The 230686-nt window shown below is 64.7% G+C and carries 202 protein-coding genes, 2 tRNA genes, 1 pseudogene and 1 riboswitch (2 of these 206 only partly in view); of the genes and pseudogenes, 139 read left to right on the plus strand and 66 right to left on the minus strand.

Going from position 1 to position 230686, the window contains the following annotated elements:
- Positions 1 to 1788, plus strand: partial view of a TonB-dependent receptor gene (locus NHH88_09365; GenBank protein ID USX15970.1) — the 3' portion only. It extends 570 nt beyond the left edge of the window; 1788 of the gene's 2358 nt are visible here — the last part of the coding sequence; its start codon lies off the left edge, out of view; it ends in the stop codon at positions 1786 to 1788.
- An 18-nt stretch (positions 1789 to 1806) separates the two neighbouring features.
- Positions 1807 to 2988, plus strand: coding sequence for a hemin-degrading factor (locus tag NHH88_09370; protein USX15971.1), 1182 nt, complete (start codon positions 1807 to 1809; stop codon positions 2986 to 2988).
- 123 nt (positions 2989 to 3111) lie between these two features.
- Here the strand turns inward: NHH88_09370 and NHH88_09375 are convergent, their stop codons facing one another.
- Positions 3112 to 4317 (minus strand): glycerophosphodiester phosphodiesterase, encoded by a 1206-nt coding sequence (locus tag NHH88_09375; protein USX15972.1) that lies wholly within the window; start codon positions 4315 to 4317, stop codon positions 3112 to 3114.
- Positions 4317 to 6725 carry a TonB-dependent receptor plug domain-containing protein gene (locus tag NHH88_09380; protein ID USX15973.1) on the minus strand — a complete coding sequence of 803 codons (2409 nt, stop codon included), beginning with the start codon at positions 6723 to 6725 and terminating at the stop codon, positions 4317 to 4319. The genes NHH88_09375 and NHH88_09380 overlap by 1 nt, the downstream gene beginning before the upstream one ends.
- A 130-nt stretch (positions 6726 to 6855) precedes the next feature.
- Here NHH88_09380 and NHH88_09385 point away from each other — a divergent pair, with 130 nt between their 5' ends.
- On the plus strand, positions 6856 to 7179 hold the full coding sequence (locus NHH88_09385; GenBank protein USX15974.1) for a hypothetical protein: 324 nt from the start codon (positions 6856 to 6858) through the stop codon (positions 7177 to 7179).
- 6 nt (positions 7180 to 7185) lie between these two features.
- Positions 7186 to 8157, plus strand: a complete 972-nt coding sequence (locus tag NHH88_09390) for a bile acid:sodium symporter (protein ID USX15975.1) — start codon at positions 7186 to 7188, stop codon at positions 8155 to 8157.
- A 72-nt stretch (positions 8158 to 8229) separates the two neighbouring features.
- Here NHH88_09390 and hslO read toward each other — a convergent pair whose 3' ends face one another.
- A complete protein-coding gene (gene hslO, locus NHH88_09395; GenBank protein USX15976.1) occupies positions 8230 to 9183 on the minus strand; it encodes an Hsp33 family molecular chaperone HslO in 954 nt (317 codons plus the stop codon).
- 3 nt (positions 9184 to 9186) lie between these two features.
- Positions 9187 to 9711: a gamma carbonic anhydrase family protein gene (locus tag NHH88_09400; protein ID USX15977.1), complete on the minus strand. Its 525-nt coding sequence runs from the start codon at positions 9709 to 9711 to the stop codon at positions 9187 to 9189.
- 160 nt (positions 9712 to 9871) lie between these two features.
- On the opposite strand from NHH88_09400, the gene NHH88_09405 reads away from it, so the two are divergent.
- From NHH88_09405 to bamC, 10 genes are all read left to right on the plus strand, one after another.
- Positions 9872 to 10756 carry an alpha/beta hydrolase gene (locus NHH88_09405; GenBank protein USX15978.1) on the plus strand — a complete coding sequence of 295 codons (885 nt, stop codon included), beginning with the start codon at positions 9872 to 9874 and terminating at the stop codon, positions 10754 to 10756.
- A gap of 376 nt (positions 10757 to 11132) precedes the next feature.
- Entirely contained in the window at positions 11133 to 12146 is a 1014-nt protein-coding gene (locus NHH88_09410) for a threonine/serine dehydratase (GenBank protein ID USX15979.1), read from the plus strand.
- Complete coding sequence (locus NHH88_09415) at positions 12140 to 12973, plus strand: PHP domain-containing protein (GenBank protein USX15980.1); 834 nt, start codon at positions 12140 to 12142, stop codon at positions 12971 to 12973. The genes NHH88_09410 and NHH88_09415 overlap by 7 nt, the downstream gene beginning before the upstream one ends.
- A gap of 134 nt (positions 12974 to 13107) precedes the next feature.
- Positions 13108 to 13983 (plus strand): protease HtpX, encoded by an 876-nt coding sequence (gene htpX / locus NHH88_09420; protein USX15981.1) that lies wholly within the window; start codon positions 13108 to 13110, stop codon positions 13981 to 13983.
- A 73-nt stretch (positions 13984 to 14056) separates the two neighbouring features.
- Positions 14057 to 14680, plus strand: a complete 624-nt coding sequence (locus NHH88_09425; GenBank protein ID USX15982.1) for an L-threonylcarbamoyladenylate synthase — start codon at positions 14057 to 14059, stop codon at positions 14678 to 14680.
- A gap of 80 nt (positions 14681 to 14760) precedes the next feature.
- Positions 14761 to 15438 carry a site-2 protease family protein gene (locus NHH88_09430; protein ID USX17304.1) on the plus strand — a complete coding sequence of 226 codons (678 nt, stop codon included), beginning with the start codon at positions 14761 to 14763 and terminating at the stop codon, positions 15436 to 15438.
- Between the two features lie 2 nt (positions 15439 to 15440).
- Positions 15441 to 16643 carry a tryptophan--tRNA ligase gene (locus tag NHH88_09435; protein ID USX15983.1) on the plus strand — a complete coding sequence of 401 codons (1203 nt, stop codon included), beginning with the start codon at positions 15441 to 15443 and terminating at the stop codon, positions 16641 to 16643.
- 43 nt (positions 16644 to 16686) lie between these two features.
- Positions 16687 to 17235 (plus strand): class I SAM-dependent methyltransferase, encoded by a 549-nt coding sequence (locus NHH88_09440; protein ID USX15984.1) that lies wholly within the window; start codon positions 16687 to 16689, stop codon positions 17233 to 17235.
- Positions 17236 to 17319: 84 nt separating this feature from the next.
- Entirely contained in the window at positions 17320 to 18195 is an 876-nt protein-coding gene (gene dapA / locus NHH88_09445; protein USX15985.1) for a 4-hydroxy-tetrahydrodipicolinate synthase, read from the plus strand.
- A gap of 122 nt (positions 18196 to 18317) precedes the next feature.
- Positions 18318 to 19508 (plus strand): outer membrane protein assembly factor BamC, encoded by a 1191-nt coding sequence (gene bamC, locus NHH88_09450; GenBank protein USX15986.1) that lies wholly within the window; start codon positions 18318 to 18320, stop codon positions 19506 to 19508.
- A 208-nt stretch (positions 19509 to 19716) separates the two neighbouring features.
- Here the strand turns inward: bamC and NHH88_09455 are convergent, their stop codons facing one another.
- The 3 genes from NHH88_09455 to NHH88_09465 all read right to left on the minus strand — a co-directional run bounded on the left by NHH88_09455 (position 19717) and on the right by NHH88_09465 (position 21864).
- Positions 19717 to 19956 (minus strand): hypothetical protein, encoded by a 240-nt coding sequence (locus NHH88_09455; protein USX15987.1) that lies wholly within the window; start codon positions 19954 to 19956, stop codon positions 19717 to 19719.
- 290 nt (positions 19957 to 20246) lie between these two features.
- Entirely contained in the window at positions 20247 to 20723 is a 477-nt protein-coding gene (locus NHH88_09460; protein USX15988.1) for a hypothetical protein, read from the minus strand.
- Positions 20724 to 20742: 19 nt separating this feature from the next.
- Positions 20743 to 21864: a cupin domain-containing protein gene (locus NHH88_09465; protein ID USX15989.1), complete on the minus strand. Its 1122-nt coding sequence runs from the start codon at positions 21862 to 21864 to the stop codon at positions 20743 to 20745.
- A 170-nt stretch (positions 21865 to 22034) separates the two neighbouring features.
- Here NHH88_09465 and NHH88_09470 point away from each other — a divergent pair, with 170 nt between their 5' ends.
- Positions 22035 to 22577, plus strand: coding sequence for a peptidylprolyl isomerase (locus NHH88_09470; protein ID USX15990.1), 543 nt, complete (start codon positions 22035 to 22037; stop codon positions 22575 to 22577).
- Between the two features lie 9 nt (positions 22578 to 22586).
- Here the strand turns inward: NHH88_09470 and NHH88_09475 are convergent, their stop codons facing one another.
- The 3 genes from NHH88_09475 to NHH88_09485 form a co-directional block, all read right to left on the minus strand.
- Positions 22587 to 23591 carry a hypothetical protein gene (locus tag NHH88_09475; protein ID USX15991.1) on the minus strand — a complete coding sequence of 335 codons (1005 nt, stop codon included), beginning with the start codon at positions 23589 to 23591 and terminating at the stop codon, positions 22587 to 22589.
- The gene (gene mutS / locus NHH88_09480; GenBank protein ID USX15992.1) at positions 23588 to 26314 is read right to left on the minus strand and encodes a DNA mismatch repair protein MutS; all 2727 of its coding nucleotides are present in this window, start codon (positions 26312 to 26314) and stop codon (positions 23588 to 23590) included. Before mutS ends, NHH88_09475 begins: the two co-directional genes overlap by 4 nt.
- A 224-nt stretch (positions 26315 to 26538) precedes the next feature.
- Positions 26539 to 27576 carry an AraC family transcriptional regulator gene (locus tag NHH88_09485; GenBank protein ID USX15993.1) on the minus strand — a complete coding sequence of 346 codons (1038 nt, stop codon included), beginning with the start codon at positions 27574 to 27576 and terminating at the stop codon, positions 26539 to 26541.
- 277 nt (positions 27577 to 27853) lie between these two features.
- Here NHH88_09485 and NHH88_09490 point away from each other — a divergent pair, with 277 nt between their 5' ends.
- The 3 genes from NHH88_09490 (at position 27854) to NHH88_09500 (ending at position 32276) form a co-directional block, all read left to right on the plus strand.
- A complete protein-coding gene (locus tag NHH88_09490) occupies positions 27854 to 30307 on the plus strand; it encodes a glycoside hydrolase family 3 C-terminal domain-containing protein (GenBank protein USX15994.1) in 2454 nt (817 codons plus the stop codon).
- Positions 30308 to 30370: 63 nt separating this feature from the next.
- Entirely contained in the window at positions 30371 to 31528 is a 1158-nt protein-coding gene (locus NHH88_09495; GenBank protein USX15995.1) for a porin, read from the plus strand.
- Positions 31529 to 31661: 133 nt separating this feature from the next.
- Positions 31662 to 32276: a glutathione S-transferase gene (locus NHH88_09500; GenBank protein USX15996.1), complete on the plus strand. Its 615-nt coding sequence runs from the start codon at positions 31662 to 31664 to the stop codon at positions 32274 to 32276.
- A gap of 12 nt (positions 32277 to 32288) precedes the next feature.
- Here the strand turns inward: NHH88_09500 and NHH88_09505 are convergent, their stop codons facing one another.
- Positions 32289 to 32954: a TetR/AcrR family transcriptional regulator gene (locus tag NHH88_09505; protein USX15997.1), complete on the minus strand. Its 666-nt coding sequence runs from the start codon at positions 32952 to 32954 to the stop codon at positions 32289 to 32291.
- A gap of 126 nt (positions 32955 to 33080) precedes the next feature.
- On the opposite strand from NHH88_09505, the gene NHH88_09510 reads away from it, so the two are divergent.
- Entirely contained in the window at positions 33081 to 34043 is a 963-nt protein-coding gene (locus NHH88_09510) for an SDR family oxidoreductase (GenBank protein USX15998.1), read from the plus strand.
- On the opposite strand, the gene NHH88_09515 is transcribed toward NHH88_09510, so the two are convergent.
- The 3 genes from NHH88_09515 to NHH88_09525 all read right to left on the minus strand — a co-directional run bounded on the left by NHH88_09515 (position 34033) and on the right by NHH88_09525 (position 37070).
- Positions 34033 to 35424: an ATP-binding protein gene (locus NHH88_09515; GenBank protein ID USX15999.1), complete on the minus strand. Its 1392-nt coding sequence runs from the start codon at positions 35422 to 35424 to the stop codon at positions 34033 to 34035. The two genes, NHH88_09510 and NHH88_09515, sit on opposite strands and share 11 nt — an antisense overlap.
- Positions 35421 to 36086 (minus strand): response regulator transcription factor, encoded by a 666-nt coding sequence (locus NHH88_09520; GenBank protein ID USX16000.1) that lies wholly within the window; start codon positions 36084 to 36086, stop codon positions 35421 to 35423. The genes NHH88_09515 and NHH88_09520 overlap by 4 nt, the downstream gene beginning before the upstream one ends.
- A 66-nt stretch (positions 36087 to 36152) precedes the next feature.
- Complete coding sequence (locus NHH88_09525; protein ID USX16001.1) at positions 36153 to 37070, minus strand: LysR substrate-binding domain-containing protein; 918 nt, start codon at positions 37068 to 37070, stop codon at positions 36153 to 36155.
- 116 nt (positions 37071 to 37186) lie between these two features.
- Here NHH88_09525 and NHH88_09530 point away from each other — a divergent pair, with 116 nt between their 5' ends.
- The 8 genes from NHH88_09530 to NHH88_09565 all read left to right on the plus strand — a co-directional run bounded on the left by NHH88_09530 (position 37187) and on the right by NHH88_09565 (position 48094).
- Complete coding sequence (locus NHH88_09530) at positions 37187 to 38053, plus strand: oxidoreductase (protein USX16002.1); 867 nt, start codon at positions 37187 to 37189, stop codon at positions 38051 to 38053.
- 117 nt (positions 38054 to 38170) lie between these two features.
- Complete coding sequence (locus NHH88_09535) at positions 38171 to 39823, plus strand: sensor domain-containing diguanylate cyclase (protein USX16003.1); 1653 nt, start codon at positions 38171 to 38173, stop codon at positions 39821 to 39823.
- Positions 39824 to 40048: 225 nt separating this feature from the next.
- Positions 40049 to 40519 carry a rhodanese-like domain-containing protein gene (locus NHH88_09540; GenBank protein ID USX16004.1) on the plus strand — a complete coding sequence of 157 codons (471 nt, stop codon included), beginning with the start codon at positions 40049 to 40051 and terminating at the stop codon, positions 40517 to 40519.
- Positions 40520 to 40539: 20 nt separating this feature from the next.
- Positions 40540 to 41487, plus strand: a complete 948-nt coding sequence (locus NHH88_09545) for a serine acetyltransferase (GenBank protein USX16005.1) — start codon at positions 40540 to 40542, stop codon at positions 41485 to 41487.
- 16 nt (positions 41488 to 41503) lie between these two features.
- Entirely contained in the window at positions 41504 to 41764 is a 261-nt protein-coding gene (locus NHH88_09550; protein ID USX16006.1) for a helix-turn-helix transcriptional regulator, read from the plus strand.
- 211 nt (positions 41765 to 41975) lie between these two features.
- Positions 41976 to 42908 carry a hypothetical protein gene (locus NHH88_09555; protein USX16007.1) on the plus strand — a complete coding sequence of 311 codons (933 nt, stop codon included), beginning with the start codon at positions 41976 to 41978 and terminating at the stop codon, positions 42906 to 42908.
- A 36-nt stretch (positions 42909 to 42944) separates the two neighbouring features.
- Positions 42945 to 44936 carry a SufS family cysteine desulfurase gene (locus tag NHH88_09560; protein USX17305.1) on the plus strand — a complete coding sequence of 664 codons (1992 nt, stop codon included), beginning with the start codon at positions 42945 to 42947 and terminating at the stop codon, positions 44934 to 44936.
- Positions 44937 to 45160: 224 nt separating this feature from the next.
- Complete coding sequence (locus NHH88_09565; GenBank protein USX16008.1) at positions 45161 to 48094, plus strand: EAL domain-containing protein; 2934 nt, start codon at positions 45161 to 45163, stop codon at positions 48092 to 48094.
- Positions 48095 to 48101: 7 nt separating this feature from the next.
- Here NHH88_09565 and NHH88_09570 read toward each other — a convergent pair whose 3' ends face one another.
- A complete protein-coding gene (locus tag NHH88_09570) occupies positions 48102 to 48857 on the minus strand; it encodes an SDR family oxidoreductase (protein USX16009.1) in 756 nt (251 codons plus the stop codon).
- Between the two features lie 136 nt (positions 48858 to 48993).
- On the opposite strand from NHH88_09570, the gene NHH88_09575 reads away from it, so the two are divergent.
- The 9 genes from NHH88_09575 to NHH88_09615 all read left to right on the plus strand — a co-directional run bounded on the left by NHH88_09575 (position 48994) and on the right by NHH88_09615 (position 57261).
- On the plus strand, positions 48994 to 49899 hold the full coding sequence (locus tag NHH88_09575; protein ID USX16010.1) for a LysR family transcriptional regulator: 906 nt from the start codon (positions 48994 to 48996) through the stop codon (positions 49897 to 49899).
- Between the two features lie 145 nt (positions 49900 to 50044).
- The gene (locus tag NHH88_09580) at positions 50045 to 51013 is read left to right on the plus strand and encodes an alpha/beta hydrolase (GenBank protein ID USX16011.1); all 969 of its coding nucleotides are present in this window, start codon (positions 50045 to 50047) and stop codon (positions 51011 to 51013) included.
- A 130-nt stretch (positions 51014 to 51143) separates the two neighbouring features.
- Complete coding sequence (locus tag NHH88_09585) at positions 51144 to 51941, plus strand: alpha/beta hydrolase (GenBank protein ID USX16012.1); 798 nt, start codon at positions 51144 to 51146, stop codon at positions 51939 to 51941.
- 87 nt (positions 51942 to 52028) lie between these two features.
- Positions 52029 to 52700, plus strand: coding sequence for a heavy metal response regulator transcription factor (locus tag NHH88_09590; GenBank protein ID USX16013.1), 672 nt, complete (start codon positions 52029 to 52031; stop codon positions 52698 to 52700).
- Complete coding sequence (locus NHH88_09595; GenBank protein USX16014.1) at positions 52697 to 54142, plus strand: heavy metal sensor histidine kinase; 1446 nt, start codon at positions 52697 to 52699, stop codon at positions 54140 to 54142. The genes NHH88_09590 and NHH88_09595 overlap by 4 nt, the downstream gene beginning before the upstream one ends.
- A gap of 85 nt (positions 54143 to 54227) precedes the next feature.
- Positions 54228 to 54719, plus strand: a complete 492-nt coding sequence (locus NHH88_09600) for a VOC family protein (protein ID USX16015.1) — start codon at positions 54228 to 54230, stop codon at positions 54717 to 54719.
- Positions 54716 to 55129, plus strand: coding sequence for a YciI family protein (locus tag NHH88_09605; protein ID USX16016.1), 414 nt, complete (start codon positions 54716 to 54718; stop codon positions 55127 to 55129). The genes NHH88_09600 and NHH88_09605 overlap by 4 nt, the downstream gene beginning before the upstream one ends.
- A gap of 40 nt (positions 55130 to 55169) precedes the next feature.
- Positions 55170 to 55982, plus strand: coding sequence for a YciI family protein (locus NHH88_09610; protein ID USX16017.1), 813 nt, complete (start codon positions 55170 to 55172; stop codon positions 55980 to 55982).
- A gap of 31 nt (positions 55983 to 56013) precedes the next feature.
- Positions 56014 to 57261 (plus strand): RNA polymerase sigma factor, encoded by a 1248-nt coding sequence (locus tag NHH88_09615; protein ID USX17306.1) that lies wholly within the window; start codon positions 56014 to 56016, stop codon positions 57259 to 57261.
- A gap of 124 nt (positions 57262 to 57385) precedes the next feature.
- On the opposite strand, the gene NHH88_09620 is transcribed toward NHH88_09615, so the two are convergent.
- On the minus strand, positions 57386 to 57898 hold the full coding sequence (locus NHH88_09620) for a GAF domain-containing protein (GenBank protein USX16018.1): 513 nt from the start codon (positions 57896 to 57898) through the stop codon (positions 57386 to 57388).
- A 379-nt stretch (positions 57899 to 58277) separates the two neighbouring features.
- Here NHH88_09620 and NHH88_09625 point away from each other — a divergent pair, with 379 nt between their 5' ends.
- The 6 genes from NHH88_09625 (at position 58278) to NHH88_09650 (ending at position 65144) form a co-directional block, all read left to right on the plus strand.
- Positions 58278 to 58511, plus strand: a complete 234-nt coding sequence (locus NHH88_09625) for a hypothetical protein (protein ID USX16019.1) — start codon at positions 58278 to 58280, stop codon at positions 58509 to 58511.
- Positions 58512 to 58598: 87 nt separating this feature from the next.
- Positions 58599 to 59696, plus strand: coding sequence for a ligase-associated DNA damage response exonuclease (locus NHH88_09630; GenBank protein ID USX16020.1), 1098 nt, complete (start codon positions 58599 to 58601; stop codon positions 59694 to 59696).
- Entirely contained in the window at positions 59689 to 61332 is a 1644-nt protein-coding gene (locus tag NHH88_09635) for an ATP-dependent DNA ligase (GenBank protein ID USX16021.1), read from the plus strand. The genes NHH88_09630 and NHH88_09635 overlap by 8 nt, the downstream gene beginning before the upstream one ends.
- Positions 61329 to 63839 carry a ligase-associated DNA damage response DEXH box helicase gene (locus NHH88_09640; protein USX16022.1) on the plus strand — a complete coding sequence of 837 codons (2511 nt, stop codon included), beginning with the start codon at positions 61329 to 61331 and terminating at the stop codon, positions 63837 to 63839. The genes NHH88_09635 and NHH88_09640 overlap by 4 nt, the downstream gene beginning before the upstream one ends.
- Positions 63840 to 63889: 50 nt before the next feature.
- A complete protein-coding gene (gene pdeM, locus NHH88_09645; GenBank protein USX17307.1) occupies positions 63890 to 64567 on the plus strand; it encodes a ligase-associated DNA damage response endonuclease PdeM in 678 nt (225 codons plus the stop codon).
- 160 nt (positions 64568 to 64727) lie between these two features.
- Positions 64728 to 65144: a hypothetical protein gene (locus tag NHH88_09650; GenBank protein USX16023.1), complete on the plus strand. Its 417-nt coding sequence runs from the start codon at positions 64728 to 64730 to the stop codon at positions 65142 to 65144.
- A 93-nt stretch (positions 65145 to 65237) separates the two neighbouring features.
- Here NHH88_09650 and NHH88_09655 read toward each other — a convergent pair.
- Positions 65238 to 66967 (minus strand): annotated as a pseudogene (locus NHH88_09655) (molecular chaperone DnaK).
- Between the two features lie 96 nt (positions 66968 to 67063).
- Positions 67064 to 67561, minus strand: a complete 498-nt coding sequence (locus NHH88_09660; GenBank protein USX16024.1) for a pyridoxamine 5'-phosphate oxidase family protein — start codon at positions 67559 to 67561, stop codon at positions 67064 to 67066.
- Between the two features lie 235 nt (positions 67562 to 67796).
- Between NHH88_09660 and NHH88_09665 the strand changes: the two genes are divergently transcribed.
- Genes NHH88_09665 through NHH88_09685 form a run of 5 tightly spaced genes read left to right on the plus strand, consistent with a single transcriptional unit; the run spans position 67797 to position 72264 of the window.
- Positions 67797 to 68435, plus strand: a complete 639-nt coding sequence (locus NHH88_09665) for a PepSY-associated TM helix domain-containing protein (GenBank protein USX16025.1) — start codon at positions 67797 to 67799, stop codon at positions 68433 to 68435.
- A 34-nt stretch (positions 68436 to 68469) separates the two neighbouring features.
- A complete protein-coding gene (locus NHH88_09670; protein USX16026.1) occupies positions 68470 to 68985 on the plus strand; it encodes a DUF2271 domain-containing protein in 516 nt (171 codons plus the stop codon).
- 13 nt (positions 68986 to 68998) lie between these two features.
- The gene (locus NHH88_09675) at positions 68999 to 69823 is read left to right on the plus strand and encodes a DUF4198 domain-containing protein (GenBank protein ID USX16027.1); all 825 of its coding nucleotides are present in this window, start codon (positions 68999 to 69001) and stop codon (positions 69821 to 69823) included.
- A gap of 36 nt (positions 69824 to 69859) precedes the next feature.
- A complete protein-coding gene (locus NHH88_09680; GenBank protein ID USX16028.1) occupies positions 69860 to 70897 on the plus strand; it encodes an FAD:protein FMN transferase in 1038 nt (345 codons plus the stop codon).
- 5 nt (positions 70898 to 70902) lie between these two features.
- Complete coding sequence (locus NHH88_09685; protein USX16029.1) at positions 70903 to 72264, plus strand: sulfite reductase subunit alpha; 1362 nt, start codon at positions 70903 to 70905, stop codon at positions 72262 to 72264.
- A 48-nt stretch (positions 72265 to 72312) separates the two neighbouring features.
- Here NHH88_09685 and NHH88_09690 read toward each other — a convergent pair whose 3' ends face one another.
- Positions 72313 to 73209: a hypothetical protein gene (locus NHH88_09690; GenBank protein ID USX16030.1), complete on the minus strand. Its 897-nt coding sequence runs from the start codon at positions 73207 to 73209 to the stop codon at positions 72313 to 72315.
- 595 nt (positions 73210 to 73804) lie between these two features.
- On the opposite strand from NHH88_09690, the gene NHH88_09695 reads away from it, so the two are divergent.
- Positions 73805 to 76573 carry a TonB-dependent receptor gene (locus tag NHH88_09695; GenBank protein ID USX16031.1) on the plus strand — a complete coding sequence of 923 codons (2769 nt, stop codon included), beginning with the start codon at positions 73805 to 73807 and terminating at the stop codon, positions 76571 to 76573.
- Between the two features lie 106 nt (positions 76574 to 76679).
- Here NHH88_09695 and NHH88_09700 read toward each other — a convergent pair whose 3' ends face one another.
- The 6 genes from NHH88_09700 to NHH88_09725 form a co-directional block, all read right to left on the minus strand.
- Positions 76680 to 77987: a DUF2325 domain-containing protein gene (locus tag NHH88_09700; GenBank protein USX16032.1), complete on the minus strand. Its 1308-nt coding sequence runs from the start codon at positions 77985 to 77987 to the stop codon at positions 76680 to 76682.
- A 12-nt stretch (positions 77988 to 77999) separates the two neighbouring features.
- A complete protein-coding gene (locus NHH88_09705; protein USX16033.1) occupies positions 78000 to 78338 on the minus strand; it encodes a hypothetical protein in 339 nt (112 codons plus the stop codon).
- Positions 78339 to 78443: 105 nt separating this feature from the next.
- On the minus strand, positions 78444 to 78647 hold the full coding sequence (locus NHH88_09710) for a hemin uptake protein HemP (GenBank protein ID USX16034.1): 204 nt from the start codon (positions 78645 to 78647) through the stop codon (positions 78444 to 78446).
- A gap of 268 nt (positions 78648 to 78915) precedes the next feature.
- The gene (locus tag NHH88_09715; GenBank protein ID USX17308.1) at positions 78916 to 79713 is read right to left on the minus strand and encodes a helix-turn-helix domain-containing protein; all 798 of its coding nucleotides are present in this window, start codon (positions 79711 to 79713) and stop codon (positions 78916 to 78918) included.
- 296 nt (positions 79714 to 80009) lie between these two features.
- Positions 80010 to 80654 carry a response regulator transcription factor gene (locus tag NHH88_09720; GenBank protein ID USX16035.1) on the minus strand — a complete coding sequence of 215 codons (645 nt, stop codon included), beginning with the start codon at positions 80652 to 80654 and terminating at the stop codon, positions 80010 to 80012.
- 88 nt (positions 80655 to 80742) lie between these two features.
- A complete protein-coding gene (locus tag NHH88_09725) occupies positions 80743 to 81210 on the minus strand; it encodes a universal stress protein (protein USX16036.1) in 468 nt (155 codons plus the stop codon).
- A gap of 417 nt (positions 81211 to 81627) precedes the next feature.
- On the opposite strand from NHH88_09725, the gene NHH88_09730 reads away from it, so the two are divergent.
- The 21 genes from NHH88_09730 (at position 81628) to NHH88_09830 (ending at position 103866) form a co-directional block, all read left to right on the plus strand.
- Entirely contained in the window at positions 81628 to 82464 is an 837-nt protein-coding gene (locus NHH88_09730) for a protein phosphatase CheZ (protein USX16037.1), read from the plus strand.
- Positions 82464 to 84374 (plus strand): chemotaxis protein CheA, encoded by a 1911-nt coding sequence (locus NHH88_09735; protein ID USX16038.1) that lies wholly within the window; start codon positions 82464 to 82466, stop codon positions 84372 to 84374. The genes NHH88_09730 and NHH88_09735 overlap by 1 nt, the downstream gene beginning before the upstream one ends.
- 293 nt (positions 84375 to 84667) lie before the next feature.
- Complete coding sequence (gene leuC, locus NHH88_09740) at positions 84668 to 86071, plus strand: 3-isopropylmalate dehydratase large subunit (protein USX16039.1); 1404 nt, start codon at positions 84668 to 84670, stop codon at positions 86069 to 86071.
- A 117-nt stretch (positions 86072 to 86188) separates the two neighbouring features.
- On the plus strand, positions 86189 to 86314 hold the full coding sequence (locus tag NHH88_09745) for an entericidin A/B family lipoprotein (GenBank protein ID USX16040.1): 126 nt from the start codon (positions 86189 to 86191) through the stop codon (positions 86312 to 86314).
- A 52-nt stretch (positions 86315 to 86366) separates the two neighbouring features.
- Positions 86367 to 87014: a 3-isopropylmalate dehydratase small subunit gene (gene leuD / locus NHH88_09750; protein USX16041.1), complete on the plus strand. Its 648-nt coding sequence runs from the start codon at positions 86367 to 86369 to the stop codon at positions 87012 to 87014.
- Between the two features lie 14 nt (positions 87015 to 87028).
- Entirely contained in the window at positions 87029 to 88099 is a 1071-nt protein-coding gene (leuB, locus tag NHH88_09755) for a 3-isopropylmalate dehydrogenase (GenBank protein ID USX16042.1), read from the plus strand.
- Positions 88100 to 88118: 19 nt separating this feature from the next.
- Complete coding sequence (gene asd, locus NHH88_09760) at positions 88119 to 89246, plus strand: aspartate-semialdehyde dehydrogenase (GenBank protein USX16043.1); 1128 nt, start codon at positions 88119 to 88121, stop codon at positions 89244 to 89246.
- A gap of 262 nt (positions 89247 to 89508) precedes the next feature.
- Positions 89509 to 92361 (plus strand): LysM peptidoglycan-binding domain-containing protein, encoded by a 2853-nt coding sequence (locus tag NHH88_09765; protein ID USX16044.1) that lies wholly within the window; start codon positions 89509 to 89511, stop codon positions 92359 to 92361.
- Between the two features lie 191 nt (positions 92362 to 92552).
- Entirely contained in the window at positions 92553 to 92705 is a 153-nt protein-coding gene (locus NHH88_09770) for a hypothetical protein (protein ID USX16045.1), read from the plus strand.
- Positions 92702 to 93505: a tRNA pseudouridine(38-40) synthase TruA gene (gene truA, locus NHH88_09775; GenBank protein USX16046.1), complete on the plus strand. Its 804-nt coding sequence runs from the start codon at positions 92702 to 92704 to the stop codon at positions 93503 to 93505. The genes NHH88_09770 and truA overlap by 4 nt, the downstream gene beginning before the upstream one ends.
- 14 nt (positions 93506 to 93519) lie before the next feature.
- A complete protein-coding gene (locus tag NHH88_09780; GenBank protein USX16047.1) occupies positions 93520 to 94212 on the plus strand; it encodes a phosphoribosylanthranilate isomerase in 693 nt (230 codons plus the stop codon).
- Positions 94196 to 95443, plus strand: a complete 1248-nt coding sequence (gene trpB / locus NHH88_09785; GenBank protein ID USX16048.1) for a tryptophan synthase subunit beta — start codon at positions 94196 to 94198, stop codon at positions 95441 to 95443. The genes NHH88_09780 and trpB overlap by 17 nt, the downstream gene beginning before the upstream one ends.
- Before the next feature lie 99 nt (positions 95444 to 95542).
- Positions 95543 to 96340: a tryptophan synthase subunit alpha gene (gene trpA, locus NHH88_09790; GenBank protein USX16049.1), complete on the plus strand. Its 798-nt coding sequence runs from the start codon at positions 95543 to 95545 to the stop codon at positions 96338 to 96340.
- Positions 96341 to 96441: 101 nt separating this feature from the next.
- Positions 96442 to 96711: a BrnT family toxin gene (locus NHH88_09795; protein ID USX16050.1), complete on the plus strand. Its 270-nt coding sequence runs from the start codon at positions 96442 to 96444 to the stop codon at positions 96709 to 96711.
- 7 nt (positions 96712 to 96718) lie between these two features.
- Positions 96719 to 96982 carry a hypothetical protein gene (locus tag NHH88_09800; GenBank protein USX16051.1) on the plus strand — a complete coding sequence of 88 codons (264 nt, stop codon included), beginning with the start codon at positions 96719 to 96721 and terminating at the stop codon, positions 96980 to 96982.
- Positions 96983 to 97090: 108 nt separating this feature from the next.
- Positions 97091 to 97963 carry an acetyl-CoA carboxylase, carboxyltransferase subunit beta gene (gene accD, locus NHH88_09805; GenBank protein USX16052.1) on the plus strand — a complete coding sequence of 291 codons (873 nt, stop codon included), beginning with the start codon at positions 97091 to 97093 and terminating at the stop codon, positions 97961 to 97963.
- Positions 97964 to 98052: 89 nt separating this feature from the next.
- Positions 98053 to 99342: a bifunctional tetrahydrofolate synthase/dihydrofolate synthase gene (gene folC, locus NHH88_09810; GenBank protein ID USX16053.1), complete on the plus strand. Its 1290-nt coding sequence runs from the start codon at positions 98053 to 98055 to the stop codon at positions 99340 to 99342.
- A gap of 22 nt (positions 99343 to 99364) precedes the next feature.
- The gene (locus tag NHH88_09815) at positions 99365 to 100408 is read left to right on the plus strand and encodes an SPOR domain-containing protein (GenBank protein USX16054.1); all 1044 of its coding nucleotides are present in this window, start codon (positions 99365 to 99367) and stop codon (positions 100406 to 100408) included.
- 15 nt (positions 100409 to 100423) lie between these two features.
- Entirely contained in the window at positions 100424 to 100912 is a 489-nt protein-coding gene (locus tag NHH88_09820) for a CvpA family protein (protein USX16055.1), read from the plus strand.
- Between the two features lie 60 nt (positions 100913 to 100972).
- The gene (purF, locus tag NHH88_09825; protein USX16056.1) at positions 100973 to 102499 is read left to right on the plus strand and encodes an amidophosphoribosyltransferase; all 1527 of its coding nucleotides are present in this window, start codon (positions 100973 to 100975) and stop codon (positions 102497 to 102499) included.
- Positions 102500 to 102621: 122 nt separating this feature from the next.
- Positions 102622 to 103866 (plus strand): cystathionine gamma-synthase family protein, encoded by a 1245-nt coding sequence (locus NHH88_09830; GenBank protein USX16057.1) that lies wholly within the window; start codon positions 102622 to 102624, stop codon positions 103864 to 103866.
- A gap of 140 nt (positions 103867 to 104006) precedes the next feature.
- Here NHH88_09830 and lexA read toward each other — a convergent pair whose 3' ends face one another.
- Both lexA and NHH88_09840 read right to left on the minus strand, forming a co-directional pair.
- Entirely contained in the window at positions 104007 to 104645 is a 639-nt protein-coding gene (lexA, locus tag NHH88_09835; GenBank protein ID USX16058.1) for a transcriptional repressor LexA, read from the minus strand.
- 117 nt (positions 104646 to 104762) lie between these two features.
- Positions 104763 to 107468: a DUF5695 domain-containing protein gene (locus NHH88_09840; protein USX16059.1), complete on the minus strand. Its 2706-nt coding sequence runs from the start codon at positions 107466 to 107468 to the stop codon at positions 104763 to 104765.
- A 160-nt stretch (positions 107469 to 107628) separates the two neighbouring features.
- Here NHH88_09840 and rpsF point away from each other — a divergent pair, with 160 nt between their 5' ends.
- The 7 genes from rpsF to NHH88_09875 all read left to right on the plus strand — a co-directional run bounded on the left by rpsF (position 107629) and on the right by NHH88_09875 (position 112458).
- The gene (gene rpsF / locus NHH88_09845; GenBank protein ID USX16060.1) at positions 107629 to 108021 is read left to right on the plus strand and encodes a 30S ribosomal protein S6; all 393 of its coding nucleotides are present in this window, start codon (positions 107629 to 107631) and stop codon (positions 108019 to 108021) included.
- 30 nt (positions 108022 to 108051) lie between these two features.
- Positions 108052 to 108357 carry a primosomal replication protein N gene (priB, locus tag NHH88_09850; protein ID USX16061.1) on the plus strand — a complete coding sequence of 102 codons (306 nt, stop codon included), beginning with the start codon at positions 108052 to 108054 and terminating at the stop codon, positions 108355 to 108357.
- A gap of 15 nt (positions 108358 to 108372) precedes the next feature.
- Positions 108373 to 108663, plus strand: coding sequence for a 30S ribosomal protein S18 (rpsR, locus tag NHH88_09855; protein ID USX16062.1), 291 nt, complete (start codon positions 108373 to 108375; stop codon positions 108661 to 108663).
- A 28-nt stretch (positions 108664 to 108691) separates the two neighbouring features.
- A complete protein-coding gene (rplI, locus tag NHH88_09860) occupies positions 108692 to 109144 on the plus strand; it encodes a 50S ribosomal protein L9 (GenBank protein ID USX16063.1) in 453 nt (150 codons plus the stop codon).
- A 153-nt stretch (positions 109145 to 109297) separates the two neighbouring features.
- Complete coding sequence (locus tag NHH88_09865; GenBank protein USX16064.1) at positions 109298 to 110683, plus strand: replicative DNA helicase; 1386 nt, start codon at positions 109298 to 109300, stop codon at positions 110681 to 110683.
- A 116-nt stretch (positions 110684 to 110799) separates the two neighbouring features.
- Positions 110800 to 111426: a DUF47 domain-containing protein gene (locus tag NHH88_09870; protein ID USX16065.1), complete on the plus strand. Its 627-nt coding sequence runs from the start codon at positions 110800 to 110802 to the stop codon at positions 111424 to 111426.
- A gap of 18 nt (positions 111427 to 111444) precedes the next feature.
- Positions 111445 to 112458 carry an inorganic phosphate transporter gene (locus NHH88_09875; GenBank protein USX16066.1) on the plus strand — a complete coding sequence of 338 codons (1014 nt, stop codon included), beginning with the start codon at positions 111445 to 111447 and terminating at the stop codon, positions 112456 to 112458.
- A gap of 27 nt (positions 112459 to 112485) precedes the next feature.
- Here NHH88_09875 and NHH88_09880 read toward each other — a convergent pair whose 3' ends face one another.
- A complete protein-coding gene (locus tag NHH88_09880; GenBank protein ID USX17524.1) occupies positions 112486 to 112980 on the minus strand; it encodes a hypothetical protein in 495 nt (164 codons plus the stop codon).
- The gene (locus NHH88_09885) at positions 112977 to 113387 is read right to left on the minus strand and encodes a hypothetical protein (GenBank protein USX16067.1); all 411 of its coding nucleotides are present in this window, start codon (positions 113385 to 113387) and stop codon (positions 112977 to 112979) included. Before NHH88_09885 ends, NHH88_09880 begins: the two co-directional genes overlap by 4 nt.
- 102 nt (positions 113388 to 113489) lie before the next feature.
- Here NHH88_09885 and NHH88_09890 point away from each other — a divergent pair, with 102 nt between their 5' ends.
- Entirely contained in the window at positions 113490 to 113879 is a 390-nt protein-coding gene (locus NHH88_09890; protein USX16068.1) for a hypothetical protein, read from the plus strand.
- A 102-nt stretch (positions 113880 to 113981) separates the two neighbouring features.
- On the opposite strand, the gene ycaO is transcribed toward NHH88_09890, so the two are convergent.
- The gene (gene ycaO, locus NHH88_09895; GenBank protein ID USX16069.1) at positions 113982 to 115712 is read right to left on the minus strand and encodes a 30S ribosomal protein S12 methylthiotransferase accessory factor YcaO; all 1731 of its coding nucleotides are present in this window, start codon (positions 115710 to 115712) and stop codon (positions 113982 to 113984) included.
- Positions 115713 to 115860: 148 nt separating this feature from the next.
- Here ycaO and NHH88_09900 point away from each other — a divergent pair, with 148 nt between their 5' ends.
- The 3 genes from NHH88_09900 (at position 115861) to NHH88_09910 (ending at position 117820) form a co-directional block, all read left to right on the plus strand.
- A complete protein-coding gene (locus NHH88_09900; protein USX16070.1) occupies positions 115861 to 116727 on the plus strand; it encodes a metallophosphoesterase in 867 nt (288 codons plus the stop codon).
- An 8-nt stretch (positions 116728 to 116735) separates the two neighbouring features.
- Positions 116736 to 117212, plus strand: coding sequence for a GNAT family N-acetyltransferase (locus NHH88_09905; GenBank protein ID USX16071.1), 477 nt, complete (start codon positions 116736 to 116738; stop codon positions 117210 to 117212).
- Between the two features lie 125 nt (positions 117213 to 117337).
- On the plus strand, positions 117338 to 117820 hold the full coding sequence (locus NHH88_09910) for a hypothetical protein (protein USX16072.1): 483 nt from the start codon (positions 117338 to 117340) through the stop codon (positions 117818 to 117820).
- A gap of 144 nt (positions 117821 to 117964) precedes the next feature.
- Here NHH88_09910 and NHH88_09915 read toward each other — a convergent pair whose 3' ends face one another.
- Positions 117965 to 118900 carry an MBL fold metallo-hydrolase gene (locus NHH88_09915; protein ID USX16073.1) on the minus strand — a complete coding sequence of 312 codons (936 nt, stop codon included), beginning with the start codon at positions 118898 to 118900 and terminating at the stop codon, positions 117965 to 117967.
- Between the two features lie 246 nt (positions 118901 to 119146).
- Between NHH88_09915 and NHH88_09920 the strand changes: the two genes are divergently transcribed.
- The 11 genes from NHH88_09920 to NHH88_09970 all read left to right on the plus strand — a co-directional run bounded on the left by NHH88_09920 (position 119147) and on the right by NHH88_09970 (position 144119).
- Positions 119147 to 120775, plus strand: coding sequence for a GAF domain-containing protein (locus tag NHH88_09920; protein ID USX16074.1), 1629 nt, complete (start codon positions 119147 to 119149; stop codon positions 120773 to 120775).
- A gap of 72 nt (positions 120776 to 120847) precedes the next feature.
- Positions 120848 to 123058, plus strand: a complete 2211-nt coding sequence (locus NHH88_09925) for an adenylate/guanylate cyclase domain-containing protein (protein ID USX17309.1) — start codon at positions 120848 to 120850, stop codon at positions 123056 to 123058.
- Positions 123059 to 123314: 256 nt separating this feature from the next.
- The gene (locus NHH88_09930) at positions 123315 to 129524 is read left to right on the plus strand and encodes a YDG domain-containing protein (protein ID USX16075.1); all 6210 of its coding nucleotides are present in this window, start codon (positions 123315 to 123317) and stop codon (positions 129522 to 129524) included.
- 167 nt (positions 129525 to 129691) lie between these two features.
- Positions 129692 to 131287, plus strand: a complete 1596-nt coding sequence (locus NHH88_09935) for a BamA/TamA family outer membrane protein (GenBank protein ID USX16076.1) — start codon at positions 129692 to 129694, stop codon at positions 131285 to 131287.
- Positions 131288 to 131305: 18 nt separating this feature from the next.
- Positions 131306 to 135199, plus strand: a complete 3894-nt coding sequence (locus NHH88_09940) for a filamentous hemagglutinin N-terminal domain-containing protein (protein USX16077.1) — start codon at positions 131306 to 131308, stop codon at positions 135197 to 135199.
- Between the two features lie 34 nt (positions 135200 to 135233).
- Complete coding sequence (locus NHH88_09945) at positions 135234 to 136049, plus strand: FecR family protein (protein ID USX16078.1); 816 nt, start codon at positions 135234 to 135236, stop codon at positions 136047 to 136049.
- 81 nt (positions 136050 to 136130) lie between these two features.
- Positions 136131 to 138374, plus strand: coding sequence for a heavy metal translocating P-type ATPase (locus NHH88_09950; protein USX17310.1), 2244 nt, complete (start codon positions 136131 to 136133; stop codon positions 138372 to 138374).
- The gene (cueR, locus tag NHH88_09955) at positions 138371 to 138763 is read left to right on the plus strand and encodes a Cu(I)-responsive transcriptional regulator (protein USX16079.1); all 393 of its coding nucleotides are present in this window, start codon (positions 138371 to 138373) and stop codon (positions 138761 to 138763) included. Before NHH88_09950 ends, cueR begins: the two co-directional genes overlap by 4 nt.
- A 41-nt stretch (positions 138764 to 138804) precedes the next feature.
- A riboswitch (cobalamin riboswitch) is annotated at positions 138805 to 139025 on the plus strand.
- A 64-nt stretch (positions 139026 to 139089) separates the two neighbouring features.
- The gene (locus tag NHH88_09960) at positions 139090 to 139686 is read left to right on the plus strand and encodes a MotA/TolQ/ExbB proton channel family protein (protein USX16080.1); all 597 of its coding nucleotides are present in this window, start codon (positions 139090 to 139092) and stop codon (positions 139684 to 139686) included.
- 1 nt (position 139687) lies between these two features.
- The gene (locus tag NHH88_09965; GenBank protein ID USX16081.1) at positions 139688 to 140029 is read left to right on the plus strand and encodes a DUF2149 domain-containing protein; all 342 of its coding nucleotides are present in this window, start codon (positions 139688 to 139690) and stop codon (positions 140027 to 140029) included.
- Complete coding sequence (locus NHH88_09970; GenBank protein ID USX16082.1) at positions 140016 to 144119, plus strand: cobaltochelatase subunit CobN; 4104 nt, start codon at positions 140016 to 140018, stop codon at positions 144117 to 144119. The genes NHH88_09965 and NHH88_09970 overlap by 14 nt, the downstream gene beginning before the upstream one ends.
- A 200-nt stretch (positions 144120 to 144319) precedes the next feature.
- Here the strand turns inward: NHH88_09970 and NHH88_09975 are convergent, their stop codons facing one another.
- On the minus strand, positions 144320 to 145081 hold the full coding sequence (locus NHH88_09975; protein ID USX16083.1) for a sulfite exporter TauE/SafE family protein: 762 nt from the start codon (positions 145079 to 145081) through the stop codon (positions 144320 to 144322).
- A gap of 135 nt (positions 145082 to 145216) precedes the next feature.
- Between NHH88_09975 and NHH88_09980 the strand changes: the two genes are divergently transcribed.
- A complete protein-coding gene (locus tag NHH88_09980; GenBank protein ID USX16084.1) occupies positions 145217 to 145936 on the plus strand; it encodes a glutathione S-transferase in 720 nt (239 codons plus the stop codon).
- Positions 145937 to 145997: 61 nt separating this feature from the next.
- Here NHH88_09980 and NHH88_09985 read toward each other — a convergent pair whose 3' ends face one another.
- The 8 genes from NHH88_09985 to NHH88_10020 all read right to left on the minus strand — a co-directional run bounded on the left by NHH88_09985 (position 145998) and on the right by NHH88_10020 (position 153752).
- Positions 145998 to 147977: a protease pro-enzyme activation domain-containing protein gene (locus NHH88_09985; protein USX16085.1), complete on the minus strand. Its 1980-nt coding sequence runs from the start codon at positions 147975 to 147977 to the stop codon at positions 145998 to 146000.
- A gap of 291 nt (positions 147978 to 148268) precedes the next feature.
- Positions 148269 to 148631 carry a hypothetical protein gene (locus NHH88_09990; GenBank protein USX16086.1) on the minus strand — a complete coding sequence of 121 codons (363 nt, stop codon included), beginning with the start codon at positions 148629 to 148631 and terminating at the stop codon, positions 148269 to 148271.
- A 149-nt stretch (positions 148632 to 148780) separates the two neighbouring features.
- Positions 148781 to 148978: a cation transporter gene (locus NHH88_09995; protein ID USX17311.1), complete on the minus strand. Its 198-nt coding sequence runs from the start codon at positions 148976 to 148978 to the stop codon at positions 148781 to 148783.
- Positions 148979 to 149141: 163 nt separating this feature from the next.
- Positions 149142 to 149426: a type II toxin-antitoxin system HicB family antitoxin gene (locus NHH88_10000; protein ID USX16087.1), complete on the minus strand. Its 285-nt coding sequence runs from the start codon at positions 149424 to 149426 to the stop codon at positions 149142 to 149144.
- A gap of 222 nt (positions 149427 to 149648) precedes the next feature.
- Positions 149649 to 151523, minus strand: a complete 1875-nt coding sequence (locus tag NHH88_10005; GenBank protein USX16088.1) for a PhoH family protein — start codon at positions 151521 to 151523, stop codon at positions 149649 to 149651.
- A 283-nt stretch (positions 151524 to 151806) separates the two neighbouring features.
- The gene (locus NHH88_10010) at positions 151807 to 152229 is read right to left on the minus strand and encodes a peroxiredoxin (GenBank protein ID USX17312.1); all 423 of its coding nucleotides are present in this window, start codon (positions 152227 to 152229) and stop codon (positions 151807 to 151809) included.
- A gap of 133 nt (positions 152230 to 152362) precedes the next feature.
- Positions 152363 to 153331 (minus strand): formyltransferase, encoded by a 969-nt coding sequence (locus NHH88_10015; GenBank protein ID USX16089.1) that lies wholly within the window; start codon positions 153329 to 153331, stop codon positions 152363 to 152365.
- Between the two features lie 28 nt (positions 153332 to 153359).
- Positions 153360 to 153752: an Mth938-like domain-containing protein gene (locus NHH88_10020; protein ID USX16090.1), complete on the minus strand. Its 393-nt coding sequence runs from the start codon at positions 153750 to 153752 to the stop codon at positions 153360 to 153362.
- Between the two features lie 331 nt (positions 153753 to 154083).
- Here NHH88_10020 and NHH88_10025 point away from each other — a divergent pair, with 331 nt between their 5' ends.
- Both NHH88_10025 and NHH88_10030 read left to right on the plus strand, forming a co-directional pair.
- Positions 154084 to 155316: a pyridoxal phosphate-dependent aminotransferase gene (locus NHH88_10025; protein USX16091.1), complete on the plus strand. Its 1233-nt coding sequence runs from the start codon at positions 154084 to 154086 to the stop codon at positions 155314 to 155316.
- A 60-nt stretch (positions 155317 to 155376) separates the two neighbouring features.
- Positions 155377 to 156699 (plus strand): homoserine dehydrogenase, encoded by a 1323-nt coding sequence (locus NHH88_10030; protein USX16092.1) that lies wholly within the window; start codon positions 155377 to 155379, stop codon positions 156697 to 156699.
- 225 nt (positions 156700 to 156924) lie between these two features.
- Here NHH88_10030 and NHH88_10035 read toward each other — a convergent pair whose 3' ends face one another.
- The 8 genes from NHH88_10035 to NHH88_10070 form a co-directional block, all read right to left on the minus strand.
- Positions 156925 to 157257: a BON domain-containing protein gene (locus NHH88_10035; protein USX16093.1), complete on the minus strand. Its 333-nt coding sequence runs from the start codon at positions 157255 to 157257 to the stop codon at positions 156925 to 156927.
- A 207-nt stretch (positions 157258 to 157464) separates the two neighbouring features.
- Entirely contained in the window at positions 157465 to 158799 is a 1335-nt protein-coding gene (locus NHH88_10040) for a sigma 54-interacting transcriptional regulator (protein ID USX17313.1), read from the minus strand.
- Between the two features lie 110 nt (positions 158800 to 158909).
- Entirely contained in the window at positions 158910 to 159509 is a 600-nt protein-coding gene (locus NHH88_10045; GenBank protein ID USX16094.1) for a hypothetical protein, read from the minus strand.
- A 16-nt stretch (positions 159510 to 159525) separates the two neighbouring features.
- Positions 159526 to 160944, minus strand: a complete 1419-nt coding sequence (locus tag NHH88_10050) for a HAMP domain-containing histidine kinase (GenBank protein ID USX16095.1) — start codon at positions 160942 to 160944, stop codon at positions 159526 to 159528.
- A 114-nt stretch (positions 160945 to 161058) separates the two neighbouring features.
- Positions 161059 to 161616 carry a GNAT family N-acetyltransferase gene (locus tag NHH88_10055; protein ID USX16096.1) on the minus strand — a complete coding sequence of 186 codons (558 nt, stop codon included), beginning with the start codon at positions 161614 to 161616 and terminating at the stop codon, positions 161059 to 161061.
- The gene (locus NHH88_10060; protein USX16097.1) at positions 161613 to 161954 is read right to left on the minus strand and encodes a ribonuclease E inhibitor RraB; all 342 of its coding nucleotides are present in this window, start codon (positions 161952 to 161954) and stop codon (positions 161613 to 161615) included. The genes NHH88_10055 and NHH88_10060 overlap by 4 nt, the downstream gene beginning before the upstream one ends.
- Before the next feature lie 140 nt (positions 161955 to 162094).
- Complete coding sequence (locus NHH88_10065) at positions 162095 to 163567, minus strand: sensor histidine kinase N-terminal domain-containing protein (GenBank protein USX16098.1); 1473 nt, start codon at positions 163565 to 163567, stop codon at positions 162095 to 162097.
- 18 nt (positions 163568 to 163585) lie between these two features.
- Positions 163586 to 164287, minus strand: coding sequence for a response regulator (locus NHH88_10070; protein ID USX16099.1), 702 nt, complete (start codon positions 164285 to 164287; stop codon positions 163586 to 163588).
- A gap of 227 nt (positions 164288 to 164514) precedes the next feature.
- On the opposite strand from NHH88_10070, the gene NHH88_10075 reads away from it, so the two are divergent.
- The 25 genes from NHH88_10075 (at position 164515) to NHH88_10195 (ending at position 188712) form a co-directional block, all read left to right on the plus strand.
- Positions 164515 to 165582 (plus strand): porin, encoded by a 1068-nt coding sequence (locus NHH88_10075; GenBank protein USX16100.1) that lies wholly within the window; start codon positions 164515 to 164517, stop codon positions 165580 to 165582.
- Between the two features lie 102 nt (positions 165583 to 165684).
- Positions 165685 to 166662, plus strand: a complete 978-nt coding sequence (locus NHH88_10080) for a tripartite tricarboxylate transporter substrate-binding protein (GenBank protein USX16101.1) — start codon at positions 165685 to 165687, stop codon at positions 166660 to 166662.
- A 37-nt stretch (positions 166663 to 166699) separates the two neighbouring features.
- Entirely contained in the window at positions 166700 to 167806 is a 1107-nt protein-coding gene (locus NHH88_10085; GenBank protein USX16102.1) for an ABC transporter substrate-binding protein, read from the plus strand.
- A 143-nt stretch (positions 167807 to 167949) separates the two neighbouring features.
- The gene (locus NHH88_10090; GenBank protein USX16103.1) at positions 167950 to 169725 is read left to right on the plus strand and encodes an iron ABC transporter permease; all 1776 of its coding nucleotides are present in this window, start codon (positions 167950 to 167952) and stop codon (positions 169723 to 169725) included.
- A 28-nt stretch (positions 169726 to 169753) separates the two neighbouring features.
- Entirely contained in the window at positions 169754 to 170827 is a 1074-nt protein-coding gene (locus tag NHH88_10095; GenBank protein USX16104.1) for an ABC transporter ATP-binding protein, read from the plus strand.
- Between the two features lie 290 nt (positions 170828 to 171117).
- Complete coding sequence (locus tag NHH88_10100; GenBank protein ID USX16105.1) at positions 171118 to 171879, plus strand: beta-ketoacyl synthase chain length factor; 762 nt, start codon at positions 171118 to 171120, stop codon at positions 171877 to 171879.
- Positions 171872 to 172657 (plus strand): 1-acyl-sn-glycerol-3-phosphate acyltransferase, encoded by a 786-nt coding sequence (locus NHH88_10105; protein ID USX16106.1) that lies wholly within the window; start codon positions 171872 to 171874, stop codon positions 172655 to 172657. Before NHH88_10100 ends, NHH88_10105 begins: the two co-directional genes overlap by 8 nt.
- Complete coding sequence (locus NHH88_10110; GenBank protein USX16107.1) at positions 172650 to 172904, plus strand: phosphopantetheine-binding protein; 255 nt, start codon at positions 172650 to 172652, stop codon at positions 172902 to 172904. The genes NHH88_10105 and NHH88_10110 overlap by 8 nt, the downstream gene beginning before the upstream one ends.
- An 11-nt stretch (positions 172905 to 172915) precedes the next feature.
- On the plus strand, positions 172916 to 173185 hold the full coding sequence (locus tag NHH88_10115; protein USX16108.1) for an acyl carrier protein: 270 nt from the start codon (positions 172916 to 172918) through the stop codon (positions 173183 to 173185).
- Between the two features lie 5 nt (positions 173186 to 173190).
- Positions 173191 to 173736 carry a hypothetical protein gene (locus tag NHH88_10120; GenBank protein USX16109.1) on the plus strand — a complete coding sequence of 182 codons (546 nt, stop codon included), beginning with the start codon at positions 173191 to 173193 and terminating at the stop codon, positions 173734 to 173736.
- The gene (locus tag NHH88_10125) at positions 173729 to 175498 is read left to right on the plus strand and encodes an AMP-binding protein (protein USX16110.1); all 1770 of its coding nucleotides are present in this window, start codon (positions 173729 to 173731) and stop codon (positions 175496 to 175498) included. Before NHH88_10120 ends, NHH88_10125 begins: the two co-directional genes overlap by 8 nt.
- Positions 175491 to 176249 carry a glycosyltransferase family 2 protein gene (locus NHH88_10130; GenBank protein ID USX16111.1) on the plus strand — a complete coding sequence of 253 codons (759 nt, stop codon included), beginning with the start codon at positions 175491 to 175493 and terminating at the stop codon, positions 176247 to 176249. The genes NHH88_10125 and NHH88_10130 overlap by 8 nt, the downstream gene beginning before the upstream one ends.
- A complete protein-coding gene (locus tag NHH88_10135) occupies positions 176246 to 177187 on the plus strand; it encodes an acyltransferase (GenBank protein ID USX16112.1) in 942 nt (313 codons plus the stop codon). The genes NHH88_10130 and NHH88_10135 overlap by 4 nt, the downstream gene beginning before the upstream one ends.
- On the plus strand, positions 177174 to 178739 hold the full coding sequence (locus tag NHH88_10140; protein USX16113.1) for an aromatic amino acid ammonia-lyase: 1566 nt from the start codon (positions 177174 to 177176) through the stop codon (positions 178737 to 178739). The genes NHH88_10135 and NHH88_10140 overlap by 14 nt, the downstream gene beginning before the upstream one ends.
- Positions 178732 to 179163: an acyl-CoA thioesterase gene (locus NHH88_10145; protein USX16114.1), complete on the plus strand. Its 432-nt coding sequence runs from the start codon at positions 178732 to 178734 to the stop codon at positions 179161 to 179163. The genes NHH88_10140 and NHH88_10145 overlap by 8 nt, the downstream gene beginning before the upstream one ends.
- Positions 179160 to 179768, plus strand: coding sequence for an outer membrane lipoprotein carrier protein LolA (locus NHH88_10150; protein ID USX16115.1), 609 nt, complete (start codon positions 179160 to 179162; stop codon positions 179766 to 179768). The genes NHH88_10145 and NHH88_10150 overlap by 4 nt, the downstream gene beginning before the upstream one ends.
- Positions 179765 to 182116 (plus strand): MMPL family transporter, encoded by a 2352-nt coding sequence (locus NHH88_10155; GenBank protein ID USX16116.1) that lies wholly within the window; start codon positions 179765 to 179767, stop codon positions 182114 to 182116. The genes NHH88_10150 and NHH88_10155 overlap by 4 nt, the downstream gene beginning before the upstream one ends.
- Before the next feature lie 4 nt (positions 182117 to 182120).
- Positions 182121 to 183356 (plus strand): tryptophan 7-halogenase, encoded by a 1236-nt coding sequence (locus tag NHH88_10160; protein ID USX17314.1) that lies wholly within the window; start codon positions 182121 to 182123, stop codon positions 183354 to 183356.
- An 11-nt stretch (positions 183357 to 183367) separates the two neighbouring features.
- Positions 183368 to 183919 (plus strand): DUF3261 domain-containing protein, encoded by a 552-nt coding sequence (locus NHH88_10165; protein ID USX17315.1) that lies wholly within the window; start codon positions 183368 to 183370, stop codon positions 183917 to 183919.
- A gap of 52 nt (positions 183920 to 183971) precedes the next feature.
- Entirely contained in the window at positions 183972 to 185174 is a 1203-nt protein-coding gene (locus NHH88_10170) for a beta-ketoacyl-ACP synthase (GenBank protein USX16117.1), read from the plus strand.
- Positions 185171 to 185665, plus strand: a complete 495-nt coding sequence (locus NHH88_10175; GenBank protein USX16118.1) for a 3-hydroxylacyl-ACP dehydratase — start codon at positions 185171 to 185173, stop codon at positions 185663 to 185665. Before NHH88_10170 ends, NHH88_10175 begins: the two co-directional genes overlap by 4 nt.
- A complete protein-coding gene (gene fabG / locus NHH88_10180) occupies positions 185662 to 186399 on the plus strand; it encodes a 3-oxoacyl-ACP reductase FabG (protein USX16119.1) in 738 nt (245 codons plus the stop codon). Before NHH88_10175 ends, fabG begins: the two co-directional genes overlap by 4 nt.
- Positions 186396 to 187628 carry a beta-ketoacyl-ACP synthase gene (locus tag NHH88_10185; protein USX16120.1) on the plus strand — a complete coding sequence of 411 codons (1233 nt, stop codon included), beginning with the start codon at positions 186396 to 186398 and terminating at the stop codon, positions 187626 to 187628. The genes fabG and NHH88_10185 overlap by 4 nt, the downstream gene beginning before the upstream one ends.
- Before the next feature lie 10 nt (positions 187629 to 187638).
- Positions 187639 to 188085: an excinuclease ATPase subunit gene (locus NHH88_10190; GenBank protein USX16121.1), complete on the plus strand. Its 447-nt coding sequence runs from the start codon at positions 187639 to 187641 to the stop codon at positions 188083 to 188085.
- A 12-nt stretch (positions 188086 to 188097) separates the two neighbouring features.
- Positions 188098 to 188712, plus strand: a complete 615-nt coding sequence (locus NHH88_10195; GenBank protein USX16122.1) for a 4'-phosphopantetheinyl transferase superfamily protein — start codon at positions 188098 to 188100, stop codon at positions 188710 to 188712.
- A 110-nt stretch (positions 188713 to 188822) separates the two neighbouring features.
- On the opposite strand, the gene NHH88_10200 is transcribed toward NHH88_10195, so the two are convergent.
- On the minus strand, positions 188823 to 189602 hold the full coding sequence (locus tag NHH88_10200; protein USX16123.1) for a polysaccharide deacetylase family protein: 780 nt from the start codon (positions 189600 to 189602) through the stop codon (positions 188823 to 188825).
- Positions 189603 to 189805: 203 nt separating this feature from the next.
- Here NHH88_10200 and NHH88_10205 point away from each other — a divergent pair, with 203 nt between their 5' ends.
- The 5 genes from NHH88_10205 (at position 189806) to NHH88_10225 (ending at position 194813) form a co-directional block, all read left to right on the plus strand.
- On the plus strand, positions 189806 to 190528 hold the full coding sequence (locus tag NHH88_10205; GenBank protein USX16124.1) for a methyltransferase domain-containing protein: 723 nt from the start codon (positions 189806 to 189808) through the stop codon (positions 190526 to 190528).
- 106 nt (positions 190529 to 190634) lie between these two features.
- Positions 190635 to 190943 (plus strand): hypothetical protein, encoded by a 309-nt coding sequence (locus NHH88_10210; GenBank protein ID USX16125.1) that lies wholly within the window; start codon positions 190635 to 190637, stop codon positions 190941 to 190943.
- Positions 190933 to 191202 (plus strand): hypothetical protein, encoded by a 270-nt coding sequence (locus NHH88_10215; protein ID USX16126.1) that lies wholly within the window; start codon positions 190933 to 190935, stop codon positions 191200 to 191202. The genes NHH88_10210 and NHH88_10215 overlap by 11 nt, the downstream gene beginning before the upstream one ends.
- A complete protein-coding gene (locus NHH88_10220) occupies positions 191199 to 192770 on the plus strand; it encodes a PepSY domain-containing protein (protein USX16127.1) in 1572 nt (523 codons plus the stop codon). Before NHH88_10215 ends, NHH88_10220 begins: the two co-directional genes overlap by 4 nt.
- A gap of 135 nt (positions 192771 to 192905) precedes the next feature.
- Positions 192906 to 194813 carry an MFS transporter gene (locus NHH88_10225; protein USX16128.1) on the plus strand — a complete coding sequence of 636 codons (1908 nt, stop codon included), beginning with the start codon at positions 192906 to 192908 and terminating at the stop codon, positions 194811 to 194813.
- A gap of 81 nt (positions 194814 to 194894) precedes the next feature.
- On the opposite strand, the gene NHH88_10230 is transcribed toward NHH88_10225, so the two are convergent.
- Positions 194895 to 195863, minus strand: coding sequence for an alpha/beta fold hydrolase (locus NHH88_10230; protein ID USX16129.1), 969 nt, complete (start codon positions 195861 to 195863; stop codon positions 194895 to 194897).
- A 214-nt stretch (positions 195864 to 196077) separates the two neighbouring features.
- On the opposite strand from NHH88_10230, the gene NHH88_10235 reads away from it, so the two are divergent.
- The gene (locus tag NHH88_10235) at positions 196078 to 196833 is read left to right on the plus strand and encodes a hypothetical protein (GenBank protein ID USX16130.1); all 756 of its coding nucleotides are present in this window, start codon (positions 196078 to 196080) and stop codon (positions 196831 to 196833) included.
- Between the two features lie 24 nt (positions 196834 to 196857).
- Here the strand turns inward: NHH88_10235 and NHH88_10240 are convergent, their stop codons facing one another.
- The 3 genes from NHH88_10240 to NHH88_10250 form a co-directional block, all read right to left on the minus strand.
- The gene (locus tag NHH88_10240; protein ID USX16131.1) at positions 196858 to 198402 is read right to left on the minus strand and encodes a response regulator; all 1545 of its coding nucleotides are present in this window, start codon (positions 198400 to 198402) and stop codon (positions 196858 to 196860) included.
- The gene (locus tag NHH88_10245) at positions 198395 to 199897 is read right to left on the minus strand and encodes an AAA family ATPase (GenBank protein USX16132.1); all 1503 of its coding nucleotides are present in this window, start codon (positions 199895 to 199897) and stop codon (positions 198395 to 198397) included. Before NHH88_10245 ends, NHH88_10240 begins: the two co-directional genes overlap by 8 nt.
- Positions 199898 to 200012: 115 nt before the next feature.
- Positions 200013 to 202211, minus strand: a complete 2199-nt coding sequence (locus tag NHH88_10250; protein ID USX16133.1) for a diguanylate cyclase — start codon at positions 202209 to 202211, stop codon at positions 200013 to 200015.
- Positions 202212 to 202463: 252 nt separating this feature from the next.
- Between NHH88_10250 and NHH88_10255 the strand changes: the two genes are divergently transcribed.
- From NHH88_10255 to NHH88_10275, 5 genes are all read left to right on the plus strand, one after another.
- Positions 202464 to 203684 carry an efflux RND transporter periplasmic adaptor subunit gene (locus tag NHH88_10255; protein ID USX16134.1) on the plus strand — a complete coding sequence of 407 codons (1221 nt, stop codon included), beginning with the start codon at positions 202464 to 202466 and terminating at the stop codon, positions 203682 to 203684.
- Positions 203685 to 203699: 15 nt separating this feature from the next.
- A complete protein-coding gene (locus NHH88_10260; protein ID USX16135.1) occupies positions 203700 to 206843 on the plus strand; it encodes an efflux RND transporter permease subunit in 3144 nt (1047 codons plus the stop codon).
- A gap of 11 nt (positions 206844 to 206854) precedes the next feature.
- Positions 206855 to 208303 carry an AdeC/AdeK/OprM family multidrug efflux complex outer membrane factor gene (gene adeC / locus NHH88_10265; protein ID USX16136.1) on the plus strand — a complete coding sequence of 483 codons (1449 nt, stop codon included), beginning with the start codon at positions 206855 to 206857 and terminating at the stop codon, positions 208301 to 208303.
- 145 nt (positions 208304 to 208448) lie between these two features.
- Positions 208449 to 209060, plus strand: coding sequence for a TetR/AcrR family transcriptional regulator (locus NHH88_10270; GenBank protein USX16137.1), 612 nt, complete (start codon positions 208449 to 208451; stop codon positions 209058 to 209060).
- A gap of 98 nt (positions 209061 to 209158) precedes the next feature.
- Positions 209159 to 209866, plus strand: coding sequence for a fumarylacetoacetate hydrolase family protein (locus tag NHH88_10275; GenBank protein USX16138.1), 708 nt, complete (start codon positions 209159 to 209161; stop codon positions 209864 to 209866).
- Positions 209867 to 209871: 5 nt separating this feature from the next.
- Here NHH88_10275 and NHH88_10280 read toward each other — a convergent pair whose 3' ends face one another.
- On the minus strand, positions 209872 to 210708 hold the full coding sequence (locus tag NHH88_10280) for an NAD-dependent deacetylase (protein USX16139.1): 837 nt from the start codon (positions 210706 to 210708) through the stop codon (positions 209872 to 209874).
- A 100-nt stretch (positions 210709 to 210808) separates the two neighbouring features.
- Here NHH88_10280 and NHH88_10285 point away from each other — a divergent pair.
- Positions 210809 to 210885, plus strand: a tRNA-Pro gene (locus tag NHH88_10285).
- 85 nt (positions 210886 to 210970) lie between these two features.
- Here the strand turns inward: NHH88_10285 and NHH88_10290 are convergent.
- Positions 210971 to 211321: a BrnA antitoxin family protein gene (locus NHH88_10290; GenBank protein ID USX16140.1), complete on the minus strand. Its 351-nt coding sequence runs from the start codon at positions 211319 to 211321 to the stop codon at positions 210971 to 210973.
- A complete protein-coding gene (locus tag NHH88_10295) occupies positions 211305 to 211574 on the minus strand; it encodes a BrnT family toxin (protein USX16141.1) in 270 nt (89 codons plus the stop codon). The genes NHH88_10290 and NHH88_10295 overlap by 17 nt, the downstream gene beginning before the upstream one ends.
- Before the next feature lie 66 nt (positions 211575 to 211640).
- On the opposite strand from NHH88_10295, the gene NHH88_10300 reads away from it, so the two are divergent.
- Positions 211641 to 211716, plus strand: a tRNA-Pro gene (locus NHH88_10300).
- An 82-nt stretch (positions 211717 to 211798) separates the two neighbouring features.
- Here NHH88_10300 and NHH88_10305 read toward each other — a convergent pair.
- The 8 genes from NHH88_10305 to NHH88_10340 all read right to left on the minus strand — a co-directional run bounded on the left by NHH88_10305 (position 211799) and on the right by NHH88_10340 (position 216609).
- On the minus strand, positions 211799 to 211960 hold the full coding sequence (locus NHH88_10305; protein USX16142.1) for a hypothetical protein: 162 nt from the start codon (positions 211958 to 211960) through the stop codon (positions 211799 to 211801).
- Between the two features lie 75 nt (positions 211961 to 212035).
- The gene (locus NHH88_10310; GenBank protein USX16143.1) at positions 212036 to 212620 is read right to left on the minus strand and encodes a PEP-CTERM sorting domain-containing protein; all 585 of its coding nucleotides are present in this window, start codon (positions 212618 to 212620) and stop codon (positions 212036 to 212038) included.
- Positions 212621 to 212816: 196 nt separating this feature from the next.
- On the minus strand, positions 212817 to 213284 hold the full coding sequence (locus tag NHH88_10315; protein USX16144.1) for a DUF1203 domain-containing protein: 468 nt from the start codon (positions 213282 to 213284) through the stop codon (positions 212817 to 212819).
- A 103-nt stretch (positions 213285 to 213387) separates the two neighbouring features.
- Complete coding sequence (locus tag NHH88_10320; GenBank protein USX16145.1) at positions 213388 to 214206, minus strand: APH(3')-I family aminoglycoside O-phosphotransferase; 819 nt, start codon at positions 214204 to 214206, stop codon at positions 213388 to 213390.
- Positions 214199 to 215221: a DUF418 domain-containing protein gene (locus NHH88_10325; protein USX16146.1), complete on the minus strand. Its 1023-nt coding sequence runs from the start codon at positions 215219 to 215221 to the stop codon at positions 214199 to 214201. The genes NHH88_10320 and NHH88_10325 overlap by 8 nt, the downstream gene beginning before the upstream one ends.
- 62 nt (positions 215222 to 215283) lie before the next feature.
- A complete protein-coding gene (locus NHH88_10330) occupies positions 215284 to 215883 on the minus strand; it encodes a TetR/AcrR family transcriptional regulator (GenBank protein ID USX16147.1) in 600 nt (199 codons plus the stop codon).
- 74 nt (positions 215884 to 215957) lie between these two features.
- Positions 215958 to 216371, minus strand: coding sequence for a type II toxin-antitoxin system HicB family antitoxin (locus tag NHH88_10335; GenBank protein ID USX16148.1), 414 nt, complete (start codon positions 216369 to 216371; stop codon positions 215958 to 215960).
- A gap of 61 nt (positions 216372 to 216432) precedes the next feature.
- Complete coding sequence (locus NHH88_10340; protein ID USX16149.1) at positions 216433 to 216609, minus strand: mRNA interferase; 177 nt, start codon at positions 216607 to 216609, stop codon at positions 216433 to 216435.
- Positions 216610 to 216863: 254 nt separating this feature from the next.
- Here NHH88_10340 and NHH88_10345 point away from each other — a divergent pair, with 254 nt between their 5' ends.
- The 6 genes from NHH88_10345 to NHH88_10370 all read left to right on the plus strand — a co-directional run bounded on the left by NHH88_10345 (position 216864) and on the right by NHH88_10370 (position 225674).
- On the plus strand, positions 216864 to 217820 hold the full coding sequence (locus tag NHH88_10345) for a cupin-like domain-containing protein (GenBank protein ID USX16150.1): 957 nt from the start codon (positions 216864 to 216866) through the stop codon (positions 217818 to 217820).
- Between the two features lie 119 nt (positions 217821 to 217939).
- A complete protein-coding gene (locus tag NHH88_10350; GenBank protein USX16151.1) occupies positions 217940 to 219208 on the plus strand; it encodes an ABC transporter substrate-binding protein in 1269 nt (422 codons plus the stop codon).
- 74 nt (positions 219209 to 219282) lie between these two features.
- The gene (locus NHH88_10355) at positions 219283 to 220308 is read left to right on the plus strand and encodes a LacI family DNA-binding transcriptional regulator (GenBank protein USX16152.1); all 1026 of its coding nucleotides are present in this window, start codon (positions 219283 to 219285) and stop codon (positions 220306 to 220308) included.
- 77 nt (positions 220309 to 220385) lie between these two features.
- Positions 220386 to 221753 carry a GH1 family beta-glucosidase gene (locus NHH88_10360; GenBank protein USX16153.1) on the plus strand — a complete coding sequence of 456 codons (1368 nt, stop codon included), beginning with the start codon at positions 220386 to 220388 and terminating at the stop codon, positions 221751 to 221753.
- A gap of 24 nt (positions 221754 to 221777) precedes the next feature.
- Positions 221778 to 224321 carry a glycoside hydrolase family 3 C-terminal domain-containing protein gene (locus NHH88_10365; GenBank protein ID USX16154.1) on the plus strand — a complete coding sequence of 848 codons (2544 nt, stop codon included), beginning with the start codon at positions 221778 to 221780 and terminating at the stop codon, positions 224319 to 224321.
- A gap of 27 nt (positions 224322 to 224348) precedes the next feature.
- Positions 224349 to 225674, plus strand: coding sequence for a sugar MFS transporter (locus NHH88_10370; protein ID USX16155.1), 1326 nt, complete (start codon positions 224349 to 224351; stop codon positions 225672 to 225674).
- A 145-nt stretch (positions 225675 to 225819) separates the two neighbouring features.
- On the opposite strand, the gene NHH88_10375 is transcribed toward NHH88_10370, so the two are convergent.
- Positions 225820 to 226290: a DUF1854 domain-containing protein gene (locus NHH88_10375; GenBank protein USX16156.1), complete on the minus strand. Its 471-nt coding sequence runs from the start codon at positions 226288 to 226290 to the stop codon at positions 225820 to 225822.
- Between the two features lie 23 nt (positions 226291 to 226313).
- Positions 226314 to 228587, minus strand: coding sequence for an ABC transporter ATP-binding protein/permease (locus tag NHH88_10380; GenBank protein USX16157.1), 2274 nt, complete (start codon positions 228585 to 228587; stop codon positions 226314 to 226316).
- Between the two features lie 337 nt (positions 228588 to 228924).
- On the opposite strand from NHH88_10380, the gene cphA reads away from it, so the two are divergent.
- Positions 228925 to 230686: the 5' portion of a cyanophycin synthetase gene (gene cphA / locus NHH88_10385; protein ID USX16158.1), read on the plus strand. 404 nt of this gene lie beyond the right edge of the window; 1762 of the gene's 2166 nt are visible here — the first part of the coding sequence; it begins with the start codon at positions 228925 to 228927; its stop codon lies off the right edge, out of view.

Consider the following 230686-nt stretch of genomic DNA (forward strand, 5'->3'; position numbering starts at 1 on the left):
GGCCTGGGCGGCGCGGTGTCGTTCGTCACCAAATCGCCGGAAATGTACCTGGACGGCACCCGCAAACTCTACGCCGACTACAAGTTCGGCTACGCGTCGGAACAGGCATCGCGCATGCACGCCGTCACCGCCGCCACCGCGCTTGGCGACAACCTGCAAGCGCTGATCGTCGCCGTCCACCGCGACGGCGCCGAAATCAAAACCGAAGGCGACGCCGTCCCCAATCCGGACGACTGGTCGTCCGATGCCGTTCTGGCCAAGCTCAACTGGAAGCTGGCGCGCGACCAGGAACTGCGCTTCACGGTCGACCACTACAAGGCCGAGCACGACCGCGTCTACAACAACAAGGTCGGCGCCCTGTACCCGGCCGGCGCGACGCAGAACTCCAACACCGAGCGCACCCGCTACAGCGTCGAGCACCGCTACACGCCGGCCGACAACCTGCTGTTCGACAAGCTCGAAACCAAGCTCTACAAACAAACCGCGTCGGTCGAGGATGACACCAACGCAAACTACGTCACCGGCGGCCAGCCCTACATCCGCAACATCACCACCGGCTACTTCAACGACAGCAAGGGCATCGCGTTCGACGCCGTCAAACAGTTGAACCCGTCCACGGTGCTCGGCTACGGCGTGCTCTACGAGGAACTGGAAAGCCGCCGTCCATGGCTCGAGGACCGCACGGTGGTGCGCACCGGCGCCCACCAGATCACGATGAAAAACCGCATGGCCGACATGGACACCGACAAACTGGCTGCCTACGTGCGCGGCGAGTTCGGTTTCAACCTGGCCGGCCACCAGGCCACGCTGACGCCGGGCCTGCGCGCCGAGCGCCGCAAGCTGACGCCGCAAAACCTGCAAAACTACGTCATCGCCGTCCCGAGCGCGGCAAAGGAAATCCGCGAGGACAAGGACACCTTCCTCACGCCGAGCCTGAACTTCTCGGTCGAGCTGACCCCGCAGCTGAGCACCTACGCGCAATACACGCGCGGCACCCGCCTGCCGAGCGCGGCTGAGCGCACCGGCAGCTACGACTCGTTCAGCTACACCGGCGCCGGCAACGGTTACGCGGTGCTGGGCAACCCCGACCTCAAAAAGGAAACCAGCAACGCCTTCGAGGTGGGCCTGAAGGGCGCGCCGACGCCGGGTGTCGAAGTCAGCTTCTCGCTGTTCCACACCAGCTACGACAACTTCATCGAATACGCCGCGCAGCCGGCCGACCCGGTCAACTACCCGACCATTACGCAAGGCCTGTTCCGTCCGGAAAACGTCGGCAAGGCCAGGATCCGTGGCGGCGAAGTGAGCAGCCGCTTCGCGCTGGGCCAATGGTGGCAGCCGATGCAGGGTTACAGCCTGGCGCTGGCTGGCGGCATCTCGCGCGGCACGGCCGAAAACAAGGACAGCGGCAAAAAGGCCGAACTGGCCTCGGTGCAACCGTACAAGGCCAACGCCACGTTCGCCTATGACGACCCGGCCAAGCGCGGCGGCGGCGCCTTCATCGTCAGCACGGTGCGCGGCAAGCGCGCCACGGCCGACGTGTTCACCAGCGCCACGACCGGCATGTTCGCCGTGCCCGGTTACACGGTCATGGACTTGACCGCGTACTGGCACATCAACAAGCACGCCACCGTCAGCGGCGGCATGTACAACCTGGCCGACCGCAAGTACTGGGACTACGCCTCGTCGCGCAGCCTGGTCGCGGGCACCACGGCGGCCACCTTGGCCGACATCGAACGCCAGGCGCGTCCGGGCCGCAACTTCGCCGTCAATCTCAAAGTCATCTACTAAACAACCTACGGAGCCATCATGAAATCTCACCACCGATTCACCCTGGCGCTGACTGGCGCCTTGTTGTTCACCGCCTTGCCGGGCGGCGCCGCCAGCCTCGCCGAGCGCTGGGACACCCTGCGCGCCGAGCAGCCCAAGCTGGCCGCGCGCGACGCCGCAAAAACGCTCAGCGTCTCGGAAGCGGACCTGCTGGCGACGGGCATCGGCAAAACCGTCGTCCGCCTCAAGGAAGGGGATACCGTGCCGCGCGAAATTATGCGCCGCGCGCTGGACCTGGGCAAAGTACTGGCGCTGACGCGCAACGAAAACGGTGTGCTCGAGCGCACCGGCGTCGCCAGCAAGCTCAAGTCGCAGGACGAGATTCTCGGCCTCGAGGAAGACAAGCAAAAAGAACGCGAAGCGCGCCTGCGCAACATCGCCGGGGGCTACTTGGGCGGCGAGATCGACCTGCGCTTCACCTTCGACAAATGGAAATACGCGTTCGCCGTGACGCAGCCGGGCAAGGACGGCGTCGTCACGCGCAGCCTGCAATTCTTCGACGCCAGCGGCAACGCCGTGCACAAGCTGTACCTTAAGAACGAGGCCGGCGTGCCGGTGTTCGACAAGCTGGTGGCGGACTTCCGCGCGCCGTCGCAAAGCGCCGACCTGAAAGTAGCCGCGCAATCTGCGAAGGCCAAGGAAAAACCGGACAGCGAGATCGACGTCAAGGAATTCCAGCTGGCATGGAACGAAATCAACGACGTACACCAGTTCAACCGTTTGTTGACGGAGTTCGGCGTCTCGCGCCAGCAAGCGATGCGCCTCGCGCCTGCCGGCGCCGCCACGCGCATCACGCCGCAAGCGGTGCGCCAGCTGCTGGAAGAGACGGCCAAGCAAAAGATCGACATCATGGTCTTTTTAGGCAACGGCTCGACGATCCAGATCTTCAGCGGCAAGGTCGGCAAGGTCGCCGCCTCGCCGGGCTGGTTCAACGTGCTCGACCCGGAATTCAATCTGCACCTGCGTGACAGCGCCTTCGCCAGCGGCTGGGTGGTCAAGCGCGCGGGCATCACCTCGGTCGAGTTCTACGACAACAACAGCGACCAGGTCGTCAGCTTCTTCGGCGTGCGCGAACCGAAGAAACCGCAGCCGGCAAGCTGGATCAACATGACCGCAGCCTTGCCGAAAGCCGAAGACGCCTCGCGCCAAGCCAGCCGCTAATGCAACTGCGGCAACTCCGGGGTCAGGTCCTCCATTGCTACACGAACTGATCGCTAGTGCAGCGAAAACCTCGGCTAGTGATGGGCCCGTGTAGCAATGGAGGACCTGACCCTGGAGTTGGTTTTAGGCACCGACGGCGGCGCGGCCCAGCGCGGGATCGTCGGTGAAGAAGCCATCCAGGCCGACGGCGATGTAACGCTTCATCTCGGCGATCGAACCGGCTTCATTGCGCGCCTGCAAACTGCCGCCATCGCGAAAATCGGCCGCCAGGAACTGGTTCTCCGGCCGGAACGTCCACGGCTCCACACGCAGGCCAGCCTTGTGCGCGTCGTCCACCAGCGACGTCGGCTCGGCCAGACTGCCGTCCTTCTTCAGCGGAATGATCGAGCGCGTCGGCGGCGCCACCACGTCGGCGTACTGCGCGATGTCGCGCAGGCCGGCCGGCGTGCACATCTGCGCGAAGGTCAGCTTGCCGCCGGCGGCCGCCACATCGATCGGCCGCACGTCCTGGCCGATCACCAGCTGCATGATGCGCAGGTTGGCGCGCCGTCCCAGCTTGCCGCGCAGGTACTTCAGATTAGCCACCTCGAACGACTGGATTTCGACCGGGTTGCGGCGCGTGTAATCGTGCGCGTCCAGAATCGACAGGAAACGGTCCTCCAGCGGCAGGCCGACGCTGGCGAAATAGGTCGATTGCTTCAACTCCGGCACGATGCCGATGATGCGCCCGCGCGCCGCCGCCTCGGCCGCGACGAAGTCGATGATCTCCTCGAACGTCGCCACCTGGAACATGCCGTTGTACTGCGCGCTGCCCGGACGATAAGTCGGAATACGTTCGACCGCGCGCAAGGTCTTCAGTTCCGCCAAGGTGAAGTCGTCGACGAACCAGCCGTCGTGCGCCTCGCCGTCGATGGTCTTGCGCGTCTTGCGGCTGGCGAACTCCGGATGGCTGGCGACGTCGGTAGTCTCGCTCAGATACGCCTCGTGCCGCGCGACCAGCACGCCGTCCTTGGTGCTGCACAGGTCCGGCTCGACATAGTCGGCGCCGTCGGCGATGGCCTTGGCGTACGATGCCAGGGTGTGCTCGGGCCGCAGCGCGCTGGCGCCACGGTGCGCGAACACCAGCGGCTTCTTGCCGCCGCCGATGCCGCCGGCGCCGACCGGTGCGATGCCCGGCAGGCCGGACTGGTCAGCCAGGCCGCCAGTCGCCGCCAGCACCGACGATGCCGGCAACAACAGCGAGGCGCCGGCCGTCAGCGCCGCTGTCCGGATAAATCCCCGGCGAGACAGGCGCGACGGCAACGGGTTCGGCAAATAAAGTGTGTTCATCAGAAGTCAGCCATCAAAGTCAGGAAGCCCTGACGTGGTGCGATCGGGAATGTATTGTAAGTCCCGCTGGCCGCGCCGACCACCACATTCAAGCTGCCCTCGCGGTCGGCCAGGTTGGTGATGTTGACGCGGTAGCGCGCGTTCTTGATCAAGCCGCCGTTGAGGAAGGGCAGCTTGCCCGACACGCCAAGGCTCATCAGGAAGTAGCTCGGCACCGACAGGTCGTTGGTGTAGGTCGCGTAGCGCTTGCCGACGTAGTCGCCGATCAGCTGGAACTCGGTGTCGGCGACGGTCAGGGTGGCGACGGTCTTGTTCATCCACTCCGGGCTGCCTGGCACGGCCTTGCCGGCGGTCGGCACCACGGCCGTGCCATTGCTGTAGTTGTCCTGGTACTCGGAACGGTTGTAAGACAGCGCGTTATACAGCGAGAACATGCGGCCGAAGTGCAGCGTGCCGGACAGGTCGAGACCGTCCGTCTTGACGCTGCCGACGTTGGCCAGCACCGGGTTGCCGCCGATGATGGACGAGATCACCGGCGTTGGGCTGATCGTCAGCAGGCGGTCCTTGAAGTTGACGTGGTAGACGTTGACCTGGCCGTCGATGGCGCTCAGCGCGCCCAGGTTGAGCTGGTGGCTGGTGCGCAGGCCGGCCTCATAGGTGATCGAGGTTTCCGGCTTGGCCGTGTCGCGGAACAGGTCGAACGCCTGCTGGCTCGCCAGACTCCACGGCGACGCGCCGCCACCGCCATAGGTAACGAACTGGCGCATGTTCTTCTGCACGTTGACGAACAACTGATCCTGCGGCGTGATGTCCCAGCGCGCGCCGATCTGCGGCAGCAGCCATTTCTTGGTGGTGATCTTGCCGACCGGCAGAGCGGTCGAACCGTTGGCGATGGCGCCCACTTTAGGCTGCACCGGGAACTGGCCATCGGCCCATTGCAAACTCGACTTGAAGCCGGCTTGCAACGCGAGGTCGTCGCGCACGCGCCATTCGTCCTGCACCGAAATCTGCGCCACCTTGTTGTCGATCTCGCTGCCGTACTGGGTGATCAGCGGATCGCTGGGACGGTCGTACGGCGAGCTGGGATTGTTGACGTCCAGCGCGTACCAGCGGCGGTACGCCGACGAGCGGTTGCTTTCGAGCCAGAGGCTTGCCTGCAGCTTGTGGTCGCCCAGTTCGGTGGTCAGGCTCGACAGGTAGCCGCTGCGATTGATGACGTATTCGGTGGTGCGCGTGGCGTAGCCGGAGTTGCCGAACACTTGCTTCAGGTTCTGGCCCGGGAAATAGACCGCGAACAAGCCCGGCAGGCCTGCAACACCGATCGGGCCGGCCACCACGCCGACGCCGTCGTCGTTGTGATAGTAGATCTGGTTCGACCAGGTGGTCGATTCGCCCAGGTTCATGTCGAACTTGGCGTAGGTCAGCCAGTCGGTGCGCTGGGCGTCGCTGTAGTAGTTGCGGTAGTTGTTGCCCTCGGCGGCCGGCGTGGCGCCGGTCGGCGACAGGTAGGAAACCGCCTGCTGGAAGTTCGGGTACAGGAAGGGACGGGTGTACGGCTGGAACTTCTCGGTGGCCGAGCGCACGGTGCTGTCCTCGTTCGGCTCGATCTTGTCCGAGTAGTTCAGGAACAAGGTCAGTTTGCCCAGGCTCGACTGGTTGACGAACTTGGCGTTGAACTGGTCGCCGCCCTGGCGGCCCTTGAAGTCCCAGGCGCGCTGTTCGTGGTGCACGCCGGAGATGTAGGCGCTGTTGCCTTCGCCGAAGGCGCCGGTGTCGTAGCGCATGAAGGTGCGCGAGGTCTTGTAGCTGCCGACGGTCTGCTGGACCGCGAGGTTGCGCGTCTGCGATGGATCGCTGGAGAAGGTCTCGATGGTGCCGCCCAGGTTGCTGGTCGACGCGGTCGACAGGTCGCCGGCGCCCGACGACAGGATCACGCTGCCGACGTTCTCGCTGATGACGGCGCGCTGCGGCGACAGGCCGTTGTAGTTGCCGTATTGCTGGTCGCCCAGCGGCACGCCGTCCATCGTGTAGCCCAGTTGCGGGCTGCTGAAACCGTGGATGAACAGCGAGGTGTTCTGTTCGTTGTTGCCCCACGGGTCGGCGGTCTGGAAGCTGACGCCCGGCAGGGTTTGCAGCGCCTTCAATGGATTGATGCCCGGCAGGATCTTCTGCATATCGCTCTTGGTCATCGCGACCGACGAGCGGGTCTTGCGGGTGGCGATTTCCACGGTGGCCATCGGCGCGGCGGCAGCGGCGGCGGTGTCCACGCTATCGGCAGCGGCGGCGGGCGCGTCGGCGGCATTGGCCGGCGCGGCCATGTCGGCGACGGCGGCGGCAACGTTGGCGGCGATGGCCAGCATCGGGAAGCTCAGCGCGGCGAAGCACACTGCGGATAATTTCTTGTTCATGTTCTGCCTTGAAAAACCGATTGAAAGAGTGATAACAGGGGTAGCAACGCTGCGCATGATAGTGACGGTGTGTTACCGGGTGATGACCGATGCGTTACACTGCCGTATGGAAATAAGAGGGAAGAACACGATGCGCATACTTCTGATGCTGGCGTTGGCGTTGCCACTGGCCGGCTGTTACACGGTCAACCAGGAACGGCTGGGCAACTTCGTCACCGGCACCGTGCAGCCCGGCATGCCGCTGGAGCAGGCTGTGGCGCGCATGCGGGTCGAGGGCTTTTCGTGCAACACCAGCAGTGCCGGCACGGTGACAATCTGCACCCGGACGCAGGAACGGCTGATGCGTGGCGCCTGCGTCGAACGCGTCGATCTGGTCCGCAGCGCGACGTCGGCCAAGACGCTGGGTGCGGTCGATATTCTGGAAGTCAAATGCGCCAAGATCAAGATGTGGTAGCCCGCGATGAACCGTCCCAAATTCCTACCCGATAACTTCACCTTGGCGATGATCGTGACGATCGGCGCCGCCAGCCTGTTCCCGTGCACCGGCCAGGGCGCCGTCATCTTCAACGGCATCACGCACGCTGCCGTGTGCCTGCTGTTTTTCCTGCACGGCGCCAAGCTGTCGCGCGAAGCGGTGGTGGCCGGCATCACGCATTGGCGGCTGCATTTGCTGGTGTTGCTGTGCACCTTCGCGCTGTTCCCCTTGTTGGGATTCGTGCTCAAGCCGCTGCTGATGCCGTTGGTGACCCCGGATCTGTATCTGGGCATCCTGTTCCTGTGCATGCTGCCGTCGACGGTGCAATCGTCAATCGCCTTCACGGCCGCCGCGCGCGGCAATGTGCCGGCGGCGATATGCAGCGCGTCGGCGTCGAATTTGATCGGGATTTTCCTGACGCCGCTGATGGTCGGGTTGTTGACGGCCGCGCAGATGAAGGGTGGTTCGCCGTGGGAGTCGGCGTTGCAGATCGCCTTGCAATTGCTGCTGCCGTTTATCGCGGGCCAGGTCGCGCGGCGCTGGATCGGCGCCTGGGTCGAGCGCAACAAGCCGCTGACGCGGATGGTCGATCAGGGTTCGATTCTGCTGGTGGTGTACACCGCGTTCAGCGAGGCGGTCGGGCAGGGGCTGTGGCACCAGCTGTCGTGGGCGTCGCTGGGCGGGCTGATGTTGATTGACGTGGTGTTGCTGGGATCGGTGATGCTGATCGCCGCGCAGTTGAGCCGGCGGTTGGGATTCAGCCGCGAGGACCGGATCGCGATTGTGTTCTGCGGATCGAAGAAGAGTTTGGCCAGCGGCGTGCCGATGGCGAAGGTGCTGTTCGCCGGCGGTGCGCTGGGCGCCGTGGTATTACCGTTGATGTTGTTCCATCAATTGCAATTGATGGTGTGCGCGGTGCTGGCGCAGAGATATGCGAGAGAGCCCGAGGTGAAGTAGGCTCCAACCCGCAAAGCGGCCACATGGGGTCGGACCCTTTGGGTCCGACCCCGGCCTGCGGGGTGCGGGGTATTAGTGCTTAACGTCGCTCGCCGGTATCAGCGCCGCGACCGGCTCGTCACTGGCGAACAACTGCGCGCAATCGACCTTATCGTAGTCGTAATGCTGCCCGCAGAAATCGCAATTTACGCCCACGTGACCCTGTTCCTCCAGCACGCTGTCGACCTCCTCGCGGCCCAGCATCTTCAACATGTTGCCGACTTTTTCGCGCGTGCAGGTGCAATGGAACGACGGGCTCAACGGATCGAACACCCGAATCGTCTCCTCCCAGAACAAGCGCTGCATCAGCACATCCACGGTCGTTTCCAGCAACTCCTGCTCCTTCAACGTCGAGCCCAGGATCACCGCCCGGTTCCACGTCTCCAGCGCGTCTTCCTGCGTCAGCGGCTCGGCGCCGGCCTTGCCGCCATGGTCCGGCAGCTTTTGCAGCAGCAAACCGCGCGAGACATTGTCGTCCGCAGCCAGCCACAGCTTGGTATCCAGCTGTTCCGAACGCAGCATATAGTTTTCAATGACGGTCGCCACATCGTCGCCGTCCAGCGGCACGATGCCCTGGTACGGCTGCTGGCCCGGCACCTTGTCGGCCGGATCGAGCGTGATGATGAAGCGGCCCTTGCCATTGGCGTTCAGCATCGCCGGCAAGGTGGCGTCGTCGGCGATGACGGCGCCCTCGGCCAGCTTGGCCGTGGCGCGCAGACGCAGGTCGGCATCGCACTCGACCACCAGCAACTGCACCGGACCGTCGCCGTGGATTTGCATGATGATCGACCCGTTGAACTTCAGGTTGGCCGACAGCAGCGCCCCGGCGGCGACCATCTGGCCCAACAGCTTCTTGACCGCAGGAGGGTAGTCATGGCGCGACAACACCTCGCGCCACGTGGCCGAAATGTCGATGAACTCGCCGCGCACGGCGGCGTTCTCGAAGATGAATTTCTGCAGGACATCCGTAGTCAGGGTAATGCTCATTTTTTATCCAATCTTTTTGAGTTGCGTCTTGAACAGCTGGCCGCGTTGCACATAGCTGTCGGCGCTGGCGAGCAGGCGCGCGGTATCCTCGGCGGTCAGGGTGCGCACGGCCTTGGCCGGCGAGCCGATGATCAGCGAGTTCTCAGGAAATTCCTTGCCTTCGGTGACCAGCGCGCCGGCCCCAACGAGGCAACCGGCGCCGATCTTCGCACCGTTCAGGATCACCGCCTGGATGCCGATCAGGGCGCCGTCGCCGATGGTGCAGCCGTGCAGCATGGCCTGGTGGCCGATGGTCACGTTCTTGCCCACGGTCAGCGGATAGCCCATGTCCGTATGCATCACGGTGCCTTCCTGGACGTTGCTGTTCTCGCCGATGGTGATGCGTTCGTTATCGCCGCGCAAGGTCGCGCCGAACCACACCGAGGTGTTGGCCTGTAACGTGACTTTGCCCACCAGGGTCGCGCTGTCGGCGACAAATGACGATGCATCGATCTCTGGCGCGTGTTCGCCCAGTTGATAAATAGACATTGGAAACCTTCGGTTGAATGATGGGAACGGCGGGATGGCGCTATTTTACGCTTGCACGACCAGCGAACGGTCGTGCTATTATTTTGCTTTGCGGCCAGCAATGTACCGATATTGCGCCGACTCCGCCGTTTTCAAGCTCGTCTAGACAAGGACAAGAACCATGACGCTGACACCATCCCGCTCCGAATTCCTGACCATACGCGGTTTGCGTTGCCATTTGCATCATTGGGGCAGGGAAGGCGCGCCCAAGATTTTCATGCTGCATGGCTGGATGGATGTGGGCGCCTCATTCCAGTTCGTCGTCGATGCCTTGAAGGGCGACTGGCACGTGATCGCACCGGACTGGCGCGGTTTTGGCCTGTCCGACCGTAGCGGCGACGACACGTATTGGTTCCCCGACTATCTGGCCGACCTGGACGCGATCCTGCGCCACTATTCGCCGGACAACGCGGTCGACATCGTCGGTCACAGCATGGGTGGCAACATCCTTGGCCTGTACGCTGGCGCGCGGCCGGAGCGTATCCGCAAGCTGGTCAACCTGGAAGGGGCGGGCCTGCGCGCCGCCAAGCCCGAGCAGGCGCCGGGCCGCTACGCCAAGTGGATGGATGGCTTGCTGGAAAAGCCCGAGCTGCGCACCTACCCGTCGCAACAGGCGGTGGCTGCGCGCTTGCAGAAAACCAATCCGCGCCTGAGCGACGAGCGCGCCGCCTTCCTGTCGCAGCACTGGTCGGCGCAGAACGAGCAGGGCGAGTGGGAAATCCTCGGCGACCCCGTGCACAAGCAACAAGGCCCGCTGCCGTACAACGTCGACGAGGTCATGGCGTGCTGGAAAGCCATCACGGCGCCGGTGCTGTGGGTCGAGGCCGACCAAACCAATATGTGGGACTGGCTCGGGTCGAAGCCGGGCGGGCAGGTCGAGCTGGAGCGCCGCCTCGGCTTTTTGCGCGACGTCACCCGCAAGATGGTGCATGATGCCGGCCATATGCTGCACCATGATCAGCCGGTCGAGCTGGCGGGGTACATCGAGGAATTCCTGACGCGCTGAAAATCACGCGTTCATCTGAACCACGTAGGGCGGATTAGCGAAGCGTAATCGGCCATGCATGCGTCGCCGGCGGCTTAAAGATGGCCGATTACGGCGTTCCGCCTAATCCGCCCTACGAACATCTTGCCAGCGCGCCACTTCTTTGGCATGATTGACCGCATGAACCCGCTTAACACCTCCGTCACGGACCACCGCCACGTCGCTACAGACGCCGGCCAGGTCGCGTTCGCCGGTTGCGGTCAGTCCTTCTCCATTATTCGAATTATTCAGGGTCGCTGAGCTGCGGCTGCGCCGGTGCTCGGCGCCCCCAGCCCCAGCGCGTCCCCGCGTGCGGGCAGTGCCCGCGCCTTCCCTGAATAGTTTAATGGAGCACCCAATGACAATGTCCCACCCGTATCCCTCGCTGACCCAGATCCGCGACACCGCCACCCGCCTGCAAGGAAAAGTTCTGCATACGCCCGTTTGGCGCTGGCAAACCGGCGTCATCGAAGAACAATTTCCGTCCACCGAAGTCTGGCTCAAGCTGGAACTGTTTCAAAAAACCGGCACCTTCAAGCTGCGCGGGGCGCTCAACTGCATCGAGGCGCTGGACGCGGCGGCGCACAAGCGCGGCATGGTCGCCGTCAGCGCCGGCAACCATGCGATCGCCGTGGCCTACACGGCGCGGCTGGCCGGATGCAGCGCCAAGGTCGTCATGCCGGCGCACGCCAGCCCGGCGCGCATCGCCGCCTGCCGCGAGTTCGGCGCCGAAGTGCTGCTGATGCCGGACGTACACCAGGCGTTCGCGCGCGGCCGCGAGATAGAGCGTGACGAGGGCCGCACAATGCTGCATCCGTACGACGGGCCGCTGACCGCGCAGGGCACCGGCACGGTCGGGCTGGAGCTGATGGCGCAGGTGCCGGATCTGGACGCGGTGGTGGTCCCGGTCGGTGGTGGCGGCTTGTGCGCGGGCATCGCCGCCGCCGTCAAACAGCTCAATCCGCACTGCGCCGTCTACGGAGTCGAGCCGTTCGGCGCCGACGCGCTGTACCGCAGCTTCGCCTCGGGCGCGCTGGAGACATTGGAACGGGTCGATACAGTCGCCGACAGCCTGGGCGCGCCGTATGCGATGGAGTACAGCTTCAACGTCTGCCGCCGCTTTGTCGACGAGGTGGTGCGGGTCGACGACGACCAGATCTGCGAGGCCATGCTGTACTTGTTCCGCGATGCCAAGCTGGTGGCCGAGCCGGCGGCGGCGGTGGCGACGGCCGCGCTGTTCGGGCCGCTGCGCGAGCGGCTCCAGGGCAAGCGTGTGGCCTTGCTGGTGTGCGGCTCGAATATCGACCCCGCGCGCTTTGCGGAGCTGCTATGCAGGGGCGCGCGCATCCGGGATACAATGACAGCATGTTAAAAGTCGATCTGCACTGCCATTCCAATGTCTCCGACGGCGTTCTTGCTCCCGCCGCCGTGGCCACCCACGCGCGCAAGGCCGGCGTCGACGTCTGGGCCTTGACCGACCACGACGAAGTCGGCGGCATTCCCGCCGCCCGCACCGCCGCCAAGGAGCAGGGGATGCAATTTGTCTCCGGTGTTGAAATTTCGATCACGTGGGCCAATGAAACGGTGCATATTGTCGGCCTGCGCATCGACGAGACCAACGCCGCGCTGGTCAACGGCCTGGCGTGCACGCGCTCGGGCCGCGACAACCGGGGCCGGGAAATCGCGCGCCAGCTGGAGGCGGTGGGCATCAAGGGCGCCTACGAGGGCGCGTTGACCTATGTCGGCAATCCGGATCTGATGTCGCGCACCCACTTCGCCCGCTATCTTGTGGAAATCGGCGCCTGCGCCAATATTCCGGATGTGTTCAAGAAGTATCTGTCCGAGGGCAAACCGGGTTATGTGCCGCATTGCTGGGCGAGCCTGGCCGATTCGGTCGAGTGGATACGCGGGGCCGGCGGCATCGCCGTCATCGCCCACCCGGGGCGTTATCGCTTCAGCCAGTTGGCCCAGGGGCAGTTGTTCGACGAGTTCAAGCAATTGGGCGGGGAGGCGATCGAGGTCGTCACCGGCAGCCATACGCCTGATCAATATCCCGTGTATGCGCAGTTGGCGAATAGTTACGGTTTTCTGGCGTCGCGCGGCACCGATTTCCATGCGCCGGGCGAGTCGCGCGTCGATTTCGCGTTGTTGCCGCCATTGCCGGCCAACGTCAAGCCCGTTTGGCACGATTGGTTTTAGCCCTCGCCGGTAATCGGGGTGCGGTAAAACCCTCCGCTGATTACCGGCGGTAATTAATATTGCCATCTTGATTTTGCGTAAAGCCGGTCATACCTTATGATCTGGGCAAACTTGTCCCTATCGGAGAACAACCAATGAAACGCATCGTCCTGTTTATCGCCACCAACCTCGCCGTCATGCTGGTGCTGTCCATCGTGCTGTCGCTGCTGGGCATCGGCCGTCCGGGCGCGGGTGGCACTCTGGAAATGGGCAGCCTGCTGGCGTTCTCGTTGGTGGTGGGCTTCACCGGCGCGATCTTCTCGCTGCTGATCAGCAAGCCGATGGCCAAGTGGTCGACCGGCGCGCGGGTGATCGAGACGCCGTCGTCGTCGACCGAGCTGTGGCTGGTCAACACCGTCAAGGCGCTGTCCGAGCGCGCCGGCATCGGCATGCCAGAGGTGGCTGTCTACCAGGGCGAGCCGAACGCCTTCGCCACCGGCGCCTTCAAGAACTCGGCGCTGGTGGCCGTGTCGACCGGTTTGCTGGAAAACATGAACCGCGATGAGGTCGAGGCCGTGCTCGGCCACGAGGTGGCCCACATCGCCAACGGCGACATGGTCACCATGACCTTGATCCAGGGCGTGGTCAACACCTTCGTGGTGTTCCTGGCGCGCGTGGTCGGCTTCTTCGTCGACAAGGTGCTGCTCAAGAACGACCGCCAGGGCACCGGCATCGGCTACATGGCCACCGTGTTCGTCTGCGAACTGGTGTTCGGCCTGGTCGCCTCGCTGATCGTGGCCTGGTTCTCGCGCCAGCGCGAATTCCGCGCCGACGCCGGTTCGGCCAAGCTGCTCGGCAGCAGCGTACCGATGCAGCACGCGCTGGCCCGCCTGAACGGCATGGAGCCGGGCGCCTTGCCGCAATCGATCGCGGCCGCCGGCATCACCAACCGTGGCGGCTGGGGCGCGCTGTTCTCGACGCACCCGCCTTTCGAGCAGCGCATCGCCGCCCTGCGTAGCGTACAATCCTGATGTTATTAATAGCGGCCTCGGCCGGCTGTAGGCAAGCACAACCTCAGTCGCGGCCAGGCCCTGCCAGCCAACCATGAGTCAATTCTTCCAGGTACATCCCGTCAACCCGCAAGCGCGCCTGATCAAGCAGGCGGCGCAGATCATCGACGGCGGCGGCATCGTCGCCGTGCCGACGGATTCCTGCTACGCGCTGGTCTGCCACCTGGACGACAAGGGCGCCGTCGAGCGCCTGCGCCGTATTCGTGGCATCGACGAGAAGCACCATTTGACCCTGCTGTGCCGCGACCTGAGCGAGATCGGCGTCTACGCGCGCGTGGACAACCGCCAGTTCCGCCTGCTCAAGAGCGCCACGCCGGGACCGTACACCTTCATCCTCGAGGCGACCAAGATCGTGCCGCGCCGGCTCAGTCATCCGTCGCGCAAGACCATCGGCCTGCGCGTGCCGGAGAACCCGATCGTGCTGGCGCTGCTGGAGCAGTTGCAGCAGCCGCTGCTGGGCACGACACTGATCATGCCGGGCGAGGAGGACGCGCTCAACGACGCCGACACCATTTGCGAGCGGCTGGGCAAGCAGATCGAGCTGGTCATCGACGGCGGCGCCTGCAGCATGGAACCAACCACCGTGATCGACCTGACCGGAGCCGACGCCGAACTGGTGCGCCAGGGCCGGGGCGACGCCGCCTTGTTCGGGCTCTGATTCTCCCTTTGCGACAAGGCAAGCGCGCCGGCCTTCGACGGCGCCCAAGATCACTTAGCAGCCTCTGGTAGAATCCCTCCATCATGGATATAGATAGCATCGTCCGGACCATCACGGTCTACGCCATTCCAGTTCTTTTTGCAATTTCCCTGCACGAAGCCGCCCACGGCTATGTCGCCCGCTACTTCGGCGACCCCACCGCCGCCGACCTCGGCCGCCTGAGCATCAATCCGATGCGCCACATCGACCTGTTCGGCACGGTGCTGCTGCCACTGGTCCTGAGCCTGCTGACCTTGCCGGCGCTGGGCTACGCCAAACCGGTGCCGGTCGATTACAACCGCCTGCGCAACCCGAAAAAGCAAATGGCCCTGGTGGCCGCCGCCGGGCCCGGCGCCAACTTCGTCATGGGGCTGGGCTGGATGGTGCTGTGGGTGGTGCTGACGTTCGTGTTCCATGCCGACCAGGACGACTTCTTCATCCTGATGGCCAAGGCCGGCATCGGCGTCAATTCCGCCATGTTCGTGTTCAACCTGATTCCGCTGCCGCCGCTCGACGGCGGGCGCATTGTCACCGGCATCCTCCCGATGCCGTTGGCGAACAAGTACGCGCAGATCGAGCGCTACGGCGTCTACGTCTTCATCGGCCTGATCCTGATGATGCAGTTCGGATTGCTGACCGGCTTCCTCATCAGCGGCATGCATCTGGTGCAGGGCGTTTTCCACATGCTGGTGAAACCACTGATCTTCCTTTTGGGGTAACCATGTATCCCGATCGTGTCGTCTCCGGCATGCGTCCGACCGGTTCCATGCATCTGGGCCACTACCACGGCGCGCTGAAAAACTGGATCAAGCTGCAGGCCGAGCAGCCGTGCCTGTTCTTCGTGGCCGACTGGCACGCGCTGACCACGCACTACGACGATCCGGGCGTCATCGAGCGCAGCACGTGGGAGATGCTGATCGACTGGCTGGCCGCCGGCATCGACCCTTCGCAGACGACCCTGTTCATCCAGTCGCGCGTGCCCGAGCACGCCGAGCTGCACCTGCTGCTGTCGATGGCCACGCCGCTGGGCTGGCTCGAACGGGTGCCGACCTACAAGGACCAGATCGAGAATCTGGCCAACAAGGACCTGGCCACCTACGGCTTCCTCGGCTACCCGCTGCTGCAGGCCGCCGACGTGCTGATCTATCGCGCCAGCCAGGTGCCGGTCGGCGACGACCAGGTGCCGCATATCGAGATGATGCGCGAGATAGCGCGACGTTTTAATCACTTGTACGGCAAGGAAAAAGGCTTTGAGGAAAAGGCGGAAAAAGCCGTCAAAAAGCTGGGCAGCAAGCGCGCCAAGCTGTACATGGAGCTGCGCACCGAATACCAGCAGGACGGCAAGGACGAGGCGCTGGAGCAGGCCAAAGCCATGCTCGACGACGCCCAGAACCTGTCGCTGGGCGACCGCGAGCGCCTGTTCGGCTATCTGGAGGGCAGCCGCAAGCTGATCCTGGTCGAGCCGCAGGCGCGCCTGACCGCCGCCTCGCGCCTGCCGGGCCTGGACGGACGCAAGATGTCCAAGAGCTACGGCAACGCCATCGCGCTGCGCGAGGACAAGGACTCGGTTGGCAAGAAGATCCGCACCATGCCGACCGATCCAGCGCGCGTGCGCCGCACCGATCCGGGCGATCCGGCCCGTTGCCCGGTCTGGCAATTCCATCAGGTGTATTCGGATTCGCCGACCCAGGCCTGGGTGCAGCGCGGCTGCATGTCGGCCGGTATCGGCTGCATCGAGTGCAAACAGCCCGTTATCGACGCCATCGTCAAGGAACAGGAGCCGATGCACGAGCGCGCCCAGCAATATTTGGACGACCCGTCGCTGGTGCGCGCCATCGTCGCCGACGGCAACGACGCCGCCCGCCGGCTGGCGCAGGACACCATGCGCGACGTGCGCGAGGCCATGGGCCTGGCCTACACGTAGCGCGGAAATTTTGTAACCCTTCGTAAATTCCGGTAAAGACATCATGAGCGATAACATCTCTTCCTGGGTGCGGCGTTACGCCCCCCTGATTCCCGGTGGCGACGTGCTGGATCTGGCTTGCGGCAACGGCCGCCATACCCGCCATCTGGCGTCGCTCGGCCACTCGGTGGTCGCCGTCGACCGCGATGCCGACGCGCTGGCGCTGGCCGCCGGTCCCGACATCACCACCTCCAACATCGATCTGGAGGAGGCGGGCGCCGCCTGGCCGTTCGGTGCCGCGCGATTTGCGGGCATCGTGGTCACAAACTACCTCCATCGCCCGCTAACGGCCGCGATGATCGCCAGCCTGGCGCCGGACGGCGTGCTGATCTACGAAACTTTCGCAGAAGGCAACGCGCAGTTCGGCAAACCATCGAATCCGGATTTCCTGCTCAAGCCGGGCGAGCTGCTGGACTGGGCGCGCGACCAGGGCCTGCGCGTGGTGGCCTTCGAGGAGGGCGTCGTCGACGCTCCAAAAACTGCCATGGTGCAACGAATCTGCGCCGTAAAGTCCGATTTTCCAAGGGTGGCGGCCTTGTTGCCACCATTTTGAAACCCGATTTGTCGCCCCGAATGCACCATAACCGCGACTCATCGTCTACAATCGTCGTTTTAATACTTTATGCAGTGGTTTCCTATGATTAAGGGCAGCATAGTAGCAATCGTCACTCCGATGCACCCGGACGGCAGTCTGGACTTCGAGGGCCTGAACCGCCTGATCGACTGGCACATCGCCGAGGGCACGGACAGCATCGTCATCGCCGGCACCACCGGCGAATCGGCCACCGTCAGCGTCGAAGAGCACTGCGCGCTGATCAAGGCGACGGTCGCCCACGCCAACGGCCGCATCCCGATTATCGCCGGCGCCGGCGGCAACTCGACCGCCGAGGCGATCAAGCTGACCCGTTTCGCCAAGGAAGCGGGCGCCGACGCCACGCTGCAAGTGGTTCCCTACTACAACCGTCCGACCCAGGAAGGCATGTTCCAGCACTTCAAGGCCATCGCCGAAGCGGTGGACTTGCCGGTGATCCTGTATAACGTGCCCGGCCGTACCGTGGCCGACATGAGCAACGACACCATCCTGCGTCTGGCGGCGGTGCCCGGCATCGTCGGCGTCAAGGACGCGACCGGCAACATCGGCCGTGGCTACGACCTGCTGCGCCTGGCGCCGAAATCTTTCGCCGTCTATTCCGGCGACGATCCGACCGCAATGGCGCTGATGCTCGGCGGCGGCGCCGGTAATATCTCGGTCACCGCCAACGTCATGCCACGCGCCATGGCCGAGATGTGCGCGGCCGCGATCGCCGGCGACATCCCGAAGGCCGTGGCGTTGAACAATCAAATGTTCCCGCTACACCAGAAGCTGTTCATCGAGCCGAACCCGGTGCCGGTCAAGTGGGCATTGGCGGAAATGGGTAAGATGCCGGCCGGCATACGCCTGCCGCTGGTGCCGCTGGGCGCCGATTGTCACGACGCGGTGCGCGCGGCCCTGCGAGAGGCCGGCGTACTGTAAAACCCCGGCAGGTATGCTGGCGCCCGCGCTTTTTGGACGGGCGCGGTAGCTGCCTGAGCAACAAGCCCCGACTCGATCGGATCATATTTTGCTGCACTCCAGCTTCTTATAACAGTAACGACATGACTATACGCAAGACAGCTTCTATTTCCTCGCAGCGCGTGCTGGTACTGGGCGCATTGATGGCCAGTTTGACCGGTTGCGGCATGATCAGCTCCGTCATCGGCAACGACAAGGTGGACTACAAGTCCGCCAAGAAGGCCAGCACCCTGGACGTGCCGCCGGATCTGACGCAATTGCAGAAGGATAACCGCTACTCGCTGCCGGACTCGAACAACGGCGTCGCCACCGCCTCCGGCTACAACGCCGCCAAGGGCGCGGCGGCCGCCGCCGGTGTCGGTCCCGGCGTGGTCGTGCCGGGCCAGCCGCTGGCCGGCACCGTGGTGCCGACCAGCGTCAACGACATCAAGGTCGAGCGCGACGGCAACCAGCGCTGGCTGGTGATCAAGCAGACGCCCGAGCAACTGTGGCCGCAGCTGAAGAAGTTCTGGGAGGATTCGGGCTTCACCATGGCGCAGGAACTGCCGACCGCCGGCATCATGGAAACCGAATGGAACGAAAACCGCGCCAAGATTCCGCAGGATTTCATCCGTAACACCATCGGCAAGGTCTTCGACTCGGTCTATTCGAGCGGCGAGCGCGACAAGTTCCGCACCCGCATCGAACGCCGCGCCGACGGCGCCAGCGAAATCTACATCAGCCATCGCGGCGCCCAGGAAGTGGTCACCGGCGCCCAAAAGGAATCGACGATCTGGACCCCGCGTCCGAACGATCCGGGCCTGGAAGCCGAATTCCTGGCGCGCATGATGAACAAGCTGGGCAACGGCGGCGAAGACACCTCGCCGGCCAAGACCGCCGTCGAATCGGCCATCGTCCAGCCGCAGCACGCGTCGCTGGTCGGTACCGGCGCCGAGCGCGCCGTGCAGGTGGACGAGGGCTTCGACCGCGCCTGGCGCCGGGTCGGCCTGGCGCTGGACCGCGCCGGCTTCACCGTCGAGGACCGCGACCGCACCAGCGGCACGTACTTCGTCCGCTACATCGACGACGCGACCGAGACCAAAGGCTTCTTCAGCAAGCTGTTCAGCTGGGGTTCGTCGTCGGAAGCCGATAAGGAAGCGCAGCGCTATCGTATTTCCGTCAAGGCCGGCGCTGGTAACAGCAGCACCGTTACCGTGATGAGCAATGCCGGCAAACCGGAAACGGGCCCGGTCGGCGATAAGATCCTGACCCTGCTGCACGAGCAATTGAAATAATCGCGACGGCGATAAGCTCGACAGCCGTGGCGGCGCCGGATTGGCGCCGCCACTGAATATCCCGGAGAATATCCGGACATAAAAAAACCGGCGCAATGCCGGTTTTTTTATAGCCGCGAATAAATGGTGATTTCCATTTGCACGCAAAAGCGTCAGGCGAAAAAAAACCCGCCGGCGCCATCAGCGCTGGCGGGTTCTTCCTTACTGATTACTTCGAAGCAGCTGGGGTAGCGGCAGCAGGTGCGTCAGCAGCAGGAGCGGCTGGAGCAGCAGCGTCAGCAGCTGGAGCGGCTGGAGCAGCAGCGTCAGCGGCTGGAGCAGCTGGAGCAGCTGGAGCAGCTTCTGGAGCCACTACTGGTGCTGGGGTAACGGTGGTTTCTTCTTTTTTCGAGCAAGCGGTCAGAGCAGCAACGGCCAGCAGGGAAACGATCAGCAGGGATTTTTTCATGGATTTTCCTTAGTAAATACAAAATTGAACACAGTGTTGCGATTAATAATTACCGGTAATTATCGCTCATTAGGTCGTCTTCGAAGGCTTTTCGTACCTGACATGGTGCCTGCCAGACAACGGAAACTTCCTAACCGAATATTATAGCGATTTTTACTGCGTCGCAATAGGACAAAGAGCCGTTCTCACAACTATTTTGCGGTATCGCAACATTTCGCTTTCGACTTCAGTTTAGGGAAGCCGGCCACTACCGGAGTTCGCTTCGAACACCGCATTTTACCCCTAACCGCTCAAAGTCCTGTTGAGTTTGCAAACAATCCGGACCCGGATTCGTCCCAAATTGTAAGGAAACGTTCCAAAGAGGTGTTTATATCGGCCGGCCCGTCAAAAACTGCTTCACCACGGAAATGATCTGAATGAAAACGCCGGACGATATGGCGTTCGTCGGCAATACAGAACGAGTCGGTTAGTTGCCGTAGCGACTGACTGGTGCGCCGGACTTCGGTCGCATGGCTGTAATCCTTAACCAAACGCAAGAAACGCGGCGCGTCCCGCTCAATCACGCGGCCGTCGTGGGCGACCAGTTGCAGGCGCCCGCCGCTTTTCAGGAAGCGGCGCAGCATCGCGTCGGTGGCGCTGCCGCCCAGGTTCCAGATGGCGAAGTCGGGATCGAACAGCCGCAGCGTGTGCTCGGCGCGGCCCAGGCAGGCGGTCAGTTGCTCGACAAACCCTCCCTTCGTGGTGAAGGTAAACACTTGCCTTTCCATCCCGCCTCCGCCAAGTTGATTAACCCAGTTCGATCCAGCCGTCCTGATACCACGTGTACAGCGCGTCCATCACATCGTCGGATGCCGTCGCCAGCTCGGCGCCGGTCAGCGCGCGGTTATTGGCCAGCAACTCCAGCGCCACTTTGTCGGCGCGGCCGACGCCGAACGATTCGCCGTTGATGAACACGTGCTTGCCGCGATACAGCATCTGCGATTTGCGCGACAGCGACAGGCCCTTTTTCGCCGCCGCCTCCCCGAACTTGCCGAACGTCAGCGGTTTGGCCGGTCCGGTGAAGAACACGTTGTGCTTGGGCTCGGACATATATTCGCCCAGGAAGATCGTCACGTCCTCTTCGGTGAAACGGACCTTGTTGATTTCCTCGGTGATCGTGCTCAGCATATGGCGCGGAATCTCGGCCGGCTTGGCCGTCGCCTCCAGTTCCGGATCGGCGTAGCGGCCCGGCAGGTCGATCGAATCGGCCATGAATTGCAGGAACGCCTCGCCCAGCTCCTGGTACGAAGGCGAGCGGAAGCCGATCGAATAGGTCTGGCAATCGCCGATGGCCACGCCGTCGTGGGCGTAGTGCGGCGGCAGGTACAGCATGTCGCCCGGATTGAGGACAAACTCCTCGTTCGGCTTGAAGTTGGCCAGGATCTTGAGCGGCAGGCCCTCGACCAGGCTCAGGTCCTTCTGCGGGCCGATGCGCCAGCGGCGCTGTCCCTGCGCCTGCAGCAGGAACACGTCGTAGGAATCGAAGTGCGGACCGACGCCGCCGCCGTCGGTGGCGAAGCTGACCATCAGGTCGTCGAGGCGGGCATCCGGGATGAAGCGGAACTGGCGCAGCAGCGCGTCGGCCTTGTCGTCGAACAGGTTGACGCCCTGGACCAGCAGAGTCCATTCCTTTTGCGTCATCGGCGGCAGGCTTTCCAGCGGGCCGTGCTGCATCGACCATTCGCCGTCGACGGCCGCGATCAGGCGCGATTCGGCGTGGTTGGTCGAGGCCAGCTTGGTCAGGGCATCCATGCTCAGCAGTGGCTTGAAGCCGGGGATGGCGTTACGGATCAGGAGTGGCTTTTTATGCCAGTATTCGCGCAGAAACTGCGCCGGCGTGATGTCGCCGAGGAGCGGTAATTTTTTCATACCGCATTATAAACCCGCACCCCAGTCAGAGGGGGCGGACCCTGCGGGTCCGACCCCGGCGGTCCGCGCCGTGCGGGTCTATCGCTCTGGGCCGCACCCCTCCCATGCGGGTCGGGTGCGCCCGCGATTAAAGGTATAATCTGCCTGCTCATAACAGAAAGGAAATTCCAATGAAGATTGCCAAGAACACGGTCGTGACTGTGAATTACAAACTGTCCGATGCACAGGACAATCTGATCGAAGACGGCCGTCAACCGATGGTCTACCTGCACGGTGGCTACGAGAACACCCTGCCAAAAATCGAAGAAGAACTGGACGGCAAGGAAGTCGGTTACTCGTCGATCATCCAGATCGAGCCGGAGGACGCGTTCGGCGACTACGACGCCGCCCTGGTCAAGGTCGAGCCGCGCAACCGCCTGCCGGAGCCGCTGGAAGTGGGCATGCAGTTCGAAGGCATGCCCGACGGCGACGACGCCGACGAAGCGATGATCTTCACCGTCACCGATATCGCCGACGACAAGGTCGTTTTGGACGGCAACCATCCGCTGGCCGGCATGGCGCTGCGCTTCTCGCTCAACGTCACCGAAGTGCGCGAAGCGTCGGACGAGGAAATCGCCCACGGCCACGTGCACGGCGCCCACGGCCACCACCACGGTGACGAGGACGACGAAGGCGAAGAGGGCGACCACGTCGCCATCCACCCGATCCACTAAGCTAGTCGATCAAGGCGTCGTTTCGGCGCCGCCGCCCTTGACGGTGAACAGGGCGGCGGCGTCGGGATTGACGCGCACCTCGGCCGATTCCGCGGCCACGCTCAGATGTCCCACGTTGCCGCGCCAATCGATGGCCGGTTCGGTCCTGCCGGCTGCGCCGATCTGGGCCTGGATCTGGGTGTCCACCAGCAGCACCTTCCCCTTGAATTTTTTCGCCAGCGTGCTGATTTGACGTCGCGGCTCGGCGAAGCCGTCCTGTTTCGACTCGAAACGCGGCAACAGCGAAAACCCTTCCTCCTCCTGCAGCCCGACGGCGCCGTCCGAGAACAGCACCAGGCCGTGCATCTTCTGGCGCGCGGCCAGGGTGAACAGGCGGTGCAGCCATGCGCGGTTGGCGACCAGGCGGTCCTCGTACTCGCTGTTGCGGCCAGCCTCCGGCCGATAGTGGTTGTTGTTCGCTGGCAGATTGATGGTGGCGAACAGCACCTTGCCGTATTCCCAGTGCGAGTTTTCGGCGTAGCTGCGGAACTTGGCGGTGCTGGACAACCGCGTCACTTGAAGCCGGCGCGCGCCCAGCGATTCCGGCTCGCCATAAAACAGTTCGCGCAGGCGGTTCAGGCGTTCGATCGCGTTCGAGCGGCCGGCCGAATTGAGGCAGGCGCTCCAGTCGCTGCCGGCCAGCGACACCACCACCGGCGCGGCCGCGTCGTCCAGGATCGCGTGGCGCGCGGCGTACAGCCTGTCGCTGCAAGGTTCCTTGTCGCCCTTGATACCGGTGGCGACGATGAACGCCGGACTGGCCTGCATGGCGGCGGCGATGGCGCGCTTGAGGGGCGCCTCGTCGGCGCCGCTCTTGAACGGATGGCCGATGACCGCGAACTGGAAGCCCTTGCCGGCCGATGCTTCGCGCGCGTGCGCCGGCGCGACCGCCGCCGCGACGGTCAGCGCGACGGTCAGCGCAAGGGTCGGCGTAACCCGTTGCGCGAAGGCCAGCCTGGACGCGGCGCGCGTCATGCCTGCGCGGCCTCCGTCAGGTGCTTGAGCTGATGCTTAAGCTGATACAGGCGGTCCAGCGCTTCGCGCGGCGTCAGCGCGTCCGGGTCCAGATCGTCGAGCGCGTCGAGCAGCTCGCGCATGGCCGGCGTTGGATTGCCGTTGCCATTGCCGCCACCGGCGGCGCTGTCGGCGGACGCCGGCGCGTCGAGCGGGTCGTCGTTGGCGTCGTTGGTCGGCGCCGCGAACAGGTCCAACTGCGGCGTGGCGTCGAGCGCCTGCGCCTCCAGCCGCGCCAGGTGCTTGCGCGCCGCCTTGATCACCGTCTGCGGCACGCCGGCCAGCTGCGCCACCTGCAAACCGTAGCTCTGCGAGGCAGGGCCGTCCTGCACCGCGTGCAGGAACACGATGCTGTCCTTGTGCTCCACCGCCGACAGGTGCACGTTGGCCGCCGTCGGATGGCTCTCCGGCAGCTGCGTCAGTTCGAAGTAGTGGGTCGCGAACAGCGAGAAACTGCGGCTGGTGTCGATCAGGTGGCGCGCGATCGCCCACGCCAGCGCCAGGCCGTCGAAGGTCGAGGTGCCGCGTCCCACTTCATCCATCAGCACCAGCGAATGCTCGGTGGCGCCGTTGAGGATCGCCGCCGACTCGGTCATCTCCACCATGAAGGTCGAGCGGCCGCCGGCCAGATCGTCGGTGGCGCCGATGCGGGTGAAGATGCGGTCGATCGGGCCGATCGTCGCGCTGGTGGCCGGCACGTAGCTGCCCACGTAGGCCAGCAAGGTGATCAGCGCCACCTGGCGCATGAAGGTCGATTTACCGCCCATGTTCGGACCGGTGATCAGCAGCAGGCGGCGCTCGTCGACGAAGCGGCAATCGTTGGCGATGAAGCGCTCGATCTGGTTCTCGACCACCGGATGGCGGCCCTCGACGATATTGATGCAAGGTCCGTCGACCAACTGCGGCGCGCACCAGTTGTGGCGCAGCGCGTGGTCGGTCAGCGACACCAGCGCGTCGAGCTGCGACAGCGCCTTCGAGATCGTTTGCAGGCAGCCGATGAACGGCGCCAGGTCGGCCAGCAGCTGGTCGTAGAGCATCTTCTCGCGCGCCAGCGCTTTGTCCTGCGCCGACAGCGCCTTGTCCTCGAACGCCTTCAGTTCCGGCGTGATGTAACGCTCGGCGTTTTTCAAGGTCTGGCGGCGGCGGTAGTCGTCCGGCACCTTGGTGGTCTGGCCGTGCGTGACCTCGATGTAGAAGCCGTGCACCTTGTTGTATTCGACGCGCAGGTTGGCGATGCCGGTGCGGGCGCGTTCGCGCGTCTCCAGGTCGACCAGGAACTGGCCGGCGTTCTCCGACAGCGCGCGCAGCTCGTCGAGCTCCGCGTCGAAGCCGCGCGCAAACACGCCGCCGTCGCGCACCATGTTGGCCGGTTCCGGCGCGACCGCGCGCACCAGCAGGTCCAGGCATTCCTCGGGCGAGGACAGGTCGGTGTGGATCGCGTTCAGCAAGCCGTTCGGATCGGTCAGCGCGCGCTGCAAGCCGTGGCGCAGCGCCGGCAACTGCTTCACGCCGTCGCGCAGGCTGGCCAAATCGCGCGGGCGCGCCGACAGCAGCGCGATGCGCGTGGTGATGCGTTCGATGTCCGGCACCTGCGCCAGGGTGTGCGATAGGCCGCCGGTGGCGTCGGCCTGCGCCAGCGCGGCGATGGCCTCGTGGCGCGAGCGGGCGATGCCCTGGTCGCGGCGCGCGTGGTGCAGCCAGTAGCGCAGCAGGCGCGAACCCATCGCCGTGCGGCAGTGGTCCAGCAGCGAGAACAGGGTAGGGGACTCCTGGCCGCGTATGGTCTCGGTCAGTTCCAGGTTGCGGCGCGTGGCCGCGTCCAGGCCAATGAATTCGCTCTCGGTCTCGGTGCTCAGGCTGCGCACGTGCTGCAGGCCGCGACCCTGGGTCGACTGGGCGTAGCGCAGCAGCGCGCCGGCCGCGCCGAACGCCGCGCCCAGGCCGTCGGCGCCGAAGCCGGTCAGCGTCGCCACGCTCAATTGATCGAGCAGCGACTTGTGGCCGGAGACGACGTCGAAGTGCCAGTCCGGCACCCGGTTGACGTGGCAGGTGACCGCTTCCTCGAACAGGTCGGCGTTATCGCCGCGCAGGATCTCGGCCGGCGCGATGCGTTCGAGCTCCTGCTGCATGCGGGTGTTGACGGTGCGGCTGTCGCCCGAGAACTCCATCAGCTTGAGCGAACCGCTGGCCAGCGACAGCCACGCCAGGCCGGCGGTGCACACTTTGCGCTGGCTGATGATGCACATCGCCAGCAGCGGACGCTCGGCTTTTTCCGGCAGCAGGTCGGCGTCGGTCAGAGTGCCCGGCGTGACCACGCGCATCACCTTGCGCTCGACCGGGCCTTTGCTGGTGGCCGGGTCGCCGATCTGTTCGCAGATCGCGCACGACTCGCCGATCTTGACCAGCTTGGCCAAGTAGCCCTCCAACGAATGGAAAGGCACGCCGCACATCTTGATCGGTTGCCCGCCCGACGAGCCGCGCGCCGTCAGCGTGATGCCGAGCACGCGCGCCGCTTTTTCTGCGTCCGAGTGGAACAGCTCATAGAAGTCGCCCATGCGGTAGAACACCAGCATGTCCGGATAATCGGCCTTGATGCTCAGGTACTGCTGCATCATCGGCGTGACTTTTTCTGTGGGACTGTTCTTGACGGCGGCGGCGTTGATTTCGTTGGGGACGGTGGTCATTGGTTCTTTTTCGGCGGTGCGATGAGTCTGGTTTTGCCGGGGCGTAACGCCCGTGGCGCGTAACCCGACATTCTACCGCTTTTGGGGCCCGATAGACCATTTGCCGTCCTCGAAGCAGCGGTTCCAGTCGATGATCGCCACCCGCTCTTGCCTGGCTTATCGGGCTGTTTTTCCCGGATATCGGCCTCCGCTGATGAATCCAGGCATCGTCACGCTCGGGTTGCTCACTCCTTTTGATGCAAACAACGGTACGCCTTCGGACTACAGTCGTTGGCGATCTTGAAGGCTCGACAAAAGGAACTTAATTCCGAATAGCCAAGCAGTGCGCTGATTGACGTGATGTCCTGGCTGGTATTCCGCAATAAGCGCGCGGCCAGATTGAACCGGGACTGGCTTCTGAGCGCTTTGAACGAGACTCCTTTTTCCGCGAGTCGCCGGTGCAGTGTCGCTCTGCTCATTCCTAGAAAAGACGCGGTAGCCTCGATATCCAACGAACGACCGGAATCGCCGAGGTTGCGCTCCAATATCCGCGTCACCGAGTCAACCAGGTCGTTTTCGACAGGTTCCATTAACTCGTCTAGCGACTCGCCGATGGCGATCTGGGTCAATCGATTGTGCGCGGGATTGGTGTACTTCGGGTAGTTGCCGCCAACCTCGATAAAAGAGAACTCGCCTGCATTCTCGATTGCGCATCCGGTGCGCTTGGTAAAGCCAGGCGCATCGCGGGTACCTTGTGCGCTGAACTGCACCCTGACGCTGCAGACGTCAACGTTGAACACCTGGCGGAGTTTTAGAATCAGGAACATAAAGAAGCGCTGAGGGCCGCTGAAGTTTTCCTCTTCATAATAGTACTGGTGGCAGATGCGCACGGACGTCTCCGTGCGTTCGTACCATAGCCGGTTGGCTTCCGACAGCGAGTTAAACCGGCGAACCGCGCATTGCAGGAATTCTTCAACGCTGCTGCTATTGAAAAGTTCCGCAATAATCATTCTCAGGGTGGTCACCGGCGGCGGCAACTGCAACTGTTGCCGGTACTGGTGATCCGCAAACGAAAGCTCGTGCTCTTTGAAATAACCCAATTCGTCCAAGGCGACGATCAGGCGAAGCACGATCCGGTCGTTGGGATAACGTTCCAGGTGTTTGCCACGCAGTGGCAGGTTGACCAGGCCCGTTTTACGTTCGATGTCCTCGATCGACCAGTGGTAGATGTGGCGCAATACGTCGACATAGTCGGCCACTAAAAATGTCGGATATCTTCCCATGGCCTCATCCCGCCTCCAAGATCGTATTATGGCTTTTAACTATCGGGATGATAGCAGAGCCGCCCACGGCACCTTGTTTGCGGGAAGCTACGACATCGTTTTCGCGCCGCGATGCGACCGAATGTCATCCGAGTGAGACCAAAGGTCATCTCTGTTGTTGTTCTTGCCACCTAAAATCGTTGCTGCTCAAATTGCATTTTGGGCGGACGCGAGGCCGCTCTACGGTTCATCGAGCGCGCCTCATTCATGGAGACAAAACAGCTCAGGAGTATTGGGGATGACATTTACCCAAATTAAAAAAAAACCGGGCGGTGTAGCGGTTGCGGTGGCAATCGCCATGCTTGGCGGTTGCGGAAGCGGATCAGGTATTGATGCCGCCTCCCAGGCCACCACGGAAAATACCGGCAATACGGTCACCGACACCAGCGCGGATGGCCGCGCCAAGACCTTGCTCAATCAGATGACGCTGGCCCAGAAGCTGGACATGGTCCACGGCTACGGCATGCCGAACCTGGCCAATCAGGACAAGTATCGCAACGAATACGATGTTCCCAAAGAAGCCATTCAAACCGGGGCCGGCTTCATCCCGGGCATTCCATCGCTGGGCATCCCCGACACCAATGTCGCCGACTCCGCAATCAGCGTCGCTGTGCCTAAGGCACGTGTGACCTCCTTGCCATCGAACGTCGCGTTGGCGGCGACGTGGGACACCGAGCTTTCCTACACCTACGGCAAGCGCATCGCAATCGAACTGCGCGAGCTGGGCTTTACCACCGGCCTCGGTGGTGGTATCAACCTGACCCGTGATCCGCGTCTGGGCCGCCAGTTCGAGTATATGGGGGAGGACCCGATTCTGGCCGGCGAGATGGTGGCACAGCGCACCATCGCCACGCAGAGCCAGAAGCTGATAGCGACGATTAAGCATTACGCCATGAACGGCTATGAAACCAACCGGTTTGTGTCCAACTCCGTTATCGACGAGCAAACCATGCGCGAGACTGAGCTGCTGGGTTTCGAGATCGGCATTATCAAAGGTCAGCCGGGTAATGTAATGTGCTCCTACAACTTGGTCAACGGCGTCTATGCTTGCGAGAATCCGCAACTACTGAACCAATGGTTGAAGGAGGAATGGGGTTTCAAGGGCGTTGTCCAGTCGGATTGGGGCGCCACCCAGAGCACCGTCAACGCGGCCAACAATGGTTTGGATGAATCGCAACCCGGTCAAGCCAGACCAGATTCGTCAGTGCCGGACAACCTGAAGCGTTTCTTCGGTAGTAACTTTTTCATGAAGGCGTTGTCCGATGCGGTAGCCGGCCTTCTGGTACCGGCTGAGCGCATCAACGACATGGTGCTGCGACGTCTACGGACGATGATTGCTGTCGGCATTATGGACAGTCCACCGACCAAGCGCGCATCCGTGATCAGTGACGAAGTGGGCGGCAACCGTGATGCGCTGACTGTCGCGGAAAACTCGATGGTCCTGTTGAAAAACGCCATCGCTGCCGGCGACAGCGCGCCGGTGCTACCACTGGCCGGCGCAAGCGTCCGGCGTATCGCCGTCATCGGGGCCTATGCCGATGTAGGTGTCTTGGCGGGAACGGGTTCCGGCGGTAGCCAGCCGCTGACGAATAATGCGGTCACCGAGTGCCGGGAAGTTCTGGGTAGCCTGTATGCAGGCTGTCCGATGTTTCTGCCATCGGCGCCACTCGATGCCATCCGCAAGAAGTTCCCGGGCGCGGTGGTGACCTTCGCCAGTGGCCGGGATGGCGAGGCCGCCGCCAGGGATGCGGCTGCCGCTGACGTGGCCATTGTGTTTGCCGCGCAATGGCAGAACGAAGGTACCGACGTGCCGAACCTCGCGCTGCCGTCGCCCGCTACCGACCACTCCGGTGTATTTAATTACGACCAGGACGCCTTGATTGCGCAAGTGGCGGCGAAGGCAAAGCGGACGGTCGTCATTCTTGAGACGGGCGGGCCGGTAAAGATGCCATGGCTGAACGAGGTTCATGCGGTGTTCGAGGCTTGGTACCCCGGCGTGCAGGGACATGTGGCACTGGCCAATCTTCTCGCCGGCGACGCCAATCCTAGCGGTAAACTGCCGGTGACCTTCCCCGCCAGCGAAGCGGATTTGCCGCAGAAGAACATGCCGACCGATCTGGCTCCGCTGGTCGGCCTGGACATCTTCCCCGTGTTGGCCGAAGCGCCGGTGAAAGCCGCGCTCGATGCGAAGAACGGCGCCGGCAGCTACGATAAGATCCGTTCCGTGTACTACAACGAAAAGCTGATGTTTGGGTACAAGTGGTATGACGCCAACAATATCAAGCCCTTGTTCCGCTTCGGCCATGGCTTGTCGTACACCACCTACAGCTACAGCGACCTGACGGCGCAGGCGGACGGTGCCGGGAATGTCACCCTGAGCTTCACGGTCAAAAACACCGGCGCGCGCGCGGGCAAAGAAATTGCCCAGGTCTATGCCAGCTTGCCAGCCGGCGTCCCCGGCCATGTCCAGCCCCCACAGCGACTGGTCGGATGGAGCAGGGTGGCTCTTGAGCCGGGCGCGTCCAAGCGTGTCACGGTTTCGGTACCGAAAAAGTACCTGAGTACCTGGGATGCGCAAACCCGTCACGCCTGGCTGCTCAATACCGGTACCTATGGCTTCCGTGTCGCGGACAGCTCCGATTTGGCATCGACCAATGCGTTGACAACCACCGTCGCCCTGTCCGGTTACTAAAGCACACCCGTCCTGATACTGCCCTGGCCTCGTTGCCCAGGGCCACAACGAAAGCACACAACCATGAACACCACTAAAAACACCCTCGTATTGCTGCTGGCTGGCCTGGCTGCCAACAGCGCTTCCGCATTCGACGAAATCAAACTCGGCCAGGCTGGACTGACGCTATATGGCCGCGCCTCGGCGGGCCTGGACTACACGACAAATGTGTACAGCGCGGGCAATCAAGGCGACCGGTGGCAGACCGCCTCCAATCAGTGGGGCGTATCCTATTGGGGGATGAAGGCCCGCTTCCCCGTCGATGAGGATGTGACCGCCGTGTTAAACCTGGAGAGCGGTTTCGGCACCGATACCGGCGCGTTGACGGAAGACGGTAAACTGTTCGACCGTGAAGCCAACGTAGGCCTGCGCCATGCCCGTTTCGGCGCCGTCTCGATGGGCACACATCTGTGGATTGCGCAGGATATTCTGGACGTCGACCCGATGCGCTTCCAGTCCTACGGCATCAACACCTTGGTCAACGGCGCCAACGACGGCGCGGCTTCGCGCTCGGTGCTGCTGCGCTCGCCGGATTGGAATGGCTTCAGCATCGCTTACATGCATGCCTTTGGCGCGGCAGCCGGCGAGTTCAAGCGCTCCTCCAGCGATGGGGTCTCGGTGGCGTTTCGCAGCGCCGATCTCACGGTGCGCGCGATCTACGGCCAGCGTGCCGACCAGTTCGGTCGCCACTCCGGTGGCGCATCGTACGGTTTGGGAAGCCGCGACGAATGGACTTACGTAAAGAATCTGACGGTTGGCGGCGCCTACAAGTTCGGCGGCACGACCCTGTTCGCTGGTTTTGAGCAGGTGAAAGCCCCGGAGACCGGTTACGGTATCCGCGCCACCTTCGACGAGAAGGCGCGCATGGCGTGGGTAGGCGTCAATCACAAAATAACGCAGAAGACTACTTTGCTCGGCGCAGCCTATCATCTCAAGCAAAGCTTCAGCGGCAAGCAGTCGACTTTGGGCACGTTGGGCATAGCGTACGACTGGAACCAGTACCTGGGCTTGTACGCGACGGCGGGCTACATCGGCAACAACACCATTTCCCCGTCGATGGTGCAGAACACCGGTGGCAACAGCCACGCGCTGTCCTATCGTGACGCCGCCTGCAACGCGGCGTTGGAGTGCAACGGTACCAATCAAATCGGTACTTATGCCGGGATCGTCGTGAAGTTCTAACCGTCGAGAGCGACAACGGTGTTGACCAGGGCGGGCGATCATTCGCCCGCTTTTTTTTGGGGGAGGGGATACCGAACACCCCATGTGCTATAAATCGGATGGTTCGACACACACAACGCTGAAAAGGAAACACATGACTATCCGGGTCCACCATTTAAACAAAAGCCGCTCGCAGCGGATCGTCTGGTTGCTCGAGGAACTGGGCTTGGCGTATGAAATCGTCCGTTATCAGCGCGATGCGAAAACCAATTTCGCGCCGCCGGAGCTGAAGAAAATTCATCCGCTGGGCAAGTCGCCACTGCTGGAAGACGACGGTGAACTGATTGAAGAGTCGGGCGCGATCGTCCAGTACCTGTGCGACCGCTACGGGGACGGGCGCCTGCAACCGGAGCCGGGATCGAAGGCGGCGTTGAAGCACTTGCAGCTGATGCACTTTGCCGAAGGCTCGGCGATGCTGCCGCTGCTGTTGCGCATTTATGTCTCGCGCCTGGGCGAGGGCGGGGTGCCGCTGCACGGGCGCATCGACGGCGAGCTAGTCAGCTATTTCGATTATCTGGAAAGCATCTTGCAGCCGTCCGGCTTCTTCATCGGCGATGGCTTGACCGCCGCGGATATCATGCTGAGCTTCCCCGTCATCCTCGCCACCATGCAGCCGGAGGGACAGCGGTGGCCCAAGCTGAAGGCGTTTGTCGACACCATCAAGGCGCGCCCGGCATGGCAGCGCGCCATGGCTGCCACCGAGGGCTAGCCGCGGCATTTTTTATCGGCCTGGCGACGCCAGGCCGCGCAGTATCAGCAACAACGCCCGCGCCAGATCCGTCTCGAAGTGATACCGCAACGGTTGCAGCTCCGGCGCAGACAGCACCTCCGCCAGCGCATCGCAAGGATGGCTGAGGGGCCACAGCCCTATCATCAGCGGCAGGCCCTGGCGCACGAACTCGACGTAACCCTCGAACGGGATCGACGGCTGGCATCCGTGCAACTGCCGCGCCACCTCCACGGCCAACGCCAGTGTCCCCATCTTGAAGGTCGCCAGCCGTTCCCCGGAAACGTTATGTTCCAGGATGGTCGGCAAGATGCTCAGCAGGCTGCACATGAGCGGAAAGGCCGCGCTCGATCCGGCGAACGCCTGCGCTATTTGTTCGAGCGTGGCCTGCGGTGTGGCGGCGAGCCGTTTTTCCAGTTCGTGCCGCCACAGTTCCGACTCCTCCTCCAGCAAGGCCAGCAGCAGCTCCTCGCGATTCTCAAAGTATCGGTACACATTCGACTTGGTCATCTGGGCTTGCCGGGCTAGCTCGTTCAGGCCCAGGTCGCGAACCTCCATGCCTCCGTGCAGCGCCGCCTTCGCCGTTGCCAGCAGATGCTGGCGGCGCTCTTCCTTTTGTTCCGGGCGGCGGGCGCGTTGAAACTGTTCTGATGTTGTCATAAATGTAATTCACCGAAAAAGATGGGCGCGACTTTGCTCGCGACAGTGCTTGACAAGAGACCAGTGGTTCTTTATATTCGAGACCACTGGTTCTTTATCCATTATATCTCACGTCGGAGTACGTAAATGCCTAGCCCACTCATGGTTCGTCCTGAACTTCTCAGCCTCGATTTAACCGGCAAGACCTATGTCATCACGGGCGCCAATTCCGGCATCGGCCTGGTCACTGCGCAACAACTCGCCAGGCAGGGCGCCACCGTCGTCATGGGTGTGCGGCGGGTGAAGGAAGGCGAGCGTGTGGCCGCCGAGATCAGGCGTGAGGCGCCGACGGCCAGCTTGGCCGTGTACCAGTTGGAGTTGGGCGAGTTGGCATCGGTGCGCGCGTTCGCTGCCGAGGTCAACCGTCATCATCCGAAGCTGCAAGGCTTGGTCAACAACGCCGGCGTCATGCGGACTCCGTTCGGCCATACCAAGGACGGCTTTGAAACCCAGTTCGGGGTCAACCATCTCGGACACTTCCTGCTGACCAATTTGCTGACCGACGCCTTGAAGGCCGGTGCGCCATCGCGGGTGGTCAACCTGTCGAGCTACTACCACGAGTTCGCGATGGGCCGAAAGGGCGAGATCCACTTCGACGACCTGAACTATCATCGCGGCCCGTTCGACACCTGGGAAGCGTACGCGCAATCGAAGCTGGCCAATCTGCTGCACGCCCGCGAGCTCGGCCGTCGTTTGGCGGGCACCGGCGTGACCACCGCCAGCGTCAATCCCGGACTGGTGCGCACCAACCTGTTGACCATCCCTTTGCCGATGTGGCTGCAACGCTTGGTGGTGCTGCCGTTCTTGCGTCTGGCCGGCATGATCGAGCCGTGGGAGGGCGCGCAAACGAGCTTGCACGCGTTGTTGGCGCCGGAGGTGGCCGAGCGGTCGGGCGCCTACTACAGCCAGGTCGCAGGCTACAAGGATAAAGCCGCGCGCAAAGGAGGCTGGCCGCTGAGCTCGCCAAATCCGGTGGCGCACGACGACGCGGTCGCCGCGCGCTTGTGGCGCGCCAGCGAAGCGTTGGTGCAGACGCACGTCAACGGATAGCAGGCATATTGGATGTCGCGGGAAATACCACGCGCACCGCAAGGCCGCCGCCATCGAGACCGGCGTCCGTTTCAATGACGGCGCCATGCAGCTCGGCGATGCCGGCCACCAACGACAGTCCGATGCCGCTGCCGCGCATCGGATTGCCCGCGACGCGGTGGAAGCGCACGAAGATGGCCGCGCGTTCCGACTCCGGCACGCCGGGGCCGTCGTCGGCCACTTCAAGGTAGGCCTGCCGCGCGGCGCCGGGAACGTCCGCCGCCCGGTAGCCGCAGCTGACCAGCACCCGGCCGTCGGCGCCGGTGTAGCGCAGGGCGTTGTCGATCAAATTGCGCAGCAGGATGCCGATTTCATCGATGTCGCAGCGGATCTGGCAGGCATGGACGTTCAGGTAGATCGCGCGCCGGTTCTGCGCCGCGAAGACCTCGAATTCGCGCACGACGTGCTGCGCCAGCGCGCTCAGGTCGGTCTCCACCTGCTTGAGCGATTTCGCGCCGGCGTTCAGCCGCGCCAGATCGAGCAATTGCTCGGACAGGCGGGTGCTGCGCCTGGCCATCAGCAGCAGCTTCTCCAGCTCCGCCCGCATGGCACCGGTGTCGCCTGCGCGCAGCGCGATCTCGACCTGCGCCTGCAGCGCCGACAGCGGCGTGCGCAGTTCGTGCGCGGCATCGCCGATGAAGCGGCGCTCGCCCTCGATGGCTTCGTCGAGCTGCTTCAGCACATGGTTGAACGAGGTGACGAGCGGATGCAGCTCGCCGGGCAGGCGCTCCAGCGGCAGCGGCGTGAGATCGAAGTTGCGCCGCTGGCGCATGGCCGCGCCCAACGCCATGACCGGCTTGAGCGAGCTGCGCACGACGAACCACATGATGACGCCCGCGAGCAATAACAGCACCGTCGCCAGCAGCAACGATTGCGACGCCTCGTGGCGCAGGTCGGCGTCCACCACGCTTTGCAGGTTGCCCACCTGGACGGTGACCCGGCCGGTGCTGTCGGAAACGCTGTAGACGCGCCACTTGCGTCCCTCGACCATCGTCGACGCCGGGCCGTCGGCAAAGCTGGGTTGCAGCGGCTGGATAGGCGCGCCCGGCGTGCTGCGCGCGAGCCGGCTGCGATCGAGCCAGATCTGAAACCTGAGTCCGTCGAGGTCGCGCCGCGCCGGCGCCGGCAGTTCCAGGCCCGGCCCGCCCTTGCGCTCGAAGCGGCTGGCGGCGGGTATCGTGATGACCAGCTGGGTGGCGATCGCCCCCAGTTTTTCGTCCCAGGTGCTGGTGCGGTTGAGCGTTAGATGGGTCATGACGACGGCCACGACCGCGATCCAGCACAGCAGGGTGACGCCGAGTATGACGAGCAGCAATTGCGCGTTGATCGAGCGTGGCCTCATGCCGTGGGCTGTCCGATGACGTAGCCGAGGCCGTGCACCGTGCGGATCAGATCGTCGCCGAGCTTGCGGCGCAACTGGTGGATGAACACGGCGATGGTGTTGCTCTCGACGGTGCTGGCGGTGCCATAGACCACGTCGTGCAAATGGTCGCGCGTGATCACGTGGCCGGGACGCTCCATCAGCGCGAGCAGGGTACGGTACTCGTTTGCGCTGAGCACGACTTCCGCTTCCCCTTTGTGGACCACCCGGCGGCTGCGATCGACGCGCACGTCGCCGTAGGTGACCACCGGCACCACGCTGCCCTGGCTGCGGCGGATCACCGAACGCACGCGCGCCCAGAGCTCGTCGAACTGGAACGGCTTGACCAGATAGTCGTCGGCGCCGGCGTCCAGGCCGGCGATGCGCTCGCTCAGTTGGCCGCGCGCTGTCAGGATCAACACCGGGGTGGCGTCGTAGCGGTCGCGCATGGCGCGCAGCACCGTCAGGCCGGACTCGCCCGACAGGCCGATGTCGAGCAGCACCACCGAGTAGGTGTGGTCGACCAGCGCTGCGCGCGCCGCCGACGCGTCGGACACGTGGTCGACGCTCCAAGCGCTCAGCCGAGCGCCGGCGCAGATAGTCTCGCCCAGCATCGGGTCGTCTTCCACAAGAAGGAGTCGCATTCGTGTCGTTTCAGTTGGCAGAGTCGGGCTTGCCTGCGATTATGGCACGGACATTTTAGGTTCTTTTTAAGATTGGGCTGCCTCGGGCGACCGGATGAAATCGACGAACGCGCGCAGCGGCGCGGGCAGGTGGCGGCGGCCCGAGTAGTACAAAAACGGCCCAGGGAAATCCGCCCACCAGTCCTTCAGTATCGGCTGCAATTCGCCCGACGCCATGTACGGCTCCAGCCACTCCTCGAACAGATAGATCACGCCATGCCCGGCCACGGCCGCGCCCACCGCCAGATCGAACACGGTCGGCGTGACGACCAGCGGCCCGCTCGGCTCGACCGTCAAGGTCTGGCCGTCGCGCGCGAATTCCCATGGATAGATGGCCCCGCTGAGAAACTTGCCGCGCAGGCAGGCATGTTGAAGCAGGTCGCGCGGGTGTTCGGGCACGCCGCGCCGCGCCAGATAGTCGGGCGCGGCGGCCACCGCGAAGCGCTGGACGCGCGGGCCGATCGGGATGGCGATCATGTCCTGTTCCAGCCGTTCGCCGTAGCGGATGCCGGCGTCGCAGCCGCTGGCGACGACGTCGACGAAATTATTGTCGATCACCACATCCAAGACGATGTCCGGATAAGCGCGCATGAAGCGGTTGACCAGCGGCTGCAGAAAGAAGCGCGCGGCGCTGACGGGCACGTTGAGCCGCAAGGTGCCGCGCGGGCTATCGCGCAGGTCGTTGAGCACATCGAGGGCGCCGGCCACCTGGCTCAACGCCGGTTGCAGGCGCGCCAGCAGCAAGGCCCCGGCCTCGGTCGGGGTGACGCTGCGGGTGGTGCGCAGCAGCAGTCGGATGCCCAGTTGGTTCTCCAGCCGCCGCAGCGCCTCGCTCAACGCCGACGCCGATTGTCCGCCGGCGCGCGCCGCCTGCCGGAAGCCGCCATGCTGGGCCACCAGCGCGAAAGTGGCCAGGTCGGCCATGGAGGGGTTTTCTGTGGTCATGATCTCGATTGTGCGGAATTTCGTACAGCCCGTGCGGCATTGCCCCCATTATCACACGCTCGTCCGGTCGCTACCATGTGTCCATGCTTTTCCACACCACACACCAGGAGATCGACATGACTGCATATTCCCCTTCGAATGACCAATTCACACCCGCCGGCAGCGGCATCCGTTTCAACCGCGTCGGCTACGGCGCGATGCAGCTGGCCGGCCCGCATGTCTGGGGGGCGCCGAAAGACCGCGCCGCCGCCGTGGCCGTGCTGCGCGAGGCGATCGAGCTGGGCATCAACCACATCGACACGTCGGATTTTTACGGTCCGCACGTTACCAACCAGATCATCCGCGAGGCCCTGCGCCCATACCGCGACGGCCTGACCATCGTCACCAAGATCGGTTTTGTGCGCGGCGCCGACCAGTCGTGGCTGCCGGCCGCGTCGCCGCAACAACTGCTGGACGCGGTGCATGGCAACCTGCGCAACCTGCAACTGGAGGCGCTCGACGTGGTCAACTACCGCGCGCCCGGTGTGCAAGGCCCGGACGGCTCGTCGATCGGCGAGGCCATCGCGGCGATGGTGCGCCTGAAGGATGAGGGTTTGATCCGCCATATCGGCGTGAGCAACGTCACGGCGGAGCAGGTGGCCGAGGCGCGCTCGATCACGGACATCGTCTGCGTGCAGAACCAGTACAACCTGGCCCATCGCGGCGACGACGCGTTGATCGATACGCTGGCGGCCGAAGGCATCGCCTACGTGCCGTTTTTCCCGCTGGGCGGCTTCTCGCCGTTGCAGTCCGACGCGCTGACCAGGGCGGCGGCCGCGCTGGGCGCGCAACCGATGCAGGTGGCGCTGGCCTGGCTGTTGCAGCGCTCGCCGAACATCCTGGTCATTCCCGGCACCTCCTCGGTGGCCCACCTGCGCGACAACGTCGCCGCCGGCGCCTTGCGCCTCGACGCCCATACGCTGGCGACGCTCAACGCCATGTGACGCCGGCTGTGGGGAATAAGACACAAAAATTACTTTATGGAAAGTAATCCTGTTATGATCCTATGACGAGGCGCCATCCCCGCCGTGCTTTACCGTTAAAAATAGCCCAAGGGAAGTATGCCGCAGTCCACCATCAACGAGTCCGACACCATCGCACCGCCGTCCGCCGGCGCCGGTGGCGGGGCGGGCGCGTCGAAACTGGTGCAACTGGAGGGGAAGAAACGGCCCGTCGGCCGCGCCGCGTCCTTCTTCCTGATCTTCGTCATCTGCGCCATCTGCGGCCTGCAGTTCGCCTACCGCAGCAACGCCCGCCAGACCCAGCTCGACGAAAGCCGGCGCGCCACCGTCAACATCGCCCGCGCGACCGCCGAGCACGCGGAGCGCACGATGGACATCGTCGCCTCGGTGCTGTTCGGCGTCGTCGAGCGCGCCGAGGTGGACGGCACCGGACCGTCCAATTTTCCGCGCCTGCACGCGCTGCTGAAGGCGCGGGTCGCGCATACCCAAGGCTTGCTGGGCATCTTCGTCTATGACGAAAAAGGCCGGTGGGTCATCACCTCGCTCGACCAGGTCGAGCCGAACGCCAACAACGCCGACCGTCCGTATTTCAAGTATCACCAGACGCATGCCGATCGCGGCGTGCACATCGGCGCGCCGGTGCGCAGCCGGTCGTCCGGCCTGTGGATACTGCCCGTGTCGCGGCGCATCAACCACCCCGACGGTTCGTTCGCCGGCGTCGTGCTGGCCACCATCCGCACCGACTACTTCCAGCAGTACTACAACGGCTTCGACATCGGCAAGGCCGGCGGCATCTTTGTCGCCCTCGACGACGGCACCTTGATCGCGCGCCGGCCGATGCTCACCAACGTCATCGGCAGCAGCCTCAAAGGCGGGGCCGTGTTCACGCTGATCGACCAGGGGAGCGACAGCGGCACGGCCATGCGGGTGGCGCTGGTCGACAAGGTCGAGCGGCTGTACAGCTACCGGCGCGTGCGCGGCTACCCGCTGGTGATCGCGGCGTCGCTGGCGAAGGAAGAAATCTTCGCCCAATGGTGGATCGACACCTGGCGCCAGTGCGGCGCGCTGGCCTTGTTGCTGGCCACCCTGGGTTGGCTGGGCGCGCGCCTGTTCCGCCAGATCAGCCTGCGCGACCGTCTGGAGGTCGAACTGCGCAACTCGCGGGTGGCGCTGGAGGACAGCGTCGGCAAGCTGGAGCTGATCGCCACCACCGACGCGCTGACGGGCCTGAAGAATCGCCGCTACCTCAACGAGCGGCTCGAAAGCGAGCTCGCGCGCGCCGCGCGCGACGGCTTGCCGGTGGCGCTGATCATGCTCGACGTCGACTTTTTCAAACGCTACAACGACACCTACGGCCACCTGGCCGGCGACTCTTGCCTCAAGCTGGTCAGCGATGTCGTGGGGCGTGCCGCGCAGCGCGGCGCCGACCTCGCCGCGCGCTTCGGCGGCGAAGAGTTCGTGGTCTTTCTGGCCAACACGGAACTGGACGGCGCCCGCGCCGTCGCCGAGGGCATCTGCGCTGCCGTGCGCGCGCTCAACGAGCCGCATCGCGGCAGCGATTTCGGCATTGTCACCATCAGCGCCGGGGCGGTCGCCAGCGTACCCGTTCCGGGCGGCGGCAGCGGCCCGCTGATCGAAGCGGCCGACGCCGCGCTGTACGACGCCAAGCACCAGGGCCGCAATCGGGTGTCTCCGGCGTCGAAGCCCGCGAACCTTCAGTCCCAGCCGCAGCCGGCCTGCGCCGAAGCCTGACGCCGCCACTCCCCGACTCCGTTCTTTTCGATTCCCCGACACCAGGGCCGGCACCGGCCGCGCCGTCCTCATCCGACGGTATCCCGTCGCATATACGGTTTCCGTCTTTGCGAAGTTGATTTTATTCGTTTTGTTTCACTTCGCCGAAACGTATATTTCATCTCGCAAGCCGTCTATCGCCATCAAACGGCCCGCCCACCATTCAAGCCATCATAAGGTCTCTTTATGTCAGTTGACGTCCTCTCGCCGGCACTGCCTCCAGTGCTGGCATCGATCAAGGCCGACGCCGCCGCGTCCCAATCGCCCTATGCCGGCGGCGTGAATCCAGCCGTCGCCTGGGAACTGTTTTCCGCCGGCGATGTCTTGCTGGTCGATGTGCGCACCGCCGAGGAGCGCAAATTCGTCGGCCACGTGCCCGACAGCCTGCACGTGCCCTGGGCCACCGGCACCGCGCTCACGCGCAACCCGCGCTTCGTGCGCGAGCTGGAAAGCAAGATCGGCGGTAAGGACAGCGTGGTCCTGCTGCTGTGCCGCAGCGGCAAACGCTCCGCGCTGGCGGCCGAGGCCGCCGCGAAGGCCGGACTCACCAACGTTTTCAATGTGCTCGAAGGATTCGAGGGCGAGATCGACGAGCGCCAGCAGCGCGGCAAGGCCGACGGCTGGCGCTTCCACGGCTTGCCGTGGGTGCAGGATTAACTTACTTCATCGAGGACAGCGTGGCCACTTTCGACATCACCACCATCGTGCAATCGCTGCATGAGGCGCGCCACCGATGGCGCCAGGAACAAAGCCGCGCCAGCGAACCGGGCGGGCGTGAATTCCCCTCGCGTAACGCGCTGGCGGCTATCATCGACAGCCTCAAGGGCGTGCTGTTCCCGATGCGCCTGGGGCCGCCGGACCTGCGCCAGGAAAGCGAGGACTTCCATGTCGCCCACGCGCTCGACGGTGTGCTGCACGCGCTGCTCAAGCAGGTGCGGCGCGAGTTGAAATACAACGCCGGCCTGCGCGGCGAACCATTGCGCGTGGTCGACTCCAGCGTCGAGCACGACATCGACCACGAGGCGCTCAGCGCCGTGCGCAGCTTTGCCGCCGCGCTGCCGGCAATCCGTTCGCTGCTCGACAGCGACGTCATGGCCGCCTACCAGGGCGACCCGGCTGCGCGCAGCGTCGACGAGGTGCTGCTGTGCTATCCGGGGGTGCTGGCAATGATCCATTACCGCATCGCCCACCAGCTCTACACGCTCGGCCTGACCTTGCTGGCGCGCATCGTCTCCGAGCTGGCGCACGGCGCCACCGGCATCGACATCCATCCGGGCGCGCGCATCGGCGCCGGCTTCTTCATCGACCACGGCACCGGCGTGGTGATCGGCGAGACGGCCGTAATCGGCGCCCGGGTGCGGTTGTATCAGGCCGTCACGCTCGGCGCCAAGCGCTTCCCGACGGACGCCGACGGCAACCTGCAAAAGGGCTTGCCGCGCCATCCGGTGGTCGAGGACGACGTCGTCATCTACGCCGGCGCCACGGTGCTCGGGCTGATCACGATCGGCAAGGGCGCCATCATCGGCGGCAACGTCTGGCTGACGCACGACGTGCCGCCGGGTGGGCGCATCGCCCAGGCCGAGTCGAGGGTGGGCGCCTTCGCCAACGGCATCGCGGCGGCATGAGCGGCGCGGCGGCCCCATGAACAGCCTTGTGCGCAGCTTCGGCATCGGCGTGCGGCAACTGCGCGAGGCGCAGGGGTGGTCGCAGGAACAGCTGGCCGAAAACTCCAACCTGAACCGCTCCTACGTCGGCGAGATCGAGCGGGGCAGGGTGATCGCCTCCTTGCTGACGGTGGAGAAGCTGGCGCTGGCGCTCAAGCTGACGCCATCCGCTTTGCTGACGCGCGGCGAGAGCGTCGGCCATACCTTGGCGCGGCATTCCGAGCCGCCCGGCGGTTGATCGCAAGCAGCAACGCCGGGGTCAGGTCCGACATTCGGACACGAACCCGGCAGCCCAGCTGTTTAGCCCGTGTCCGAATGTCGGACCTGACCCCCGGTGGTGGGATTGGTGGCGATAGCATGTTGAGCTGACTCATCAGTAACGCCATACTGGCCCGGTTATTTTCTGCATAACCTTATTTGATTTTTCACCTTACTGAAATGGAGTCACGATGTCGGCAACTGTAGGCGGTACCACGGCGCTGGGCGATAACGCAGCACGGCAATTAGCGAACGCGACCAAGACCGTTCCCCAGCTCGAGACCATCAGCCCGCGCTGGCTGACGCACCTGCTGCAATGGGTGCCGGTCGAGGCGGGCATCTACCGGCTCAACAAGGTCAAGAACCCGGAGGCGATCAAGGTCACCTGCACCGCGCGCGAGCAAGAGAACCAGTTGCCGCGCACCTATGTCGACTACGAGGAGAATCCGCGCGAGTATTTCCTCAACGCCGTCTCGACCGTGCTCGACGTGCACACCCGCGTCTCCGACCTCTACAGCAGCCCGCACGACCAGATCAAGGAGCAACTGCGCCTGACGATCGAGACCATCAAGGAAAACCAGGAAAGCGAGCTGATCAACAATCCGGACTACGGCCTGCTGGCCCAGGTGACCGACGAGCAGCGCATCTTCCCGCTGACGGGCGCGCCGACGCCGGACGACCTCGACGAGCTGCTGACCAAGGTCTGGAAGGAGCCGGCCTTCTTCCTCACCCATCCGCTGGCGATCGCCGCCTTCGGCCGCGAGGCGACCCGCCGCGGCACGCCGCCGCCGACCATCAGCCTGTTCGGTTCGCAGTTCATCACGTGGCGCGGCATTCCGCTGATTCCATCGGACAAGGTGCCTGTGGCCGATGGCAAGAGCAAGATCCTGCTGCTGCGCGTGGGCGACAAGCGCCAGGGCGTGGTCGGCCTGTTCCAGCCGGGCCTGCCGGGCGAGCAAAGCCCGGGCCTGTCGGTGCGCTTCATGGGCATCAACAACCATGCGATCTCGTCGTACCTGATCTCGCTGTACTGCTCGCTTGCGGTGCTGACCTCCGACGCGCTGGCCGTGCTCGACGACGTCGAGATCAACAAGTACCACGACTATCCGGACACCTACAAGTAAGCGCGCGACGTGAGCCTCCTTTCGCCCCCCATCTCCCTGCCGGCGGACCGCGCCGCCGGCGTTCCCGAACCGTCCGGCGCGCCGTTCGATCCGGCCGCGCTGGCGCGCCTGGCCAACGAGTTCTTTTCGGCGCCGCCGTTCGCCCGGCAATTGAGCGTGCCCGGCGTGCAGGCGCCGGCCAATATCGCGCCACCCGGTTCGCCATTGGTCAGCCCGGCCGGCTTCGGTCCCAGCGTGCCCGGCACGCCGATCCCGCAGGGACAGATTCCCGGCACCAACCTGATTCCGGCGTCGCCGACCCAGGTGCTGTCGCTGGGTAATCGCGCGCCGGCGTTGTTGCCGGCCGCGCAGGCCGGCAACGGCGTGCCCGACAAGGCCTTCGGCGCGATCCCGGCGTACGAGCCGCGCAACGGCGGCGCCGTGCTCGGCGTGCCGGAAGCGGCCGGCAACGCCGGCACGCCGGCCGAAGCGTCGTCGTATTATTTTCTGAGCGAGCGCTACGGCCAGCCGGGCGCCACCGCGCAGGCGCAGCAGGGCGCCGCACCGTCGTCGCCTTTGCCACAGGGCGCGCCGCCGTCGCCGCAGGGCTATGCGCCGTCGTTCCCGTCGCCCCAACTGCCGGCGAGTCCTTCGTTGTCGCCGCCCGCCACCGGCTTGCCGGGCGCGTCCGCGCCGGCGGCGCCATCGCCATCGTCGGCGCCGCAGTATTACTTCGTCGACGCGGTGGTGCTGCCGAGCGGCTACGTCACCCCGGCCAAGCCGGCGCCGCACGGCATCGCGCCGCTGGCCGGCGGCGATCGCCATCCGCCGTTCGACGTGCACGCCGTGCGGCGCGATTTTCCGATCCTTCAGGAAAAGGTCAACGGCCGCCAACTGGTGTGGTTCGACAACGCCGCCACCACCCACAAGCCGCAGTCGGTGATCGACCGCATCGCGTATTTCTACGCGCACGAGAACTCGAACATCCACCGTGCCGCGCATGAGCTCGCCGCCCGCGCGACCGACGCCTACGAGGGCGCCCGCGAGCGGGTGCGGCGCTTCCTCAACGCGCCCGACGTCAACGAGGTCATCTTCGTGCGCGGCACCACCGAGGCCATCAACCTGGTGGCCAAAAGCTGGGGCGGGCAACACGTGGGCGAGGGCGACGAGATCATCGTCTCCAACCTCGAGCACCACGCCAACATCGTGCCTTGGCAGCAGCTGGCCGCCGCCAAGGGCGCGCGCCTGCGCGTGATCCCGGTCGACGACACAGGCCAGGTGTTGCTCGACGAGTACCGCAAACTGCTCAACGACCGCACCAAAATCGTCGCCGTCACGCAGGTGTCGAACGCGCTGGGCACGGTCACGCCGGTCAAGGAAATCGTCGAGCTCGCCAAGCGCGCCGGCGCCAGGACGCTGGTTGACGGCGCGCAATCGGTCTCGCACATGCGCATCGACGTGCAGGACATCGGCGCCGACTTCTTCGTCTTCTCGGGCCACAAGCTGTTCGGCCCGACCGGCATCGGCGCGCTGTGGGGCAAGCGCGAAGTGCTCGAGGACATGCCGCCATGGCAGGGCGGCGGCAACATGATCGCCGACGTGACGTTCGAGAAAACCGTGTTCCAGCCCATTCCCAACAAGTTCGAAGCCGGCACGGGCAACATCGCCGACGCCGTCGGGCTGGGCGCGGCGATCGATTATGTAACGCGCATCGGCATCGAAAACATCGCCCGCTACGAGCACGATCTGCTGGTGTACGGCATGCGGGAGCTGGGCGCGATCAAGGGCGTGCGCCTGATCGGCACGGCGGCCGACAAGGCCAGCGTGATGTCGTTCGTGCTGGCCGGCTACACGACGGAGGAGGTCGGCCACGCGCTCAACGACGAGGGCATCGCCGTGCGCACCGGGCACCACTGCGCGCAGCCGATCCTGCGCCGTTTCGGCGTGGAAACGACAGTGCGGCCGTCGTTGGCCTTCTACAACACGTTTGACGAAATCGACCGTTTGATCGCGGTGGTGCGGCGCCTGGCTTCGGCCCGTCACGCATGATCCGATCTAAAACACGTAGGGCGGATTAGCGAAGCGTAATCGGCCATGCGTGCGTCCCGTTGACGCATGCATGGCCGATTACGGCGTTCCGCCTAATCCGCCCTACGTGGTTTGCCTCAACGAAACAGCCAGCACGTTAGAAAACGCGACCAAACATCGCGGCGAAAATCCGGCAAAATACCCATACCATTTTGTCGAGCCGCGCCGATCCGGCCGGGCAGCCTATGCCGCAAACTCCCAAAGAATCGATACCGTTGCCGCACCAGGCGGCCGAGATGTTCTGCCTGATGGTGCAGGAGATCAAGGAATGCGCCATCTTCCTGATGGATACGCGCGGCATCATCACCAGCTGGAACCGCGCGGCCGAGGTCATGAAAGGCTACCGCGCCGACGAGGCGATCGGCCAGCACCTGTCGCTGCTGTACCGTGACGAGGACAAGGCGCGCGGCTGGGCCGACCACAATCTGGGCGAGGCGGCCAAGCACGGCTTCTACAGCGAGGAAACCTGGCGCAGGAAAAAGGACGGCAGCCTGTTCTGGGCGCACATCGCCTTGACCGGCCTGCGCGACGAGCACGACCAACTGGTCGGCTTCTCCAAGGTCACGATGGACCTGACCCGGCACAAGCTGCTGGAGCAGTGCCTCGACGAGAAAGAGGAGAACCGCCGCATCATGACGGCCGCCAACGCCGGCACCTGGAAATGGGACGCCGCCAGCCGCCGGCTGGAGTTGTCGCCCGCGCTCAAGCAATTGCTCGGCTACGACGCCGGCGGCCCCGAGCCCGACGCCAGCGACTGGCGCACCCTGGTCGACCCACAGGACGTGCCGGCCGTGTGCGGCAGGTTGCGCACCATGATGACGGCCATGCCGGCGCAGCCGCTGACCCTGGAGGTGCGGCTGTGCCGCCAGGACGGCCATTGCCGCTGGTTCTTCGTGCGCGCGGACTGGACCCGCGATAGCGGGGAGCAGGGCGAGCTGAGCGGTGTCTGCGTCGACATCCACGATATGCGCCTGCTGGCCGAGGAACGCGAACGCCTGCTCAACGAGCTGCAAGTGATGCGCTTGCGCTTTCGCGCCATCATCGACCAGATGCCGTCCGGCGTGTTCGTGGCGGACGTGCCGTCGGGCAAGCTGCTGTATCAAAACCTGAAGGCCGGGCGCATCTTCGGCGCCACGCTCGACGAGATCGCAAGCTATCACGACTACGTGCGCGTCGACGTCCGCGATCCCGATGGCCGGCCCCTGCTGGCGCACGAATTTCCGCTGGCCCAGGCCATCCTCACCGGACAGCCGGTGCCGGCGCGCGAGCTGGTGTTCCATCCGCCGGGCGCCGCGCCGCGCTATTTCCGCGTCGGCGCGACGCCGGTGCAGGCCGACGGCGACGAGCGCCGCATGGCCGTCGCCGTGGCCAACGACATCGACGACCTGAAGCGGGCGCAGGAATCGTTGCGGGCGGAAAAGGAGCGCGCCGAGGTGACCTTGCGGGCCATCAGCAACGGCGTCATCACCACCGGCCTGGACGGCCGGATCGACAGCATGAACACGGCCGCCGAACGGCTGACCGGCTGGAGCCAGCAGCAGGCTTGCGGCCTGTCGCTCGACCAGATACTGCAATTGGACCAGGAGCCGGCGGCCGATCCGGTCGATCCGGCCCAGCCCGGGGCGGGTACCACGCCGGCCATGGAGCCGGTGCTGCGCTGCATGCGCGAGAACCGGCCGGTGACGTCGGCCGCGCCGGCGGTGCTGCAGTCGCGCAACGGCAACCGGCATACGATCGAATACGCGGCCGCGCCGCTGCAATTGCCGGACAACCGCACCGGCGGCGCCGTGCTGGTGCTCAACGATGTCACCGAGTCGCGCGGGCTGCTCAAGAACCTGAGCTACCAGGCCAGCCACGACGTGCTGACCGGGCTGGTGAACCGGCGCGAGTTCGGCGTGCGCTTGCAGCGCGCGCTCGACCGCACCGCGAAGGCGGGCGTGAGCGACAGCGCGCTGCTGTACCTGGACCTGGACCAGTTCAAGATCGTCAACGACACCTGCGGCCACGCGGCCGGCGACGACCTGCTGCGCCAGCTGTCCGTGGCCTACGGTACCCATGTGCGCGAGCGCGACACCTTGGCGCGCATCGGCGGCGACGAGTTCGCGCTGATCGTCGAGCACTGCACGGTGGACGAGGCCAAGGTGGTGGCCAACAAGCTGCTCGAGACCACGCGCAACTTCCGCTACATTTGCAACAACCAGGTGTTCCGGCTGGGCGTGAGCATCGGCCTGACGCCGCTCGACGGCGGCACAACGACGATGGAGGAGGCGCTGCGCCAGGCCGACCACGCCTGCTACATCGCCAAGGAGAGCGGACGCAACCGGGTGTTCCTGCAACAGCGCGGCGGCGCCGAGATCGCGCAGCGGCGCAACGACATGTACTGGGTCAAGCGGCTCGGCGACGCCTTCCGCAACGACGATTTGCAACTGTACTACCAGCCGATCCGCGCGCTCGGCGGCGCCGGCAACGGCGGCCTGCACTACGAGATACTGCTGCGCATGAAGGACGGCAGCGCCGGGCCGGTCGGGCCGACCAGCTTCCTGCCCGCCGCCGAGCGCTACGACATCATGCAGGAGGTCGACCGCTGGGTGCTGGACCGCAGCCTCGCCTGGCTGGAGGGTCATCCCGGACACGTCGACCGGCTTGAACTGTGCACCATCAACCTGTCGCAGCGGGCGCTGGCCGATCCGGGTTTCCAGCAGTACGCGGCCGGACGCATCCAGGCGGTGGCGGTGCCGGCCGACAAGCTGTGCTTCGAGATCACCGAGACCGGCGCCTTTGCCAACCTGCAGAACACGCTGTCGTTCGTGCTGGCGCTGCAGCAGCTGGGCTGCCGCTTCGCGCTCGACGATTTCGGCACCGGCATGGCGTCGTTCGCCTACCTCAAGCAGTTGCCGGTCAACTACGTCAAGATCGACGGCTCGTTCATCCAGTTGATGACCAGCAGCACGGTGGACTTCGAGATGGTGCGCTTCACCAACGACATCAGCCACATCATGGGCCGGCGCACCATCGCCGAGTTCGTCAATGACCAGGACACGCTGGCCAAGCTGACCGAGATCGGCGTCGACTACGCCCAGGGTTTCATGCTGGGCGAGCCGCGGCCGCTGGAGGTGTGACGGGCCTCTAGATTTGCGCCAGGCCGCCATCGACGAACAGCTCGATGCCGTTGACGAAGCTGGCGTCGTCCGAGGCCAGGAAGACCGCCGCCTTGGCGATCTCGTCGGGCTCGCCGACGCGCCCCATCGGAATCTGCGTGGCGAAGTAGTCGAGCAGGCCTTGCTGTTGGGCGGCGTCCGGCCCGGCCAGTTCCACCAGCCCGGGCGTTTTGATCGGACCGGGGCTGATCGTGTTGACCCGGATGCCGCGTCCCTTCAAGTCGAGGATCCAGTTGCGGGCGAACGAGCGCACCGCCGCCTTCGACGCCGCGTAGACGCTGAACGCCTCGGTGCCGGTGCTGGCGGCGGTCGAGCCGGTCAGTATCACCGACGCGCCCTGGCCCAGCAGCGGCAGCGCCGCCTGCACCGTGAACAAGGTGCCTTTGACGTTGCGGTTGAAGGTGTCGTCGAAGTGTTCCTCGGTGATCTGGCCGAGCGGCAGCATCGAGCCGCCGCCGGCGTTGGCCACCAGCACGTCGAGCTTGCCCTGTTCGGCCTTGACGCGGTCGAACAGCGCCGTCAACTGCGCCGCGTCGGCCGAATCGACGCGCGCGCCGATCGCGGCCGCGCCGATCGCTTCGACCGCCGCGTCCAGTTCCGGCTGGCGGCGCCCTGTGATGTAGACGCGCGCGCCCTCGTTGGCGAAACGCTTGGCGACGGCCAGGCCGATGCCGCTGGTGCCGCCGGTAACCACTGCTACTTTTCCTTCGAGTTTCTGGGACATGATGTTTTCCTTTGCGTTGGGTTCGGTCCGAAAGACCATGGAAGCAGTGTGCGGCCGAAACATCCCCGCGATAAGACAGGCTGGACGCATATGATTTATGCTTTAATCGCATATAACGATGAGCTTGGATCTGGGAATGAATAAATTGCTATGGATGCGCTGTTTTGTGCGGGTGGTCGAGACCGGCAGCTTTTCCGCCGTCGCGCGCGAGCTCGACATCGGCCAGCCGAACGTCAGCCGCCATATCGCCGCGCTGGAGGCCGATCTGGGGGCATTGCTGCTGCACCGTTCGACGCGCCAGCTGGTGGTCACGCCGGAGGGGCAGCGCTATTACGCGCAGGCGCGCCAGGCGCTCGACCTGATTTCCCAGGCGGAGGCCGACGTGCTGGGACAGCATAATCCGCGTGGCTTGCTGCGCGTGTCTTGCGCGCCCGCGCTGGGCACGGAAATCATCACCGGCACCTTGCCCGCCTTCCTGGAACGCTACCCCGACATCGAACTCGATCTGCGCATGGACGACGCCTATGTCGATCTGGTGGCCGGGGGCGTCGACGTGGCCATCCGGGGCGGTGAACTCAAGGACAGCGCCCTGCGCGCCCGCCGCCTGGGCAATTCGGAGCGCTTGTGCGTCGCCAGCGCCGGCTACGTGGCGCGCCACGGTATGCCGGCAACCACGGCTGACCTGGCGCGGTACCAGTGCATTGTCTACACTTTGTTGGGGGGGAGCGGCGCGTGGCGGTTAAGCGACGGCGAGGTCCACGTGCGCGGGCGGCTGCGGGTCAACAGTCTGGAGTGTGTGCGCCGCGCGGCGCTCGACGGCCTCGGCATCGGCTACCTGCCGAGGTGGATGGTGGACCGCCACCTGCGCTCCGGGGCACTGGTCGACGTCTTGGCCGGGCACGCCCCGACGTTCTCGCCGGTCAACGCCGTCTACTCGGCGGCGCGCCTGCTGCCGCTGCGCGCCAGCGTTTTCATCGACCACATCGCCGGGGTGTTCGCGCTCACGCCAGGGTTCGTGGACGTGGCGCCGGCGTCGCTGTAAACTGGGAACTCCCCACTTCGCGCGGGTGTCTGATGATTGTGTCTCATGAATTTATATGGAGAATGCGATGCGAAATATGACGCTTGAAAGACGCCGTTTTCCCCGCACCGGCAGGCCGCGCTGGCGGGCGGCTGCGGTCGTAACTTTGGCAACCCTTGCCGCCTCCTGGCTGACCGTGCGCAACCGCACCGCCAAGGCCGAGCGCGACAATCCGCCGGCCGGCCGCTTTATCGAGGTCGAAGGCGTGCGCCTGCATTACATCGAACAAGGCGAAGGACCGGTGCTGCTGCTGTTGCACGGCACTGTCGTGACGGCCGACGATTTCCGCGCCAATGGGTTGATGGAGCAATTGTCACGTTCGTTCCGCGTCATCGCGATCGACCGCCCCGGCTTCGGCTACAGCGACCGGCCGCGCGGTACCAGTTGGACCCCGGAGGCGCAGGCGCGCCTGATGCACCTGGCCTTGCGCCACCTTGGCGCGGATGAATACCTGGTGCTGGCACACTCGTGGGGCACGCTGGTGGCGGTGCACATGGCGCTGCAGGCGCCGGACAAGGTCCGCGGGCTGTTGCTGCTGGCTGGCTATTACTATCCCAGCGCGCGGCTCGATGTGCCGGTCGCGGCGCTGCCGGCAATCCCGGTGATCGGCGACCTGATGCGCTTTACCGTGTCGCCGCTGTTGGGCAGGCTGGCTTGGCCGTTGGCCGCCAAGGGCATGTTCAGTCCGCACGAGGTCACCGAAACCTTCCGGCGCGAGGACCCGTGGATGCTGCTGCGTCCCGGCCAGGTGCGCGCCACCGCCGACGAGGCCGGATTGATGGTGGAGGCGGCCGCCGCGCTGGAGAAACGCTACGGCGAGCTGCAAATGCCGCTGCTGCTGATGGCGGGCAAGAACGACCGCGTGATCGATCCGGAGAGCCATACGGCGCGGCTGCACAAGGACGTGCCGCACAGCGAGCTGACCTTGCTTCCCGACTTCGGCCACATGGTGCAGCATCTGGCGCAGGACGAGATCGTCGCCGCCGTCAACGACCTGGCCGAGCGGGCCAGCATGTCGTCGCCGATGGGGTTGAATGGCGCCACCCGCCACCGGCAGGAGGCGGCGCCGATGTGAGGGCCGGACGGCGGCGGTGTGAGGGGGACGTGCGACGGGGGGCGAACTGTAATCAGTTTGTAATCCTGGCGTCATCTTCAAGTCATGGTGCGGTTTCTATACTGGGTTTTTAACTTGTATGGAGCCCGTCATGAAAAACCGTTCTTTAGCCGCCATCGCCGCCTTTGGCCTGGCTTCCGCGCTGGCCGCCGGCCACGCGGCCGCAGCGTCGTCCACCGCCGCCCCGGTTGTCCGCAACGTCGTGCTGGTGCACGGCGCCTACGCCGACGGCTCGGGGTGGAACGATGTCATCGCGCGCTTGCAGCAGGCCGGCATGCACGTGACGTCGGTGCAGAACCCCCTGACGTCGCTGGCCGACGACGCCGCCGCCACGCGCCGCGCGCTGGCGCAGCAGGACGGCCCGACCATCCTGGTGGGCCACTCGTGGGCCGGCACCGTGATCAGCGAGACCGGCACCGACGAAAAGGTCGCCGCGCTGGTCTACCTGGCCGCGCGCGCGCCAGATGCCGGCGAGGACTACGGCGCGCTGGCGGCCAAGTTCCCGACGCCGCCGGCCGCCGCCGGCCTGGTCAAGACCGCCGACGGCTTCGCGCAATTGAGCGAAGAAGCCTTCGTGCGCGACTTCGCCGGCGATATCGACCCGGCCCGGGCGCGCGTGCTGTATGCCTCCCAGGGACGGGTGGCGCAAACCCTGTTCGGCAGCCGCACCACCCAGGCGGCCTGGAAGGTCAAGCCGACCTACTACGCCGTGTCGACCAACGACCGCACCACGTCACCGGAGCTGGAGCGCTTTGTCGCCAAGCGCATGGGCGCCAAGACCATCGAGCTCGAATCGAGCCACGTGGCGATGCTCTCGCACCCGGACGAAGTGGCCAACCTGATCCTGGAAGCGGCCCGCTCGACCAGTTCGGCCAGTTCGGCCAGATGAGGCGCGCGCCGGCCATCCTGTATCCTTGACGGTCGAATGACGGATTTGTAATCCACAACGGCCCTCAAACCCGGGACAATGGACAGCATGAAAATACTGGTGGTGGAAGACGAGCCCAAGGCGGGCGATTACCTGGTCAAGGGCTTGCGCGAGTCCGGCTACGTGGCGGACCTGGCGCGCAACGGCGTCGACGGCCTGGCGCTGGCGCTGGAGCACGACTACGACCTGATCGTGCTGGACGTGATGCTGCCGCAAATGGACGGCTGGTCGGTGCTGTCCAAGCTGCGCGAGCGCAAGCACACGCCGGTGCTGTTCCTGACCGCGCGCGACGATGTGGCCGACCGGGTCAAGGGGCTGGAGCTGGGCGCCGACGACTATCTGGTCAAGCCGTTCGCCTTCGCCGAGCTGCTGGCCCGCATCAAGACCTTGATGCGGCGCGGTCCGGTGCGCGAGGCCGACGTGCTGCGCGTGGCCGATCTGGAGATCGACGTGCTGCGCCGCCGCGTCACGCGCCAGGCCCAGCGCATCGAGCTGACGGCCAAGGAGTTCGCGCTGCTGCACCTGCTGGCCAAGCGCCAGGGCGAGGTGCTGTCGCGTACGCAAATCGCGTCGATGGTGTGGGACATGAACTTCGATTCCGACACCAACGTCGTCGATGTCGCCATCCGCCGCCTGCGCGCCAAGATCGACGATCCGTATCCGCTCAAGCTGATCCAGACGGTGCGCGGCATCGGCTACCTGGTCGAGGAGCGCGCGTGACGGTGGCGCCGGCCACGCCGACCGCCAAGGCGCGCAGGCCGCGTCCGCTCTCGCTGACCCTGCGGGTGGCGCTGCTGCTGTCGGCGGTGGCGGTGGCGACCTTCCTCGCCGTCGGCGCCTATCTGTACCAGACCCTGGCCAGCCAGATGGCCGAGCGCGACGACATCGAGTTGATCGGCAAGGTGGCGCAGATCCGCCGCATCCTGGCCGAGCTGCCGTCGCCCCAGGCGATCGTGCAAAATCCCCGTCCGCTGACGGACGCGCTGTTCGGCCATGACGACTTCATGCTCAGCGTCAAAGGCCTGGACGGCGCGCCGCTGCTGCGCACCTCGCTCACCTCGCGGCCGCTGCCGCAGGTGGCGCGCGTGCCGCCACGGCAGGCGCTGACGCTGGCCGACGTGCACGACTGGACGCCGGCCATGGGCACCGGCCGGATGGTCAGCGCGGTCGGGCTGGTGGGCGCGGACGGCCTGCCGGTGCAGATCACGCTGGCGCGCGAGCGCTCGGACCGGCTGCGCATCATGCGCAACTACGCGGTCGACCTGTTCGTCGCCTTGTGCGTGGGCGCCACCCTGGCCGCCTTGTTCGGCTACGCCATCGTGCGCCACAGCATGCGGCGCCTGCGCTCGGTCATCGGCAAGGCCAACGACATCAACACCAGCCGCCTGAACACGCGGCTGTCGGTGGAGGACGCGCCGGTCGAGCTGCGCGAGATGGGCCAGGCCTTCAACGCCATGCTCGACCGGCTGGAGGATGGCGTGCAGCGCCTGTCGGGCTTTGCCGCCGACCTCGCGCACGACCTGCGCACGCCGGTCAACACCTTGATGATGGAGACCCAGGTGGCGCTGTCGCGCCCGCGCACGGTGCAGGAGTACCAGGCGCTGCTGGCCTCCAACTCCGAGGAGTACGAGCGGCTGGCGCGCATGATCGAGAACACGCTGTTCCTGGCGCGGGTGGACAACGCCCAGCTGGGCTTGCGGCGCGAATCGGTCGATCTGAGCGCCGAGCTGCAACGCATCCACGACTATTTCGAGATCCTCGCCGACGATGTCGGCGTGCGGCTGACGGTCGACGCACCGCCGCTGCGGATCGACGTCGATCCGGTGCTGCTGCAGCGCGCGGTGGGCAACCTGGTGTCGAACGCGATCCGCCACACGCCGGCCGGCGGCCAGGTGGCCATGTCGGCGCGCGAAACGGCCGACGGCGTCGAATTGGCCGTCAGCAACACCGGTCCCGGCATCGCCGCCGAACACTTGCCGCACATCTTCGACCGTTACTACCGGGCCGATCCGGCCCGCTCGGACCACGCGCACTCGGCGGGCCTGGGCCTGTCCATCGTGCGCGCCATCATGGAATTGCATGATGGCAAGATCAGGGTCGACAGTGTGCCGGGCGCCGAGACGGTTTTTTACCTGTCGTTTGAAAAAACTCAAAATATTTAAAAAAAGCTGTCGATTTGGTTTGTGCTGCTTCGTCGTGGAGGTAGAGTGGGATGTCTCACTCGGTTCAACCACTTAGGAGATCACCATGACTGCACAAGTAGAACCCATCCCCAAGCACATGCACTCGGTCACCCCGCATCTGGTGTGCGACGGCGCGGCCGAAGCCATCGAATTCTATAAGAAAGCCTTCGGCGCTGTGGAAGGCGGACGCATGCAGACGCCGGACGGCAAGATCATGCACGCCGAAGTGCGCATCGGCGATTCGACCGTGATGCTGGTCGACGAGTTTCCCGACTATGGCAGCGTCGGCCCCAGAAAGCTCAACGGCAGCCCCGTGACCATCCACCTGTACGTGCCGGACGTGGACCGGGTGTTCGAACAGGCGCTCGCCGCCGGCGCCACCGTGCGCATGCCGCTGGAAGACCAATTCTGGGGCGACCGCTACGGCCAGGTCGTCGATCCGTTCGGCCACAACTGGTCGATCGCCACCCATGTCAAGGACATGACGCAGGAAGAGATGATGGCGGCGATGAACGAGATGCAGCCCGACCAAGCCAACTGCGGGCCACAATCATGAGATTCATGATCATCGTCAAAGCCACCGAGGACTCGGAAGCGGGCAAGATGCCGAGCACCGAATTGCTGACGGCCATGGGCAAGTTCAACGAGGAACTGGTCAACGCCGGCGTGCTGCTGGCCGGCGAGGGCCTGCAACCCAGTTCCAAGGGTGCGCGCATCCGCTATGAGGGCACACAGCGCACCGTCATCGACGGCCCGTTCCCCGAGACCCGGGAGCTGGTGGCCGGCTTCTGGCTGATCCAGGTCAAGTCGAAGGAGGAGGCCATCGAATGGATGAAGCGTTGCCCGAATCCGTCCGACGGCCCGTCCGAGATCGAGATCCGCCAGGTGTTCGAGCTGGAGGATTTCGGCGACGCCGCCACGCCCGAGGTCGTGGCGCAGGAAGAGGCCTTGCGCGCACGCTTGTGAAGCTGCTACCTTTACGCTAAATCTTTTTCAGGAGCAATCAATGGAATTCATGGTACTGCGCCGCGCAAACCAGAGCACGGAGCGGGGCGAACAGCCGCCGGCGCTCGAGCCGGGCGTTTTCCTGCGTCCCAGCACCGAGGCGGTGCGCCTGACGCGCCGTGACGGCGAGTGGTTGCAGAGCACCGGCCCGTTTTCGCCGAAGGAGCTGGTCGCCGGCTTCACCCTGGTCGAGGCGGCCTCGCGCGAGGACGTCATCGAACAGGTGCGCTGGTGGCCGCTGTTCGACAGCGGCGCGGTCTATGAAATCCGCGATCCCGGTTGCGTCGGTGGCTGCCACAGCATCGACGAGCGCGGCACGGTGCTGGGCAACATGCCACAGCGCGACGTCGCGCTCAAGCGCTTCGTCGTGTTCCTGCGCTCGGACGTCGAGGCGGAGGCCGACCTGGCGCCGCCGCCGGAAGTCATCGACCGTATGAACGAGAGCAACGAGGCGGCCGTGCGCGAGCGCGTGCTGCTGGCCGGCGCCGGCCTGCGCGGCACCGGCACCGGCGCGCGCGTGCATTTCGCCAATTCGAAGACCACGGTGGTCGACGGGCCCTTCACGGAAGTGAAGGAACTGATCGCCGGCTACTGGATGGTGCAGGCGGCCACGCTCGAGCAGGCCATCGCCTGGGCCAAGGCCTATCCGTATCCGCACCGGGGCGACCTGACCCTGGAGATACGCGAGGCGTGCGAGCGCATCGAGCACCAGGAATTCACCCCGGAGATGCGCGCTGCCGAAGAGCGCCTGCGCGCCGAACTGCTGGAAGCGGGCCTGCGCGGCGCCTTCGGCAAGAAGAACCGTGGCCTCTGACGTCGCCCGGATCGTCGAGGCGGTGTGGCGGATGGAATCCGCCAAGATCATCGCTGTGCTGGCGCGCATGCTGCGCGATGTCGGCCAGGCCGAGGAACTGGCGCAGGACGCGCTGGTGCTGGCGCTGGAGCGCTGGCCCGAAACCGGCGTGCCCGAGCAGCCGGCCGCCTGGCTGACCACGGTCGCCAAGAACCGCGCGCTGGACGTGCTGCGGCGGCGCCAGCTGCATCAGGAGAAGGAAGCGGCGCTCAGCTACGAGATCGAGGGCATGTTGCAGGACGCCGCGCCGGACCTGGAGGTGGCGGTGGCCGACGCGCTGGAAAACGATATCGGCGACGATTTGCTGCGGCTGGTGTTCGTGGCCTGCCATCCGGTGCTGCCGACCGACGGCCGGGTGGCGCTGACGTTGCGCCTGCTGGGCGGCCTGAGCACCGAGGAGATCGCCCGCGCCTTCCTGGTGCCGGAATCGACGGTGGCGCAGCGCATCGTGCGCGCCAAGCGCACCCTGGCCGAGGCCAAGGTGCCGTTCGAGGCGCCGCGCGCGCACGAGCTCGTCGAGCGGCTGGCGTCGGTGCTTCAGGTGGTCTATCTGATTTATAACGAGGGCTATTCGGCCAGCGCCGGCGCCGACTGGATGCGGCCGGCGTTGTGCGAGGAGGCGCTGCGGCTGGGGCGCATCCTGGCCGAGCTGGCGCCGCAGGAGCCCGAGGTGCACGGGCTGGTGGCGCTGATGGAGATCCAGTCGTCGCGCGCCCGCGCAAGGGTGGGGCCGGGTGGCGAGCCGATCCTGTTGCTGGAGCAGGATCGTTCGCGCTGGGACCAGTTGTTAATACGGCGCGGTTTGTCGGCGCTGGCGCGGGCCGAGCGCACCGGCCGGGGACTGGGGCCGTATGGCGTGCAGGCCGCGATCGCCGCCTGTCATGCGCGGGCGCGGCTGGCGTCGGATACGGACTGGGGACGGATCGCCGCGCTGTACGACGCGTTGTCGCAGCTGGCGCCGTCGCCGGTGGTCGAGCTTAACCGGGCGGTGGCGGTGTCGATGGCGTTCGGGCCGGAGGCGGGGCTGGAGGTGGTGGACGGCTTGCTGGACGTGGCGGCGCTGAAGAACTACCATCTGCTGCCGAGCGTGCGGGGGGATTTTCTCGCCAAGCTGGGGCGCAACGAGGAGGCCAGGGCGGAGCTGGAGCGCGCCGCGCAATTGACGCAGAACGAGCGCGAGCGGACGTTGTTGCTGGCCCGAGCCGGCCAGCTAAGCATGCATCGCCACGGAGACACGTAGGGGGGATTAGGCGGAACGCCGTAATCCACCATTGTATGCGCCGCCGCGACGCATGCATGGCCGATTACGCTTCGCTAATCCGCCCTACGTGTGCCCGAGGTTTTTCCACCGCCATGGCGCGGGATTACGCAGCCACCAGCGTCGCTTCCAGCACCTTGACCAGCGCCTCGATGCCATCGGCATCGGTCTGATCGAAACGGTTCGGCAGCGGGCTGTCCAGATCGAACACGCCGACGATTTCGCCGTTGGCGCCGCGCACCGGCACCACCAGCTCGGAACGCGAATTCACATCGCAGGCGATATGTCCCGGGAACGCATGCACATCCGGGACGACAATCGATTTACCCTCCACCACCGTGGTGCCGCACACCCCGCGGCCCTTCTTGATGCGGATGCAGGCCGGCTTGCCCTGGAACGGTCCGAGCACCAGTTCGTCGCCCTTGAGGAAGTAGAACCCGGCCCAGTTCAAGCCCGGCATGCTGTTGAACACCAGCGAGCTGAAGTTGGCGGTGTTGGCGATCAAGTCGCTCTCGCCGTGCACCAGGCCCGTCAATTGCGAGCGCAGGTCGTCGAACATGGCGAGCTTGGCTTCCGGGGTGTCGGTGCTGTAGGCGGTGTCGCTGAGGGTAAAGGTCATAATATTCTTAATATCTATTAATCAATTTTGTCGATTGAGGGTACGCGAAGCGCGGGTGGGCTTCGGCCAAGCCGCTATGGTAGCCCAAGCGTGCCTGACGTGCAGCGGCAAGGAGATTAAGTCCCCCGCTTTGCCGATGAGAATCTCCAAACTAACCGGCGCATGGCCGATATTGTGCAGCGCATCGCGCGCGCCAAGGGCTGCCCGCCGGCCCAGCTGGCGCTGGCCTGGCTGCGTGAACGCCTGACTGGGCCCACGTCCCTCCTACGGTAAATGTAGGCAGTCTCCGATGGCGCGCGCCTGCCATGCAGGCTACTCTTGTCGCAGTGCGTCACGACTTGTATGGGACGCGTCTTTGACCAATCCAAACGGAAAATTTATGTCGACCAGAAAAAAGAACGCCGACTCACAGCGTCAGGGCAAGCCAAAAAATAATGATAAGCAAGAACAAGAACAACGACACACCGGCAGCGAGGGCGGGCCTGCACAGCCAAGCCCAACTGTAAGAGGCCTCGACCTCGCCGCCATGCTGATGATAGGTGACGAACACGTCGTCATCAACGGCCAGGAAGACGATAACAACAGCTTCATGGCGGAGTTCGTCGATCCCTGATGAAGGTGCGCTGCCTGACAGACGGAGGCATATGACGGGCGACAGAATCGGCTATCGTGGCTAAAAGCCGTTTTCTGAAAGCTGTTCATGTCCACACCCCCATCGACTCCATCCGACCTGGTGGTCGTCCGCAAGGAAGGCCTGTACTGCGTGCCCGGCCAGTTCTACATCGACCCCTGGCGGCCGGTGGAACGCGCCGTGATTACGCACGCCCACGGCGATCACGCGCGGGGCGGCCATCAGCACTATCTGACGGCCGAGACCGGTGTGAACGTGGTCAAGTCGCGCCTGGGACCGATCCACATCGAGGGCCTGGCCTATGGCGAGCGGGTGGTGCACAACGGCGTGACGATCTCGCTGCACCCGGCCGGTCACGTGCTGGGTTCGGCACAGGTGCGCATGGAGTACCAAGGCCAGGTGTGGGTGGCGTCCGGCGACTACAAGGTCGAGGCGGACAGCACCTGCACGCCGTTCGAGCCGGTGCGCTGCGATACCTTCATCACCGAATCGACCTTCGGCCTGCCGATCTACCAATGGCAGCCGCAGCAGGAGGTGTATGACGACATCAACGACTGGTGGCGCTCCAACGCCGAGCAGGGGCGCGCCAGCGTCATGCAGTGCTACAGCTTCGGCAAGGCGCAGCGCATCCTGAGCGGCCTGGACCCGGACATCGGCCCGATCATCTGCCACGGCGCGGTGCAGACGCTGAACCAGGTCTACCGCGACGACGGCGTGTGGCTGCCGCCGACCGTCATGGTGGGCGAGGTCGACAAGCAGGACATCGGCCGCGCCATGGTCATCGCGCCGCCGTCGGCCGCCGGTTCGCCATGGATCAAGCGCTTCGGCGACTTCAGCGACGCCTTCGCCAGCGGCTGGATGCAGTTGCGCGGCGCGCGCCGCCGGCGCGGCGTCGATCGCGGCTTCGTGCTGTCCGACCACGCCGACTGGCCGGGGCTGATGCAGGCGATCACCGCCACCGGCGCCGAGCGCGTGATCGTCACCCACGGCTCGATCCCGGTGCTGGTGCGCTGGTTGCAGCAGCAGGGCTTGCAGGCCAGCGGCTTCGACACCGAGTACGGCGACGACGAGGCCGACGAGGTCGCCGCCGCAGGCGTTGCGGCGGACCCCGTGGCGACAGCGGCGGCCGGCCGCGCCACCGAAACGGAAGGAGCCGCCGATGCGTGATTTCGCCCGCCTTTACGCGGAACTCGACGAAACGACCTCCACCAGCCGCAAGCTGGCGGCGCTGCAAGCCTACTTCAGCAGCGCGGCGCCGCAGGATGCGGCGTGGGCGGTGTACTTCCTGGCCGGCGGCAAGCCGCGCCAGGCGGTGCCGACCAAGCTGCTGCGCCAGTTCGCCATCGAATACTCGGGCCTGGACGACTGGCTGTTCGACGAGTGCTACCACGCGGTCGGCGACCTGGCCGAGACCATCGCCCACATCCTGCCGCCGCCCAGCCAGCCGAGCGACATCGGCCTGGCCGACTGGATCGAGCTGGGCATCGCGCCCTTGCGCGGCGCCGCGCCGGAGGCGGTGCGGTCGGCGCTGCTGCTGTACTGGGACCAGCTCGACACCCGCGAGCGCTTCCTGCTGACCAAGCTGATCGGCGGGGGCTTCCGCGTCGGCGTGTCGCGGCTGCTGGTGACGCGCGCGCTCAGCGCCATCGCCAACCTCGACAGCAAGCTGATCGCGCAGCGCCTGATGGGCTGGACCGACGGCAGCGTCAGTCCGACGGCGGCCGGTTTCCTGCAACTGATCGCCGCCCATACGCCGGAGGAGCACGCCCAGCGCGGCGGCCAGCCGTATCCCTTCTTCCTGGCGCACGCGCTGCTGGACCGCGAACCGGCCTCGCTGGGGGAACTGTCGGACTGGCAGGTCGAATGGAAATACGACGGCATGCGCGCGCAGCTGGTCAGCCGCGAAGGCCAGAACTGGCTGTGGTCGCGCGGCGAGGATTTGATCACCGAGCGCTTCCCGGAACTGGCGGCGCTGCGCCTGCCGGACGGCGTGGTGATCGACGGCGAGATTTTGATCTGGCACGGCGGCAACGCGCCGGCGCCGTTCGCCGATCTGCAAAAACGCATGGGCCGCAAGCAGGTGTCGGCGCGTCTGCTGGGCGAAATGCCGGCCGTGCTGGTGGCGTACGACCTGCTGGAGATGGACGGCCGCGACCTGCGCGAGCTGCCGCAGTCGGAACGGCGGCGCATGCTCGAACAACTGGTGAACATGCTGCGCGCGCAGCAGGCGGCGCCGCAGCTGCGCCTGTCGCCGCTGATCGTCGCCGACAGCTGGGAGCACCTGGCGCAAATCCGCGAGGAGTCGCGCGAGCGCGGCGTCGAGGGCATGATGCTCAAGGCGAACGACGCCAGGTATGGCGTCGGCCGCACCAAGAACGTCGGCACGTGGTGGAAGTGGAAGATCGACCCGTACAGCGTCGACGCGGTGCTGATCTACGCGCAGAGCGGCCATGGGCGGCGGGCGTCGCTGTACACCGACTACACCTTCGCCGTGTGGGAGAAGGAAGACGGCGGCGAGCGCAAGCTGGTGCCGTTCGCCAAGGCCTACTCGGGGTTGACCGACGCCGAGATCGCCAAGGTGGACCAGGCCATCCGCAAGACCACGGTGGAAAAATTCGGGCCGGTGCGCAGCGTCACGCCCAGCATGGTGTTCGAGATCGGCTTCGAGGGCATCGCCAGCTCGCCGCGCCACAAGTCCGGCATCGCCGTGCGCTTTCCCCGCATCCTGCGCCAGCGCGACGATAAATCGATCGACGAAGCGGACACGCTCGATACGCTGAAAAGCCTGCTGGCGACGTCATGAGCGGGCCGCCCGGCCCCTTGCCAGCGAAGCTCAAGACCACGGCGGCGGTCACGCAAACGAAGGCCTGGTTCGCCGCGCGCGGCTGGAGCGTGTTCCCGTTCCAGCGCGAGGTGTGGGCGGCGGCGGCGGCCGGCCACTCGGGGCTGCTGCACGCCAGCACCGGCGCCGGCAAGACCTACGCCGTGTGGTTTGCCGCCTTGCAGCGCGCGGCGGCAGTGGCGAAACCCAGGGCGGGTCTGAAGGTGCTGTGGATCACGCCGATGCGGGCGCTGGCCGCCGACACCTTGCGGGCGCTGCAGGAGTCGCTCGAGGCCATGGAGGGACTGGCGACCGGCGGCAAAAGCGCCTGGCAAATCGAGGCGCGCACCGGCGACACCAGTTCCGCCCAGCGCGCCCGCCAAAACAAGAAGCTGCCCGACACGCTGATCACCACGCCCGAAAGCCTGACCCTGCTGCTGAGCAAGGCGGAGGCGGCCACCCAGTTCGCCCAGCTCGACATGATCATCATCGACGAATGGCATGAGCTGATGGGCAACAAGCGCGGCGTGCAGACGCAGCTGGCGCTGGCGCGCTTGCGCATGTGGAATCCGGCGCTGCTGGTGTGGGGCCTGTCGGCCACGCTGGGCAACCTCGAGCAGGCCAAGCAGGCGCTGATGCCGGACGGCGTGACCGTCGAAGGCCACGTGGCCAAGGAGATCCAGGTCGACACCCTGATCCCGGCCAACCCGTCGCGTTTTCCGTGGGGCGGCCACCTGGGCATCCAGATGCTCGGGCCGGTCATCGCGGAGATCGAAAAGCACGCCACCACCTTGGTGTTCACCAACACGCGTTCGCAGGCGGAGCTGTGGTACCAGCACATGCTGGAAGCGCGCCCCGACTGGGCCGGGCTGATCGCGTTGCACCACGGCTCGCTCGACAAGGAGGTGCGCGACTGGGTCGAGCAGGGCTTGAAACAAGGACAGTTGAAAGCGGTCATCTGCACCTCCAGCCTGGACCTGGGCGTGGACTTCCTGCCGGTCGAGCGCGTGCTGCAGATCGGCAGCGCCAAGGGCATCGCGCGGCTGCTGCAGCGGGCCGGCCGCAGCGGCCACGCGCCGGGCAGGATCTCGCGCCTGACCCTGGTGCCGACGCAAAGCATGGAACTGCTGGAGGCGGCCGGCGCCCGGCAGGCGGTGGCCGCGCGCGACATCGAGGCGCGGCCGGTGCCCGACAAGCCGCTCGACGTGCTGGTGCAGCATCTGGTGACGATGGCGCTGGGCGGCGGCTTCCGTTCCGAGGCGCTGTATGCGGAGGTGCGCACCGCCTGGTCGTACCGCAACCTGGGCCCGGAGGAATGGCAGTGGGCGCTCGACTTTGTCGCGCGCGGCGGCCAGACCCTGGCCGTGTATCCGGAATACCGGCGCGTGCTGCCGGACGAGGAGGGCGTCTACCGCGTGCCGGATGTGGCGCTGGGACGGCGCCACCGCATGGGCATCGGCACCATCGTGTCCGACAGTTCGCTGCAGGTCAAATACCTCAGCGGCGGGCGCATCGGCAGCGTCGAGGAATCGTTCATTTCGCGCCTGCGCAAGGGCGACCATTTCCTGTTCGGCGGCCGCATCCTGGAATTCGTCCGCCTGCACGAAATGACCGCCTACGTGCGGCGCGCCACCGGCGTCAAGAAAGGCGCGGTGCCGCGCTGGCAGGGCGGCAAGATGCCGATGTCGTCGGAGCTGGCGCACGCGGCGCTGGAGCAATTGCGGCTCGCCACCCTGGACCGCTACGAGGGACCGGAGATGCAGGCGATCAAGCCGCTGCTGGAAATCCAGCGGCGCTGGTCGGCGCTGCCGACGCCGGACACCACCGTGGTCGAGAGCATGCAGAGCCGCGAGGGCCGCCACCTGTTCATGTTCCCGTTCGCCGGGCGCTCGGTGCACATCGGCTTGGCGTCCTTGCTGGCGTGGCGGGTCGGCCGGGTGACGCCGGTGACGTTCTCGATCGCCGTCAACGACTACGGCTTCGAGCTGCTGGCGCCGCAGGAGATCGACTGGGAGGCGCTGATCGGTCCGGGCGATGGGGCGCGCGTCGGCCTGTTCAGCACCGACCATTTGCTGGAGGACGTGCTGGCCAGCCTGAACGCGACCGAGCTGTCGCAGCGGCGCTTCCGCGAGATCGCCCGCATCGCCGGGCTGGTGTTCCAGGGCTATCCCGGACAGCCCAAAAGCGCGCGCCAGTTGCAGGCGTCGTCGTCGCTGTTCTATGCGGTGTTCACCCAGCACGACGCTGGCAATTTGCTACTCACCCAGGCCCAGCGCGAGGTGCTCGAGCAGGAACTGGAATTGAACCGCCTGCGCGTTACATTAGAGGCGTTGCAAACGCGTCAAGTCAGTTATCATGGAACCAAGCGGGCGACGCCGTTCGGCTTCGCGCTGATGGTCGAGCGCTTCCGCGAAAAGCTCAGTACCGAAAAACTGTCGGATCGCGTCGCCAGGCTGGTGCGCGAACTTGAAAAGGCGGCCGGACCATGACAATTGCAATCAGCAAGGCACAACAGATGGAGGAAGCCGGCGTCGCCGGTATGGCGGGCACTTTGGCCATCGAGCTGGCGGGCGAGCAGGTGCTGCTGTTGCCGGAGAAGGCGCTGTACTGGCCGCGCGAGAAAATGTTGATCATCGCCGATATCCACTTCGGCAAGGCGGCCTCGTTCCGCGCGCTGGGGGTGCCGGTGCCGGGCGGGACGACGTCGGCCAATCTGCGCGCGCTCGACGGTTTGCTGGCGCGGCACGCGGTGCGCGAGATACTGTTCCTGGGCGACTTCCTGCATGCCAAGGCGGCCCACGCCGAGGCGACGATGACCGCGATCCACGGCTGGCGCCTGGCGCGGCCGGCGCTGAAGCTGACGGTCGTGCGCGGCAACCACGACGCCCACGCCGGCGATCCGCCGGCCCGCCTTGCCATCGACATGGTCGACGAGCCGTTGCGGCAGGCGCCGTTCGCGTTTTGCCACCATCCGGACCTGCTGGTGTCCGGCTACCTGATGGCCGGCCACGTGCATCCCGTGTACCGCTTGCGCGCCGGTTGGGACTCGCTGCTGCTGCCGTGCTTTCTGGTCGGCGAGGGCAGGGTCGTGCTGCCCGCGTTCGGCGCCTTCACCGGCGGCCATCCGGTGCTGCCGGAGCCGGGCGAGCGGCTGTTCGTCACCAGCGGCGATACCGTGGTCGAGGTGCCTGTCAAACCGCATGTCGCGCCGACGTAGCAACGGCCAGGGCTTAAGCGGCGGGCCGCGCCGCTGTACAGGGAATGGTCCTACATTCTCTGCTGCGCATGTCCTATATTCCGCCGCTGGGCCGTGCACTACGATTGACTCCACCTGTGAAGCAAGCGGGAATGACAGCGATTCATTCAAGGAGACGATCATGGCTACTAGCGAGAGAGGTGGGAATAACGGCGGTGGAAATCAAGGCGGCAGTCGAGGCAGTAAGCAGGGCGGCAAATCCGGTAACGAGCAGAGCGAACCAAAAAAACGCGGCTTCGCATCGATGGACCCGGAACAGCAGCGCCAGATCGCCGCCGAGGGCGGCCGCGCGGCCCATCAAAAAGGGACGGCCCACGAATTCACTTCCGAAGAAGCGCGCCGCGCCGGCGCGATGAGCCACAAGAACGATTCGAACAGCCAAAGCAGCACTAGCGCCTCGCGCGGCGGTTCGGGTGGCGGCAACAAGGGCAGCGCGCGGGACGAGGATGACGATGAAGGCCGGGGTGGCGCCGGTGGCAAGGCAAGCCGCGGCGGCAGCCGTTCCGGTTCCTCCGGCAGCTCGGGCTCGAAATCCTGATCTATAGTTGATGTGCGGCCGCGCCTTCTCCTCTGGGTCCGGCCGTTTAGGCCTGCGGGCGTCGCGCCCGCAGGCTTTTTTTTGCCTGCCAACCTATTTCCGGACTTCCTTGAAGTCTGCATCGACGACGTCGTCCGGCGCCTGTCCCTGAACGCCCGCAGGCCCAGCCCCGGCGCCGGCAGTGCCGCTGCCGTTCATCCCCGCATACATCTGTTCACCCAGCTTCTGCGCCGCCGTCGACAGCGCCGCCGCTTTCGCTTCGATATCGGCCTGGTCGCTGCCCTTCAACGAGGCATCGAGCGCGGCGATGGCCGTGTCGATGCGCTCGCGGTCGGGCTCGGCCAGCTTGTCGCCGTGTTCCTGCAAGCTCTTACGGGTGGCGTGCAGCAGCGCGTCGGCGGCGTTGCGCGCATCCACCAGCGCCTTGGCGCGGCGGTCGTCCTCGGCGTGGGCGGCCGCGTCCCGCACCATCTTGCGGATTTCCTGTTCCGTCAGGCCGGAGTTGGCCTTAATGGTGATCTGGTTCTCCTTGCCGGTGGCCTTGTCCTTGGCGCCCACATGCAAAATGCCGTTGGCATCGATGTCGAAGCTGACCTCGATCTGCGGCGAGCCGCGCGGCGCCGGCGGAATGCCGACCAGGTTGAATTCTCCCAGCAGCTTGTTGCCGCTGACGATGTCGCGTTCGCCCTGGTAGACCTTGACCGTCACCGCCGGCTGGTTGTCGTCGGCTGTGGTGTAGACCTGGCTGAAGCGGGTCGGGATGGTGGTGTTCTTCGGGATCATCTTGGTCATCACGCCGCCCAGCGTCTCGATGCCGAGCGACAGCGGCGTGACGTCCATCAGCAGCACGTCGCTGCGCTCGCCCGACAGCACCGAGGCCTGGATCGCCGCGCCCACCGCCACCGCCTCGTCCGGGTTGACGTCCTTGCGCGCCTCCTTGCCGAACAGCTCGCGCACGGCCTGCTGCACGCGCGGCATGCGCGTCATGCCGCCGACGAGGATCACGTCGTCGATCTTGTCGACGCCAAGGCCGGCGTCCTTGAGCGCCGTCTGGCACGGCGCGACGGTGCGGGCGATCAGGTCCTCGACCAGCGACTCGAGCTTGGCGCGCGTGAGCTTGAGGCCCAGATGGGCCGGCGAGCCGTTGGCCATGGCGATGTAGGGTTCGTTGATGTCGGTCTGCTGCGTCGACGACAGCTCGATCTTGGCGCGCTCGGCGGCGCTCTTGATGCGCTGCAGGGCGATCGGGTCGCGTGCTTGCGGTCGCCCCGGGTGGTCTTGTCGAGGCCGAAGGCCAGCGCGGCGGCGGTCGGCTCGTTGATGATGCGCTTGACGTCGAGGCCGGCGATGCGGCCGGCGTCCTTGGTGGCCTGACGCTGCGAATCGTTGAAGTAGGCCGGCACCGTGATGACGGCGTCGCTGACTTTTTCGCCGAGGTAGGCCTCGGCGGTCTGCTTCATCTTGCGCAGCACCTCGGCCGAGACCTGCTGCGGCGCCTGCTTGTTGCCGCGCGCCTCGATCCAAGCGTCGCCGTTGTCGGCGCGGATGATGGTGTAGGGCATCAGGTGGATGTCCTTCTGCACCTCGGGCTCGTCGAACTTGCGCCCGATCAGGCGCTTGACGGCGTACAGCGTGTTTTTCGGATTGGTGACGGCTTGCCGCCTGGCGGTCGCGCCAACCAGGATTTCGTTGTCGAGGTAGGCGACCACCGAGGGCGTGGTGCGCGCGCCCTCCGCGTTTTCAATCACTTTGGCCTGGCCGCCCTCCATGACGGCGACACAGGAGTTGGTGGTGCCTAAATCGATGCCTATGGTTTTGCCCATGATTGTTCCTCCCCATGAGGCGCTGAGGTGCGCCTGTCCGGTTCAGACCATGGAGCGCCGGCTTGGTTCCGGCGTCGAGCGGGTGGTGCGGCTGTCTTACAGGCAGATCGTCGTGTGGCGCCCCATGGCAGTCGGGGGGCGGCCGCTGATCGCGGCCGTGGCGATCTGCACCAGCTGTTTCATCTTGGTCGAGCCCGCGTCCCAGTACTCGGCCGACTCGATGCGCACGCGGATCAGGGTCAGGTGCGGATCGTCGACGCCCTCGGGGAACCAGCTGCGCGCCGCCGCGTTCCACAGTTCGCGCGCTTTGGCGCGGTCCTTGAGCACGTAGGCGCGCCCGGAAATGGACAGGTAAAGGTTGCGCTCGGGGTCGGAGTAGCTGATATTAACGCCTGGATGTTGCGGCAAGTCGAGCATGAAGGCCGCCTCGTCCGAGGCGAAGAACCACAGGTTGCCCTCGTTGTCGAGCTGCTGGGTGGTCAGCGGACGGCTGGTGAGCACGTGTTCCGCGTCGAAGGTGGTGAACATGCCGAAACGCACATCCTTGATCTTGGCGGAGATGGTGTTGATCTGGTCTTGCGAATACAGCGGCATGATGCGCCTCCATGACATAAGGATGATTTCGGCCCAGCATACGTGTCGCCCGGGCCACAGTCTGTACGCGTTCTCACGCTAGCTTACTTGACTAACTTTACACAGGCGTTACATTGGACAGGTTGACAACGTAAATGATAATAATTATCATTTGTGTTTGTGCCTGCCTAAGGGCAACTATTTGGCAACTATTTCGGCGAACCAGGGACATGAATTAAGGACATGAGGACATGAAGTGAGCGCTCCACAAGCCAGCAATGCCAGCCGCGCGGTATGGCTGAAGAACCTGCACCAGTGGCACTGGATCAGCTCGGCTTTATGCCTGCTCGGCATGTTTTTGTTCAGCATTACCGGCATCACCCTGAACCATGCCTCGCAGATCGAGGCCAAGCCGACCATCGTGCGCCAGCAGGCCACCGTGCCGGCGGCGCTGACGGCGCAGTTGCGCGCCTACGCCGCCGATCACGACGGCGCCAAGGAGCCGCTGCCGGTGGCGGCCGAACAATGGTTGAGCGACACCTGGAAGGTGCAGGCCGGCGGCCGCGCCGCCGAATGGGCCGCCGACGAGGTCTACCTGCCGATGCCCAAGGCCGGCGGCGACGCCTGGGTGCGCATCGCGCTGGAGGACGGCGCGGCCGAATTCGAGAAAACCGACCGTGGCTGGATCTCCTGGCTCAACGACGTCCACAAGGGCCGCAACACGGGCGCCGCGTGGAACTGGTTCATCGACATCTTCGCCGGCGCCTGCCTGGTGTTTTGCATCACCGGCTTGCTGATCCTGAAGTTCCACGCCGCCAACCGGCCGTTCACCTGGCCGATGGTCGGCCTGGGTATCTTGATTCCGTTTGTCATCGCTTTGCTGTTCATACACTAATTTTCCAACCTCCTTCACCTCGCACGGGTACTCCATGAAATTACGTTATTCCATCGCACTGAGCCTGCCGCTGGCCAGCGCCTCGGCCATGGGCGCCGATCTGGCCCTCAAACTCGACGTGCCGCAATTGAACGTTGCCGAATACCACCGCCCTTACATCGCCGCGTGGCTGGAGAACGCCGACCAGAAAGTGGTGACCAACCTGGCCGTTCTGTATGACACCAAGAAAAAGGACAACGCCGGCACCAAGTGGCTCAAGGACATGCGGCAGTGGTGGCGCAAGACCGGGCGCGACGTCGAGATGCCGATGGACGGCGTCAGCGGTGCGACCAAGGCGCCGGGCGAAGTGTCGCTGACCTTCCCGGGCGCCAAGGCTGCTTTGGACAAACTGCCGGCCGGTAATTACACCTTGCTGGTGGAAGCGGCGCGCGAGGCGGGCGGACGCGAAGTGGTCAAGGTGCCGCTGCAGTGGCCGCCGAAGACCAAGCAGGACCTCAAAGGCCAGGGCAAGGAAGAGCTGGGCGCCGTGGTTGTACAACTGAAACCATAAGAAAGCAGGGGACATGTCTACACTGAATAAATCACTGGTCGCGCTGGCGCTGGCCGGCATGGCGCTGAGCGCGCACGCCCACAAGCCGTGGCTGCTGCCGACGTCGACCCTGGTCGAAGGCAAGGAAGCCTGGGTCACGATCGACGCCGCCATCTCGGAAGGCCTGTTCGACGTCGACCACCAGCCGCTCAAAGTCGACACCGTCGTCATCACCGGCCCGGACGGCGCCAAGCTGGAAAAGCAGAACGTCGCCAACGGCAAGATGCGCAACAGCTTCGACCTCAAGCTGCCCAAGCCGGGCACCTATAAGATCGAGCTGGTGTCGAAGAACGTGTTCGGCAGCTACAAGAACGCGGCCGGCGAAATGAAGCGCTTCCGTGGCACCGAGGAAACCCTGGCCAAGGACGTGCCGGCCGACGCGACCGAGGTCAAGCTCACCCGCACCGACAGCCGCCTGGAGACCTTCGTCTCGACCGGCGAGCCGGACATGGCAGTCTTCAAGACCACCGGCGTGGGCCTTGAGATGGTGCCCGTCACCCATCCGAACGACCTGCGCGCCGGCGAGAAGGCGACCTGGCGTTTCCTGCTCGACGGTAAGCCTGCGGCCAACCAGGGCGTGAGCCTGATCCCGGGCGGCGTGCGCTATCGCGGCACCCTGGGCGAGATCCGCCAGAACACCGACGCCAAGGGCGAGCTCACGTTCACCGTGCCGGCGGCCGGCATGTACATGGTCAGCAGCAGCTGGCCGGCGGCCGCGCCGCAGGTGCAGGGCCAGCCGCCGCAGATGGCGCCGCGCCGCGCCACCTACGCGGCGACCGTGGAAATCCTGCCGGAGTAATCCGGCATTCCATCGCCACACGTCGACAAGGTTCGCATGCGCCGGGTTCTCCTGCCTCATCATATTTCCGAAGACCCGGCGCCGGCGGGCGGCGCCATCCGCGATTTTGCCGGCCGCAGCATGGGCACCAGCTGGTCGGTGCGGCTGGTGGCCGCGCCGGAAGGCTCGCCCGGCCACCTTGCGCTCGACCATCTCCAAGATGGGCTGCAACAGCAGCTCGATTCCATCGTGGCCGAAATGAGCCACTGGGAAACCGATTCCGACCTCGGGCGCTTCAACCGCGCCGGGGCCGGTAGCTGGCTGGCCTTGCCGCCAGCCTTTTTTGACGTGCTGTCGTTCGCGATGGACGTGGCGCGCGATTCCGGCGGCGCCTACGATCCGTGCGCCGGCACCCTGGTCAACCTGTGGGGCTTCGGGCCCTACGGGCGCTTCGACCAGCCTGGATTCATTCCCCCTTCACCGGACGAGATCGCCGTCGCGCGCACCCAGCTTGCCGCCGCCGGCGTGCGGCTGGAGCGCGAAGGGCGCAAGGCCCTGCAGCCGGGCGGCGTTCAGCTCGATTTGTCGGCCGTGGCCAAGGGCTACAGCGTCGACCGGCTGGCCTACTATTTGAAAACCCAGGGCATCGAACACTACCTGGTCGAGGTCGGCGGCGAGCTGCGTGGCGCCGGCGTCAAGCCGGACGGCCAGCCGTGGTGGGTGGCGCTGGAGGAGGCGACGGATGCCTCCGCCGTGGAGGAACCCGCTTCGCTGGTGCTGGCGCTACATGGCCTGGCGGTGGCCACCTCGGGCGACTACCGGCGCTACTTCGAGCTCGACGGCAGGCGCTATTCGCACACCATCGATCCGCGCAGCGGCATGCCGATCGCCAACGACCTGGCCTCGGTCACCGTGGTGCACGGCCAGTGCATGGCGGCCGACGCCTGGTCGACCGCGCTGACGGTGCTGGGCGCCGAACAGGGCCTGGCGCTGGCTGAACGCCAGGGGCTGGCGGCGCGCTTCGTCGCCCGCGACGCCGGCGGCGGCTACACCGAACACATGAGTTCCCATTTACGCGGCATGCTAAACGAATAAGCTGAATGATCTGGACCGACGACCCTACCCGATTGCTGCTGGTGGCAGGCCTGGGCGCCAGCTATGGCCTGGTGTGCCTGATGCCGTACCTGCGCCATCGCCGCAAGCGCCAAGCGGCGCTGCGCGCCAGGGCCGAGGCGGCCGCTTCGCCCGGCTGGATCGTCGCCTATGCCAGCCAGACCGGCAACGCCGAGGCGCTGGCGCAGCAAACCCTGGCGACCTTGCGGCTGGCCGGCATCGCCGCCCAATTGAGCGAGCTGTCCGAACTGGACGCCGACGACCTGCGCCGCGCCGAGCGCATCCTGTTCCTGGTCAGCACCTACGGCGAAGGCGACGCGCCCGATGCCGCCGCCGCCTTCGCCGGCCGCCTGATGACCACCGAACTGCCGCTGGCGCACCTGCACTACGCGGTGCTGGCGCTGGGCGACAGCGCCTACGCCCAATTCTGCGGCTTCGGTCGGGCGCTGGACGCCTGGCTCGCCGCGCGCGGCGCGCACAGCCTGTTCCCGCGCATCGACGTCGACCGTAGCGCCGACGCCGCCATCGCGCAATGGCGGCAGCAATTGAGCCACCTGGCCGGCACCAGCGACGCGCCGGACTGGAGCGCGCCGGACTTCGAGGACTGGACATTGCGCACCCGCGTGGCGCTCAACCCGGGCAGCGCCGGGGCGCCGGTCTACCACCTGGAGCTGACGCCGCCGGGCGGCGTGTTGCCGGACTGGCAGTCGGGCGACCTGGTGCAGATCGCCGCGCCGGCCGAGCCGTCGCGTCCGCGCGAATACTCGATCGCCTCGATTCCGGCCGACGGCAGGGTGCACTTGCTGGTGCGCCTGCACAGCCACGACGACGGCAGCCACGGCGTGGCCTCGGGCTGGCTGACCCGCCAGGCCGAGCCGGGCCGGACGGTGCGGCTGCGGCTGCGCCAGCACCGCCGCTTCCGGCTGGAGGACAACGCGGGGCGGCCGTTGATCCTGATCGGCAACGGCAGCGGCATCGCCGGCCTGCGCGGCCACCTCAAGGCGCGCGCGCTGGCAGGGCAGGGGCGCAACTGGCTGTTGTTCGGCGAACGCAACAGCGCCCACGACTTCCATTACCGGGACGAGCTGGAGGCGATGCACCTGGCGGGACGGCTCGACCTGGACCTGGCCTGGTCGCGCGACGGCGGGGAGGCGCGCTATGTGCAGGACCTGCTGCCGGCCCGGGCCGACAAGTTGCGGGCCTGGGTGGCCGACGGCGCCGCGATCTATGTCTGCGGCAGCCTGCAGGGCATGGCGGCCGGCGTTCATCAGGCGCTCGAGGCGATACTGGGGAGTGTGCAATTGGCTGGGTTGGTCGACGAAAAGCGTTACCAACGGGATGTGTACTAACGATGCGCGGTAGCTCGCGGGTCATGACCCGCGAGCCGGTGTCCTGCCTTAGGAGACATACACCCATGGTACGCCCACGTAGTTGGCGGCGCCGTCGTTGAAGTTCACCTGCGCGTGCGAGTTGGCGCCGCGGGCATAGACGTAGTTGGAGGAGGAAACCCTCAAGTACGCCGTGCCGGGGGCCAGCAGGTCCGAATAGTACATGGTGCGCCAGCCGTCGAAGCGATAGTTGGCGTTGATATTCCGGCCACGCAGGTTCATCAGGTTGAGGCTGCCCGTGGGCTTGTAGCCGGATTGGTAGCCGGCGGCCGACAAATCGATCCTTGCGTGCGCTTCCTTATCGGTAAAGAAATCGTCGAAGGCCCGGACGATGTAAAAGCCGTGATAGGGCACGGAGATGGTGTGGTAGTAATAGCGGCTTTCGGTCGGTGTATAAGTGAACCACCAGTCCATGATCAGCGTCCTGGATGCGGCGCCGGTGCCGGAATTGCCGGTGCCGGCGCCCTGGGCCCAGACCCACATGTCGATGTTGCCGGGATAGTAGCCTTCCCAGACCACCGTGCCGTCCGACCAGTGCAGTACGCCATAGTACGGGGTGAGCCAGCCCACCGCGCTGGGCGCGACCAACTGGCCGCCGGCCAGGCCCGGGTGCACGGCGGTTTCTTCTTCGGCAGGGATGGCCGTGGCGATGAGTCTGTTCTTGATGTCCTCCACCTCGCCATTGGTGTCGTCGCTGGCGTCGTCGTCCGCCTTGCCCTGCTTGTCCATGAACGCGACGAATTCCGCCGGCAAGCCGTCACGCATGGCTTTGACGCGGTCCGCGCCCCTTTGTTCGATGTCCTGCAGGTGCAGCGCTTCGGATTGCTGTAGTCGCAGCACCTCGTCGCGTCGCGCGCTGACTAGTTGTTGCAATTCTTCGTCGCCGGGTTTGAATGCGGTAGCCATGATTATCTCCTTGAAAGGTGCGAGATCCTTATCTCGCAGCGGGCGCCGTCCGGCCCGCTCAAGTCATCGTAGGCTGGTGAATTCGACGCCGTTTGACCACGCACAATCCAACCGCCGAGGCCGCATACCATTCCTGGCGGCACCTGGGGGGCCGCATACAATTCGATACTTTGGTGACTGAAAAGCGTTATCGGCGCGACGTTTATCCGCTCAAACCGTGATATGTGACGATGCGTTATATATATCGATGTGGTAAAAACGCCACGCTTGCATATGGTGAAAGCATGGTTTTGCAAAATAAAGTTTATTCAGGGTAGTTCACTTCTAAATAATCCACATTTCTCGCGGATTTGCCTTCTTGTTTCGTAAAATTGCCTTAAAACATCCCCTGTTTGTGACAAAGCCGTTACATAATCCCCGGTTGATGAGCAAGGATAGTCCTTACGTACTCGTCGCTTAGCCTGTTCCTTTTCCGTCCTGCGTTGCGGCCCCCAGCGGCCGATTCCGCGCCAGGCCGTCTTGGCCGCCAGAGCGCGAAGCGCACGCATTCACCTTGCTCATGTAGTTTAAATAACCACATTACAGGGAGTAGTGAATGATTTTGCAAGAGAAAGTCGGCGCCCGATCCGTGCGCCTGGCACTCGCAGTCCTGGCCGGTACCACCATGTTCGCAGGTCAGGCGTCGGCACAAGAGCAAGCCATCCAGAAAGTGGAAATCACCGGCTCGGCCATCAAGCGTATCAATGTTGAGGGCGCCCTGCCGGTGCAGCGCCTGAGCTCGGAGCAGATCGCCAAGACCGGCGCTACTTCGGTCGCCGAACTGATCCAGGCCCTGCCTTCGATGCAAGGTTTCACCGTCGCCGCCATCGCGGCCGGCACCAACTCCGGTGGCCGCGTGTCCGCGTCCATCCACGACATCGGCGAAAGCTATACCCTGGTGCTGCTGAACGGCCGCCGCATCGCCCCGCAAGGCTCGGGTTCCGCGATCAACCTGAACGCCATTCCGATGAGCGCGGTTGAACGTGTCGAGATCCTCACCGACGGCGCTTCGGCCCTGTACGGTTCGGACGCCATCGCCGGCGTGATCAACTTCATCCTGAAGAAAAACCTGCAAGGCGGCAGCATCGAAGCGACCGCCAGCCAGCCTGGCCAAAGCCGCGCCGGCCAGTCGAGCAACTTCAGCGCCACCTACGGTTTCGGCGATCTGGACACGAACCGCTACAACGTCTTGCTGTCGGCCCGCCACGACGAGAACAGCCGCGTCAAAGCCACCGACCGCGATTTCGCCAACAGCTCGTTCCTGCCATTCAGCTGGAACGGCCAGAACTACATCCACGACCGTTCGAGCACCTCGGCCGTTCCGGCCAACGTGGGCGTGGCCTACCGCGACGGCCGCACGCCGACGTCGACCTCGTCGATCGGCTTCAACCCGTACCGCAACATCAACGGCCAATGCGGCCCGATGAACCAGCCTTCGAAGAACAACACGGCCACCGTGCAGAACTGCGGCTTCGATTCCGCCGCCACCGTCGAGATCGTCCCCGCAAGCAAGCGCGACACCGTGTTCCTCAAAGGCACCGCCAAAGTCGGCGAGACCTTCGAAGTCTTTGCCGAGGCCGCGTACTCGCGCATGGACTTGACCGCCCGCATCGCGCCGAACACCGCCTCGATCGCGCTGGCCAAAGGCTCGCAGCTGTACAACAACTACGTGCGTCCGTACCTGACCACCGCGCAAGACGCCAACCTGTCGAGCGCCACGGCCACCTACCGCACCTACGACTGGGGCACCCGTGACAGCCAGACCATCACCGAAGCGAAGCACCTGGTGCTGGGCACCGAGGGCGAGATCGGCGCCTGGAGCGTCGGCGCCGGCCTGACCTGGTCCGAGAACTCGATCGACGAGCGCTATGAAGGCGGCTACGTCAAGAACGCCGAGTTCCGCAGCATGCTGGCCAACAACCAGTTCAACCCGTTCCTGGCCGCCGGCGAGCAAAGCGCCGCCACCAAGCAACTGATCGCCAACTCGGTGTTCAAGGGTTCGATCCGCGAAGCGTCGACCACGCTCAAGGGCATCGACTTCCGCGGTTCGCGCGAACTGTTCCAGCTGCCGGCCGGCGCGGCCAGCATCGGTCTGGGCGGCGACTTCCGCAACTACCACTACAAGCAAACCCCGAACGCGACCTCGTCGGACATCTACGGCTTCAGCGCTTCGCCGGCCTACGACATGGAACGTGACAACTACGGCGCCTTCGCCGAGATGATCATCCCGGTCATCAAGACCGTCGAAGTGACCGCCGGCGCGCGTTACGACACGATCGCAGCGGTCAAGAACCACATCGCCAACCGCGAAATGGGCAACAAGGAATCGGCCAGCACCTACAAGGTGTCTGCCCGTTGGCAGCCGACCCAGTCGTTCCTGATGCGCGGTTCTTACGGCACCGGCTTCAAGGCGCCGTCGATGCTCGACATCGGCCAGCCATTGGTGGCGGCAGGCTTCACCGCCTCGCCATGGGAATGCCCGCCCAACCTGGCGGCGGAAAACTCGTCCTACTGCCGCGTTGGCAAGAGCCAATACAACGTCATCTCCGGCGGCAACGAGAACCTCAAGCCTGAGAAGTCGAAGCAGTTCACCGTAGGCTTCCGTTTCGAGCCGACCAGCTCGTTCTACGTCCAGGCCGACCTGTGGGACGTGAAGATCCGTGACGCCGTCTCGGCGGTGTCGGAAGCTCAAATCTTCGCCGATCCGGTCCAGTTCCGCGACCTGTTCACCACCTTCGTGGAACCAGGCAGCGGCCAGACCCTGTGGGCCAAGAAAACGCTGTCGGTCAACATCGGCCAGACCCACAACCAGGGTATCGACTGGGAAACGACCTACCGTCACCGCTTCGGTTTCGGCAACCTGAGCACCACGCTGAACGGCACCTACCTGCTCAAGTCGGACTACACCCGTCCGGGCACGAGCAACGACTGGGTCAACAGCATGAACTTCTTCGGTATCAATGACCAGGTATCGTTCCGCCACGTGATCCGTCTGGCCACCACGCTTGACACCGGCGCGTTCTCGAACTCGCTGATCGCCAACTACCGCAACGGTTACACCGACGCGTCGGCGACGTCGTTCAACCTGGGGCTGAACAAGAACGAAACGTTCCGCATCGAAGTGCCGTCGTACATGACCTTCGACTGGCAGGGCAAATGGCAAGCGACCAAGCAGTTCGGTCTGCGCGCTGGCATCAAGAACATCGCCGACCGCAATCCACCGCTGTCGCTGCGCGCTTCGTCCGGCCACCAGATCGGCTACGACGCACGCTACGCCGATCCGATGGGCCGTACGTTCTACCTGACCGGCAACTACACCTTCTAAGCCGACCTGTCGCTTAGCAAGCAAAAGCCCCCACCGGCGTTCAGCGCGGGTGGGGGCTTTTTTTATGGCGGGCAGGAACCACGCGGAAGTGTCGCGCCGGGTGGCGTTACGGTTCGGCGCCGGCCTGCTCCAGGCCGCGCGCCAGGCTCGAAATGCTGGGGTTGTCGATGAACACGCAGCGCGTGCCCGTGCGCTTGCAATAGTCCTTGACCCGCCAGTAGGCGCTGTGGCTGATGCAGCCGGTCTGGCAGATCACCAGGTCGGCCGCCGCCAGGCTGGCGTCGAGCCGGTTGGCGTTGTCCTCCAGGCCGCCGTCGTGGTGGGCGAACTGCGCGCCTTGCTGCTCGATCAGCTCGCGGTAGGTGGCGACGTTGCCCGAGCGTCCGCCCACGCACAGCACGGCCCGGTCGCTGAGGCGCAGCGGCATTTTCATGACGTGCTCGACCACCTGGCGCGTTTCCTCGTGGATCGGCGCCGGCGGTTCGACCGCGCGCAGCGCTTCGGTTTTGAGCTCGGTGATCTGCTGGCGCAGCGCGCGCTCGCGCTCGTCCATCTGGGCCAGACGCTCGGCCAGCTTGGCGCGCGTCTCCAGGCCCGGGATCGATTCGCGCAATTGTTCAAGCTCGGTGCGCAGCGAGTCGATCATGCTGTCCTTGCCCACCAGTTGCGCGCGCAGCTGCATCAGTTGCGTCGCGTGGCGCTCGGCGTCGGCGCTCTTGTCGGCCAGCAGGGCGGCGGCGCGTTGCTGGGCCTTGCCCAGGTCGTGCGTCAGGCGCGCGTTCTCGGCCAGGGTGGCGTTGAACTTGCTGATGTCGGCGCGCACGCAGGCGCCAGCCTGGTGTTGCACCATGTGCAGGTCGCGGCACATTTGCTCTTCGAGCTCGCTGCTGCAGCGCGGATGCGTCAGGCCGGCCCAGAAGGCGCCGGCGACGTCGCCGTTGGCCACTGCGGTACGCCACAGCTCGCCCACCTGCTCGGTCGTCTTGGCGCCACGGAAGCGCAGCAGCACGGCCGCGTAGCGCCGTTCCAGTTCCTTTTGCAGCGCTTCGGACAGGCGGTTGCGGTTGGCGCATTCGGTGACCGCGCCCACGTGCACCTCGTAATCGTCGGCCACGACTTTTCCGCTAGTAACCTTGTCGACCAGCTTGCGCAGCACGCCCAGCGGGAAGCCGACGCCGACCAGCGGGCAATGGCAGGCGTGGCCCAGCTCCCACAGCCGGCGGCGGCGCGAGGTTTGCGCCTCCGGCTCGCCGGCGAGGATGCTGGCGATGTTGCTGATGACCGGCTTGACGACTTGGCGGGCAGTTTGCAGGTCGGCGCCGGGCTGCGCTTGGGCCTGGACCGGATTGGCAGTGCCCAGGCGTGGCATGGCGGCGGCGACGATGGCCGCCAGCGGATCGTGTTTTTCGCACATCTGGTCGTCTCCTCAGGCGGTGGCCGGCGTGCTGCGCGCGCGCGCCATGATGCGGCTGAGGAAGTTGGTCTTCTCCTGCTCGTGCATATTGCGTTCGACCACCGTGGCCCACTGCTCGGACAGCTGCTGGCAGGTGGCGCTGAGCACCGGCGCCAGGTCCGGCAGGCTGGCCAGCGCCTTCAGGTGGCGTTCGATCACCGAGGCCAGCTTGACGCAGCCGCCGGCCGCGTCGCCGCCGGCCGTGTAGTGCGACATCAGATGCAGCACGGCGGACAGCATCAGTTCGGGATTGTGTCCACCCGATCCCTGTGGCGGGGCGAGAAAAATCGGATTGCTACGGTCTATGGCCATCAAACGCTCCTGGGTCGAATTGGGAGTGCGGCTGGCGTGTGGCTGGCGACTCGGGGAGTGGGCGCGGCGGCGCCCGGGGCAAGCAAAAGGGTTGAACGGACGCAATCAGGCGGTCAGGATCAGCTTGTTGAGCTGGGTGACGCGCAGGCGGTAGACGCGGCCGGCGTGTTCGATCTCGAGTTCGCGGCCGCCCTCCATCAGGCCGGCGCTGTTGACGCGCTTGACGGGCGAGACCGCCGAGGACACCACGGCGTGGGAAGGGCGGGCTGGCTGCGCGAGGGGCATGGACATCGGCAAGGTCGTGGTCATCGTCGTTTCTCCTTTAAATAAGAATGATTCGTATTTGCATTCATTATTGTGGAAGGCGGGACGGAATGCAAGCCTTATTTGAAATGAAAGTGAGGTACGGTTTGCGGCGGCGCGCGGTGCGACCCATGTGCTGTCAGCGATACGCCGGCGTGACCACTGAGGGGTCGTACCCCAAGGGGTACGACCCCGGCTGGCAGTGCGGGTTGGCAGGCAAAAAAAAGCCCGGCGGGGAGGCCGGGCCCAAGGCTGGGTGATTGCCTGGTGCGGCCTACAGCGCGGCGAGCAGCTGGCCGGGCGTGACCGCCTCGCCCGCCTTGCTCTTGGCCGCGGCCAGTTGTTTGGCGCGGGTGCGCGACGGCGGCAGGCGCCGCAAGGTCTTGAGCGCCTCCGGGTCCTTGATGCCGATGGTGCGCTGGTCCACGCTGATGAGGCCGATTTCGTTGAAGGCCGACAGGGTGCGGCTGACCGTCTCCAGGGTCAGGCCCAGGTAGCTGCCGATCTCGTGGCGGGTCATGCGCAGGTTGAACAGCTTGCTCGAATAGCCCATCTGCGCGAAACGGTCCGCCAGCGACACCAGGAAACGCGCCACGCGCGCCTCGGCGCTGAGCGCGCCGAGCATGCCGATCATGGCCTGCTCGCGCACCAGCTCGCGGCTCATGACGCCGTACATCATGTTTTCCAGCTCCAGGTGCACGCGGCCGAGGGCGGTGAGCTTCTTGAACGGCAGCAGGATCAGGTCGCAGTCCGACAGCGCCACCGCCTCTGACGAGTAGTGGCGGGTGTGGATGCCGTCGACGCCGAGCATGTCGCCCTTCATCGGGAAGCTGAGCACCTGTTCGTTGCCGAACTCGTCGATCAGCACGGTCTTGAGGAAGCCCGAGTTGACGATGTACAAGGTGTCGAACGGCTGGCCGATCGTGTGGATGCGTTGGCCGGTCTTGAACTGCACATGCTGGAACAGCAGTTCCTCGGTCGAGACCGAGACGGCTGCGGGAATGTGCAGCAGGTCGCAGACCTCCTTCAGGTTCGACCAGAGCCGCCCCTGACGCTGGCGGCCTGCTTCCATCGACGAGGATTGCATCGTCGTGGTGGTGACTGGGCGAATTTCAGACGTTTGCGTTGACAGCATGTTGATCTCCTGATCAGGTAACTCTGTTCGTTAGGCCGGGGCGGTTGATTGCTTGGCATTTTGTACAGCAACTGTGCCGTACGGCATCTCGCTGCTTGCATGTAGCCTTGCAGCATCAATCGTGTGGTTTCAGTATGCCAACAGAGGGAGGAGATAGATATCAGCAATGGCTGAATATGGGAGTAGGCGTCAGCGCACGGATGTAGGAGGACTCCTACTGATCCGTTCGCCTGTCAGGTTTTGAAGGGGGACAACAAACGATGCGCCACGGCATATTGGACCATCTCCGAGAGCGAGTTCATGCCCATCTTCTGCATGATGCGGGTTTTATGGGTGCTCACGGTCTTGACGCTCAGGTGCAGGCTGTTGGCGATCTCGGTGATGGATTTTCCGGCGACTAACAAAGAAAATACCTCGAATTCCCGGTCCGACAGCTGTTTATGCAACAGCGACTCGTTGGGCATCATGATATTGAGCGCCAATTGCTCGGCCACCTCGGTGCTGATGTAGGGGCGGCCGGAGGCGACCTTGCGGATCGCGCCCACCAGCTGGGTGCCGGCGCTCTCCTTGGTCAGGTAGCCTTGGGCGCCGGCGCGGATGGCGCGCACGGCGTACTGTTCCTCTTCGTGCATGGTGAGGATCAGGATGGCCAGCTTGGGCGCCTCGGCCTTGATCTGGCGGATCAGGTCGACGCCGCTGCGCCCGGGCATCGACAGGTCCAGCAGCAGCAGGTCGAAGCCGCCCTGGCGCACGTGGCCGAGCACTTCGAAGCCGTCGATCGCCTCGCCCACGATGTCGATGTCGGGGGCGCCGTCGAGGATGCGCTTAAGCCCCTCACGCATGATGGTGTGGTCGTCCGCGATGACTATTCGAATCATAAAGAAGCTATCTCAAGTGACCTAAAGTAAATACTGTTGTGTTTGAATTAATCTTGCGATCTTACTACAGATGCGCATCGGCCGCCTATTATTTGTGGTCCGGCTCTTTGATCAAGCGGTGCACCAGCACCGGGATCCGCGAGTGCGACAAGACCTTGTTGGTTACGCTGCCCAACAGCAGTTGACCCCAGCCGCTGCGCCCGTGCGAGCCCATGAAGATCAGGTCGCAGGCGTGGTTTTCCGCCACGTCGACGATCTTGAGCGCCGCGCTCTCGGAAAACGTCGTCAGCGCCTCGCAACGGACGTTGCGCCGCGCGCAGGAGGCCACCACATCCTTTGTGTGCTCCTTGCCGGCGCGCAGCATGGCGGCGCGGTATTCGTCCTCGCTCGGATAGCTGGGCGGGATGATTTCCACGTAGATCGGGTACTGGTACTCGGGCGCGACGAACAGGGCCAGCACTTCGGCGCCGAGCTGTTCGGCCAACGCCACGCCGGCGCAGGCGGTCTTGCTCGACACGGCCGAGCCGTCGGTGGTGATCAGGATTTTGCGGTACATGGCGAGCCTCCTTGTTCGACGCGGCCTACTTCTCATTGTAGTCGCGAATTACAGTATTGTTAGTAAGGAAAGACTTGATGTTGATCAAATAAAATCGCAAATAAAAGCTGTTTCCGTGACCGCCGGCGGCCGTTTTAACACTTGTTCACAGTTGCTTGGCGGCTTATTTGCACAGAAGCACTACCTATGCTCTTCGTTTGTGTCTTTTATGCTCCCTTTGGCAATGTATCCGATGATAGTATCTCCAAATACAACGAAACAAGGCTTTGAGACGGAGAACAGGGCAACCGACCGACGCCGGGATTGAATAATTCCATGTTGCCCTGCTACACTCGCATAAGTGCTTTTTATTGCCGAGCGTCATCAATACGCAGGGTTGAGGGCAGCAATTTTACAAATTATGGAGAAGCAGGGATTATGACCAACGCCGCTGATGATTTCGACGCATTATTTGAAGAAGTGTCCGCTCAGAGCAAGACCGCAGCGCCCGCTCCAGCGCCTGCCCCCGCACCCGCCGCCGCGGAAGACGACCTGGAAAGCCTGTTCGACCAAGTGTCGTCGACGGCCGCCGCGGCGCCCGCCCCAGCACCCGCCGCCGTGCCCGCTCCCGCGCCGGCAGCCGCCGCTGCCGAAGGTGGCGAGGCCGAGGAGGGCGGCGACAAGCCGATGTTCGAGCGCCTCGGCGGCATCGTGCGCCTGCTGCACGATTCGCTGCGCGAGCTGGGCTACGACAAGGCGCTGACCGAGGCCTCGTCGCAGATCAACGACGCCCAGGACCGCCTGGAATACGTCGCCACCCTGACCGAGCAGGCCGCCAACAAGGTGCTCAACACGCTCGACGAGGGCATGCCCGAGCAGGACACCTTGTCGAAGAAATCGAAGGAAATGGAAAACCGCTGGGCCGACCTGTTCGCGGGCAAGCTCAGCCTGGACCAGTTCAAGCAGCTCGCCGGCGACTCGCAAGCCTTCGCCGTGGCCGTGTCGGCCGCCACCGAGGCCGAAAAAGCCCGTTTGCTCGAAATTATGATGGCCCAGGACTTCCAGGACATCACTGGTCAACTGATCAAGAAGGTCGTGAACATCACCAAGACGGTGGAGCACGAACTGGCAGAACTGCTGCGCGACAACGCGCCGCCGGCGGTACGCGAGAAAATCGCGCAAAAAGAAGTGTCCCTGATGTCCGGCCCTTCGGCTCCGGCCGTGGCGCTGAACCAGGACAATGTCGACGACCTGCTTGCTGATCTGGGATTCTAATGGACGATATGCTGAAGGATTTCGTCGTCGAGGCGATGGATCTGGCGGTCAACGTTGAAGAGCACTTGCTGCGGCTCGAACGCGACCCCGACAACAAAGAGACACTGAACGCGGTGTTCCGTTCCTTCCATACCATCAAGGGCGGCGCCGGTTTCATGGGCCTGCCGGCGATGGTCGCGGCCTGCCACCTGACCGAAAACCTGTTCGACGCGCTGCGCACCGGCGCCGCGCCGGTGACGCCGATCGCGATCGAGGCGGCGCTGCAGGCGTCCGGCTTCGTGGCCGACCAGCTCGCCGAACTGAACAACGGCGCCGAGCCGCACAGCCTGGCGCCGATGCCGCACGACCTGGAAGTGATCCTGACCGACGCCATCGAAGGCAAGACCGGCGCCTCCGCCCCGGCCCCGGCCGCCGCGCCGGCGCCGGCGCCCGCCCCCGTGGCCGCGCCAGCCGCCGCGCCGGTGGCTGCCGCCGCCGTGTCGATCACCTCCGAGGACGGCCTCGACTGGGAAGGCATGTATGAAACCGTGATGCCGGCCGGCAGCTACACCCGTCCGGCCGTTTCGGCCGCGCCTGTGGCTGCCACGCCTGTCGCCGCCGCAGCGGCTGCTCCGGCGCCAGCCCCGGCCGCCGCAGCGCCCGCCGCCGTCGCCGGCACCGCCGTGGCCGCCCCGGCCAAGCGCGACGCGCCGGAAAAACGCGAAGAGCGTCCACATGCCGCCCCGGCCAAAGAAGAGTCGATCCGCGTCGATGCTGTTAAACTGGATGCCTTGCTGGAAGTGGCGGGCGAATCGGTGCAGGCCGCCAACCAGGCCGCCGTGCTGCTCGAGCGCCTGCTGCAATTCAAATTCGAGGGCCAGGCCCAGACCCTGATGGCCACCCTGGCGGAAACGCTGGAGCGGGCGTCGCGTTATTCGACCGAACTGCAGCGCGCCACCCTGGCGACGCGCATGCAGCCGGTCGGCCGCCTGTTCCAGAAGTTCCCGCGCCTGGTGCGTGAGCTGGCCAAGGACCTGGGCAAGGACGTCGAACTGACCATCGAGGGCGCCGAGACCGAAGTGGACCGCGTGGTCGTCGACAGCCTGTACGATCCGCTGGTGCACATGCTGCGCAACTCGCTGGACCATGGCGTCGAGTCGCCGGAAGATCGCCTGGCGGCGGGCAAGCCGGCCAAGTCGTTCATCTCGCTCAAGGCATGGCAGGAAGCCAACAGCGTCATGATCGTGCTGCAGGACGACGGCAAGGGCATGGACCCGGTGGTGTTGCGCGCCAAGGCCCAGCAGAAGGGCTTGATCAGCGAGTCGGCCAATTTGACCAACGACGAATGCTTCCAGCTGGTGTTCCTGCCGGGCTTCTCGACCAAGGAAGTGGCCTCGAGCGTGTCGGGCCGCGGCGTCGGCATGGACGTGGTGAAGACCGCCGTGGAGAAGAACCGCGGCGCCATCCACATCGAATCGGCGCTGGGCAAGGGCACCAAGTTCGCCATCCGTCTGCCGATCGAGTTGTCGATCGTGCCGACCATGCTGGTTTCGACCTCGGGCGCCGCGCTGGCGCTGCCGATGGCCGTGGTGCAGCGCGTGGTGGAATTGCCGGACGTGTTCATGGAAGTGGGCGGCGCCCCGGTCCTCAAGGACCAGGGCCGTCCGCTGCCGGTGCGCTCGCTGGCCGATTCGCTCGGCTACGAGAGCTGCCGCGAGAAGGTCGGTATTGTTGTCGCCGCGCCACAGCCGTATATTCTGGCGGTGGAAGCGGTCGACGGTACCGCCGACCTGGTCATCAAACCGATGACCGCGATTACGGTCGAGGGCATCACCGGCACCGCGCGCTCGGCCGAGGGCGAACTGGTGCTAGTGGTGGGCCTATCGTTCCTAATGGACGGATGCAGGGGAAGTGTACGCATGGCGGCCTAGTCCGAAGACTAGACCACAGACACCAAAAGCCTGCGTTCACGCAGGCTTTTTTTTCGTGATTTTTTAGTACCCCGCACGGCGATCCGTCGCGGGGTCGTACCCCAAGGGGTACGACCCCTTTTACGGTGTGCGGGTTGAATGCAACAATTTTCTAAAAGGAGTCATAAAACGTGTATCGGTAGGCGGAACCGCATCGGCTCACGAGGCCAGATGGCGGCGGTCGCTATCGCATTGCACAATATGGCATAATCGAAGTGGATCACTCACACAGGCAGCCGCAGTCAGCACACATCATGATGAAGACGCTTTACGACAAACTCTGGGAATCGCACGTGGTCAAGGCCGAGGAAGACGGCACCACCATCCTCTATATCGACCGCCACCTGGTGCACGAAGTGACCAGCCCGCAGGCCTTCGACGGCCTGCGCGCCGCCAACCGCCAGCCGTGGCGCCTGTCGGCCAACCTGGCCGTGGCCGACCACAACGTGCCGACCACCTCGCGCGCCGACGGCATCGCCGACCCGGTCTCGCGCCTGCAGGTCGAAACCTTGGACAACAATGCCAAGTCCTACGGCATGACCTATTTCAACATGAACGACAAGCGCCAGGGCATCGTCCACGTGATCGGGCCGGAGCAGGGCGCCACCCTGCCGGGCATGACCGTCGTCTGCGGCGACTCGCACACGTCGACCCACGGCGCCTTCGGCGCGCTGGCGCACGGCATCGGCACCTCCGAGGTCGAGCACGTGCTGGCCACGCAAACCCTGCTGCAAAAGAAATCCAAGGCGATGCTGGTGCAGGTCGACGGCCCGCTGCCGACCGGCGTCACCGCCAAGGACGTCGTGCTGGCCATCATCGGCAAGATCGGCACGGCCGGCGGCACCGGTTACTGTATCGAATTCGGCGGCTCGACCATCCGCGCGCTGTCGATGGAAGGCCGCATGACCGTCTGTAACATGGCGATCGAGGCGGGCGCGCGCGCCGGCATCATCGGCGTCGACGACACCACGATCAACTATGTCAAGGGCCGTCCGTTCTCGCCGGCGGGCCCGCACTGGGACCGCGCGGTCGACTACTGGCGCACCTTGCATTCGGACGCCGGCGCCAGGTTCGACCTGGTCGTCACGCTCGACGCCGCCGAGATCAAGCCGCAGGTCACCTGGGGCACGTCGCCGGAGATGGTGACGTCGATCGACGGCCGCGTGCCGGACCCGGACCAGGAAAAAGACAGCGTCAAGCGCGACGCGATGGAAAAGGCGCTGGTCTACATGAACCTCAAGCCGAACACGGCCATCGAGGACATCCGCATCGACAAGGTCTTCATCGGCTCGTGCACCAACTCGCGCATCGAGGATTTGCGCGCGGCCGCCGCCGTCGTGCGCGGCAAGCAGCGGGCGTCGAACGTCAAGCTGGCGATGGTGGTGCCGGGTTCGGGACTGGTCAAGGACCAGGCCGAGCGCGAAGGCTTGGACCGCATCTTCAAGGACGCCGGTTTCGAATGGCGCGAGCCGGGCTGCTCGATGTGCCTGGCGATGAACGCCGACCGCCTGGAACCGGGCGAGCGCTGCGCATCGACCTCCAACCGTAATTTCGAAGGACGCCAAGGTCAGGGCGGACGCACCCATCTGGTGTCGCCCGCGATGGCCGCCGCCGCCGGTATCGCCGGTCACTTTGTGGATGTGCGGGCTTTGCGCTGAGTAACCCGCACTGCCGGGCGGGGTCTGACCCCTCGGGGTCAGACCCCAGGTTTACGGGTTTAGCGTGATCCGCGAATCCGGTGACGATAACAATAACTGTCCAGACGAGAGTCCAACATGAAAAAACTATTCGCCCTGTCCATCATCGCGTTGATCCTGACTGGCTGCAACACAGTCAACGGCTTCGGCAAGGACGTGAAAAAAGTCGGTGAGTCGCTGGAAGGCGCTTCGACCAAAAAATAACCGCAGTACGGCGGGCCGCGACGGTCCGCCGTCGCACAACCCGAACGAGATCATGGATAAATTTACGATATACGAAGGCCTGGTGGCCCCGCTCGACCGCGCCAACGTCGACACCGACGCCATCATTCCGAAGCAATTCCTGAAGTCCATCCATCGCACCGGCTTCGGCCCCAACCTGTTCGACGAGTGGCGCTACCTCGACCACGGCGAGCCCGGCATGGACAACAGCGTGCGTCCGCTCAATCCGGATTTCGTGCTCAACGAGCCGCGCTACCAGGGCGCCTCGATCCTGCTGACCCGCAAGAACTTCGGCTGCGGCTCCTCGCGCGAGCACGCGCCGTGGGCGCTTGACCAGTACGGCTTCCGCGCCATCATCGCGCCGTCGTTCGCCGACATCTTCTTCAACAACTGCTACAAGAGCGGCTTGCTGCCCATCGTGATTCCTGAAGCGCAGATCGATCATCTGTTCAACGAAGTCAAGGCCTTCCCCGGATACCGTCTGGTGGTCGACCTTGAGCAGCAGCGCATTTCCACCAGCAATGGCAGCGTCTCCTATCCCTTCGAGATCGACGCCTTCCGCAAATACTGCCTGATGAACGGACTCGACGATATCGGCCTGACCCTGCGCCACGCCGACACCATCCGCGAATTCGAAGAGCGCCATCTGGCAAACCAACCTTGGTTGGCTAACGTCATCTAATCTCGAAAATCACCATGAAAATCGCAATCCTCCCGGGCGACGGTATCGGCCCGGAAATCGTCGCCCAAGCCGTCAAGGTCCTCAATGTGCTGGGCGAATCGTTCGAGCTGGAGACCGCCCCCGTCGGCGGCGCCGGCTACGCCGCCCACGGCCATCCGCTGCCGGACGCCACCCTGGCGCTGGCCAAGGCCTCCGACGCGGTCCTGTTCGGCGCCGTCGGCGACTACCAGTACGACACGCTGGAACGCGCGCTGCGTCCGGAACAGGCCATCCTCGGCCTGCGCAAGAACCTGGGCCTGTTCGGCAACCTGCGTCCGGCGATTTTGTATCCGGAACTGGCCGGCGCCTCGACCCTGAAGCCTGAAGTGGTCTCCGGCCTGGACATCCTGATCGTGCGCGAACTGACCGGCGACATCTACTTCGGCCAGCCGCGCGGCGTGCGCGAGTGCCCGGACGGTCCGTTCAAGGGCCAGCGCGAGGGTTTCGACACGATGCGCTACGCCGAAGGCGAAATCCGCCGCATCGCCCACGTGGCGTTCCAGGCCGCGCAAAAGCGCGGCAAGCGCCTGACCAGCGTCGACAAGGCCAACGTGCTGGAGACGTTCCAGTTCTGGAAGGACATCGTCACCGACGTCCATAAGGAATATCCGGACGTCGCGCTCGACCACATGTATGTCGACAACGCCGCCATGCAACTGGTGCGCGCGCCGAAGAAATTCGACGTCATCGTCACCGGCAACATGTTCGGCGACATCCTGAGCGATTGCGCGGCGATGCTGACCGGTTCGATCGGCATGCTGCCGTCGGCCTCGCTCGACGCCAACAACAAGGGCCTGTACGAGCCGTCGCACGGTTCGGCGCCGGACATCGCCGGCAAGGGCATCGCCAATCCGCTGGCGACGATTTTGTCGGCCGCGATGATGCTGCGCTACACCTTCAACAAGAACGAGCAGGCCGACCGCATCGAGACCGCCGTCAAGTCCGTGCTGGCGCAGGGCCTGCGCACCGCCGACATCTTCGAACCGGGCACCAGCAAGGTGGGCACCGAGGAGATGGGCAACGCGGTCGTCAAGGCTCTGGCTTAAACAATTCAAAGGATAAAAAATGAAACTCGTAGGCTTGGTAGGTTGGCGCGGTATGGTCGGTTCGGTCCTGATGCAGCGCATGCAGGAAGAGGGCGATTTCGCCCACATCGAACCGGTGTTCTTCACGACGTCGAACCCGGGCGGCGACGCCCCGAAGATGGCGAAGAATGAAACCAAACTGAAAAGCGCGACCGATATCGACGAACTGAAAAAGTGCGAGATCATCATCTCGTGCCAGGGCGGCGACTACACCACCGAGGTGTTCCCGAAATTGCGCGCGGCCGGCTGGAACGGCTACTGGATCGACGCCGCGTCGACCCTGCGCATGGAAAAAGACGCTGTCATCGTGCTCGACCCGGTCAACCTGCACGTCATCAAGGACGCGCTGGGCAAGGGCGTGAAGAACTACATCGGCGGCAATTGCACCGTGTCGTGCATGCTGATGGGCCTGGGCGGCCTGTTCCAGCACAATCTGGTCGAGTGGATGACCTCGATGACGTACCAGGCGGCCTCTGGCGGCGGCGCGCAGCACATGCGCGAGCTGCTGACCCAGTTCGGCACGATCAACTCGTCGGTCAAGGCGCTGCTGGACAATCCGGCTTCCGCCATCCTGGAAATCGACCGCCAGGTGCTGGCGACGCAACACGGCCTGTCGGCCGAAGAGACCAAGCAGTTCGGCGCCCCGCTGGCCGGCAACCTGATCCCTTGGATCGACAAGGACCTGGGCAACGGCCAGTCGAAGGAAGAGTGGAAGGGCGGCGCCGAGACCAACAAGATCCTCGGCCTGGGCGCGGACTTCGGCTCGAAGGCTATCCCTGTCGACGGCCTGTGCGTGCGCATCGGCGCAATGCGCAGCCACTCGCAGGCGTTGACCATCAAGCTGAAAAAGGACGTGCCGATCGACGAGATCCACGACATCATCGCTTCCAACAACCAGTGGGTCAAAGTGGTGCCGAACACGCGCGAAGCGTCGGTCACGGACCTGTCGCCGGCCGCCGCCACCGGCAGCCTGACGATTCCGGTCGGCCGCCTGCGCAAGATGAGCATGGGCGACGATTACCTGTCGGCCTTCACCGTCGGCGACCAGCTGCTGTGGGGCGCGGCCGAACCGCTGCGCCGGATGCTGCGTATCGTGCTGGACAAGTAACCCGCAAAGCGTGGCAGGGGTCGTACCCAAGAGGGTACGACCCCACACCACGCTTGCGCCGCAGTGTTGGCGAGAAGGGGTTTTCTCTATGTGCTCTCATAGGGAAAACCCCTTTTTTGCTCCAAATTAGGCACAGACCTGACAACTCCTCATGTATCACTTGAGAAACGGCGTGCAAAGCTTGCATGCTCATGTGCATGGTGATATGTTGATATATCCGGGAAAGTAACATTTTCCCTCTGATAACCTACTGCCGCCCACTATGCCCTTCACCCATCGCACCAGCATCGTTTCGTTCGCGTTGAAAACACTCACCAGCGCGGTCGCCGGTGCGGTGTTGTTGTCCGCCGCCGCGAACGCCGCCGGACTTGGCAAGCTGACCGTCCTGTCGTCGCTGGGCCAGCCGCTGCGGGCGGAAATCGAGCTGACCGCCGTCACGCCCGAGGAAGCCAGCGGCCTGGTCGCCCAACTGGCATCGGCCGATGCGTTCCGCACCGCCAATATCGATTTCAATCCGGCGCTGACGTCGCTGCGCTTCGAGGTGGAACAGCGCAACGGCCGTCAATTGATCCGCGTTTCGTCCACCCAGCCGGTCAACGAACCCTTCGTCGACATGCTGTTGGAACTGAAGTGGAACGGCGGCCGCATGGTGCGCGAATACACCTTCCTGCTCGACCCGCCGGACATGCGCTCGGCCAATTCGCCGCAAGTGGCCGCGCCGGTCGATCTGAGCCGCCAGGCCAATGCCCCGGCCGCGACAGCGCCGAACGCGCCGGTCGCCTCCGCGCCGGCCGCAAGCACGAGCGCAAATCCGGCGCCGGCCGCCCCGGCGGCGGCCAGGCCGCAGCCCGCCAAAAAGTCGACCGAGCAGTACGTCGTGAAAAAAGGCGACAACCTGAGCCGCATCGCCAGCCAGGTCAAGCCGGGCGACATTTCGCTGGACATGATGCTGGTGGCGCTGTACCGCGCCAACCCGGAGGCGTTCTCCGGCAATAACATGAACCGCCTGAAGTCGGGCCAGATCCTGAAGGTGCCCGATTCGGGCGCCGTGCGCTCCATCGTCCCCGACGGCGAGGCGCGCGGCGTGGTGGTCGCGCACGCGGTCGATTTCAACGCCTACCGCGCCAAGCTGGCCGGCCAGGTCGCCAACAGCACGCCGGCCAAGGAAGCGGAGACGACGCAAAACGTCAAGGGCAAGATCACCGCCAAGGTCGAGGAAAAACCGAACGCCGTCAACGAGGCCAGGGACAAGCTGACCTTGTCCAAATCGACGGCCACCGCGCCGGCCGCGGGCAAGACGGGCGTGGCGGCGGAAGAAAACATCGCCAAGCAAAAGCAGGTGGATGAAGCGGCCGCCCGCGTCAAGGAATTGGAAAAGAACGTCAACGACCTTGAAAAGCTGATGGCGGTGAAGAACAAGACGGTCGCCGAGAAGCCGCCCGTCGCTGCAGCGCCGGTCGCTCCGCCGGCCGCCGCGCCGGCTCCGGCCCCTGTCGCCACGCCGGCCGAGGCGCCGAAACCGAAGCGCACCCTGGCCGTGCCGCCGAGGAAGCCGGTCGAGCCGAGCTGGTACGAAGTGATGATGGATAACATCCAGCTGGTCGGCCTGGCTGTCGCCGCGTTGCTGGCGCTGGTCTACGGCATCATCCTGGCGCGCCGCCGCAAGAGCAAGAAATTCGTCGTGGTGCCGGGCGAGATCGTCATGCCGCCCGACCCGACCACGCCGATACAGCCGTTCATCACCGAGGCCGGCGCCCAGAACGTCGATACCAACAACAGCGTATTCAACTCCAACTTCGCGCCATCGGCCAGCCAGCTCGACACCAACGAGGTCGATCCGGTCGCCGAAGCCGACGTCTACATCGCCTACGGCCGCGACGCGCAGGCCGAGGACATCCTCAAGGAAGCGCTGCGCACGCACCCCGAGCGCCATCCCGTGCGCCTGAAGCTGCTGGAAATCTACGCCACCCGCAAGGACGCGCGCGCCTTCGAAAGCCAGGCGTCCGAGCTGTATTCGATGACGCGCGGCCAAGGCGACGAGTGGGCGCAAGCGTCGGCCATGGGCCAGTCGATCGATCCGACCAATCCGCTGTATTCGGCGGCGCCCGACGGCGCCGGCGGCGCGGCCATGTCGGCCGCCGCAGTGCCGGTCGCGGCCGGCGCGGTGGCCGCCGCTGCCGCCGCCTCGGCGTATTCGGCCAACGATTTTGGCACCGGCGACGATTTCGGCGCCGAGCGGCCGGCCGCCGAGCCCGGCGCCGGCGGCCTCGATCTGGACTTGGGCCTGGATGCGCCCGCCACGTCGGCCCGCGACAACGCCATGGACTTCGGCAGCGATCTGAACGACATGGAAACGGCGCTGCCGCAACCGGCCGACGCGTCGGTATCTCCGGCCTCGGTGGCCGCGCAATCGGACAACCTGATGGACTTCGACCTGGGCGACATGAGCTTCGAACCGGTCGCCAGCGCCAAGGCGCCGATCGAGATGCCGGCGCCGGCCCGTGAAGAGCCGGCCGACGATCCGTTCGATCTGGCCTTCGATGCGCCTGCCGCCTCCGCGCCGGCGGCCGCTGCGGCGCCGGCCGACGACCCGAGCATGGACTTCAGCCTGGATCTGCCGGAGGATACGGCCGAGACCGCCAAGCCGGCGGAGCGCGTGCCGGCGGCCGGCACCGATCCGCTGGACATGGACATCATGGGCTTCGACATTCCCGAAGTGCCGGCCCTGACCGAGCCGCCGAAGGTCGATCCGAAGGCCATGGACTTCGATGAGCCGCTGGAGTTGCCGGAAGACGCGGAAACGATCACGGCCGCGCCAGCCCCGGCGCGCGAATTCGACCTGTCTGACATCAACCTCGATCTGGACAATGAGTTCACCGGCGCGGCGGCGGGGGCGGCGGCAGGCGCTGCAGCGGCTGAGCCGGCTGCCGCTTCCGGCCGCGACGACACCCTGTCGGCGCACCACATGGAGATGGACACCAAGCTCGACCTGGCCATCGCCTACCAGGAAATCGGCGACAAGGAAGGTGCGCGCGAGCTGCTGGACGAAGTGCTGCGCGGCGGCAGCGACGACCAGATCGCCAAAGCCAACGCCATGAAAGCGCAACTGGGGTAAGCCGGCTGTTACGGCGTGGCGGATTACGGCGTTCCGCCTAATCCGCCCTACGTGATCCCGGACGATGCCGCCCGCAATGGCCGAAATCCGCACAAACCATTGTGTGCGTCGACGTCAAAATGAACACGGAGGCACGTAGGGCGGATTAGCGCAGCGTAATCGGCCATGGGTGAGCCGTCGGCGGCGCATGCATGGCCGATTACGGCGTTCCGCCTAATCCGCCCTACGTGATCATCGACGGCGCTGACGCCGGTTTGAACACCGGGGCGCGCGGCCGCACCGAATGCCGCGACCGCCCCTACGATATAATGCCAGCCTCAAACATCACCTCGGGCAGCAATTGAAACGGATAGCAATCGGCGTCCAGTACGACGGCACCGCCTGGCACGGCTACCAGAAACAGGAAGACGGCCACACGGTCCAGGACAAGCTGGAACAGGCGCTGGAAAAATTTGCCACGGTGCGCCTGGCCACCACCTGCGCCGGCCGCACCGACACCGGCGTGCACGCGCTCGAACAAGTGGTCCATTTCGACACCGACCTAACCCGCGACGCCCATTCCTGGGTGCGCGGCGTCAACGCCTTCCTGCCGCCGTCGATTGCCGTGCGCTGGGCCAAGGAACTGCCGGGCGACCCGACGGTTAACGACTTCTTCCACGCCCGTTTCAGCGCCCGCGCCCGCACCTACCACTACGTGCTGTACAACAATCCGACCCGCTCGCCGTTGCTGGAAGGCCGTGCCGGCTTCTGCTTCCGCCCGCTCGACGTCGAACTGATGCAGCAAGCCGTCCAGCCGCTGATCGGCTGGCACGACTTCACCGCCTTCCGCGCCGCGCAATGCCAGGCGAAGTCGCCGGTCAAGCTGATGCACGACATCCAGATCAAGCGCGTCGGCGAGCTGGTGGTGTTCACCATCACCGCCAACGCCTTCCTGCACCACATGGTGCGCAACCTGGTCGGTTCGCTGGTCTACATCGGCACCGGACGCGAACAGCCGGAATGGCTGGGCCACCTACTGGAAACCAAGGACCGCCACGCCGCCGCGCCCACCTTCATGCCGGACGGCCTATATTTGGCTAAAATCGACTACGACCCGAAATGGGAACTGCCGCTGGAAACCACCAGCGCGCTTCCTTGGTTCTAAAAAGGAAACATTGCATGCCACGCACCCGTATCAAGATCTGCGGCCTGACCCGCGTGGAAGACGTGCAGGCCGTGGTGGCCGCCGGCGCCGACGCGATCGGTTTCGTGTTCTATCCCCAAAGCCCGCGCTACGTCACGCCCGAGCAGGCCGCCGCGCTGATCGCCGCCGTACCGCCGTTCATCACCTGCACCGGGCTGTTCGTCAACGCCCCTCCGGAGGAGGTTGCCGCCGTCGTCAAAGTGGCGCCGGTCTCGCTGATCCAGCTGCACGGCGACGAGACGGTGGAACAGTCGGCCGCTATCGCCGCCGCCTGCGGGCGACAGTTCATGCGGGTGTTTCGCGTCAAACCCGACACCTCGCCGTCCGATTTGCTAGAATACGAACAACTATGCCGCGCCGCCAGTCCCTTGTTCACCAGTTTGTTGCTGGATACATATGTGGACGCCTACGGTGGCGCAGGAAAGGGTTTTGATTGGTCTCTCATTCCAAAAGATCTCGCGCCTCGGGTCGTTTTAAGTGGTGGCTTGAGCGTACACAACGCGACTGACGCGGTGGTCGGTGTACGCCCCTACGCCGTCGACATCAGCAGTGGTGTCGAAGCGTCAAAGGGGATCAAGGACGCCCGCAAGATCGCCGCCTTCGTCGCGGCGGTGCGGGCCGGAGATGACATGATTGAAAGCGAAACCCACCATGAAAGCACTACCTGAGATCGGCGCAGCCGCGCCCCTGTTCCACGCCAAAGACTACGAACTGCCCAACGCCAGCGGCCACTTTGGCCCGTATGGGGGCTCCTTCGTCGCCGAAACCTTGACCTACGCGCTGGCCGAGCTGAACGAAGCCTACGAGCGCTACAGCAAGGACCAGGAATTCCTCGAAGAATTCCGCTATGAACTGAAGCACTTCGTCGGCCGTCCGTCGCCGATCTACCACGCCAAGCGTTGGTCCGAGCTGGCCGGCGGCGCGCAGATCTACTTCAAGCGTGAAGACCTGAACCACACCGGCGCCCACAAGATCAACAACGTCATTGGCCAGGCCTTGCTGGCCAAGCGCATGGGCAAGCCGCGCGTCATCGCCGAAACCGGCGCTGGACAGCACGGCGTCGCCACCGCCACCATCTGCGCCCGTTTCGGCCTCGAATGCGTGGTCTACATGGGCAGCGAGGACGTCAAGCGCCAGGCGCAGAACGTCTACCGCATGAAGCTGCTGGGCGCGACGGTCGTTCCGGTCGAGTCCGGCTCCAAAACGCTCAAGGACGCGCTCAACGAGGCGATGCGCGACTGGGTCACCAACATCGAGAACACCTTCTACATCATCGGCACCGTGGCCGGCCCGCATCCGTATCCGATGCTGGTGCGCGACTTCCAGTCGGTGATCGGCGAGGAATGCCTGGTGCAGATGCCGGAAATGACCGGCCGCCAGCCGGACTACGTGATGGCCTGCATCGGCGGCGGTTCCAACGCGATGGGCATTTTCTATCCCTACATCGACCAGAAGCAGGTGCGCCTGATCGGCGTCGAGGCGGCGGGCGAGGGGCTGGACGGCGTCAAGCACGCGGCGTCGCTGACCAAGGGCTATCCGGGCGTGTTGCACGGCAACCGCACATACCTGCTGCAGGACGAGAACGGCCAGATCATCGAAACGCATTCGGTCTCGGCGGGCCTGGATTATCCGGGCGTGGGACCGGAGCACGCGTACCTGAAGGATATCGGCCGCGCCGAGTACGTCTCCATCACCGACGACGAGGCGCTCAAGGCCTTCCACGATTGCTGCCATATCGAGGGCATCATCCCGGCGCTGGAGTCGTCGCACGCGCTGGCGTACGCGGTGAAGCTGGCGGCGACCTTGCCGAAAGATCAGATCATTCTGGCCAACCTGTCGGGCCGTGGCGACAAGGACATGCACACCGTGGCGGAGCGGATGGGACTCAACTTCAGCTGAGCCGCCAACCCGCAACCCGTGGCCCGGGGTCGTACCCGCAGGGTACGACCCCTGTTTGGCAGTGCGGGTTTCAACTCCACATTGAGAATAGAGAAAACCATGTCCAGAATCGCACCAACCTTTGCCGCCCTGAAGGCGGCCAATAAAACCGCGCTCGTCACCTTCATCACCGCCGGCGATCCCGGCCCCGAGCAGACCGTTCCACTGATGCACGCGCTGGTCGCGGGCGGCGCCGACATCCTTGAACTCGGCGTGCCGTTCTCCGATCCGATGGCCGAAGGCCCGGTCATCCAGCGCGCCTGCGAGCGTGCGCTGGCGTTCGGCGTCGGCATCCGCGACGTGTTCGAGTACGTCGCCGAATTCCGCAAGACCAACCAGACCACGCCGGTGGTGCTGATGGGCTATGCGAATCCGATCGAGCGCATCGGCGCGGCCGCCTTCATCGCCAAATCGAAGGAAGTGGGCGCCGACGGCGCCATCGTGGTCGATTACCCGCCGGAGGAGTGCGAAGAATTCGCCGCCGCGATGCGCGCGGCCGAGCTCGATCTGATCTTCCTGCTGGCGCCGACCTCGACCGAAGAACGCATCCAGCAGGTGGCCAAGGTCGGTGGCGGCTTCAGCTATTACGTTTCGCTCAAGGGGGTCACCGGTGCCGGCAATATCGACACGGTGCAGGTGGCCGAGCGCCTGAAGGAAATCCGCAAGCACGTGAGCTTGCCGATCGGCGTGGGCTTCGGCATCCGCGACGGCGCCACCGCGCGCGCCGTGGCCGAGGTGGCCGACGCGGTCGTCATCGGCAGCCGCATCGTGCAGGAGATCGAAAAGCACGGCAAGGAAGGTTCCGTCGCCGCCGTGCAAGCCTTCGTGAGCGACATCCGCAGCGCCCTCGACGCCTGATCAGGCGACCGTTACACCCTCCGGCCGCTTGGCCATCATCAAATTACGACCGCTCACCTTGATACATAGTTAAGTACTGACTATGTTGAAGGGGAGCGGTCGTGCGCTTTGAATGGGATGAGCAGAAGGCCAAATCCAACCTTCGTAAACATGGCGTCACTTTTGACGAGGCCACGACTGTTTTTTACGACTTTGCAATGAAACTGCGACTGGACCTCGCACATTCGGACGACGAACCCAGATACCTCGCGCTAGGAATAAGTTACCGTGGACGGCTGTTGCTGGTAAGTCATTGTTATCGAGGCGCTGATGTCGTACGCCTCATATCAGCTCGTAAGGCGAACAAAGCTGAACTGAAAATTTATCAATGAGGAAACTATGTGTAACGACGAGTTGGATCTATCAAAAAGTGTTCCTGTCGCCAACCATATCGCCAGGCAGATCGGACGCGAGCTGACTATCGGTTTGTCTAACGATGCCATCAATTATTTCAAGCAAATTGGAGATGAGGTTGGACTGCCGCCTGAACGTGTAATCGAAACATATCTGCGTCATATCGCTCGCGCGAAGTACAAAGTGACGATAGAGATGCCTGCGACCGACGATGAAACCGAGACGATGGCAGTAGGGGATTCCCTCTAAATCCCCGCGAATTCCATGACGAAAGCTAAAAATTATTGTATTGCAATGTTCGACAGGCGTACAAGAAACGGCTACACTTCGGCCACAAGTTAGCTGCAAGGAGAATTTATGAGTTGGTTGGAAAAACTGCTGCCCCCAAGAATCCAGCGTTCCGACGTTGCCGCCCGCAAGACGATGCCAGAGGGCCTGTGGGTCAAATGCCCATCGTGCGAAGCCGTCCTGTACCGCACCGATCTGGAATCGAACCTGCATGTTTGCCCTAAATGCGACCACCACATGCGCATCCGCGCCCGCGAACGCCTCGACAGCCTGTTCGACGCCGGCGGACGTTATGAAATCGGCATGGACACGCTGCCGGTCGATACGCTGAAGTTCAAAGATAGCAAGAAATACCCCGACCGCCTCAAGCAGGCCATGGAAGCCACCGGCGAGACCGACGCCATGATCGTCATGGGCGGCGCCATCATGAGCATGCCCGTCGTCGTGGCCTGCTTCGAATTCGAATTCATGGGCGGCTCGATGGGCTCCGTGGTCGGCGAGCGCTTCGTGCGCGGCGCGCAAGTGGCGCTGGAACAGAAAGTGCCGTTCATCTGCATCACCGCCACCGGCGGCGCCCGTATGCAAGAGGGCCTGCTGTCGCTGATGCAAATGGCGAAAACCACCGCCATGCTGACCAAGCTGTCCGAGAAGAAGCTGCCGTTCATCAGCGTGCTGACCGATCCGACCATGGGCGGCGTGTCCGCCTCGTTCGCCTTCATGGGCGACGTCGTCATCGCCGAGCCGAAGGCGCTGATCGGCTTCGCCGGCCCGCGCGTGATCGAAAACACCGTGCGCGAGAAGCTGCCGGAAGGTTTCCAGCGCTCCGAGTTCCTGGTCACCAAGGGCGCCGTCGACATGATCGTCGACCGCCGCAAGATGCGCGAAGAAATCGCCCGCCTGATGGCCTTGCTGCAAAACCAGCCGGCCGAAGTTATCGCTTAAGAAATATTGCCAGCTTCAATGCCCGGCAGAGCGGCGCGCAATCGGATATCATCCGGCCTGCGCGCCGTTGCCATTTTCAGAGTCACATCATGTCGAACCTCCCAACCACTTTGCCCGCCTGGCTTGCGCTGATCGAATCGCGCCATGCCGAAACCGTCATCAACATGGGCCTGGACCGCGTCCTCGCCGTCAAGGAACGCTTGCAGCTGAGCTTTAGCTGCCCCGTCATCATGGTGGCCGGCACCAACGGCAAGGGCTCGACCTGCGCCATGCTCGAATCGGTGCTGCTGCGCGCCGGCTACAAGGTCGGCCTGTACATCAAGCCGCACTTCCTCGACTTCAACGAGCGCGCGCGGATCAACGGCGACCTGGCCAGCGACGAGGTGCTGGTCGACGCCTTCAACGCCGTCGAGGCGGCGCGCGGCGACACCCCGCTGACCTACTTCGAATTCACCACGCTGGCCATCATGAAGCTGCTGGCCGGCGCGGGCATGGATGTCGTCATCCTCGAGGTTGGCCTTGGCGGGCGCCTTGACGCCGTCAACATCGTCGACGCCGACGTCGCCATCGTCACCAGCGTCGATATCGACCACACCGACTACCTGGGCGACACGCGCGAGAAGATCGGCTTCGAGAAGGCCGGCATTTTCCGCGCCGGCAAGACGGCGATCTGCTCCGATCCGGTGCCGCCGCAGTCGCTGATCGACCACGCCGAGGCCATCGGCGCCGACCTGTGGCTGATGGGCCGCGATTTTAATTACTCCGGTGACAAGCAGCAGTGGAACTACGGCGGCCGCTCGCAACGCCGCAATTCGCTGGCCTATCCGAGCCTGCGCGGCGCCAACCAGATCCTCAACGCCAGCGCCGTGCTGGCCGCGCTGGAGGCGCTCAAGCTGGAGTTGCCGGTGGGCGCGCAGGAAGTGCGCACCGGCCTGGTCACGGTGGAGCTGCCGGGCCGCTTCCAGGTCCTGCCGGGCCGCCCGACGGTGATCCTGGACGTCGCCCACAATCCGCACGCGGCTTCGGCGCTGAACCAGAACCTGGGCAATATGGGCTTCCACCCGTACACGTACGCCGTGTTCGGCTCCATGCACGACAAGGATATCGACGGCGTCATCGCCGCCATGTCCGAGCATGTGGACCACTGGTGCCTGGCGAATCTGCCGTCGCCGCGCGCGGCCAGCGCCTCGGAACTGGCGGCGAAGGTGCAAATTGTGCAAGCTGAAAAGTCTGAACGCACCATCAATATCTTCGACGATCCGGCCGCCGCCTTTGCAAATGCGATGAGCCGGGCCGGGGAGAATGATAGAATTGTGGTCTTTGGATCTTTCCTCACGGTCGCAGGCGTCATGGCGGCGAGAAAATCCTCACTCCATTGAACGCACAGGACTGAAATCACGCATGGGCTTGTTCTCGAAATTCGGTAAAAACAAGCAAGAGACCGCCGGTCAGGACAGCGGCTATTACACCAGCGCGGATGATCAGGCCGCCGCCGAACGCGCGCGCTCCAAGCGCGCCTCGTCGGCCGACGGTCCGGCCAAGTCGCGCCGCGCCAAGGACCGCGAGGCGGACGATCCGGTGTTGCCGGAAAAGAAACGCGCGCGCCGCCGCCTGGTCGGCGCCATCGCGCTGGCGCTGGCCGTCGCCGTCGGCTTGCCGATGGTGCTCGATTCGGAGCCCCGTCCGCTGGCATCCGACATAGAAATCAAGATTCCGGCCAAGGATAAGCCGTCCGCCGCCGTCCGCGCGCCCGCCGCCGCCGTCCCCGCCAGCGCCGCCCTCGATAGCAAGGAAGAAATCGTCGATGACGTCAAGCCGGGCAAACCCGCTGTCGCGGCCGCGCCGTCCGCCGAGGAGGTCATCAAGGCCGACAACGCCCGGCAGGAAGCCGAAGCCCAGGCCGATCTGAAGGCAGAAGCCAAGGCCAAGGCGGAAGCCAAGGCCGAGGCGCTGGCCAAAGCCAAGGCCGAGCATGAGTCCAAAGCCCGGGCCGAGACTGAGGCCAAAGCCAAGCTGGATGCCGAGCGCAAGCGCGAAGGCGAACGCAAACTGGCCGAGGCCAAGGCCGAAGCAAAAGCCAAGGCCGATGCCGAGCGCAAACTGGCCGACGCGAAGGCGGCGGCCAAGCCGGCGTCCGACAAGACATCCGAAGACGCGCGCGCGCTGGCCATCCTGGAAGGCAAGGGCGCCGCCAAGCCGGCCGCCGCCACAGCGGAGTCCGGCCAGAAATTCGTGCTGCAAGTGGCCGCGCTGAGCGACCAGGGCAAGGTGGACGAGCTGCGCAAAAAGCTGAAGGACGCAGGAATCAGCTCGTTCACGCAGAAAACACCTTCCGGCGAGATCACCCGCGTGCGCGTGGGGCCGTTCACGAACAAGGAAGAGGCGGAAAAGGTGCGCGCAAAGCTGAGCGGCATGGGCCTGAGCGGCCGCCTGGAAACGGTTTGATCCAGGCCGCCTGACGTGACGATTTTCGATTATCTGGTGATCTTCGTGATGGTCACGTCGGTCATCATCAGCATGCTGCGCGGGCTGGTCAAGGAAGTGCTGTCGCTGGCCGGCTGGGTGGTTGCCTTCGTCGTGGCCAACGCCTACGCCGCCGCGCTGGCCGTGATGTTGCCGGCCGTGGTGCCGGGCGAGGTGTTGCGCCTGATCCTGGCCTTTATCGCCTTGTTCATCGGCGTGCGCATTTTGATGGGGCTGCTGTCGATGGCGCTGGGCGCCTTGCTCGACGCGGGCGGCCTCAGCCTGTTCGACCGCCTGCTCGGCGCCGTGTTCGGCGTCGGCCGTGGCCTTGTAATCGTGCTGACCGCCGTCATCTTGTGTGGGATGACGTCGCTCCCACAACAGGATTTCTGGAAGGAGGCGTTGCTCAGCCCGTATGCCGAGACCGGCGCCCGGCTCGTCAAGACCTTCCTTCCCGCTGCGATGGCGCAGCATGTGAACTTTTAATTGCATCACCGTTTTTAATCTGCGTCTTTAATCTGTATTACCCAGTCCAGGAGCACCATCATGTGTGGCATCGTCGGCGTCGTTTCCCATCAACCTGTCAATCAACTGCTGTATGACGCCTTGCTGCTGCTGCAGCACCGCGGCCAGGATGCAGCGGGTATCGCGACCAATCACAGCAGCATGTTCGCCATGCACAAGGCCAATGGCCTGGTGCGTGACGTCTTCCGCACGCGCAATATGCGCACCCTGCAAGGCAACTCGGGCATCGGCCACTGCCGCTATCCGACCGCCGGCTCGTCGAGCGAGGAAGAGGCGCAACCGTTCTACGTCAACGCCCCGTTCGGCATCACGCTGGCGCACAACGGCAACCTGACCAACTGGGAACAGCTCAAGCAAGAGATGTTCAAGAACGACCGCCGCCACATCAACACCGACTCCGATTCGGAAGTGCTGCTCAACGTGCTGGCCCATGAAATCCATATGGCCACCACCGGCATCTCGATCGACGCCGACACCATCTTCGACGCCGTCACCGTGCTGCACCGTCGTGTGAAGGGCGGTTACGCCGCCGTGGCGCAAATCGCCGGCGTTGGCCTGCTGGCCTTCCGCGATCCGTTCGGCATCCGTCCGCTGTGCCTGGGAATCAACGAAACCGAGCAGGGCGCCGAGTACCTGGTCGCCTCCGAATCGGTGGCGCTCGAAGGCATGGGCTTCCGCTTCCTGCGCGACATCGCGCCGGGCGAGTGCGTCTTCGTCGACGCCGACATGCAGCTGCACAGCCGCCAGTGCGCCGACAATCCGTCGCTCAACCCGTGCGTGTTCGAATTCGTCTACCTGGCCCGTCCGGACTCCGTCATCGACGGCGCCTCGGTCTACGCCACCCGCCTGAAAATGGGCGAGTACCTGGCCGAGAAGATCAAGCGCGAATTCAAGGACGGCGAGATCGACGTCGTCATGCCGATTCCGGATTCGTCGCGTCCGGCCGCGATCCAGCTGGCGCTGGCGCTCAACGTCGAATACCGCGAAGGCTTCATCAAGAACCGCTACATCGGCCGCACCTTCATCATGCCGGGCCAGGCTGCGCGCAAGAAGTCCGTGCGCCAGAAGCTGAACGCAATCGCCTCTGAATTCAAGGACAAGGTTGTGCTGCTGGTCGACGACTCGATCGTGCGCGGCACCACTAGCCGCGAGATCGTGCAGATGGCGCGCGAAGCGGGCGCGAAGAAAGTCATCTTCGCCTCGGCCGCGCCGCCGGTGATCTACCCGAACGTGTACGGCATCGACATGCCGACCCGCGACGAGCTGATCGCCTACGGCCGCACCACCGAGGAAGTGTGCCGCGAAATCACCGCCGACCACCTGGTGTACCAGGACATCGAGTCGTTGAAGCGTGCCATCTCCGATGTGAATCCGGAGTTGAAGAACTTCGAGGCGTCGTGCTTCGACGGCGTCTACGTCACCGGCGACGTGTCGAAAGAGTACCTCGACAAGCTGGAGTACGCGCGCCACCACCCGAAGGCCAAGACCACGCATGAGGACGCCGGCCGCTCGCAACTGAATCTGAATCTCGCGACCGCCGAAGGCTGATTGAGACGTCGACCCGCACCCCGGACGCCGGGGTCGGACCCTGCGGGTCCGACCCCTTTTGGCCGCCGTGCGGGTTAAAAGCCGGCGTCTGGCCGGCGCTGAATAATTCCGGGTCCCGTCCAATGAACGATAAGAAGAACTACGGTTTCACCACCACCATCCTGCACAACGACCGCCTGAAGGGCATCGAGCACGGCTCGCTGCACAAGCCGATCCACACCTCGGTCGCGTTTGGTTATGGCGACGCGCGCCAGCTGGCGTCGGTATTCCAGGGCAAGGAGCCGGGCTTCCGCTACGGCCGCCAGGGCAACCCGACCATCTCCGCGCTCGAGGACAAGGTCAACAAGATGGAGCAGGGCGTCGGCACCTTGTGCTTCGCCACCGGCATGGGCGCCATCGGCGCCGTGTTCCAGGCGCTGCTGCGCGCGGGCGACCACGTCGTTTCGTCGGCCTTCCTGTTCGGTAACACCAACAGCCTGTGGCAGACCACGATGGCGCAGGGTGTCGGCGTCTCCTTCGTCGACGCCACCGACGTCGCCAACGTCGAAGCCGCGATCACCGACCAGACCCGCATGGTATTTGTCGAAACCATCGCCAACCCGCGCACGCAGGTGGCGGACCTCAAGCGCATCGGCGAGCTGTGCAAGGCGCGCGGCATCCTCTACATCGTCGACAACACGATGACCACGCCGTATCTGTTCCGGCCGAAGTCGGTCGGCGCCGGGCTGGTGGTCAACGCGCTGACCAAATCGATCGGCGGCCACGGCAACGCGCTGGGCGGCAGCCTGACCGACACCGGCGAATACGACTGGACCAAGTTCCCGAATATCTACGAGAACTACAAGAAGGCCGCGCCGCTGCAATGGGGGCTGGCGCAGATCCGCGCCAAGGGGCTGCGCGACTTCGGCGCCTCGCTGGGGCCGGAGGCGGCGCACCACATCGCCGTCGGCGCCGAAACGCTGGCGCTGCGCATGGAGCGCACCAGTGCCAACGCGCTGGCGCTGGCCGAGATGCTGGAGGCGGACGAGCGCGTGGCCGCCGTGCACTATCCGGGCCTGGCATCGCATCCACAGCACGGCATCTCGAGCGAGCTGTTCCGCAAGCATGGCTCGTTGCTGAGCTTTGAATTGAAGGAGGGGATAGACTGCTTCGACTTCCTGAATCGCCTCAAGCTGGCGATCCCGGCATCGAACCTGGGCGACACGCGCACCTTGGTGATTCCGGTCGCGCACACGATCTTCTACGAGATGGGCGCCGAGCGCCGCGCCTCGATGGGCATCGCCGAATCGTTGATCCGCGTCTCGGTCGGCATCGAAGACACCGACGATCTGCTCGACGACTTCGCGTGCGCCCTGGAAGGTTGCTAAACCACAAAGACACGTAGGGCGGATTAGGCGGAACGCCGTAATCGGCCATGCATGCGTCAACGAGGCGCATACCTGGCCGATTACGCTGCGCTAATCCGCCCTACGTGTCTCCACGGTTCATCGAGGGTCCGAGGGCTGGCTTAGTGCCAGCTGCGCATCAGGCCGACGGCCAGGCCTTCCAGCGCGAACTCGTCCGCCTCCGGATCGACCTTGATGATCTTGAAGTCCGGGTTCTCCGGCAGCAGCTCGACCAGGGTGCCGGTCTTGCGGTAGCGCTTGACCGTGACGTCGTTGCCGATCCGCGCGACGACGATCTGGCCGTTCTTGGCGCTGTCGACTTTCTTCACCGCCAGCAGGTCGCCGTCCATGATGCCGGCGTCGCGCATCGATTCGCCGCGCACCTTGAGCAGGTAGTCCGGCTTGGACGAGAACATCGCCGGGTCCACGCTGTAGCTCGTCTCCAGGTTTTCCTGCGCCAAAATCGGCGAGCCGGCGGCCACGCGGCCGATCAGCGGCAGCGACATCATCAACGACACCGGCACCTTCGGCGTGGCCGGTTCGGCGTGCACGCCCAACAAACGGATGCCGCGCGACGTGCCGGCGGCGATCTCGATGGCGCCCTTGCGCGCCAGCGCCTGCAAATGCTCCTCGGCCGCGTTGGCGGATTTGAAGCCCAGTTCGTTGGCGATCTCGGCGCGCGTCGGCGGGAAGCCGGTGTTTTCGATGGCATCCTTGATCAGATTGAGAATTTGTTCCTGACGTGCGGTGAGCTTGATCATGAGTGCAGTTGGGCCTGTGTATATAGACAGTCTGTATTTTTGTACAGTATGGCCCGCAATGCAAGGAAATTTGTTGTGTTCAGCGAAATAAAATGAAAAAAGTTCGTTCAACCACCCTCATCGTGGCTTCAACAGCACGCGCGTGGTCGTCGCCGTCAGCGGAATCTGGTAGCCGCCACGCTCGGCGACCAGGCCCTGCGGCTTGAATTTGCCGCCCGGACTCTCGACCAGCAGCCGTCCCACCGGCGTCGCGGCGGTGGCGGCCGCCAGCTCCAAGGTAATGGCGCGGCTTTTCGGATCGTAGGTCGCGGTGTCGATCTTGCCCGCTTCCAAAGTGATCCACGCGCGCGCTGGCGCCACGAACAGGCGCGTGCGCGCGCTGTCCTTGGGCGTGATCTGGACTACGCCATTATTAGCCACTTTCATGTTGCCGCCGAAGCTGAGCCAGCCGAAGGTCGGGTCTTTGAGCACATAGGTGGCGGTCGCGTAGGCGTGGCCGTAGAAGCCCATGCCATAGTCGCCGCTGTAGGCGTCCCAGCGCATCATGTCGGGCCAGGCGTGGAAGGCGGCCGACGAGAAACCGTCGCGGTCGATGTTGGTGATGCCGCCCAGCAGGCCGCCGTAGGCCACGCGCAGCAGGTGCAGGTCTGACGGATTGGCGCGGTAGGCATCGAACAGCGGTACCGCGTTCAAGGTCGAGCCGTAGTGGTGGATCTGGCGCTCGATGCGCGCGGTCTTGCCGCCATACAGGAAGTCCCAGTAGCGGCGGGCGTTGCCGTTGTAGCCCCAGCTCGGCATCGCCGGGTCATAGCCCAGGATCACTTCGCGCGTGATGTCGGCCTGCTTGGTGTAGCCGAAGTGGCGCATCCACGCATAGACCTCGGCCTGGCCGGTCGAGTCCCACGCCATCTCGCTGCCGAACGGGTAGGCCAGGGTGCGCCAGTGGTCGGCGCGCCGCTTCATCATGCTTTCCATGTCGGCCGCCTCGGCCGTCATGCCCTCGCGCTTCAGGTCCTTCAGGATATCGAGGAAGACGTCGCCCTCCATCAGGCCGAACTGCGCGTACTCGGGCGCGTCGCGCACCATCGCCACCGTGGTCTGGTAGGCGCGCTGCAAGTACCAGCGCCAGTCGTGCGCGGCGACCAGGCCCACGTGGTTGCGCGCCAGCCGGTACAGCACCCAGTGGCCGATGGCCACGTGCGGATAGTTGTATGCACGGCCGAGGTCGTCCGCGTCCTTCTTCGGCCACGAGGCCCAGGTGCCCCAGTTGGCTTTCTGGTTGTAGTAGCTGGGGAAAGCTTTCGGGTCGTAATAGAACAGGCTCTTGCGCACGGCGCCGGCCTGCGGGCCGTCGGCCACCTGCAACTTGCCGACCACCGTTTCGTTGACCAGCCGTTCCAGCTTGGCCACCTCGGCCGCGTCCGGGTTGTCGAGCTGCTTGCTCATGGCCGCTACCCAGCTGCCGCCGCCGCCTTCGTCGCTCATGCCGGAGATCCACACGCGCGGGTCGTCGGTGACGATGCGCTTGGCGTCGCGGTCGTAGGTGAGGATGGCCGGCCCGCGCTTGAACGGGTCTTTCTTGTCGTCGAACCATTGCTGCGTGGTGGAGAACTTGCCGAGGTCGGCTACCGTTTGCTCCAGCGGCTTGGTGACGAAATAGCTGACCGTTTGCACGCTGCCGTCGGCGTAGGCGATCGACAGGCGCGCCGGCCCCCAGCCGTTGCCGCGCACCGTGTAGCGCGCCCAGCCTTTGGCGGTGGACTTGTCCGGCGTGACCGCCAGCGCGTTCTCGGGCGAGCTGGTGATGCCGACCACTTTCTGCGGGCTCTTGAGGAACAAGGTTGCCTCCAGATCGGTCGGCACCACGTAGCCCGGGATGCCGACGGCGACCGGCCGCTTTTGCGCGATCAGCGCGGCTTCGATGGCGCGGATCGACGGCGCCGTGGCGAAGCGCACGCCGATGTCGCGCCGCGCGCCTGCTTCCAGCATGATGCTGGTCGGCGTGTTCCACTGTTCGCCGGCATTCTTCCATTCGTTCTCGGCATAGGCCTTGCTGGCGACGGTCCAGTCGTAGAAGCCTTCCGAGGTTTGCGCGCGCGGGCTGCGGTCGGTCAGCGGACGCCACGCCTCCAGCGGCGTGCGCCCGTCCGGCGTGACGATCAGCGCCGGGCCCTGGCCGTTCAGGCGCGTCACCTGCACATAGCCGGCGTCGCGGCCTATATAAGGGTCGGCGAAACTGGCGCTGGCGTGGGCCTGCTCCAGCGTGCGGTCGGTGATAATGTTGTCGAACACCATGGGCATGCCGAGGCCGCCAATTTCCACGGGCGCGTTGGAGTTGTTAATCAGCGTGAACCGCAGCACCAGCGCGCCGCCCTCGTTGAGCCAGCGCCGTTCCACCGTCAGCGGCAGGTCCTTGCCCAGCGTGGCCGTGATGTCGGCCGCCGCCAGGACCTTGCCGCCAGCCGTCAGCGGTTTGATCGGCTGCCGCGCGGCGGACGACGAATATTCCTGCCAGGCCCCGGCGACACCGCTGCGCAGGCGCAGATTGAGGTCGCCGATGTGGGCGTAGCCGTCGTACTGGCGCTCGGCCTCCCTCGGGCCCGGTGTGAAGTCGAAACTCGGATCGGCGACCGGATCGAGCCGCGCCAAAGTCTGGGTGTCCGTGCGCAGGGCCAGCAGGAACTTTTTGGTGCTGTAGGCCTTGGTGGCGACGTCGGGATGGCTGGGTTTGGCGGCGGTGGCGGCGGGCGCCTCGGCGGCGAAGGGCGACGCCGCAATAAAGAAGGAAAACAGCAAAGGGGACAACGCACGGGTAGGTGGCATATCGGAATCCTGTTGGTTTTGCAAGATGTTAGCACTGTCGCGGGGCCGGGAAGGGGTAGATTTCCGCGCAAAAAGCTGATATAGTCGCGGGCTTACCTCTTCCCACACCTGTCTTGACGCCAGGGTGGGCTATATTTTCACAGTCCTTAAGGGAGTTTGCATGCGTCACTATGAAATAGTATTTATCGTCCATCCGGACCAGAGCGAGCAAGTGCCCGCCATGATCGAACGTTACAAAACCACCGTAACGACCCGCGGCGGCGCCGTGCACCGTGTTGAAGATTGGGGCCGTCGTCAGATGGCTTACTCGATCCAGAAACTGGCTAAAGCACACTACATCTGCCTGAACATCGAATGCGACAACGAGACCCTGGTCGAGCTGGAAACCGCCTTCAAATTCAATGATGCCGTGCTGCGTCACCTGACCGTCAAGATGAAGAAAGCGGAAACCGCTCCTTCGCCGATGATGAAGTCGGTACAACGTGAAGATGCAGCGAAATCGCATCGCACCGAAGCCCCAGCAGCCCCTGTTGCCGCCGCTCCTGCGGCCTAATTGTTGCAAAACCGAGCTGACACAGCTCCAGTGAATCAAAGCCAATTCATTGCCTTGATCGCCGAACGGGACGCCTTGCGCTATACCCCGGCCGGCATGCCGATCGTGAACGCTGTACTCCAGCACCGGTCGCAGCAGATGGAGGCGGGCATCGCCCGGTTGAGCGAGTTTGAGATTTCCGCGGTTGCCGCGGGCGAGATCTCGGGCCGCTTCAGCCAGGCGCCACTGGGCGGGGTGTACCAGTTCACCGGTTTTATCAACAAGAAGACACGCAACAGCAAAAGCCTGGTGTTTCACATCATTGATTTTAGTGCTGTCCCAGACAGCTCAATTTAGATACAGGAGCCTCAAATGGCATTCGGTAAAAAGTTCGACAAAAACAAGCTCAAGCTTAAAGAAAAGCGCAAGCAACAAAATCCACTGTTCAAGCGTAAGAAGTTCTGCCGCTTCACCGCAGCAAACGTTGAACAAGTCGATTACAAAGACGTTGATACCCTGAAGGACTTCGTCCAGGAAAACGGCAAGATCATGCCAGCACGTCTGACCGGCACCAAGGCGCACTACCAGCGTCAAGTTGACACCGCCATCAAACGCGCCCGCTACCTCGCGCTGCTGCCTTACACCGATCTGCACCACGCTTAATTGCGTAGTCTAATCCTGGAGAAAAACTATGCAAATCATTCTGTTAGAAAAAGTCGTCAACCTGGGCAACCTGGGTGAAGTCGTTAAAGTTAAAGACGGTTACGCACGTAACTTCCTGATTCCGCAAAAAATGGCCCGTCGCGCTACCGCGTCGGCTGTTGCTGAATTCGAAGTCAAGCGCGCCGAACTGGAAAAAGCTGCTGCCGCTAAACTGGCCGCCGCTCAAGCCCAAGGCGAGAAACTGAACGGCATGACCGTGAACGTTTCGCAAAAAGCTGGTGTCGACGGCCGTCTGTTCGGTTCGGTCACCAACTTCGACATCGCTGAAGCGCTGACCAAAGCTGGTTTCGCTGTAGAAAAAGCTGCTGTGCGCATGCCTACCGGTCCTCTGAAGACCGTTGGCGAGCACCCAGTGAGCGTTGCTCTGCACACCGACGTCGTGGTCGAAGTGACCGTTGCCGTCGTGGGCGAAGCAGCCTAAATTACTTGCGCGGGCAGCAATGCCCGTTGTGTTGCTAATAACGCTTGCGATATTGGTAATAGTTGAAAAAAGCCGGGCTTGCCCGGCTTTTTTCTCGCCAATTTTTTCGTAGTAACGCCTTGGCTGCCGCCCTAAGCGGGTATAATTCGCGCCATGAACACCCCCTCCGATCCGCAACTCGATTCACTCCGCGTCCCGCCGCATTCCATCGAAGCAGAACAGTCCGTCATTGGCGGCCTGCTGCGCGATAACCAGGCGTTCGACCGTATCGCGGACATGATGCATTCGGAGGACTTCTACCGCTATGACCACCGCATCATCTTCGAACAGATCGTCAAGATGATCAACGGCTCCAAGCCGGCCGACGTTATCACGGTGTTCGAAACCCTGACGCAGATGGGCAAGGCCGAGGACGTCGGCGGCCTGGCCTACCTGAACGCGATGGCGCAGAACACGCCGTCGGCGGCCAATATCCGCCGCTACGCCGAGATCGTGCGCGACCGTTCCATCCTGCGCCAGCTGATCACCGTGGCCGACGAGATTTCCGGCCAGGCGTTCACGCCCCAGGGCAAGGAAGTCAAGCAGATGCTCGACGAGGCCGAATCGAAGATCTTCGCCATCGCCGAACAGGGCGCCCGTGGCGCCGCCGGCTGGCTGCCGGTGCAGCCGCTGCTGACCCAGGTGGTCGAGCGCATCGATGAATTATATTCACGTGACAACCAGTCCGAGATCACCGGCGTGCCGACCGGCTGGATCGACCTCGACCGTATGACCTCGGGCCTGCAGCCGGGCGACATGGTGGTCGTCGCCGGCCGCCCGTCGATGGGCAAGACCGCGTTCTCGATGAACATCGCCGAGAACGTGGCCGTCGAGGAGGGCCTGCCGGTGGCCGTGTTCTCGATGGAGATGGGCGGCGTGCAGCTGGCCATGCGTATGCTCGGTTCCGTCGGCCAGCTCGACCAGCACCGCCTGCGTACCGGCAAGCTGAACGACGAGGATTGGCCGCGCCTGACGCACGCCATCCAGAAAATGAACGACGCCCAGGTCTACATCGACGAGACGCCGGCATTGAACCCGATCGAGATGCGCGCCCGCGCGCGGCGCCTGTCGCGCCAGTGCGGCAAGCTCGGCCTGATCGTGGTCGACTACCTGCAACTGATGACCGGCTCGACCCAGGGCGACAACCGCGCCTCCGAGATCTCGGAGATCTCGCGCTCGCTCAAGGGCCTGGCCAAGGAACTGCAGTGCCCGGTGATCGCGCTGTCGCAGCTGAACCGCTCGCTGGAGCAACGCCCCAACAAACGTCCCGTCATGTCCGACCTGCGCGAATCCGGCGCTATCGAGCAGGATGCGGACGTCATCATCTTCCTGTATCGCGACGAGGTCTACAACCCCGACTCGCCCGATAAGGGAACGGCCGAGATCATCATCGGTAAGCAGCGTAACGGCCCGATCGGCTCGGTGCGCCTGACCTGGATCGGCCAATACACCAAGTTCGGCAATTACGCCGGTAACCTGGCGCTGTACCAAGGCGACTAACACCGGCAACACCACTGGGTCCGCCACAGCAAACAGGGCGAACCCTTTCTGACGCCGCCGGCCCGTGCCGGAGGGCGGTCTGTAGCAGTAATCACGACTATGAAACGGAGAAAGACATGTTTGGACGCTTGATGCCCACCGAGGGCAAATTTTTTGACCTGTTCAATCAACACGCCGACCTGTGCGTCAAAGGTGCAAAAGAGATGCTGGGGTTGATGTCCAACTTCGACGACCTGGAAAACCGCGTGCACGCCATCGAGAGCATCGAGAAACAGGCCGACAAGATCACCTACGCCACCGTCGACCTGCTGCACAAGACCTTCATCACGCCGATCGACCGCGACGACATCCACAAGCTCATCACGCGCCAGGACGACATCCTCGACCTGCTCGAGGACGCCGCCCAGACCGTCTCGCTGTACGACCTGCACTCGGTCACGCCGGAAGCCAAGCGCCTGGCCGAGCTGGTGCTGGCCTGCACCGAGAAGGTCAAGGAAGCCGTCTCGCTGCTGCACAACATGGACAACTCGCGCCAGATCGTCGCCATCTGCGAAGAGATCGACCGCCTGGAGTCGGACGCCGACCACGTGATGCGCGCCGCCATGTCCAAGCTGTTCCGCGACGAACCGGACGTGCGCAACCTGATCAAGATGAAGGCCATCTATGAGATCCTGGAAACCGTCACCGACCGTTGCGAGGATGTGGCCAACATCATCGAAGGCATCATCGTCGAAAACGCATAATTACAAAAAGAACAGTCCATGAATACCATCCAAATGAGCATCTATGTGCTGGGCATCCTGATCGCCCTGGCCTTGGTGTTTGACTTCATGAACGGCTTCCATGACGCCGCCAACGCGATCGCCACCGTCGTCTCGACCGGTGTGCTGAAGCCGCAAACGGCGGTGGCCATGGCCGCGTTCTTCAATTTCGTCGCCATTTTCGTGTTCCACCAGCTCACGGTGGCCGCCACCGTCGGCAAGGGCACCATCGATCCCAATGTGGTGGACCAGTACGTGATCTTCGGCGCGCTGGTCGGCGCCATCGTCTGGAACGTCGTCACGTGGTATTACGGCATTCCATCGTCGTCGTCGCACGCGCTGATCGGCGGCCTGGTCGGCGCAGCGGTGGCCAAGAGCGGCACCGGCGCGCTGATCTCTGCCGGCCTGATCAAGACCGTGGCCTTCATCGTGCTGTCGCCGCTGCTCGGCTTCATCTTCGGTTCGCTGATGATGTTGCTCGTGTCGTGGGTGTTCGTGCGCTCGACGCCGCGCCGGGTCGACAAATGGTTCCGCCGCCTGCAACTGGTATCGGCCGCCTCGTACAGCCTCGGCCACGGCGGCAACGACGCGCAAAAGACCATCGGCATCATCTGGATGCTGCTGATCGCCGCCGGCTACTCGCAGGCCGGCGACGCCGAGCCGCCGCTGTGGGTCATCGTCTCGTGCTACACGGCGATCTCGTTCGGCACCCTGTTCGGCGGCTGGCGCATCGTCAAGACCATGGGCCAGAAGATCACCAAGCTCAAACCGGTGGGCGGCTTCTGCGCCGAGACCGGCGGCGCGATCACCCTGTTCACCGCGACGGCCCTCGGCGTGCCGGTGTCGACCACGCACACCATCACCGGCGCCATCGTCGGCGTGGGTTCGGCGCAGAAGATGTCGGCGGTGCGTTGGGGTGTGGCCGGCAACATCGTCTGGGCGTGGATCTTCACGATCCCGGCGTCGGCCTTCGTCGCCGCGATCGCCTGGTGGGTGGGGCAGCACATCATGTAACACGAAAGGGAGCCGAGGCTCCCTTTTTTATTGGGCGCGGGAGCGGGGCGGCTGCGCCGTCGTGGTCGACGATGCGTCGCCCGTGGCAGGACGGATGCGGAGCTCGTCGCCGACCCGTTGAATGTCGAGATCGATATCGGCGCGGCCGTAGGCGATTTCAGGCGGGATGAAGATCGCTTGGGAATTTCCGCTTCGGAAGGCCTTGGTGGTATGGCGGCGCAAGCGCCACAAGTTGGCGTCGCCACTTGGCATGGGCACTGGATAATGGGATTGAGGAGGCAGTCCGACTTTTTCGTAAGCCTGCCGCACGCGTTCTTGTTGTTCAGCTTCCGGCAAGTCCGGTGGTAATTCGACGGTGGCTTTTTTGCCGTCTTTCGACTTCAAGACAAAGGTGTAGTCATCCTCCGGTCTACGAGGGAAGAAACGACGAATGGCCAACGCGAGAGTGATGGCAATCGCCATGGAACCTAGCATCCAGGAGAAAATCAGGAGCAGCCCATCGATAACCGAATCCCAGTTCATTTCCTGCCTCCTCGCGCAAAATCCACAAGAACCGCGATGCCCCAAAGTATAGCGCCGATAAGAATAGCGGTCCGTCCGCCATCGACATTTGCGAAAAAAAGACCGCCATCCGTAAGGCTTAAATACAGGCTGATCGCCCAGGCGGAAAAGCCTAGCCAAACCGTTACGTTGATCCATTGCGCCCACTGATCTTCGCTGCGATCAAAGGATATGCGTTTGGAGCAACTCGCAGCGCGTTGATGCAATTCGCGTGCTCGCGTGAGCGGCAGTAACATGCCCAGCGACGCTGCGCCGACCGTCGGGCCAATAAAGGCGGCGGGGGCGGGATCGTTTAAGCTGCTGCGCATGAGAAATTCAAAAATAGCCATTATCCAAGGAAATACCCACGTGAGGATTCGGAGTTCCATGCTAGTTATGCCGGGGTCGAGGTTTCCAAATGTAGACCCTAATCCCGGGCTGTGAGTTGATCTGCATTGCGGTAAAATCAATAACTTCGTGATGGGCTAAGCATGCAAAAGATTGATTTCACAGCGCTGGCGCAATTGGCGCAGGCGTCCGCCGCAGTAGGCGTTCCGTGTAGCTGCAACCAGGCATCGCTGGCGGCTTGGCAGGCGTTGCCGATGACGTTGGAACTGGATCGGTTCGAGGACGTCGGCACGCTGATGGACGATCCGTATGACGAACCGACGTTCGTCGAATTCCATCCGAACGATACGCGCTACGAGAGCGAGGACGCACCGATCGCGCCGCGCTACTACCCGTACAACCGCTGCACGGTGTCGCGCTGCATGAATTGCGGACGCAACTATCTTCGCTACAACGAGGCCGGCGGCTATTTCACCGAGCTGCGCATCCGGGCCCTGCAGCCTGACTTCTTGGTGGACGCGGCGTTGTCGTAAATCACGTAGGGCGGATTAGGCGGGACGCCGTAATCGGTCATGCTTGAGCCGCCGGCGGCTCGTGCATGGCCGATTACGCTGCGCTAATCCGCCCTACGTGATTTAGATCGTGCTTGCGTCCGGCGCGAACAGCTTGTCGTAGGCCGCCAGCAAGCTTTGATGCATGGCGCTGCCTTCGAAGTTCGGGCCCAGCGTCTCCAGCCCGAAGAAGCGCTCGGAGCCATCGAGCAGGGCCTCGGCCATCGCCAAGGTCTCGGCGCCGTACAGCAGTTCCAGCGCGCGGCGGAAGTTCTCCGGCTCGTCCTGCCGGACGATGCTCTCGATGCAGCGGTACACCAGCCGGCGCGGCTTGACCAGGTCGCCGTAGTGGTGGATCCAGTTGCAGCCCTCGAGCACCGCTTCCTCGTCGCCCACCACCAGCGCCAGCATGGTTTTAAATTCGCCCACGCGCACCTGTTTCCACGGCGTGCCGTCCGCAGCGGCCAGGCCGAGGAATTGCCACAGCGGCCGCTCGTCGTCCAGGTTCGAGGTCTGCAGCTCGACCAGCAAGCTTGCGCACTCCTGCACGCTCAGGTCTTGCAGGCGCACCAGCAGCGGCCGCAGTGTGTTGCCGACGCTGTTGTTCTCCCATTCCAGGTCCTCGACCGGATAGACCTCCGAGAAGCCCGGCACCACGATGCGGCAGGTGTGGACGCCTTGCTCGTCGAAGTCGGCCACGTAGATATCCTTGCCCTCTGCGTGGAGCGCCTCGACCAGCCACCGGTAGTCCTCCTCCGTGGTGGCGCTGAAGTTCCAGTCGACGAAAGGATAGTCCGACGTGTCGCTCAGGAATTCCCATGCGACCACGCCGCGCCCATCGACCAGGTGGGCCTCCCGGTTGGCGAAGGAGTCGATCTCGCTGGCGTCGAAACTCGGTTCCGGATAGCCTTCGAGCGCGTCGAGCGAGCGGTCCTGCGGCAGCTTGGTCATCGCCCGCTCCAGCGCGATCGCCAGGCGCGGATGGGCGCCAAAGCTGGAGACCACGCCCTGGTCCCCCGGATGGATCAGCGTGACGTTCATGACGGGGTATTTGCCGCCCAGCGAGGCGTCCTTGACCAGCACGCCGACACCGGCCGCGCGCAGCCCGGCGACGCCGGCCTCGATGGCGGGGAAGCGGGCGATGACGTCGTCCGGCACCTCCGGCAGGCACATGCCCTCGGCGATGATCCGGTATTTGATTGCCCGTTCGAAGATCTCCGACAGCGCGTGCACGCGCGCCTCGTTGACGGTGTTGCCGGCGGCTATGCCATTGCTGGCGTACAGGTTGTCGATGATGTTGACCGGGATGTAGGCGGTGGCGCCGTCGCGCAGGCGCTGGTAGGGCAGGGCGCAGATGCCGCGCCCGGCGTTGCCGGAGTTGAGGTCGACCAGCACGCCGGCGCCGATGTCGCCCTGCGGATTGTATAAGGCGTGCAGTTCCGGATCGAGCAGCGCGGACGGCCACGAACCGTCGGCCGGCGGCGCGAACCATCTCTCGCCCGGATAATGGACGACGGGGGCGTCGGCGCGCCGCGCGCCCAGGTGGAAGCGGCTCCAGAAGTCATGGGTGCCCAGGCGCTCGGCGAACGCGCCGTAGGCGGCGGCCCGCGCGGCCAGCTCGGTCGCGCCCTTGCCGTTCGCGGTCAGCAGCGGGCAGTCGTCGTCCGTCAACCGGATCGACCAGATGCCGCCGGCCTCGTGCGTCGGCGGCGATTCGGTCAGCCGGAAGCCGCGCCTGGCCAGCGTGGCCTGCATGGTGGCGATGGTGGTTTCGAGGGCGGCGTCTTTGCCCGGGATGTGGGTTTCTGTAGTCATCGAGCGGTCTCGGAAGGAAGGGGCGGAGGGCGCGCAAACTCAAACCGCGCCGGCGAGGCTGAATGCTGGCTTCAAGCTTACCACCGCCGGGGCCGCGACGTCGCAAATGCGCTATCATGCCGCCTTTCGCAGATTCACTCAGGCATCAATGACATTACCTCCGGGCAAGGCCCCGCGCGGCGCGCGCCACTCCCGGTTCCGGCGCTACACCGAAACGGTCATGAACGCCGCGTTGCTGGGTGGACTGGTGGCGTCGCTGAGCTATCGCCTCGGCCTGCACGGGCGCCTGGGTGTGACGCGTTACAGCGTGGCGCTGGCGCCCGAGCGCCGCCTGCCGCGGCCCCTCAAGATCGCCTTCGCCTCCGATTTCCACGCCGGTCCGCCGACCCACGCCGGCCTCTTCGACGACCTGTTCGCCCGCCTCGATGCCGAGCGGCCCGACCTGCTGCTGCTGGGCGGCGACTACGTCCACGGCCCGGCGCGCTATGCGGAGGCGCTGTGCGCGGGACTGGCGGCCTGCCGGCCGCCGCTGGGCAAGCTGGCCGTATTCGGCAACCACGACCTGATCACCGACCACGACCTCATCGAGCGCTTGTTCGCGCGCGCCGGGGTGGAGATGCTGGTCAACCGCGCGCGCCCGCTGCCGGCGCCGTTCGACGGCGTGTCGGTGTGCGGCATGGACGATCCGTGGACCGGCGCGCCAGACGGCCACGCCACCTTCGCCGGCGCCGCCGCCACGCGGGTGCTGCTGATGCACGCGCCGGACGGCCTGCTGCGCCTGGACGGCCACCGCTTCGACGTCGGTTTCGCCGGCCACACGCACGGCGGGCAAATCGCCACCGGCGACGGCACGCCGCTGGTGATGCCGCGCGGGCCGCTTTCGCGTCCCTTTCATTATGGGCGTTTCCCGTTGCCCGGCAACGGCGAGCTGATCGTCAGTCGCGGCGTGGGTTGCAGCGGCATCCCGGTGCGCATCAACGCCGATCCGGAACTGGTGATTTGCACTGTGCAATAATCTATTGTATGAACAAGCCCATCCCCTCAATATCGCTCACGCCCGAAGATCCCGGCGCCGCCGACTGCGTGGCGTTGATGGCGGAGTTGTCGACGGTGCTCGAGGAGATCACCGGCAGCAGCGGCAAGGCCTCGTTCGACGCCGACGACGTGCGCGGCCCGATGGCGTGTTTTGTCGTCGCGCGCGACGCCGCAGGCGTGGCCCAGGGGTGCGGCGCCTTGCGGCCGCTGGAGCCCGGCGTGGCCGAGATCAAGCGCATGTACGCGCGCCGCCACAGCAGCGGCATCGGCAGTGCCGTGCTGACCTACCTGGAGCGCGAGGCGGCGGCGCTGGGCTATCAGGCGATCTGGCTCGAGACGCGGCTGGTGAACCGCCGCGCCGTCGATTTCTATTCGGCGCGCGGCTACGTGCGCATGCCCAACTACGGCAAATACATCGGCAATCCGCTGGCAGTTTGCTTCGAGAAACAACTGCCCGGAGCCTAGCATCGCCGACTTAGGCACGCCTTATATGTAAGCCTCGTCTTACAAGCGAAGGCTCCCGGCGCCGCTTCCGCGCGGGCGCGATCGGGTTCAGAATATGGCCTGTTTCATCAAAGGCTAGAAAAACCATGCGTATCATCGACCAGCGTTACCTCTCCAGCGACAACCGCTATTCCACCCAACCTTGCCTGCTCAGCATTCTGGAAGTCGACGACGCGTCGGCCACGCCGGCCGCGCTGGCGTCGCTCGACCAGCGCTTGCTGGCGATGCTGCCCGGCGTGCGCAGCCAGGCCGGCCTGGTCGGCATGCGCGGCGACGACGTGCCGCAGATCGTGCGGGTGGTGCAGCAGGTGGCGTTGGAATTGCGCCGTCTGGCGCTCAATGAAGTGACGGTCGGTTTCGTCGGCGTGGTGCCGCGCATGCAGGGCCGCTACCGGCTGGTGTTGCCTTACGCGGCCAAGAACGCCGCCGCGCCGGCGCTGCGCATCGCCACGCAAATGGTCAGCGCCTTGCGCGCCGGCCGCGCCTTCAACCTGCCGGCCGCCGTGGCCCGGCTGCGCGCGCTGGCCGACCGCCGTTTGACGGCCCGCCCGGCGGTGGCGGCGGCGTAATCCCCGTCCGGCGTATGTCATAAGGAACAGCGCCGGACCACGGAGACAGCGTAACCTCGGAGACACGTAGGGCGGATTAGCGCAGCGTAATCGGCCATGCATGCGCCGCCGACGGCACGGCCATGGCCGATTACGGCGTGCCGCCTAATCCGCCCTACGTGTTTCCTCGCTTTCGCCGGTGCGATTGCCCAACTCGATTTCCATTCCCTCGTACGCCAGCACCACCTTCAGCCCGCCGAGCAGCGACGCGTGGCGCGCCATCACGTCGGCGAACACCGCCTCCAGCTCGTCGTCGCCACGGGTCGGCTCGTGGTGGGTGCAATACAAGGTGCCAGCGCCGGTGCGCAGCGCCAGCGCCAACGCCGAGTCGAAGGTGCCATGTCCCCACCCGCGCTTGGCGGGATACTCCTCCCGCGTATACGAACAATCGACGATCAGCGCGTCGACGCCCATCGCCATGGCGTCGATGGCGGCGCTGCGTTCGCGCATCCAGCGCTCGTAGGCCGCGTGCTCCGGGTGGCCGGCCTCGTGGATATTGTAAAAAGGCTCGTGGTCGCCGGTGAAAAACAGCGACTTGCCGTTGCAATCGATGCGATACCCCAGGTCGGTCACCGGATGGTTCATCACCACGTTGTTGACGGTGGCGTCGCCCACCTGGATCGCCTCGCCCACCGTCAGCGTGTGATACTCGATGGTGGCGTCCATCTGCGTTTCGCTGACGGGGAAATAGCTATTTTGCAACTGCACACCCATCACGTGCTCAATGCCGTTGCCGGTGACCGGGTCGGTGACCCCGTGCAGGCGCACCCGGCTGTCGCGTACGAACAGCGGCGTAAAGAACGGCAGCCCGTGGATATGGTCCCAATGGCTGTGCGTGATAAAAATGTTGGCGTGGATGGGGACGGTTTTGTTTTGAATCAAGGATTGCGCGAGCGAGAACAGGCCGGTGCCGCCGTCGATGATAATCAAGGTGTCGTCATCGGTGCGCACTTCGATGCAGGTGGTGTTGCCGCCGTAGCGCGCGGTGCGCGGCCCCGGCGAGGGGATGGAGCCGCGTACTCCCCAAAATCTGAATTTCATGCTCTATCCCTAGTGATTTTTTTGTAATTTTCGCCGGTGCCGGTTGTTTTTTTCCAGCCTTGCCACCAACGGCCGATGATAGCTTTTTTTTCCCGCGCGGGGGCGAAACAGAACAATAAACTGAACTGCGAAATGGCGATTCTCCCGCACGATACAGTTCCCCATGTACAACAGCTTGCACTACGGATACACTCGACACTGCGTTGATGCCAGTCACTTTCCCTAAACGGTAACAAAAAAACAATCATGCCAGAGTTGAATCAAACGCAGATTGCCCAGCGTCTCGACCAGTTGACGGAACTCAGCGTTGAGCTGGGCGGCACGCACGACACCGACTCCTTGCTGGAGCGGATACTGGTCGTCGCCAAGAGCATGACCAACGCCGACGGCGGCACCCTGTACCGGCCCAGCGCGGACAAGCGCTCGCTCGACTTCAATATCCTGTGGAACGACACCCTGGGCATGCGTCAGGGCGGCGCCAACGGCGAGCCGGTCACGGCGCCGTCGATTCCGCTGTACGAGGCCGGCGGCGAGCGCAACCTGTCGTCGGTGGCGGCGTACGCGGCCCATTTCGGCCAGTCGGTCAACATCGAGGACGTCTACAAGGCCGACGTCTTCAACTTCTCCGGCATGGTCGCATTCGACCGCCAGCGCCACTACCACTCGCAATCGTTCCTGACGGTGCCGATGAGCGACCACGAAGGCGAACTGGTCGGCGTGCTGCAATTGATCAACGCCATCGACGCCGAGACCGGCGCCATCCGCGCCTTCTCGTCCACCGACCAGCGCTTCATCGAGGCGCTGGCCGCGCAGGCGGCCGTGGCGCTGACGCACCAGCGCCTGATCCGCCAGCTCGAGGAACTGCTCGAATCGCTGGTCAACCTGATCAACATCGGCATCGATGAGAAGTCGCCCTACACCGGGCGCCATTGCCAGTTCGTGCCGGAGCTGACGATGATGCTGGCCGAGGCGGTGCATGCCACCGAGACCGGCCCGATGGCCGGCTTCCGCATGACCGACGCCGACCGCAAGGAACTGTGGCTGGCCGGCCTGCTGCACGATTGCGGCAAGATCACCACCCCGGTGCACGTGGTCGACAAGGCCACCAAGCTCGAGACCATCAGCGACCGCATCCACACCATCGACACCCGCTTCGAGGTGCTGCTGCGCGACGCCGAAATCGCCGCGCTCAAGCAGAAGCTGGCCGCCGGCGGCGACCCCGTCCGGCTGGCCGCGATCGACGCCGAGCTGGCGCGCCGCCAGGCCGACCTGCGCGAGGAGCGCGACTTCATCCGCTTCGCCAACGTCGGCGCCGAGGCCATGTCGGTCGAGCACCAGCAGCGCGTGCGCGGCATCGCCGCGCGCCGCTGGACCGGCCCGGACGGCGACGAGCGCGACTTTCTCGACGCCGACGAGGTGACGAACCTGACCATCCGCTTCGGCACCCTGACCGAGGCCGAGCGCAAGATCATCAACAACCACATCGTGGTGACGATCCGCATGCTCGAGGCGCTGCCGTGGCCCAAGCACCTCAAGAACGTGCCGGAATACGCCGGCGGCCACCACGAGCGCATGGACGGCAGGGGCTATCCGCGCGGCCTGACCGGCGACCAGATGTCGGTGCAGGCGCGGCTGATGGCCATCGCCGACATCTTCGAGGCGCTCACGGCCCAGGACCGTCCGTACAAGAAGGGCAAGATGCTGTCGGAATCGCTGCGCATCCTCGGCCAGTTCTCGCTCAACGGCCACATCGATCCGGACCTGTTCGACATTTTCATCCGCAGCAAGATCTATCTGGAATTCGCCCGCAAGAACATGGACGAGAAGCAGATCGACGTGATCGACGAATCGCGGATTCCCGGCTATACGCCGTAAGGAGCGACCTTGCCACCCTGGCGCCGTTGGGCCCGAACGCTGCTCAAATCCGGCCCGCGCTGGCTGTTGGGCATGCTCGTCACCGCGCTCGGCGCGGCCTATGCGCTGGGTTTCTACGACAACGGCACCGTCGCCCGCCTCGACAGCCTGATCGCCGGCGAGCGCATGAAGCTGCAGGCGCCGGTGCTCGATCCGCGCATCGTCATCGTCGACATCGACGGCAAGGCGCTGAGCGAATTCGGCCGCTTCCCGTGGAGCCGCGACATCCAGGCGCGGCTTGTCTCCCAACTGACCCGCCACTACCGGGTGGGCGCGGTCGGCTACGATATCTCCTTTCCCGAGCCGGACACCAGTTCCGGCTACGGCGTGCTGGAGCGGTTGTCGGCCGGCGAACTGAAGGACGTGCCGGCGCTGCGCGAACGGCTCGAACAACTGCGCCCGGCGATGGACTACGACGGCCTGTTCGCCGCCGCGCTGCAAGGGCAGCCGGTGGTGCTCGGCTTTAACCTGTCGCCGGACCAGGTCAAGGGTGCGCTGCCGGCGCCGCTGTTCAGCGAACAGGATTTGAACGGCCGCGAACTGCTGGCTTATTCGGCCGACGGCTACGAGGCCAACGTGGCGCCGCTGGCGCGCGCGGCCGCCGGCGCCGGCAGCTTCTCGGTGGTCACCGATCCGGACGGCATCGTCCGCACCGCCGGCCTGATCCAGCAGGTCGGCGCCGATTACTACCCGTCGCTGTCGCTGGCCACGGCCGGCGTGTACCTGAAGGCGCGCGCCATCAAACCCTATCTCGACCGCTCGGTCGACCGCATGTCGCAAAGCCAGCAGGACAGCGGCGGCTACGATTTCCTGTCGCTGTTCCTGCCCGGCGGCCAGCGCCTGATCCCGGTGGGCGAGGCGATGACAACGGTGATCCAGTTCCGCGGCAACGGCGGCCCGCGCGGCGGCGCCTTCCGCTACGTGTCGGCGGCCGACGTGCTGACCGGGCGCGCCCCGGCCGCGGTGCTCAAGGGCGCGGTGGTGCTGATCGGCACCACAGCGCCGGGCCTGGTCGACCTGCGCGCCACGCCCGTCAACCCCGAGTTCCCCGGTGTCGAGATCCACGCCAACATCATCAAGTCCATCCTCGACGACAATTTCAAGGCGCGTCCGGACACCGCGATCGCCGTCGAGGCCGGGCTGATCCTGCTGGCCGGCCTGTTGCTGACGTTCGCGCTGCCAGCGCTGGCGCCGCTGCAGGCCATCCTGCTGGGCGCGGCGGCGCTGGGCGCCAGCGTCGCCTTCAACTACTACCTGTACAGCGAGCGCGACCTGCTGTTCCACCTGGCGATGCAGCTGATCGTCATCGCCGCCATCTTCGTGTTCAACGTCGCCTGGGGTTATTTTTTCGAGGTGCGCAAGGGCAGGGCGCTGGTGTCGCGCTTCGGCGAATACGTCGCCCCCGAGCTGGTGGCCGAGATGGCCGCCAATCCCGAGCAATACCATATGGACGGCGAAAGCCGCGAGCTGACGGTGCTGTTCGTCGACGTGCGCGGCTTCACCACCATCTCCGAGGGGCTGACGCCGAAGGCGCTGCGCGAATACATCAACCTGTACCTGACGGCGATGTCGGAGGACATCCGCGACAGCCACCGGGGCACGCTCGATAAATACATCGGCGACGCCGTCATGGCGTTCTGGGGCGCGCCGGTGGCCTTCGCCGACCACGCCAGCCGCGCCGTCGCCACCTCGCTGCTGATGCAGGCCAGCGCGCAACGCCTCAACGACGACTTCCTCGCGCGCGGCTGGCCGCCACTGAAGATCGGCATCGGCCTGAACACCGGCCTGATGCACGTGGGCGACATGGGGTCCAAGATCCGCCGCGCCTACACCGTCATGGGCGACGCGGTCAACCTCGGCGCCCGGCTCGAGGGCATCACCAAGGTCTACGGCGTCGGCATCGCCGTCGGCGCGGCCACGCGCGCGGCGGCGCCGGAATTCGCCTACCGCGAGCTGGACCTGGTGCGGGTCAAGGGCAAGCGCGAGCCGGTGGCCATCTTCGAGCCGCTGGCGCCGGCAAGCGCGCTTGACGCGGCGACCGCCGAAGGGCTGGCACGCTGGCACGAGGCGCTGGCCGCCGTGCGGGCGCAACAGTGGGATAGAGCCATGTCAATAATTGCCCAATTGCATGACTTATCCCCGGACGACCGCCTGTATTCCTTATACACTGAACGCATTGCCTACTACCGGGCCCATCCGCCGGGCGACGACTGGGACGGCGTCACGACGTTCGACACCAAATAGTGCTTAATCTCGTGCTGAATATGCAATTGTGATCGTTTGGAATGTTGAGCGCGGCGCGCCACAGAAAGCGGGAAATACATGCTTATTTGCAAAAAAAAGCTGGCGCCAGCCCTGAATACGACTAAACTTCAAGTAATATTTGTTTCCCGTTGGATATATCTCAACGGGCTCCGCATGCCCCGCCCATAGCATACCCGCCCATGGCGCCGTCACCGGCGCGGTGAGCCGACGACCAGCCCCGATAGAGGATGTCTTCATGACCGCAGATCTTGATTGCCAACGCCAACTCTCCCACGCTGGCGCGCCGCTGCGGCGCAAGCTTCTGTTCGTACTGGTGGCCGCCTGCTACGGCGGCGCTGTTCAGGTCCACGCCGCCCCTGTCAATCCGACCGTGGTGGCGGGCCAGGCCAGCTTCAATTTCCAGGGCAAGACGTATTCGATCACCAATACGCCCAACGCCATCATCAACTGGCAGGGCTTCTCGCTTGGCGCCGACGAAGTGGCGCGCTTCATCCAGCAGAGCGCCGACAGTAAGGTCCTGAACCGCATCACCGGCCAGGACCCCAGCCGCATCCTCGGCTCGCTGCAGTCGAACGGCAAGGTGTTCCTGATTAACCCCAACGGCGTGCTGTTCGGCGCCGGCTCGCGGGTCGACGTCAACGGTCTGGTCGCGTCCAGCCTGGCGATCTCCAACGCCGATTTCCTGGCCGGTAAAAACAACTTCGCCGGCGCCGCCGACGCGGGCAAGGTCGTCAACCAGGGCACGCTGGCCACGCCCAATGGCGGGCAGATTTTCCTGATCGCGCCGGCGGTGGAAAACAGCGGCATCATCTCGTCCCCGAATGGCGACGTGGTGCTGGCGGCGGGCCACAGCGTGCAGTTGTTCGACTCACGCGATCCCAACGTGCAGGTGGTGGTGTCGTCGCCGGCCGACCAGGCGCTCAACCTGGGCAGCATCGTCGCCGAGGGCGGACGCGTCGGCGTCTACGGCGCGCTGGTCAACCAGCGCGGCACGATCAACGCCGACAGCGCCGTCATGGGCGCCAACGGCAAGATCATCCTCAAATCCAGCCGCACCACCTTGCTGGAGGCCGGCAGCAGCACCAGCGCGCGCGGCACGGCCGATGGCAACCTCAACACCGGCGGCGACATCGTGCTGCTGGGCGCGCAGGTCGGCCTGACCGGCAACGCCGTGGTGGACGCCAGCGGCGGCGCCGGCGGCGGCACGGTGCTGGTCGGCGGCGATTATCAGGGAAAAAATGCGGCGTTGCCGAACGCGCAGCAGACCTTTGTTGGCAAGGACAGCGTGATCAAGGCCGACGCCACCGGTCTGGGCGACGGCGGCAAGGTCATCGTCTGGAGCGACCGGGCGACGCGGGTGTTCGGCGCCATTTCCGCGCGCGGCGGCGCGGCCGGCGGCAACGGCGGCTTCGTCGAAACGTCCGGCCATTATCTGGATATGCAAGGCAGGGTCGACACGCGCGCGCCGCTGGGCGCGACCGGCACCTTGCTGCTGGACCCGAGCGATATCTACATCGCCAGCGACAGCGGCACCGCCACGGCCGCCGGCATGACGGCCGGCGCCACGCCGCCGAACAACAACGGCGTGTTCCTGGAAACGATCGCCGTGGCCGATTCGCTGCTGCTGACCAGTACCTTGCAGAACGCGCTAGCGACCACGGATGTCACCGTCACCACCGACAACAGCGCCGGCACCGGCAGCGGCAAGATCAGCGTGCTCAGCCCTGTTAGCTGGCTCTCCACCCACAGCCTGACCCTGAACGCCAACGCCGGCATCGAATTGAAGGCGTCGATCGACGGCGCCAACGCGCCGCTGCATCTGAACGCGGGCGGCGCCATCGTCCAGACCACCAGCCCCATCGACGGCCTGCGCGCGGCCAGCCTGAACGCCCTGGCCGCCGGCAATATCGTCCTGGATAACACCGGCAACACGATCACCGGCGTGAGCAGGCTGGCTTCCACCGGCGGCAGCGCGTCGTTGACGGCCGACAGCGTCAATCTCGGTCTCAGTTCGGTGGCGAGCACCGGCACCTTGTCGGTGACGGCGGCTGGCGGCGACATCACACTCGGGGAGCAGCTGACGATTGCCGGCGGCCTGAACCTGAACGCCGCGAACAATATCAGCGCGCCGAACGCCGTTACCGTCGGCGGCATCTTCACGCTCGGTGGCGGCAGTTGGTCGCAGACCGGCGCCTTGCCCCACTTTTCAGCGGCCGATTTCCGGCTGGAGGGCGGCAGCTTCGTGCGCGCGACCGCGGGCAACGGCAGCGCGGCCACGCCGTATCTGATCGACGACATCTACGGATTGCAAGGCGCCGGCGGCCTGCCGGCGTCCACATGGTTCAGCCTGAACAAGGACATCGACGCCAGCGGCACCGTCGGCTGGAACGCGGGCCAGGGCTTCGCGCCGCTCGCCAACACCGATTATCCGTATGCCGGCACGTTCAACGGCAACGGCTACAAGATCAACGACCTGGCCATCGATCGCGCCGGCTCCAACAACGTCGGCCTGTTTGCGCTTTTGGGCGGCGGCACCATCAAAAATCTGAACCTGAGCGATGGCGCGGTGCGCGGCAACGCCAACGTCGGCGGCGTGGTCGGCAGCGCGGTCGCCGGCGCCGGCGGCATCATCGACAACGTCAAGTCGTCCGCCGGCGTCACCGGCGTGTCCAACGTGGGCGGCGTGGTGGGCGACAACGGCGCGGCGATCAGCAACGCCAGCGCCGGCGGCGTCGTCACCGGCCTGGCCGGCCCTCATGCCGCCAATATCGGCGGCCTGGCCGGGCGCAACCTGGGCAGCATCAGCGCCACGTCCGCCAGCGGCGCTGTCAATTCGACCGGCTTCGGCTATGTGGGCGGGCTGGTCGGCAGCAACGCCAACGACGGCGCCCATGTCGGCGCCATCACCACCTCCCGCGCCAGCGGCAACGTGACCTCGACCGGCGAGATCGTCGGCGGCCTGGTGGGCGATAACAACGGCGGCGTCATCAGCATCGCCTACGCCACCGGCGACGTCCAGGGCGGACGCAACGTCGGCGGCCTTGCGGGGCGCAACAACATCCTCAACGGGACCGGCGGCACCATCGCCAACGTCTACGCCAGCGGCGACGTCAGCGGCAATCTGCTGGACGTCAACCTGAACCACGCCAACATGGGCGGGCTGATAGGCGAACTTTTCTCCGGCACGGTCGGCAACAGCTACAGCGGCGGCGCCGTCGACGGCCAACTGTTTTCCGGCGGCGTCAGCGCCATGGTCGGGACGTTGGGCACCGGCACCATCAGCAACGGCTACTTCAACGCCGATGCCGCCGGCAGCGCGTACGACATCGCCGGCACGGGGCTGACCGACAAGCAGAGCCAGCAGCAGTCGAGCTACGCCGGCTTCGACTTTTCCACCGTCTGGCGCAACTATGACGGCCATACCGCGCCGCTGCTGAAAAGCTTCCTGACGTCGAAGACGATCGCCGTCAGCGGCGGCGGCAACGGCGTCACCAAGACCTACGACGGCGCGTCGGCCGCGTTCACCGGCAGCGCCACCGGCGTGGTCGCGGGCATCAACGGCACCCTCGGTTACGACGGCGCCGTCAATGTCGGCACCTACGAGGTCGGCGGCCTGTGGTCGACCCAATACGACATCACCTACACCGGCACCGGCGCGCGCCTGGTCATCCAGCCACGCACGGTCACGGCCACCGTCACCGGCACCAAGATCTATGACGGGGTCGCCTACATGGAGCAACCGGCGACCTACACCTTCGGCAATCTGGTGGGCGGCGACACCTTGGGCGTCTCCGGGCTGGTCAGCTTCAGCGACAAGAACGCCGGCGCCGGCAAGGCGATGAGCGTGGCCAACGCCACCCTCACCAACAATGACTTCGGCAATTACGTTCTGGGCGGCGCCGTCGGCGGCAGCGGCAGCATCACCAGGGCGTCGCTGGCGCTGTCGGGCTTGAGCGCCGTGTCGCGCCAGTACGACGGCACCACCGTGGCCCAGCTCGGCGGCAGCGCGTCGGTGGCCGGTTTCAATGGCGACGACGTGGCGCTGGCCGGCATGGTCGGCGGGACCGCGACCTTCAGCAACAAGAACGTCGGCACCGGCAAGCTGGTCACGGTCGCCACCGGCGGCCTGAGCTTGACCGGGGCCGACGCCGCCAACTATGTGCTGGCCTCGCCGTCGGATTTGAGCGCCGACATCACGCCGGCCACGCTGACCGTGACCGGCCTGACGGCCAACCACCGGATCTACAACCTCGACTACGACAGCGCGACGGCCACCTATGGCCGCTTGGCCAGCTTGAGCAACGGCACGCTGGGCGGCGTCATCGGCAACGACAAGGTCGCCATCGGCGGCGCCAGCGCCAGCTTCGCCGACAAGAACGTCGGCACGGCCAAGAGCGTGACCGTCCGCGGCATCGCCTTGAGCGGCGCCGACAGCGGCAACTATGTCGTGGGCAATCTGCCGACCGGGCTGACGGCCGATATCACGCCGGCCGCGCTGACGGTGTCGCTGGCGGCGCGCGACTACAACAACAGCGCCGCCGCCACGCTGACCGGGGCAACATTGACCGGGGTGCTGAGCACCGCCGGCGGATCGGCCGACGCCGTCTCGCTGGCGGCCAACGGCGCCACCGCGACCTACGCCGACAAGAACGCCGGCGTCGACAAGGTGGTCACCTTGGGCGGCGGTGCCGGCTTGTCCGGCGCCGACGCCGGCAACTACACCCTGGCGGCCGCCAAGGGCACGATCACGCCCCGCGCGCTGGCGACCTGGACGGCGACCGGCGGCGGCTTGTGGAGCGACGCCGCCAACTGGCAGGACGGCGTGGCGCCGTCGGCCGCCAACGTGCTGGCGGCGGTGCTCAACAACGCCGGCGGCATCGTCACCTACGACAGCGGCGCCGGCGCCACCACGCTGACGTCGCTGCGCGCGAACGGGCAGGGCGTGAGCCTGACCGGCGGCGCGCTGACCCTGACCGGCACCGGCGCCGACGCCTCCTACGCCAACGGCGGCGGCCTGATGCTGGGCGGCGGCGCGCTGGCGGTCAACGGCCATATGCAGATCAGCAACCTGGTGTTGAGCGGCGGCGTGCTGTCGGGCACCGGCGCCGCCACCCAACTGGACATCGCCGCGCTGGCGCAGAGCGGCGGGGCCATCGATATCGACGGCACGCTCACTGTGGGCAACGGCGGCGATATCGCCATCGGCAACGCGCGCGCCAAGGCTGGCATCACGCTCAACGCCGCGCAGGGCGGGATCACCCAGACCGGCGCGCTGGTGACCGATAGCCTGCACGCCTTCGCGGCCAACGGCATCGCCTTGACCGACGCCGGCAACCAGGTTGGCGCATTCGAGGCGATCGTCAACGGCGCCGGCAATATCGCGCTCCACAACACCGTGTCCGGCGACGGGCTGGCGCTGGGCGCCATGAGCACCAGCGGCAACATCATCATCGACAACGCCGGCGGCATCCACACCACCGGCGACATCGCCGGCGCCGGCGGCCTGGTGTCGATCACCGCGCACAGCCCGATCACGGTCGATAACGAGATCAGTGCGGCGACCATCCTGCTCGACGCCAGCAGCGATATCATATTGTCCAGGCATTCGGAGTTGAACGCCGGCGCGGCGATCGGCCTGACCGCCGGCCGCAACATCCAGTTGGGCGGCAAGTTGAGGGTTCCGTCGAGCGGCCGCATCGCCGCCACCGCCGCCACCGGCAATATCACGTCGCTGCCCGGCACCACCTTCAACAGCGGTGGCGGACCGGTGACCTTGACCACCTTGCAAGGCTCGATCGACGTGCGTTCCAGCACATTCATCGGCCAGACCACGGCCACGCTGAACGACGGCGCCGCCGACGCGGCCGCCAAAGCTGCCGCCGATGCCGCCGCCAAGGCTGCAGCCGACGCGGCAGCCAAAGCCGCCGCTGAAGCCGCCGCCAAAGCGGCAGCAGACGCCGCCGCCAAGGCCGCGGCTGAAGCGGCCGCAGATGCCGCCGCCAAGGCCGCCGCCGAAGCCGCAGCCAAAGCCGCCGCCGAAGCCGCCGCCCAGGCTGCGGCCGACGCGGCAGCCAAAGCAGCGGCCGAAGCGGCCGCTAAAGCGGCCGCCGATGCCGCCGCCCAGGCCGCAGCCGACGCGGCAGCCAAAGCAGCGGCGGACGCCGCCGCCAAGGCCGCCGCCGAAGCCGCCGCCGTGGTGGTGGCGACGCAGGGACGTCCAAGCGAACCGGTAGGGCAGGCCCTCAACGCCACGGTCAATGTGATCAATTCCGCCACGGCGACCGCCTCCCAGCTCGGCGTGGCCGGGCGGAGCGAGGCCAAACCGCCGGAAGCCCAGAACGGCGGCACCGCGCCCGACAAGGAGAAGGCGCTTGCCGCCGGTGACGGCGGCACCGCAACAGCCGGCGAGAAGATAGGCGTGGCAAAGAAAACATATTGCAATTAGGTCGGCCCGAAATCCAACACCCGTGACGGTGATTTAACAGTTGATACTTGCAATCGGGCATCATTCTTATGCTGAACATGTTAACATCGGAGTGTGACTGAATCAGGAAGTGTCGAACAATTAACATTTCCCGCAACTGACAGCGACAAAAATTCGAAGAGCCGACAATGACCGATAGTTTCCCCCGCCTGCTAGCGAGCGCCATCCTTGCCTTGACCGTGTCAACGGCCTGGGCGGGGGAGCCCGCGAGCGACAGCGCCGCGATTCGTTTCGATATTTCCCGTTTCGATGTCCAGGGCAATACGCTGCTGCCACAGGGACGGATCGAACAGTTGCTGGCGCCGTTCACGGGGAAAACGCGCGACTTCGGCGATATCCAGCGCGCGCTCGAGGCGCTGGAGGGGGCCTACCACGCGCAGGGCTACAACGTCGTCACCGTTCAACTGCCCGAGCAGGAACTGAACCGTGGCGTGGTGCTGCTGCGCGTGGTGGAAACCAAAGTCGGCCGCGTCAGCGTCAAGAACAATCAGTACTTCGACGAAGCCAACATCCGCCGCGCCTTGCCCGCGCTGCAGGAAGGCCGCACGCCGAACCTGAAGGCCGTGTCGGCCAACCTCAAGCAAGGCAACGAGAATCCGTCCAAGCAGGTCACGCTCAAGCTGCAGGGCGGCGAAAAGGACGATGAAGTCGACGCCGTGCTGGAGGTCAAGGACCAGCGCGTCTGGAAGGCGATGGCCAACGCCGACAACACCGGCACCGAGCAGACCGGCAAGACCCACCTGGGCTTCATCCTGCAAAACGCCAACCTGTTCGGCCTCGACCACGTGGCCTCGCTGCAGTACACCACCTCGGCCGAGGAACCGGGCCGGGTCAAGGTCTACGGCGCCGGCTACCATATCCCGCTGTACGCGCTGGGCGACTCGCTGGACTTTTTCGCCAGCTATTCCAACGTCGATTCCGGCACCGTGTCGGCCGGCCTGTTCAACCTGGCCGTCAGCGGCCGGGGCGCCGTCTACGGCGCGCGCTACAACCAGTCGCTGGCCAAGCGCGGCGAATACGACTCCCACCTGACCTACGGCGTCGACGTCAAGGCGTTCAAGAACAACGTCGAATTGGTGGGCCAGCAGTTGGGCAACCTCGGCAACGACGTCACCGTGCATCCGCTCAGTATCGCCTACACCGGCAGCCTGCCGCTGAAATCGGGCGAGATCGGCGGCCAGCTCACCCTGCTGCGCAATATCTCCGGCGGCTCCAAGGGCGGCCAGGGCGACTTCACGCTGGCGCGCAGCGGCGCCAGGGCCGACTACACCGTGCTGCGCCTGGGCGGCAGCGTGACGCAGGCGCTGGCCAACGACTGGCAACTGCGCGCCATCGCCAACGGCCAATACACGCGCGACGCGCTGATCCCGGGCGAGCAGTTCGGCGCCGGCGGCGCCACCTCGGTGCGCGGCTTCACCGAACGCGAAATCTCCAACGACAGCGGCGTCGCCGTCAACCTGGAGGCTTACACGCCCAACCTGTGCGGCCGCCAGGCCTGGAACTGCCGCCTGCTCGGCTTCTTCGACAACGCCTACATCAAGCGCAACCATGCGCTGCCGGGCGAACTGGAAAGCACCTCCATCGGCAGCGCCGGCGTGGGCCTGCGCCTGCTGCTGTCGACCTACGTCAACCTGCAACTCGACTATGGTCACGTGCTGCGCGCCGGCGCCACCGGCCGCGCCGACGCCAACCGCCTGCACCTGCGTTTGGGTTTGGCTTACTGAACACCTGAAAAGACCGCTATGAACAGCCACCGCACCCACTCCAGCCGTATCGGCCGCCAGCCGCCGTCCGCGAAGCTGCGCCGCAAGGCACTGGCCGTGCTGGTGGCGGCCGCCTTCGGCACGGCCCAGGCCAATCCGGTGGCGCCGACCGTGGTGCATGGCGCGGCCACTTTCAACCAGCAGGGCAACCTGTATTCGATCACCAACACGCCCAACACCATCATCGACTGGCGCAGTTTTTCAGTGAACGCGGGCGAGGTCACCCGCTTCATCCAGCAAAGCGCCGACAGCAAGGTCCTGAACCGCATCACCGGCCAGGACCCGAGCCGCATCCTGGGCTCGCTGCAGTCGAACGGCAAGGTGTTCCTGATCAATCCCAACGGCGTGCTGTTCGGCGCCGGCTCGCGGGTCGACGTCAACGGTCTGGTGGCCTCCAGCCTGGCGATCTCCAACGCCGATTTCCTGGCCGGTAAGAACAATTTCGCCGGCGCCGCCAACGCGGGCAAGGTCGTCAACCAGGGCACGCTCACCACTCCCGACGGCGGACAGATTTTCCTGATCGCTCCGGCGGTGGAAAACAGCGGCGTCATCTCGTCGCCAAACGGCGACGTGGTGCTGGCGGCGGGCCACAGCGTGCAATTGTTCGATTCCAGCGATCCCAACGTGCAGGTGGTGGTGTCGGCGCCGGCCGACCAGGCGCTCAACCTTGGTAGCATCGTCGCCCGGGGCGGCCGCGTGGGCGTCTACGGCGCGCTGGTCAACCAGCGCGGCGCGATCAACGCCGACAGCGCCGTGCGCGGCGAACGCGGCCAGATCGTCCTGAAGGCGGCCGGCACCACCATGCTGGAGGCGGGCAGCGTCACCAGCGCGCGCGGCGGCGATCTTGACGGCAATCTCAACACCGGCGGCGATATCCGCTTGCTGGGCGCGCGGGTCGGCCTGACCGGCAACGCCGTGGTCGATGCCGGTGGCGCGGCCGGTGGCGGCTCTGTGCTGGTCGGTGGCGGCTACCAAGGTAAAGGTGACGGCAACACTTCGGCGCTGCCGAACGCGCAGCAAACCTTCGTCGGGCGGGATGTAACGATCGGCGCCGACGCCGGCGTCAGCGGCGACGGCGGCAAGGTCGTCGTGTGGAGCGACGAGGCGACCCGCATGCACGGCGCCTTGTCGGCGCGCGGCGGCGCGCGGGGCGGCAATGGCGGCCTGATAGAAACCTCCGGCCACTATCTGGATGTGGCCGGCGCGCGCGTGGACGCCGGCGCCACGGCCGGCCAGGGCGGCAAGAACGGCACCTGGCTGCTCGATCCCTACGACATCGTCGTCATCAAGGACTCCAATATCCAGACTCCGCTGTCCGACGTGGCGGAGTTCGGCCAAGCCGCCAGCGGCGTGACCCAGGTTGACTCCGGTGCGTTGAGTGGCGCCACCGCCAACGTGGTGCTGCAGGCGCGCCACGACATCACCTTCGGCGCGGCGATCCACAATGCCAACAGCGGCGTCAGCCTGACGGCGCAGGCGGGCAACAACATCAACGTCAACGCCGTGCTGGCGATGACCGGCGACATCCGGCTGACGGCCAACGACGAGGGCGCCGGCCCGGCCAGCGGCCGCGGCGCCGTGACGATCGCCTCGCTGGGCGCCACCACCACGCTCAATAGCCGTGGCCATGCGGTTTCGCTGGCCGGCAGCGCCGTCAACGTCAACGGCAAGGTCGATGCCGGCGCCACCGGCAACCTGGCGGTCGAGGCGACCAATGTGACGCTGGGAACCAGCGCTACGCTGACCGGCGGCGATATCGGTATCAAGGCCAATACCCTGACACTGGGCGGCGGCGCGCGCATCAGCGGCCAGGGCAGCGGCGCCAAGGTGCTGATCACGTCGGTCGGCGACGTCAACGTCGGCACCGGCGCGGATCGCATCGCCAGCGATGTTCCTGGCAGTGCGATGGCCGTAAGCGAAGACACGCTCAAGAAAATAGACAACGCCGACGTCACCATCGCCAGTGCCAGCGCCAATGGTGTGGTCGCGGTGACCGGGTCGCTCGACTTGACGGGCTCGAGCGGCTACGTCCGCAACCTGACGCTGGGCACGGGCCGCACCGGCAACGTGCTGATCGACGCCGCCACCCGGGTCAACGGCGCGCTGACGTTGAACGCGCTGGAGGTCAACGTCAACGCGGCGACCACCGCCGATACGGTGGCGATCGCGGCCAACGTGCTGGACCTGAACGCCAACGTCACGGCCAACGTGGCCAGCGTCCGTCCGGCCGCCGGCGGCTATCATATCGAATTGGGCGGCAGCTCCTGCGTCAACACGATCAACTGCCTGTTGGTCAAGGATATCCGCTATCTGAAGGCGCCGACCGTGGTGATCGGCAGCCAGGATGCGGCGCACGACGTGGCTGGCATTGCCGTCGCGGGAATCGCCACCAGCGGCGCCCTGGCGGCGCAGCGGGACCCCGCCACCACCAGCATAGCTCTGTTGAGCAACGGCGGCGCCATCACACAAACCGGCGCCATCAACGTGGAGAACCTGGCCGTCGCCAACGCCGGCGACATCACGCTGAACAACGCGGGCAATCGGGTGGTCAACCTGGCGGTGTCGCAGCAGGGAGCCGGCAATGATTTTGAGTTCAAGAACACCTTCAGCACGGCCATCGCCACCTTGGCCGGTGGTGACCTGTACCGGATCAGCGGCATCGATACCGATGGCAACGTGACGCTGGACGTCGCCGGCGCCATCACCACGGCCGGCGGCATCAATGGCACTCCCATCACCGCCAACCATCTGACGATGACCGCCACCGGCGGCATCGGCTCGACCACGGCGCCGTTGCTGACCAAGGTTTCGCAACTGTCCGCGGTCAACCGGGCCGGCGGCGGCAGCACGGCGGCGATCAATATCGCCAATGTCAACAATACCGCGCATGCGGAGGCCTTGACGGTGACGAAGGCGCAGCAGCTACCCGCCCTCGGCGGCAACAATGGCGCGATTACCATCGATAACACTGGCGCCATGCTGATCGCCGCCGCGCCGTCTCCGTCGCCGGGCAACGGCTTGTATGGCGTTTGGACCGACACCGGCGCCATCACCCTGCAAACCCATAGCCCGTTGACGATCGACGGCATGATCGGCTCCTTCTCCGGCGATATCAGCCTGGCGGCGGGCGACAGCTATGATCCGAGTAACACGATGACCTTCAGCGACGCGGCCAGCGTGACCTCGACCGGCGGTACGGTGACGATAACGGCAACCAGTTTCGCCCTTGGCGGTAGCACGATCGCCGGCTCGAATAACAGCTACACGCAAATTACGCATACGCCGCCTACGCCGACGCCAACGCCTACACCTACGCCTACACCTACGCCAACGCCAACGCCAACGCCAACGCCGACGCCGACGCCTACGCCTACGCCGACACCAACGCCGACACCAACGCCAACGCCGACACCTACGCCGACACCGACACCGACACCGACTCCAACGCCAACGCCAACGCCGACACCGACACCTACGCCGACACCTACGCCAACGCCGACGCCGACGCCGACGCCGACGCCGACGCCGACGCCGACGCCGACCCCAACGCCGACACCTACGCCAACGCCGACACCTACGCCAACGCCAACGCCAACGCCAGTGTCAGCGGATATCTGCACCATCGCGCCGAACTCCGCGCTGTGCCAGGTATTGTCGCCGCCCAGCGCGAGCGAGCCGGTCAAGCCGGTGCTGCTGGCCAGCACAGAAGTCATCAAGACGGTCACGCGCGGCGAGCCGGTCCCGCCACTTGGGGCCGGGAATAAAACCGACGAACCATTGTCGAGCGAACCGAAGTCGCAAAGCAGCAGCACCACCACCACCGAAAACACCGGAAACCAAAATGTCCCTGCTAAGAAAACCTACTGCAACTAGGCATGTTGCAACCAAGAGCCTGCTCCAGGGTCTGATGCTGCTGGTGCTCTGCGGCGTGGTCAGCGCCGGTTGGGCGGCACAGGTGGCCGGCACCATCACCCAGCTCAGCGGCCCCTTGCTCGCCAAGAAGGCCGATGGCGCGGTGCGCGTGCTGTCGCTGCGCTCGGAAGTGGAGAGCGGCGACACCTTGATGACGGAAAGGAACACCTACGCGCTGGTCAAGTTCGTCGACAACAGCGAGATCACGCTCAAGCCGGGGACCACGTTCAAGGTCGAGAACTTCGCCTTCGACGCCGGCAAGCCCGACGGCGACCAAGCCTCGTTCAGCCTGGTCAAAGGGGGACTGCGCTCGGTCACGGGCCTGCTGGGCAAGCGCAACAAGGAAAAATTCTCGATGAAGACGCCGAGCGCCACCATCGGCATACGCGGCACCACGTTCATCGCCGACCTGGTCGAGCCGTCGGCCGAAGACGCCGCCGAAGCGGTGGCCGCGCGCGAGGCGTATTTGATGGCCAGCACGGCGTCGCTGGACGCGCTGGCGGCGCCGCTGAAGCCGCTGATGCTGGCGCAGGGGCCGACGTCGCCGCCACGATCGAGCACCGCGATGCCGCCGGGCTTGTATGTCAGTGTTCTCGACGGCATGATCAATGTGAGCAACACCGGCGGTGCGCTGAACTTCAGCGCCGGCCAGTTCGGCTACACGCGCAGCAACATGGTGCCGCCGGTGGTGGTGCCGAGCAACCCGGGGCTGAAGTTCGCCCCACCGCCCACCTTCACCAGCAGCACGACGACATCGGGCCCGGGCGGGAGCGCCCCCAAAGCGGCGGCGGTTGACTGCGAAGTCCGCTGATTCAGCGCCAAAAAACGCTTGACCTTCCAATCGTGGGATACTTGAAGCTATCGGCATTCGCTGTTACTTCGAGTTCCCATGATGAGCACTATCACTGAAAAAACCGTCTCGCAATCGATCAAGATCGAGGGCATGAGCTGCGCGTCCTGCGTTGGACGCGTGGAGCGCGTGCTCGCCGCCGTCGATGGCGTCAAACAGGTCAGCGTCAACCTGGCCACTGAAATGGCGCGCGTCGAGTCGGCGCTGCCGATCGATTTCGATGTGCTGCAACAGGCGATCGACAAGGCCGGCTACCAGGCCAAGCCCGCGCCGGCGCCTTTCGCTCCCGCCACCCCGGCGGTGGTCGCCCCCGGCGCCAGCGGGGATGCGGTACTGCTGGCGGCGCTGCTGTCGCTGCCGTTGATGTTGCCGATGCTGCTAGAACTGGCCGGCGTCCACTGGATGCTCGACGGCCGCATTCAAATTCTGCTGGCAACCCCTGTGCAGTTCTGGCTCGGCGCGCGCTTCTACCGGGCCGGCTGGCTGGCCGCCCGCGCCCGCAGCGGCAATATGGATTTGCTGGTCGCGATCGGCACCAGCGCCGCTTATGGCTTGAGCGTCTACCAACTGCTGACCGCTACCTCGGCCATGCCGCATCTGTATTTCGAGGCCTCCGCCGTGGTCATCACCCTGGTATTGCTGGGTAAATGGCTGGAGGCGCGCGCGAAGCGGCAGACCACGTCCGCGATCCGCGCGCTGCAGGTGCTGCGGCCGGAATCGGCGCGCGTGCGTCGCGGCGACCAGGATGTCGAGGTTCCGATCGCGCAGGTGCTGCCCGGCGAGATGGTGGTTGTCCGTCCGGGCGAGCGCATCGCCGTCGACGGCGTGGTGGCCGAAGGCGCCAGCCACGTGGACGAAGCGCTGATCACCGGCGAAAGCCTGCCCGTGGCGCGTCATGCCGGCGACCGCGTGACCGGTGGCGCGATCAATGGCGAAGGCATGCTGCTGGTGCGCGTGACGGCGGTCGGCGCCGAGAGCACGCTGGCGCGCATCATCCGCCTGGTGGAGGACGCGCAGGCCGCCAAGGCACCGGTGCAGCATCTGGTGGACCGCGTCAGCGCGGTGTTCGTGCCGGTGGTGCTGGTATTGGCGCTGCTGACTTTAGTGGGCTGGTGGCTCGTGTCCGGCGATGGCGAGACCGCCATCATCAACGCGGTGGCGGTGCTGGTGATCGCCTGTCCGTGCGCGCTGGGATTGGCGACGCCGGCCGCCATCATGGCCGGCACCGGCGTGGCCGCGCGCCACGGCATCCTGATCAAGGATGCGGAGGCGCTGGAGCTGGCGCATCGCATCACCACCGTGGCCTTCGATAAAACCGGCACGCTGACCGAAGGCAAACCGTCGCTGGCGGTGTGCGAGCCGGCGACCGGCGTCATCGATGAGGCGCGACTGCTGCAACTGGCGGCGGCGGTGCAACGGGGCAGCGAGCACGCGCTCGCCCGCGCGGTACAGCAAGCCGCAGGGGAAGAATCTGCCGGCGCGCTTTTCGTCCCCACCGCCGCCGCCGACATCACCGCCTTGCCCGGACGCGGCGTCGCCGCGACGGTCGACGGCATGCGGCTGATCCTCGGCAGCACGCGCTTGATGACGGAGCAGGGCGTCGCGCTGACCGCGCTGGCGGCGCGCGCCGCCGAACTGGAAGGGCAAGGATTGACCGTCTCGTGGCTCGCCGAACAGTCGCCGCAACCGGTGCGCTTACTGGGTTTGCTGGCCTTCGGCGATCGTATCAAACCGAACGCCCGCGCCGCGATTGAAGCGCTGCACGCGCTCAATATCGAGACCGTGCTGCTGACCGGGGACAATCAGGGCAGCGCCGATCACGTCGGCGCGGCGCTTGGCGTCCGCAGGGTGGTCGCCAACATGCTGCCGGCCGATAAAGCCGCCGCCATCGGCGCCATGAAGCAGCCTGATAAATGCATCGCGATGGTCGGCGACGGCATCAACGACGCGCCGGCGCTGGCCGCCGCCGATGTCGGCATCGCCATGTCCAGCGGCACCGACGTCGCCATGCACGCCGCCGGCATCACGCTGATGCGCGGCGACCCGGCGTTGGTGGCCGCCGCCATCTCGATCTCGCGCCGCAGCTACAGCAAGATCCGCCAGAACCTGTTCTGGGCGTTTGTCTATAACCTGGTCGGCATTCCGCTGGCCGCCTTCGGCCTGCTCAACCCCATGGTCGCCGGCGCCGCGATGGCGCTCAGCTCCGTCAGCGTGATCAGCAACGCGCTGCTGCTGCGCCGCTGGAAGCCCGACGCGCAACCCGTAAGTGAAGGAGGGAAGGTATGAACATCGGACAAGCGGCCAGCGCCTCCGGCGTTTCGGCCAAGATGATTCGCTACTACGAGAGCATCGCGCTGATTCCACCTGGGCGGCGCAGCGAATCGGGCTACCGCATCTATAGCGAGAACGACCTGCACGCGCTGCGCTTCGTCAAGCGGGCGCGCACGCTGGGCTTCTCGCTGGACCAGATCCGCGACCTGCTGTCGCTGTGGCAGAACAAGGAACGCGCCAGCGCCGACGTGAAAAGAATCGCCCTCGGCCACGTCGCCGAGCTAAACCAACGCATCGGGGAGCTGACCGAAATGCGCGACACGCTGCAAACGCTGGCGCGCTGCTGTAAGGGCAACGACAGGCCGGATTGCCCCATTCTTCAAAGCCTCGCCGATCCCAGGTAGCCCGGAGACCCGGCGTATCTGTCCGGGCGCGCCGGAACCACGTATAATCGCCAGGTTTTGGTGCCCGCGCGTCCGTCTGGATGCGCAGTTAAACGGGAAACATGGCGCTGGCCCAGCCAGCCAACATGTGCTGCCCCCGCAACGGTAAACAAGCGTCGTCGCCGACGACTATCCGCCTCGCTACACCACTGTGCTTTTGCATGGGAAGGTCAGGTGGATTTGCTTGCGAGCCCGGATACCGGCCAAAGAGGTGGAAGCGCCCAGGCGCTTCCTTTCAAGCCGCTCACGGGGAGGTGAGTGGCTTGCTTCTGTCGCTGGATCATTCAATGCCTAACCTGCCTGCCGACGCGGCCATCCGCTCGATCGAGACGCTGCTGTACTCCATTTCCAACGTGTTGTATCTGCCCGTGCTGCTAGGGATCGCGGCGCTGACCTTGTACATGCTGGTGTGCTTCGGCACTTTCGGCGCCGAATGGATCGAGCGCCGGCGCGGCGTGCGCATGCTGGTGGCCACCGCCCGCCACGACATGGCGGCCGTGCTGACGGCGCAGGAGGGCGAGCCGGGACTCGACGCGCGCCTCGAGCGCGTGGTGCAGCGCACCGACGCCGCCGGCGTGCGCCGGCTGGACGGCGTGCGCTTCGTAGTGCGGGTCGGCCCTGCGCTCGGTCTGATGGGCACCCTGATCCCGATGGGTATCTCGCTCGCCGGTCTGGCGCAGGGCAATTTACCGAAGATGGCCGAATCGATGACGACCGCCTTCACCGCCACCGTGGTCGGCCTGGCGTGCAGCGTGTGCGCCTATGTTCTGAGCCTGGTGCGCGAGCACTGGCTGCGCAGCGACCTGACCGACATCGCCTATGCCGCCGAAACCATGCTGGCGACCCACGGGCACAAGCCGCACCTGATGCGCGTGGAGGCCTGATATGGCCATGCGATTTATGAACCGCCACCGCTACGGCCGCATCGGCGAGCACACCGAGGACCCGCTGGCCGGCGTCGCCAACCTGTTCGACGCCAGCATCGTCTTCATCGTCGCCATGATGCTGGCGCTGTTCTCGGCCTGGAACATGATGGACCTGCTGGACCCCAATTCCGAAGTCACCATCGCCAAAAAGAGTGCGGACGGCCGGGTTGAAGTGCTGACCAAGAAGGGCGCCGAGATCACGGTAAGCCGCGTCAGCGACAAGCCATTGTCCGGTTCCGGCAAGCGCCTGGGCACCGCCTACCAACTGCCGGACGGGAAGGTCGTATATGTTCCGGAATAAGCGTTTTGGAGTGCTGGAAGTTGTTTTACTGCTGCTGATTTCCTTCTTCATCGTCGGTTATGTGCATTCGGCGCAGGCGCCGCGCACCCTCGCGCTGATGCTCGGCGATGTCGAGTCGCGGCCGGCGGTGCTGGCGGTGCGTGGGTTGCAGGCGGAGCTGAAGGCGCTCAATGTCGTCATCCGCATCATCCCCAACAACGGCATGACGCAGGCCGACCGCAATGCCCTGGCCAGCGCCGATGTGGCGGTCGTCAACGCCAAGGGCAGGCTGGCGATGGCGGGACTCAAGGACGAACTGCAGGCGCTGAGGAAGTCGCGGCATCCCGTGTTCGCTGTCGGCGGCGCGATCGACGACAGCATCCGCGAGATGGGCGTCCAGGACGACAAGACCATCCAGCAGTATCACAGCGAGGGCGGCATCGAGAACATGGGCAACCTGCTGCGCTACATCCTGCGCCAGCATTTCGGCTCGAAGCTGGAGGTGGCGCCGGTGCACGCGATGCCCGATGTCGGCCTGTACGACGTCGCCGCCAACCGCACCTACAGCAGCTACGAGCACTATTTGCAGGGCTATGCCAACTACAAGACCGGCGCGCCGTGGATCGCTGTGCCGTTCTATCGCGCCAGCCTGGTGGCGGGGCAAACCTTGCCGCTGGCGGCCATCGTCGCGCGGCTCGAAGCGGGCGGCTATAACGTGTTGCCGGTGTTCGGCTATCCGTACGATGTGCCGCTGCGTTTTCTGTTCGATGAAAGCGGCAAGAGCCGCGTCGACCTGATCGTCGCGCTGGGCATGAAGGTCGGCGGCACCGCCAATACGGGCGCGCTGCTCGACAAGACCGGCGTCCCGGCGATCAACGCCATCACCCTGAGCCAGCACACGGCGGCGCAATGGCGCGAATCGAAGATCGGCCTCGATATCATCGAACGCACTTGGCAGTTGGCCGGCGCCGAGATGGCCGGACTGATACAGCCGACGGTGGTCGCCAGCCGTGAACGCATCAGCGATGCGCAGACCGGCCTGGCCTATGTCGAGGAGACGCCGATCCCCGAGCGCATCGAGCGGCTCAACGAGCGCGTGGCCGCCTGGCTGGCCTTGCGCCAGAAAGCCAATGGCGACAAACGCATCGCCATGATTTACTTTAACTACCCGCATGGTTCCGAGACCATCGGCGCTGCGTATCTGAACGTGCTGCCGGAGAGTTTGTGGCAAATCGTCCAGCGCCTGAAACGCGACGGCTATCAGACGGGTGACGCGCTGCCGGCCGGCGAGGCCGAGCTGCAAGGCGAGATCCAGCAGTGGGGGAATTACCCCGGAAAATCCAAGGGCGACTACATGACGGGCCTGAAGCATCTGGCCGAAAGCGGCCAGGCGCTGCTGGTGCCGCTGGCCGACTATCAGGCGTGGTTCGCCAAATTGCCGCAGACGCTGCGCGATTCCATCCTGGCGTCATGGGGCAAGCCGGAAAGCGCACCGGTGCTGTGGCGCGACGCCAAGGGGCAGCCTTTCTTCGTTTATCCGGCGCGCCGCTTCGGCAATGTGCTGATGGCGCCGCAGCCCGGCCGCGCGTGGGAGCAGAACCTGGAGAAACTGCACAACGAAGTGAGCATGCCGCCTAGCCATGAGTACATCGCCTTTTACCTTTGGCTGCAGAAGGGCTTCCAGGCCAACGCGGTGATGCACATCGGCACCCACGGCACGCAGGAGTGGCTGAGCGGTAAAGAGGCCGGCCTGTCCGAGGACGATCCGACCGAGGCGCTGATCGGCGCCATGCCGAATATTTATCCGTACGTGATGGACGACGTGGGCGAGGGCATACAGGCCAAGCGGCGCGGCATGGCCACCATCATCGACCACATGACGCCACCGTTCGATATTGCGGGCCTCAATCCGGACCTGCGGGAGCTTGGCGCGCTGCTCAACGACCACCGCGTGGCCGAGCAAAAAAGCCCGCTGCTGGCGCGCAGCCATCTGCTGGCGCTGAACCGCATGGCGGCCAAAAGCGGCGTGTTGAAGGACATGAAGAAGACCGAGCTCAAAACCGAAGCCGACATGGAGGCGCTTGAAGAATATCTGGACGATACCGGCAACAAGCTGACACCTTTCGGACTGCACACCTTCGGCGTTGCGCCGACGGCGGAGCGGCGCAACGCCACGGCACGCGCGGTCGTCAGTCTGGATACCGGCGCCACCACCGAGCAAAAAACCAAACGTATCGCGCAGCTGGAAGACGATATCGAACGCAGCGCGGCGCTGGAACTGGACCGATTGCTGGAGGCCCTGTCGGGCCGCTACATCCCGGCCGGCGCCAGCGCGGACCTGGTGCGCAATCCGGACGCGCTGCCGACCGGCCGCAATTTCTTTGGCCTCGATCCGTCGCGTATTCCCAGCAAGACCACCTACGAGGCGGGCGCCAAACTCGCGCGACAGCTGGTCGACGATTATCGCAAACGCCATGGCGTGTATCCGGACAAATTGAGCATGAACCTGTGGGGTGTGGAGACCTCGCGCCACGAGGGCATCATGGAAGCGCAGGCGATGGCGCTGATGGGCGTGCGTCCGACCTGGGATGAACGCGGCCGCGTGACCGGTGTCGAAGCGCTGACCCGCAAGGAACTGGGACGCCCGCGTGTCGACGTGACGCTGATCTCGTCGGGCCTGTTCCGCGACCTGTTCGGCAATCTGCTGGCGTTGATGGACAAGGCGGCGCAACTGGCGCAGCAACAGGACGATCTGGGCGCGGCCGCCGACACCGGCCCGTCGGGCAACGTGATGCAGGAGCATAGCCGCAAAACCGCCGCCGCCTTGCAGGCGAACGGCATTTCCGCCGACGAGGCGCGGCGCATGGCGTCGGTGCGCATCTTCGGCGTGCCGAGTGGCGCGTACGGGACGCAGATCGAAAAACTGATCCCGCTGACGAACGCCTGGAAGAACGAGAAGGAAGTGGCGGACGTGTTCATCAACCGTATGAGCCATCCCTTTGGCGCCGGCTATTGGGGCGACGACAATGCCAATCCGGCGCAGCGGCGCGAGTTGTTCAAGCAGGCCATCAGCGGCAGCAAGATCGCGCTACACAGCCGCTCCAGCAATCTGTTCGCGACGTTGGACAACGACGACTTCTTCCAGTACCTGGGCGGCACCGCGATGGCGATCCGCAGCGTGGACGGCAAGACGCCGGAGGTGGTAGTGAGCGATCTGTCCAATCCGCGCAAGCCGGGCCACAAGACGCTGGAGCAGTACATGGGCCAGGAGATGCAGTCGCGCTATCTCAATCCAAAGTGGGCCGACAGCATGCTGAAGGAAGGATATTCCGGCGCGCGCTACATCAACCGCGTGGTCGACTATCTGTGGGCCTGGCAGGTGACGGTCCCGGAGGTGGTCGACAGCAGCAAATGGCAGCGCATGTACGACACCTACGTGGCCGACCGCCATGGCCTGAAAGTGCGCGAGCGCTTTGCCGCCAGCGGCAACCTGCGCGCGTACCAGGCCGTGACGGACCGCATGCTGAGCGCCATCGAGCGTGGATACTGGCAGCCGGGCGACGCGGTGCGCGACAATCTCACGCGGCAGAACGCGCGGGCGATCAAGGAGGCGGGCGTGTCGTGCAGCGCAGACTCGTGCAGCAAGGCGACGTTGAAGATCGCGCCGGAGTTCACCGGCCAGTTCGTGCCGAACGTCGGTTCCAATCCTGCGATCGCGCGCGGGGCGGCTGCGGCCGGGCGTGCGGGCGGTTCGGCGCCGTCGGCGCAGCCGGTGGCGGCAGCGCCGGGGCAGCAGCAGGCCAACGACGCCGCGATGAAGGCCGCGCTGGCGGACCTGCAGGTGCTGCAGGCGAAGTCGCAGGAGCTGCAACCGGTGCCGGCGCCGCGCGCCAAAGCCAAACCGGTCGACCCGGCGCCGGCATCGTTTGCGAAAACCGAGCTGGCCGACGCCAAGGTAAGCGGGTTTGAAATGCAGACCTTGGCCAATCTCAGTCCGGCGCAGAAGACGGTGGGCACGCTGGCGTTGCTGGCGCTGGCCGCCGGCCTGGTGGGAGCCGGCTATGTTGGACGTCGCAAGAAGTTGAAGAAACTGAGTGGAATGCTGAATTAAATTTCATTTGCATGCCCGCTGACGGCTCATCGATGGCGGATTACGGTGTTCCGCCTAATCCGCCCTACGTGTCGCCGTGGTCAAGCGACGGCCAGGTTGACAGGAGCCATGAATTCCGATTCTCGCGAGGAGACACGTAGGGCGGATTAGCGAAGCGTAATCCGCCAAGCGCCGTCGGCGGCCCAAAACGCGCAACGGCATCAACGCACAAACATCCAAACCGTCAACGCCGCGCCGACCAGAACCACGAACCCCCGCATCACCTTCTCCGGCAAACGGTGAATCAACCATCCGCCGCACAAGCCGCCGGCGATCCCACCGACGCACAGTGCCAGCGCCGCCGGCCAGCTGATCAACCCCGACGTCGCGAAGATCATCGCCGCCACCGCGTTCATGGCCATCGCCAGCACGTTCTTGGTGGCTGCCGCCATGCGTACCTGCTGCCCCGCGACGGTCAGCGCCGCCAGCATCAAAAAGCCGATGCCGCCGCCGAAGTAACCACCATAAATCGAAATACATCCCTGCGCCAGCACCAGCGCCCAGCGCGGCATGCCGCTGGCCGCGTGCAGCGGTTTTTTGCGGAAGCTCCCCCACGCGAACACGCTGGTGGCGAACAGCACCAGCCACGGCACCAGCCGCTCGAAGAACGAGGCCGGGGTATTCAACAGCAGCACGGCGCCGAACACGCCGCCGATGGCGCTGATGACCAGCATCTGGCGGAACGTCAGCGGACCGACGTCGCCCACCAGCTTGCGCCCCGCGTAGGCGGACGTGATCTGGCTTGGGAACAGCGCGATGGTCGACGTCATGTTGGCGGCCAGCGGATTCAATCCGGCCAGCAGCAGGGCGGGGAAGGTGATGAACGAGCCGCCGCCGGCCAGCGCGTTTTGCACGCCGGCGAGGAATCCGGCGGCGGCGACCATCAGGACGATGTGAATTTCAAGCGGTGGAACTGGCGGCATGGTCGGGGCGCAGACATGGTGGATGTGGAAGCGGACGGAACATTAGTTTCCGTTCGATTATAACCGTGGCCGGAAAAGCTTTCCGGCGAGGCGATTGTGCGACGGGCATGCGCCGGTGGTGCTACGATATTTCGCATGACGACACCATACCAACTCTATTACTGGGACGGCCTGCAGGGCCGCGGCGAATTCGTGCGGTTGGCGCTGGAGGAGGCGGCCATCCCTTACGACGATGTGGCGCGCCGCAAGAAGGGCATGCCGGCGTTGATGGCAAGCCTGGACGGCGACAAGGTCGATCATCCATCGTTTGCGCCGCCGGTGCTGCGCGCGGGGGAGCTGTTGATCGGGCAGACGCCCAATATCCTGCTGTTCCTCGGCGCGCGGCATGGCCTTGCGCCGCGCGCCGAGGCGGGGCGCTTGTGGGCCAACCAGCTGCAGCTGACCATCTCCGACATCGTCGCGGAGGCGCACGATACGCATCATCCCATCTCCACCAATAAGTACTACGAAGACCAGAAGAAGGAAGCCAAGGCGCGCGCGAAGGATTTCAGGGAGGCGCGCATACCGAAGTTCCTGGACTATTTCGAGGGCGTGGTGCAACGCAATCCGGGACGCGGCGGCTGGACCATCGGCTCGCGCCTGTCGTATGTCGATTTGTCGCTGTTCCAGCTGATCGAAGGCTTGCGCTACGCGTTCCCGAAGACGATGGCGAAGCTCGAACCATCGTATCCCGGCCTTGTAGCCTTGCGTGACAAGGTGGCGGCACGTCCCAATATCGCCGCCTACGTGGGCTCGAAGCGGCGCATCCCCTTCAACGAAGACGGCATCTTCCGCCACTACCCCGAGCTGGAGTAAGTGGAACCCCCGCTTCGCAAGAAGCGGGGGCGGATACCGCGTGGGCGTCAAGCGTCGCCCGTCACTTGTAGCTGGCCACCAGTGAAACCCCGCTCGACGCCTTGTAGCCGTAGACCAGCACATAGTACGTGCCGGCCGCCGGCGAAGCGATCGAGATGGTCTCGGTGGTGGTCGAACCGTCCGATTTCTGCAGGTAGGAGCTGGTCGTCGGCTGCGATCCCAGTTTGACATAGAGGTCGGCGTCGCCGCTGCCGCCGGACGTCTTGAACGTCAGGCTGGTGGCGCCCGAGGGCACGGCGAAGGTGTACACCTTGCTGCCGCTGGCCGCCACCGAGATGCCGGTCACCGCGACATTGTTGGTCAGCGCGTTCGACGCCGGGGGCGTGGTGCCGCCGCCGCCGGCCATCACGCTGGCGAAGTTGGCCACGTTCAGGCTCCCGTAGCCGCTGGCGTAGTCCCAGCCCGCCGCCGCGCTGTAGCCGCCGTTTCTGCCGGAGACGACGTCGTGGAACATGCCTGGATTGGCGGCCGCGCGCGCATACAGGTTGGATGACGGGAAGGGTAGCGAGTTGTTGTTCATCGATTGGACGCGCGCCCAGAAGCCGGTGAACAGCGGCGCGGCCAGGCTGGTGCCGCCAATTTGCTCGGTTGCGCCGTTGACCAGCACCAGCGCGCCGCTGGACGGATCGGCGTCGAGCGCGATGTCCGGCGTGCCGCGTTTGGTGGAGCTGCCCAACACGCCGGCGTTGACCTGCCAGCTCGGCGCAGCCTCTGTCAGGCTAGGCCCGCCGCCGGCGCCGCCGTCGGCGCTTTGCTGGCAGGTGGCGCTGCTGCTGCACGCCCACACGGATTCGGAAGTCCACGTGGTGCCGGTGGTGCCCAGCAGCGTGCCGCCGACCGACACCACCCACGGCGAGACCGACGGATAGCTTTGCGAGGTGCTCAAGCCGCCGCACTCGTACGAGCCCGAATCTCCGGAGGAGACCGAGAACGTCTGGCCCTGCGCCACCGCCGCCTGGAAGATCTGGTCGTTGCTGGCCATGATGCCGGAGTTCTTGGCGCTGGTTTCGCATTCGCCCAGCGAGACGTTGATGGTCTTGGCGACGTTGTCGCTGACGGCCCGGTTGTAGGTGTCGGTCAGGTCGGCGTCGCTGAGGGTGTTGGCCGTGTACAGGATCATTTGCTTGATGGTGCCTCCGGCGGCGGCCAGCGCGTCCTGCGTGTCCATGTTCCATTCGCCCACGCCGGCGGTGTCGGTGCTGGCCGCGCCCACGGTCACAGTGCTGATGTTCACCGTCGGATATCCCGCGCGGCTGGTGAAGGTGTTCAGATCGGTGATGGTTTGCTTCATGCTGCCCTGGGTGATGATGCCGATGGTGGCGTTGACGGCGCTGGGCAGGCCGCTGGCGTTGTAGATCGCCGGGAAGTCGGTCGGGTTGTGGCCCGTGGTGGCCAGGGTCGTCGCCGCCGGCTTGGCCAGCGTATGGTACATGTGGATGGTCTGCAGGCCGTGGATGGCCATGACGGTGTCGCCGAGCGACTGCGGCACCGAGGCGTCGCTGACGTTGGCGAAGGCGGTGCGGCCGTTGACGTTGTAGTTGCGTAGATCCGTATTGAAGGCGGTTTTGACCGAGCCGGCGGTGCCGTCGCCGCTCACCAGCAGGCGGTTGTCGGACACGGTGATGTTGATAAAGCCGCTGCGTTTCAAATGCTCGACCACTTTTTGCGCCTGGGCGGAGGTCGGCGCGTAGCGTTCCATGAACTGTTCCCTGGTCAGCGGCTGGGCGCCGCGTCCGGCGACGATATCGCCGGTCAGCGCGTCCAGATCGGCCTTGTTGCGCAGCTTGAGCGCGACCACGACGTGGGTCGCTATGCCGGCCTGCATCAGGGCCTGCTGCTGGGTCGTCGTGCCGCTGACGACCGGCGCCTTGGTGGCGGTGGGCACCCAGGTTTCGGCGTGCGCCAGGCCAGTGGTCGCGGTCAGCGCCAGCAAGGTCAGGGAGGCAAGGGACGACAGTTTCATTTGCTCGTTCAAGTTCATGTGGTTCTCCGATTTTTATCAACATGATGTGCGGCGCCGAAGGATCATCGATGCCGCGCGCTTGCGCCACCCCTGAGAAGACGGGTGTGTTTTTTCTCAGGGCGACACGATCCGTTGGCCGCTCCGGATGGAGTGGTCAAGGCGTGTCTATCTCAACGCGGACCGCCGGTGGGCGGCCGCGTCGCCATTGGGGATACAACGGGGGAGCTAATCCAGGGCGTGCGTCAATCGCGGGCGTGCCGGTGCTGTTTCAGGCGCGCGTCGTGAAGGCGTGGCGGGCTGCGGAAAAGCTTAGATGGCGAAGACGGGTGGAGCGTGCGAAGGGGGTGTCAGGAAGGTGGGGGACTGCGTGTTGGAGCGGTACTGCGGAAGAAGTGCGAGGTAGGTTAGTCCGGTTGACCGGGGCGTGACGGTCAGGTCGCCCGTTGGCGGCAATGACGGCGTGTCGATGACAAGTTGGCAGGTCGGGCAATCCGAGTCGTCGTCGGCGATCGCATGGTGATGGACGCCAAGGGCGAACAACTGGATCAGGAAAACGGACAGCACGAGCAGCAGCGCCGCCATCCGCTGGACGGATGGCCTGGACCTCACGCTACTGGTGCTCTCGTCGAGTGACCGCATGCTGGTGGATTCCTGGTGACCGGTGGCTTTCATAGCAACCGTGCAAAAAGTATAGCAAGCGGTGTCGCGCACGATTGCTTTTTTTCTACATTTGCATCGTGGCTGTTGTTTTCAGGATATGCGTCGAGTGGTCCGGCGGGGCGCTGCTCGCGCGGTGTACCGGACGGGTCGGGTGGGCCGAATCAGGCGGCGGTGACGGGGTAGCCGGCGTCGGCGATGGCCGATTTCAGCGGCGCCAGCGCGGTGGCGCTGTCGATTTTGACGGTCTTGCTGGCCAGGTCGACTTCGACTTTTGCGGCGGCGTCAATCGCCTGCACCGCCTTGGTCACCGCGCCCACGCAGTGACCACAACTCATGTTTTCCACTTGTAGCTGATACATCGACTTCTCCTTCACGGTTTCGATGATCATACTGTATGCCTTCCAATCGTGGGAAGGTCAAGGGAATCCTTGTTGAGCCGCGAACGGAGCTTGGCGGATTACGCTGCGCTAATCCGCCCTACGTGGTTTAGATGGGCGCTTGTTTCCCGGGACCCGCTAAGTGTCAACCTTCCGGCGGATCGTCCAGCCTGGCCAGGTCGAGGCTGACCATGGCCCAGATGCCGTCGGCGTAATCTGGCTCGCGCGACAGGTACTCCACTTCGGATGGCTTGATTTCAAACGATTTGCCCTGCTCGACCAATTGGCCGACGTGGCCGTAGATGGCCTTGGTGGCGTTGCTCATCGCTTTGTCCACCGTCTCACCGGTGGTCACGCAGCCCGGGATGTCCGGGACGGTCACCCCGTATCGGCTGCCTTCACGCTTCTGGATCAGGATTGGAATGTCCATGGTCTTACCTTAGCTGTGGTCGGAAAGGCGGGCGAAATCAATGACTTGGATGTTAGTGTTATACAGGATGCCACAGGATTCAAGAACTTTCGTGGATCACCACGCTTTACTGGTCCCCTACTTGTGCATAGATTGGGTAGCAGAAACTGTTTGCGGAAAAAAAGAAGCCCCGCCGGCATCGCTGCGGGCGGGGCTAACAGGTACGTATTTATTCTACTACATTTACAGCACGTCGCTGGCGTGATCGGCCAGGCGCGAGCGTTCGCCGCGCGCCAGGGTCACGTGGCCGCTGTGCGACCAACCCTTGAAGCGGTCGACCACGTACGTCAGGCCGCTCGAGCCTTCGGTCAGGTAAGGCGTGTCGATCTGCGCGATGTTGCCCAGGCAAAGGATCTTGGTGCCCGGACCGGCGCGCGTGACCAGGGTCTTGACCTGTTTCGGCGTCAAGTTCTGCGCCTCGTCGATGATCAGGAACTTATTGACGAAGGTTCGGCCGCGCATGAAGTTGAGCGACTTGATCTTGATGCGCGAGCGGATCAGGTCCTGCGTTGCCGCGCGGCCCCATTCGCCGCCGTCCGAATCGGACTTGTTGAGCACTTCGAGGTTGTCGTCGAAGGCGCCCATCCAAGGCGACATCTTCTCTTCCTCGGTGCCCGGCAGGAAACCGATGTCCTCGCCGACAGGCACCGTCACGCGGGTGACGATGATTTCGTTGTAGAGCTTGGTTTCCAGCACTTGCGCCAGGCCTGCGGCCAGTGCCAGCAGGGTTTTGCCGGTGCCGGCCTGGCCGAGCAGGGTGACGAAGTCGCATTCCGGATTCATCAGCAAGTTCAACGCGAAGTTCTGCTCGCGGTTGCGGGCGGTGACACCCCACACATTGTTCTTGTTGTGGCTGAAGTCGCGCAGGGTTTGCAGCACGGCGGTTTTGCCGTTGATCTGCTTGACCTGGCCATAGAACGGCGCTTCGCCATTCTTCGGCTCCAGGAAGATGAACTGGTTGACCAGCAGCGACGGCACGAACGGACCGGTGACGCGGTAGAACGTCGCGCTCTGGCCGTTTTTATTTTCCTGCCACGATTCCAGGTCCTTGCCGTGCTTGGTCCAGAAGTCGTCCGGCAGCTGGACGATACCGGAGTACAGCAGGTCGGTATCTTCCATCACGTGGTCGTTGAAGTAGTCCTCGGCAGGCAGGCCCAGCGCGCGCGCCTTGATGCGCATGTTGATGTCCTTCGACACCAGCACCACCGGACGGCCTTCCTGTTCGGCCTCCAGCGAGCGCACGACGGACAGGATCTGGTTGTCGGCCTTGCCGACCGGCAGGCCAACCGGCAGGTCCGCCGTTTGCATGCGGGTCTGGAAGTACAGGCGGCCCTTGGCGTCCTTGTTGCCCAGCTTGGACAGCGGAATGCCGTTCTCGATGGCGTCGTCGTCGGTGTTGGAGACCAGCGCGTCGAGGGTGCGCGACACCTGGCGGGCATTGCGCGCCACCTCGGTCATGCCCTTCTTGTGGTTGTCCAATTCCTCCAACGTCATCATCGGCAGGTAGACGTCGTGCTCTTCGAAGCGGAACAGCGACGATGGATCGTGCATCAGCACGTTCGTGTCGAGCACGAACAGCTTGGTCGTGCCGGTTTGGTCGGCGTGACGGCTGGTCGACGACTTGATCCCCACTTCGTTGATCTTGTGCTTGGCCGGGTGTGGCGCCTCGGCGGTGATCGGCGTGACCTTGCCGCGCGCGGCCGGGGTAGCCTTCGCTTTGGCAACGGGTTTGGCGGCCACAGGAGCGGGCGCGGGTGCCGGTGCAGCTTGGGCGGCCTTCAACACGGCCGGCGCGGCCTTCAGCACAGCGGCCACGGCCTTCGACTTGGCGGTGGTTTTCGCTGCCGCAGCAGGCGCGGCTTGGACGGCGACCGGCGCCGCCGCTTTGGATTTCGCTACGGGTACTGCCTTGACGGGCGCCGCCTTCTTCGGCGCGGGTGCCGGCGCGATCTCGGCAACCGCCGCAATGGCGGAAACCGGGCGCGGCCCTGTCGCTTTTGGATAATCTTTTGCCAACAGTAAAGTCGCTGGCTTACTAGGTAATTTTGGCAGTGGCATCAGGATCTCAATTGAAAAATAACTGGAGGAATCCGCCCATAGGCGCAGCGCGTCTCGGCGAATCGGAGACGTTGGTACCGGATGGGGTGGATGCTGGGTGAAACAGGATAGTAGACTGCCGACGGGCGCACATCTTGCCCGGAGAAAGTACCGCGTGGTGGCCGGCTGGCCACCATGTAGGGTGGGAAGAGTTACAGTGATGACTCAAAATGGTTAACAAAATGGCTGGATGCGCATGATTCTGCTAGGGTTGAGCAACTCTGAAAGGCAACGCGCAAACCTGTTAAGCCTGACGCGCCACAAATTCCAGCACTTCATCGACGTGACCCGCTACCTTCACGCCTCTCCATTCTTTCACCAATTGACCGGTAGCGTCAATGACAAACGTGCTGCGCTCGACGCCACGAACGGTCTTGCCGTACATTTGCTTCATTTTCATGACGTTGAACTGCGCGCAGACCGCCTCGTCGGGGTCGGAAATGAGCTCGAAAGGCAGGCCCAGCTTGGCTTTGAAGCTTTCGTGCGAGCGCAGCGAATCGCGGCTGATACCGTAGATTTCGGTGCCGGCGGCCTGGAATTGCTCGTACAGATCGCGGAACGCCATGTTCTCGGTGGTGCAGCCGGGGGTATTGTCTTTCGGGTAGAAAAACAGCACGGTATGGCGCGCTGGCCGGCCGGACAGCTGGAAAGTCTGGCCGCTCGTCATGGGGGCGGAAAAGTCGGTAACTACGGGTTGGCTATCAGCCACTGGTTTTCTCCTGGAGATGGACATCGACAATATGAGGGCGAGTTATCACCCTTCAAGACGGGCGGGCAAAGTAAATATTGTCCAGCATGCGCTAGGAGCGCGCCCGCAGGCGCGCTTGCAGTTGCTCGGCCGTGACGGGCGCGCCGTCGGCGGTCAGGCTGGAAATCGTCAACATGCGGCCGTCGCCGCACACGCCAAAGATGCAATTATCCACTACGGTCAAGCCCGGTGGCAAACCCAGGGCGACGACATTGCCGAAATTGCCGGACAAGCGGGCGCGCTCGATCACGTAACGGACGCCGGCGATGTCGGTGAAGGCGCCGGGGTAGGGCGGCGCGGCGGCGCGGTGCAGATTGTAGACTTGCCGCGCCGGCTGGCGCCAGTCGATGCGACCGTCCGCGGGCGTGCGCGGGTCGCAGCCGCCGGCCGCTCCGGCACCCGCTCTGGCATTGTTATGCAGGCGCGGCGCCGTGCCGTCGAGCAGCGACGGCAGCACGCGCCACAGCGTCTGCTCGGCCGCCACGGTGACCTTGATGGCCACGTCGAAGGCGGTGTCGTCGGGCAGGATCGGCACTTCCACCTGCGAGACGATGGCGCCGGCACCTGGCCCGTTCGTCAACTCGTGCAGGCTGGCGCCGGTGACGGTGGCGTCGTGCAGCACCGCCCACTCGACCGGCGCGCCGCCGGGAAACTCCGGCAGCAGCGAGCCGTGCATGTTGTAGGCCGGCGCGACGGCGAGCAGCTCGGCCGGCAGCGCGCGGCCGTAGTCGAAGCTGAAGATCAGGTCAGGCATGGTGTCGCGGACCTGTTCCAGCAACTCGGGCGATTCGGCGTCGTCGGCGGCGATGCAGGGGATGTGTTCCTCGCGGCACAGCGCGCGCACCGATTCGTCGTGGTTGTTTCCGCCCGGGTCGTCCGTCCGGGTGACCACCAGCGCGACATCGACGCCGCCGGCCAGCAACACCTTCAGGCAGCGTACGCCAAGCTTGTGGTGCGCGAAGACGACCGCGCGTTGGCGGCGGTCGTGGTCGTTCGTATCGTCGGCGGCGTGGTCGTTCATGGCCGAGCGCCTTGTATTCTCAGCAGGCTCAGGCGCCCGCCTTGTCGGTGTTGTCGATGATCAGCGCCAGGGTGACCTTGCGGCCTTCGCCCATCAGGATGTTGTAGGTGCGACAGGCGGCCTGGCTGTCCATGCATTCGACGCCGATGCGGCGCATCGTCAGCGCGGCCGTCAGGCGCGGGTGGATGAAGCGCTGTTTGGCGCCCGTGCCGAGGATGACGACGTCCGGCGCGTCGGCGCCGATGATGTCGAAATGTTCGGCGGTGAGGGATTCGAAGGTCGGCGCGGGCCAGGCGCGCGGCTCGGACTCCGGCAGCACGATCAGGCTGTAGTTGTAGCGCTGGGCGTTGATCTCGACGCCGGTTTCATCGTAGCCGGTGACGGTTTGGTACTTTTTGGTGTCGCTTGCGTGGAGCTTCATGGTATTTGTGCGGTAAATGGCGAGTAGCCCGTCGGACACGTAGGGCGGATTAGCGCAGCGTAATCGGCCATGCATGCGCAGCCGACGGCGGCACCATGGCCGATTACGGCGTTCCGCCTAATCCGCCCTACGTGTCCTATGTGGTTGGTCGAATTTGGTGGCTTAAGTGACATTGTAGCCTTTTTCAAGGGGCGCTTCGCCGTTTAGCCCCGCCAGAGGTTGATTAAACGGGTGGCTTTCGGCAGAATGGTTCTTTTCGCATTGCAGCACAGGCCGCCAGCGCGTTTTTGGCAGGCCTCAGCGGTTTGCCTCACCAAGACAGGATTTTATTTTGCGACCGATTAATAAATCGAACAAACTGGCGGAAGTCTGCTACGAGATCCGCGGCCCGGTGCCGGAAAAAGCCCGGCAAATGGAAGAAGAAGGCCATAAGATCACGAAGTTGAATATCGGCAACCTCGCCGTGTTCGGTTTCGATCCGCCGGACGAGATCGTCCAGGATATGAAAATCAATCTGTCCAACGCGGCCGGTTACACCGATTCCAAGGGCATGTTCGCGCCGCGCAAGGCCGTCATGCACTACACGCAGGGCAAGAACATCGCCGGCGTGTCGATCGACGACATTTACCTGGGCAACGGCGCGTCCGAACTGATCGTCATGTCGATGAACGCGCTGCTCAACACCGGCGACGAGGTGCTGGTGCCGGCGCCCGACTATCCGCTGTGGACCGCCGCCGTCAGCCTGTCCGGCGGCACGCCGGTGCACTACATCTGCGACGAGCAGCAGGATTGGTTCCCGGACATCGAGGACATCCGCCGCAAAATCAACTCCAACACGCGCGCTATTGTCGTCATCAACCCGAACAACCCGACCGGCGCGCTGTACCCGGTCGAGCTGCTGCAGCAGATCATCGAAGTGGCGCGCCAGCACCAGCTGATCATCTACGCCGACGAGATCTACGACAAGGTGCTGTACGACGAGGCCGAGCACGTCTCCATCGCCTCGCTGGCGGACGACGTGCTGTTCGTCACCTTCAACGGCCTGTCGAAGAACTACCGCGCCTGCGGCTACCGCTCCGGCTGGATGGTGGTGTCGGGCGAAAAATCCCATGCGAAAGACTATATCGAGGGCCTCAACATGCTGGCCTCGATGCGCTTGTGCGCCAACGCACCGGGCCAGTTTGCGATCCAGACTGCGCTCGGCGGCTACCAGTCGATACAAGACCTGGTGGGACCGGGCGGGCGCCTGTTGAAGCAACGCGATCTGGCCTACAAGCTGCTGACCGATATTCCTGGCGTCACTTGTGTCAAGCCGAAAGCGGCGCTGTACATGTTCCCGCGCCTCGATCCGAAAATCTATCCGATTGCGGACGACCAGCAGTTCGCCTACGAATTGCTGGCAGAAACGAAAGTGCTCATCGTCCAGGGCAGCGGCTTCAACTGGATCGCGCCGGATCACTTCCGCGTCGTGTTCCTGCCGAACTCGGACGATATGACGGAAGCCTTTGGCCGTATCGCCAAATTCATGGAAGGCTACCGCAAACGCCACGGCGCCAGCTTCTAGCCCTCACGTCGCAGCCAGCCTCCACGCTCCACCGAACCGCAGATCAATAGAAACGAATATATGAAACCCATCAAAGTAGGCTTGTTAGGCGTCGGCAACGTCGGCTCCGGAACGTTCAACGTGTTGGAACGCAACCAGGAAGAAATCCGCCGCCGCGCCGGCCGCGGCATCGAAGTGGTGGCCGTCTCGGCCCGCAACCTCGAGCGCGCCAAGGAGCGCACCGGCGGCAAGGTCAAGGTCGTCGCCAACCCGTTCGACATCGTCAACGATCCGGAAATCGACATTGTCGTCGAGCTGATCGGCGGCTACGACGAGGCCAAGGCGCTGGTGCTGCAAGCCATCGCCAACGGCAAGCACGTGGTCACCGCCAACAAGGCGCTGCTGGCCGTGCACGGCAACGAGATCTTCGCCGCCGCGCAGGAAAAGGGCGTCATGGTCGCGTTCGAAGCGGCCGTGGCCGGCGGCATCCCCATCATCAAGGCGCTGCGCGAAGGCCTGACGGCCAACCGCATCGACTGGCTGGCCGGCATCATCAACGGCACCACCAACTTCATCCTGTCCGAGATGCGCGACAAGGGCCTGGACTTCGCCACCGTGCTCAAGCAAGCGCAGGAGCTGGGCTACGCCGAAGCCGACCCGACCTTCGACATCGAAGGCGTGGACGCGGCGCACAAGGCCACCATCATGTCGGCCATCGCCTTCGGTATTCCGGTGCAGTTCGACAAGGCGCACGTCGAGGGTATTTCGAAGCTGAACGCGATCGACATCCGCTACGCCGAGCAACTGGGCTACCGCATCAAGCTGCTGGGCATCGCCAAGCGCGCCAAGGTCAACGGCGTCGAGGGCGTCGAGCTGCGCGTGCATCCGACCCTGATTCCGAGCAAGCGCCTGATCGCCAATGTCGAAGGCGCCATGAACGCCGTGCTGGTGCAGGGCGACGCCGTCGGCGCCACCTTGTACTACGGCAAAGGCGCCGGCGCCGAGCCGACCGCGTCGGCCGTGATCGCCGACCTGGTCGACATCACCCGCCTGGCCACGGCCGATCCGGAACACCGCGTGCCGCACCTGGCGTTCCAGCCGAACGCGATGACCAACATCGAGATTTTGCCGATGTCGGAAATCACCACCAGCTACTACCTGCGCATGAACGTCAGCGACCAGCCCGGCGTGCTGGCCGACCTGACCCGCATCCTGGCCGACGCGACGATCTCGATCGACGCCATGCTGCAAAAGGAACCGGCCGAGGGCGAAACCAAGACCGACATCATTTTCCTGACGCACCAGACGCAGGAAAAAAACGTCACGGCGGCCATCGCCAAGATGGAAGGCCTGTCGACGGTGTGCGGCAACGTGACGAAGATTCGCCTGGAAAACCTGAGCTGATCGGCGCGGAGGGGAGGGATGCCTGGATAATCGACCAACGTTGATTATCTGGCAACTCTTCGGGCAAAAAAAAGTCCGGGTAGCGTCTACGCACGCTACCCGGAAAAGGGTCAGTTACTAGGGTGTGTTGCGGTACTACGGATACTCCTACTACAAGGTTTTTACTGCGGGAAACTCATTACTGCTGAATTACTGCTTAGTTGCTGCTTAGTGCTGCAATACTGCTTACTTCGAAGCGACGGTCAGTTCGCTCTTTACTTCTTTAACGCCTGGGACGGCCGATGCCACCTGAATGGCCTTGGTGCCAACTTCAGTGCTTGGTACGGCGCCGCTCAGCACAACCACACCGTCGGTGGTGGTCACGCCAATTTGTTTTTGATCGGCCAGGGAAGCCTTGATCTTGCTGGTGATCGCATCGTCATTGGTGGCGGTGCCAGTCTTGGCGGCTCCAGCCATAGCACCTTCTTGCTGACCCGCTGCGAAGGCGGTACCAGTAGCTGCTGCAGCGGTGAGGGTAGCTGCAACCATCAGGCGGGCGATCAGTTTGGTAGTCATCATGATTTGCTTCCTTTACTCAAGTTTAGGTGAAACGTCTGTGACGTTATCCTATCCTTAGCAAACGGCGTGCCAGCTATTAAAAGCCGTTTAAAATCATGAGCTTACTGTGAAGTTACTTAAATTTAATTGTCAAATCGTGATGTTTCCGTCTATATTCCACGGAATTTGTCGTGAAATGGCGACAAGCTATTGCCGCCATTTCGTAAGTCATTGATTTTTAAGGGGGTCGTCTTGTCGCTCGGGGGCGACAAGGGTGGGGTCGGTGCGGAACAGGCTGGCGTCGAGGTCGTATTTCTGCAGCAGGCGGTAGAACTCGGTCCGGTTACGTTCGGCCAGGCGTGCGGCGTCGGCCACGTTGCCGTCGGTCAGTTTCAGCAGCTGGACCAGGTAGTTACGCTCGAAGCGTTGCTTGGCCTCCGTGTAGCTGAGCACTTCCAGCGACGGAACGCGCAGTGCCCGCTGCACCAGGGACAGGGGAATCAGCGGCGCGGTCGCCAGCGCGCACACGTGCTCGACCACGTTATACAGTTGCCGCACATTGCCCGGCCACGAAGCCGTGGTCAGCGCCTCCAGCGCGTCGGGCGCGTAGCCGCGCACCGTCTTGCCGTACTTGGCCGCCAGGGTGTGCAGGAACTGGGTCGCCATCGGCGTGATGTCCTCGCGCCGCTGCGACAGCGGGGGCAGGGTCAGGGTGATGACATTGAGGCGGTAATACAAGTCCTCGCGGAACTGGCCTTCGAGCATGGCCGCGTCCAGGTCGCGGTGGGTGGCCGACAGGATGCGCACGTCGACCGGCCTGGGGATGTCCGAGCCCAGCTGGCGCACGACCCGTTCCTGCAGCACGCGCAACAGCTTAACTTGCAGCAACAGTGGCATATCGCCGATCTCGTCGAGGAACAGCGTGCCGCCGTCGGCCGCCTGCACCAGGCCCTCGCGGCTGCTGACGGCGCCGGTATAAGCGCCCTTGACGTGGCCGAACAGCTCCGATTCGAGCAGCGCCTCGGGGATCGCGCCGCAGTTGACGGCGATGAAGGGTGCCTTGGCGCGGCGGCTGGCGCGGTGGATGGCGTTGGCCAGCAGCTCCTTGCCGGTGCCGCTTTCGCCACGGATCAGGATGCTGGCGTCGGACGCGGCCACCAGCCGGGCCTCGGCCAGCAGCTCGTCCATGCATTGGCTGCGGCTGATCAGGCCGGCGCGCCAGGCCTCGTCGCCGCTCGACGGGCTGGCGGCCGGGGTGGACAGGCTCAACGCCTGGGCGATGCGGTCCAGCAGCAGCTTGGCCTCGAACGGCTTGGTCAGGTAGGCGTAGGCGCCCAAGGTGGTGGCCTCGATCGCGTCCGGGATGGTGCCATGGGCGGTCAGCAGGATGACGGGCAGGGCCGGATAGTTGTGGCGGATCTCCTGGAACAGCGACATGCCGTCGCGGTCCGGCAGGCGGATGTCGCTGATGACCAGGCGCGGCAGCTCGATCGACATGCGCGCCAGCGCCGCCTCGGCGCTACCGACGCCGGTGACCCGGTAGCCGTTGGCGGTCAGGCGCATCGACAGCAGGCGCAGCAGGTCGACGTCGTCATCCACCACCAATAAGTGCGCGCCCTTGCCGGCCGGATTGCGGGCGGCGCCGGCGGCGGCCAGTTGGTCGTCGGCCGCGCTCACTTGATGATCCCCTGCGGTGGCGCGCTGGCCGCCGGCCGGACCGGCAAGGTGCGCTCGATGTTTTTCAAGCCCTCCACCATGTCGTTGAGCTGGTCGATGCGGCGCTGGCTGTCCTTTTGCTGCGCCGACAGCCGGTCGACGTGCTCGGCCAGCCGGCGCGCCTCGGCGCAATTGCTCGACAGCACCAACGCCAGCGATTTGAAGGCGGCCGCCTCTTTGTCGTTGGAGTTGCCGACGCCGTCGAACAGCGTCTGCGCGCGGGCCAGGTCGCCGCCGCCGCGCGTGAGCATCAACACCATCCCCATCTGCATGGACAGGCGCGGGCTGCGCGGCTGCTGGGTCAGGCCGCTGAGTTCCTTGAGCAGCTCGCCCTGGCTCATTCGCCGCAACGACTGATGATAGCTCAGCAGCGGTCCGACCTCGTCGAGCGGCGGCGGCGGCGGCGCCAGTTCCACCACCAGCGGTGGCGGGGGCGGCTCCGGCGGCGGCGCCGGCTTGGGCTGGACCTGGGTGCAGGCGGCCAGCACCAGGCATAGCAGCGCGCACAGCAGGTGCGCCGGGGCGCGGGATAGTGCGGATTTTGCGTAAGGCATCATATTAAGCATCGGGACTTCAATAAGGTAATTCAATTCGGAAACGGGCGCCCTGGTCGGAGGGCAGCAATTGCAACACGCCATGGTGCGCGGCGATGTATTCCTGCACGATCGACAGGCCGATGCCGTTGCCGCGGCGCGCGCCGGGCGGCTGGCGCTGGCCCTGGTAAAACGGTTCGAAGATGCGCGCCGTGTCGTTCGGCGCCACGCCCGGCCCCTGGTCGGCGCAGTCGATCAGCAACCGGTCGTTGCGTTCCTCCAGCTTGAAACTAATCACGCCGCCCTGGGGGCTGAAACGCACGGCGTTCGACAGCAGGTTGCCGATCGCCACCGCCATCTTGTCGGCGTCGACGGTGATCGGCCGCGCCTTGCCCTCGGTGTTGACGGTCAGCTTGGCCGCCTGCCATTGCAGGCGCTGGCTGTCGATGGCTTGCGCGAGCAGGGCCGACATGTCGGTCGCTTCCAGGTGCAGGTGGTGGGCGTCGAAGGTGGCCTCGTTGTAGCGCAGCAGCGCTTCGATCTGCGATTGCAGCGCCGCCGTGTTTTGATTCAGTATACCGGCGATTTCGCGCTGGTTGGGCGATAACGCGCCGGCCACGCCATCTTCCAGCAGGGCAACACCCTCGCGCAGCGCCGCCAGCGGGGTCTTCAGCTCGTGCGAGATGTGGCGCAGGAAACGGGACTTGTCCTCCTCCAGGCTCGACAGGCGCTGGCGCAGCCAGTTCAATTGCTGGCCGACGCGCTGCAGGTCGGCCGGGCCGCGCACCTCGACCGCCTCGTCGAAGCGGTTCGCGCCGAGCCGGTCGATCGCCGATTCGATCTGCGCCAGCGGGCGCGACAGCCACAAGCCGAAGCCGCCGGCCAGCAGGGCCGCGACCACGATGGAGGCGATCACCTGCGCCTTGAGCACCGCGCGCCGCTTGTCGAGCTCGGTCAGCAGCGCGGTGTTGCGGCGTTCGACCTCCTGCTTGACCTCCTCGGCCAGCTGGGCGTTAATGCGCGGCAACAGTGCAACCACGGTCTCGAGCGCCTGCCGGCGGGCGCTGGTGCGCGCGCGGGTCGGCATTTGCAGGATGTCCCAGGCTTGCTCGCCGGCCTGGCGCCAGGTGTCGAAGGCGATATTGGGCGCGTGGGGCAGGCCGCGCTGGACGGCGTCGAGCGCGGCGCGGGCCTCGCGCCAGGCGTCGGCGTAGCGCATGCGAAAGGCGGGGTCGTCGAGCACCAGGTATTGGCGGGCGCTGCGCGTCATCGCCACGCTGCGCTCGGCCAGTTGCTGGACGTTTTCGGTGAGCGCGAGCGCGTGGTGTCCGCTGTCGCGGTTGTGGGCGGCAAGGCGGTCCAGCGTCCACAGCGCATGCAGGGAGGCGGCACTTAGCAGCACAGCAATCAACAGGAAGACGCCCAGCAGCAACTGGCGAAACGAGAGTTTCGAGAGCATCGGTGGTCGGTAGAGGAGAAATGACTGAATGATAGGCGAAACCGCGCGCCGGGTGTGTTTAATTGGAAAGATTGTGGGGGCGGGCGCGGCGCGCCACCCCCGGCCGTTGAACGTTTATTGTGGCTTTGCAGGTCCCGTTTGATCGGCCAAGTCGCCTGGCGACATCTGGAAGACGGCGACATCGGTCTCGTACCAGCGCTCGACGCCCTTGAAGCGCATGCCGATGCGCCGCATGACCGCCGACGAGGCCAGGTTTTCCTGGTGGCACACCGCTAGCAATTGGCCGGCCCGCAGGCGCTCGAACGCAAAGCGCGCCATGGCCAGCGCCGCCTCGCTGGCGTAGCCCTTGCCCTGCCGGTCGGGGCGCAGGCGCCAGCCCAGTTCCAGCGGATTGCGCGGGTCGCGTTCCATATGCTGCACGGCGCCTGTGCCGACGATCTCGCCGCTGTCGTGCTCGATGAAGACCCACCAAGCGTATCCCAGCGCGGCCCAATTGGCTTTGTGGCGGGCGATGAAGGCGGCGGTATCTTCCGGCGTTTCCGGCCGTCCGGTGATGTAGCGCATCACTTCGGCATCGCCGTTAATCGCGCGCAGGCCGTCGAAGTGGTGGTCGTCCACCGGCTCGAGCCGCAGGCGCGCGGTGGCGAGGATATTCGACTGCACCGGCGTCATGCTGCCGGCCCGACGTCCATGCCGTCGTAGGATTCGAGACCGTGCTCTTCGGCGAACTGATAGAACTGCTGGTTGCGGGCGTGCAAGGTGTCGACCGTGTGCTTCTCGACCTTCTCGATGTGCAGCCACCACAGCGCCGGCGCGTCGCCGTCGGGTTTGGAGTCGTAGACGCCGACGATCTGATAGCCCTTGGCCTTCAGCGGCGCTTGCACCGCTTCGAGCTTGGTCTTGTCCGGGTCGGCAAAAAAGTAGCCCCACAACAGCGGCTTGTTGCTGTCCCACGGGGCGTTCTGTTTCATGTCGGCGAATAGCTCGACCATTTCTTCTTTGGTGATCATGTGTATCTCCCTAACGGCAAGGTAACCCTGGCTATAACCTGGGGTCAGGTCCGACATTCGGACATTTTGAAACTTTTTGAAGGCTGAAAAGTTCCCCAATTTTAGCCAAATGTCCGAATGTCGGACCTGACCCCGGTATTTTAACGGAACGTGACTGTTACTTTGAGGCCTGGTCCGCCGGCCGCCTCGTCGAGCGCGATGGCGGCGCCGTGCAGGCTGGCGATGTCGCGCACGATGGCCAGGCCGAGGCCGGCGCCGCCTGGGTTGCGCTCCAATGTGGCGGCGGCGCGGTAGAAGGGCGCGAACACGCGCTCGCGCTCCGCCGCCGCGATGCCCGGGCCGCTGTCCTCGACCTCCAGCGCCACGCCATCTTCGCCCTCGGTCACGCGCAGCACCACCTGGCCGCCGGCCGGCGTGTAGCGCAGCGCGTTGTCGACCAGGTTGGCGATCATCTCGTGCAGCAGCAAGGCCTGGCCGCGGACGACGCAGTCGCGCTCCGCCTCCAGCGACAGGTCGATGTTCTTGGCCACCGCCGCCATCGCCATCTCCAGCCCGACCTGGCGCGCGCTGTCGCGCAGCGAGACCGGCTCCGCCTGCGCCGCCGCGCCGTCGGCGTCGCCGCCATGCTCGATGCGCGCCAACGTCAGCAGACGGTTGGCCAGGTTGACGGTGGAGTCGGTGGTGGCGGCGATGCTGTGGACGATGTGGCGCAGCGCCGCCTTGGTCTCCTCGGGCGGCACGCCGGGCCGGTCGCATTCGCGCAGCGCCAGTTCGGCCTGCGTCTTGAGCACCGTCAGCGGCGTGCGCAGTTGGTGCGAGGCGTCGGCGATGAAGCGGCGCTGGCTGCTGATCAACAGCTGCAGGCGCGAGCGCGAACTGTTCATCGCCGCCACCAGCGGGCGCACCTCCTTGTGCACCAGCGCCGGATCGACGTCGGACGAGTCGTTCAAGCTGCGCGTTTCGACCGCGATCTTCAACCGCATCAGCGGCTGCAGCACCAGCCGCACCGCGAACCACACCAGCAGCGCGAGCGCCAGCAGCAGCAAGGCTTGCCAGGTCAGGGTGTCGAACAGGATCTGGTTCGACAGGCCGCGCCGCGCCTCCAGCGTTTCGCCGACCTGGATCAGCGCGATGCCGCGCATCGAGTCGTCGTACACCGGCTGCAGCAGCGCGGCGATGCGCACCGGCTGGCCGTTGTAGTTGGCGTGATAGAAGCGCACCAGCGCCGGATAGGCCTCCGAGCGCGGCACGTTGGCCGGCACCGCCGGCAGGTCGCCGTAGCCGGACACCGTCTCGCCGTTGATGCCGGTGACCTTGTAGTAGATGCGTCCCAAGGTGTCGGTCTCGAAGCTGTCCAGCGCCACGTAGGGCACGTCGGCCACCACCTTGCCGGCGACGATGGAGACGCGTTCGGCCAGCGCGCGCGTGGACGCCAGCAGCGATCTGTCGTAGGCGACATCGGCCGCGTCCAGCGCGTTGTGGTAGACCGAGACGGTGTTGAGCGTGACCAGTGCCAGCAAGGGCCCCAGCAACCAGCGCAGCAACTGGCCGCGCAGGCTGCCCAGGGTGGCGCCGGGGCCGAATCGTTTGGCGAGCCTGGTCAATAGCGGCATCGGTGCGGGCTCCGCGCGTTAGTCGGCGGCCAGCGCCGGACGCGGTTGCAGCAGGTAGCCGATGCCGCGCAAGGTGGTGATGATGGCGGCGTCCGGCGCGGCGATGTCGAGCTTCTTGCGCACCCGGTGGATATACAGTTCGATGGCGTCGATGTTGGCGTCGTCGGCCAGCGCGAACACTTCGTCGAACAGCTTTTCCTTCGAGACGGCGCGGCCGGCGCGCGTGATCAGGGTTTCGAGCACCGCGTGCTCGCGCGGCGTCAGCGCCAGCGCGTTGCCGGCGTAGGTGAACATGCGCGTGACGGTGTCGAAACTGAGCGCGCCGCAGTGGTGCACCAGCGCCTCGTTGCCGACGCTGCGGCGCAGCAGCGCCTTGACGCGCGCCTCCAGCTCCGCCAGTTCGAACGGCTTGGCGAGGTAGTCGTCGGCGCCCAGGTTCAGGCCCTGCACGCGTTCATCGAGGCCGCCGCGCGCGGTGAGGATCAGCACCGGCGTCTGGCTGCGCGGCGCGGCGCGCGCGCGCAGGCGCTTGAGCACCTCCAGGCCGTCCATGCGCGGCAAGGTCAGGTCCAGTATCAGCAGCGCGTAATCCTGCGTGTGCAGCAGGGCGTCGGCGTCGGCGCCGTTGTCCGCGCATTCGACGGTGAGATGCGCGTCGCGCAGCGCTTTGGCCAGCCAGTGCGACAGCTCGGTGTGGTCTTCAACTAACAGTATGCGCATAAATTCTTGCCATGGCGGAAAAATAAGTTCAGTGTAAGGCCAGAATCATCGTCGCCCGCGCCCTAAAAGGGAAGGCCTATCGGCTTTGTGGTGCGAGGACGACAGGAAATACCCTTCCTGGGGCAGTGAAAGGTAAGTGAAAGGTATTTGAAAGGAAGCGACTTCTATAGTGGCACTCTGATAGCAAATATCAGGCATCACAAATAACTATATCCTCTGGAGACACAATGAAAAAATCCCCAATTAGCCTTGCCATCCTGGCATTGGCAGCCGCCGTTGGCGGCGCCGCCCAAGCTCAATCGAATGTGCAGGTCTATGGTTTGCTGGACGTCGGCGTCGAAAATTCCAACAACGCGAGCGCAACCGGCGGTAGCAATACCCGCGTGATTTCGGGTGGCATGAACACTTCGCGCTGGGGCATCAGGGGCACGGAAGATCTGGGCGGCGGCCTCAAAGCCGTTTTCAATCTGGAGGGCGGGATCCTGATGGACACCGGCGCCCAGGACGGCGCGCTGTTCCGCCGCCAGGCCTACGTCGGCCTGGAAGGCGCCTTCGGCCGCGTGGTCGTCGGCCGTTCGTTCACCAGTGTCTACGACACGGTGATCAGCTACGATCCGATGGGCTTCGCGCCTTACTACTCGTGGGCGACCTCCGGTCCGGCCACCGGCCCAAGCAAATACGGCTTCACCACCGGCTACGATAACCTGATCAAGTACGCCGGCACCTTCGGCAATGTCCGCGTCGGCGCCAACTACTCCGCCGGCGAGCAAACCACCGGCGTCGCCGACAGCGCCAAGATGGGCGCGACCTTCGCCTACAAGTTCGGCCCGGCCAACGTGATGGCCACCTATGAGCGCAACAACGGCAACACCGTGGCCGCCACCGGCAACCGCGACGAAAACACCGTGTGGCACGTCGGCGCCAACTACGAAACCGGTCCGCTGAAGTTCTGGGCCGTCCTGCGCGACTACAACCTGACGGCCGGCCGCGCCGCGACCGCCGACGTCGAAGCCACCACCACCTGGGGCGGCGTGGCCTACAAGCCTAACGAGGTGACCACCATCACCGGCGCGGTCTACCACGTCAATGTGAAGAACGTCGCCGCCAACACCGACGCCGATCCGACCATGTACGTTGTGCGCTACCGCTACGCGCTGTCCAAGCGCACCGACGTGCATATCTCGGGCGCGTACGCCAAAGCCAAACACGGCCAGCTGGTTGGCCTGTCGCGCGACGACGCCGGCTTCGGCAACAGCCAGCGCGGCATCACCGTCGGCATGCAGCACCGCTTCTAAGCCGCTTCGCAACGGAGACCGGGCCGCGTCGATATTTTTCTGAAAGTCGATGCGGCCTGAAAGCGCTTTGAAAGCTTCACCGCTCTAAGATAACCATACAAGATGACTAAAGTTTTGCAGGCTTTGATTGCCGCGCTGTTTTTACTGTGCGCGGTGGCGCGGGCGGCAAGCCTGGAGTGCATCGTGCCTTCCAAACCGGGCGGCGCGATGGACCTCACGTGCAAGCTGGCGCAAAAAGGTTTGCAGGGCTTGCGCGAGTCGCCCAAACCGCCGCCGTCGGATATGCGGATCAGCTATCTGCCGGGCGGTATCGGCGCGGTGGCATGGCATTCGCTGGTGTCGCAGCGGCGCCGCGCGGAGCCGAACACGCTGGTGGCTTTTTCGGGCGGCTCGCTGCTCAATCTGGCGCAGGGCAAGTTCGGCAAGGCCACCGCCAACGATGTGCGCTGGGTGGCCGCGCTGGGAACGGATTACGGCATGATCGCGGTGCGCGCCGATTCGCCTTACAAGACGCTGGCGGAGCTGCTGGCGGCGTTGAAGAAGAATCCGCAGAAGGTGCTGATCGGCGTCTCCGGCACCATCGGCAGCCAGGACTGGCTGAAGATGGCGATGGTGTTCAAGACCGCCGGGCTGGATCCCAAGGTGCTGCGCTTCGTCGCGCTGGAGGGCGGCGGCGAGGCCTTCACGGCGATGCACGCGAATTATGTGCAGGTCGTGTCGGGCGACGCCAGCGAGGCGGCGCTGTACGCGGCAAGCGGCAATACCCGCGTGTTGGCGGTGCTGGCGGACAAGCGCCTGCCGGGCGTGTTGGCCAACGTGCCGACCGCGCGCGAGCAGGGCGTGGACGTGGTGTGGCCGATCATCCGCGGCTTGTGGATGGGCCCCCAGGTGCCGGATGCGGATTACCGGCAGTGGGTGGCGGCCTTCGACCGCGTGCTGGCCGATCCGAAGTTCGCGCAGATGCGCGCGGCGTCCGGTTTGTATCCGTTCGGGTTGACCGGCGACGCCTTGACAGCTTATGTAACAAAGGCCGTAGACGATTACGGCAGGCACGCCGCCGAACTCGGTCTGGTGCGCTGATCACAAAAAAACTATTAAAACAATTGGAGACTAAAAAATGATGTTCAAGACCTCAATGGCCGCCGCATGCGCGTCCCTCTCGTTCGCGCTGTTCGCAAGCTCCACCGCCGCCTTCGCGCAAGTGCCGGCCGGCTATCCCGCCGACTACCAGAAGATCATCGACGGCGCCAAGAAAGAGGGCAAACTGGTGGTCTACGGCGCCACCGACAGCAAGGCCACGGCGCCGCTGATCAAGGACTTCAGCGCCCAGTTCCCGGGCATCACCGTCGAATACAACGACATGAATTCGACCGAGGTGTATAACCGCTTCATCTCCGAGGTGGCGGCCGGCGGCAACACCGCCGACGCGGTCTGGTCGTCGGCGATGGACCTGCAGATGCGCCTGGCCTCCGACGGCTACGCGATGAAGTACAAATCGGTCGAGGCGCCAAAGCTGCCGGCATGGTCGATGTGGGACGACCAGGCCTACGGCACCACCTTCGAGCCGGCCGCCATCGTCTACAACAAGCGCCTGGTCGACGCCAAGGAAGTGCCGCAGACGCACGCCGACTTCGCCAAGCTGATACAGACGCCGAAGTTCAAGGACAAGGTCACCACCTACGACATCGAAAAATCCGGCGTCGGGTTCATGTTCATGACGCAGGACGCGCGTGAAAATCCGAAGTTCCTCGACATGCTCAACGCCTTCGGCGCGGCCAAGGTGCGCGTGCAGTCGTCGACCGGCACCATGATGGAACGCATCTCCTCGGGCGAAAACCTGATCGGCTACAACGTCGTCGGCTCCTACGCGCTGGTGCGCGCCAAGACCGATCCGTCGCTCGGCGTGGTGCTGCCGAAGGACTACACGCTGGTGATGTCGCGCGTCCTGTTCATCAACAAGGCCGCCAAAAATCCGAACGCCGCCAAGCTGTGGCTCGATTACATGCTGTCCCATCGCGGCCAGACCGTCATCGCCAACGACTCCAAACTGTTCGCGATCCGCGCCGACGTCACCGGCGAGACCACCTCGGCGGACCTGATCAAGCAAATCGGCAAGGACAACGTCAAGCCGGTGCCGGTGCATCCGATGGTGCTGCAATTCCTCGGACCAGCCAAGCGCATGGCTTTCCTGAAGCAGTGGAAAGAATCGGCCGGCAAGAAGTAAGCCTCCGAAGTAAGCGCTCGAAACAAGCGTCACATTAGGTCCACCGAACCCCGAACCGACGCGGGGTCGTACCCAAACGGGTACGACCCCTGCCCGGATCTGCGGGTTGGGTGCCCGCACGCGTTCGTAAAAACGGAATTCCTATGCAAACTATGACTCTACCTGGCTCCGGCCGGCGTAGCCTTAACTGGCCGCGCGGCGTAGTGGTGGTTCTCGCCTCCATCGCCATCTTCCTGCCGCTGTTCCTGATCTTCTATCAAAGCTTCCTGAGCGCGCCGTTCTTCATGCCGGTCAAGGAGCTGGGCCTCGACGCCTACCGTTTCATCTTCGACGACCCCGATTTCACGATGGCGTTCAAGAACGCCTTCTTCCTGGCCACCGGCCTGGCCGCCATCGCCGTGCCGCTGGGCGGCATGCTGGCCTTCCTGATGATCCGCACCGACTTGCCGGGCAAGGGCTTCATCGCGCCGCTGCTGCTGGTGCCGATCTTCGTCTCGCCGATGGTGATGGGCTTCGGCTACGTCGTCTCGATGGGGCCCGTCGGCTTCTATTCGCTGTGGGCGAAAGACATCCTGGGCCTGATCCCGTGGAACATCTACTCGTTCACCAGCATCGTGGTCATCGCCGGCCTGACCCACGTGCCGCACGTCTACCTGTACGCCTCGTCGGCGCTCAAAAGCCTGGGCTCGGACGTGGAGGAGGCCGCGCGCGTCTCCGGCGCCTCGCCGCTGCAGGTGATGTTCAACGTCTCGCTGCCGATGATCACCCCGGCCCTGGCCTACGCCGGCGTGCTGGTGTTCTTCCTCGGCTTCGAGGTGTTCGGCCTGGTGCTGGTGTTGGGCGATCCGGAAGGCCACATGGTGCTGGCCACCTATCTGTACAAGTTGACCAATAAAATGGGCACGCCGTCCTACCACCTGATGGCCGCCGTCGCCGTCTGCCTGGTGATGGTGACACTGCCGCTGGTGATGGTGCAGCGACACCTGCTCAAGTCGGCCAACAAATTCGTCTCGATCAAAGGCAAGGGGGCGCGTTCCAAGCCGATGCCGCTGGGACGCTGGAAGTGGCTGGCCTTCGCGCTGATCTTCGCCTGGCTGATGTTCACCATCATCATGCCGCTGTCCGGAATCGTGCTGCGTTCCTTCGTCCAGTACTGGGGCGAGGGCGTCAACCTGGCCGAGGTCCTCACGTTGCAGCACTTCCGCGAGATCCTCGAACAGCCGGCGCTGGTGCGCGGCATCGTCAACACGGTGCTGATCGGGGTGATCGGCGGCGCGCTGGCGGTGATCTGCTACAGCGCCATCGCACTGGCGATGCACCGCAAGCCGGACGCCATCACCCGCTTCCTCGACTACAGCGTGCTGGTGCCGCGCGCCGTGCCAGGCCTGCTGGCGGGCCTGTCGTTCCTGTGGGTGTTCCTGTTCGTGCCAAGCTGGCTCGATGGCGCCTTGAAGGGCATGGACAACGGCGTGGCGCTGTGGCTCAGCGAGAACGCGATACCGATGCTGCGCTCCGTGCGTTCGACCATCTTCGCCTTGTGGCTGGCGTATTCGGTGGTGTGGCTGGCCTACGGCATGCGCCTGATTTCGACCGCGCTGCTGCAGGTGGGCCCGGAGCTGGAGGAGGCGGCGCGCGCCGTCGGCGCCAAGCGTGGCCAGGTCACCCGCGACGTCACGCTGCCGCTGGTCAAATACGGCTTGCTGGGCGCTTGGCTGATGGTGTTCCTGATCTTCGAGCGCGAATACTCGACCGGCGTATATCTGCTCACGCCGGGCACGGAGGTGATCGGCGCGATGATCGTATCGCTGTGGGCGACCGGCTCCACCGATCTGGTGGCGGCGCTATCGTTCATCAATATCTCGCTGGTGGCCATCGGCCTGGGCATCGCCTTGCGCTTCGGCGTGAAGCTCCACAATTAATTCAAATAATATGAAACGAGACACCACCATGAACGAATTAACCGTCAACGATCTGCACCTGGACTACGGCACCGGCGCCCATGCCAATCAAATTTTGAAGGGCGTGTCGATGCACCTGCAAAAGGGCGAAGTGGTCGCGCTGCTCGGGCCTTCGGGCAGCGGCAAGACCACGTTGCTGCGCGCGGTGGCCGGCCTGGAAAGCGCCAAGCAGGGCACCATCGCCATCGGCGAGCGCAATGTCTACGACGGCTCGAAGAACTTCGAGATGCCGGCCGAGCACCGCAACCTGGGACTGGTGTTCCAGTCGTACGCGCTGTGGCCGCACAAGACGGTGTTCGAGAACGTCGCCTATGGCCTCAAGCTGCGCAAGCTCAGTACCAGCGACATCAAGGATAAAGTCGCCGACGTGCTGAAAAACCTGGGCCTGGGCCATCTGGCCGAGCGCTATCCGCACCAGCTGTCCGGCGGCCAGCAGCAGCGCGTGGCGATCGCCCGCGCGCTGGTCTACAACCCGCCGGTGATCCTGCTCGACGAGCCGCTGTCGAACCTGGACGCCAAGCTGCGCGAGGAGGCGCGCGCCTTCCTGCGCGAGTTGATCGTGCGACTGGGCCTGTCGGCGCTGATGGTGACCCACGACCAGGCCGAGGCGATGGCGATCTCGGACCGCATCCTGCTGCTCAATAACGGCAAGATCGAGCAGCAAGGCACGCCGCAAACCATGTACGAGACGCCCGAGACGCTGTTCACCGCGGAGTTCATGGGCAGTAACAACCGCCTTCCGGCCAAGGTCGTGCAGCGCGACGGCGCCCTGGTGCGGCTCGACGTCAACGGCACCGCGGTGACCGGCACCGCTCGCGGCGCCGGCGGCGGCGAACCGTCGACCATCATCCGGGTCGAGGAAGTGAAGATCAGTCCGACCCCGGTGGAGAATGCCATCGAGCTGCCGCTGCTGACCTGCATGTATCTCGGCGACCGCTTCGAATGCCTGTTCAAGAGCCCGGCGGGCGGCGCCGAATTCGGCCTGCGCGCCTATTCCAAATACAAGCTGGAGGCCGGCAAGTACTGGCTTCAGTTGCCTGTTGACAAGTTGTGGGTCTTCTAAACGACAGAATTCAGAGTCGTTTTGTTAATAAAAGGGTGGGATTGCTCTGTGCAATCCCATCCTTTTTTTTGTCCCGCGCCAAACAAATGTGACATTTGGTGAGAAACTTATCTGCAAGTTGCACAAAACTAGAGCGCAATCAACAAAATAGTTGCCTTGAATCTATTTTTTGGACAGATTGGTATCGGCTGTCGTTTATAATTTTAAAAGTACGTCGGCTGGCATTTCTGCGGCATGTGAGCGCGAGTTCGTACCTTCTTTTACCTCAGAACTCTGGATTATTTGTTAACATGCGCACTCATGGCGTCACCTTTTCAATCGTCAGTCACGCCGCATGGGCGCCCGGCCTGACCACGCCCGAGGCGTGGGCGCAGTGGGCGCGCGCGCCGCATCGCATCGTCACCGGCGAGGAGCCCGGCGTCAAGGCGATGCCCGCGATGTTGCGGCGGCGGGCGGGATTTTTGGGGAAGATGGCGTTGGAAGTGGCCTACCGCTGCCTCGACGGACGCGGCGACGGGTCTGAAGACCGGGCTACGAATATCCCCACTGTTTTTTGTTCGCGCCACGGCGAAGTGTCGCGCGCGCTCGAGCTACTGAGCGATCTGGCGCGCGGCGAGGCATTGTCGCCGACGGCGTTCAGCATGTCGGTGCACAACGCGACGGCGGGCTTGTTGACCATCGCGCGCCGCGACCGCGCCAACCACATCGCGCTGGCCGCCGGCGCGGCGACGATCGAGCATGCGGTGATCGAGGCGTGCGGCCTGCTGGCCGACGGCGCGCAAATGGTGCTGCTGGTGGCTTCCGATTGCCAGCTGCCTGAATTGTTTTTGCCGTTCCAGGAGTGCGAGGAGCAGCCGCACGCGTGGGCATGGCTCATGACCGCCGCCGCCGATGACAGTGACGCCATCGCCTTGCGCTGGAGCGCGAGCGACGAGGCGCCATCGTCCGGCATGCCGGGCGGCCTGGCCGTGGCGGCGTTTCACCTGGGCGGGGCAAGCCGGATGGAGCGCTGCGATGGCCGCATGCGCTGGAGCTGGAGCCGCGATGCTTGATGCGGCGCTGGCCAGGCTGTCGCTGTACTGGCGGGTGTTCGCCACAGGGTTGAGTTTTACGGTGTTTGGCGTTGGCGGGCTGTTGATGCGCATCGTGCTGTTCCCGGTCTTGAACCTGGCGGTGCGGCGCAAGGAGCGGCGCGTGGCGGCGGCGCGCGAATTGATACGGATGGCGTTTCGCACCTACGTGGACATGATGCGCGCGCTGGGCGTGCTGCGTTACGAGGTGCGCGGCCTGGAGAAACTGGAACGGGGCGGTCTGCTGATATTGGCGAACCATCCGACCTTGATCGATACCGTGTTCCTGATGGCCTTCGTGAAGAACGCCGACTGCATCGTCAAGGGGGCGCTGTGGAACAATCCTTTCACGCGCGGGCCGGTGCGGGCGGCGGGTTACATCAACAACGAGGGCGGGGCGGCGCTGGTGGACGATTGCATCGCCTCCCTGCGGCGCGGTAACAACCTGATCGTGTTCCCGGAGGGGACGCGGACGCCGGCCGATGGCGTCATCAGCATGAAGCGCGGCGCGGCAAATATCGCGGTGCGCGGCGGGCGCGCCATGACGCCGGTGCTGATCCGCTGCGAGCCGCTCACGCTGGGCAAGGGCGAGAAGTGGTGGCGCGTGCCGTCGCGGCGGGTGTTGATACGGATAGACGTCCAGGATGACCTGGCGATCGAGACGTTTACGGGCAACGGCGCCAGCGAAGTGATGGCGGCGCGCCAGTTGACGGAATTTTTACAAGACTATTTTACCGGGAAGTACCAACGTCATGCTTGAACTGGAAGTGAAAGAACTGATCATCGAAGTGCTGCAACTGGAAGATATCACGCCGGACGATATCGACAGCGCCGCACCGTTGTTTGTGGACGGCCTGGGACTCGATTCGATCGACGCGCTGGAACTGGGCGTCGCGCTGCAGAAGAAGTACGGCATCTCGCTGTCCGCCGATTCGGAGGACACGCGCCGCCATTTCGCGTCGGTCGCGGCGTTGGCGGCGATGATCGAGACCCATAGAAAGAAATAAGGGAGCACGACATGATAGCTTTGAATGACATGAGCAGGGACCAACTGCAAGCCTGGGTGATCGATCTGCTGGCCGATATGTTCGAACTCGATAAAGCGGGACTGACCGCCGATTCGAACCTGTACGCCGATCTCGATATCGACAGCATCGACGCGGTCGACCTGGCCGTCAAGCTCAAGCAACTGACCGGCAAGCGTTTGCAGCCGGAGGTGTTCAAGACCATCCGCACCATCGGCGACGTGGTCGACGCGCTGGCCGGCATGACGGAGCAGGCGGCTTAATCGCGATGCCGATGACTGTATTGACGGCGGCGTTGACGCTGCTGTATCCGTTGGCGATCTGGCTGGGACATGGACAAGTGGAACCGCGCTGGCTGGCCGGCCTGCTGCTGCTGGCGGTGGCCACGCGCCTGCCCGCGCTCAAATTGAGCGGCGTCGCGCGCTGGTCGGTCGCGGGCGGCCTGGTGCTGGTCGCCTGCGCGATCTGGAGCAACCTGCTGCTGCCGTTGAAGCTTTATCCGGTGCTGGTGAGCGCCGCGCTGCTGGCGGGCTTCGCCTGGAGCCTGACCACGCCGATGTCCGCCGTCGAGCGCATGGCGCGCCTGCGCGGCGAGGATTTTCCGCCGCCGGCCCAGGCGTATATGCGCTCGGTCACGCAGGTGTGGTGCGTATTTTTTGTCATCAACGGCTTGATCGCGCTGGCGACCGCGCTGTGGGCCTCCGAGGCCGTGTGGTCGCTGTACACGGGCGTGATTTCGTACGCCCTGATGGCGGTCCTGTTCGGCGCCGAGTATCTGGTGCGGATGCGTTTCAAGCGGCTGCACCATGTCTGATCGTATCGAGCATTTGTTCGCCGCTATGTGCGCGCGGCCGGCCACCGGCATCGTCGGCTGGTCGGCGGGCGAAGGCGTCACCAACGAACAGTTCCTGACGCGCGCGCGGGCCTGGCACGCGCTGCTGCGCGGCCAAGCGGGGCGCGACTACGCGCTGTACCTGGAAGATAGCATCGAATTCGGCGCGGCCCTGCTGGGCGCATGGCATGCCGGTAAAACCATCTGGCTGAGCGCCGATACGCTGGAGGCCACGTGCGCCTCGCTGCGCGAATCGGTCGACGGCTTCCTCGGGGAGTTCCCGGCGCTGCTGCGACCGTTGCAGCCATCGCAGCTAGCAGGCGATGGCGTCGACATCGGTGGCGCGCTCGATCCAGACTTCCCCGCACTGGTGGTATTCACCTCCGGTAGCACAGGCGCCGCGCAGGCGATCCCGAAAAAACTGTCGCAAATGGCGAACGAGGTCGAAACGCTCGACCTGTTGTTCGGCGCGGCGGCGGGCGACGCGGCGATCCTGGCGACGGTGTCGCACCAGCACATCTACGGCCTGTTGTTCAAGGTCCTGTGGCCGCTGACGTCCGGCCGCGCCATCCACGCCCTGAGCATCGTCTTCCCGGAGGCGCTGGCGCCGGCGCTGGCGGCCGGCCCGTGCGTGCTGATCGCCAGTCCCGCGCATCTGAAACGCTTGCCGGATCACCTGGACTGGAGCGGCGCCAAGGACATGCTGCGCGGCGTCGTCTCTTCCGGCGGTCCGCTGGCGCCGGAAACCGCGTTCGCGATGGGCGGCTTGCTGGGCAAGGTGCCGGTGGAAGTCTACGGCAGCTCGGAGACCGGCGGCGTGGCCTGGCGCCAGCGCAGCGCCGGCGCCGACGATTCGTGGTTGCCGTTTCCGACGGTGGCGTGGCGCCTTGGCGAAGACGACGGACTGGAAGTGCGCTCGCCGCACCTGCCGGACGACGACTGGCTGGCCCTGGCCGACCGCGCCGGGCGGGCCACCCGTGACGGCGAACAGCGCTTCGTGCTGCGCGGGCGCAGCGACCGCATTGTCAAAATAGAGGAAAAGCGCATCTCGCTGAGCGCGATGGAGGCGACGATCACCGGCACCGGTCTGGCCGCCGAGGCGCGCGTCATCCTGTGCGACCCGGCGGCCGGAGAACGCCAGCGGGTCGCCGCGTTCGTCGTGCCGACCGCCGCCGGCCGCGCACTGCTGGCGGCCGGCGGCAAGACCGCGCTGAACGCCCGCTTGCGCGCCGCGTTGACGGCGACGGTGGAACTGGTGGCCTTGCCGCGCCGCTGGCGCTATCTGGATCAGTTGCCGGTCAACGCGCAGGGCAAGACCACCATGGCGGCCTTGCTGGCGCTGCTGGACAAGGACCAAGCGGACACTGATCCTGGCGTCGACAATCGTCCGCGCCTGCCGCATGTGCGCGAGCTCGAACGCACCGGCGACCGCGTTCTGCTGGAGGTGACGGCGCCGTCCAACCTCTATTATTTCGACGGCCACTTCGACGTCGCGCCGATTTTGCCGGGTGTGGTGCAGGTCGACTGGGCGATCCATTACGGCCGCCAGTACTTTACTTTGCCGGCTATCTTTAAAGGCATCAACGCGCTCAAGTTCCAGCAGGTGATACAGCCGTCGCAGCCGGTGCGCCTGGAACTGCTGCATGACGCGGCCAAAGGCAACCTGCAATTCCGCTACGCGTCCGACGCCGGACAGCACTCCAGCGGCCGGGTCGTATTGCTGGCGGGGGGCGAAGATGCTTAATCCATCGCACTTCAAACCTTGCATCGTCGTCCCGGTCTACAACCATGAACACGCCATCGGCGCGGTGTTGGCCGGCCTGCTGCGCCACGAGGTGCCGTGCACTCTGGTCGACGACGGCAGCAGCGCGGAATGCGCCGCCGTGCTGGACGCGCTGGCGCAGGCCAATCCGGACCGCGTGACATTGGTGCGGTTGACGCCTAACCAGGGCAAGGGGGCTGCGGTGCTCGGCGGATTTCGCCGCGCGGCGGAACTGGGCTTCAGCCACGTGCTGCAAATCGACGCCGACGGTCAGCACCGGACCGACGACGTGCCCAAGTTCCTGGCGCAGGCGCGCGCCCACCCGGAGGCCATCATCGCCGGCCACCCGGTCTATGACGAATCGGTGCCGAAGGCGCGCCTTTACGGCCGCTACGCCACCCACATTTGGGTCTGGATCAACACGCTGTCGTTCGACATCAAGGATTCGATGTGCGGTTTCCGGGTCTACCCGGTGGCGCCGGTCAACGCGCTGGCCGCTCGCCAGGCCATCGGCGTGCGCATGAACTTCGACACCGACATTCTTGTCCGGCTGTTCTGGGACGGCCTGCAAGTCATCAATCTTCCGACCCGCGTGTCCTATCCTGCGGATGGCGTGTCGCATTTCCGCGTCTGGCGCGACAATGTGCTGATCACATGGATGCATACGGTGCTGTTCTTCGGCATGCTGCCACGCATCCCCAAGCTGCTGGCGCGGAAGTGGCGGACACCTTGAGCGCGCGCAGTCTGCACTGGGCCGCGATCAACGAAATCAGTTTTGTCGCCGGCATGCGTTTCTTGTTCTGGATCTGCCGCGTTTTCGGCCGCTGGCCGTTTCGCGTGGTGCTGTATCCGGTGCTGGCGTGGTACGTCCTGACCAAGCCCTTGCCGCGCGGCGCTTCGCGCGATTACCTGCGGCGCATGGAGCGTTTCAGCGGCCGCGCGCAGCCCGGCGTGATGCGCCACTTCGCCGCCTTCGGCGAGAGCATCCTGGACAAGATGCTGTTGTGGGGCGGCTTGTTCGACGTCGACAGCGTCGCGCTGCACGGTGGAGAGCTGATCACCGACGCCGTGGCGCAAGGGCGCGGGGGCCTGATGATTTGCGCCCACCTGGGCAACCTGGAGCTGTGCCGCGTGCTGTCGCGGCAGCGTCACGACATCAAACTCACGGTGCTGGTGCACACCAAGCATGCGCAGGCCTTCAACGAAATGCTGGGCACCATGAATCCCGCCAGCCAGCTCAATCTGATGCAGGTGACGGACATGTCGCCGGCCACCGCGATGCTGCTGTCCGAGCGCGTGGCGCGGGGCGAATTCGTCGTCATCGCCGGCGACCGCGTTCCCGTCTCGCACAACCCGCGCGTGGCGGTGGCGGATTTCCTCGGCGCGCCGGCCGCCTTCCCGGTCGGCCCTTATGTACTGGCCAGTATTTTGCAATGCCCCGTGTACCTGTTGTTCTCGATGCGCAGGGGCGCGCGTTCGGACGTGTATTTCGAACGGTTCCGCGACGCGGTGCGCATCCCGCGCAAGGAGCGCGATGCCGCGCTGGCGGCGCTGGCCTGCGACTACGCCAAACGGCTGGAGCACCACTGCGTGCAGGCGCCGCTGCAATGGTTTAATTTTTACGATTTTTGGCATTTACCCGAATTGGAGCGTTCCGATGTACCCCGTTGACACAGCCCGACTGAATACCGCCGCGCGCACCGTGTGCTTCGATCAGCAGCGCCTGACGATCGAAGACATCGTCGATATCGCGCAAGGACGGGCGGCCGCCGCGCTGTCCGACGATCCCGAGTTCCGCGCCGCCATCGCGCGCGGCGCCGATTTCCTCGAGCGGCTGCTGCGCGAGGACGGCACCATCTACGGCGTCACCACCGGCTATGGCGACTCCTGCACCGTCACCGTGCCGCCGGAACTGGTGGCCGAGCTGCCGCACCACCTGTATACCTATCACGGCGTCGGCCTTGGCGAGTATTTCACGCCGCAGCAGACGCGCGCGATCCTGGCCTCGCGCCTGGCGTCGCTGAGCAAGGGATATTCCGGCGTCAGCGTCGAACTGCTGCTGCAGATCACCCGCCTGCTGGACGCCGGCCTGCTGCCGCTGATCCCGTCCGAAGGTTCGGTCGGCGCCAGCGGCGACCTGACCCCGCTGTCGTACGTGGCGGCGGTGCTGTGCGGCGAGCGTGAAGTGTGGCGCGACGGCGTGCAGGTGCCGGCCGCGCAGGCGCTGCGCGAAGCGGGCATCACGCCGCTGAAACTGCGTCCGAAGGAGGGGCTGGCGATCATGAACGGCACCGCCGTGATGACCGCGCTGGCCTGCATGGCTTACGACCGCGCCGACTATCTGGTCAAGCTGACCACCCGCATCACGGCGATGGCGTCGTTCGCGATGGACGGCAACGCCCATCACTTCGACGAGGTGCTGTTCTCGGTCAAGCCGCACGGCGGCATGCAGCAGGTGGCGGCGTGGCTGCGCACCGACCTGCCGACCGACCAGTGGGAACGCAACGGCAAGCGCCTGCAGGACCGCTACTCGATCCGCTGCGCGCCGCACGTGATCGGCGTGCTGGCCGACGCCATGCCGTTCTTCCGCGCCTCGATCGAGAATGAACTCAATAGCGCCAACGACAATCCGCTGATCGACGCCGAGAACGAGCGCGTGCTGCATGGCGGCCATTTCTACGGCGGCCATATCGCCTTCGCCATGGACGGCATGAAGAACGCCGTGGCCAACCTGGCCGACCTGCTGGACCGCCAGATGGCGTTGCTGGTCGACAGCCGCTACAACCACGGCCTGCCGGCCAACCTGTCCGGCGCCACCGGCCCGCGCGCGGCGATCAACCACGGTCTCAAGGCGCTGCAGATCAGCGCCTCGGCGTGGACCGCCGAAGCGCTCAAGCTGACGATGCCGGCGTCGGTGTTCTCGCGCTCGACCGAATGCCACAACCAGGACAAGGTCAGCATGGGCACCATCGCCGCGCGCGACTGCCTGCGCGTGCTGGAATTGACGGAGCAGGTGGTCGCCGCGCTGCTGATCACCGTGCGCCAGGGCGTCTGGCTGCGCTGCCAGGCCAGCCCCGAGCTGCGCCCGCACGCCGCGCTGGCGGCGATGCAGGAGGCGCTGGCCGCCGACATCAAGGCGGTCGAGGAAGACCGCCGCCTGGAACCGGACCTGCGCCTGCTGCTGGAGCGCATCCGCGCCAAATCATGGGACCTGTATGCGTAAGGCCAAGGAAAGCCGCTGGTTCGCGGAGATCGAGATGCAGGTGCAGTTCTTCGACCTGGACCCGATGGAAATCGTCTGGCACGGCCGCTACGTCAAGTACCTGGAAGTCGTGCGCTGCGCTTTGCTGGACAAGATAGACTACAACTACCCGCAGATGAAGGCCTCCGGCTATTCCTGGCCGGTGATCGACATGCAGCTGCGCTACGTCGGTTCGGCCACCTTCGGCCAGAAGCTCAAGCTGCGCGCCGATATCGTCGAATGGGAAAACCGTTTAAAGATCGACTATCTGATCACCGACGCGGACACCGGCAAGCGCCTCAACCGCGCCACCACCACCATGGTCGCCGTCGACATCGCCACCAAGGAGATGTGCTTCGTGTCGCCGCCGGTGCTGTTCGAAAAACTGGGAATCGAGCCTGTATGAATAAAGTGAAAACCGTTTTGCTGGCGGCCGCGCTGGCGATGTTCAATCCCGCGCAGGCCGCCGCGCCGGTCGCGAAGATACAGGCGATGCTGGCCAAGCCGCCCATCATGTGCGGCCGCTTCGACCAGACCAAGCAGCTGGCCGGCATGAAAAAACCGCTCGCCTCCAATGGCCGCTTCTGCGTCGTCGCCGGCAAGGGCGTGTTGTGGCGCACCTTGCAGCCTTTCCCGAGCACCTTGCGGCTGACGCGCGACGAAATCGTCAACTACCAGGGCGACCGCGTCGCCATGCGGCTGGACGCCAAGACCGAGCCGACGGTCCGCATGATCAACAACGTGTTGTTCTCGCTGCTGTCCGGCGACCTGGGGCAGCTCGAATCGTTGTTCGAAGTCGACGGCACGGTCGACGCCACCAGCTGGAACGTGGCGCTCAAGGCGCGCCAGGCGGCGCTGGAAAAAGCCATCGGCACCATCAAGCTCGATGGCGGCGCCTACGTCAAGAACATCGTCATGAGCGAGGCGGGCGGCGACAAGACCAGCATCGTCTTCTCCGCGATCCAGACCGGCGAGGCGGCGATGACCAAGGAAGAGGCGGCGCTGTTTTGACGGGTACCAGAAAACTCGCGCTGCTATGGGCGGTGGTGGTGTGCCTGCTGCTGGGGCATAACGCCTATTTGTGGCTGGTCCAGCGCATCGTGCCCAATACCGACATCATGGCGCTGCTGCCGGTGCAGGAGCGCGACCCGGTGCTGCAGCAATCGTTTTCGCACATGGTCGACGCGGCGCAGCAACGCGTCATCGTGCTGGTCGGCGCCGCCGACTGGGAAGACGCCAAACGCGCGGCCGACGCCTACAACGCGGTGCTGGCGCCGCGCAAGGACTTGTTCGACGCTATCCAGATCAACGAAAAAACGCAGGGCGACTGGTTGTCGCTGTTCCAGCGCCATAGTCTGACCCTGCTGACGGCGCAGCAGGAGGCGCAGTTGCGCGCGCAGCCGCCGCAGTTCTGGCTCGAGACGGCGTTGGGCAAATTGTATAGCCCCTTCGGCGGACCGAAACTGGGCTCCTGGCAGCAGGACCCGTTCGGCCTGTTCGCCGGCTGGGTGCAGGAACGCGCGCGGGAGACGCCGGTGCGTCCGCGCGACGGCCATCTGTTTGTCGCCGATGCGCAGCGCCAGTACGTGCTGCTGCCGTTGACCCTCAAGGTGCCCGCGCTGTCGATGACCGCGCAGGAGACCGTGCTGCCGCTGCTCAAGCAGGCCGCCGACGCCGCCCGCAAGGCCGCGCCGCAGGTGGAGTTGATCCAGGCCGGCGTGATCCTCCACGCCGCCGAGGCGAGCGCCCAGGCCAGCGGCGAGGTCTCGACCATCGGCATCGGCTCGCTGCTCGGCATCATCCTGCTGATGTGGTTCGCCTTCCATTCATTCAAGCCGATTTCGCTGATCATGCTGTCGATCGGCATCGGCTTCCTCGGCGCCTTGTCGGTGTGCTGGCTGGTGTTCGGCCAGATCCACTTGATGACATTGGTGTTCGGCGCAAGCCTGATCGGCGTCGCGCAGGACTACGGCATTTACTTCCTGTCCAATCGCCTGTCGGCTGACGAAAAGCTCGATTCGCCGGCGCTGCTCAAACGCCTGCTGCCGGGACTTGGACTGACCTTGCTGGCGGCGGTGATCGGCTACATGGGGCTGGCGTTGACGCCATTCCCCGGCCTGCGCCAGATGGCGGTGTTCTCGGCGCTCGGCCTGGTCTTCGCCTGGTTGACAGTGGTGTTCTGGTTCCCTGCGCTGATCGGCCCCCGCGCGCTCAAGGCCGGCGCGCTGGTGCGGGTGTACGGCGACGCGCTGCGGCGCTGGCCCGTGCTGCGCCTGAACCGCGCCACCCTGGCCGCGGCGGTGATCTTCGTGCTGGCGGCGGCCTACGGCATCAGCCGCCTTGGCGCCAACGACGATATCCGCCTGCTGCAAAATCCGCCCAAGCACCTGATCGACGACCAGATCAAGTTGAGCAAGCTGACGGACGCGCCGACGCCGGTGCAGTATTTCCTGGTGCGCGGCGCATCCGCCGAAGAGGTGCTGCAACGCGAGGAAGCGCTCAAGGCGAAGCTGGACAAGTTGATCGCGAGCGGCGGCATCACCGGCTATCAGGCGGTGTCGAACTGGGTGCCGTCCGCCCGTGCGCAGGCCGAGCGCCGCGCGCTGATCGAACAGAAGCTGCTGGGCGACGACGGCCCTTTGGCTAACCTGGCCAAACAGACGGGCGAGGACGCGCAGTGGATCGCCGCGACCCGCGCCGGACTGCTGGCGGCCGGTACGCCGCTGACGCCGGAGGATTTCCTGAAGTCGCCGGCCAGCGAGCCGTCGCGCCACCTGTGGCTGGGCGACACCGGCGGCGTCCACGCCAGCATCGTCGCGCTGCGCGGCCTTGGCCGGGCGGCGGTGCCGGATGTCATGCGCGCGGCTGACGGCTTGCACGGCGTGCAATGGGTCGACAAGGTGGCGGAGATTTCTTCGGTGCTTGGCCGCTACCGCGAGAACATGAGTTGGGTGGTGCTGGGCGCTTACGCCCTGGTGTTCGCGATGCTGTTCCCGCGCTATCGCGGCCGCACCTGGCGCGTGCTGGCGCCCACCGCGCTGGCCAGCGTCGCCACCCTGGCGATCCTTGGCTTCGCATCGCAGAATCTGCAGCTGTTCCATGTGCTGGCCCTGTTGCTGTTGCTGGGCGTTGGCGTCGACTATGGCATCTTCATGCAGGAGCGGCCCGACAATCGCGGCAACGCGGCGTGGATGGCGGTGGGGATGTCGGCATCGAGCACGTTTTTGTCGTTCGGACTACTGGGCCTGAGCAAAACCCCGGCGTTGCAGGCCTTCGGCCTGACCATGCTGCTGGGGATCGCGCTGGCCTGGCTGATCGTCCCCTGTTTTGGCACCATCAAAGAAAGCAAGCATGACTGACGCACTGACTATCGAAACCGTTGAAATTCTGATCGTCGGCGCCGGCCCGGCCGGTTCCGTCGCCGCCGCGCTGCTGCGCCAGCAGGGACGGCAAGTGCTGGTGATCGAGCGCGAGGAATTCCCCCGTTTCTCGATCGGCGAAAGCCTGCTGCCGCAAAGTATGGCCTACCTCGAACAGGCGGGTATGCTGCGGGCGGTGGTGGAGGCGGGCTTCCAGTTCAAGAACGGCGCCGCCTTCATGCGCGATGGCGAGTACACCGACTTCGATTTTCGCGACAAGCACTCGGAAGGCTGGGGCACCACCTACCAGGTGCAGCGCGCCCACTTCGACCACATCCTGGCGAAGGAGGCGGCGCGCTTCGGCGCCGAGGTGCGCCACCGCCACGAGGTGCTTGACATCGAGCTGGGTGAGAACGGCGCCCCGGCGCTTGTCACCGTCAAAAATCCGGACGGCGAACAGTATCAGGTACGCGCCGGATTCATTCTGGACGCCAGCGGTTTTGGCCGCATCCTGCCGCGCCTTCTGAAACTGGAGACGCCGTCCAACTTCCCGGTGCGCGGCGCCATTTTCACGCACGTCGAAGACGGCATACGTGGTAGCTTCGACCGCAACAAGATCCGCGTGACGGTCCATCCGAAGCACGACGACGTCTGGTTCTGGACCATTCCGTTCGCCGGCGGCCGCTGCTCGCAGGGCGTGGTGGCGGAGACCAGCTTCCTGGACCGCTATGAAGGCACGCCGACCGAGCGGCTGCAAGCGATTCTGGCGGAGGACCCGTCGCTGAGCGCCTTGCTGGCCGACGCCAAGTGGGATACGCCGGCGCGTCAGATCGTCGGCTATTCGGCCAATGTGGAAAAACTGTGGGGGCCGGGCTACGCGTTGCTGGGCAACGCCGGCGAATTCCTCGATCCGGTGTTCTCGTCCGGCGTGACCATCGCGTTCAAGTCCGCCAGCCTTGCCGCCGCCGCGCTGCAGCGCCAGTTCGCGGGCGAGACGGTCGACTGGCAGGCCGATTTTGGCGCGCCGCTGCGCAAGGGCGTGGACACGTTCCGCGTGTTTGTCGAGTCCTGGTACGCGGGCGGCTTCCAAAAGATCATCTTCCACCGGAATCAGCAGCCCGAGGTCAAGCGCATGATCTCCGCCATCCTGGCCGGCTACGCCTGGGATCTGAGCAATCCGTTCGTCAAGGAGACGCCGCGCAGGTTGGCGGCGCTGGAGGCTTTATGCACGCCGCAATGATCGGGCACCGGATGCGCCAGGGCCTGCATCTGGCGGTGCTGGCGATCTTTGCGTTGCTGGCCGGCTGCGCCACGACGCCGCCGCCGCAGGCGCGTTTGGGCTTGAAGCTGCCGCCGGCCGCGCTGGGAACGTCGATCAGCGTACAGCAGCATTTGAAGGTGGAACGGGAAGGCCGCACCGACGATCTGGATGTGGCGTTGCAGGTGGAACCGGACGCGATCGACGTGGTCGGCCTGGCCTTCGGCCAGCGCGTGCTGACCATGCGCTACGACGGCAAGGAACTGACCTCCTGGCGCCATGTGATGCTGCCCTCGCAGGTGCGCCCGGAGGACGTGCTGGAGGACATGCAACTGACCCTGTGGCCGGCCGAATCGATCGCCACCGCGCTGCCGGCGGGCTGGCGCATCGCCGAGCAGGGGGCGACGCGCACCTTGTACCTGGAAAATGAGCCTATCATGCGGATTGTCTATAGCGGCACGCCGCGCTGGAGCGGCACGGTGGTGTTGGAGAATCTGCGTTATCACTATAAGCTGACGATACAGTTCGCGCAGGAAGGCCAATGAGCTTAATGAGCTTGAGCCTAATGGGCCCAACGAGATTGACCGAGACGGTAGCATGTTGAATTTTTATCTGAACGCTTGCGGTATCATCTGCGCGCTTGGCGATAGCCATGCGCAGGTCAAGGCGCGCCTGTACGCCGGCGAGAGCGGCGTGGCGATGACCGGCGAATGGTCGCCGGGCCGCGAGCTGCCGCTGGGCCGCGTGCTCGCGGCGCTGCCGTCGGTCGATCATTTGCCCGCGCGCCAGCGCAGCCGCAACAACGCGCTGGCGCTGGCCGCGCTGGCGCAGATCCGCCCGGCCGTCGAGGCGGCGGTGGCGCGTTACGGCGCCGATCGCGTCGGCGTGGTGATCGGCACCAGCACTTCCGGCATCGGCGAGACCGAGCAGGCCATCCGCGACTACTGTGCGGACGGCGTGCTGCCGCCGCACTTCGTCTACGATCCGCAGGAAATGGGATCGCCGGCGGTCATGCTGGCGAATGAACTGGGGCTGGCCGGTCCCGCCTACGTGCATTCGAGCGCTTGTTCGTCGAGCGCCAAGGCCATGGCCAGCGCGGCGCGCCTGATCAAGATGGGGCTATGCGACGCCGTGCTGACCGGCGGCGTCGATTCGCTGTGCACCTTCACGGTGGCCGGTTTCGCGTCACTGGAATCGGTCAGCGACGAACAGTGCAACCCGATGAGCGTCAACCGCCACGGCATCAACATCGGCGAAGCCGGCGCGCTGTTCCTGATGAGCGCCGATGCCGGCGCAGCGGGGGAGGCCGGCGCGGTCGCCTTGCTGGGCTGGGGCGAGTCGTCGGACGGCCACCATATGTCGGCGCCCGATCCGGCCGGCGTGGGCGCGCGGCTGGCGATGAACCAGGCGCTGGAACGCGCCGGCCTTGACGCCGCGCAGATCGATTACGTCAACATGCATGGCACGGCCACGCCGCAAAACGACGCGATGGAGTCGCGCGTGATCGAATCCCTGTTCGGGCTTGAAGTGCCGGTCAGCTCGACCAAACCGTTCACCGGCCACACCCTGGGCGCGGCGGCGGCGGTGGAAGCGGCGCTGTGCTGGCTGGCGATGCAGGACGATAATCCGCAGGGCAGGCTGCCGCCGCATCTGTGGGACGGCGCCGCCGATCCCGCGCTGCCGGCGCTCAACCTGGTGCCGCCCGGGGCGGCGCTTGGCCGTCCCTTGCGCCTTGTGCTGAGCAGTTCTTTCGCTTTCGGCGGCTCCAACGCGGCGCTGGTGCTGGGGAGGACGGCATGATGGCCGCAATGCCCGACCCGATGCCCGATGTCGACACACTGGTGCCGCATTCCGGGCACATGGTGCTGCTCGAACGCGTGGTCAGCGCCGACGCGGACAATCTGTGCGCGGAAGTACGCATCCACGCCGGCAGCGTGCTGGCGACCGAACAAGGTGTCGGCTCGTGGGTCGGCATCGAATATATGGCGCAGGCGATCGCCGCGCACGCGGGCTGGCTGGCGCGGCAACGCGGCGACGCCGTCAAGGTCGGATTCCTGCTTGGCTCGCGCAAGTACGAGACCAGCGTGCCTTATTTCGCGCCGGGCAGCGTGCTGCTGGTGCATGTGCACCGCGTGCTGCAGGCGGAGAACGGCCTGGGCGCCTTCGATTGCCGGATCGTCCCGGCCGATGCGGGCGCGGATATCAACGCTGCCACCCTGGCCACGGCGACGGTGACTGTTTTCCAGCCCGATAATGTCAATCAATTTCTCAAAGATGGAAACGTAGCATGAATCAGAACAAGTCCATGAGCGTGCTGGTGACGGGATCTTCCCGCGGCATCGGCAAGGCGATCGCGCTGCGTCTCGCGCGCGACGGTTACGACGTGGTGCTCCATTGCCGCAGCCAGCGCGCCGAAGCCGACGCGGTGGCGCAGGAGATTGCGCAAATGGGGCGCGCAGTGCGCGTGCTGCAGTTCGACATCGGCGACCGCGCGGCCACCGCCGCCGCGCTGGAGGCGGACATCGAACAACATGGCTGCTACTACGGCGTGGTGTGCAACGCCGGCGTGGCCCGCGACAACGCCTTTCCGGCGATGTCCGGCGAGGACTGGGACATCGTGCTGCAAACGAACCTGGACGGTTTTTACAACGTCCTCAATCCGCTGGTGATGCCGCTGGTGCAGCGGCGCAAGCCGGGCCGCATCGTCACCCTGGCATCGGTGTCGGGCCTGATCGGCAATCGCGGCCAGGTCAACTACAGCGCGGCCAAGGCGGGCATCATCGGCGCCACCAAGGCGCTGGCGCTGGAACTGGCCAAGCGCGCCATCACCGTCAACTGCGTGGCGCCCGGCCTGATCGAGACCGATATGATCGGCGATGTGCCGATGGACGAGGCGCTCAAGCTGATACCGGCGCGCCGCGTCGGCAAGCCGGAGGAAGTGGCGGCCGCCGTCAGCTTCCTGATCGGCGAGGAGGCAGGCTACATCACGCGCCAGGTCATCTCCGTCAATGGCGGGTTGGCATGAGCCGCCGCGTCGCCGTTACCGGCATGGCCGGCATCAGCCCGATCGGCAACGACTGGGCGGCCGTGCGCCAGCGCCTGGGCGAGTTCCGCAACGCGGTCGTGCACATGGACGACTGGTCCGATTACGAAGGCCTGAACACGCGCCTGGGCGCGCCGGCCGCGCCGTTCGAACTGACCGAACGCTATAACCGCAAGGCCATCCGCAGCATGGGCCGCGTGGCGCTGATGGCGACGCGCGCCACCGAGCTGGCGCTGGCCGACGCCGGCCTGCTCGATCATCCGCTGCTCAAGGGCGGCGACCTGGGTGTGTCGTTCGGTTCCTCGGCCGGCACGCCGAGCGCCATCGGCGACTTCGGCCGCATGATGGAGGAGCGCACCACCAAGGGCATCAACGCCACCACCTACATCAAGATGATGTCGCACACGGCGCCGGTCAACATCGGCGTCTTCTTCGGCATCACCGGGCGCGTGATCACCACCTCCAGCGCCTGCACCTCCGGCAGCCAGGGCATAGGCTATGCCTACGAGGCTATCCGCGCCGGCAAGCAGCTGGCGATGGTTGCCGGCGGCGCCGAGGAGCTGTGCGCGACCGAGGCGGCGGTGTTCGACACGCTGTTCGCCACCAGTACCCGCAACGACGCCGGCCACACCACACCGCGTCCGTTCGACGCCGGCCGCGACGGCCTGGTGATCGGCGAGGGCGCCGGCTGTCTGATCCTTGAGGATATGGACCATGCGCAGGCGCGCGGCGCGACGATACACGCGGAGCTGGTGGGCTTCGGCACCAACAGCGACGGTTGCCACGTCACGCAGCCCAATGCGGCCACGATGCAGAAGGCGATGCGGCTGGCGTTGAGCGACGCCGGCTTGCAGGCGGCGGACATCGGTTACATCAACGCCCACGGCACCGGCACGCAGCAGGGCGACATCGCCGAATCGCAGGCGACGCTGGCGGTGTTCGGCGACAAGACGCCGATCAGCTCACTGAAAAGCTATATGGGCCATACCCTGGGCGCGTGCGGCGCGCTGGAGGCGTGGATCAGCATCGAGATGATGCGCGAGGGCTGGTTCGCGCCGACCATCAACCTTGAACAAGTGGACGGCGAGTGCGCGCAGCTGGATTACATCGCCGGCGAAGGCCGCGCGCTGCAATGCGAGTACGTGATGTCGAATAACTTCGCCTTCGGCGGCATCAACACTTCTCTGATTTTTAAACGGTACGTTAAATAGGAAGACGACAATGAAAAAAACCCTCGTTACCGCAGCCATGCTGGCTGTTTCGCTGACCGCCTCGTTCTCCGCTTCGGCGGACGACAAGATGGTGAAGTTCCCTATCGCCGGCGCCATGGCCGCCAACGACGCGCAGCAGCGCCTGGGCGACTCGGTGAAGTTCTATTTCGCCGACCAGCAAACGCCTAAGGTGGCAAGCAAAATCACCTCCGACAAGACCAGCCAGCGCACCAACGGCTTCGGCAAGTCCGCAGAAAAAGCCTGCAACTGGGTGTTCCTGTCCGCCATGCTGGCGTTGCAGAAGCGCGCCACCGAAGTCGGCGCGGACGCGGTGGTCAACATCGTCAGCAATTTCAAGGACCAGGAATTCGCCAGCCAGACCGAGTACGAGTGCGCGGACGGCGCCATCATGGCCGGCGTGGCGCTCAAGGGCGATTTCGTCAAGCTGGCCAAGTGATAGCCGGCGTCCATGACTGAGGCGACGCTGTGGATGGTGGACGCGGACGCGGTGGCGGACGCCGATCTGCTGCGTTTTCGCGACTGGCTGTCGGCGGGCGAGCTGGCGCGCTATCAGCGCTTTGTCCGCGCGCAGCGGCTGCGCCAGTTCGTGGTGGGCCGCGTGTTGCTGCGCAAGGCGCTGGGCCGCTTGCTGAACGTCGATGCGCGGGAAATCCAACTGGAGGAGCAGGTCGGCAAGGCGCCGCTGCTGGTGTCGCCCGTCGTCAAGGGCGGCATGCCCGGCTTCAGCATCGCGCATAGCGGCCGCTGGGTCGCCTGCGCGGTGAGCGCGCAGACCGCCCTGGGTCTGGATATCGAGATGCGCGACGCCGGGCGCGACCTGGCCGCGTTGGCCGCGCAGGCGTTCGACGCGCGCGAGATGGCGCGCTGGGAGGGATTGCCGGAGGCGCGGCGCGTCGACGGGTTTTACCGGATGTGGAGCGAGAAGGAAGCGCGCTTCAAGCTGGGTGGGGGCGCTGGCGGACATTATGTCGCCGTGCCGCATGACGAGCTGTCTGTGGTGATCTGTAGCGAATTGCCGCTGGACGAGGCGCCGAGGATGGAAGTCGTCAGTCTGATTACGTAGGGCGGATTAGCGCAGCGTAATCGGCCATGCATGGGCCGTCGGCGGCTCATCGATGGCCGATTACGGCGTTCCGCCTAATCCGCCCTACGTGTTTCAGATTGATTTTGGCATTACTGCCACAGCCAGTTCCACAGCCCCGGCAGCTGCGGCTTGGCGTCCGGGTTGTTGACGGTGCTGGCCAGTGCGGCGCGTTCCAGTTCGTCGTGGTCGTCGTAGAACGGTTTGGCCGCGAGCGGCACGTCGAGTTCACGCGCGACGTCGATCAGGATGTCGAGATACTCCTGGATGTGGCGCGAGGTGTAGGTGTTTACGTCGTGGAAGGTGACGACGACCGGCGTGCTGCCATCGACCGCCGGCATGGCGCCAGCGGCCCAGCGCTTGCGCGTCTCGGCCAGGTGTTTGAGCATGTTCGAACGTTTGTGCCAGCTGAAGTTGATGCCGTAGATTTTGCCGTCGTTGGCATTGAGGTCGGTCAGCAGCATGCGCATGCCGTGCTGGCGGTAGGACTCCAGCGTTTCTGCGTCGTAGGCCCAGAACGGCGGGCGTACCAGCTTTGGGGCGACGCCGGTGATGCCGGTGAGGTCATCGACGCCTTGTCGCATCGATTCGTCCAGCGTCTGTTTGCTCATGAAGCGGTGGTTCGAGTGGAACAAGGTGGCGGTGTGCAGCGCGACGATGTGGCCTTCGTCGTGTTCGCGCTTGATCAGCGCGCGGCCGACGTCCGTGCCGCCGCCGTGCCAGGCGCGGGTCTGCGTGAAGAACACGGCCTTGATGTTGTCCTGCAGAGGATTGCGGGCCAGCGTCTCGAGGATATGCACGGTGGGATTGTCGCTGGCGGCGGCGGCGGGGCCGTCGTCGAAGGTGAGCAGAAAACGCACAGGAGCCGGCATGGGCACGGGCGCTGCCAAGACTGCGGACGTGTCCTGGCCTGCGGCGGCAGCGCTCAATAGTAGCAATGACAATGTTGCAAGCAGCAGGCGGGGACGAAGGACTAACACGGGATTAACGAACGACGAGGGATGGATATTGTACGTGAATTCACGTTGTCGCCGCGCACCTCTAATTTTATTAAACCAATATAGATGAAGATCTTATGAGCGCCAATTTTGATTTAACGCAGCCTTCCGGCGATCCCCATGTTCCGGAGACGGCATTCGGCAAATGGTTCCTGCGCACCGAGACCTGGACCGTCCATGTGCTGGAGCGCGCGCTGGCGGACCTGGAGCGCATGATGCCGGCCGATCGGCGCGGCTACGACGTGGTGGCCGATGTGGGCTGCGGCTTTGGCCGCTCCCTGGGCAAGCTGCACCAGCGCTTTGCGCCCAAGCGCTTGATCGGCATGGACATCGATCCCGAGATGCTGCAGGAATCGGCCAAGGAGATGGCGGCGCTGAACATCCCGGCCGACTTCATTTGCTGTTCCAGCTCGAACATCAAGCTGGAAGATAATTCCGTCGACCTGTTGTTCTGCCATCAGACCTTTCATCACCTGATCGACCAGGAACGGGCGATCCAGGAGTTCTACCGCGTGCTCAAGCCGGGCGGCGTGCTGCTGTTCGCCGAATCGACCAAGCGCTATATCCACTCGTGGATCATCCGCCTGCTGTTCCGCCATCCGATGGATGTGCAGAAGACGGCGCCGGAGTACCTGGCGATGGTGCGCGCGGCCGGTTTCTCGGTGCCGGATGGTTCGGTGTCGTATCCCTTCCTGTGGTGGAGCCGCGAGGACCTGGGTATTCTGGAGACGGCGCTGCGCATCAAACCGAAGGCGGTGCGCGAGGAGACGTTGATCAATCTGGTGGGCGTCAAACCCTAGCAATTCCGGGCCGGTCCCGCCTTTCGATGCCAAATCGATAAATTTAACTTGGAATGCAAATCATTCTCATCTAAAATTTGTCGTTTATCGGCCGGCAGGCGAAGGGATGGATGCGGTGAACTGGATCAGCATCATCGTGGCGGCGTTGGCCGCCCTGTACTTATATTTGGCCTCGCCGCACCAGGCCTTGTGGCCGGCGGCGCTGGCGCGCCAATATTTTTTGCGCTGGTTGTCGGTGCCCCTGGCCACCGGCGCCATCGCGGCGGCGGTGCGGGATTACGGCTTCTGGTGCGGCGTGTGCGTCGCGCTGACGGGGTTCATGACGACGCTGGTGCTGCTGCCTTACGCCGACGCCTGGCTGCGCCGCCGCCGGCCGCACAATCCAGCCAAACCGAAGGCGCGCCATGTGGGGTAAATCGACGGCCGCCCTTTTTCTCGGATTGCCGCTGGCGGTGATCGTGGTCGGCATCTGCGCGCTGCTTAGCCGGGACCAGGCCCGCACCACGCTGCCATGGCTGCTGATGTTCGTCCTGTTCTGGATAGGCGCGATGACGATCGCCTTCCTGTTCCGCACCGGCCTGCGCGCCTGGCTGTGGATGGGCGGCGCCACCTTGCTCGGCTACGCCGTGCTGCACCTGTCGAAGGCCGGCGGCCTGTTAAGGATCGCCGGATGAAATCATCGACCCTGCGCACCTTTATTTCGGTCCACACGTGGGTGGGACTGGTGGCGGGCTTCGGCCTGTTCATCGCTTTCTACGCCGGCTCCATCACCTTGTTCCACTCCGAGCTGCACGCATGGCAGACGCCTGTTCCGCAAGTCGCGCCGTCGGCGGCCCAATCGCGGCCGCAGGCGCTGATCGACGCGGTGCTCGCCGCGCATCCGGAAGCGTGCAAGATGTTTTACATGAGCCTGCCGTCGGCCTATGAGCCGGAGCTGGTGCTGACCGCCGGCGAGCGCCATTTCCGCCTCGACGCCGCCGGCAAGCTGGAAGAGTTCGAGGAGCGCTCGCACCTGATGGACTTCATCTACCGCCTGCATTACTCGGCGGGGCTGCCGGACCGCTTCGGCCTGTACACGCTGGGCGCGGTGTGCGTGTTGTACGGACTGGCGCTGGTGACCGGCGTGATTATCTATGCGCCCACCTTCTTCAAGGACCTGTTCGCGCTCAGGATCGGCAAGAACCTCAAGCGCATGTGGCAGGACGCGCACAACGCCATCGGCATCCTGTCGCTGCCGTTCCACATCATGTATGCGTGGAGCAGCGCGATCCTGGGGCTGGGACTGATCCTGCTGGCGCCTTTCCAGTACCTGGTCTTCGACGGCAAGCTCCTTAATCTTGTTGCGGCCGATATCAACGTGGCTGCGTCGCCTGTCGCCAGCGGCGTGGCCGCGCCACTGTTGCCGGTCGCGCGGGTGATGGCGGCCGTCGAACGCGCGGCGCCGGGCATGGAGGTCAAGAGCCTGTTGTACCAGGAAGCCGGCGACGCCAACGCGCAGGTGCAGGTGACAGGCGACGTTCGGCAAAACACCGTGTCGAGCAGTTCGGCGGTGGTGCTCAACGCCAGCACCGGCGCAGTGCAGCGGGTGGTGGTGCCGGAGAATTTCAGTCCCGGCATGCGCTTCCTGCGCAGTCTACAGGCGCTCCATTTCGGTAACTTCGGCCACGCGGCGGTGCAGTGGATGTACTTCATCCTCGGTATCGCCGGCGCCTTCCTGTTCTACAGCGGGAATCTGCTGTGGATCGAGGCGCGCCGCAAGCGTCTTAGCCTGGTGCAGCCGCGCAGCGGACGGCTGATGGCGCAGGCAACGCTGGGCGTTTGCCTCGGCTGCGTGGCGGGTGTCTCCGCGATGTTCGTGATGAACAAGCTGGCGCCGGCGGCGCCGGGGCAGCTGCCGTTGTGGGAGTCGCGCAGTTACTACACGGTGTTCTGGCTGGCGGTGGTGTGGGCCTTCGCCCGGCCGCCGGCGCGCGCCGCCCACGAGCTGCTGACCGCGTGCGCCGTGCTGACCTTGGCCATTCCGCTGTCGCACTGGATCGCCACCGGTCTCAATCCGCTGCTGGCGCTGATGCGCGGCGACGGCGTCACCGTCGGCGTGGCGGTGGTGGCGCTGCTGGCCGCCGCCTTGTACTGGAAGATGGCGCGCGCGGTGCTGCGGCGCGGCCTGCATGGCGATCCGCACAGCGTCTGGTCGCTGCGCGCGCCATCGGTCAAACAGGACATGGCGCGGCAAGCGGCCTAGGCGCGCCGATGGCCGCGCCGGCTGTTTGATCTGGCTCACCACTGACTTCCACATCCGCATGCCGGCGCGGGCCGGCATGCGGTTATAATCCGCTCAATCTTTCCGGAATTTCCAGATAGCAAGGATTTGCACGATATGAGCCAGCCCAATCAGTTCTCCCTGTTGACGCAACGCCGCTTCGCGCCGTTCTTCTGGACCCAGTTCCTCGGCGCGTTCAACGACAATCTGTTCAAGACCGCGCTGATCGTCATCATCACCTTCGACGCGCTCAGTTGGACCACGCTGTCGCCGTCCCTGGTCACCAACCTGATCCCCGGGCTGTTCATCCTGCCGTTCGTGGTGTTTTCCGCCACCGCCGGCCAGCTGGCCGATAAATTCGACAAGGCCGGGCTGACGCGCTTCATCAAGTGGCTGGAACTGGTCATCATGCTGGTGGCTGGCGTGGGCTGGATGACACACACACTGTGGCTGCTGGTGCTGGGCGTGGTCGGCATGGGCGTGCATTCGACCTTGTTCGGCCCCGTCAAATATGCGTATCTGCCGCAGCAGCTCAAGCCGGAGGAACTCATCGGCGGCAACGGCGTGACCGAGATGGGCACCTTCGTCGGCATTCTGCTGGGAGAGATCCTCGGCGCCATCCTGGTGGTGCAGCAGCCGCACGGCATCCTGCTGGAGGCGGGGGGCACCATCTTCTTCGCCGTCCTCGGGCTGATCGCCGCCTACCGCATTCCCAGCTCGCCGGCGCCGGCGCCCGACCTGAAGATCAACTGGAACTTCGTCAGCGAATCGATCCGCAATATCAATTTCTCGCGCAAGAACCGCACCGTGTTCCTGTCCATGCTGGGCAACTCGTGGTTCTGGTTCTACGGCGCGCTGGTGCTGTCGCAGTTCCCGGTGTTCGCCAAGGATTACCTGCACGGCGACCATAGCGCCTTCGTGCTGCTGCTGACGGTGTTCTCGCTGGGCGTGGGCAGCGGCTCGCTGCTGTGCGAGCGGCTGTCCGGGCGCAAGGTGGAAATCGGCCTGGTGCCGTTCGGCGCCATCGGCCTGACGATCTTCGGCGTGGACCTGTACTTCGCCAGCCTGGCCTACGGCAGCGGCGTGGCCGCGCTGACGGCCGGCCCGCACCTGGACGCGATCGCGCTGCTGGCGCAGCACGGCATGTGGCGCATCCTGTTCGACATCCTGATGATAGGCCTGTTCGGCGGCCTGTTCATCGTGCCGCTGTTCGCGCTGATCCAGACCCGCTGCGACCCGGAACACATCTCGCGCACCATCGCCGGCATGAACATCCTCAACGCGCTGTTCATGGTGGCGGCGGCCGGCCTGGCCATCGTGTTGCTGGGGCAGGGCTTCACGATCCCGCAGCTGTTCCTGGTGACGGCGCTGCTCAACGCGCTGGTGGCGATCTATATCTTCTCGCTGGTGCCGGAGTTCCTGATGCGCTTCCTGGCGTGGCTGCTGATCCACACCGTGCACCGCGTGCGCACCATCGACGCCGAGCGCATTCCGGCCGAGGGGGCCGCTGTGCTGGTGTGTAACCATGTCAGTTATGTCGACGCCATCGTCATCGGCGCGGCCAGTCCGAGGCCGATCCGCTTCGTCATGGATCACCGTATTTTCAAGCTGCCGCTGTTGGGGTGGATCTTCCGCACCGCGCGCGCGATTCCGATCGCGCCGGCCAAGGAGGACCCGTGGCTGATGGAGAAGGCGTATATCGATATCGCGCAGGCGCTGCACGAGGGGGATCTGGTGTGTATCTTCCCGGAGGGGCGGTTGACGCATGACGGGGAGATCAACCAGTTCAAGGGCGGTATCGCCAAGATCATCGAACGCTCCAAGGTGCCGGTGATTCCGATGGCGCTGCGCGGGCTGTGGGGACATCTGCTCAGCCGCAATGGCGAGAATGTATTCCAGCGGGCGTTCCGCAATGGGTTGCGTTCGCGGCTTGCGCTGGCGGTGGGGCTGCCGGTGCCGCCGCACGATGTCACGCCCGAGGGCTTGCAGAAGCAGGTGCTCGATTTGCGCGGGGATTGGAAGTAGGGCGGATTAGCGCAACGCGCGTAATCGGCCAGGCTCCGTCGGCGGCTCGACCATTGGCCGATTACGCTTCGCTAATCCGCCCTACGTGGAACTGTGGGGTAACCGGCGCGACCAGCTGGCGATGGCGTCGGCCACCGCCGTGTCGCTTTCCGTACCCAACAGCATCGATTGCATCGGCGGCAGGCCTGCCGGTGTCGCTTTGTAGAAGTGGTTCAGCGTCGGGAAGAGCGCCACTTCGGTCTCCAGCCCGCCGCGTCCCGCGCGCAGCGCCTCGGCATGCTCCGGCGGCACCGATTCGTCGCGCCCTCCCTGGATGATCAACACCGGCTGCCGCACCTTGGCCAGCGCCGCCACCGGATCGACGCGGTCGGCGCTGCGCAGATAGGCGTGTCCCATCGGCGGCATCGTCGCCAGCATCGCCGTCCGTGGATCGCGCGCCGCCTCGGGAGGCAGCGGGTTGCCGGCGCGGATCGCCGCCGCCGTGCGGTCGAACAGCGCCATGTCCGGCGCCATGCCGGCCGGCGCCATCGCCGCGATCTGCGCCCGCATGACGGCGAAGATCGGCAACGCCGGGCCGGACAAACTCACCACGCCATCGATCATCCGCCCGTCCATGCCGCCGGCCAGCAGCGATGCCACCACCGCGCCCTCGCTGTGGCCGGCGACGATGACGGGCCTCGCGCCGACGCTGCCACGCAGCAGCGCCAGGCCGGCGCTGGCGACCGCCACCCGCGTCAGGAAATCGATATGGGAAGCGGCGAGGACCGCATTGATCGTCTGCGATCCGGTGCCGGGACCGATCTTGGCCATCCGCAGCACGGCGAAGCCGCGCGCGCTCAAATGCCTCGCCAGATCCGCATACGCATGCGGGCGCATATTCATCGTCGGATAGTTCCCGTCGACGTCGCTGAACAGCGATCCGGGAACGATCAACACCGCGCCCGCGGCGTCGCCATCGGACGGCGTGAATCGGCATGCGACCTTCACCCCGGACACGGTGACGGAAACGTCTTGCTCTTTCGGCGCGGCGCCCGCGCTGTCGTGAGACATTTTCATTGCTCCTGTCATTTGGGTAAGGGCGGAAAACCACCAGTGTATCGCGCAAAATGCGCGCGCCGATAAGCTTCTACCAAAAAACGCCCCGTCTAAAAGTTATAAATTGTAACTTACTAGTCGTTACAAATTACTGATTCAAATTGACAAGTTTTCTTTAGACTGCACGTCGGCGCCTCACGAGGGCGTCTTCTAAAACCAGGGGAAAACAATGTTCAAGCAAACCAAACTCATGTCCATGCTGGCGCTGTCCGGCATGCTCGCTTTGTCGGCCTGCGGCGGCGGCACCGATGTCGTCGTCGGTCCGGCCAAACCGCCCGAGCCGGTGGTGCCGCCCAAGCCTGTCGCTTCGGTCATCACGGTCGACTTCAACGCCGGCATCGACGGCTGGAGCGCCGACGTCGCCGACTTCACCGCCGAGACCAAGCCGATCGACGTGGCCGCCGCGTGGAAGGACCTGCCGGCGCCGCTGACGGGCAAGGGCTACTACCTGATCTCGACCAACAAGAGCGACGATGTGATGACGTTCGTCAAACGCCAAGTGGCGGGCTTCGTGCCGGGCGCGAAGTACGCGGTGACGTTCGCGATGCGCTACGCGACCGACGCGGGCACCGGTTGCTTTGGTGTGGGCGGCTCGCGCGGCGAGAGCATGTGGATGGTGGTCGCGGCCAGCGCCGACGAGCCGAAAGTGGTCAAGCAGGCCAACGACGAATTGCGCCTGAACCTCGAGCGCGGCAACCAGGCCGAATCGGGACGCCAGGGCAAGGTGATCGGCGTGCAGGGCGGCGAGGGCCTGGGCTGCAGCGGCGGCAAGTGGGCCACGCAGGAGCGCAAGTCGGACGAGGCGGTCGAACTGCAGGCCGACAAGGACGGCAAGTTCTGGATCGTGCTGGGCACCGACTCCGGCTTCGAATCGACCAACGCCCTGTATCTGCAAGGCGCCACGGTCAACGTCAAGCCGCTGTAAGCGGCGGCTGTCACCAAAACCCTGTCAGCGCGCCGCCTGCACCTGCTCGCGGTTCTGGCGCGCGCCGGCCAGGCGCACGATCTGCTCCAGTTCCACCGGCTTGACCAGGTGGTGGTCGAAGCCGGCTTCCACCGTGCGGCGGCGGGCGTCGCTCTGGCCCCAGCCGGTCAGGGCCAGCATCAAAATCCGCTCGGCGCCGGGGCGCTGGCGGATCGCCCGCGCCGTCTCGTAGCCGTCCATGCCGGGCATGCCCAGATCCATGATGATCATGTCCGGCTGGCTCTCGGCGGCCATCGCCACGGCGGCCGCGCCGTCGTAGACGGTGCGCACGTCGAAACCGTCGATCTCCAGCAGCGCCGACAACGAATCGGCGGCGTCGGTGTTGTCGTCGACCACCAGCACCTTCATCTTGCGGCCATCGGCGGACGCTGCGGGCGAGGCCAGCGGCACCGGTTCGCGCGCGCCGCTGTCGTTGACGACCGGTAGATGGATGACGAATTCGCTGCCCTTGCCCACCCCTTCGCTGTAGGCCTCGACTGTGCCGCCGTGCATTTCGGCGAACTGGCGCGACAGGCTCAGTCCTATCCCCAGGCCGCTGGAGAACTGGCCCACCACGGTGTTGCTTTGCTCGAACATGCGGAAGATGCGCGGGATCGTCTCGGCCTCCAGGCCGATGCCGCTGTCGCGCAGCGACACGGTCAAATTGTTGCGCTCGACCACGGCGCGCACCACCACGTTGCCGCCCTGCGGCGTGAACTTGATCGCGTTCGACAGGATGTTGGCGAAGATCTGCACCACGCGCGCATAGTCGGCGTTGAGCATGATCTCGCTGGCGGGCAACTGCCAGGCCACGTGGATGCGCTTGGCGGCGGCCGCCTGCGCGCACAGTTCGCTCACATGGTTCATCACCGACGCCAGGGTGACGAGCTGGCGTTGCAGCTTGATCTTGCCGCTGGTGATGCGGGCGACGTCGAGCAGGTCGTCGACCAGGCGCGTCAGCAGGCGTACCTGGCGCTCGACCATGTCGCGGATGCGCGCCACCGGCGCCGCGTCCGGATACAGGTGCGTCAGCAGCGAGACCGAGGTGCGGATCGGCGCCAGCGGGTTGCGCAGCTCGTGGCCCAGACTGGCGAGGAACTCGTCCTTGCGGCGCGCCGCCTCCCGCACCTGGTATTGCTTGTTGCGTGCCCGCAACGTCGAGTGCAGCGCGGTGATCAGGGTCAGGGTGCGCACCGGCCGTTCGACCAGGTTCAGGTTGCCCAGTCCCGCCACCGCGCGGCGCACCGTCTGCGAATCGGCGCCGCGATGGGTCAGCAGCACGATCGGCAGGTCCGACCAGTCGGGCTGGCGCGCCACCCACTCTTGCAGCAGCTTGAAGCCGCCAGAGTCCAACGCTTCCTCCACCGTCAGCACCGCGCCGGCGCCCAGCTCCAGTTGCGCGGCCAGGTCGGCCAGGGTCGTGCACACGTGGCTGTCGATCTGCGCCATCGCCAGCACCTTGGCCGCCAGCGGCCCGTCCTGGCCGATCGGCGCATGGATCAGGATGCGGGTTTCCATCGTGTCAGCCATGGGCGCCGTCGGTGGAATTACCGTTGACGTCGCCGGTGTAGGTCGGCACCCCGGTCAGGATGCCGTGGAAGTTCTTGAGCACCGCGCCGACCTTGATGCCGCCCTTGTCCACGCGGAAGCGGCGGATGGTGCGCTCGTGCGCGCTGCCGCGCTTCTTGAACACGGAGATCGCCTGCTGCACCTCGCCGTCGGCCTCGAAGTAGCGCAGCATGATGACGTTGTCGGCGATGTAGCTGGCATCGACCGAGGTGGTCATGCCGGTGCCGATCATGCCCTGCTGGACGCCGACGATGATGCTGACCACGCCGCGCTGGCCCAGATAGGTCAGCAGCTCGTGCAGGTAGATGGTCAGGAAGCGCTCGTCGGGCACGGCGTTCAGGTAGCCGTTCAGGCTGTCGATGACGACGATGCGCACGCCGCGTTCGACCGCCTCGACGATCGCGTGCGAGAACTGGCCCGGCGCCAGTTCGGCCGGGTCGATCTGCTGCACCGTCAGCAGGCCCCTGTCGATGGCGCCGCTCAAGTCCATGCCCAGGTTGGCGCAGCGGTTGAGCATGTTGTTGCGCGCCTCCTCGAACAGGAACATGGCGCTGGCCTCGCCGCGCTGCGCTGCGGCGTGGATGAACTGCGCCGCCAGCGACGATTTGCCGGTGCCCGGCGGGCCGGAGATCAAGGTGCTCATGCCTTCCTCCAGGCCGCCGCCGATCTGCTGGTCCAGTTCCGGCAGGCCGCTCGAGAGCTGGCGCCGCTGGCTTTCGACGCGGGTGCCCGCCGCCACCAGGCGCGGATAGACGTGCAGGCCGCCCTTGACGATCTTGTAGTCGTGGGCGCCGCCGTGGAAGGCGATACCGCGGTACTTGACCACCCGCACGCGGCGCCGCTCGGCGCCGTAGGCCTGGTCGGCCAGCTCCAGCGTCAGCACGGCGTGCGCCACGCTGCGCACCTGGAGGTCGGTCGACAGGGCGGTGCGGTCGTCGAGGAAGATGGTGGTGCAGGAGCGGCTGGTCAGGTACTGCTTGAGCGCGAGCACCTGGCGCCGGTAGCGCAGCGGGCTTTCGGCCAGCAGCTGCAGCTCGGACAAGGAGTCGAGCACCACGCGGCGCGGCTTGTATTTTTCGATCGCCCCGACGATGCGCTGGGTGGTGCTGCCCAGTTCGATCTCGGACGGATGGAAGATGGTGTACTGCTGATCGGGATCGAGCGCGTTCTCGTTGGGGATGATTTCCTCGACGACAATGCCGCTCATGTCCCAGCCGTGCGACTCGGCCACGCTGCGCAACTCGACCGCCGTCTCCGCCAGGGTGATATAGAGCACCGTCTCGCCCTGGCGCGCGCCCTCGTTGAGGAATTGCAGCGCCAGGGTGGTCTTGCCGGTGCCCGGCTCGCCCTCAACCAGGTATAGCCGGTCGCGCGTCAGGCCACCGGCCAGGACGGTGTCCAGGCCCGGCACGCCGGTGGCGAGAAAAAGATTGGTGACGCTGTTTTGTGCTTCCATGGTCGAATCCGAGGCCTTGAGGTGCCTTAAATATTACCGGAAACGGGGAAAGAAGGGTTTTTGATATGAAAGATGTGTACGTTAGCGAACAAAGCGCCGCGCGAGCGGCCGCAGGCTAGCCGTGCGCCATGCGCTGCAAGCCCTGCTGCTTGTTGACGTACATGGCGCGGTCGGCGCGGCCGAGTAGCATTTCGATATCCTGCGGGTCGTCCGGGTGGTGGACGGCGATGCCGATGCTGGCGCCGAGCTGGACAGTGACGGTCTTGAGCGGGTACGGCCGGCGCAGCGCCGCCAGCAGCTTGTCGGCCGCCTCGCGGGCGTCGGCCTCGCAGTGCAGCATCTCGACGATGACGACGAACTCGTCGCCCGCCAGGCGGCCGACGGTGTCGGTCTTGCGCACCGTCTGGCGCACCCGTTCGGCGAACTGGCGCAGCAGCTCGTCGCCTTCGTCGTGGCCGTAGCGGTCGTTGATCTGCTTGAAGCGGTCGAGGTCGAGGAAGTACACGGCGCAGCACTGGCGCAGGCGGCTGGCGCGCTGCGTCGCCTCGGTCAAGGTCTGCAGCAGCGCGCGGCGGTTGGGCAGGCCGGTGAGGGTGTCGCGCAGCGCCATCTCCTCCATCGACGCGAACAGTTTTTTGCGCTCGCTGATGTCGTGCAGGAAGGCGATGAACAGGTGGCCGCTGCTGCGCGGCACGTACGCCAGCGAGATCTCGACCGGCAGTTCCCGGCAGTCGCGGTCGTGCAGGGTCACCTCGACGCGGCGGTTGAGCACGGCCGCCTCGCCGGCCGCGCCGACGCCGCCGCTGTCGCCGGCCTCGGCCAGCTGGCGCATGTCGCGCTCGTAGGCGCGGCGCAGCAGCGGCGGCAGCACCATCGCCGCCAGCGGCTGGCCGATCACCTCGGCGCGGGTCCAGCCCAGCAGTTTTTCGGCCTGGCGGTTCCAGTCCAGCACCACGCCGCCCTCGTCGAGGGCGATGAAGGCGTCGTGCGCGTTGTCGAGGATGGCGCGCAGCTCGGCCGCCCGTTCCTGCAGCAGCCGTTGGGTGCTGTGCTCCTGGCTCAGCGCGCGCTCCAGTTGCAGCGCCTTGCGGGCGATCTCGCGGGTGCGCTCGCCCACCGTCGATTCGAGCTTCTCGTTGAGCGCGCGCAGCGCGGCCAGATGGGACTGCTCGTTGTCGAGCATGCGCGCCAGCGCGCTCGACAGCACCTGCACCTCGTGGAAGCTGTCGACCTGGACGATGTCCGGCAGGCCGGCGGCGCCGGCCGGCGCCGCCGAGCGCAATTCGAGGTTGCGGCTGAGGGCGTTGAGCGGGCGGGTGTAGCGGCGTGCGATGACGGCGGCGGCGGCGGCCATCGCCACGCCGAGGATGGCGCCGAGCAGCAGGATGCGCCGCTCCAGCGCCCTCGCCGAGGCCAGCGCCACGTCCTCCGGCTGGCGCACGATCACCGACCACTCAAGGGTGGCGGGATCGCCGGCCTTGCCGGTGAGCGAGTAGCCGCTCAGGTAGCTGCGGCCGTCGGCCCAGGTTTCGCGGACCGCGCCGGTGGCGCCGGCGCGCGCCAGCTTCAGGCTGTCGCTGGCCAGCTTGCGTTCCTCCATGCCCTTGGGGCCGAGGATGATGGTGCCGTCGGCGCGCACCACGAAGATGTCGGCCGCGTAGGCCTGGTCGGCCGGCGCCACGATGGTTTGCGCCATGCGCCGCGCCCAACCCCAGCTCATGTGCACGCACAGCACCCCGCGCGCGCTGCCGTCCGCGCCCGTCACCGGGCCGGCGGCATCGACGAAGCGCCACGGGTCCGCGCTGGCCGGCAATTTCTTGCCGAGCAGGGTGGCGGGGTGGAAGTCGCCGGCGAACAGTTTGTCGCGCCCGCCCTTGAACCAGTCGCGCCCGCTCACGTCGGCGCCCTCGAGCAGGCCTTGGGTGGCGGCGTAGACGCGCCCGTCCGGCGCGGCCAGGCCGATCCAGGCGTAGTCGGGGAAGGCTTTTTGCACGCTCTCGAGCACCGCGCGCGCCTCGCCCGGCGAGCGGGCGTCGCGCACCTGCGGCAGATCGGTGAGCAGCTGGACGTCGCCGGTGGCTTTCTGCTGTACGCGGTTGAGGGCGTCGCGCGTCTGCCAGGACAGTTGCTGCAGGCGCTGGCCGGCTTCGCGCTCGGCGTAGTTGAAGGCGAAATGGTCGACCAGGACCAGCAGCGAGAGCACGGTCAGCAGCACCGTGGCGCTGACACCGGCCGTCACCAGGGTGGTGAGCCGGGGCCGGGCCGTGCGGAGGCCGGTGCCGAGGGTGGTGCTGTGGACGGTCTGGGTGGTCATAACGGCAAGTTTTTTACTGTGCGTCGCGACTGAAAGATAACTGAAAGAAAGTAATTTTATTGTAGCACCGGAAAATCGAGATAGTTCCTCTGTTATAGACAAATTCCCTTTGTGCAACCACATCCCCCCCGCCGCGAATTTCTTAAATCGCCCTTAAAGTTACCTTGCGGAATTAAGTGCCGGCTTGACATATTTAGAATGATCGTTCATTCTATGGTTTGTGCTCATAATTTCTACAGAAAGTCCCAAGCCATGGAAGCTCTTTTCTGCAAACCGTCCCTGCGGACGGCCGGGGCAGCAGCCCTGATCACCGCAACCGTGCTCGTATCCGGTTGCTCCAAATCCACGCCCGCAGCACCTCAAACGCAGGTGGCGGAAGTGGGCGTTTTTAAGGTGGCGCCGCAAGCGCTGCAGATCACGACCGAACTGCCGGGCCGCACCGCCGCCTTCCAGGTGGCCGAAGTGCGCCCGCAGGTCAACGGACTGATACAAAAACGCCTGTTCGTCGAGGGCGCCGACGTCAAGGCCGGCACCGCCCTCTATCAGATCGATCCGTCGCTGTACCAGGCCAGCGTCAACTCGGCCAAGGCGGCCCTGGCCAAGGCCAAGGCCAGCGTGCTGACCAGCGGCCCCAAAGTCTCCCGTTATAAAGAGCTGGTCGCCATCGAAGGCGTCAGCCGCCAGGACTACGAGGACGCCGTCGCCGCCGACGCCCAGGCCAAGGCCGATGTGGCATCGGCCGCCGCCGCGCTGGAAGAGGCGCAGATCAATCTGCGCTACACCCACGTGTACGCGCCGATCAGCGGCCGGATCAGCCGTTCGACGGTGACCCCGGGCGCGCTGGTGACCGCCAACCAGACCGACGCGCTGACCACCGTGCAGCAACTCGACCCGATCTACGTCGATATCACGCAATCGAGCGAAGACCTGCTGCGCCTCAAGCGCGACATGGAAAACGGCAGCCTGAAACAATCGGGCCAGGCCAAGGTCACCCTGATGCTGGCCGACGGCAGCAAGTACGCGCAGGAAGGCAAGCTGCAGTTCTCCGGCGTCTCGGTCGACACCAGCACCGGCAACGTGGTGCTGCGCGCCTTGTTCCCGAATCCTAAGAACGATCTGCTGCCGGGCATGTTCGTGCGCGCGGTGGTGGAGGCCGGGGTCGACGAGCAGGCCATCGCCGTGCCGCAGCAGGGCGTGAGCCGCAACCAGAAGGGCCAGGCCACCGCGCTGGTGCTCAACACGCAGGGCAAGGTCGAACAGCGCGTGCTGGTCACCTCCGGCACCCAGGGCGACAAATGGCTGGTCAAATCCGGCCTGGCCGCAGGCGACCTGCTGATCGTCGAGGGCCTGCAAAAAGTCAAACCGGGCGCGCCGGCCAAGGTGGCCGCAGCCGCCCCCGCCGCCGCTCCTGGCTCCGCACCGGGCACGCCAGCCGCCGCCGCAGCCACTCCCGCCGCCAAAAGCGCGCACTAAGACGGGAGCCAGCTTATGTCACGCTTCTTTATTGACCGCCCCATCTTCGCGTGGGTGATCGCCATTGTGATCATGCTCGGCGGGATACTCGCGATCATGGGACTGCCGATCGCGCAGTACCCTAGCATCGCGCCGCCATCGATCTCGATCTCCGGTTCCTATCCGGGCGCCTCGGCTAAAACCGTGGAGGACGCCGTCACCCAGGTCATCGAACAAAAGATGAAGGGTATCGACGGCCTGCGCTACATGAACTCGTCGAGCGATTCGACCGGCGGCATCAGCATCACGCTGACCTTCCGCAGCGGCACCAATCCCGACATCGCGCAGGTGCAGGTGCAGAACAAGCTGCAACTGGCCACGCCGCTGCTGCCGGCCGCCGTCACCCAACAGGGCCTGGTGGTCAGCAAGGCCACCAAGAACTTCATGATGGTGCTCGGCTTTATCTCCGAGGACGGCAGCATGAAGCAGGCCGACCTGGGCGACTATGTGGCCGCCAACGTCATCGATCCGATCAGCCGCGTCGAAGGCGTGGGCGATGTCACCGCCTTCGGTTCGCAGTACGCCATGCGCATCTGGCTCGACCCGGCCAAGCTGCAAAGCTATCAACTGACGCCGGCCGACGTCACCGCCGCCATCACCGCGCAAAACACCGAGGTCTCCGCCGGTGAACTGGGCGGCCTGCCGGCCGCCAAGGGCCAGCAACTGAACGCCACGGTGTCGGCGCAAAGCCGCCTGCAGACGGCCGAACAATTTGGCGCGATCCTGCTGAAAACCTCCGCCAACGGCGCCACCGTGCACTTGCGCGACGTCGCCAAAATGGAACTGGGCAGCGAGAACTACGCCGTGCTGTCGCGCTACAACGGCAACGCCGCCACCGGTATGGCCATCAAACTGGCCACCGGCGCCAACGCGCTCGATACCGCCACCGCCGTCAAGGCCAAGGTCGCGGAACTGGAAAAACTGTTCCCGCCCGGGATGAAGGCCGTCATCGCCTTCGACACCACGCCGTTCGTCAAGATCTCGATCGAGGAAGTCGTCAAGACCCTGATCGAGGCGATCGTGCTGGTGTTCCTGGTGATGTACCTGTTCCTGCAAAACTTCCGCGCCACCCTGATCCCGACGATGGCCGTGCCGGTCGTGCTGCTGGGGACCTTCGCCATCCTGTCGGTGCTTGGGTATTCGATCAACACACTAACGATGTTCGCGGTGGTGCTGGCGATCGGCTTGCTGGTCGATGACGCCATCGTGGTGGTGGAAAACGTCGAGCGGGTGATGACGGAGGAGGGCTTGTCGCCGCTCGAGGCCACCCGTAAATCGATGACGCAGATTAGTGGCGCGCTGGTCGGCATCGCCATGGTGCTGTCGGCGGTGTTCGTGCCGATGGCCTTCTTCGGCGGTTCCACCGGCGTGATTTACCGCCAGTTCTCGATCACGATCGTCTCGGCGATGGTGTTGTCGGTGATCGTGGCGATGGTGTTTACGCCGGCGCTGTGCGCCACCTTGCTCAAGCCTGTGCCGAAAGGCCACACGGCGATCAACACCGGTTTCTTCGGCTGGTTCAACCGCACCTTCGAGAAGAGCAGCCATAAGTACGAAGGCTTCGTCGGCAAGATCCTCAATCGCGGCGGCCGCTCGCTGGTGGTGTACGCGCTGATCCTCGGCGTGCTGGCCTTCGTGTTCATGCGCCTGCCGACCTCCTTCCTGCCGGAAGAGGACCAGGGCGTGCTGTTCACGCAGATACAGCTGCCGACCGGCGCCACCCAGGAGCGCACGCTCAAGGTGATCGAAAAGGTCGAACAGCACTTCATGAACAACGAGAAGGAATCCGTCGCTTCGGTGTTCGCGGTGGCCGGCTTCAGCTTCGCCGGTAACGGCCAGAATACCGGTATCGCCTTCGTCCGCATGAAGGACTGGTCGGAGCGCAAGGGCGCCGACCACGCCGTCAACGCCATCGTCGGCCGCGCCATGGGTGCGTTCTCGCAGATCAAGGATGCGATGGTGTTCGCCTTCGCTCCTCCGGCCGTGCTGGAACTGGGTAACGCCTCCGGTTTCGACTTGCAGCTGCAGGACACGGGCGGCGTCGGTCACGAGGCTTTGATGGCCGCGCGTAACCAGATGCTGGGCATGGCCTCGCAGAGCAAGGTGCTGGTCGGCGTACGTCCGAACGGCCAGGAAGACACGCCGCAGTACAAGATCACGGTCGACCAGCAGAAAGCCATCGCGCTTGGCCTGACCGTGGCCAACGTCAACCAGGTGTTGAGTAACGCCTGGGGTAGCGCCTACGTCAACGACTTCGTCGACCGTGGCCGCGTGAAGAAGGTGTACCTGCAAGGCCAGGCCGAATCGCGCATGGCGCCGGAAGACCTGAAGAAGTGGTTCGTCCGTAACGCCGACGGCGAGATGGTGCCTTTCTCGGCCTTCTCGACCGGCGAGTGGATTTACGCCTCGCCGCGCCTGGAGCGCTACAACGGTCTGTCGTCGAGCGAGATCCTGGGCGCTCCGGCGCCGGGCCAGAGCTCGGGTACGGCGATGGCCGAAATCGAAGCCCTGGCGAAGAAGCTCCCGCCGGGTATCGGCTACGAGTGGACCGGCCTGTCGCTGGAAGAGCGCGACTCCGGCTCGCAAACCCTGGCGCTGTACGGCATCTCGATCCTGATCGTGTTCCTGTGCCTGGCCGCGCTGTATGAAAGCTGGTCGATTCCGTTCTCGGTGCTGCTGATCGTGCCGCTGGGCGTGGTCGGCGCGGTGCTGGCGACGTTCCTGTTTAAATTGTCGAACGACGTGTACTTCCAGGTCGGCCTGCTGACCGTGGTCGGCCTGGCGGCGAAGAACGCGATTCTGATCGTGGAATTCGCCAAGGACCTGCAGGAGCAAGGCGTCGAACTGCGTGATGCGACCTTGCAGGCGGTGCGCCAGCGTCTTCGTCCGATTTTGATGACGTCGATCGCTTTCGGTCTGGGCGTGCTGCCGCTGGCGATCAGCAGCGGCGCCGGTTCGGGCAGCCAGAACGCCATCGGTATCGGCGTGCTGGGCGGGATGCTGACGTCCACGTTCCTCGGCATCTTCTTCGTACCGCTGTTCTTTGTGCTGGTGCGCGGCTTCTTCAGCAAGAAGAAGGTCACGCCACCGGCGCCAACCTCGCAATTGGAGGCGCATTAATCATGAAAATCATGCATAAGTCTTTAATCACCATGGCGTCGCTGGCGCTGCTGGCCGGTTGCAGCCTGGCGCCGACGTATGAGCGTCCGGCCGCCCCGGTGGGGCAGGCCTGGCCCGCCGGCGAAGCGTATAAAGGCGTGCCGCCGGCCGCCGCCGACGCCAAGCCGGTGTCGGAAATCCAATGGCGCGAGTACTTCGCCGACGAACGCCTGCGCAAGGTGATCGAGCTGGCGCTGGCCAACAACCGCGACCTGCGCGTCTCGGCGCTCAATATCGAGCGCGCCCGCGCCGAGTACAACATCCAGACGGCGGCGCTGCTGCCGAAGGTGAATGCGGGTGTCAGCCAGAGCGCCAGCCGCACGCCCGCCAATATGACCGGCACCGGCGAGGCGGCCATCGTGCGCCAGTATAGCGGCGGGCTGTCGATGCCGTCGTATGAGCTGGACTTCTTCGGCAAGGTGCGCAACGCCTCCGAAGCGGGCTTGCAGACCTACCTGGGCACCGAGGAGGCGCGCCGCACGCAGCAAATCAGCCTGGTGGCCGAAGTGGCCAACGCCTATCTGACCCTGACGGCCGACCAGCAGCGTCTGAAGCTGGCGGCGGAAACCTTGAGCAGCCAACAGATCACCTATGATTTGAGCCGCAAGCGCTTCGAGAACGGCGTCACCTCCGGCGTCGACATGTACGACGCCGAGACCAGCGTGCAGGCCGCGCGCAACGACGTCGCCACCTACACCGCGCAGGTGGCGCTGGACCAGAACGCGCTGAACCTGCTGGTGGGCGGCGCCGTGCCGGCAGACCTGCTGCCGGCCGACGAACTCAATCCGGTCACGCAACTGGCCGCGATTCCGGCCGGACTGCCGTCCGACCTGCTGCGCAACCGTCCCGACGTGCAGCAGGCCGAGCGCACGCTGCGCGCCGCCAACGCCAACATCGGCGTGGCGCGCGCCGCCTTCTTCCCCAGTATTTCGCTGACGGCGTCCGGCGGCAGCGCGAGCCGCAACCTGTCCGGATTGTTCAAATCCGGTTCGGGCACGTGGAGCTTCCTGCCGCAGGTCACCTTGCCGATCTTTGATGGCGGCGTCAATCGCGCCAATCTGAGCATCGCCAAGACGGACCGCGACATCTATGTGGCGCAGTACGAGAAGGCGATCCAGGTCGCCTTCCGCGAGGTGGCCGACGCCTTGGCCACGCGCGGCACCATCGACGAGCGTCTGGCGTCGCAGCAGGCCCTGGTGGATGCGGCGGAAAAGAGCTTCAAGATCAACGACGCCCGTTACCGCAAGGGCGCCGATACGTATCTGAACGCGCTGGTATCGCAGCGCGCGCTGTATTCGGCCCAGCAGGGCTTGATCAGCACGCGCCTGAACCAGACCAGCAACGCCGTCACCCTGTACAAGGTGCTCGGCGGCGGTTGGCAACCTGAGGTTGCTCAACAAGGCAATCCACCGCGCGGCTAGACTTCTGCAAGCGGGCGGTGGGCGCGGCGGCCATTTCACACGGCTGTTGCGTGCCCGCCGCATCGACCCAAGGGTGGATTGACAAACCCGGTCGGCATCGCCACAGTTCCGCACCTAGGCATAGAGAGAGACCCAAGGACACGACATGACTACCCCCGCAAAACGACGCACCGACCCGGAACGTGCGCAGAACCGCCGCAACCAGGTGCTGGAGGCGGCGGCCGTGTGCTTCTCGCGCAGTGGCTTTCACGGCGCCAGCATGTCCGAAATTTCCAAGCAGGCCGGCATGAGCGCCGGCCATATCTACAATTACTTCGACAGCAAGGACGCCATCATCATGGCGATCGTCGAACGCGAGAGCGAGTATGTCACCGGGCTGCTGGTCGACTTGCAGATGCGCGACGATCCCTTGCAAGCCATGATCGACGATGCGCGCCGCCATATCGACGAGACTCTCGATCCGCAGCCGTGGCATATGCCGCTGGAGATGTACGCGGAAGCCTCGCGCAATCCGGTGATCGCGGACAAACTGCGCGTGCATGAGGAAAATTCGCGCATCCAGCTGCGCAAGCTGGTCAAGGAGGGACGGGAGCGCCGCAATCTGCCGGTGGACGACGAACTGATTGACGGCCGCGTCGACACCATCGTCTCGTACTTTCAGGGTTTGCCCATTCGCGCGCTGAACCGCCCGAATATGAACCGCGAGGCTTTGGCCGAATCCTTCCGTGTCGCGATGACGGCGCTGTTGATGACCTGATTCGGCCGAACGAATTTGTCTCGTAGTGTTTCCGGCCGAGCAGGCCGGTTTTTGTTGTTGTACCATGGCTGATCTCCCATTCCAGCCATCGGAGCATCATGACTTCCTACGTTATTCCCGCCCACGACATCGTCGGCCTGCCGGTCGCCGGCACCACCGATCTCTTTCCCGTTCGCCGCGTCTACTGCGTCGGCCGCAACTACGCCGCCCACGCGCGCGAGATGGGCTATGACCCGGATCGCGAACCGCCGTTCTTCTTCTGCAAGCCCAATGACGCACAGGCGCTGGTGCCGGTCGCGCCGGGGCAGGTGGCCGAGCTGCCGTATCCGCAAGTGACCAGCAACCTGCACTACGAGTGCGAACTGGTGGTCGCCATCGGCAAGGGCGGTAGCGACATCGCCGTGGAAGACGCGGCGCAGCACATCTTCGGCTACGCGGTGGGATTGGACATGACGCGGCGCGATTTGCAGTTCAAGATGCGCGACGCCGGCCGGCCATGGGAAATCGGCAAAGCCTTCGACTACTCCGCGCCGATCGGCGTGATCCACCGCGCCGCCGAAGCCGGCGATATAGGTCACGCCGCGATACAGCTGGACGTCGACGGCGTGACCAAGCAGTCGGCCACCATCGATCATCTGATCTGGTCGATCAGCGAAACCATCGCCAATTTATCGACCTTGTTCGCGCTGGCGCCCGGCGACCTGATTTTCACCGGCACGCCGGAAGGCGTGGGCGCAGTGGTGCGCGGGCAGACGCTGACCGGCAAGGTCGACGGCCTGTCCGGCATCGCCGTCAAATTGGTGTAAATCGTTTAGAGCAGGGCGTCGATGGCGGCCAGGCCGGCCAGGGCGCCCATCGGCAGGCCGACATCGTGCGTGCTTGCCACCTGCGGTTCGCGCGGATTGATGCGTATCATGCGGCCGCCGTGCTGCTGGATCACGCGCTGGCCGAAATGGCGCACCGACGGTATCGCCACGCCGGCGCCCAGTTCCACGACCAGCGGCCGCCGGGCTTTTTCCAGCAGCGCAGTCAAACGCCTCTGCTGCATCGCCGAGCGGCGTTCGTTCCAGCCCCAGTCGCCGAACATCAGGATGTTCGGCCGCGCCAGCGTGCCGCAGCGCGCACAGGTCGGCGGCTGGTTCAGTAGCCGGCAGGCGTCGTTGTCCACCTCCGGTCGAAAATCGTCGGCGCTCCAGATCTCGCCGTCGCAGGGCGTCAGGCATTGCAGGTGATGAATGGAGCCGTGGCATTCGTAGAGTCGCTGCGGATCGAAGCCGGCGCGCTGGAATTGGCCGTCGACGTTGCTGGTGAAAATGCCGTAGCCGTGGTCCATGCGGGCGCCCCAGTCCTTGAGCACGGCGAAGCCGGCGTGCGGCGCGGTGTCTCGGTACAGTTTGAGGCGATGGCCGTAGAAACCCCACGCCAGCGACGGATCGGCGCGGAACGTGTCCGGCGAGGCGACGCTGGTGAATTCCATCCGCGCGCGGGCGAGGGCGGGGTAGGCCTGCCAGAAGCCCTGGTTGCCGCGAAAATCCGGCAAACCGGAATCGACGCCCATGCCGGCGCCGGCGGCGATAAGGAGCAGATCGGCGTCGGAGACCAGGGCGGCGGCTTGCTCGATCAGGTGGGTGGTTGGCTGTTCGGACATGGCGGATATCTTAGCCGTGTACGGGAGGGAATTCCATGCCACTGTGGCGCAAAGCAAACATGACAAATACTTAAAGCGGCTGCTATAATTGCGAATTCGTCGGGGCGTAGCGCAGCCTGGTAGCGTACGTGCATGGGGTGCACGGGGTCGGAGGTTCGAATCCTCTCGCCCCGACCAATAGATTCAAGAACTTAGGCTCATCTTCGGATGGGCCTTTTTCTTTGGATCGCCCATACATCTGAGGTTGTAGCCTTTCATGTGCTCAGCCTATCAATTCATCGGGTGAGTGCGCACTGAGCCAGTCCGCCAGCGCGTCATCGACTCTCGTCTGCCAGCCTGGGCCTGTTGCCCGGAAGCGGCTGACGATTTCCGGCGACAGGCGGATGGTGATCCGTTCTTTTATTGCAGCTTTCTGCGGCCCGCGCTCACCGGGTCTGCGCTTCAAGGCAACCAGGTTTTGATAAGTCCCGGCGTCGAAGAATTCCTTCGCCGCCTTCGCTTGCTGAAAATCGCCAGCGGACCATTCCGGATTGTCTGGATCGGCAGCGATGCCGGCGTTGATCTGAGCATCCTCTGCCTTGGTTGGCGGAATGATTTTAGGCTTGGGTTTCATATTCCTTCACCTCCCTACGGTTGGCCTTTCGAAGGCTGATGATGCGCACAGCTGTTTCACGGAGAGAGAAGACCATCACGTATAAGCGATTCCCGATCGGACCTATTGAGACGAGCCGAGGTTCACGGTAGTCATTGCGGCTATCGACGCGAACGATAGCGTGCTCCCAGTCAAAGCCTTCTGCGATATCGAACCACACGCCGTGCTTGGCCACGTTCTGGGCTAGCTTCTTTGGATCATGCGTGTAGTTCATGGTTTATTGTATGTACGAATAAACTGGGTGTCAATTTATTCGTGCGTACAAATAAATGCGATACGCCGGGCTTGGCGTAGCCTGGTAGCGTACGTGCATGGGGTGCACAGGTGCGGAGGTGCGAATCCTCTCGCCCCGACCAATAGATTCAATGACTTAGGCCAATCTTCGGATTGACCTTTTTCTTGTCTGCGATAATTCGCGTCATCGCAGCGGAACGCCTGTTACATGACTTTGCCGGTGTGAACCGGCAGCGAGATATCACGCTCCGAATAGGCGACAACGATCGTCATCAGAACGACGCAAATTAGCACGACTGCGATCTTGAGTTTGCGGTTGGTCGCGGCACGCAGGCGTGCTGCCGCATCGGTGGAGAGGATGGCCATAGTCTCAGATTGTTGTTTAAATTTATTCTGAAATTGTATAGCGGAAACTCTCAGTGGCAAAACAATATCGCTGTTTCAGGAGTAATTTCGAATTCTTTGCGGCAATTTTGCGACAGAAAAGGCATACCCGACCATGCCCAGCCCGGCCAGCAGCATCACGTACGTCTGCGGCTCAGGTACTGGTGGTGGTAAGACTAAGAAATCCGGCGCCACAACGGACCCCAAATAAAAGGCGTCAAGTGGTGGCCGGCCGCCTTGGTAATCAGGCGCGAAGAGCATATAGGTAATGGGTACCGGGTTGGCGGCGGGCGGTGCATCCGTGGTGAAAGAAAAACCCGACACCGCATTTGTATCGTCAGAGCCGATGAGTCCCCAGCCAAAGTAGGTGACGGGAGGAAAAAGGTCGTCATGGTTTGGATTGACCCCGACGTAGGTATTGAAATTCCACGCACCGGGACTGTTGAACGAGATCGGGTGCAAGTCAAAGGTTGCGCCGTTACTTTTTACTAGTATCAATACCTCCTCCACCGGGTAGTCCGATGCCGAGAGTTCGTAGCTGTAAGTGTAGAGGCCGTTCTCAAAGCTGACGGTACCCTTGAGGTCTGCCGCCGAGGCGCCCATCAAGGTGAAAAAGGCGAGTATTGCGAACATGCGTTTCATGAAATTTCTCCAGGCAATGGTTGAACGATGTGCGACACGGGCGCTCCGTCCAAGCTTGCCAGGGAAGCGCAGTTCGACTATACATTGAATATAAAATTACAATATAAGAAGAGTCCTGATCTGCTGAGGGGCGTCGTGCCATCGCCCTCAAACCGGCGCCGCGCGCCGAGGCCGACAACCGGCTTCCACAGCCTCGTCACGCGCGGTCGATTCGGCCGGCGTAGCAACCCTGCTTGGCGTTGTGGACATGGATATAGCTGACGTCAGGATTTCCAAAGAGTTTGACGATGACGGTCTCTATCCCGGTGCCCTGCACGACATCAGCGGCCAGCATCATGCCGCTGGCGTCATACCCGCGCAGTGACAGCAGCCGGATGCGCATCGATTGGGGGATTTGATTGACGGCGTCGTAAGCCTTCGTGGCCGCTTCCCGCACAAAAATTGCGTGGGAAGCGCGGTATGGCGTCATCGCTGGCTGACAGACATGATTCAGCAGCAGCACCGTCTCGCCGACTTCCGCTTCCACCATTTCGATACGGTCGGGAAAACCTGGCTTAGCGTCGACCACATAACGTCGGATGCCGAGGCTTTCCAGTTCGGCTTCCGGCAAGCCGAAGTAGGGTTGGAATGGTGTCGGCGACAGGCCGGTGATACGAAAATTCATGACGGACTCCTGGGTGATTAGAGTCGACATTAAACCGGCAACGGAACGCACAAAATATCCGATTCTTGCTCTGACATCGATTCACGGCAAACCGGCATTCGGTTCAGAAAAGTTCATCCAGTAGCAGGTGGAACTGCAGCTTGCGTTGATCGGGAGTGGGCAGGCCATACTGCAGGAACAGTCTTTCCCGCAGCGATGGGCCGAACTCGCCGAGGCAGTTCCACAGGATGGCAAGGTCCTGGTAGCGATCCGCGATACCGGCCCGCCCGACATCGATGCAGCCGACCACCTCGCCATCGTGGATGAGAAGATTATCAAGCGAATAATCGCCGTGGGTGACGACCGGATCGGGCGTGAGCGGCAAATGGCCCTGTATCGCCTCCCAGACTTGTTCGGGCGTCCAGCCCTCGCGTTCTTCATCGAAGTCGCTGGCATCGATCTGGCCCGCGTCGATGCGCCGCCGCGCAAGGCTAAGCCTGTAAGCATGATCGCTGTTGAATGGACATTCGGCCACCGGGATCGCGTGCAGCCTGCGCAGGAATGCCGCCAGCGCGTCGACAACGGCAGGACCTTGCTCGGGACTCGTTGCCAGCAGTTGGTAAGCCGTTTTTCCCTGCATGGCTGACATCAACAGCCATGCCTGATCGGGCGTGCGGACAAATTGCGCGACGGCGGGCACGGGGATGCGAACTCGCGCCAGCCAGCGCAGTCTCGTCATTTCGTCGGCGATGTCGTCGGCGATGGCGCCGCTGCCGTGCTTCAGGAAAAGGTCCGGCGACCGGTCCTTGCCATGAAGCCGGTAGACGGACCCGCCGGATTCGCCGATGGTATCGCGCGCCCATTGATAGCCCTCCAGTTCGTCGGAAATGGCTGTGGGGACGGGCGCGGCTGTACAGGCTCGTTCGCGTCTGGATTCACTCATCTGGTTTGTCCTTGTTTGAATTTTTCCTGTGCGCTTGGTTGCTGCGCGATCCGGTAACGAACCGCATCAACGATTCAATTGGCCCCTGCGGAAACTTCAGGCTCCACAAGCGGGCCGCGAGGGTTGAGGCGACGAGGAATTCTACCGAAAAGACGGTAGTCGCTGCAATACTTCGGGAGCCGTCCAGCGCGCCGACCGCTTCCAGCGTGCCCATGCCAAGAAGGATGTGGGCCAGGTAGAGCGTCAACGTCATGCGGCCGGCTGGAAGCAGGAATCTCCATGGTCCAGCCGTCCGGTTTGATGAGACCAGCAGGCACGCGCCAATGACGATGCTGGCGCTGCCCACGCCTGTCAGCAGGTAGGCAATGCCGGGAGGCATGGGCGATGTGTGCAATGTCCATGCGATCGCGCTGTGCCGGCCCAAGTGAAAAACCAGTTCTGCGAGCAGGCACAGGAATATGCCGCCGCATACCATGCCCAGTTGGACGCGAGCCAGATGGAGCGGCAAGTGGGCCATCAGCATGCCGGTGAGGAAAAAAACCAGCCAGGGCAGTACCGGATGAAAGCCGTTGAAGAGCAAATTGCGCACGAAGCCTTCGAGCGTCCAGAGCGAGTCGTAGGTGAGGGTGTTCCAATCCCAGCCTTCCCCGTAGTCGAAGGTCAGCAGCAAGTAAGTGGAGACGGTGGCAACCGCTACGATGCCGGTGGCCAGCGCCGTCCTTCCCGCCTTTAGCCATGGCAACGCGAGCATGAAATAGGCGGCGTAGTAGTGGATGATGTCGGCGGGGAAGACCAGAAGATTGAGCAGTCCTGCGACGAGCAGGAAGACCGCTCGTCGTGTTACCCAGCCGTATGCTTCCCACGTGCTTTTCGATGTGGTCGCCAATACCAGGCCCAGGCCGGCCAGGCTCACGAACGTCGCTGACGCCTTGCCTTCGAAAAAGTGGAAAAACGCTTCCAGCCATGGCGATCCTTGTGGCGGATGCATGGCCAGGCGGAAGTTGACCAGCATCATTCCACCGAGCGCGAGGAACCTGGCTAAGTCGAGCCCGTCCAGACGCTGATTCGTTGGCGCCGTCATATGCCGAGTAGCGCTTGCACCAGTTTCTTGTTGAGGGCCTCGTTGGGTTCAGCGTCGGACCGTGTGGGTCTGCGCATCAATACGCGGCGCATCGCCTCGTTTTCCACGGAGTCCAGAAGCAGTTGCGCCACTATGCCTGGCGGGACTTGTGGCGTGAATATGCGTTGTGCGTTGCCATCCTCGATCGCGGCTTTAAGGGCGGAAAGCGTACGCGCCTGGTTCTCCTCGAAAGCGGGCGCGAGCTCGGCGTTTCGCGCGATCTCGGCAAGACATTCAGCCGCCAGCACAGCCCACTCCCGTTGAGAGCAAAGCGCCGAGTATGCCCCAAGGAAATTTTCCACGCGGATGTTCGCCGCTGTGTTTTTATCGCGTAACGCTTTCAGGAGTGGGGCAAGCTCATCCTGCTCCTGAATCGCCACTTCGGCAATCAGCGATTCCTTGCCGGGGAAGTAGTTGTAGAGATTGCCGAGGCTGACCGAGGCCGCCTGGGCGATGTCGCGCATGCTGGCGGCGTGGAATCCCTTGTCGATGAAGCAGCCGATGGCGGCATTCACGATTGCTTCGCGGCGGTTTTCGAGCTGTATTTTGGTGGTCATTCAGGGATAATGAACGAACGTTCGTTCAATGTCTAGGAAATTTTCCTACCTTCTGAGATGTCGCGCCGGCCTTTTCAGGCGACCGATAACTTTAGTTCCCGGCCCAGCGCCTTCATAGCGTCCTCAATGCGGTCTATGCGCGTTGTGTGCTTGAGGTCGATGAGACGGTTGACCTCTTGCCGTGTCGTATCCATACGGCGCGCTAGCTCTGACGGAATGACGTTCTGCTCTAGCATCTGATTGAGCAGCAGGACTTTAACGGCCACGCTTGCCGGAAGCGGGATGAGTCGTTCGCCGGGCATTGGTTTGGAGGGTAGCGGCACCTGACGCTTTTGCTCGAAATAGAAGTCCATCGACAGCAAGAGGGCGTCTTTTGCCATATCGATTGCCTCGGCTTCGTCGTCGCCTTGCGTGATGGCTTCCGGAATGTCGCGGAATGTCACTACGAAGCCTCCAGTATCCGAGTCGAAGATTGCAGGGTAATTCATTTAAAGCTCCTATAGCTAAGCTTCTGGCGGCGTGATCGGGTTGTGAACATTCGAGCTTTCGTCACTTAAGTTTCAGTCGCTTTTTTACTCCTTCAACAAGCGACATTTTGAGTTCTTTAGCAGGATGTCTTGGCAAGAGGGTCATTTCTCCGTTGAGATAGACCTTTAGGTGTTTTGTGCCTTGCTCGAAGGTCGCGCCGTGCTTGGTCAGCCAGCGGACAAATTCGCTTTGCTTCACGATGAGCCTTTTAATGTAATCAAAATTGATTGCAATCGCAAGTCGTTTGGGCGTTTATTTGATGATCCTCATGTGCCGGGTTTTGGCGAGGAGCAAGCGTTCAAGGTATGGCCGAGATACATGTTGCGCCGGCGTGGTGGTGAGCGCGTTGACTGATATCAGGACAGTGACGTCTGCCGTTGCACTAGCGAACAATCGACAGCATGCGTTATGCTGCGCGGCATGTAAGAACATCGGGATTCAAGGTAAGGCTTATGTCAAAAGAGAAAAATCCGGCGGCCGGCGGCCAAGTGGTGGCGCCGGCGCGGATCAGCCCGCGCTCGCCGCCGCCGTTGGAGGCGTCGAGGCCCGCGTCGCCGGAAGAGGCCGCCGCCAAAAGACAGGCGCGCGAAGATAGGGATGCGCAGGTTCGCGGCGTCACGTCCATCCAGGAGATGCGTGACGCGATACGCAGCGCCGCACGCGCGCTGCCGGCGATCTCCGAAGTGCCGCGCGTGCGCGCGCTCGATGCGGCCGCGTTCCGCGCGCGCGCCGCGCAAGGCCTGCCATTCCTGATCACCGGCATCGTCAACCGCTGGCCGCTATGCGCACTGTCGCCGCAGACGCTGCGCGATCGCTACAGCGAGGTACAGGTGCGCGCGCGGGTGGGGGACTATATCAATACCGCGTTCGCCGCAGACCGCGCGATGCAGGATATGTCGATGGGCGAATACCTCGATCTGGTCGCCGTCGAAACGCAGGACCTGCCGCCTTATCTGGGCAATCTGGAACTGCGTGAATTGAACAACATGTGCCATTGGCCGACCTATTTCGACAAAATGGGACCGCCCCGTTTCTGGATTGGCCCCGCCCGCACGGTGACGCCGCTGCATTGCGACTACGACGATAATATCTTCGCGCAGATATGGGGCACCAAGCGAATTTTCCTGTCGCCGCCCCATCACGACGAGTTCCTGTACCCGAACGAGGCCAACGCCATCCTGTTCGGCTCTCCGTTCGATCCCGAGGCGCCCGATTTCGACCGGTTCCCGCTGGCGCGCCAGGCGACCATGATCGAATGCGTCGTCAATCCCGGCGACATGCTGTACGTGCCGGCCGGCTGGTACCACCAAGTCCGCGCGCTGACGTTCTCGCTGTCCTCGAACCGGTGGGCCAGGTCGATGCCGTTCGCCTTGTATGGCGACGCATCCTTGCGGCGAGGCGACCGGTAACTATCGTTGACAACACGTTGACACCCAAAATAAGAGGGTGATATATTCGTGTTTGTGATTTGGTAACGTTTCCAATCGCGTGCGGTGCGCCGGGCCACTTCGGCGTTCAAGGAGACTGGATGTTCAAGCAAGGCAGGACATTGGAACGGGCGCTGGCCGCCGGAGCGGCGACTTTGATGGCGGCGGGTTTGATGGCGCCGATGGCGTGCATCGCGGCGCCGGCGGGACCGAAGGCGGAAGTGATGCACTGGTGGACCTCGAGCAGCGAGTCGGCCGCCGTGCGCAAATTCGCCGACGCCTATCGCGCCGCCGGCGGCGTCTGGGCCGATACGGCGGTCGCCGGCGCGGACCAGGCCAAGTCCGTGGCGATCAACCGCATCGTCGGGGGCAATCCGCCGACGGCCGCGCAGTTCAACACCACCAAACAATTCCGCGACCTGATCGACCAGGGCTCGCTCAACAACGTCGACGATATCGCGCTGCGCGACAAATGGGACCAGCTGATGCCGGCGCCGATACTGGACGTCATCAAGGTCAACGGACACTTTTACGCGGCGCCGGTCGACATCCACATGTCGACCTGGATATGGTATTCGAAGGCCGCGTTCAAAAAAGCGGGCATCGTCAAGGAGCCGGCCACGCCGGACGAACTGTTCGCCGCGCTCGACAAACTCAAGGCGGCCGGCGTGGTCGGCCTGGCGCACGGCGGCCAGCCGTGGCAGGAGAACATCCTGTTCCAGGCCATGCTGGCCAACATCGGCGGCAAGGCACTGTACCTGTCGGTGCTGCGCGACCGCTCGCCGCAGGCGATCAATTCCGAGGCGTTTAAAAAAGTGCTGCTGGCCTTCAAGCGGCTGCAGACCTATGTCGATCCCGGTTCGCCCAACCGCAACTGGAACGACGCCACCGCCATGGTGGTCGGCGGCAGGGCGGGGGTGCAGATCATGGGCGACTGGGCCAAGGGCGAATTCGCCGCCGCCAAACAAACCGCCGGCAAGGACTTCGGCTGCATCGCCGGTCTCGGTCCGAACGTGCCTTACCTGATCCAGGGCGACGCCTTCGTCTTCCCGAAGACGAAGAATCCGGAGACGGTCAAGGCGCAAAAGCTATTGGCGACGACGATGCTGGCGCCGGCCGCGCAACTGGAATTCAACAAGCTGAAAGGCTCGCTGCCCATCCTTAGCAACGCCGACACCTCGTCCATGGACATGTGCGCGCAGGCCGGCATGGCCATCATGAAGGACAAGTCGCGCCAGGTCGGCATGATCGAGGTGCACCTGACGCCGGACCAGAACGGCGCGCTGCAGGACGTGCTGACCACTTATTGGAACACCCGCATGCCCGTTGAGAAGGTGCAGAAGAGTATCGTGTCGGCGTTGCAGGACTAATCGGTCTGGCTTGTCACCGTCCGGGGCGATGCGGTATGCTGACCGCCGCATAGACTCAACCGATGAGGGAACAGGTGGCAACAATCAAAGACGTCGCCCGGCTGGCGGGGGTGGGGCTGGGCACCGCCTCGCGCGTGGTCAGCGGCAGGGGATCGGTGTCCAGGGCGACGATCGAGAAGGTGCAAAAGGCCATCGTGGAGCTGGATTTTCGGCCTTCGCACGCGGCGCGCTCGTTGCTGTCCGGTAGTTCGCAGATGATCGGCGTCTACATCCCTTACCTGAGCGGGACGTTTTATACGCCGATCCTGCAGTCGATTTACACGGCGCTGCGCGCGTCGGGGTTGAACATGGTGGTCGCTTTCGGCGTCGGCGACGGCAACGAGCGGCAGCAGGCGATCGACGGCGTGAATTTTTTGATCGAGCGCGGGAGCGACGGTTTGCTCGTCATGAGCAATTCGCTGGAAGATGATGATTTCGCGGCGCTCGGACCGTTCCAGTCGCGCGTGGCGGTGATCAACCACCGCCACGCCGGTATCGCCGAGCAGTGCTTCACGGTCGACCACAAGGCCGGCGGGCGGCTGGCTGCGCGCACGCTGCTGGACCAGAAGCACCGCAAGATCGCCGTCATCGCCGGACGCGCCAGCGCGCCCGACAATCAGGAGCGCATCGCCGGTTTCATGGCGGAGCTGGACGATGCGGGCATCGACAGCAGTAAAGTATGGGTGGACGACGGCAACTTCACGCCCGAAGGCGGCTGGAAGTGCGCCGAGCGGCTGCTGGCGTCGGGCAGGGAATTCACGGCGGTGTTTTGCGCCAACGACGAGATGGCGGTCGGCGCCTTGTCCTTCTTCCAGCAGGCGGGTGTCGCGGTGCCGGAGCAAGTGTCGGTGCTCGGTTATGACGACACGCACAGCGCGGAATTCACGGCGCCGCGCCTGACCAGCGTCCATATACCGTGGAGCGAGATGACCATGAACGGCTTGAATTACCTGCTGAACCGGTGCTACGAGACGGATCGCCCGGTCAAGCGAAAATACAAGCTGCACGTGACGGAGCGCGCCTCGCTGGCAAAAGCTCCTTCGCGCAAAAGCGCTAAATAACGGAGTGCGCGCCGGCCGCGCGCTCTTTTTTTGTAGTATATTGGAAACGATTCCATTTTCGGAGACGCACCATCATCATGACTTCCACCGACTTGACCAAGGCGATAAGCCGTTCGGATTTCGCTGGCGACTTCCTGTGGGGCGTGTCGACGTCCGCCTACCAGATCGAAGGCGCGCCCGACGTCGGCGGCCGCGTGCCGTCGATCTGGGACACCTTCAGCGCGACGCCGGGCAAGGTGCGCGACGGCGCTAGCGGCGCGGTCGCTTGCGACCACTATCACCGCTGGGAGGAGGATCTGGATCTGGCGCGGGCCATGGGCCTGAACTCCTACCGTTTTTCGATCGCGTGGACGCGCATCTTCAATGGCGTGGACGAACAACCGAATCCCGAGGGGCTGGCGTTTTATTCGCGCCTGGTGGACGGCATGCTGGCGCGCGGCCTGCAGCCGTGGTGCACGCTGTACCACTGGGACTTGCCGCAGTATCTGCAGGACCGGGGCGGCTGGGCGCACCGCGCCACCATCGACGCCTATCTGCGATACGTCGACGTGATGACCCAACACCTGGGTGACCGCGTCGAACATTGGATGACCCACAACGAGCCTTGGTGCACGGCCATGCACGGCAACTGGGACGGCATGCATGCGCCTGGCAACAAAAGCCTGCCGCTGGCGCTTCAGGTCTGCCACAACGTGCTGGTGTCGCACGGCCTGGCCGTGCCGATCATCCGCGCCAACGTGCCGGATGCGAAAGTGGGCATCGCATTGAGCCTGCACCCGATCAAGCCGGCCGGCGACAGCGCCGCCGACCAGGAGGCGGTGGTGCGCCACGACGCGCTGCGCAACCGCTGGTTCCTCGATGTGCTGTATGGCCGCGGCTATCCCGAGCTGGCATTGCAACTGGTGGGCGGGGACGCGCCGGTGGTGCTGCCCGGCGATATGGAAGCCATTGCCGTCCCCTGCGATTTCCTCGGGGTGAACTACTACTTCCCGGAAGTGGTCACCGACGCGCCCGACCAGTATCCACTGCGCACCGCCATCGTCCACCCGCAGGATCGGGAGCGTACCGACTTTGGTTGGGAGGTGTCGCCGCAAGGGCTGGTCGACCTGCTGGCGCGCGTGGTGCGCGAGTATCCGACCGGCGATGTGTATGTGACCGAGAACGGCTCATCCTACGACGATCATGTGGATGCCGACGGCGCCGTCGACGACACGGCGCGGCGCGATTACCTGATCCGCCATCTGATGGCGGTGCGCGACGCGGTCGCCGCCGGGGCGAATATCAAAGGCTATTTCGCCTGGAGCTTGCTGGACAACTTCGAATGGTCGGAGGGCTATCTGCGCCGCTTCGGCCTGACCTATGTCGACTATCCGACGCAGCGCCGCATCGTCAAGCAAAGCGGAAGGTGGTACAGCGCCTTCGTGCGCGGCCAGAACCAACAATAAATCGATCACGGAGACTTACCCAGAATGAAAACACGTCATAACCACATCCTGCGCCGCGCCGTCCTGGCCTCCATGCTGGCGCTGGGCACCCACGCCATCGCCGCAGCTCCAGCTACTGCTGCAACCCCGCTCACCGACTGGCCGCGCGTTGCCAGCGCCGTCAAGCAGGACAAGGCGATGGAGGCGCGCATCGCCGGCATCGTCGCGGGCATGACTTTGGCGCAAAAAGTCGGCCAGATGACGCAGCCCGAGATCAAGTTCATCACGCCCGGGCAGGTGCGGGAGTTCTACATCGGTTCAGTCCTCAATGGCGGCGGCAGTTGGCCGCAGGGGAACAAGTACGCCACCGCCGCCGACTGGGTCAAGCTGGCTGACGCCTACTACGACGCGTCGATGGGCACGGACATGAAGGTCAAGGTCCCGGTCATCTGGGGCATCGACGCCATGCACGGCAACAGCAATATGTATGGCGCTACGCTGTTCCCGCACAATATCGGTCTCGGTGCCGCGCGCGACAAAAAACTGGTCGAGCAGATGGCGCGCTCGGTCGCCAGGGCGGTGCGCGCCACCGGGATCGACTGGGTATTCGCGCCGACGCTGGCGGTGGTGCGCGACGATCGCTGGGGGCGTACCTATGAGAGCTTCTCGGAAGATCCTGCCATCGTCAGGGACTATGCGGGCGCCTACGTCAAGGGCCTGCAGGGCGACTTGAAAGGCGATGGCACCGTGGTCGCCACCGCCAAGCATTTCGTCGGCGACGGCGGCACCGCCGAGGGCAAGGATCGTGGCGTCAACCAGGCCACCAAGGCCGACATGATCAACATCCACGCGCTGGGCTACTATCCGGCACTCGAAGCCGGCGTGCAGACGGTCATGGCCTCCTTCAACAGCTGGAACGATGTCGAGGGCGGCGCCGATCATGGCAAGATGCACGGCAGTAAAGCGCTGCTGACCGACGCGCTGAAAACCAGGATGGGTTTCGATGGCCTGATCGTCAGCGACTGGAACGGCATCGCCGAGGTGCCGGGCTGCGCCGAGGACAGCTGCGCGCAGTCGATCAACGCCGGCGTCGATATGATGATGGTGCCGGAGCGCTGGAAAACCTTCATCACCAATACCATCGCCCAGGTGGAGAAGGGCGAAATCCCGATGTCGCGCATCGACGACGCGGTGACCCGCATCCTGCGGGTGAAGCTGCGCGCAGGTCTGTTCGACGGCAAGAAGCCATCGCAAAACCGCTACGCCGGCAAGCAGGAGGCGTTGCAGGACCGCGCGCTGGCGCGCCAGGCGGTGCGCGAATCGCTGGTGCTGCTGAAGAATAACGGCGGCGTGTTGCCGCTGGCGCGGGGCAAAAAGATCCTTGTCGTCGGCAAGAGCGCCGACAGCATGGCCAACCAGTCGGGCGGCTGGTCGCTGACCTGGCAGGGAACGGACAACAAGAACAGCGACTATCCGATCGGCGACACCATCCTCGCCGGCATTCGCGATGCCGCCGGCAAGGACAACGTCACCTTCAGCGAGAACGCCTCCGGCGTCGATGTGGGCAAGTTCGACGCCGTCATCGCCGTCATCGGCGAGACGCCTTACGCGGAGGGCGACGGCGACATCGGTCCATCGGGCACGCTGCGCCTGTCCGGCCGCCATCCGGAGGATCTGGCCGTGCTGAAGGCGGTGGCGGACAAGGGCAAGCCGGTGGTGACGGTGCTGGTGACCGGCCGCCCGCTGTACGCCAACGACATCCTCAACCTGTCTGACAGCTTCGTCTCGGCCTGGCTGCCGGGCACCGAGGGCAAGGGCGTGTCCGATGTCCTGTTCCGCAAGGCGGACGGCGAGGTCAACGCGGACTTCCGCGGCAAACTGTCGTTCTCGTGGCCCAAGTCGGCCTGCCAGTCGCCGCTCAACGTCGGCGACGCCGGCTACGATCCGTTGTTCAAATATGGCTATGGCCTTACCTACGCCGCCAAGGCCAGCCAGGCATCCCTGCCGATGCTCGACGCGAGCTTCTCGCAGGGCGGCTGCGGCAAGAGCACCGCGATGCCGGTGTATAGCCCCGCCGACCGCGCCACGTATGGACTCTACGTGGAAAGCGGCGGCCGGAGGACGGCGCTGGGCGCGGACCTGAACGCGGTGTTCAATCTGCCCACGGTGAAGGTGGAGACGGCCCAGATCAACACACAACAGGATGCAAAAAGGCTAACTTGGTCCGGTCCTGCTAAACTGTCGGCGCAATCCGGCAAGGCCATGCCGATTCCCGCGATCGCCGGCACCGACGGCGCGCTGCAATTCGATACCATCGTCACCGGCGCCCCACAAGGGAAGGCCGGGATCTGGATGGAAAACGTGGAACTCGACGCCAGCGCCGTGTTCCAGCGCATGGCCGGCAAGGGCAAACAGACGGTGAAGATACCGCTGTCGTGCTTTGGCGCCAAAGGACTGAAACCCGACGCGTTGTCCACGCCGTTCGCCGTATCGGCGGACGGTCCGTTCGCGGCCACTTTCGCCAACATCCAGATCGTTGGCGGCGCGGCCAAGGACAAGGAGGCGTCGGCATGTGGGGATTTTAAGTAAAAACCAAATAAAACAGAAAGAGCTAGCATGGAACCATTATCGAAAGCTGCCGGAGCGCCGGGCAGCCCGTCGCAGGCCAAGGGCAACACAGGTCCCCTGATCATCATCACGATCCTGTTCTTCATGTGGGGTCTGCTGACGGCGTTGAACGACGTCCTGATCCCGCACTTGAAGTCGATTTACACGTTGACCTATGTGCAGGCGATGCTGGTGCAGTTCTGCTTCTTCGGCGCCTACTTCATCGTCTCCCTGCCCGCCGGTGCGCTGATCAAGCGAATCGGCTACCAGAACGGCGCCGTTGCCGGCCTGACCATCGCTGCCGCCGGCTGCGCGCTGTTCTACCCGGCGTCGACCAGCGGTTATGCGCTGTTCCTGCTGGCGTTCTTCATTCTGGCGGGTGGCATCACCATCCTGCAGGTGGCGGCCAATCCCTACGTGACCATCCTGGGCGACCCGCAGACGGCATCGAGCCGCCTGACCTTGACCCAGGCCTTCAACTCGCTGGGCACCACGGTGGCGCCTACCCTGGGCGGTATGCTGATATTGGCCGGTGGCGTGATGAGCACCGCCGATCTGGCCAAGCTGCCGGCAGACCAGGTGGCAGCGTACTACGCCAACCAGGCGGCCAGCGTGCAAGGTCCGTATCTGGCGCTGGCTGGCGCGCTGCTGGTGCTGGCGATCCTGTTTGCGATGGCGCGTCTGCCGAAGATCGTCGACGCCGAACAACCGGCCGCCCAGGCGACTGGCGGCGGCTGGAAAGAAGTACTGCAACACCGCCATCTGGTGCTGGGCGTGATCGGTATCTTCCTGTATGTGGGCGCGGAAGTGTGCGTCGGCAGCTTCCTGATCAACTTCATCGGCGAGCCGCACATCGCCGGCCTGCCGGAACACCAGGCGGCGCCTTACGTCAGCTACTTCTGGGGCGGCGCCATGGTGGGCCGCTTCATCGGCTTCGCGGTCATGCGCTCCGTCAGCCCGGGCAAGGCCCTGGCCTTCAACTCGGCCGCCGCGTTCGCGCTGCTGCTGGTGGCGATTTTCGGCAGCGGTCATACCGCGATGTGGGCGCTGCTGGGCGTTGGCCTGTTCAACTCCATCATGTTCCCGACCATCTTCTCGATGGCGCTGAACAAACTGGGACCGTTGACGGGGCAGGGCTCCGGCTTGCTGTGCATGGCGATCGTCGGCGGCGCGCTGGTGCCGTTCGCGCAAGGCTTCCTGGCCGATACCGTCAACCTGCAGATCTCGTTCGTCGTGCCTGCGGCGTGCTACGTCTTCGTGCTGTACTTCGGCTTGAAGTACGCTGGCATGTATGCCGATGGCGGGGACAAACCGGCCGCGCGGGCCGGGCACTAAAAGTAACTTCGGAACCACGTAGGGCGGATTAGGCGGAACGCCGTAATCGGCCATGCATGCGCCGTCGATGCGCATACATGGCCGATTACGCTTCGCTAATCCGCCCTACGTGTTTTCGTTGTATACCTTGCGGGACGTTGGAGTATTACAGGAAGCGGTCGAGGATTTTTCTGCCGTGCTTGTCGAGCTCGCGCACGTCGCGGATCAGGTAGTGGATGCCGTGGATGTCCGAGATGAGTAGCGTGTCCACCGTCAGGCGGCGGATGTCTTCCTCGCCGCGCAGGACGAATTCGGTGTCGCCACGGTCCGTCTCCACCGTCCAGGTGCATGGCGTGGCGAAGCCCGAGACGTCAACGATGCGCGAAATCTCCGGCATGAATTCACGGCCCGCCAACTCTTCCCGCACCAGGTCTCCGATCTCTTTCGGCAGGTCTTCGATGCGGTCGATCCAGGCCACTTCCTTGCCGTCGCCGCTGACCAGCGCGATGCCGTCCTCCGGCGCCTGCACCGGGAAGGCGCGCACCGCCGCCACGCCTTCGTGGACGTCGCCTTCGCAGGTAGTCAGCACCAGGCGGCCGAAGGGATTGCGTACCAGTTCAAATTTTGTCGTCGTCATGTGATTCTCAGTTGCTTCCCTGGTTATTCCTTGCTGCCGCTGTCGTCCATGTCGGTGTCGACATTGCGGGCTTGCGCCTGATACAGGCGGTAGTAGGCGCCTTCGCGTTCCATCAGCACGTCGTGCGAACCTTCCTCCACAACCACGCCGCGATCCAGCACCACCAGGCGGTCGGCCTTCTGCAAGGTCGACAGGCGGTGGGCGATGGCGATCGTGGTCCGGCCCTTCACCAGGTTTTCCAGCGCGCGCTGGATTTCTTTTTCGGTCTCGGAGTCGACCGAGGACGTGGCTTCGTCGAGGATCAGGATCTTCGGATCGATCAGCAGCGCGCGGGCGATCGAGATGCGTTGACGCTCGCCGCCGGACAACCCTTGCCCACGCTCGCCGACCATCGAGTCGTAACCCTGCGGCAGGCGCAGGATGAATTCGTGCGCGTGCGCGGCGCGGGCTGCGGCGATGATTTCCTCGCGCGTGGCGTCCGGCTTGCCGTAGGCGAGGTTCTCGGCGATGGTGCCGAAGAACAGGAAAGGCTCCTGCAGCACCAGGCCGATGTTGCGGCGGTAGTCCGACACCGCGAACGAGCGGATGTCGACGCCGTCGAGCATGATGGCGCCTTCCGAGACGTCGTAGAAACGGCAGATCAAGTTGACCAGGGTCGATTTGCCGGAGCCCGAGTGGCCGACCAGGCCGACCATCTCGCCTGCCTTGATATCGAGGCTGATGCCGCGGTTGACGGCGCGGTTACCGTAGCGGAAACCGACTTCGCGCAAGGTGATGTTGCCATCGACCTTGGCCAGCTTGACCGGGTTGACAGGTTCCGGCACCGACGACACGTGATCGAGGATGTCGAAGATGCGCTTGGCGGCCGACGCCGATTTCTGCGTGACCGAGACGATACGGCTCATCGAGTCGAGACGGCCGTAGAAGCGGCTGGAGTAGGCGATGAACGCCGACAGCACACCGACCGTGATGTTGCCCTTCGAGACCTGGTAAATGCCGAACACCCAGATCACCAGCAGACCGAGTTCGGTCAGGAACGACACCGTCGGCGAGAACAGCGACCAGATTTTATTCAGTTTGTCGTTGACGGCCAGGTTGTGCTGGTTGGCGGTGCGGAAGCGCGACGCTTCGCGCGATTCCTGCGCGAAGGCCTTGACCACGCGGATGCCGGGGATGGTATCGGCCAGCACGTTGGTCACTTCGCCCCATACGCGGTCGATCTTTTCAAAGCCCATGCGCAGGCGGTCGCGCACCACGTGGATCAACCAGGCGATGAACGGCAGCGGCAGCAGGGTGAAGATCGCCAGCCACGGGTCGATCGAGAACAGGATCACGCCGGTCATGATGATCATCAGGCAGTCGGACGCGAAGTCGAGCAAGTGCAGCGACAGGAACACGCAGATCCTGTCGCTCTCGCTGCCGATGCGCGACATCAGGTCGCCCGTGCGCTTGCCGCCGAAGTATTCCAGCGACAGGCGCAGAAGGTGGTCGTAGGTTTCGGTGCGCAGGTCGGCGCCGATGCGCTCCGACACCAGCGCCAGCACGTAGGTCTTGGCCCAGCCCAGTATCCACGCCATCACCGCCGAGGCGACCAGGCCGGACATGTACAGCGCCACCATCGAGGTGTCGACCGGTTTGCCGTTCTGGTAGGGGATCAGCACATTGTCCATCAACGGGATGGTCAGGTAGGGCGGGATCATGTGTGCGCCGGTGCTGAGCAACATCAGCGAGAATCCCAGCGCGAGCTGGAATTTGTACGGCTTGGCGAAGCGCCACAGACGGAACAAGGTCCACGTCGACGGCGGGGTGTAAATCACCTTGGTGCAGACCGGGCATTCCTCCTGGTCCGGCTCCAGCGGCGCCTTGCAGCTCGGGCAGATGCTTTTTTCTTCGACGAGGACCGGCACGCCGGTGGCGTGGCTGTCCAGGTGCGCGGAGAAGGCCTCCACCAGGCGGATCGCGTTGAGGTTCTGGCCCAGGGTGAAGCGCCAGGCCGCCAGACGGCCGCTTTTGCCGATCAACTCCAGATGGCCGACGCCGGCGTGGTCGTGGTGCTTCAGGGTCAGGTCATGCGAAAACGGCCACGATTGCCACTGTTCCTGGCCCGGCGAACGCGCCAGCAGGCGGGTGGCGGTGACCACGATGACGCCCTTGGCGAAACGAAGTTGCTGATCCAGGTCAACCTCCAGGGCACTTACAACGTTTTCCTCTTTGGAAAGCTGTGCCTGTATCTCGGAGCGCCAGCGTTCAGGAAGATCGCCGAGGCTGGATACGTTGGAAAGTTGTTGGGTTGTCATCGTGCGGCTTACTCCGGGTCGAAAAAATGGTGAAACTAGCATCGGTACTCTACAACAATCGCTTTGCCAATAAGGTGTTGCGGCTGGTATAAGTAATTATTTACGGTATTCTGTCAGTGCATCAACAGTCGAGTCGGACGTTTGACTCGCACCATAAAAAAACCGGGCTTTTTGTACTGGCGGCAAGTATAACGCACAGACATAGGGCTCGGTGGACATGATGAACTTGGTCAAACATACGGGTGGGCCAAACAGGATTTGGCGGCAAGCGGTGGTACGGGTTTAAAATACGGCGCAGGCTGGCCACGGCTGATAACAAAGACACAAGAATAGAAACATGACCAAGAAGAAAGACATTGAAGTCCTCCGCGTAACCCATTTGCGCGGTCCCAACATCTGGACCTATCGCCCCGTCATCGAGGCGTGGCTGGATATTGGCGAACTGGAAAAATACCCGTCCAATTTGTTGCCTGGATTGTATGAACGCCTCACCGCGATCCTGCCGGGCCTGATCGTGCACCGCTGCGGCGTGGGCGAGGTCGGCGGCTTCCTCGAGCGGCTGCGCGACGGCACTTACGCCGGCCACATCCTCGAACACGTGGTGCTGGAGTTGCAGAACCTGGCGGGCATGAAGACCGGTTTCGGCAAAACGCGCCAGATCGGCGAGGACACCGGCTTGTACAAGATGGCGTTCCGCACCCGCCAGGAGCAGGTCGGCCGCGCCGCGCTGGAGGCGGGCCGCGACCTGCTGATGGCGATGATCGAGGATCGTCCCTACGACCTGGCCGCCAAGGTCGCCGAACTGACCGACATGGTCGAGTCGTTGTGCCTGGGGCCGAGCACCGCCAACATCGTCGATGCCGCCACCGACCGCAAGATCCCGTCGATTCGTCTGACCGACGGCAATCTGGTGCAGTTGGGCCACGGCGCCGCGCAGCGCCGCATCTGGACCGCCGAAACCGAACAGACCAGCGCCATCGCCGAGGGCATCGCCAGCGACAAGGACCTCACCAAAAGCTTGCTGGCCTCGTGCGGCGTGCCGGTGCCGCAAGGTGAACTGGTCACCAGCGCCGAGGCGGCGTGGGAAGCGGCCGAGGACATCGGCGTGCCGGTGGTGGTCAAGCCGTACGACGGCAACCACGGACGCGGCGTCTCGCTCAACCTGATGACGCAGGCCGACGTCGTCGCCGCCTACGAGCTGGCGGCGCGCAAGGGCGGCAGCAAAAGCGTCATCGTCGAACGCTTCGTCCCCGGCGACGAACACCGCCTGCTGGTGGTCGGCAAGCGCCTCATCGCCGCCGCCGCCGGCGAATCGCTGTGGGTCACCGGCGACGGCAAATCGAACATCCTCGAGTTGTGCAACACGCAGATCAACACCGATCCGCGCCGCGGGGAGGTGGAGGACGCGCCGCTGGGCGTGGTCAAGCCGCACGAATCGGGCGAGATCATCCTGGAACTGGCGCGCCAGGGCATGACGTCGGAATCGGTGCCGCTGGACGGCCAGAAGGTGCTGATCCAGCCGAACGGCAACGTCGCCACCGACGTCACCGACAAAGTGCACCCGCAAGTGGCCGCGATGGCCACCCTGGCCGCGCGCGTGGTCGGCCTGGACATCGCCGGCATCGATCTGGTGGCGGCCGATATTTCGCGTCCGCTGCACGAGCAGGGCGGCGCCATCATCGAAGTCAACGCCAGTCCGGGCTTGCTGGCGCATCTAAAGCCGGCCAACGGCGAGCCGCGCAACGTCGGCGAAGCGATCGTCGACCACCTGTTCGCGCAGGAGGAAAGCGGCCGCATGCCGATCGTCGGCATCACGGGCAAGCACGGTACGACGATGGCTTCGCGCCTGATCGCCTGGCTGCTGCAAATCAGCGGCAGGAAGGTCGGCCTGACTTGCGCCGACGGCTTGTTCGTCAACGGCCGCCTGCTGCCGCGCGACGGCTTTAGCGACTGGGAAACCGGCGAACGCCTGCTGTTGAATAAAAACGTCGAGGCGGCGGTGTTCGAATCGAGCGCGCGCATGATCCTGACCGAGGGCCTGGCCTACGACAAATGCGCGGTCGGCGTGGTCACGGACGTCAGCGATTTCGAGGAACTGA

Source organism: Oxalobacteraceae bacterium OTU3CAMAD1 (assembly GCA_024123915.1).
GTDB lineage: Bacteria > Pseudomonadota > Gammaproteobacteria > Burkholderiales > Burkholderiaceae_D > Rugamonas.

Coding starts and splice junctions, on each gene's coding strand:
- NHH88_09370 (USX15971.1), top strand. CDS start 1,807: ATGAAATCTCACCACCGATTCACCCTGGCGCTGACTGGCGCCTTGTTG.
- NHH88_09375 (USX15972.1), bottom strand. CDS start 4,317: ATGAACACACTTTATTTGCCGAACCCGTTGCCGTCGCGCCTGTCTCGC.
- NHH88_09380 (USX15973.1), bottom strand. CDS start 6,725: ATGAACAAGAAATTATCCGCAGTGTGCTTCGCCGCGCTGAGCTTCCCG.
- NHH88_09385 (USX15974.1), top strand. CDS start 6,856: ATGCGCATACTTCTGATGCTGGCGTTGGCGTTGCCACTGGCCGGCTGT.
- NHH88_09390 (USX15975.1), top strand. CDS start 7,186: ATGAACCGTCCCAAATTCCTACCCGATAACTTCACCTTGGCGATGATC.
- hslO (USX15976.1), bottom strand. CDS start 9,183: ATGAGCATTACCCTGACTACGGATGTCCTGCAGAAATTCATCTTCGAG.
- NHH88_09400 (USX15977.1), bottom strand. CDS start 9,711: ATGTCTATTTATCAACTGGGCGAACACGCGCCAGAGATCGATGCATCG.
- NHH88_09405 (USX15978.1), top strand. CDS start 9,872: ATGACGCTGACACCATCCCGCTCCGAATTCCTGACCATACGCGGTTTG.
- NHH88_09410 (USX15979.1), top strand. CDS start 11,133: ATGACAATGTCCCACCCGTATCCCTCGCTGACCCAGATCCGCGACACC.
- NHH88_09415 (USX15980.1), top strand. CDS start 12,140: ATGTTAAAAGTCGATCTGCACTGCCATTCCAATGTCTCCGACGGCGTT.
- htpX (USX15981.1), top strand. CDS start 13,108: ATGAAACGCATCGTCCTGTTTATCGCCACCAACCTCGCCGTCATGCTG.
- NHH88_09425 (USX15982.1), top strand. CDS start 14,057: ATGAGTCAATTCTTCCAGGTACATCCCGTCAACCCGCAAGCGCGCCTG.
- NHH88_09435 (USX15983.1), top strand. CDS start 15,441: ATGTATCCCGATCGTGTCGTCTCCGGCATGCGTCCGACCGGTTCCATG.
- NHH88_09440 (USX15984.1), top strand. CDS start 16,687: ATGAGCGATAACATCTCTTCCTGGGTGCGGCGTTACGCCCCCCTGATT.
- dapA (USX15985.1), top strand. CDS start 17,320: ATGATTAAGGGCAGCATAGTAGCAATCGTCACTCCGATGCACCCGGAC.
- bamC (USX15986.1), top strand. CDS start 18,318: ATGACTATACGCAAGACAGCTTCTATTTCCTCGCAGCGCGTGCTGGTA.
- NHH88_09455 (USX15987.1), bottom strand. CDS start 19,956: ATGAAAAAATCCCTGCTGATCGTTTCCCTGCTGGCCGTTGCTGCTCTG.
- NHH88_09460 (USX15988.1), bottom strand. CDS start 20,723: ATGGAAAGGCAAGTGTTTACCTTCACCACGAAGGGAGGGTTTGTCGAG.
- NHH88_09465 (USX15989.1), bottom strand. CDS start 21,864: ATGAAAAAATTACCGCTCCTCGGCGACATCACGCCGGCGCAGTTTCTG.
- NHH88_09470 (USX15990.1), top strand. CDS start 22,035: ATGAAGATTGCCAAGAACACGGTCGTGACTGTGAATTACAAACTGTCC.
- NHH88_09475 (USX15991.1), bottom strand. CDS start 23,591: ATGACGCGCGCCGCGTCCAGGCTGGCCTTCGCGCAACGGGTTACGCCG.
- mutS (USX15992.1), bottom strand. CDS start 26,314: ATGACCACCGTCCCCAACGAAATCAACGCCGCCGCCGTCAAGAACAGT.
- NHH88_09485 (USX15993.1), bottom strand. CDS start 27,576: ATGGGAAGATATCCGACATTTTTAGTGGCCGACTATGTCGACGTATTG.
- NHH88_09490 (USX15994.1), top strand. CDS start 27,854: ATGACATTTACCCAAATTAAAAAAAAACCGGGCGGTGTAGCGGTTGCG.
- NHH88_09495 (USX15995.1), top strand. CDS start 30,371: ATGAACACCACTAAAAACACCCTCGTATTGCTGCTGGCTGGCCTGGCT.
- NHH88_09500 (USX15996.1), top strand. CDS start 31,662: ATGACTATCCGGGTCCACCATTTAAACAAAAGCCGCTCGCAGCGGATC.
- NHH88_09505 (USX15997.1), bottom strand. CDS start 32,954: ATGACAACATCAGAACAGTTTCAACGCGCCCGCCGCCCGGAACAAAAG.
- NHH88_09510 (USX15998.1), top strand. CDS start 33,081: ATGCCTAGCCCACTCATGGTTCGTCCTGAACTTCTCAGCCTCGATTTA.
- NHH88_09515 (USX15999.1), bottom strand. CDS start 35,424: ATGAGGCCACGCTCGATCAACGCGCAATTGCTGCTCGTCATACTCGGC.
- NHH88_09520 (USX16000.1), bottom strand. CDS start 36,086: ATGCGACTCCTTCTTGTGGAAGACGACCCGATGCTGGGCGAGACTATC.
- NHH88_09525 (USX16001.1), bottom strand. CDS start 37,070: ATGACCACAGAAAACCCCTCCATGGCCGACCTGGCCACTTTCGCGCTG.
- NHH88_09530 (USX16002.1), top strand. CDS start 37,187: ATGACTGCATATTCCCCTTCGAATGACCAATTCACACCCGCCGGCAGC.
- NHH88_09535 (USX16003.1), top strand. CDS start 38,171: ATGCCGCAGTCCACCATCAACGAGTCCGACACCATCGCACCGCCGTCC.
- NHH88_09540 (USX16004.1), top strand. CDS start 40,049: ATGTCAGTTGACGTCCTCTCGCCGGCACTGCCTCCAGTGCTGGCATCG.
- NHH88_09550 (USX16006.1), top strand. CDS start 41,504: ATGAACAGCCTTGTGCGCAGCTTCGGCATCGGCGTGCGGCAACTGCGC.
- NHH88_09555 (USX16007.1), top strand. CDS start 41,976: ATGTCGGCAACTGTAGGCGGTACCACGGCGCTGGGCGATAACGCAGCA.
- NHH88_09565 (USX16008.1), top strand. CDS start 45,161: ATGCCGCAAACTCCCAAAGAATCGATACCGTTGCCGCACCAGGCGGCC.
- NHH88_09570 (USX16009.1), bottom strand. CDS start 48,857: ATGTCCCAGAAACTCGAAGGAAAAGTAGCAGTGGTTACCGGCGGCACC.
- NHH88_09575 (USX16010.1), top strand. CDS start 48,994: ATGAATAAATTGCTATGGATGCGCTGTTTTGTGCGGGTGGTCGAGACC.
- NHH88_09585 (USX16012.1), top strand. CDS start 51,144: ATGAAAAACCGTTCTTTAGCCGCCATCGCCGCCTTTGGCCTGGCTTCC.
- NHH88_09590 (USX16013.1), top strand. CDS start 52,029: ATGAAAATACTGGTGGTGGAAGACGAGCCCAAGGCGGGCGATTACCTG.
- NHH88_09600 (USX16015.1), top strand. CDS start 54,228: ATGACTGCACAAGTAGAACCCATCCCCAAGCACATGCACTCGGTCACC.
- NHH88_09605 (USX16016.1), top strand. CDS start 54,716: ATGAGATTCATGATCATCGTCAAAGCCACCGAGGACTCGGAAGCGGGC.
- NHH88_09610 (USX16017.1), top strand. CDS start 55,170: ATGGAATTCATGGTACTGCGCCGCGCAAACCAGAGCACGGAGCGGGGC.
- NHH88_09615 (USX17306.1), top strand. CDS start 56,014: ATGGAATCCGCCAAGATCATCGCTGTGCTGGCGCGCATGCTGCGCGAT.
- NHH88_09620 (USX16018.1), bottom strand. CDS start 57,898: ATGACCTTTACCCTCAGCGACACCGCCTACAGCACCGACACCCCGGAA.
- NHH88_09625 (USX16019.1), top strand. CDS start 58,278: ATGTCGACCAGAAAAAAGAACGCCGACTCACAGCGTCAGGGCAAGCCA.
- NHH88_09630 (USX16020.1), top strand. CDS start 58,599: ATGTCCACACCCCCATCGACTCCATCCGACCTGGTGGTCGTCCGCAAG.
- NHH88_09635 (USX16021.1), top strand. CDS start 59,689: ATGCGTGATTTCGCCCGCCTTTACGCGGAACTCGACGAAACGACCTCC.
- NHH88_09640 (USX16022.1), top strand. CDS start 61,329: ATGAGCGGGCCGCCCGGCCCCTTGCCAGCGAAGCTCAAGACCACGGCG.
- pdeM (USX17307.1), top strand. CDS start 63,890: ATGGCGGGCACTTTGGCCATCGAGCTGGCGGGCGAGCAGGTGCTGCTG.
- NHH88_09650 (USX16023.1), top strand. CDS start 64,728: ATGGCTACTAGCGAGAGAGGTGGGAATAACGGCGGTGGAAATCAAGGC.
- NHH88_09660 (USX16024.1), bottom strand. CDS start 67,561: ATGCCGCTGTATTCGCAAGACCAGATCAACACCATCTCCGCCAAGATC.
- NHH88_09670 (USX16026.1), top strand. CDS start 68,470: ATGAAATTACGTTATTCCATCGCACTGAGCCTGCCGCTGGCCAGCGCC.
- NHH88_09675 (USX16027.1), top strand. CDS start 68,999: ATGTCTACACTGAATAAATCACTGGTCGCGCTGGCGCTGGCCGGCATG.
- NHH88_09680 (USX16028.1), top strand. CDS start 69,860: ATGCGCCGGGTTCTCCTGCCTCATCATATTTCCGAAGACCCGGCGCCG.
- NHH88_09685 (USX16029.1), top strand. CDS start 70,903: ATGATCTGGACCGACGACCCTACCCGATTGCTGCTGGTGGCAGGCCTG.
- NHH88_09690 (USX16030.1), bottom strand. CDS start 73,209: ATGGCTACCGCATTCAAACCCGGCGACGAAGAATTGCAACAACTAGTC.
- NHH88_09695 (USX16031.1), top strand. CDS start 73,805: ATGATTTTGCAAGAGAAAGTCGGCGCCCGATCCGTGCGCCTGGCACTC.
- NHH88_09700 (USX16032.1), bottom strand. CDS start 77,987: ATGTGCGAAAAACACGATCCGCTGGCGGCCATCGTCGCCGCCGCCATG.
- NHH88_09705 (USX16033.1), bottom strand. CDS start 78,338: ATGGCCATAGACCGTAGCAATCCGATTTTTCTCGCCCCGCCACAGGGA.
- NHH88_09710 (USX16034.1), bottom strand. CDS start 78,647: ATGACCACGACCTTGCCGATGTCCATGCCCCTCGCGCAGCCAGCCCGC.
- NHH88_09715 (USX17308.1), bottom strand. CDS start 79,713: ATGGAAGCAGGCCGCCAGCGTCAGGGGCGGCTCTGGTCGAACCTGAAG.
- NHH88_09720 (USX16035.1), bottom strand. CDS start 80,654: ATGATTCGAATAGTCATCGCGGACGACCACACCATCATGCGTGAGGGG.
- NHH88_09725 (USX16036.1), bottom strand. CDS start 81,210: ATGTACCGCAAAATCCTGATCACCACCGACGGCTCGGCCGTGTCGAGC.
- NHH88_09730 (USX16037.1), top strand. CDS start 81,628: ATGACCAACGCCGCTGATGATTTCGACGCATTATTTGAAGAAGTGTCC.
- NHH88_09735 (USX16038.1), top strand. CDS start 82,464: ATGGACGATATGCTGAAGGATTTCGTCGTCGAGGCGATGGATCTGGCG.
- leuC (USX16039.1), top strand. CDS start 84,668: ATGATGAAGACGCTTTACGACAAACTCTGGGAATCGCACGTGGTCAAG.
- NHH88_09745 (USX16040.1), top strand. CDS start 86,189: ATGAAAAAACTATTCGCCCTGTCCATCATCGCGTTGATCCTGACTGGC.
- leuD (USX16041.1), top strand. CDS start 86,367: ATGGATAAATTTACGATATACGAAGGCCTGGTGGCCCCGCTCGACCGC.
- leuB (USX16042.1), top strand. CDS start 87,029: ATGAAAATCGCAATCCTCCCGGGCGACGGTATCGGCCCGGAAATCGTC.
- asd (USX16043.1), top strand. CDS start 88,119: ATGAAACTCGTAGGCTTGGTAGGTTGGCGCGGTATGGTCGGTTCGGTC.
- NHH88_09765 (USX16044.1), top strand. CDS start 89,509: ATGCCCTTCACCCATCGCACCAGCATCGTTTCGTTCGCGTTGAAAACA.
- NHH88_09770 (USX16045.1), top strand. CDS start 92,553: ATGGCCGATTACGGCGTTCCGCCTAATCCGCCCTACGTGATCATCGAC.
- NHH88_09780 (USX16047.1), top strand. CDS start 93,520: ATGCCACGCACCCGTATCAAGATCTGCGGCCTGACCCGCGTGGAAGAC.
- trpB (USX16048.1), top strand. CDS start 94,196: ATGAAAGCACTACCTGAGATCGGCGCAGCCGCGCCCCTGTTCCACGCC.
- trpA (USX16049.1), top strand. CDS start 95,543: ATGTCCAGAATCGCACCAACCTTTGCCGCCCTGAAGGCGGCCAATAAA.
- NHH88_09800 (USX16051.1), top strand. CDS start 96,719: ATGTGTAACGACGAGTTGGATCTATCAAAAAGTGTTCCTGTCGCCAAC.
- accD (USX16052.1), top strand. CDS start 97,091: ATGAGTTGGTTGGAAAAACTGCTGCCCCCAAGAATCCAGCGTTCCGAC.
- folC (USX16053.1), top strand. CDS start 98,053: ATGTCGAACCTCCCAACCACTTTGCCCGCCTGGCTTGCGCTGATCGAA.
- NHH88_09815 (USX16054.1), top strand. CDS start 99,365: ATGGGCTTGTTCTCGAAATTCGGTAAAAACAAGCAAGAGACCGCCGGT.
- purF (USX16056.1), top strand. CDS start 100,973: ATGTGTGGCATCGTCGGCGTCGTTTCCCATCAACCTGTCAATCAACTG.
- NHH88_09830 (USX16057.1), top strand. CDS start 102,622: ATGAACGATAAGAAGAACTACGGTTTCACCACCACCATCCTGCACAAC.
- lexA (USX16058.1), bottom strand. CDS start 104,645: ATGATCAAGCTCACCGCACGTCAGGAACAAATTCTCAATCTGATCAAG.
- NHH88_09840 (USX16059.1), bottom strand. CDS start 107,468: ATGCCACCTACCCGTGCGTTGTCCCCTTTGCTGTTTTCCTTCTTTATT.
- rpsF (USX16060.1), top strand. CDS start 107,629: ATGCGTCACTATGAAATAGTATTTATCGTCCATCCGGACCAGAGCGAG.
- rpsR (USX16062.1), top strand. CDS start 108,373: ATGGCATTCGGTAAAAAGTTCGACAAAAACAAGCTCAAGCTTAAAGAA.
- rplI (USX16063.1), top strand. CDS start 108,692: ATGCAAATCATTCTGTTAGAAAAAGTCGTCAACCTGGGCAACCTGGGT.
- NHH88_09865 (USX16064.1), top strand. CDS start 109,298: ATGAACACCCCCTCCGATCCGCAACTCGATTCACTCCGCGTCCCGCCG.
- NHH88_09870 (USX16065.1), top strand. CDS start 110,800: ATGTTTGGACGCTTGATGCCCACCGAGGGCAAATTTTTTGACCTGTTC.
- NHH88_09875 (USX16066.1), top strand. CDS start 111,445: ATGAATACCATCCAAATGAGCATCTATGTGCTGGGCATCCTGATCGCC.
- NHH88_09880 (USX17524.1), bottom strand. CDS start 112,980: ATGAACTGGGATTCGGTTATCGATGGGCTGCTCCTGATTTTCTCCTGG.
- NHH88_09885 (USX16067.1), bottom strand. CDS start 113,387: ATGGAACTCCGAATCCTCACGTGGGTATTTCCTTGGATAATGGCTATT.
- NHH88_09890 (USX16068.1), top strand. CDS start 113,490: ATGCAAAAGATTGATTTCACAGCGCTGGCGCAATTGGCGCAGGCGTCC.
- ycaO (USX16069.1), bottom strand. CDS start 115,712: ATGACTACAGAAACCCACATCCCGGGCAAAGACGCCGCCCTCGAAACC.
- NHH88_09900 (USX16070.1), top strand. CDS start 115,861: ATGACATTACCTCCGGGCAAGGCCCCGCGCGGCGCGCGCCACTCCCGG.
- NHH88_09905 (USX16071.1), top strand. CDS start 116,736: ATGAACAAGCCCATCCCCTCAATATCGCTCACGCCCGAAGATCCCGGC.
- NHH88_09910 (USX16072.1), top strand. CDS start 117,338: ATGCGTATCATCGACCAGCGTTACCTCTCCAGCGACAACCGCTATTCC.
- NHH88_09915 (USX16073.1), bottom strand. CDS start 118,900: ATGAAATTCAGATTTTGGGGAGTACGCGGCTCCATCCCCTCGCCGGGG.
- NHH88_09920 (USX16074.1), top strand. CDS start 119,147: ATGCCAGAGTTGAATCAAACGCAGATTGCCCAGCGTCTCGACCAGTTG.
- NHH88_09925 (USX17309.1), top strand. CDS start 120,848: ATGCTCGTCACCGCGCTCGGCGCGGCCTATGCGCTGGGTTTCTACGAC.
- NHH88_09930 (USX16075.1), top strand. CDS start 123,315: ATGACCGCAGATCTTGATTGCCAACGCCAACTCTCCCACGCTGGCGCG.
- NHH88_09935 (USX16076.1), top strand. CDS start 129,692: ATGACCGATAGTTTCCCCCGCCTGCTAGCGAGCGCCATCCTTGCCTTG.
- NHH88_09940 (USX16077.1), top strand. CDS start 131,306: ATGAACAGCCACCGCACCCACTCCAGCCGTATCGGCCGCCAGCCGCCG.
- NHH88_09945 (USX16078.1), top strand. CDS start 135,234: ATGCTGCTGGTGCTCTGCGGCGTGGTCAGCGCCGGTTGGGCGGCACAG.
- NHH88_09950 (USX17310.1), top strand. CDS start 136,131: ATGAGCACTATCACTGAAAAAACCGTCTCGCAATCGATCAAGATCGAG.
- cueR (USX16079.1), top strand. CDS start 138,371: ATGAACATCGGACAAGCGGCCAGCGCCTCCGGCGTTTCGGCCAAGATG.
- NHH88_09960 (USX16080.1), top strand. CDS start 139,090: ATGCCTAACCTGCCTGCCGACGCGGCCATCCGCTCGATCGAGACGCTG.
- NHH88_09965 (USX16081.1), top strand. CDS start 139,688: ATGGCCATGCGATTTATGAACCGCCACCGCTACGGCCGCATCGGCGAG.
- NHH88_09970 (USX16082.1), top strand. CDS start 140,016: ATGTTCCGGAATAAGCGTTTTGGAGTGCTGGAAGTTGTTTTACTGCTG.
- NHH88_09975 (USX16083.1), bottom strand. CDS start 145,081: ATGCCGCCAGTTCCACCGCTTGAAATTCACATCGTCCTGATGGTCGCC.
- NHH88_09980 (USX16084.1), top strand. CDS start 145,217: ATGACGACACCATACCAACTCTATTACTGGGACGGCCTGCAGGGCCGC.
- NHH88_09985 (USX16085.1), bottom strand. CDS start 147,977: ATGAACTTGAACGAGCAAATGAAACTGTCGTCCCTTGCCTCCCTGACC.
- NHH88_09990 (USX16086.1), bottom strand. CDS start 148,631: ATGAAAGCCACCGGTCACCAGGAATCCACCAGCATGCGGTCACTCGAC.
- NHH88_09995 (USX17311.1), bottom strand. CDS start 148,978: ATGTATCAGCTACAAGTGGAAAACATGAGTTGTGGTCACTGCGTGGGC.
- NHH88_10000 (USX16087.1), bottom strand. CDS start 149,426: ATGGACATTCCAATCCTGATCCAGAAGCGTGAAGGCAGCCGATACGGG.
- NHH88_10005 (USX16088.1), bottom strand. CDS start 151,523: ATGCCACTGCCAAAATTACCTAGTAAGCCAGCGACTTTACTGTTGGCA.
- NHH88_10010 (USX17312.1), bottom strand. CDS start 152,229: ATGACGAGCGGCCAGACTTTCCAGCTGTCCGGCCGGCCAGCGCGCCAT.
- NHH88_10015 (USX16089.1), bottom strand. CDS start 153,331: ATGAACGACCACGCCGCCGACGATACGAACGACCACGACCGCCGCCAA.
- NHH88_10020 (USX16090.1), bottom strand. CDS start 153,752: ATGAAGCTCCACGCAAGCGACACCAAAAAGTACCAAACCGTCACCGGC.
- NHH88_10030 (USX16092.1), top strand. CDS start 155,377: ATGAAACCCATCAAAGTAGGCTTGTTAGGCGTCGGCAACGTCGGCTCC.
- NHH88_10035 (USX16093.1), bottom strand. CDS start 157,257: ATGATGACTACCAAACTGATCGCCCGCCTGATGGTTGCAGCTACCCTC.
- NHH88_10040 (USX17313.1), bottom strand. CDS start 158,799: ATGCGCCTGACCGCCAACGGCTACCGGGTCACCGGCGTCGGTAGCGCC.
- NHH88_10045 (USX16094.1), bottom strand. CDS start 159,509: ATGATGCCTTACGCAAAATCCGCACTATCCCGCGCCCCGGCGCACCTG.
- NHH88_10050 (USX16095.1), bottom strand. CDS start 160,944: ATGCTCTCGAAACTCTCGTTTCGCCAGTTGCTGCTGGGCGTCTTCCTG.
- NHH88_10055 (USX16096.1), bottom strand. CDS start 161,616: ATGACGCCGGTGCAGTCGAATATCCTCGCCACCGCGCGCCTGCGGCTC.
- NHH88_10060 (USX16097.1), bottom strand. CDS start 161,954: ATGATCACCAAAGAAGAAATGGTCGAGCTATTCGCCGACATGAAACAG.
- NHH88_10065 (USX16098.1), bottom strand. CDS start 163,567: ATGCCGCTATTGACCAGGCTCGCCAAACGATTCGGCCCCGGCGCCACC.
- NHH88_10070 (USX16099.1), bottom strand. CDS start 164,287: ATGCGCATACTGTTAGTTGAAGACCACACCGAGCTGTCGCACTGGCTG.
- NHH88_10075 (USX16100.1), top strand. CDS start 164,515: ATGAAAAAATCCCCAATTAGCCTTGCCATCCTGGCATTGGCAGCCGCC.
- NHH88_10080 (USX16101.1), top strand. CDS start 165,685: ATGACTAAAGTTTTGCAGGCTTTGATTGCCGCGCTGTTTTTACTGTGC.
- NHH88_10085 (USX16102.1), top strand. CDS start 166,700: ATGATGTTCAAGACCTCAATGGCCGCCGCATGCGCGTCCCTCTCGTTC.
- NHH88_10090 (USX16103.1), top strand. CDS start 167,950: ATGCAAACTATGACTCTACCTGGCTCCGGCCGGCGTAGCCTTAACTGG.
- NHH88_10095 (USX16104.1), top strand. CDS start 169,754: ATGAACGAATTAACCGTCAACGATCTGCACCTGGACTACGGCACCGGC.
- NHH88_10100 (USX16105.1), top strand. CDS start 171,118: ATGCGCACTCATGGCGTCACCTTTTCAATCGTCAGTCACGCCGCATGG.
- NHH88_10105 (USX16106.1), top strand. CDS start 171,872: ATGCTTGATGCGGCGCTGGCCAGGCTGTCGCTGTACTGGCGGGTGTTC.
- NHH88_10110 (USX16107.1), top strand. CDS start 172,650: ATGCTTGAACTGGAAGTGAAAGAACTGATCATCGAAGTGCTGCAACTG.
- NHH88_10115 (USX16108.1), top strand. CDS start 172,916: ATGATAGCTTTGAATGACATGAGCAGGGACCAACTGCAAGCCTGGGTG.
- NHH88_10120 (USX16109.1), top strand. CDS start 173,191: ATGCCGATGACTGTATTGACGGCGGCGTTGACGCTGCTGTATCCGTTG.
- NHH88_10125 (USX16110.1), top strand. CDS start 173,729: ATGTCTGATCGTATCGAGCATTTGTTCGCCGCTATGTGCGCGCGGCCG.
- NHH88_10130 (USX16111.1), top strand. CDS start 175,491: ATGCTTAATCCATCGCACTTCAAACCTTGCATCGTCGTCCCGGTCTAC.
- NHH88_10140 (USX16113.1), top strand. CDS start 177,174: ATGTACCCCGTTGACACAGCCCGACTGAATACCGCCGCGCGCACCGTG.
- NHH88_10145 (USX16114.1), top strand. CDS start 178,732: ATGCGTAAGGCCAAGGAAAGCCGCTGGTTCGCGGAGATCGAGATGCAG.
- NHH88_10150 (USX16115.1), top strand. CDS start 179,160: ATGAATAAAGTGAAAACCGTTTTGCTGGCGGCCGCGCTGGCGATGTTC.
- NHH88_10165 (USX17315.1), top strand. CDS start 183,368: ATGCGCCAGGGCCTGCATCTGGCGGTGCTGGCGATCTTTGCGTTGCTG.
- NHH88_10170 (USX16117.1), top strand. CDS start 183,972: ATGTTGAATTTTTATCTGAACGCTTGCGGTATCATCTGCGCGCTTGGC.
- NHH88_10175 (USX16118.1), top strand. CDS start 185,171: ATGATGGCCGCAATGCCCGACCCGATGCCCGATGTCGACACACTGGTG.
- fabG (USX16119.1), top strand. CDS start 185,662: ATGAATCAGAACAAGTCCATGAGCGTGCTGGTGACGGGATCTTCCCGC.
- NHH88_10185 (USX16120.1), top strand. CDS start 186,396: ATGAGCCGCCGCGTCGCCGTTACCGGCATGGCCGGCATCAGCCCGATC.
- NHH88_10190 (USX16121.1), top strand. CDS start 187,639: ATGAAAAAAACCCTCGTTACCGCAGCCATGCTGGCTGTTTCGCTGACC.
- NHH88_10195 (USX16122.1), top strand. CDS start 188,098: ATGACTGAGGCGACGCTGTGGATGGTGGACGCGGACGCGGTGGCGGAC.
- NHH88_10200 (USX16123.1), bottom strand. CDS start 189,602: ATGCCGGCTCCTGTGCGTTTTCTGCTCACCTTCGACGACGGCCCCGCC.
- NHH88_10205 (USX16124.1), top strand. CDS start 189,806: ATGAGCGCCAATTTTGATTTAACGCAGCCTTCCGGCGATCCCCATGTT.
- NHH88_10210 (USX16125.1), top strand. CDS start 190,635: ATGGATGCGGTGAACTGGATCAGCATCATCGTGGCGGCGTTGGCCGCC.
- NHH88_10215 (USX16126.1), top strand. CDS start 190,933: ATGTGGGGTAAATCGACGGCCGCCCTTTTTCTCGGATTGCCGCTGGCG.
- NHH88_10220 (USX16127.1), top strand. CDS start 191,199: ATGAAATCATCGACCCTGCGCACCTTTATTTCGGTCCACACGTGGGTG.
- NHH88_10225 (USX16128.1), top strand. CDS start 192,906: ATGAGCCAGCCCAATCAGTTCTCCCTGTTGACGCAACGCCGCTTCGCG.
- NHH88_10230 (USX16129.1), bottom strand. CDS start 195,863: ATGTCTCACGACAGCGCGGGCGCCGCGCCGAAAGAGCAAGACGTTTCC.
- NHH88_10235 (USX16130.1), top strand. CDS start 196,078: ATGTTCAAGCAAACCAAACTCATGTCCATGCTGGCGCTGTCCGGCATG.
- NHH88_10240 (USX16131.1), bottom strand. CDS start 198,402: ATGGCTGACACGATGGAAACCCGCATCCTGATCCATGCGCCGATCGGC.
- NHH88_10245 (USX16132.1), bottom strand. CDS start 199,897: ATGGAAGCACAAAACAGCGTCACCAATCTTTTTCTCGCCACCGGCGTG.
- NHH88_10250 (USX16133.1), bottom strand. CDS start 202,211: ATGACCACCCAGACCGTCCACAGCACCACCCTCGGCACCGGCCTCCGC.
- NHH88_10255 (USX16134.1), top strand. CDS start 202,464: ATGGAAGCTCTTTTCTGCAAACCGTCCCTGCGGACGGCCGGGGCAGCA.
- NHH88_10260 (USX16135.1), top strand. CDS start 203,700: ATGTCACGCTTCTTTATTGACCGCCCCATCTTCGCGTGGGTGATCGCC.
- adeC (USX16136.1), top strand. CDS start 206,855: ATGCATAAGTCTTTAATCACCATGGCGTCGCTGGCGCTGCTGGCCGGT.
- NHH88_10270 (USX16137.1), top strand. CDS start 208,449: ATGACTACCCCCGCAAAACGACGCACCGACCCGGAACGTGCGCAGAAC.
- NHH88_10275 (USX16138.1), top strand. CDS start 209,159: ATGACTTCCTACGTTATTCCCGCCCACGACATCGTCGGCCTGCCGGTC.
- NHH88_10280 (USX16139.1), bottom strand. CDS start 210,708: ATGTCCGAACAGCCAACCACCCACCTGATCGAGCAAGCCGCCGCCCTG.
- NHH88_10290 (USX16140.1), bottom strand. CDS start 211,321: ATGAAACCCAAGCCTAAAATCATTCCGCCAACCAAGGCAGAGGATGCT.
- NHH88_10295 (USX16141.1), bottom strand. CDS start 211,574: ATGAACTACACGCATGATCCAAAGAAGCTAGCCCAGAACGTGGCCAAG.
- NHH88_10305 (USX16142.1), bottom strand. CDS start 211,960: ATGGCCATCCTCTCCACCGATGCGGCAGCACGCCTGCGTGCCGCGACC.
- NHH88_10310 (USX16143.1), bottom strand. CDS start 212,620: ATGAAACGCATGTTCGCAATACTCGCCTTTTTCACCTTGATGGGCGCC.
- NHH88_10315 (USX16144.1), bottom strand. CDS start 213,284: ATGAATTTTCGTATCACCGGCCTGTCGCCGACACCATTCCAACCCTAC.
- NHH88_10320 (USX16145.1), bottom strand. CDS start 214,206: ATGAGTGAATCCAGACGCGAACGAGCCTGTACAGCCGCGCCCGTCCCC.
- NHH88_10325 (USX16146.1), bottom strand. CDS start 215,221: ATGATGCTGGTCAACTTCCGCCTGGCCATGCATCCGCCACAAGGATCG.
- NHH88_10330 (USX16147.1), bottom strand. CDS start 215,883: ATGACCACCAAAATACAGCTCGAAAACCGCCGCGAAGCAATCGTGAAT.
- NHH88_10335 (USX16148.1), bottom strand. CDS start 216,371: ATGAATTACCCTGCAATCTTCGACTCGGATACTGGAGGCTTCGTAGTG.
- NHH88_10345 (USX16150.1), top strand. CDS start 216,864: ATGTCAAAAGAGAAAAATCCGGCGGCCGGCGGCCAAGTGGTGGCGCCG.
- NHH88_10350 (USX16151.1), top strand. CDS start 217,940: ATGTTCAAGCAAGGCAGGACATTGGAACGGGCGCTGGCCGCCGGAGCG.
- NHH88_10360 (USX16153.1), top strand. CDS start 220,386: ATGACTTCCACCGACTTGACCAAGGCGATAAGCCGTTCGGATTTCGCT.
- NHH88_10365 (USX16154.1), top strand. CDS start 221,778: ATGAAAACACGTCATAACCACATCCTGCGCCGCGCCGTCCTGGCCTCC.
- NHH88_10370 (USX16155.1), top strand. CDS start 224,349: ATGGAACCATTATCGAAAGCTGCCGGAGCGCCGGGCAGCCCGTCGCAG.
- NHH88_10375 (USX16156.1), bottom strand. CDS start 226,290: ATGACGACGACAAAATTTGAACTGGTACGCAATCCCTTCGGCCGCCTG.
- NHH88_10380 (USX16157.1), bottom strand. CDS start 228,587: ATGACAACCCAACAACTTTCCAACGTATCCAGCCTCGGCGATCTTCCT.